At 70.6% G+C, this 228,554-nt stretch carries 206 protein-coding genes, 4 tRNA genes, 3 rRNA genes and 3 pseudogenes (1 of these 216 cut by a window edge); 120 read left to right on the top strand and 96 right to left on the bottom strand.

The features are described 5' to 3' along the window. Positions 1–1,295, top strand: the 3' portion of a protein-coding gene (locus KZJ41_RS00750) for a diguanylate cyclase domain-containing protein (RefSeq protein WP_065923233.1). 37 nt of this gene lie to the left of the window's left edge; only the last 1,295 of its 1,332 coding nucleotides appear in the window; its start codon lies beyond the left edge, outside the window; its stop codon occupies positions 1,293–1,295. Between the two features lie 54 nt (positions 1,296–1,349). Then, positions 1,350–2,459 (top strand): CapA family protein, encoded by a 1,110-nt coding sequence (locus KZJ41_RS00755; protein ID WP_084648692.1) that lies wholly within the window; start codon positions 1,350–1,352, stop codon positions 2,457–2,459. 10 nt (positions 2,460–2,469) lie between these two features. On the opposite strand, the gene KZJ41_RS00760 is transcribed toward KZJ41_RS00755, so the two are convergent. Together KZJ41_RS00760 and KZJ41_RS00765 are read right to left on the bottom strand one after the other, a co-directional pair. Then, positions 2,470–3,240, bottom strand: a complete 771-nt coding sequence (locus KZJ41_RS00760; RefSeq protein ID WP_029546918.1) for a DUF427 domain-containing protein — start codon at positions 3,238–3,240, stop codon at positions 2,470–2,472. 69 nt (positions 3,241–3,309) lie between these two features. After that, a complete protein-coding gene (locus KZJ41_RS00765) occupies positions 3,310–4,785 on the bottom strand; it encodes an NAD(P)/FAD-dependent oxidoreductase (RefSeq protein WP_251550028.1) in 1,476 nt (491 codons plus the stop codon). A gap of 98 nt (positions 4,786–4,883) precedes the next feature. Between KZJ41_RS00765 and KZJ41_RS00770 the strand changes: the two genes are divergently transcribed. Beyond that, positions 4,884–5,477, top strand: coding sequence for a TetR/AcrR family transcriptional regulator (locus tag KZJ41_RS00770; RefSeq protein WP_065923230.1), 594 nt, complete (start codon positions 4,884–4,886; stop codon positions 5,475–5,477). 12 nt (positions 5,478–5,489) lie between these two features. Here the strand turns inward: KZJ41_RS00770 and KZJ41_RS00775 are convergent, their stop codons facing one another. Next, positions 5,490–5,795, bottom strand: a complete 306-nt coding sequence (locus KZJ41_RS00775; RefSeq protein WP_006935328.1) for a DUF1540 domain-containing protein — start codon at positions 5,793–5,795, stop codon at positions 5,490–5,492. Between the two features lie 148 nt (positions 5,796–5,943). After that, positions 5,944–6,639 (bottom strand): annotated as a pseudogene (locus KZJ41_RS00780) (MFS transporter); the annotation flags it as partial. Between the two features lie 116 nt (positions 6,640–6,755). Here KZJ41_RS00780 and KZJ41_RS00785 point away from each other — a divergent pair. The 4 genes from KZJ41_RS00785 (at position 6,756) to KZJ41_RS00800 (ending at position 11,525) form a co-directional block, all read left to right on the top strand. Continuing rightward, positions 6,756–6,914, top strand: a complete 159-nt coding sequence (locus KZJ41_RS00785; protein WP_006935326.1) for a hypothetical protein — start codon at positions 6,756–6,758, stop codon at positions 6,912–6,914. Positions 6,915–6,993: 79 nt separating this feature from the next. Further along, positions 6,994–7,620: a TetR/AcrR family transcriptional regulator gene (locus KZJ41_RS00790; RefSeq protein WP_050034327.1), complete on the top strand. Its 627-nt coding sequence runs from the start codon at positions 6,994–6,996 to the stop codon at positions 7,618–7,620. A gap of 31 nt (positions 7,621–7,651) precedes the next feature. Further along, positions 7,652–10,840 carry a carboxyl transferase domain-containing protein gene (locus tag KZJ41_RS00795; protein WP_203329691.1) on the top strand — a complete coding sequence of 1,063 codons (3,189 nt, stop codon included), beginning with the start codon at positions 7,652–7,654 and terminating at the stop codon, positions 10,838–10,840. 40 nt (positions 10,841–10,880) lie between these two features. Then, positions 10,881–11,525: a UdgX family uracil-DNA binding protein gene (locus KZJ41_RS00800; RefSeq protein WP_157127606.1), complete on the top strand. Its 645-nt coding sequence runs from the start codon at positions 10,881–10,883 to the stop codon at positions 11,523–11,525. Positions 11,526–11,572: 47 nt separating this feature from the next. On the opposite strand, the gene KZJ41_RS00805 is transcribed toward KZJ41_RS00800, so the two are convergent. From KZJ41_RS00805 to KZJ41_RS00815, 3 genes are all read right to left on the bottom strand, one after another. Next, on the bottom strand, positions 11,573–13,234 hold the full coding sequence (locus KZJ41_RS00805) for an alpha/beta-hydrolase family protein (RefSeq protein ID WP_251550031.1): 1,662 nt from the start codon (positions 13,232–13,234) through the stop codon (positions 11,573–11,575). A 29-nt stretch (positions 13,235–13,263) separates the two neighbouring features. Next, complete coding sequence (locus tag KZJ41_RS00810) at positions 13,264–13,644, bottom strand: PLDc N-terminal domain-containing protein (RefSeq protein ID WP_029546925.1); 381 nt, start codon at positions 13,642–13,644, stop codon at positions 13,264–13,266. A gap of 241 nt (positions 13,645–13,885) precedes the next feature. Next, positions 13,886–14,803 (bottom strand): helix-turn-helix domain-containing protein, encoded by a 918-nt coding sequence (locus tag KZJ41_RS00815; RefSeq protein WP_065923227.1) that lies wholly within the window; start codon positions 14,801–14,803, stop codon positions 13,886–13,888. A 204-nt stretch (positions 14,804–15,007) separates the two neighbouring features. Here KZJ41_RS00815 and KZJ41_RS00820 point away from each other — a divergent pair, with 204 nt between their 5' ends. Continuing rightward, positions 15,008–15,766: a DUF998 domain-containing protein gene (locus tag KZJ41_RS00820; protein ID WP_231772173.1), complete on the top strand. Its 759-nt coding sequence runs from the start codon at positions 15,008–15,010 to the stop codon at positions 15,764–15,766. Here the strand turns inward: KZJ41_RS00820 and KZJ41_RS00825 are convergent. The 5 genes from KZJ41_RS00825 to KZJ41_RS00845 all read right to left on the bottom strand — a co-directional run bounded on the left by KZJ41_RS00825 (position 15,719) and on the right by KZJ41_RS00845 (position 19,382). Further along, on the bottom strand, positions 15,719–16,447 hold the full coding sequence (locus tag KZJ41_RS00825) for an ABC transporter substrate-binding protein (RefSeq protein ID WP_065923225.1): 729 nt from the start codon (positions 16,445–16,447) through the stop codon (positions 15,719–15,721). The two genes, KZJ41_RS00820 and KZJ41_RS00825, sit on opposite strands and share 48 nt — an antisense overlap. A gap of 169 nt (positions 16,448–16,616) precedes the next feature. Beyond that, positions 16,617–17,564: a CopD family protein gene (locus tag KZJ41_RS00830; RefSeq protein WP_065923224.1), complete on the bottom strand. Its 948-nt coding sequence runs from the start codon at positions 17,562–17,564 to the stop codon at positions 16,617–16,619. A gap of 16 nt (positions 17,565–17,580) precedes the next feature. After that, complete coding sequence (locus tag KZJ41_RS00835; RefSeq protein ID WP_232334132.1) at positions 17,581–18,183, bottom strand: copper resistance CopC family protein; 603 nt, start codon at positions 18,181–18,183, stop codon at positions 17,581–17,583. Positions 18,184–18,214: 31 nt separating this feature from the next. Beyond that, positions 18,215–18,700: a hypothetical protein gene (locus KZJ41_RS00840; RefSeq protein ID WP_065923223.1), complete on the bottom strand. Its 486-nt coding sequence runs from the start codon at positions 18,698–18,700 to the stop codon at positions 18,215–18,217. Between the two features lie 7 nt (positions 18,701–18,707). Next, positions 18,708–19,382, bottom strand: a complete 675-nt coding sequence (locus KZJ41_RS00845; RefSeq protein ID WP_065923222.1) for a DUF6474 family protein — start codon at positions 19,380–19,382, stop codon at positions 18,708–18,710. A 107-nt stretch (positions 19,383–19,489) separates the two neighbouring features. Here KZJ41_RS00845 and KZJ41_RS00850 point away from each other — a divergent pair, with 107 nt between their 5' ends. Continuing rightward, positions 19,490–21,082 (top strand): TM0106 family RecB-like putative nuclease, encoded by a 1,593-nt coding sequence (locus tag KZJ41_RS00850; RefSeq protein WP_029546929.1) that lies wholly within the window; start codon positions 19,490–19,492, stop codon positions 21,080–21,082. Position 21,083: 1 nt separating this feature from the next. On the opposite strand, the gene KZJ41_RS00855 is transcribed toward KZJ41_RS00850, so the two are convergent. Then, positions 21,084–21,899: an alpha/beta hydrolase gene (locus KZJ41_RS00855; protein WP_065923221.1), complete on the bottom strand. Its 816-nt coding sequence runs from the start codon at positions 21,897–21,899 to the stop codon at positions 21,084–21,086. Between the two features lie 70 nt (positions 21,900–21,969). After that, positions 21,970–22,737 carry an SDR family NAD(P)-dependent oxidoreductase gene (locus KZJ41_RS00860; protein WP_006944673.1) on the bottom strand — a complete coding sequence of 256 codons (768 nt, stop codon included), beginning with the start codon at positions 22,735–22,737 and terminating at the stop codon, positions 21,970–21,972. Between the two features lie 173 nt (positions 22,738–22,910). Between KZJ41_RS00860 and KZJ41_RS00865 the strand changes: the two genes are divergently transcribed. Beyond that, positions 22,911–24,044: a CdaR family transcriptional regulator gene (locus KZJ41_RS00865; protein ID WP_029546930.1), complete on the top strand. Its 1,134-nt coding sequence runs from the start codon at positions 22,911–22,913 to the stop codon at positions 24,042–24,044. A 109-nt stretch (positions 24,045–24,153) separates the two neighbouring features. After that, positions 24,154–24,936: a class II aldolase/adducin family protein gene (locus KZJ41_RS00870; protein ID WP_006944669.1), complete on the top strand. Its 783-nt coding sequence runs from the start codon at positions 24,154–24,156 to the stop codon at positions 24,934–24,936. 41 nt (positions 24,937–24,977) lie between these two features. Here the strand turns inward: KZJ41_RS00870 and KZJ41_RS00875 are convergent, their stop codons facing one another. From KZJ41_RS00875 to KZJ41_RS00895, 5 genes are all read right to left on the bottom strand, one after another. Beyond that, entirely contained in the window at positions 24,978–26,204 is a 1,227-nt protein-coding gene (locus tag KZJ41_RS00875; protein ID WP_029546931.1) for an MFS transporter, read from the bottom strand. Then, on the bottom strand, positions 26,201–26,620 hold the full coding sequence (locus tag KZJ41_RS00880) for a MarR family winged helix-turn-helix transcriptional regulator (RefSeq protein WP_029546932.1): 420 nt from the start codon (positions 26,618–26,620) through the stop codon (positions 26,201–26,203). The genes KZJ41_RS00875 and KZJ41_RS00880 overlap by 4 nt, the downstream gene beginning before the upstream one ends. 125 nt (positions 26,621–26,745) lie before the next feature. Next, positions 26,746–27,453 carry a TMEM165/GDT1 family protein gene (locus KZJ41_RS00885; RefSeq protein ID WP_029546933.1) on the bottom strand — a complete coding sequence of 236 codons (708 nt, stop codon included), beginning with the start codon at positions 27,451–27,453 and terminating at the stop codon, positions 26,746–26,748. Positions 27,454–27,711: 258 nt separating this feature from the next. Continuing rightward, positions 27,712–28,239, bottom strand: coding sequence for a hypothetical protein (locus KZJ41_RS00890; RefSeq protein WP_006944656.1), 528 nt, complete (start codon positions 28,237–28,239; stop codon positions 27,712–27,714). A gap of 181 nt (positions 28,240–28,420) precedes the next feature. After that, positions 28,421–29,044 carry a superoxide dismutase gene (locus KZJ41_RS00895; RefSeq protein ID WP_006944654.1) on the bottom strand — a complete coding sequence of 208 codons (624 nt, stop codon included), beginning with the start codon at positions 29,042–29,044 and terminating at the stop codon, positions 28,421–28,423. 285 nt (positions 29,045–29,329) lie between these two features. On the opposite strand from KZJ41_RS00895, the gene KZJ41_RS00900 reads away from it, so the two are divergent. From KZJ41_RS00900 to KZJ41_RS00910, 3 genes are all read left to right on the top strand, one after another. Next, positions 29,330–30,433: an acyltransferase gene (locus KZJ41_RS00900; RefSeq protein ID WP_029546934.1), complete on the top strand. Its 1,104-nt coding sequence runs from the start codon at positions 29,330–29,332 to the stop codon at positions 30,431–30,433. A 9-nt stretch (positions 30,434–30,442) separates the two neighbouring features. Continuing rightward, positions 30,443–31,111 carry a peptide-methionine (S)-S-oxide reductase MsrA gene (gene msrA / locus KZJ41_RS00905; RefSeq protein ID WP_006944650.1) on the top strand — a complete coding sequence of 223 codons (669 nt, stop codon included), beginning with the start codon at positions 30,443–30,445 and terminating at the stop codon, positions 31,109–31,111. A gap of 150 nt (positions 31,112–31,261) precedes the next feature. After that, entirely contained in the window at positions 31,262–31,858 is a 597-nt protein-coding gene (locus KZJ41_RS00910) for a hypothetical protein (protein WP_006944648.1), read from the top strand. Between the two features lie 13 nt (positions 31,859–31,871). Here the strand turns inward: KZJ41_RS00910 and KZJ41_RS00915 are convergent, their stop codons facing one another. After that, on the bottom strand, positions 31,872–32,798 hold the full coding sequence (locus KZJ41_RS00915) for an LLM class F420-dependent oxidoreductase (RefSeq protein ID WP_029546935.1): 927 nt from the start codon (positions 32,796–32,798) through the stop codon (positions 31,872–31,874). 370 nt (positions 32,799–33,168) lie between these two features. On the opposite strand from KZJ41_RS00915, the gene KZJ41_RS00920 reads away from it, so the two are divergent. The 4 genes from KZJ41_RS00920 to KZJ41_RS00935 are packed head-to-tail and all read left to right on the top strand — an operon-like array spanning position 33,169 to position 35,986. After that, complete coding sequence (locus KZJ41_RS00920) at positions 33,169–33,306, top strand: hypothetical protein (protein WP_202916712.1); 138 nt, start codon at positions 33,169–33,171, stop codon at positions 33,304–33,306. Next, complete coding sequence (locus KZJ41_RS00925; RefSeq protein ID WP_006944644.1) at positions 33,306–34,292, top strand: DUF4328 domain-containing protein; 987 nt, start codon at positions 33,306–33,308, stop codon at positions 34,290–34,292. The genes KZJ41_RS00920 and KZJ41_RS00925 overlap by 1 nt, the downstream gene beginning before the upstream one ends. Continuing rightward, entirely contained in the window at positions 34,289–35,062 is a 774-nt protein-coding gene (locus tag KZJ41_RS00930) for a glycerophosphodiester phosphodiesterase (RefSeq protein ID WP_065923220.1), read from the top strand. The genes KZJ41_RS00925 and KZJ41_RS00930 overlap by 4 nt, the downstream gene beginning before the upstream one ends. A gap of 9 nt (positions 35,063–35,071) precedes the next feature. Beyond that, positions 35,072–35,986 carry a DUF5926 family protein gene (locus KZJ41_RS00935; protein ID WP_006944642.1) on the top strand — a complete coding sequence of 305 codons (915 nt, stop codon included), beginning with the start codon at positions 35,072–35,074 and terminating at the stop codon, positions 35,984–35,986. Positions 35,987–36,091: 105 nt separating this feature from the next. Here KZJ41_RS00935 and KZJ41_RS00940 read toward each other — a convergent pair whose 3' ends face one another. The 4 genes from KZJ41_RS00940 to KZJ41_RS00955 form a co-directional block, all read right to left on the bottom strand. Further along, positions 36,092–37,411: an LCP family protein gene (locus KZJ41_RS00940; RefSeq protein ID WP_373566459.1), complete on the bottom strand. Its 1,320-nt coding sequence runs from the start codon at positions 37,409–37,411 to the stop codon at positions 36,092–36,094. An 85-nt stretch (positions 37,412–37,496) separates the two neighbouring features. Continuing rightward, entirely contained in the window at positions 37,497–38,300 is an 804-nt protein-coding gene (locus tag KZJ41_RS00945; protein WP_006944640.1) for a CPBP family intramembrane glutamic endopeptidase, read from the bottom strand. A gap of 32 nt (positions 38,301–38,332) precedes the next feature. Beyond that, positions 38,333–38,503 (bottom strand): response regulator transcription factor, encoded by a 171-nt coding sequence (locus tag KZJ41_RS00950; protein ID WP_072633908.1) that lies wholly within the window; start codon positions 38,501–38,503, stop codon positions 38,333–38,335. 143 nt (positions 38,504–38,646) lie between these two features. Beyond that, on the bottom strand, positions 38,647–38,943 hold the full coding sequence (locus KZJ41_RS00955; protein ID WP_065923219.1) for a hypothetical protein: 297 nt from the start codon (positions 38,941–38,943) through the stop codon (positions 38,647–38,649). A 72-nt stretch (positions 38,944–39,015) separates the two neighbouring features. Between KZJ41_RS00955 and KZJ41_RS00960 the strand changes: the two genes are divergently transcribed. After that, positions 39,016–39,285: a hypothetical protein gene (locus KZJ41_RS00960; RefSeq protein ID WP_006944638.1), complete on the top strand. Its 270-nt coding sequence runs from the start codon at positions 39,016–39,018 to the stop codon at positions 39,283–39,285. Positions 39,286–39,509: 224 nt separating this feature from the next. Here KZJ41_RS00960 and KZJ41_RS00965 read toward each other — a convergent pair whose 3' ends face one another. Further along, entirely contained in the window at positions 39,510–42,488 is a 2,979-nt protein-coding gene (locus KZJ41_RS00965) for a kelch repeat-containing protein (RefSeq protein ID WP_065923218.1), read from the bottom strand. 74 nt (positions 42,489–42,562) lie between these two features. Then, a complete protein-coding gene (locus KZJ41_RS00970; protein WP_065923217.1) occupies positions 42,563–43,390 on the bottom strand; it encodes a DUF2470 domain-containing protein in 828 nt (275 codons plus the stop codon). 82 nt (positions 43,391–43,472) lie between these two features. On the opposite strand from KZJ41_RS00970, the gene KZJ41_RS00975 reads away from it, so the two are divergent. The 4 genes from KZJ41_RS00975 to KZJ41_RS00990 all read left to right on the top strand — a co-directional run bounded on the left by KZJ41_RS00975 (position 43,473) and on the right by KZJ41_RS00990 (position 46,620). Continuing rightward, positions 43,473–44,177 (top strand): hypothetical protein, encoded by a 705-nt coding sequence (locus tag KZJ41_RS00975; RefSeq protein ID WP_198163345.1) that lies wholly within the window; start codon positions 43,473–43,475, stop codon positions 44,175–44,177. Between the two features lie 71 nt (positions 44,178–44,248). Further along, the gene (gene pheA, locus KZJ41_RS00980; protein ID WP_065923216.1) at positions 44,249–45,163 is read left to right on the top strand and encodes a prephenate dehydratase; all 915 of its coding nucleotides are present in this window, start codon (positions 44,249–44,251) and stop codon (positions 45,161–45,163) included. Further along, on the top strand, positions 45,160–45,822 hold the full coding sequence (locus KZJ41_RS00985; RefSeq protein ID WP_065923215.1) for a histidine phosphatase family protein: 663 nt from the start codon (positions 45,160–45,162) through the stop codon (positions 45,820–45,822). Before pheA ends, KZJ41_RS00985 begins: the two co-directional genes overlap by 4 nt. Before the next feature lie 150 nt (positions 45,823–45,972). Further along, positions 45,973–46,620: a TetR/AcrR family transcriptional regulator gene (locus KZJ41_RS00990; protein ID WP_006944631.1), complete on the top strand. Its 648-nt coding sequence runs from the start codon at positions 45,973–45,975 to the stop codon at positions 46,618–46,620. A 9-nt stretch (positions 46,621–46,629) separates the two neighbouring features. Here KZJ41_RS00990 and KZJ41_RS00995 read toward each other — a convergent pair whose 3' ends face one another. Continuing rightward, positions 46,630–47,412, bottom strand: coding sequence for an enoyl-CoA hydratase (locus KZJ41_RS00995; RefSeq protein WP_065923214.1), 783 nt, complete (start codon positions 47,410–47,412; stop codon positions 46,630–46,632). Between the two features lie 50 nt (positions 47,413–47,462). Further along, positions 47,463–48,434: an NADPH:quinone oxidoreductase family protein gene (locus KZJ41_RS01000; RefSeq protein WP_029546944.1), complete on the bottom strand. Its 972-nt coding sequence runs from the start codon at positions 48,432–48,434 to the stop codon at positions 47,463–47,465. A gap of 220 nt (positions 48,435–48,654) precedes the next feature. Here KZJ41_RS01000 and KZJ41_RS01005 point away from each other — a divergent pair, with 220 nt between their 5' ends. The 11 genes and pseudogenes from KZJ41_RS01005 to KZJ41_RS01055 form a co-directional block, all read left to right on the top strand. Next, positions 48,655–49,455: a crotonase/enoyl-CoA hydratase family protein gene (locus KZJ41_RS01005; RefSeq protein WP_006944628.1), complete on the top strand. Its 801-nt coding sequence runs from the start codon at positions 48,655–48,657 to the stop codon at positions 49,453–49,455. 78 nt (positions 49,456–49,533) lie between these two features. Continuing rightward, positions 49,534–50,727 carry a thiolase family protein gene (locus KZJ41_RS01010; protein WP_029546945.1) on the top strand — a complete coding sequence of 398 codons (1,194 nt, stop codon included), beginning with the start codon at positions 49,534–49,536 and terminating at the stop codon, positions 50,725–50,727. A 27-nt stretch (positions 50,728–50,754) separates the two neighbouring features. Then, a complete protein-coding gene (locus KZJ41_RS01015) occupies positions 50,755–51,516 on the top strand; it encodes a 3-hydroxyacyl-CoA dehydrogenase (protein ID WP_006944612.1) in 762 nt (253 codons plus the stop codon). Between the two features lie 40 nt (positions 51,517–51,556). Next, positions 51,557–52,219 carry a TetR/AcrR family transcriptional regulator gene (locus tag KZJ41_RS01020; RefSeq protein WP_029546946.1) on the top strand — a complete coding sequence of 221 codons (663 nt, stop codon included), beginning with the start codon at positions 51,557–51,559 and terminating at the stop codon, positions 52,217–52,219. A 52-nt stretch (positions 52,220–52,271) separates the two neighbouring features. After that, on the top strand, positions 52,272–53,429 hold the full coding sequence (locus tag KZJ41_RS01025; RefSeq protein ID WP_029546947.1) for an acyl-CoA dehydrogenase family protein: 1,158 nt from the start codon (positions 52,272–52,274) through the stop codon (positions 53,427–53,429). Between the two features lie 28 nt (positions 53,430–53,457). Further along, positions 53,458–54,216: an SDR family NAD(P)-dependent oxidoreductase gene (locus KZJ41_RS01030; RefSeq protein WP_043798289.1), complete on the top strand. Its 759-nt coding sequence runs from the start codon at positions 53,458–53,460 to the stop codon at positions 54,214–54,216. A 46-nt stretch (positions 54,217–54,262) separates the two neighbouring features. Beyond that, positions 54,263–54,550 (top strand): putative quinol monooxygenase, encoded by a 288-nt coding sequence (locus KZJ41_RS01035; RefSeq protein WP_029546949.1) that lies wholly within the window; start codon positions 54,263–54,265, stop codon positions 54,548–54,550. A gap of 134 nt (positions 54,551–54,684) precedes the next feature. Beyond that, on the top strand, positions 54,685–54,849 hold the full coding sequence (locus KZJ41_RS01040; protein WP_006944596.1) for a hypothetical protein: 165 nt from the start codon (positions 54,685–54,687) through the stop codon (positions 54,847–54,849). 78 nt (positions 54,850–54,927) lie between these two features. Further along, positions 54,928–55,989: a RimK family alpha-L-glutamate ligase gene (locus KZJ41_RS01045; RefSeq protein ID WP_006944595.1), complete on the top strand. Its 1,062-nt coding sequence runs from the start codon at positions 54,928–54,930 to the stop codon at positions 55,987–55,989. After that, the gene (locus tag KZJ41_RS01050) at positions 55,986–57,059 is read left to right on the top strand and encodes a SagB/ThcOx family dehydrogenase (protein ID WP_065923213.1); all 1,074 of its coding nucleotides are present in this window, start codon (positions 55,986–55,988) and stop codon (positions 57,057–57,059) included. Before KZJ41_RS01045 ends, KZJ41_RS01050 begins: the two co-directional genes overlap by 4 nt. A 6-nt stretch (positions 57,060–57,065) precedes the next feature. Continuing rightward, a pseudogene (locus tag KZJ41_RS01055) lies at positions 57,066–58,211 on the top strand (MFS transporter); the annotation flags it as partial. Between the two features lie 48 nt (positions 58,212–58,259). On the opposite strand, the gene KZJ41_RS01060 reads toward KZJ41_RS01055, so the two are convergent. The 4 genes from KZJ41_RS01060 to KZJ41_RS01075 form a co-directional block, all read right to left on the bottom strand. Beyond that, a complete protein-coding gene (locus KZJ41_RS01060; protein ID WP_065923212.1) occupies positions 58,260–59,237 on the bottom strand; it encodes a nitronate monooxygenase family protein in 978 nt (325 codons plus the stop codon). A gap of 25 nt (positions 59,238–59,262) precedes the next feature. Further along, complete coding sequence (locus KZJ41_RS01065; protein ID WP_029546954.1) at positions 59,263–59,661, bottom strand: nuclear transport factor 2 family protein; 399 nt, start codon at positions 59,659–59,661, stop codon at positions 59,263–59,265. Positions 59,662–59,728: 67 nt separating this feature from the next. Continuing rightward, positions 59,729–60,649 (bottom strand): crotonase/enoyl-CoA hydratase family protein, encoded by a 921-nt coding sequence (locus KZJ41_RS01070; RefSeq protein ID WP_198163343.1) that lies wholly within the window; start codon positions 60,647–60,649, stop codon positions 59,729–59,731. Between the two features lie 115 nt (positions 60,650–60,764). Continuing rightward, positions 60,765–61,013: a WhiB family transcriptional regulator gene (locus KZJ41_RS01075; protein WP_006940478.1), complete on the bottom strand. Its 249-nt coding sequence runs from the start codon at positions 61,011–61,013 to the stop codon at positions 60,765–60,767. Between the two features lie 561 nt (positions 61,014–61,574). Between KZJ41_RS01075 and KZJ41_RS01080 the strand changes: the two genes are divergently transcribed. Then, on the top strand, positions 61,575–62,336 hold the full coding sequence (locus tag KZJ41_RS01080; RefSeq protein ID WP_050034351.1) for a crotonase/enoyl-CoA hydratase family protein: 762 nt from the start codon (positions 61,575–61,577) through the stop codon (positions 62,334–62,336). Positions 62,337–62,351: 15 nt separating this feature from the next. On the opposite strand, the gene KZJ41_RS01085 is transcribed toward KZJ41_RS01080, so the two are convergent. Both KZJ41_RS01085 and KZJ41_RS01090 read right to left on the bottom strand, forming a co-directional pair. After that, positions 62,352–62,642 (bottom strand): SHOCT domain-containing protein, encoded by a 291-nt coding sequence (locus tag KZJ41_RS01085; protein WP_029546956.1) that lies wholly within the window; start codon positions 62,640–62,642, stop codon positions 62,352–62,354. A gap of 60 nt (positions 62,643–62,702) precedes the next feature. Then, entirely contained in the window at positions 62,703–63,152 is a 450-nt protein-coding gene (locus KZJ41_RS01090) for a DUF6325 family protein (RefSeq protein WP_006940473.1), read from the bottom strand. Positions 63,153–63,440: 288 nt separating this feature from the next. Between KZJ41_RS01090 and KZJ41_RS01095 the strand changes: the two genes are divergently transcribed. The 3 genes from KZJ41_RS01095 to KZJ41_RS01105 are packed head-to-tail and all read left to right on the top strand — an operon-like array spanning position 63,441 to position 65,844. Beyond that, positions 63,441–63,842: a hypothetical protein gene (locus tag KZJ41_RS01095; protein WP_006940472.1), complete on the top strand. Its 402-nt coding sequence runs from the start codon at positions 63,441–63,443 to the stop codon at positions 63,840–63,842. Between the two features lie 30 nt (positions 63,843–63,872). Next, positions 63,873–64,412: a potassium channel family protein gene (locus tag KZJ41_RS01100; protein WP_006940470.1), complete on the top strand. Its 540-nt coding sequence runs from the start codon at positions 63,873–63,875 to the stop codon at positions 64,410–64,412. Positions 64,413–64,425: 13 nt separating this feature from the next. Continuing rightward, the gene (locus KZJ41_RS01105) at positions 64,426–65,844 is read left to right on the top strand and encodes a DUF2252 domain-containing protein (protein ID WP_006940468.1); all 1,419 of its coding nucleotides are present in this window, start codon (positions 64,426–64,428) and stop codon (positions 65,842–65,844) included. Positions 65,845–65,874: 30 nt separating this feature from the next. Here KZJ41_RS01105 and KZJ41_RS01110 read toward each other — a convergent pair whose 3' ends face one another. From KZJ41_RS01110 to KZJ41_RS01120, 3 genes are all read right to left on the bottom strand, one after another. Continuing rightward, positions 65,875–66,147, bottom strand: a complete 273-nt coding sequence (locus tag KZJ41_RS01110; RefSeq protein WP_006940466.1) for a hypothetical protein — start codon at positions 66,145–66,147, stop codon at positions 65,875–65,877. Positions 66,148–66,497: 350 nt separating this feature from the next. Then, positions 66,498–66,968 carry a DUF6325 family protein gene (locus KZJ41_RS01115; RefSeq protein WP_044476165.1) on the bottom strand — a complete coding sequence of 157 codons (471 nt, stop codon included), beginning with the start codon at positions 66,966–66,968 and terminating at the stop codon, positions 66,498–66,500. A 310-nt stretch (positions 66,969–67,278) separates the two neighbouring features. After that, entirely contained in the window at positions 67,279–68,514 is a 1,236-nt protein-coding gene (locus KZJ41_RS01120; protein ID WP_044476162.1) for a sodium:proton antiporter, read from the bottom strand. A 334-nt stretch (positions 68,515–68,848) separates the two neighbouring features. On the opposite strand from KZJ41_RS01120, the gene KZJ41_RS01125 reads away from it, so the two are divergent. Continuing rightward, entirely contained in the window at positions 68,849–71,203 is a 2,355-nt protein-coding gene (locus tag KZJ41_RS01125) for an arylsulfatase (protein ID WP_006940457.1), read from the top strand. Positions 71,204–71,213: 10 nt separating this feature from the next. Here the strand turns inward: KZJ41_RS01125 and KZJ41_RS01130 are convergent, their stop codons facing one another. Beyond that, positions 71,214–72,125 carry a formylglycine-generating enzyme family protein gene (locus KZJ41_RS01130; protein ID WP_006940454.1) on the bottom strand — a complete coding sequence of 304 codons (912 nt, stop codon included), beginning with the start codon at positions 72,123–72,125 and terminating at the stop codon, positions 71,214–71,216. Between the two features lie 106 nt (positions 72,126–72,231). Next, positions 72,232–72,642 carry an SHOCT domain-containing protein gene (locus KZJ41_RS01135; RefSeq protein WP_006940452.1) on the bottom strand — a complete coding sequence of 137 codons (411 nt, stop codon included), beginning with the start codon at positions 72,640–72,642 and terminating at the stop codon, positions 72,232–72,234. Between the two features lie 279 nt (positions 72,643–72,921). Between KZJ41_RS01135 and KZJ41_RS01140 the strand changes: the two genes are divergently transcribed. From KZJ41_RS01140 to KZJ41_RS01160, 5 genes are all read left to right on the top strand, one after another. Further along, positions 72,922–73,743, top strand: a complete 822-nt coding sequence (locus KZJ41_RS01140; protein ID WP_043798319.1) for a class II glutamine amidotransferase — start codon at positions 72,922–72,924, stop codon at positions 73,741–73,743. A 181-nt stretch (positions 73,744–73,924) separates the two neighbouring features. Next, entirely contained in the window at positions 73,925–74,542 is a 618-nt protein-coding gene (locus KZJ41_RS01145; protein WP_029546965.1) for a hypothetical protein, read from the top strand. Between the two features lie 124 nt (positions 74,543–74,666). Then, a complete protein-coding gene (locus KZJ41_RS01150; RefSeq protein WP_006940443.1) occupies positions 74,667–74,891 on the top strand; it encodes a hypothetical protein in 225 nt (74 codons plus the stop codon). Between the two features lie 127 nt (positions 74,892–75,018). After that, positions 75,019–76,446 carry a hypothetical protein gene (locus tag KZJ41_RS01155; protein WP_043798321.1) on the top strand — a complete coding sequence of 476 codons (1,428 nt, stop codon included), beginning with the start codon at positions 75,019–75,021 and terminating at the stop codon, positions 76,444–76,446. Continuing rightward, positions 76,443–77,801: a diacylglycerol kinase family protein gene (locus KZJ41_RS01160; RefSeq protein ID WP_044476161.1), complete on the top strand. Its 1,359-nt coding sequence runs from the start codon at positions 76,443–76,445 to the stop codon at positions 77,799–77,801. Before KZJ41_RS01155 ends, KZJ41_RS01160 begins: the two co-directional genes overlap by 4 nt. On the opposite strand, the gene KZJ41_RS01165 is transcribed toward KZJ41_RS01160, so the two are convergent. From KZJ41_RS01165 to KZJ41_RS01175, 3 genes are all read right to left on the bottom strand, one after another. Then, on the bottom strand, positions 77,765–79,423 hold the full coding sequence (locus KZJ41_RS01165) for an MFS transporter (protein ID WP_006940435.1): 1,659 nt from the start codon (positions 79,421–79,423) through the stop codon (positions 77,765–77,767). The two genes, KZJ41_RS01160 and KZJ41_RS01165, sit on opposite strands and share 37 nt — an antisense overlap. A 16-nt stretch (positions 79,424–79,439) precedes the next feature. Next, a complete protein-coding gene (locus tag KZJ41_RS01170) occupies positions 79,440–80,261 on the bottom strand; it encodes a class II glutamine amidotransferase (RefSeq protein ID WP_006940434.1) in 822 nt (273 codons plus the stop codon). A 198-nt stretch (positions 80,262–80,459) separates the two neighbouring features. Continuing rightward, positions 80,460–81,344 (bottom strand): slipin family protein, encoded by an 885-nt coding sequence (locus KZJ41_RS01175; protein ID WP_006940433.1) that lies wholly within the window; start codon positions 81,342–81,344, stop codon positions 80,460–80,462. 207 nt (positions 81,345–81,551) lie between these two features. Between KZJ41_RS01175 and KZJ41_RS01180 the strand changes: the two genes are divergently transcribed. Together KZJ41_RS01180 and KZJ41_RS01185 are read left to right on the top strand one after the other, a co-directional pair. Next, positions 81,552–81,896: a glutaredoxin domain-containing protein gene (locus KZJ41_RS01180; RefSeq protein ID WP_065923210.1), complete on the top strand. Its 345-nt coding sequence runs from the start codon at positions 81,552–81,554 to the stop codon at positions 81,894–81,896. A gap of 39 nt (positions 81,897–81,935) precedes the next feature. Continuing rightward, positions 81,936–82,568 carry a bifunctional 2-polyprenyl-6-hydroxyphenol methylase/3-demethylubiquinol 3-O-methyltransferase UbiG gene (locus tag KZJ41_RS01185; RefSeq protein ID WP_065923209.1) on the top strand — a complete coding sequence of 211 codons (633 nt, stop codon included), beginning with the start codon at positions 81,936–81,938 and terminating at the stop codon, positions 82,566–82,568. 42 nt (positions 82,569–82,610) lie between these two features. Here the strand turns inward: KZJ41_RS01185 and KZJ41_RS01190 are convergent, their stop codons facing one another. After that, on the bottom strand, positions 82,611–82,913 hold the full coding sequence (locus KZJ41_RS01190; RefSeq protein ID WP_006940428.1) for a metal-sensitive transcriptional regulator: 303 nt from the start codon (positions 82,911–82,913) through the stop codon (positions 82,611–82,613). Positions 82,914–83,041: 128 nt separating this feature from the next. On the opposite strand from KZJ41_RS01190, the gene KZJ41_RS01195 reads away from it, so the two are divergent. Together KZJ41_RS01195 and KZJ41_RS01200 are read left to right on the top strand one after the other, a co-directional pair. Further along, the gene (locus KZJ41_RS01195; protein ID WP_006942079.1) at positions 83,042–84,421 is read left to right on the top strand and encodes a rhodanese-like domain-containing protein; all 1,380 of its coding nucleotides are present in this window, start codon (positions 83,042–83,044) and stop codon (positions 84,419–84,421) included. Positions 84,422–84,575: 154 nt separating this feature from the next. Then, positions 84,576–85,346: a thioesterase family protein gene (locus KZJ41_RS01200; RefSeq protein WP_065923208.1), complete on the top strand. Its 771-nt coding sequence runs from the start codon at positions 84,576–84,578 to the stop codon at positions 85,344–85,346. Between the two features lie 36 nt (positions 85,347–85,382). Here the strand turns inward: KZJ41_RS01200 and KZJ41_RS01205 are convergent, their stop codons facing one another. Both KZJ41_RS01205 and KZJ41_RS01210 read right to left on the bottom strand, forming a co-directional pair. After that, positions 85,383–87,800, bottom strand: coding sequence for an ATP-binding cassette domain-containing protein (locus tag KZJ41_RS01205; protein ID WP_373566492.1), 2,418 nt, complete (start codon positions 87,798–87,800; stop codon positions 85,383–85,385). 56 nt (positions 87,801–87,856) lie between these two features. Continuing rightward, on the bottom strand, positions 87,857–88,306 hold the full coding sequence (locus tag KZJ41_RS01210; protein WP_029546973.1) for a helix-turn-helix transcriptional regulator: 450 nt from the start codon (positions 88,304–88,306) through the stop codon (positions 87,857–87,859). A gap of 119 nt (positions 88,307–88,425) precedes the next feature. Between KZJ41_RS01210 and KZJ41_RS01215 the strand changes: the two genes are divergently transcribed. The 4 genes from KZJ41_RS01215 (at position 88,426) to KZJ41_RS01230 (ending at position 90,688) form a co-directional block, all read left to right on the top strand. Beyond that, a complete protein-coding gene (locus KZJ41_RS01215; protein ID WP_050034359.1) occupies positions 88,426–88,836 on the top strand; it encodes a VOC family protein in 411 nt (136 codons plus the stop codon). Between the two features lie 139 nt (positions 88,837–88,975). Continuing rightward, positions 88,976–89,497: a helix-turn-helix transcriptional regulator gene (locus KZJ41_RS01220; protein ID WP_065923207.1), complete on the top strand. Its 522-nt coding sequence runs from the start codon at positions 88,976–88,978 to the stop codon at positions 89,495–89,497. Positions 89,498–89,502: 5 nt separating this feature from the next. Then, positions 89,503–90,171, top strand: coding sequence for a glyoxalase (locus KZJ41_RS01225; RefSeq protein ID WP_065923572.1), 669 nt, complete (start codon positions 89,503–89,505; stop codon positions 90,169–90,171). A 34-nt stretch (positions 90,172–90,205) separates the two neighbouring features. Then, positions 90,206–90,688, top strand: a complete 483-nt coding sequence (locus KZJ41_RS01230; RefSeq protein WP_065923206.1) for an iron chaperone — start codon at positions 90,206–90,208, stop codon at positions 90,686–90,688. A gap of 70 nt (positions 90,689–90,758) precedes the next feature. Here the strand turns inward: KZJ41_RS01230 and KZJ41_RS01235 are convergent, their stop codons facing one another. Beyond that, a complete protein-coding gene (locus tag KZJ41_RS01235; protein WP_065923205.1) occupies positions 90,759–91,676 on the bottom strand; it encodes a cation diffusion facilitator family transporter in 918 nt (305 codons plus the stop codon). A gap of 120 nt (positions 91,677–91,796) precedes the next feature. Further along, positions 91,797–92,114, bottom strand: coding sequence for an integration host factor, actinobacterial type (gene mihF / locus KZJ41_RS01240; protein ID WP_006944561.1), 318 nt, complete (start codon positions 92,112–92,114; stop codon positions 91,797–91,799). Between the two features lie 202 nt (positions 92,115–92,316). Here mihF and KZJ41_RS01245 point away from each other — a divergent pair, with 202 nt between their 5' ends. The 3 genes from KZJ41_RS01245 (at position 92,317) to KZJ41_RS01255 (ending at position 95,442) form a co-directional block, all read left to right on the top strand. After that, positions 92,317–92,946, top strand: coding sequence for a TetR/AcrR family transcriptional regulator (locus KZJ41_RS01245; RefSeq protein ID WP_029546979.1), 630 nt, complete (start codon positions 92,317–92,319; stop codon positions 92,944–92,946). Positions 92,947–93,121: 175 nt separating this feature from the next. Continuing rightward, positions 93,122–94,183, top strand: a complete 1,062-nt coding sequence (locus tag KZJ41_RS01250; protein WP_029546980.1) for a phosphotransferase family protein — start codon at positions 93,122–93,124, stop codon at positions 94,181–94,183. 29 nt (positions 94,184–94,212) lie between these two features. Beyond that, positions 94,213–95,442 carry an acyl-CoA dehydrogenase family protein gene (locus KZJ41_RS01255; protein ID WP_006944558.1) on the top strand — a complete coding sequence of 410 codons (1,230 nt, stop codon included), beginning with the start codon at positions 94,213–94,215 and terminating at the stop codon, positions 95,440–95,442. 308 nt (positions 95,443–95,750) lie between these two features. Here the strand turns inward: KZJ41_RS01255 and KZJ41_RS01260 are convergent, their stop codons facing one another. Further along, positions 95,751–97,367, bottom strand: coding sequence for a SulP family inorganic anion transporter (locus KZJ41_RS01260; RefSeq protein WP_006944556.1), 1,617 nt, complete (start codon positions 97,365–97,367; stop codon positions 95,751–95,753). A 133-nt stretch (positions 97,368–97,500) separates the two neighbouring features. Between KZJ41_RS01260 and KZJ41_RS01265 the strand changes: the two genes are divergently transcribed. After that, complete coding sequence (locus KZJ41_RS01265; protein WP_006944555.1) at positions 97,501–97,878, top strand: MerR family transcriptional regulator; 378 nt, start codon at positions 97,501–97,503, stop codon at positions 97,876–97,878. Positions 97,879–98,246: 368 nt separating this feature from the next. Here KZJ41_RS01265 and KZJ41_RS01270 read toward each other — a convergent pair whose 3' ends face one another. The 3 genes from KZJ41_RS01270 to KZJ41_RS01280 all read right to left on the bottom strand — a co-directional run bounded on the left by KZJ41_RS01270 (position 98,247) and on the right by KZJ41_RS01280 (position 102,604). After that, the gene (locus KZJ41_RS01270) at positions 98,247–99,788 is read right to left on the bottom strand and encodes an acyl-CoA synthetase (RefSeq protein WP_065923204.1); all 1,542 of its coding nucleotides are present in this window, start codon (positions 99,786–99,788) and stop codon (positions 98,247–98,249) included. Positions 99,789–99,887: 99 nt separating this feature from the next. Further along, positions 99,888–101,234: an MFS transporter gene (locus tag KZJ41_RS01275; RefSeq protein WP_006944551.1), complete on the bottom strand. Its 1,347-nt coding sequence runs from the start codon at positions 101,232–101,234 to the stop codon at positions 99,888–99,890. A 446-nt stretch (positions 101,235–101,680) separates the two neighbouring features. Beyond that, positions 101,681–102,604, bottom strand: coding sequence for an AEC family transporter (locus KZJ41_RS01280; protein WP_050034364.1), 924 nt, complete (start codon positions 102,602–102,604; stop codon positions 101,681–101,683). A gap of 46 nt (positions 102,605–102,650) precedes the next feature. Here KZJ41_RS01280 and KZJ41_RS01285 point away from each other — a divergent pair, with 46 nt between their 5' ends. Beyond that, on the top strand, positions 102,651–103,157 hold the full coding sequence (locus KZJ41_RS01285) for a CGNR zinc finger domain-containing protein (RefSeq protein ID WP_251550034.1): 507 nt from the start codon (positions 102,651–102,653) through the stop codon (positions 103,155–103,157). Positions 103,158–103,334: 177 nt separating this feature from the next. Here the strand turns inward: KZJ41_RS01285 and KZJ41_RS28405 are convergent, their stop codons facing one another. Together KZJ41_RS28405 and KZJ41_RS01290 are read right to left on the bottom strand one after the other, a co-directional pair. Further along, positions 103,335–103,457, bottom strand: coding sequence for a hypothetical protein (locus KZJ41_RS28405; protein ID WP_006944548.1), 123 nt, complete (start codon positions 103,455–103,457; stop codon positions 103,335–103,337). A 34-nt stretch (positions 103,458–103,491) separates the two neighbouring features. Continuing rightward, positions 103,492–104,271: an acetoin reductase gene (locus KZJ41_RS01290; protein ID WP_006944547.1), complete on the bottom strand. Its 780-nt coding sequence runs from the start codon at positions 104,269–104,271 to the stop codon at positions 103,492–103,494. A gap of 139 nt (positions 104,272–104,410) precedes the next feature. On the opposite strand from KZJ41_RS01290, the gene KZJ41_RS01295 reads away from it, so the two are divergent. The 4 genes from KZJ41_RS01295 to KZJ41_RS01310 all read left to right on the top strand — a co-directional run bounded on the left by KZJ41_RS01295 (position 104,411) and on the right by KZJ41_RS01310 (position 110,769). Beyond that, a complete protein-coding gene (locus KZJ41_RS01295; protein WP_006944546.1) occupies positions 104,411–105,082 on the top strand; it encodes an IclR family transcriptional regulator in 672 nt (223 codons plus the stop codon). 328 nt (positions 105,083–105,410) lie between these two features. Next, a complete protein-coding gene (gene rox, locus KZJ41_RS01300; RefSeq protein WP_050034366.1) occupies positions 105,411–106,838 on the top strand; it encodes a rifampin monooxygenase in 1,428 nt (475 codons plus the stop codon). Positions 106,839–107,083: 245 nt separating this feature from the next. Beyond that, positions 107,084–109,405 carry a cytochrome P450/oxidoreductase gene (locus KZJ41_RS01305; protein WP_065923202.1) on the top strand — a complete coding sequence of 774 codons (2,322 nt, stop codon included), beginning with the start codon at positions 107,084–107,086 and terminating at the stop codon, positions 109,403–109,405. A 26-nt stretch (positions 109,406–109,431) separates the two neighbouring features. Beyond that, positions 109,432–110,769, top strand: a complete 1,338-nt coding sequence (locus KZJ41_RS01310) for an MFS transporter (protein WP_006944540.1) — start codon at positions 109,432–109,434, stop codon at positions 110,767–110,769. 265 nt (positions 110,770–111,034) lie between these two features. Here KZJ41_RS01310 and KZJ41_RS01315 read toward each other — a convergent pair whose 3' ends face one another. Together KZJ41_RS01315 and KZJ41_RS01320 are read right to left on the bottom strand one after the other, a co-directional pair. After that, on the bottom strand, positions 111,035–111,373 hold the full coding sequence (locus tag KZJ41_RS01315) for a metallopeptidase family protein (RefSeq protein ID WP_006944538.1): 339 nt from the start codon (positions 111,371–111,373) through the stop codon (positions 111,035–111,037). A 13-nt stretch (positions 111,374–111,386) separates the two neighbouring features. Next, complete coding sequence (locus KZJ41_RS01320) at positions 111,387–112,463, bottom strand: septum formation family protein (protein ID WP_006944536.1); 1,077 nt, start codon at positions 112,461–112,463, stop codon at positions 111,387–111,389. A gap of 48 nt (positions 112,464–112,511) precedes the next feature. Between KZJ41_RS01320 and KZJ41_RS01325 the strand changes: the two genes are divergently transcribed. Then, positions 112,512–112,901, top strand: a complete 390-nt coding sequence (locus KZJ41_RS01325) for an ankyrin repeat domain-containing protein (RefSeq protein WP_043798768.1) — start codon at positions 112,512–112,514, stop codon at positions 112,899–112,901. Positions 112,902–112,943: 42 nt separating this feature from the next. Then, entirely contained in the window at positions 112,944–114,206 is a 1,263-nt protein-coding gene (gene serS, locus KZJ41_RS01330; protein WP_029546990.1) for a serine--tRNA ligase, read from the top strand. Between the two features lie 99 nt (positions 114,207–114,305). On the opposite strand, the gene KZJ41_RS01335 is transcribed toward serS, so the two are convergent. After that, positions 114,306–114,698 (bottom strand): hypothetical protein, encoded by a 393-nt coding sequence (locus KZJ41_RS01335; protein WP_006944530.1) that lies wholly within the window; start codon positions 114,696–114,698, stop codon positions 114,306–114,308. Positions 114,699–114,729: 31 nt separating this feature from the next. After that, complete coding sequence (locus KZJ41_RS01340) at positions 114,730–115,149, bottom strand: PaaI family thioesterase (protein ID WP_202917463.1); 420 nt, start codon at positions 115,147–115,149, stop codon at positions 114,730–114,732. Positions 115,150–115,317: 168 nt separating this feature from the next. On the opposite strand from KZJ41_RS01340, the gene KZJ41_RS01345 reads away from it, so the two are divergent. Then, on the top strand, positions 115,318–116,496 hold the full coding sequence (locus KZJ41_RS01345; RefSeq protein WP_029547010.1) for an MFS transporter: 1,179 nt from the start codon (positions 115,318–115,320) through the stop codon (positions 116,494–116,496). Positions 116,497–116,507: 11 nt separating this feature from the next. Continuing rightward, positions 116,508–117,485, top strand: coding sequence for a hypothetical protein (locus tag KZJ41_RS01350; protein ID WP_065923201.1), 978 nt, complete (start codon positions 116,508–116,510; stop codon positions 117,483–117,485). A gap of 39 nt (positions 117,486–117,524) precedes the next feature. On the opposite strand, the gene KZJ41_RS01355 is transcribed toward KZJ41_RS01350, so the two are convergent. Further along, positions 117,525–119,075, bottom strand: coding sequence for an MBL fold metallo-hydrolase (locus KZJ41_RS01355; protein WP_006944523.1), 1,551 nt, complete (start codon positions 119,073–119,075; stop codon positions 117,525–117,527). A 173-nt stretch (positions 119,076–119,248) separates the two neighbouring features. Here KZJ41_RS01355 and KZJ41_RS01360 point away from each other — a divergent pair, with 173 nt between their 5' ends. Further along, positions 119,249–120,010, top strand: a complete 762-nt coding sequence (locus tag KZJ41_RS01360) for a 1-acyl-sn-glycerol-3-phosphate acyltransferase (protein ID WP_251550036.1) — start codon at positions 119,249–119,251, stop codon at positions 120,008–120,010. Positions 120,011–120,097: 87 nt separating this feature from the next. Then, entirely contained in the window at positions 120,098–120,919 is an 822-nt protein-coding gene (locus tag KZJ41_RS01365; RefSeq protein WP_065923571.1) for a Cof-type HAD-IIB family hydrolase, read from the top strand. A 90-nt stretch (positions 120,920–121,009) separates the two neighbouring features. On the opposite strand, the gene KZJ41_RS01370 is transcribed toward KZJ41_RS01365, so the two are convergent. Further along, positions 121,010–123,064, bottom strand: a complete 2,055-nt coding sequence (locus tag KZJ41_RS01370; RefSeq protein WP_065923200.1) for an N-acetylmuramoyl-L-alanine amidase — start codon at positions 123,062–123,064, stop codon at positions 121,010–121,012. 320 nt (positions 123,065–123,384) lie between these two features. Between KZJ41_RS01370 and KZJ41_RS01375 the strand changes: the two genes are divergently transcribed. After that, positions 123,385–124,938: a SpoIID/LytB domain-containing protein gene (locus KZJ41_RS01375; RefSeq protein ID WP_043801815.1), complete on the top strand. Its 1,554-nt coding sequence runs from the start codon at positions 123,385–123,387 to the stop codon at positions 124,936–124,938. 15 nt (positions 124,939–124,953) lie between these two features. Here KZJ41_RS01375 and KZJ41_RS01380 read toward each other — a convergent pair whose 3' ends face one another. Continuing rightward, the gene (locus tag KZJ41_RS01380) at positions 124,954–125,940 is read right to left on the bottom strand and encodes an LLM class F420-dependent oxidoreductase (protein ID WP_029547015.1); all 987 of its coding nucleotides are present in this window, start codon (positions 125,938–125,940) and stop codon (positions 124,954–124,956) included. A 198-nt stretch (positions 125,941–126,138) separates the two neighbouring features. Here KZJ41_RS01380 and KZJ41_RS01385 point away from each other — a divergent pair, with 198 nt between their 5' ends. Genes KZJ41_RS01385 through KZJ41_RS01400 form a run of 4 tightly spaced genes read left to right on the top strand, consistent with a single transcriptional unit; the run spans position 126,139 to position 129,131 of the window. Continuing rightward, positions 126,139–127,179 (top strand): AvrD family protein, encoded by a 1,041-nt coding sequence (locus KZJ41_RS01385; RefSeq protein WP_051359233.1) that lies wholly within the window; start codon positions 126,139–126,141, stop codon positions 127,177–127,179. Then, positions 127,176–128,240: a beta-ketoacyl-ACP synthase III gene (locus KZJ41_RS01390; RefSeq protein WP_065923199.1), complete on the top strand. Its 1,065-nt coding sequence runs from the start codon at positions 127,176–127,178 to the stop codon at positions 128,238–128,240. The genes KZJ41_RS01385 and KZJ41_RS01390 overlap by 4 nt, the downstream gene beginning before the upstream one ends. Next, positions 128,221–128,472, top strand: a complete 252-nt coding sequence (locus tag KZJ41_RS01395; RefSeq protein WP_006937172.1) for an acyl carrier protein — start codon at positions 128,221–128,223, stop codon at positions 128,470–128,472. The genes KZJ41_RS01390 and KZJ41_RS01395 overlap by 20 nt, the downstream gene beginning before the upstream one ends. Further along, on the top strand, positions 128,469–129,131 hold the full coding sequence (locus KZJ41_RS01400) for an HAD-IB family hydrolase (protein WP_065923198.1): 663 nt from the start codon (positions 128,469–128,471) through the stop codon (positions 129,129–129,131). Before KZJ41_RS01395 ends, KZJ41_RS01400 begins: the two co-directional genes overlap by 4 nt. On the opposite strand, the gene KZJ41_RS01405 is transcribed toward KZJ41_RS01400, so the two are convergent. Next, positions 129,077–129,913 carry a helix-turn-helix transcriptional regulator gene (locus tag KZJ41_RS01405; RefSeq protein WP_029547020.1) on the bottom strand — a complete coding sequence of 279 codons (837 nt, stop codon included), beginning with the start codon at positions 129,911–129,913 and terminating at the stop codon, positions 129,077–129,079. The genes KZJ41_RS01400 and KZJ41_RS01405 overlap by 55 nt on opposite strands. A 102-nt stretch (positions 129,914–130,015) precedes the next feature. After that, the gene (locus tag KZJ41_RS01410) at positions 130,016–130,423 is read right to left on the bottom strand and encodes a helix-turn-helix domain-containing protein (RefSeq protein WP_006937168.1); all 408 of its coding nucleotides are present in this window, start codon (positions 130,421–130,423) and stop codon (positions 130,016–130,018) included. Positions 130,424–130,624: 201 nt separating this feature from the next. On the opposite strand from KZJ41_RS01410, the gene KZJ41_RS01415 reads away from it, so the two are divergent. The 4 genes and pseudogenes from KZJ41_RS01415 to KZJ41_RS01430 form a co-directional block, all read left to right on the top strand. Next, on the top strand, positions 130,625–131,251 hold the full coding sequence (locus tag KZJ41_RS01415) for an FMN-dependent NADH-azoreductase (protein WP_006937166.1): 627 nt from the start codon (positions 130,625–130,627) through the stop codon (positions 131,249–131,251). A 34-nt stretch (positions 131,252–131,285) separates the two neighbouring features. Further along, positions 131,286–131,990 carry an AAA family ATPase gene (locus KZJ41_RS01420; RefSeq protein ID WP_065923197.1) on the top strand — a complete coding sequence of 235 codons (705 nt, stop codon included), beginning with the start codon at positions 131,286–131,288 and terminating at the stop codon, positions 131,988–131,990. Positions 131,991–132,001: 11 nt separating this feature from the next. Then, positions 132,002–132,976 carry an NADPH:quinone reductase gene (locus tag KZJ41_RS01425; protein ID WP_065923570.1) on the top strand — a complete coding sequence of 325 codons (975 nt, stop codon included), beginning with the start codon at positions 132,002–132,004 and terminating at the stop codon, positions 132,974–132,976. Further along, positions 132,973–134,025 (top strand): annotated as a pseudogene (locus KZJ41_RS01430) (MFS transporter); the annotation flags it as partial. The gene KZJ41_RS01425 and the pseudogene KZJ41_RS01430, both read left to right, overlap by 4 nt. A 112-nt stretch (positions 134,026–134,137) precedes the next feature. Here the strand turns inward: KZJ41_RS01430 and KZJ41_RS01435 are convergent. Both KZJ41_RS01435 and KZJ41_RS01440 read right to left on the bottom strand, forming a co-directional pair. Further along, positions 134,138–135,268 (bottom strand): glycosyltransferase, encoded by a 1,131-nt coding sequence (locus KZJ41_RS01435; RefSeq protein WP_065923569.1) that lies wholly within the window; start codon positions 135,266–135,268, stop codon positions 134,138–134,140. Between the two features lie 80 nt (positions 135,269–135,348). Next, positions 135,349–135,828: a DUF2231 domain-containing protein gene (locus KZJ41_RS01440; RefSeq protein WP_065923196.1), complete on the bottom strand. Its 480-nt coding sequence runs from the start codon at positions 135,826–135,828 to the stop codon at positions 135,349–135,351. Between the two features lie 132 nt (positions 135,829–135,960). Between KZJ41_RS01440 and KZJ41_RS01445 the strand changes: the two genes are divergently transcribed. The 14 genes from KZJ41_RS01445 to KZJ41_RS01510 all read left to right on the top strand — a co-directional run bounded on the left by KZJ41_RS01445 (position 135,961) and on the right by KZJ41_RS01510 (position 158,187). Then, the gene (locus KZJ41_RS01445) at positions 135,961–136,713 is read left to right on the top strand and encodes a MerR family transcriptional regulator (protein WP_006937156.1); all 753 of its coding nucleotides are present in this window, start codon (positions 135,961–135,963) and stop codon (positions 136,711–136,713) included. Between the two features lie 73 nt (positions 136,714–136,786). Further along, the gene (gene glf / locus KZJ41_RS01450; RefSeq protein ID WP_006937155.1) at positions 136,787–138,007 is read left to right on the top strand and encodes a UDP-galactopyranose mutase; all 1,221 of its coding nucleotides are present in this window, start codon (positions 136,787–136,789) and stop codon (positions 138,005–138,007) included. Then, entirely contained in the window at positions 138,004–139,932 is a 1,929-nt protein-coding gene (locus tag KZJ41_RS01455; protein WP_065923195.1) for a glycosyltransferase, read from the top strand. The genes glf and KZJ41_RS01455 overlap by 4 nt, the downstream gene beginning before the upstream one ends. Further along, the gene (locus tag KZJ41_RS01460) at positions 139,916–140,452 is read left to right on the top strand and encodes a phosphatase PAP2 family protein (RefSeq protein WP_006937153.1); all 537 of its coding nucleotides are present in this window, start codon (positions 139,916–139,918) and stop codon (positions 140,450–140,452) included. Before KZJ41_RS01455 ends, KZJ41_RS01460 begins: the two co-directional genes overlap by 17 nt. After that, positions 140,449–141,354, top strand: coding sequence for a decaprenyl-phosphate phosphoribosyltransferase (locus tag KZJ41_RS01465; protein ID WP_006937150.1), 906 nt, complete (start codon positions 140,449–140,451; stop codon positions 141,352–141,354). Before KZJ41_RS01460 ends, KZJ41_RS01465 begins: the two co-directional genes overlap by 4 nt. Before the next feature lie 58 nt (positions 141,355–141,412). Beyond that, complete coding sequence (gene zomB, locus KZJ41_RS01470; protein ID WP_044476001.1) at positions 141,413–143,290, top strand: flagellar motor control protein ZomB; 1,878 nt, start codon at positions 141,413–141,415, stop codon at positions 143,288–143,290. A 306-nt stretch (positions 143,291–143,596) separates the two neighbouring features. Then, positions 143,597–144,607, top strand: a complete 1,011-nt coding sequence (locus KZJ41_RS01475; protein WP_029547027.1) for an alpha/beta hydrolase family protein — start codon at positions 143,597–143,599, stop codon at positions 144,605–144,607. Between the two features lie 216 nt (positions 144,608–144,823). Then, the gene (locus tag KZJ41_RS01480; RefSeq protein WP_221776167.1) at positions 144,824–146,731 is read left to right on the top strand and encodes an alpha/beta hydrolase-fold protein; all 1,908 of its coding nucleotides are present in this window, start codon (positions 144,824–144,826) and stop codon (positions 146,729–146,731) included. 152 nt (positions 146,732–146,883) lie between these two features. Further along, entirely contained in the window at positions 146,884–147,435 is a 552-nt protein-coding gene (locus tag KZJ41_RS01485) for a DUF732 domain-containing protein (RefSeq protein ID WP_050034380.1), read from the top strand. 11 nt (positions 147,436–147,446) lie between these two features. Further along, positions 147,447–148,409, top strand: coding sequence for a cutinase family protein (locus KZJ41_RS01490; protein ID WP_043801822.1), 963 nt, complete (start codon positions 147,447–147,449; stop codon positions 148,407–148,409). Positions 148,410–148,559: 150 nt separating this feature from the next. Beyond that, a complete protein-coding gene (locus KZJ41_RS01495; protein WP_065923193.1) occupies positions 148,560–149,561 on the top strand; it encodes an LLM class F420-dependent oxidoreductase in 1,002 nt (333 codons plus the stop codon). Between the two features lie 169 nt (positions 149,562–149,730). Next, complete coding sequence (gene fadD32, locus KZJ41_RS01500; protein ID WP_006941930.1) at positions 149,731–151,620, top strand: long-chain-fatty-acid--AMP ligase FadD32; 1,890 nt, start codon at positions 149,731–149,733, stop codon at positions 151,618–151,620. Between the two features lie 50 nt (positions 151,621–151,670). Continuing rightward, complete coding sequence (gene pks13, locus KZJ41_RS01505; RefSeq protein ID WP_029547032.1) at positions 151,671–156,635, top strand: polyketide synthase Pks13; 4,965 nt, start codon at positions 151,671–151,673, stop codon at positions 156,633–156,635. Between the two features lie 7 nt (positions 156,636–156,642). Next, positions 156,643–158,187, top strand: a complete 1,545-nt coding sequence (locus KZJ41_RS01510; RefSeq protein WP_006941932.1) for an acyl-CoA carboxylase subunit beta — start codon at positions 156,643–156,645, stop codon at positions 158,185–158,187. Positions 158,188–158,283: 96 nt separating this feature from the next. On the opposite strand, the gene KZJ41_RS01515 is transcribed toward KZJ41_RS01510, so the two are convergent. From KZJ41_RS01515 to KZJ41_RS01535, 5 genes are all read right to left on the bottom strand, one after another. After that, positions 158,284–159,240, bottom strand: coding sequence for a hypothetical protein (locus KZJ41_RS01515; protein ID WP_251550038.1), 957 nt, complete (start codon positions 159,238–159,240; stop codon positions 158,284–158,286). A 165-nt stretch (positions 159,241–159,405) separates the two neighbouring features. Further along, positions 159,406–159,846, bottom strand: coding sequence for a hypothetical protein (locus tag KZJ41_RS01520; RefSeq protein ID WP_006933304.1), 441 nt, complete (start codon positions 159,844–159,846; stop codon positions 159,406–159,408). A gap of 123 nt (positions 159,847–159,969) precedes the next feature. Then, positions 159,970–163,281, bottom strand: coding sequence for an arabinosyltransferase domain-containing protein (locus KZJ41_RS01525; RefSeq protein WP_050034384.1), 3,312 nt, complete (start codon positions 163,279–163,281; stop codon positions 159,970–159,972). Positions 163,282–163,342: 61 nt separating this feature from the next. Continuing rightward, positions 163,343–166,594, bottom strand: a complete 3,252-nt coding sequence (locus tag KZJ41_RS01530) for an arabinosyltransferase domain-containing protein (protein ID WP_029547034.1) — start codon at positions 166,592–166,594, stop codon at positions 163,343–163,345. A gap of 108 nt (positions 166,595–166,702) precedes the next feature. Beyond that, positions 166,703–166,972 carry a helix-turn-helix domain-containing protein gene (locus KZJ41_RS01535; RefSeq protein ID WP_029547035.1) on the bottom strand — a complete coding sequence of 90 codons (270 nt, stop codon included), beginning with the start codon at positions 166,970–166,972 and terminating at the stop codon, positions 166,703–166,705. A 39-nt stretch (positions 166,973–167,011) separates the two neighbouring features. On the opposite strand from KZJ41_RS01535, the gene map reads away from it, so the two are divergent. The 3 genes from map to KZJ41_RS01550 all read left to right on the top strand — a co-directional run bounded on the left by map (position 167,012) and on the right by KZJ41_RS01550 (position 171,128). Then, the gene (gene map, locus KZJ41_RS01540; protein WP_043800432.1) at positions 167,012–167,779 is read left to right on the top strand and encodes a type I methionyl aminopeptidase; all 768 of its coding nucleotides are present in this window, start codon (positions 167,012–167,014) and stop codon (positions 167,777–167,779) included. A gap of 72 nt (positions 167,780–167,851) precedes the next feature. Further along, positions 167,852–170,626 carry an FAD-binding and (Fe-S)-binding domain-containing protein gene (locus tag KZJ41_RS01545; protein WP_065923191.1) on the top strand — a complete coding sequence of 925 codons (2,775 nt, stop codon included), beginning with the start codon at positions 167,852–167,854 and terminating at the stop codon, positions 170,624–170,626. 82 nt (positions 170,627–170,708) lie between these two features. Continuing rightward, positions 170,709–171,128, top strand: a complete 420-nt coding sequence (locus KZJ41_RS01550; RefSeq protein ID WP_006933312.1) for a DoxX family protein — start codon at positions 170,709–170,711, stop codon at positions 171,126–171,128. A 60-nt stretch (positions 171,129–171,188) separates the two neighbouring features. Here the strand turns inward: KZJ41_RS01550 and KZJ41_RS01555 are convergent, their stop codons facing one another. From KZJ41_RS01555 to KZJ41_RS01565, 3 genes are read right to left on the bottom strand one after another with little or no spacing between them, the layout of a single operon-like run. Beyond that, positions 171,189–173,102 carry a galactan 5-O-arabinofuranosyltransferase gene (locus KZJ41_RS01555; RefSeq protein ID WP_065923568.1) on the bottom strand — a complete coding sequence of 638 codons (1,914 nt, stop codon included), beginning with the start codon at positions 173,100–173,102 and terminating at the stop codon, positions 171,189–171,191. Between the two features lie 39 nt (positions 173,103–173,141). Then, positions 173,142–173,939 (bottom strand): decaprenylphospho-beta-D-erythro-pentofuranosid-2-ulose 2-reductase, encoded by a 798-nt coding sequence (locus tag KZJ41_RS01560; protein WP_043800442.1) that lies wholly within the window; start codon positions 173,937–173,939, stop codon positions 173,142–173,144. Beyond that, a complete protein-coding gene (locus KZJ41_RS01565) occupies positions 173,939–175,363 on the bottom strand; it encodes an FAD-binding oxidoreductase (RefSeq protein ID WP_251550040.1) in 1,425 nt (474 codons plus the stop codon). Before KZJ41_RS01565 ends, KZJ41_RS01560 begins: the two co-directional genes overlap by 1 nt. A gap of 206 nt (positions 175,364–175,569) precedes the next feature. On the opposite strand from KZJ41_RS01565, the gene KZJ41_RS01570 reads away from it, so the two are divergent. Beyond that, the gene (locus KZJ41_RS01570) at positions 175,570–175,992 is read left to right on the top strand and encodes a GtrA family protein (RefSeq protein WP_006932748.1); all 423 of its coding nucleotides are present in this window, start codon (positions 175,570–175,572) and stop codon (positions 175,990–175,992) included. A gap of 76 nt (positions 175,993–176,068) precedes the next feature. Here the strand turns inward: KZJ41_RS01570 and KZJ41_RS01575 are convergent, their stop codons facing one another. Genes KZJ41_RS01575 through rfbA form a run of 3 tightly spaced genes read right to left on the bottom strand, consistent with a single transcriptional unit; the run spans position 176,069 to position 178,013 of the window. Continuing rightward, positions 176,069–176,554, bottom strand: a complete 486-nt coding sequence (locus KZJ41_RS01575; protein ID WP_029547036.1) for a GtrA family protein — start codon at positions 176,552–176,554, stop codon at positions 176,069–176,071. Further along, positions 176,551–177,138 carry a dTDP-4-dehydrorhamnose 3,5-epimerase family protein gene (locus KZJ41_RS01580; protein WP_006932752.1) on the bottom strand — a complete coding sequence of 196 codons (588 nt, stop codon included), beginning with the start codon at positions 177,136–177,138 and terminating at the stop codon, positions 176,551–176,553. The genes KZJ41_RS01575 and KZJ41_RS01580 overlap by 4 nt, the downstream gene beginning before the upstream one ends. Before the next feature lie 2 nt (positions 177,139–177,140). Then, positions 177,141–178,013, bottom strand: a complete 873-nt coding sequence (gene rfbA, locus KZJ41_RS01585; protein ID WP_006932754.1) for a glucose-1-phosphate thymidylyltransferase RfbA — start codon at positions 178,011–178,013, stop codon at positions 177,141–177,143. Positions 178,014–178,077: 64 nt separating this feature from the next. Between rfbA and rfbB the strand changes: the two genes are divergently transcribed. Then, a complete protein-coding gene (gene rfbB / locus KZJ41_RS01590; protein WP_029547037.1) occupies positions 178,078–179,094 on the top strand; it encodes a dTDP-glucose 4,6-dehydratase in 1,017 nt (338 codons plus the stop codon). On the opposite strand, the gene KZJ41_RS01595 is transcribed toward rfbB, so the two are convergent. Both KZJ41_RS01595 and KZJ41_RS01600 read right to left on the bottom strand, forming a co-directional pair. After that, positions 179,052–180,020 (bottom strand): NAD(P)-dependent oxidoreductase, encoded by a 969-nt coding sequence (locus tag KZJ41_RS01595; protein WP_029547038.1) that lies wholly within the window; start codon positions 180,018–180,020, stop codon positions 179,052–179,054. The two genes, rfbB and KZJ41_RS01595, sit on opposite strands and share 43 nt — an antisense overlap. Before the next feature lie 2 nt (positions 180,021–180,022). Continuing rightward, complete coding sequence (locus KZJ41_RS01600) at positions 180,023–181,024, bottom strand: glycosyltransferase family 2 protein (RefSeq protein ID WP_029547039.1); 1,002 nt, start codon at positions 181,022–181,024, stop codon at positions 180,023–180,025. A gap of 165 nt (positions 181,025–181,189) precedes the next feature. Here KZJ41_RS01600 and KZJ41_RS01605 point away from each other — a divergent pair, with 165 nt between their 5' ends. Next, on the top strand, positions 181,190–182,029 hold the full coding sequence (locus KZJ41_RS01605) for a glycosyltransferase family 2 protein (protein ID WP_168578918.1): 840 nt from the start codon (positions 181,190–181,192) through the stop codon (positions 182,027–182,029). Here KZJ41_RS01605 and KZJ41_RS01610 read toward each other — a convergent pair. After that, entirely contained in the window at positions 182,016–184,262 is a 2,247-nt protein-coding gene (locus KZJ41_RS01610) for a hypothetical protein (RefSeq protein ID WP_251550042.1), read from the bottom strand. The two genes, KZJ41_RS01605 and KZJ41_RS01610, sit on opposite strands and share 14 nt — an antisense overlap. 205 nt (positions 184,263–184,467) lie before the next feature. Between KZJ41_RS01610 and KZJ41_RS01615 the strand changes: the two genes are divergently transcribed. Then, positions 184,468–186,369 carry a glycosyltransferase gene (locus tag KZJ41_RS01615; RefSeq protein WP_251550044.1) on the top strand — a complete coding sequence of 634 codons (1,902 nt, stop codon included), beginning with the start codon at positions 184,468–184,470 and terminating at the stop codon, positions 186,367–186,369. 3 nt (positions 186,370–186,372) lie between these two features. Beyond that, entirely contained in the window at positions 186,373–187,884 is a 1,512-nt protein-coding gene (locus tag KZJ41_RS01620) for a glycosyltransferase family 39 protein (RefSeq protein ID WP_102799981.1), read from the top strand. Positions 187,885–187,888: 4 nt separating this feature from the next. Here the strand turns inward: KZJ41_RS01620 and KZJ41_RS01625 are convergent, their stop codons facing one another. The 5 genes from KZJ41_RS01625 to KZJ41_RS01645 form a co-directional block, all read right to left on the bottom strand. Continuing rightward, entirely contained in the window at positions 187,889–188,743 is an 855-nt protein-coding gene (locus tag KZJ41_RS01625; RefSeq protein ID WP_102799982.1) for a TylF/MycF/NovP-related O-methyltransferase, read from the bottom strand. 144 nt (positions 188,744–188,887) lie between these two features. After that, positions 188,888–189,787: a glycosyltransferase gene (locus tag KZJ41_RS01630; protein ID WP_006932777.1), complete on the bottom strand. Its 900-nt coding sequence runs from the start codon at positions 189,785–189,787 to the stop codon at positions 188,888–188,890. Next, the gene (locus KZJ41_RS01635) at positions 189,784–190,608 is read right to left on the bottom strand and encodes an ABC transporter ATP-binding protein (RefSeq protein WP_029547044.1); all 825 of its coding nucleotides are present in this window, start codon (positions 190,606–190,608) and stop codon (positions 189,784–189,786) included. The genes KZJ41_RS01630 and KZJ41_RS01635 overlap by 4 nt, the downstream gene beginning before the upstream one ends. Positions 190,609–190,620: 12 nt before the next feature. Further along, positions 190,621–191,496, bottom strand: coding sequence for an ABC transporter permease (locus KZJ41_RS01640; protein ID WP_006932781.1), 876 nt, complete (start codon positions 191,494–191,496; stop codon positions 190,621–190,623). A 38-nt stretch (positions 191,497–191,534) separates the two neighbouring features. Beyond that, the gene (locus tag KZJ41_RS01645; protein ID WP_029547045.1) at positions 191,535–192,122 is read right to left on the bottom strand and encodes a bacterial proteasome activator family protein; all 588 of its coding nucleotides are present in this window, start codon (positions 192,120–192,122) and stop codon (positions 191,535–191,537) included. A gap of 155 nt (positions 192,123–192,277) precedes the next feature. Here KZJ41_RS01645 and KZJ41_RS01650 point away from each other — a divergent pair, with 155 nt between their 5' ends. Further along, positions 192,278–193,486 (top strand): cysteine desulfurase-like protein, encoded by a 1,209-nt coding sequence (locus KZJ41_RS01650; RefSeq protein ID WP_029547046.1) that lies wholly within the window; start codon positions 192,278–192,280, stop codon positions 193,484–193,486. Between the two features lie 14 nt (positions 193,487–193,500). Here KZJ41_RS01650 and KZJ41_RS01655 read toward each other — a convergent pair whose 3' ends face one another. Beyond that, entirely contained in the window at positions 193,501–194,487 is a 987-nt protein-coding gene (locus KZJ41_RS01655) for an NAD(P)H-quinone oxidoreductase (protein WP_102799983.1), read from the bottom strand. A gap of 96 nt (positions 194,488–194,583) precedes the next feature. Between KZJ41_RS01655 and KZJ41_RS01660 the strand changes: the two genes are divergently transcribed. The 4 genes from KZJ41_RS01660 to KZJ41_RS01675 all read left to right on the top strand — a co-directional run bounded on the left by KZJ41_RS01660 (position 194,584) and on the right by KZJ41_RS01675 (position 197,757). Continuing rightward, positions 194,584–195,072, top strand: coding sequence for a MarR family winged helix-turn-helix transcriptional regulator (locus tag KZJ41_RS01660; RefSeq protein ID WP_006932792.1), 489 nt, complete (start codon positions 194,584–194,586; stop codon positions 195,070–195,072). Positions 195,073–195,082: 10 nt separating this feature from the next. After that, a tRNA-Ser gene (locus tag KZJ41_RS01665) sits at positions 195,083–195,167 on the top strand. 179 nt (positions 195,168–195,346) lie between these two features. Further along, complete coding sequence (locus KZJ41_RS01670) at positions 195,347–196,657, top strand: DUF1254 domain-containing protein (RefSeq protein WP_044475699.1); 1,311 nt, start codon at positions 195,347–195,349, stop codon at positions 196,655–196,657. Positions 196,658–196,785: 128 nt separating this feature from the next. Then, complete coding sequence (locus KZJ41_RS01675; RefSeq protein ID WP_029547048.1) at positions 196,786–197,757, top strand: alpha/beta hydrolase family protein; 972 nt, start codon at positions 196,786–196,788, stop codon at positions 197,755–197,757. A gap of 9 nt (positions 197,758–197,766) precedes the next feature. On the opposite strand, the gene KZJ41_RS01680 is transcribed toward KZJ41_RS01675, so the two are convergent. Together KZJ41_RS01680 and hisC are read right to left on the bottom strand one after the other, a co-directional pair. Continuing rightward, positions 197,767–199,452: a bifunctional UDP-sugar hydrolase/5'-nucleotidase gene (locus KZJ41_RS01680; protein ID WP_065923174.1), complete on the bottom strand. Its 1,686-nt coding sequence runs from the start codon at positions 199,450–199,452 to the stop codon at positions 197,767–197,769. A gap of 106 nt (positions 199,453–199,558) precedes the next feature. After that, the gene (gene hisC, locus KZJ41_RS01685) at positions 199,559–200,644 is read right to left on the bottom strand and encodes a histidinol-phosphate transaminase (protein WP_065923173.1); all 1,086 of its coding nucleotides are present in this window, start codon (positions 200,642–200,644) and stop codon (positions 199,559–199,561) included. A gap of 63 nt (positions 200,645–200,707) precedes the next feature. Here hisC and KZJ41_RS01690 point away from each other — a divergent pair, with 63 nt between their 5' ends. The 3 genes from KZJ41_RS01690 (at position 200,708) to KZJ41_RS01700 (ending at position 201,714) form a co-directional block, all read left to right on the top strand. Continuing rightward, on the top strand, positions 200,708–201,415 hold the full coding sequence (locus KZJ41_RS01690) for a dienelactone hydrolase family protein (protein ID WP_065923566.1): 708 nt from the start codon (positions 200,708–200,710) through the stop codon (positions 201,413–201,415). Between the two features lie 76 nt (positions 201,416–201,491). Further along, positions 201,492–201,583: transfer RNA gene (locus tag KZJ41_RS01695), tRNA-Ser, on the top strand. Between the two features lie 58 nt (positions 201,584–201,641). Then, positions 201,642–201,714 (top strand) — tRNA-Arg (locus KZJ41_RS01700). Between the two features lie 79 nt (positions 201,715–201,793). On the opposite strand, the gene KZJ41_RS01705 is transcribed toward KZJ41_RS01700, so the two are convergent. The 5 genes from KZJ41_RS01705 to KZJ41_RS01725 all read right to left on the bottom strand — a co-directional run bounded on the left by KZJ41_RS01705 (position 201,794) and on the right by KZJ41_RS01725 (position 205,987). Then, a complete protein-coding gene (locus KZJ41_RS01705) occupies positions 201,794–203,146 on the bottom strand; it encodes a rhodanese-like domain-containing protein (RefSeq protein ID WP_043796745.1) in 1,353 nt (450 codons plus the stop codon). Between the two features lie 87 nt (positions 203,147–203,233). Then, positions 203,234–204,007: a sulfite exporter TauE/SafE family protein gene (locus KZJ41_RS01710; protein WP_102799987.1), complete on the bottom strand. Its 774-nt coding sequence runs from the start codon at positions 204,005–204,007 to the stop codon at positions 203,234–203,236. A gap of 18 nt (positions 204,008–204,025) precedes the next feature. Beyond that, positions 204,026–204,451, bottom strand: coding sequence for a very short patch repair endonuclease (locus tag KZJ41_RS01715; protein WP_102799988.1), 426 nt, complete (start codon positions 204,449–204,451; stop codon positions 204,026–204,028). Positions 204,452–204,468: 17 nt separating this feature from the next. Beyond that, a complete protein-coding gene (locus tag KZJ41_RS01720) occupies positions 204,469–205,614 on the bottom strand; it encodes a DNA cytosine methyltransferase (RefSeq protein WP_043796739.1) in 1,146 nt (381 codons plus the stop codon). Between the two features lie 97 nt (positions 205,615–205,711). Beyond that, positions 205,712–205,987 carry a hypothetical protein gene (locus KZJ41_RS01725; RefSeq protein WP_029547056.1) on the bottom strand — a complete coding sequence of 92 codons (276 nt, stop codon included), beginning with the start codon at positions 205,985–205,987 and terminating at the stop codon, positions 205,712–205,714. Positions 205,988–206,686: 699 nt separating this feature from the next. Here KZJ41_RS01725 and KZJ41_RS01730 point away from each other — a divergent pair. From KZJ41_RS01730 to KZJ41_RS01745, 4 genes are all read left to right on the top strand, one after another. Then, a 16S ribosomal RNA gene (locus tag KZJ41_RS01730) occupies positions 206,687–208,208 on the top strand. Between the two features lie 293 nt (positions 208,209–208,501). Further along, positions 208,502–211,639 (top strand): 23S ribosomal RNA (locus KZJ41_RS01735). Between the two features lie 149 nt (positions 211,640–211,788). Further along, positions 211,789–211,905, top strand: a 5S ribosomal RNA gene (rrf, locus tag KZJ41_RS01740). The 16S, 23S and 5S rRNA genes sit together here, the layout of an rRNA operon. Before the next feature lie 217 nt (positions 211,906–212,122). Then, positions 212,123–212,731, top strand: coding sequence for a hypothetical protein (locus KZJ41_RS01745; protein ID WP_029547057.1), 609 nt, complete (start codon positions 212,123–212,125; stop codon positions 212,729–212,731). An 81-nt stretch (positions 212,732–212,812) separates the two neighbouring features. Here KZJ41_RS01745 and KZJ41_RS01750 read toward each other — a convergent pair whose 3' ends face one another. Then, the gene (locus tag KZJ41_RS01750; RefSeq protein ID WP_006944466.1) at positions 212,813–213,949 is read right to left on the bottom strand and encodes a GIY-YIG nuclease family protein; all 1,137 of its coding nucleotides are present in this window, start codon (positions 213,947–213,949) and stop codon (positions 212,813–212,815) included. Between the two features lie 223 nt (positions 213,950–214,172). Here KZJ41_RS01750 and KZJ41_RS01755 point away from each other — a divergent pair, with 223 nt between their 5' ends. After that, on the top strand, positions 214,173–214,778 hold the full coding sequence (locus KZJ41_RS01755) for a putative glycolipid-binding domain-containing protein (RefSeq protein WP_080688625.1): 606 nt from the start codon (positions 214,173–214,175) through the stop codon (positions 214,776–214,778). Positions 214,779–214,816: 38 nt separating this feature from the next. Here KZJ41_RS01755 and KZJ41_RS01760 read toward each other — a convergent pair whose 3' ends face one another. Together KZJ41_RS01760 and KZJ41_RS01765 are read right to left on the bottom strand one after the other, a co-directional pair. Further along, on the bottom strand, positions 214,817–216,166 hold the full coding sequence (locus KZJ41_RS01760) for an amidase (protein ID WP_203329670.1): 1,350 nt from the start codon (positions 216,164–216,166) through the stop codon (positions 214,817–214,819). Beyond that, positions 216,154–217,116 carry a prephenate dehydrogenase gene (locus KZJ41_RS01765; protein ID WP_044476377.1) on the bottom strand — a complete coding sequence of 321 codons (963 nt, stop codon included), beginning with the start codon at positions 217,114–217,116 and terminating at the stop codon, positions 216,154–216,156. Before KZJ41_RS01765 ends, KZJ41_RS01760 begins: the two co-directional genes overlap by 13 nt. Before the next feature lie 48 nt (positions 217,117–217,164). Between KZJ41_RS01765 and KZJ41_RS01770 the strand changes: the two genes are divergently transcribed. The 3 genes from KZJ41_RS01770 (at position 217,165) to KZJ41_RS01780 (ending at position 218,314) form a co-directional block, all read left to right on the top strand. Continuing rightward, complete coding sequence (locus tag KZJ41_RS01770) at positions 217,165–217,704, top strand: tRNA adenosine deaminase-associated protein (RefSeq protein WP_044476378.1); 540 nt, start codon at positions 217,165–217,167, stop codon at positions 217,702–217,704. Then, positions 217,705–218,178 carry a nucleoside deaminase gene (locus KZJ41_RS01775; protein WP_251550047.1) on the top strand — a complete coding sequence of 158 codons (474 nt, stop codon included), beginning with the start codon at positions 217,705–217,707 and terminating at the stop codon, positions 218,176–218,178. Positions 218,179–218,223: 45 nt separating this feature from the next. Continuing rightward, a tRNA-Ser gene (locus tag KZJ41_RS01780) sits at positions 218,224–218,314 on the top strand. Positions 218,315–218,383: 69 nt separating this feature from the next. Here KZJ41_RS01780 and KZJ41_RS01785 read toward each other — a convergent pair. After that, a complete protein-coding gene (locus tag KZJ41_RS01785; RefSeq protein WP_231772125.1) occupies positions 218,384–219,334 on the bottom strand; it encodes a sterol desaturase family protein in 951 nt (316 codons plus the stop codon). 87 nt (positions 219,335–219,421) lie between these two features. Continuing rightward, positions 219,422–219,997: a TetR/AcrR family transcriptional regulator gene (locus tag KZJ41_RS01790; RefSeq protein WP_006944476.1), complete on the bottom strand. Its 576-nt coding sequence runs from the start codon at positions 219,995–219,997 to the stop codon at positions 219,422–219,424. Positions 219,998–220,092: 95 nt separating this feature from the next. Here KZJ41_RS01790 and KZJ41_RS01795 point away from each other — a divergent pair, with 95 nt between their 5' ends. The 6 genes from KZJ41_RS01795 (at position 220,093) to KZJ41_RS01820 (ending at position 228,505) form a co-directional block, all read left to right on the top strand. Beyond that, positions 220,093–221,091 (top strand): ABC transporter permease, encoded by a 999-nt coding sequence (locus KZJ41_RS01795; protein ID WP_251550048.1) that lies wholly within the window; start codon positions 220,093–220,095, stop codon positions 221,089–221,091. A gap of 141 nt (positions 221,092–221,232) precedes the next feature. Further along, positions 221,233–221,694, top strand: coding sequence for an Rrf2 family transcriptional regulator (locus KZJ41_RS01800; protein WP_006944482.1), 462 nt, complete (start codon positions 221,233–221,235; stop codon positions 221,692–221,694). Between the two features lie 78 nt (positions 221,695–221,772). Continuing rightward, positions 221,773–222,387 carry a TetR/AcrR family transcriptional regulator gene (locus KZJ41_RS01805; RefSeq protein WP_251550050.1) on the top strand — a complete coding sequence of 205 codons (615 nt, stop codon included), beginning with the start codon at positions 221,773–221,775 and terminating at the stop codon, positions 222,385–222,387. 37 nt (positions 222,388–222,424) lie between these two features. After that, positions 222,425–224,767: an MMPL family transporter gene (locus tag KZJ41_RS01810; RefSeq protein WP_044476380.1), complete on the top strand. Its 2,343-nt coding sequence runs from the start codon at positions 222,425–222,427 to the stop codon at positions 224,765–224,767. A gap of 82 nt (positions 224,768–224,849) precedes the next feature. Then, positions 224,850–226,577, top strand: coding sequence for an ABC transporter ATP-binding protein (locus KZJ41_RS01815; protein WP_029547068.1), 1,728 nt, complete (start codon positions 224,850–224,852; stop codon positions 226,575–226,577). Then, a complete protein-coding gene (locus KZJ41_RS01820) occupies positions 226,574–228,505 on the top strand; it encodes an ABC transporter ATP-binding protein (RefSeq protein WP_251550052.1) in 1,932 nt (643 codons plus the stop codon). The genes KZJ41_RS01815 and KZJ41_RS01820 overlap by 4 nt, the downstream gene beginning before the upstream one ends. The last annotated feature ends 49 nt before the right edge of the window (positions 228,506–228,554 follow it).

Consider the following 228,554-nt stretch of genomic DNA (forward strand, 5'->3'; position numbering starts at 1 on the left):
ACCTCCGGGTCCAGCGGCGCCGTCTGCTCGTGTGGTACCTGGCAGTCAGCACCGGGCTCGTCGCGGTAGGAATCGTTGCAGCCCTGCTCGATCCGGCCATCGCCCGATCCGGTAGCTTCGCCGGCATGGCCTCGGCGCTGGCGCTGGGCATCGCCGGGCTGGGGATCCTGCGGTGGGCGCCACGGCGTCCGGGACGCACCCCCATCGTCGCCGCCACCGCGTGCGCGGTCGTCGCGATGCCCGCGGTGATCGCGTTCCACGTCGATCCCTCCCGCATCCTCATCAGCGTCATGGGATCGATGTTCCTGTCGATGTATCTCTCGGCGTTCTGGCCACCGCGGCAGGCCGTCCTGTGGATCGGGGCGCTCACCGCGGCGACCCTCGGCGCCGCGGCCGTCGCCCCGACGCGCCTGCTGTGGGTCGGTTACGTGATCGTCGCCGCCGCCCTGCTCGGGTCCGGGGCGATCTTCGGGGCCGTGGGACGGCTGCTGGTGAACGCGGCGACCCGCGATCCGCTCACCGGCCTGCGCAACCGCGCGGGTCTCGACCTCGAACTGCGCTCGCGGCCGCGCGACCGCGGCACCCGGGTCTGCCTGGGCCTGCTCGACGTCGACGGATTCAAGGCGTTCAACGACGAGCACGGGCATCCCGCGGGTGACGCACTGCTCCGCGACGCCGCCGGGGCGTGGGCGCAGCAGGTGCCGCGCGGCGGGATCCTGGCGCGTCTCGGCGGCGACGAATTCCTCGTCGTGCTCCCGGACACGGACGAAGAGGAGGGGCGCGCGGTGCTCGAGGACATGGTCCGCGCGAATCCCGTGCCGGTCAGCTTCGGGGTCGCGGCGGGCGTCGTCAGCGACCCCATGGACCTCTACCACGACGCCGACATGGATCTGTATCGGGCCAAGGCCGCGACCTGGGCGCACCTGCCGGATCGGTTGGCGCCGCTGCCCCTGCCCGCCGTCCTCGATCTGCTGCCCGTCCCCATCATCGCCGTGCGCGACGGCGGCGCCATCGCCTACGCCAATCCCACCTTTGCGGCGCTGCTCGGCGTCGACGCCCAGGACGTGGAGAACCGGGCGCTGCACGAGATCTTCACCGGCGGCACGTGGCCCGACGGTTCCGTCACCGTCCGCTCGCTGCACGACCGGACCGGGCAACTGTGCGAGTTCGGCCGCCCGGACGGGACCGTCGTGCAGGCGACGGTCGGCGCCGTCCGGATCCGGTGGGAGAACACCCTCGCGACGCTGGTCGTGCTCGGCGACGTCACCGAGCAGCCGAGCTACGCGTCGGGCTGACCTGTGCCCGTGGAGGCGCGACGGATCCGGGTGCCGGGGGTTACTGTCGCAGGTGTGCCGGGCACGGTGACGCTCTTCCTCGCCGGAGACGTGATGACCGGCCGGGGTGTGGACCAGATCCTCCTGCACCCCGGAGGTCCCACGCTGCGGGAGTCCTACGTGAAGGACGCCCGGGACTACGTCGAACTCGCCGAGACCCGCAGCGGCGCGATTCCGCGGCCCGCGGGATACGACTGGCCGTGGGGTATCGCGCTGTCCGTGCTCGACGAGTGCGCCCCGGACGTTCGGATCGTCAACCTCGAGACGTCCGTGACCACGTCGCGGGACTACGCGCCGGAGAAGGGCATCCACTACCGGATGAATCCGGCGAACGTCGAGGTGGTCACCGTCGCACGGGTCGACGTGTGCACCCTGGCCAACAATCACGTGCTCGACTTCGGCGTCCGTGGTCTGCGCGAGACCGTCGAGGTCCTCACGGCGGCGGGACTGCGGCTCGCCGGCGCGGGCGGCGACGATCGGCTGGCGTGGCGGCCGGCGACGGTCCCGGTCGGGGCGGGCCGGGTGCGGGTGTGGTCGGTCGGTGCGGTGTCGAGCGGGATCGCCCCGTGGTGGGCCGCGACGGCGACGCGGCCCGGGGTGGCGCTGTTGCCGGAGGTGTCGGAGGCGGGAGCCGACGGGCTGCTCGCCCGGATCGACGCCGACCGCGCGGCCGGCGATGTGGTGGTGGTGTCGGTGCACTGGGGATCCAACTGGGGCTACGCGGTGCCGGACGAGCACGTGCGGTTCGCGCACCGTCTGATCAACGGCGGCGTCGATGTGGTGCACGGGCATTCGTCCCATCACCCGCGGCCGCTGGAGGTCTACCGCGGCAAGCCGGTGCTGTACGGGTGCGGCGACCTGATCAACGACTACGAGGGCATCGGCGGCTACGAGCGCTTCCGCGACGAGTTGCGCCTGCTGTATGTCGTCTCGTTCGACGCGGACTCGCGGGAGCTGCGGGAGTTGCGGATGATGCCGGTGCGGGCGCGGCGGATGCGGCTCGAACACGTCACGCAGTCGCAGGAGCGCTGGCTGCGCGCGGCGCTCGAGGAGTCGTCGGCGATCTTCGGCACTCGGTTGCGGGCCGCGGGGGACGGCGGCCCGTGGATCCGGCTCGAGCGGTGAGCCGGCGCGGTCAGCCGCCCGGACGCGCGACGGGAACGCCGTCGACGACGAGGTCCACCGCCTCGTTGTAGAACGCGACGTGGCCGGCGATCGGTGCGACGGCGGGGAGGGGATCCGGGTACGACCAGGCGACGTTCTCGGCCCGCGGCGTTCCGGTGAAGCTCCAGTACCGGGCCGTGCCCTTGTAGGGGCACGACGTGTGCAGTTCCGTCTCCTCGAGTACCGAGAAGTCGACGTCGGCGGGCGGGATGTAGTACCGCACGGGCAGGTGGGTCTCGAACAGCAGCACCGGGTTCCGGGTCTCGGCGACGACCGTGCCGGCGATGGACACCTGCACGTGCCGGCTGCTGGGCAGCGCATCGACCCGGTGGTGCGGGTCGCGGGGATGAACGAAGATCTCCGTGTCCTCCTCGTACCAGTTTTCGATGCCCGCTCCCCGGCGGCCGAACCATTCGAAGCCGATGTACTCCTCGAGTCCCGCGACGTCGAGCACGAACGCCGCGGCGGGCGCCCGGGTCTCGTCGTCGGTCAGGTCGAACCACCGCGCGACGTCGTTCCTGTCGCCCGGTGCCGGGGCGGGCGCGAGGAGATCGGTGCGCACGTCGTCGCGGGGGAACAGGTAGAAGGGGACGGGATGGCCGGGCGGCCACACGAGCAGCGCGCGGATGGTGTCGACCACGGTGTGACCGGCCCAGGTTCCGCGGACCCGCCGCTCGCTGGGTTCGTACAGGTAGCCGTCCGACGGGGGCGGACGGCGGCGGGTGGCGGACCTGCGGGCCATGCCCCGACGGTACGCCGGCCATCCGGGCACCGAGGACCGCCGGGCGCACGGATCACCGGCGGACACGGATCACCCGGCGGGCACGGGTTCGTCGTCGCGCGTGACGGCGTAGACGCCCGGGTCGAACGCCGACACCCGGCGACGGAGCGCGGCCGACGACCACGGCCAGTTGAAGCTGTTGCGGCCGTTGGCGTCGAAGAAGTAGCTGCGGCATCCGCCGGAGTTGTAGACCGTGCCCGGCAGGGCGGCCTGGACCTCGTCGTTGAAGGCGTCCTGGACGTCGCGCCGCACCTCGAGGGTGCGCCAGCCGCGGCGCACCGCCGTGTCGATCGCGGTCGCGACGTGCTCGAGCTGGGCTTCGAGGATGAGGAACGCCGACGTGTGACCGGTGCCGAGGCTGGGGCCGAGCAGGACGAACGCGTTGGGAAAGCCCGCGACGGACGACCCCAGGAACGCCTGCGGGCCGCCCTGCCAGTGCTCGTCGAGGCTGCGTCCCTGTCCGTCGAACATCCGGCCGGCGATCGGCATGTCGAGGATATGGAAGCCGGTGCCGAAGACGACGGCGTCGACCTCGGCTTCGCTGCCGTCCTGGGCGATCACGGTGGAGCCGCGGATCTCGCGCACCGCGCTCGGGTGGACCTCGACGTGGGGGCGGGTGAGGGCGGGGTAGTAGGTGTTCGACATGAGCAGCCGCTTGCAGCCCAGGGTGTAGTCGGGGGTCAGGGCGCGGCGCAGCCGCGGGTCGCGGACCTGCGCCCGCAGCTGGGCGCGGCCGATCCACTGCAGTTGCCGCATGAGCCACGGGTGCCGGAAGCCGAGGCCGAGGGCCTCCATGAGCGCGTACTCGGTCGCCTCGACCAGTCGTCGCGCGCCCGGGACGCGGGCGAGCAGCCGGCGCTCGAACCCCGACAGCCGGCGGTCGGGCTTGGGCAGCACCCACTGCGCCGTCCGCTGGTACAGGTGCAGCCGCGCGACGTCCGGCGCGATCTCGGGGACGAACTGGACGGCCGAGGCTCCGGTGCCGACGACGGCCACGCGCTTGCCGCGCAGGTCGTAGTCGTGGTTCCAGCGCGCCGAGTGGAACACCTCGCCGGGGAACTGCGACAGACCGGGGATGTCGGGTACGAGCGGTTCGTTCCACGGTCCCGCGGCGGCGACGAGGAACCGCGCCCGCACGGTCCCGCCGGTGGTCTCGAGGGTCCAGCGCGCGTCGATCGGGTCCCAGTCCGCGCGCAGCATCTCGATCCCGAACCGGACGTGGGACCTCACGCCGCGGGCGTCGGCGGTGTGCTCGATGTAGTCGCGAATCTCGTTCTGCCCGGCGAAGATTCGGCTCCAGTCCCGGTTCCGGGCGAAGGAGTACGAGTACAGCAGCGAGGGCACGTCGCAGGCGCATCCGGGGTACGTGTTGGCGCGCCACGTGCCGCCGAGGGTCCCGGCCTTCTCGAGGACGACGAAGTCGGTGATCCCGCGCCGTCGCAGCGCGATCGCCGCGCCGATGCCGGAGATCCCGGCGCCGATCACCACCACCCGGTATTCGTCCATCGCGTCGTCCCCTCGTCTCCCGTGATCCCCATTCGAATACCGTCGGTATCCGGATAACCACAGTATCCGAACTTCGGCCGCTCCGGTACCGTCGAGTCGTGGCACGACCGACCCGCCAGGAGACTCAGGCACGCACCCGTGAGGATCTGCTCGCCACGGCGGCCGAGCACTTCCTCGAGCGCGGCTACGCCGCGGCGTCCCTCGACCAGATCGCCGAGGACGCCGGTTATTCCAAGGGTGCGGTGTACTCCAACTTCCGCAACAAGGACGAGTTGTGCTTCGCGGTGCTCGATCGGATCCGGGCCGAGCGCATGGGCGAGATCGCCGCGACGCTCGCGGCCGGTGCGACGCTCGACGACGTGGTGACCGCGTTCGGGGTGTGGGCCGAGCGCACCATCGGCGACCGGCGCTGGACCCTGCTCGAGATCGAGTTCTCGGTGCGCTCCCGGCACAACGAGGAGATCCGGTCCCGCATCGCGGCGGGTGCCGAAGGGGTGCGCACGCTCATCGCCGAGCTGATCCGCTCGCTCGCCGACCGGTACGACGTCACGCCCACGATGGATCCCGGGCAGGCGTCGGCCATGCTGCTCGGGCTCGGCATCGGCCTGGGCCTGCAGCGCGCGATCAGTCCCGAGCTGTCGGCGGCCGCGTTGACGGACGCGGTGCGCACGTTGATGCGGCCGCGGCGGTGAGGTCGGCGGAACCTACCGGGCTCGGTAGGTCAGGCAGTTGGCCGCGTGCTCTCCGCTGCCGGTGCCGCCCACGCGGATCTCGCTCGCGGTGCACTCGAGATCCTGGTTGTGCACGCAGTCGGCGCGCTGGCAGGCGCCGACCATGCTGCTGGTGACGGTGTCCAGGCCGCCCTTGGTCGACAGCGGGATGAACGTCTCGCAGTCGGCGCTGCCGTTGTGCCCGGCGACGTTGATGGCGTAGGCGTGGCAGCCGTCGTGGTTGTAGGAGCAGGTGCCGACGCTGCACTCGGTGACGTGCGGCATTTCCATCGTGGTCATGATCGATCCTTCCGGAGGACGGTTGTCCACTATGGGATGCAGACCATGGTAGTGGTGCGGCGGGTGTGCGAACAGGGTAGTGGCCGAGCGGATTTCGTTGGTGTGCGGTGCATTTCGAGAACACCCGTGTTGCGTAAACCGGGTCGGCTCACACCCGGGCCGCGGCGGGCTCGCGCACCGGTTCGAGGCTCGGCCGCCGGGCGACGGGGATGGCGAGGGTGACGGCGGCGGCGACGAGGGCGACACCGCAGCCGATGAGCATCCCGGTGCGGAACCCGCCCTCGGTCGGCAGGCTGTAGCCGCCGACCGGCACGCTCATCTGCGACAGGACCACGCCGACCACCGCCGCCGACACCGAGGTGCCCACTGCGCGCATCAGGGAGTTGACGCTGTTCGCCGACGCCGTGGCGGACTGGGGCACCGCACCCATGATCAGCGCGGGCATGGCCCCGTAGGCGAAGCCGACACCGGCGCTGCAGATGCAGACGACGAGCATCAAGCCCCACGTCGAGCCCATGAGCAGCAGGGACACCCCGTAGCCGGCGGCGATGACCAGGCATCCGATCAACAGGGTGACCTTCGGGCCGCGGGTCGCGGACAATCTTCCGCCGATCGGTGAGACGGCCATCATCACCAGGCCGCCCGGTGCCATCCACAGTCCCATGGCCGGCATCGACCGGCCCAGGCCGTAGCCGGTCTCGGCGGGCAGCTGCAGCAGCTGCGGCACGATGAGCGACTGCGCGTACATCCCGAATCCCACCACGACCGAGGCGGCGTTGGTCGGCAGCACCGGGGGCCGGGCGGTGGCCCGCAGGTCCACGAGCGGATGCGGCCGGCGCAGCTCTCGCCGAGCGCATCCCCGACCCCGAGGGGGGCATCGCGCGCAAGTTCCGCATCACCGCGGAGGGTGTCCGTCGCCTCGACGACGAGCGCGCCCGCTCCGTCGCCGGGCTCGAGCGGGTGCTGGTCGACTGGGATCCCGCCGAGGTCGCCGAGTTCGCCCGCTGGCTCGAACGGTTCGACACCGACCTCGAGCGTCTGGCGGGGCACCCCTGGCCCCGGCCGGTGAGCTCGCCCGGATCGTCCCCGTCCCACCCCGAGGGCCGCAGCGGGTCCTGAGTCCGCGCCCGCCCGGCGGCGCGGAGCGACACGAGCGCGACGTCCGCCATTGACATTGACGTCAACGTCAACGCATGCTGTGCGGGTGACGACGAGCGAAGCCCAGGAACGGGCCCGGTCCGCGCGGCGGGACAGCGACGGCCCGCGCCGGCGGGCCCTGCTCGAGACCGCCCGCGACTGCTTCGGCGAACTCGGCTACGAGCGCACCACCGTCGCGGTGATCACCGGCCGCGCCGACGTCTCCCGCGCCACCTTCTACGCGTACTTCTCCTCCAAGGAGGAGGTGTTCCGCGCGCTCGCCACCCTCGTGTGCCGGCAGTTCCTCGACGCCCAGCACATGGAGGGGCAGGCGGTGGACGACCTGCGCCGGGTGCTGCGCACCACCACCCGCGCCTTCATCGAGTCCGTCTACGTCAACGGCCGCATCCTCGAGCTGATCGAACACCGCGCCCGCCTCGACGAGGAGGTCGGCGCCGAGTGGGAGAGCGTGCGCGAACGCCTCGTGGGCCGCTACGTGCGGTTCGTCGAACGCATCAACGCCACCGGCGAGGTGCTCCCGTGCGCGCCACCCGAACGCATCGCCCGCACCCTCGCCGACGCGCAACGCGCCGGCGCCCTGCGCCTGCTCGGCGCCCCGAGACAGGAACAGCAGTCCTACATCGACGACATGATCGCGATGTCCGAACGGCTCATCGGCTTCCGCTGACCGGCCCCGACCGACAGGACCCCCGACACCCATGCTGCTCGTAGCCAACCGCGGCGAGATCGCCCTGCGGGTCATCCGTTCCGCCACCGAACTCGGCCTCGACACCGTCGCCGTGTATGCCGAGGACGACGCGGACAGCCCGCACGTCGCCGCCGCCACCCGCGCCGTCGCGCTGACCGGTGCCGGACCGGCCGCCTACCTCGACGGGCAGGCGCTGCTGCGCGCCGCCGCCGAGACCGGCTGCACCCTCGTCCACCCCGGATACGGATTCCTCAGCGAGAACGCCGAATTCGCCGAAGCGTGCGCCGCGGCCGGGGTGACGTTCGTCGGACCCGAGCCGCAGGTGCTGCGGATCTTCGGCGACAAGGCCGCCGCCCGCCGCACCGCCGTCGCCGCACAGGTGCCCGTGCTGCCCGCCACCGACGGGGGCGTCACGGCCGGCGCGGCCCGCGACTTCCTCGCCGCCCACCCCGGCGGCATCGTCCTGAAGGCGCTCGCCGGCGGGGGCGGCCGCGGCATGCGGATCGTGCGCGACGCCGCGGACCTCGACGACGCCTTCCGCGCGTGTACGGCCGAGGCGGAGTTGGGTTTCGGCAACGGCGCGCTGTTCGCCGAGGCCTTGTGCGCTCGGGCCCGGCACATCGAGGTGCAGGTCGTCGCGGCCCCCGACGGCGCGGGCGGGGTGCGGGCCCTCGCGCTCGGTGACCGGGACTGCAGCGTGCAGCGACGCCACCAGAAGCTCGTGGAAATCGCTCCGGCGCAACGGCTCGGCGCGACGGTGCGCCGCGCGCTGCACGAAGCCGCGGCGCGGCTGTGCGCATCGGTGGGCTATCGGGGTCTGGCCACCGTCGAGTTCCTCGTCGCCGGCGACGACGCGGTGTTCCTCGAGGTGAACCCCCGGATCCAGGTGGAGCACACGGTCACCGAGGAGGTCACCGGCGTCGACCTGGCCGCGACGCAGATCGCGATCGCCCGCGGTGCCCGGTTCGACGAACTCGGCCTGCCCGGCGGCGTCACCGCCGACGGCGCCGGCGTGCGCGGCGAGCCCGCCGCCGCGAGGGGCATCGCCGTCCAGGCTCGCGTCAACACCGAGACGATGCGCCCCGACGGCCGGGCCGTACCCGCCTCCGGCACGCTCACCGTGTTCACGCCGCCCACCGGGCCGGGCGTCCGCGTCGACACCTACGGCCGTCCCGGGCTGACGACCAGCCCGCGCTACGACTCGTTGCTGGCCAAGGTGATCACCCACACCCGCATCGACGACTTCGCGGCGGCGCTGCGCAAGACGGACGCGGCGCTCGGCGACCTGCTCGTCGAGGGTGTCGCCACCAATGCCGAGTTTCTGCAGAACATCCTGCGCGACAAGGACTTCGCGGCATCCGACGTGCACACGTCGTGGCTGGACGAACGGATCGCCGACCTCGCCGTCGCCGGCCCCGACGGCGCACCGGCCGTCGCGCCAGAACTGCACGCGGGGGAGGAGGCGGTGCGCGCCGACATGGTCGGCACCGTCGTCGAGACCGCCGCCGACGGCGACGCGCTCGCACCGGGCGCACCCGTCGCGGTGCTCGAGGCGATGAAGATGCAGCACGTGGTGTCCGCCTCCGGATCGGCGACCGTGGTGCGCCTGCTGGTGCGGCCGGGGCAGACCGTGCAGCCGGGGGAGGTGCTCGCCGTGGTGCGCGCCGGGTCCGGCGACGCGGCCACCGGCGACGGGGGTGAGCGGGACCTCGACGCCGTGCGCGACGACCTCACCGAGATCCGGAACCGGCACGCCCGCACCCTCGACGCCGCCCGGCCCGACGCGGTCGCCAAGCGGCACCGGACGGGCCGTCGAACCGCGCGGGAGAACATCGCCGACCTCGTCGACGACGGCACCTTCGTCGAGTACGGGCCGCTCGTGCTCGCCGCGCAGCGCAGCCGGCGCAGCGAGGAGGACCTGATCGCCAACACCCCCGCCGACGGGCTCGTCGGCGGTCTCGCCCGCATCGACGGTGCCGAATCGGTGGTGCTCTCCTACGACTACACCGTCCTCGCCGGCACACAGGGCATGCGCAACCACAGCAAGACCGACCGGCTGCTCGCCCTCGCCGCCCGCCGCGAGGTGCCGCTCGTGTTGTTCGCCGAGGGCGGCGGCGGACGCCCGGGGGACGTCGACGCCGGACCCGGACAGGGCCTGGAGCTGTCGACGTTCCGCGCGATGGCCGCCCTGCGCGGGCGCGTCCCCACCGTCGCGGTGGTCTCCGGGCGGTGCTTCGCCGGCAACGCCGCCCTCGCCGGCGTGTGCGACGTGCTGATCGCCACTCCCGACACCAACATCGGCATGGGCGGGCCCGCGATGATCGAGGGCGGCGGGCTCGGCGTGTACCGGCCCGAGGACATCGGCCCGATCGACGTGCAGCGCCGCAACGGCGTCGTGCACCTCGCCGCACGCGACGAGGCGCACGCCGTCGAACTGGCCCGGCAGTACCTCGGCTACTTCACCGCCGCCGCCGGCGAGTGGGCGGCCCCGGACCCGCGGCTGGCGCGCCACGTCGTTCCCGAGAACCGGTTGCGCGCCTACGACGTGCGCGCGGCGATCGATGCGATCGCCGACGTCGGTTCCGTGCTCGAACTGCGCGGCGACTACGGTGTCGGCATCGTCACCGCCCTCGTCCGCGTCGAGGGCGCGGCGTACGGGGTGCTCGCCAACAGCAGCCACCACCTCGGCGGCGCGATCGACGCCGAGGCCGCGGACAAGGCCGCCGACTTCCTCGAGCTGTGCCAGGCGCACCGCCTGCCCGTCGTGAGCCTCTGCGACACACCGGGATTCATGGTCGGACCCGAGTCGGAGAAGGAGGCCACGGTGCGCCGGTTCGGCCGGCTGTTCGTCGCCGGTGCGCGCCTGACCGTCCCGTTCGGCACGATCATCCTGCGCAAGGGTTACGGCCTCGGCGCCATGGCCATGGCCGGCGGGTCCTTCCACGCACCCGAGTTCACCGTGGCGTGGCCCACCGGCGAGATCGGCGGCATGGGGCTCGAGGGCGCGGTGCGGCTCGGCTTCCGCAAGGAACTCGAGGCCGCACCCGACCGGGCCGCGCGCGACGAGCTGTTCGCGCAGCTCGTCGCCGCCGCCTACCAGCACGGCAAGGCCCTGCAGGCCGCGACGATCTTCGAACTCGACGACGTCATCGATCCCGCCGACACACGGGCCTGGGTGTCGCGGCTGCGCATGTCCTGAGCGCCGGTGGGTACCCGTCCGTCACCGAAGGGAGGTGGCGGTGAGCAGGCAACCGGGAGCCGAGGAATTCGTGCCGGAGACCACCGACCTGGCCGAGCTCGCGGCCGCGGCGGGCGGCTGCCGCGGATGCGAGCTGTACCGGAACGCCGAACGCACCGTGTTCGGCGCCGGCCCGGCCACGGCCCGGCTCGTGCTCGTCGGCGAGCAGCCCGGCGATCAGGAGGACCGGGCCGGGGAGCCGTTCGTCGGCCCGGCCGGGCGGCTGCTCGACCGGGCCCTCGAGGAGGCGGGGATCGACCGTGGCGAGGTGTACGTGACCAACGCGGTCAAGCACTTCAAGTTCGAGCGGGCCGCCGCGGGCGGGCGTCGCATCCACAAGAAACCGGCACGCGGCGAGATCGTCGCGTGCCGGCCCTGGTTGGTCGCCGAACTGCGGGCCGTGCAGCCCGACGTGCTCGTGTGCCTCGGCGCCACCGCGGCCCAGTCGCTGCTCGGCCCGTCGTTCCGGGTGACCGCGCACCGGGGGGAGATCCTGCACGTCGACGGGGAGGTGCAGATTCCGTCCGCTCCGGCCGTCGTCGCCACGATCCACCCGTCGGCGATCCTGCGCGGACCGGCGGAGCAGCGGGACGAGGCCCTCGCCGGGCTGGTCGCCGATCTGCGGGTGGCCGCCGGGGCGCTGTAGTACCTACAGCTGTCCAGGACCTACAGCTGTTCGGTACCCACAGCGGTTCAGTCGTCGGACGCCGTCCCGGCGAGGGCGTTCTGCACCCGGTGGGTGGCCGCGTCGTCCCAGCCGTCGGGGGCGAGGATGTCCGCCCACAACTGCGCGGCCTCCGGCCCGTACGCGTGGCCGAACCCGGACGGGACGTCGGCGGAGAACACCATGTCGAGCGTGACCTGCCAGAACGTGACGAACGGCAGCCACCGCATGCCCGGATCCACATCCGGGCCGAGCGGCTCCCGCAACCAGTCCGGCTCCCGCAGCAACAGCTCGAACGACCACCAGGTGATCGGATCGCTCGCGTGCTGCCAGAACACCACCCGCGGAAACTGCCACGGCCCGGGCAGGTCCGCGTCGTCCGGGCGGGACGCGAACCGGATGTGGCGGCCGGCGTCGACCACCGGCAGCCGCTCGAGCGACCCCGGGTCGCGGTCCGCGGTGATCTCCCCCCACGGCTGCGCGAAGTTCGGAGTACCCACCAGCAGCGCCCCGTCGGTCCGGGCGACCAGGTCCGGCCCCGACGCGAACGCCGCCTGACCGCCGTACGAGCCCAGGCTCTCGCCGAACACCACCAGCGTCGGCCGATCCGGCTCGGGCCGCGCCGACCACGCCGCATACACCGCCTCGAACAGCGCCCGCCCCGCCAGCCGGGGCGTCTCCCGGTCGACGACGAACGACAACGCGCTGGGCAGGAACGAGTACTGCATGGCCGCGATCGCCGAATCCCCGCCGGCGACGTATTCGAAGGCCCCGGCGACGTTCGCGTTGACCCAGCCGCGGCCGGTGGTGGTCACCACCGCCAGCACCCGGCGGTCGAATGCGTCGGTGCGCTCGAGCTCGGCGACGACCCGGTCCGCGATGCCCTCGACCGTGTCGGCGGATTCGCGGCCGGCATAGACCCGGATCGGGGTGCGCGCCGGCGCCCCGGTGACGGTCTCGATCTGCTCGGCGCTCGGCCCGCCCGCGACGAAGGTGCGGCCCTCCCGGCCCAGGGTGTCCCACGCCTCGTTCGAGGCCGGCGATCCGGACCGTTCCGGCAGCCCGGGCTGCACCACACCCGGTGCGGTGCCCTGATCGGCCACCTCGGACGAGCGTTCCGCCACGCCCAGCACACCCCGGTGGACGGCGCCGTCGAGCACGAACACGCTCAGGAGCACCACGAGGGTCACCGCCCCGAGCCGGGCGACGGGCCCGGGCACGTACCGCCGGCCCAGCCGGGTCAACCGGTTCGTGCCCGCACGCAGGCCCCGGCCGATCGCCAGTAGCGCCAGCGCGACGACCAGGGCGATCAGCAGCACCAGCAGATAGAACGAGCGCTGGGCCCGCGGCACCCCCACCAGGTCCCGGATGATCTGCTGCCACCACGACCCCAGCACGAGGAACACCGGCACCAGCACCAGCGCCGCCCCGGCCAGAATCCACCAGCCGACCCGGCGGGTCCGCTCCGACCACTGCGGATCGACGCCGCAGCGCCGGACCACCCAGGCGAGCAGGCAGCCGATCCCGTAGCCGGTCACCAGGCTCAGTCCCGACGCCACGCCCTGCAGATACCACACCCGCGGCAGCAACGACGGCGTCATCGACCAGACGAAGAACACCAGCGCGAAGCCCAGACCGATCGGGTGGAACCGGCGCCCGTAGCCGAGCAGCCGAGCGCGCGGCGTGACCACCCGGCCGGGCTCGACGTCAGCGGTGGTAGTCAGCGCAGGGCCTTGGCCTTGAGCCGGTCGAACTCGTCGCCGGTGATCGTCCCGGCCTCGAGCAGTGCCTGGGCCTCGGCGATCTCGGCCGCCGGGGATCGTCCGGCCACCTTGCGGATGTAGTCGTCGGCCGCGTGCTGGGCCGCCTCGTGGGCGGCCGCGTGCCGCTCGGACATGCCGCGGCCCCGCACCAGCAGGTAGACGAAGGCGGTCAGGTACGGGAGGACGACCAGGAAGATGATCCACACGACCTTGACCACGGCGGACGTGGAACGGTCACGGAACAGGTCCGTCAGCACCTGGAACAGGATCAGCAGGTACGCGACGAACGCGAAGACGACCAGGGTGTACCACAACAGGTCCCACAACGAATCCAGCATCACGCACACGCCTTTCACGGTTCGGAGGTGCCCGGGAAACGGACGGAAAGGACACCCGGACGCAAACAGGTACACGGTCTTCGCCGGGCACCGGAACACGGCGGCGCAGAATGCACCGTGGTGACGCGAAATGCACCACGATTGTTCCGGGGTGCGGGTCGAGGTCCAGCGTGGTCGCAGCCCGGTGCGGTCGAGCCCGGTGCGGTCGAGCCCGGTGTGGTCGAGCCCGGTGTGGTCGAGCTCAGTGCGGTCGCAACTCACTCGGGCTCACGCCGCGCACCGCGCGAAGGGCGCGACGCAGCTCGGCGCTGGACGTGAAACCGGCGATCGCCGCGATCTCGGCGACCGTGGTGCGGGCATAGGCGGGTTCCTGGAGGAGCACGGCGGCGCGGTGCGCGCGCAGTCGCCGGATCTGGGACGCGACCGTGGTGTCGTGGGCCGCGAAGGCGCGCTGCAGGCTCCGCAACGACATCTGCAGCCGCTCCGCGATCACGGTCGGAGTCAGCCTCGGGTCGCTGTGATGGGCCCGGACGAGGGTGAGGGCGCGGGTGTACGCGCTGCCGCACAGTTCGCCGGAATCGGCGCCGTAGCCGAGCGATTCGTGGTGCAGCCCCACCACGAGCTCGATCAGGGCGTTCTCCACGCCGCGCGGGGCCGCGGTGGTGTTGTGACGACCGCGTTCGCGGAGCATGGCCATTCCCACCGCGTTGAGCGCGTGCGTCGACATGGTGGGCTTGGCCGGCCCGAACGTCACGGCCGTCTCCTCGAGATCGAGTCCGCGTTCCTCGAGCCGGTGCCGGGGAATGCGCACCAGGAGCAGGTCCGAGCCGTCCGCATCCGCGGCCTCGTATCGATTCCACCCGACCTGCAGGACGATCCGGCCGCTCTTGACGTGTACCCGGGTGGTGCCGTCGTCGACCACCCGCTCGCCGGTGAGCATCAGGAACAGGTTCGCGACCTCGCCGTCCTCGACGACGCCGGCCAGAGCACGATGCGGTGACATCTGCACCCGGCCGACACTGATCGCCCCGACGTTGCAGATCTCCATCCGGAACCGGAACTGCGTCACGTCGGGGACGGACAGCTCGGTGCGGCTCCCGGCATCGGAGGCCATCGCCTCGAAGCCCTGCCGGCCCCGCAGTTCGATCTTCCGATACACCCTCGTCCCTTCCGCCCCGGCGCGTCCGTGGCTCGGTGCGTCAGCGTGGCATGCGGCACCGGCCGTGGCGGGGGATACGGGCGACGGATAGCTCACACTCCGCGGGGATCGGGGCCGAAGGTCTCTGGCGTCGCCTCCCCGGCCGGATCATGCTGGACCCATCGGGCGCCCGCACCGCCGAGTCGGCGTCCGGGGAGGTCGACGGTGTCCACCCCTGCTCCGCACACATCCCAGGCCCGGCGCGACGGGTCGCACCGTCCGAGCACGGCGTCGACGGTGCTGCTCGCCTGCGGGGTCGTGTCGTCGCTGTTGTACGTGGTTGCGCACGAGATACTCGCGGCTGCGCTCTACGACGGCTACAGCCGGTTCGATCAGGCGATCAGCGAGCTGACGTCGGTCGGCGCGCCGACCCGGGCACCCCTGACCGCTGTGGGATTCGTGTACGACGTGCTGATCGTCGCCTTCGGGATCGGCGTGTGGCGGACGGGCCGCGGCGTCCGCCCCCTGCGCATCGCGGGAGTTCTCCTGGTGGCCTACGGATTCGTGGGACCCCTGTGGCTGCCGTTTCCGATGACCGGACGTGAGGACATCGAGGCCGGGGCCGCCATGCCGCTCGCCGACACCATGCACCTGGTTCTCAGCGCGGTGACGGTCTCGCTGTGGTGCGCGATGATCGGGTTCGCGGCCGCTGCCTTCGGAACCTGGTTCCGGGTGTACTCGGCGGTCACGGTCGCGACGATCCTGGCGTTCGGAGCATGGACGGGCCGGTACGTGCCGGCGGTCGCCGCCGCCGAGCCGACCCCCGGCATGGGCGCGGTCGAACGCGTGATGTTCGGTGCGTTCGTGCTGTGGGTCGCGGTGCTGGCGGTCGCTCTGCTCGTCCGCCGCACCCGGCCGGCATCGCTTCGCGGTGCGTCAGGAGGACGACGTGCCGTCGCCCCGAGCGGGGGAGAGCCATCGTGAAACCAGCGCGCCGAGCGTGCCGTCCGCGGTGAGGGCGCGCTGCGCCTCCTCGAGATCGGCGCGCAGCACGGCATCGCCGAGGCGCACCGCCAGGGCGATCTCCTCGCGGGTGATGTCGTACTCGACGACGTCGACGTGTGTCCGGTCGCGGGTCAGCCACGTCAGGACGGGACCGAGCTTCATGAAGGCGTCGCACCCGCCGGTCGACAGCTCGTCCAGGGCACGGTCGATCTCGTGGTACGCGTACACCCGGATCCCGCCGATCCGTCCCTCGGCGAGAAGGCGTTTCACCACCGGTTCGCTGGTGTTCCCCTGCTGCACCCCGACGGTCAGGCCCGCCAGGTCTGCCACCCCCTGCACCGCGGGGTGACGGGCGGTGTCGACCGCCAGGGACTGCCCGGACACGAAGTACGGCGCGCAGAACGAGGCCCGCTCGCGGCGCGGCTCGGTGACGGTGGTGCCGGAGGCGACGACGTCGAAGCGCCCCGCCGCCAGCTCGTCGAAGATCGTCTCGAAGTCGTCGCCCTCGTGCGGGACGAATTCCCACCGCAGCCCGAGGTGCCCGGCGAGGGCCCGGGTGAGGTCGATGTCGAACCCCACGGGCCCGCCACGCTCGTAGAACTCGAACGGCGGATCGGGCATCGCCGATCCCACCCGCAGTGCGGAGGTCCGGGTGGTCATCACTGGCGGCCCGGGTGCGGCCGGACGCGGGTCGTCACAGCACCGGTTTCGGACATCGGCAACCGTCCCGTCCGTTGTGCCTGTCCGTTTCGTCGCACTCTTCTCGACACCTCCCATTGTGCGCGGTCACACTCCCGCAATCCAGACGCCGGGACGCCGCGGGGCCAGCTCAGGCGCTGGTGGCCAGCGCCGCAGCGAGCCCGAACGCGACGGACGTCGCGGCGACCTCGAGTACCGCGTTGCGCAGCGACGCCTCCGCGGTGACCCGGTGCGCGGCCGCGGCCGGCACCCACGTCCGCCGCCACCACCACGCCAGCGCCAGCAGTGCCGTCAGGGTCAGCGTCTTGGCCAGCACGATGCGGCCGTATCCGGTGTCGACGAGCGCCGTGACCGAGCCGAGCCGTACCGCCGCGTCGACGACGCCCGTCGCGGCGAGCACGGCGACGCATCGCACCGCGAGCACCGAGTACCGGGGGAGCAGCCGGGCCCACGCGCCGCGGGACCGGACGGTCAGGGCCAGCGCGACGAGCGTGCCGAACCACAGCGCCGCCGCCAGGGCGTGCGCCGCGTCGAGCAGCGATCCGAGGGCCTGCTGGGACATGTGGCCGGTGACCGGCCGGGCGATGAGCGCCAGCGCCGCGGCGACGAGGACCGGGACCGTGGGCCACGCCGCCGACCGGCGATACGCGAGGGCGGCGACGAGGGTGCACACCAGCACGCACAGCAGCGCGGCCACGCCGATCCGGCCGGCGCCCGCACTGCCGAGGTACTCCGCGAAGCGCGACACCCCGAGTCGCGACACGGGGACGTTCGTGGTGTCCGCGGCCTGCAGCACGAGCTGCACGACCTCCGTCAGCACCCAGAGCCCGCCGAGACCGGCGATCACACGCCAGACGTCGCCGGGGGCGACGGGGGGCCGCCGCTCGTCGCGCACCATGACACCGAGCGTGGCCAGGCCGAGCACCGTCGCGCCGACGCACAGCGACAGCGCCCGCACCCAGCTCGACGCGGCCGGGTTCGCCAGCAGCCATCCGGCGGCGACGCCCGCGGTGGCGCCGACGCCGGCGGTGAGCAGCCACGCCCGGTGCGCGGCGGTGCCGGTGCCGCTCGTCGTCAACGCCCCGCCACCGGCGTCAGGCCTTCTTCGGCTTGCGCAGCACGAACCACAGCACGCCGGCGAGGACGGCGATGCCCACGACGACGAAGACCCACACGGCCGGGCCGCTGTCCTCGTCGCTGTCCGCCGCGGGCGCCGCGGCACCGGCGGCGGCCGCCGCGCCGGGTGCGCCCGGACCGTCCTGCGTGAGGGTGAAGACCTGGGTGCCGGTGACCGGATGGCCGTCCGCCGAGGTCACGCGGTAGGCGATGGTGTACTCGCCGGCCGGGCCGAGATCGCCGACGGCCACGGAGACCGTGGCGTCCTCGACGAGGGGATCACCCTTGGACCACAGGTTGCCGTCCGGGCCGACGACGGTCAGCGCGGCGAAGGACTCCTGCAGAGCCTCGTTGAAGGTCAGGCTCACGCGCTCGGGGCCCTGCGCGATCTGCTCGCCCGGCGCGGGTGTGCTGGCGATGACGACCGAGTGCGCGGCGGCCGGGCCGGCCGCGAACAGCAATGCCGCCGCGACCGCGCCGAGGAGCCCGGCGAGCCGGGCGAGGCCGAGGAGCCCGGCGAGCCGGGCGAGAGCGAGTGGGGTCTGTCGCCGGCGTGCGGCGACGGTGTTCGGGATGTTCATGGGTTTCTCTCTCCGGTGGGGTGGGTCGCGGTCACGCCGCGACGGGCGGCCCCCGCCGGGAGATGCACGGTGTCGGCCGGGCCGACGCGACGGTCCGGCCCGCCACGACCGGCAGCACCGTCCGGGCTGCCTCGATGCGAGGGGGCGCCGCGGTCCATGCCGCCCGCACCGCCCGGGTCAGCGGCCCGTACAGGCGTTGCGCCGCCTCGAGCAGGGCCGCGCACGCAACGACCGCGACGGTGTGCGCGACGAGCATCGGCGCCGACGCGTGCAGGTGGCCGGTCGTGACCGTGGCCAGCACCAGGTGCGTCGCCCCCTGCCCGGCCGCGAGCAGCACCGCGGTGGGCACCGCGCGGAGGTGGGCGGCGACGAGCCCGACCCCGGCCGCGACGGCGAGCAGCAACGCCACCGCCGCGTTGCCGGGCACGCCGCCGCCGGCGCCGCCGTGCGCGGCGACCGCCAGGGCGGCGGTCAGCGCTCCCGCGGCGGCGCCGCGCAGGGTCGAGCCGGGCGTCACGCTGGTGTCAGCGCACGCCGAGGCGGGCGAGCAGGTCGGCCTCGATGCCGTCCAGCTCCCGCGAGATGCCGGCGTGCGCGGCCTTGCGGCGCGGTGCCGGCATCTGCTCGGCGGCGTGCACCGCGGCCGTCAGGTCGGAGAGCCGGCCCCGGATGGCGTCGGCGAACTTCTGGGTCTCGGCGTCCTTGGGATGGCGCTCGAGGATCTCGTCGAGCGACTTCTCGGCCCCGGCGATGCGGGCGCTCAGGTGCGCGCCGTGACCGGTGTACTCGCCGAGCTGGTCGACGGCGACGCCCATGCGCTGGGCGCGCGCGGCGTCGAGCTGACCGCGCAGCGCGGTCACGCCCTGGTACACCAGCGGCACGAGCACCGGCGCGAGCAGCCGCACGACGGCGAGGTAGCGCCGCACCTTCGCCGCGGTGAAGCCCTTCTGGGCGGCGGCCTTCTCCTGGGCCTTGAGCGTGGCGAGCTGCTGCTTCTCGACCCGGGTCTGCGATTCGATCAGCGCCTTGTCGGCCTTGAGCTGGGCCTTGGCCGCCTTGATCTCGGCCTTCGTCAGGCGGCTGTCGCGCTTGCGCTGATTCTTCGCGTTGAGTTTGGCCTCGAGCCTTGCCTTGTGCTTGAGAGCCTTCGCCTCCGCCTTGCGGGTGGCGCGGCGCTTCCGCCTCTTGAACAACGCCATCGAACAGGACCCTCCATTCGGTGTACGGCGCCCACGGCGCCACGGGTCAGCCTATCCGTGACGGGGGTTTCCGGTTGACCCTAGGTGGACGAATACTGTTCTTCACTGTGAACGTATCCAGCGAGAGACGGACCTCGCCGGTCCTGATCGAGGCGAGCGCGCTGACCCGCTGCCGGCACCGGGTCCATCTGGACGCGGCCTTTCCGGACGAGTTGGCCGCGGCCCCGGAGCACCCGGGAGCCAAGCAGCGGCAGGAGGCGGCGGCCACCCACCGCGAGGCCGTGCGGCAGCGGCTGTTCGACGCGAACCCCGGCGACTGGGCGCGGATCGACCCCGAGGGGCCGGCATGGCGGCGCGCCGAAGCCACCCTCGACGCATGCCGTCGCGGCGCGAACCGGATCTGGGGCGCGGTCCTGCCGTCGGAGCCGGACTCGGGCCGGCGGGGCCGGGCCGAGATCCTGCTGCGCGACGTCGAGCGCGGCGGCTACATCCCGGTGATCGTGGTCAATCACAAGGTCACCGACCCGGGCCGGGGCGCGACGACGTCGGGGCTGTTCGCGTGGGAGCCGGTGGTCGACGAGACCCGCAAGGTGCGCAGCCAGGTGCGCGACCAGATGCGGGTGGCCCACCTGTACCGGATGCTCGAGCGTCACGGTCTGGCCAGCCCGGCGCAGGTCGGCGGCGCCATCGGGTACGGCGGGGACTGCATCCTGGTGCACGACCTGAGTGCGGTCCTCGAGGACTACGACGCGCGGCTGGCCGACCGGCTCGCGATCGCCCGGGGCGAGACGCCGACGGAACCGTTGCAGATCGGGGAGTGCAAGACCTGCCCGTGGTGGCCGCGGTGCCGTGAGCAGCTGAGCGCGACGCACGACGTGTCGCTGGTGGCGCCGGGGCAGCGCGCGGCGGTGCTGCGCGAGCTGGGCGTGCACACGATCGACCAGCTGGCCCGCTGGGAGGGGGACCCGCCCGAGACCTGGCCGCAGGGCTCGTTCGAGGACACCGTCGTGGTGGCCAAGGCGTGGCTGGCGGGTGCGCCGCTGGTGCGGCGGCACGACCACGTGCACGTGCGGCGTGCGGACATCGAGATCGACATCGACATGGAGAGCTACCACGAGCACGGCGCGTACCTGTGGGGCACGCTGCTCAACGTCGGCGGGATCTCCGCGTACCGGGCGTTCGTCAGCTGGGATCCGGTGCCGACCGACGACGAGGCCCGCTCCTTCGCCGAGTTCTGGACGTGGCTGTCCGCGGAACGGGCCGCCGCCGCCGCGAGTGGGAAAACCTTTGCCGCCTATTGCTATTCGCGTACCGCGGAGGACAAGTGGCTGCTCGGCTCGGCCCGCCGGTTCGCCGGTTTCCCGGGGGTACCGACCGAGGACGAGGTGCGCGAGTTCATCGACTCGCCGCAGTGGGTGGACATCTACCAGGTCGTCACCGATCAGTTCGTGTGCCCGAACGGCAAGGGACTCAAGAAGATCGCGCCGATCGCCGGGCACCGCTGGCGGGACGAGGAGGCCGGTGGGGAGGCGTCGATGAGCTGGTACCGCGAGGCCGTCGGCTACGACGGGGACCCCGACCCGCAGCAGCGACGTCGCCTGCTCGAGTACAACGAGGACGACGTGATCGCCACGAAGGTGCTCCGCGAGTGGATGAGCGAGCGTGCGGTGCACGAGATCCCGCACATCTCCGACCTGTAGATCACTCCTGCGGGGGCGTCACCGCCTCGGCGAGCCGGATCAGGGGGTCGACCACCGGCGGGCCGAACATCACGGGATCGTTGTGCTCGGCGCCCGGCAGGGCCACCTTCTCGACGAGTCGGCGGGCGGCGCCGGCGACGGCCTCGCTCTGCCCGGGCGGGACGATCGTGTCCGCGGTCCCGTAGACGACGGTGATCGGCACGTCGAGACGCGCGACGGTCTCGGCGACCGGGAAGCGGTCCCACATCAGCCCCGTGGGCAGCAGCGGGTAGTGGTGCCGGCCGACGGTGGGCAGATCGACGAACGGCGAGCGCAGCAGCATGCCCGCGGGCGGATGCTCGGCGGCGAGCCCCGTCGTCACCCCGGTGCCCAGGCTCTCCCCGAGGTAGAGCAGCCGGTCCGGTCGGACGTTCTCGTGCTCGAGGAGGTACTGCCGGGCGGCGCGCACGTCGCGGGCGAGGCCGTCCTCGCTCGGGCGGCCGGGGTTGCCGCCGTAGCCGCGGTAGTCGAAGAGCAGAGTGGCGAAGCCGGCCTCGGCGAGCGCCGACGCCAGCGGCGCGCGGTCGACGCGGTTGCCGCCGTTGCCCGAGGCGAGCAGCACCGTGAAGCCCCGCGCCGTGCCGCGGGGCGGGACGTACCAGGCGCCGAGTTCGAGCCCGTCGGAGGTGGTCAGCAGCACGTCGCGGGCGCCGGGCAGCAGCGACTGCGCCGGTGGCGGCGGGGACCTGTCGGGCAGGTAGATCAGCCGGCGCTGCCCGAACCACAGGGCCGACGCGAGCACCGCGACGACCGCGACCACGAGCCACACCAGGCGCATGGCACCAGTGTGCCGTGGTGTCCTATCGGATCCGGGCGGATCCGAAAGGACACCACGGCGGCGGAGCCGCCTATCGCGGCGCCATGCGCAGCGCGCCGTCCATGCGGATGGTCTCGCCGTTGAGGTAGTCGTGCTCGGCGATCATCTGCACGAGCTGGGCGTACTCGGACGGCTGGGCGAGGCGGGACGGGAAGGGCACGCCCGCCTCGAGGCCCTTGCGGTATTCGTCGGTGACGCCGGCGAGCATCGGGGTGTCGACGATGCCGGGGGCGATGGTGTTGACCCGGATACCGTACTGGGCCAGGTCGCGGGCCGCGGGGACGGTCATGCCGTGGACGCCGCCCTTGGAGGCGGAGTAGGCGATCTGGCCGATCTGGCCCTCGAACGCGGCGACGGAGGCCGTGTTGATGATGACGCCGCGCTGGCCGTACTCGTCGACGGGCTCGGTCTTGGACATCGCGTCGGCGGCCAGGCGCAGCACGTTGAACGTGCCGAGCAGGTTCACGGTGATGACGGTGCGGAACAGCTCGAGGTCGTGCGGGCCGTTCTTCGACAGCACCCGGCCGGCCCAGCCGACGCCGGCGCAGTTGACGACGAGGCGCAGCGGCAGGCCCGAGGCGACGATCTGATCGACGGCGGCCTGCACGTCGTCGGCGCTGGTGACGTCGGTGGCGATGAGGGTGACGCCGGCGGGCGCCTTGTCGCCGACGCGCTCGATGGACTGCGCGAGGTCGAGGCCGAAGACGGTCGCGCCGGCGTCGGCGAGACGCTGGGCGGTGGCTGCGCCGAGACCGGAGGCCGCGCCGGTGACCAGTGCGGCGGTTCCCTGAATTTCCACTGCCGTGCTCCTTTCGTGGCGCCACCGTCCGGCGTGCGCCTTGTCGACGCTCGCACCTTAGCGCGCGTTAGCTCGTGCGGATCGGCAGCGGTGGTAGGGCCGTCCCGCGCCGGAGCTGTCGTGCGGCGACTAGCGTCGACCACGGTAACGCCCGGTAGCGGAGGAGGGGCACCGTGGAATCCGACAGTTCGATCGCCGGGTTGTGTGACGCGGTGATCGCCGACCTCGACGCGTTGTCGGCCGAGGCGGTCGACCGGATCCGCGAACGTCTGCCGACCTACCTGGTGGTGCCGCCGGACGAGCACCGCGAATCGACCCGGCAACAGTTCCTCGTCACCCTCCGGTTGCTCGCGGATCGTCCCGCAGACACGCACCCGGCAGGCCCCGAGTTCGAGCGTGCCCGGCAACTCGGCAGGCAACGGGCACTGCAGGGGTTGACCCTTGCGAATGTGATCGAGTCCTTCCACATCGGGTCGCGAGAACTGTGGCGCGCTCTCGTCGAGCACGCGCCGGAGCCCACCACGGAACTGCTGCACGCCGGGGGGCTGCTGTGGGACCTCGTCCATGCGGGGACGACCGCGGTGGCGATGGGACACGACGACGCCACCCGCACGGCGCAGGCGGTACGGGCCAATCGCCGCGCGCTGCTGTTCGAACTGCTCGAGCAGGGACACCCGACGGAGGAGGCCCGAACGCTGGCCGCTGCGCTGGGGCTGGACCCGGACGGGATGTTCCGAGCCGCATGCACGCCGTCCGAGGCGTGGTCCGATGTGCAGCTGCAGGGACTGCAGCACGCGCTGGACGACGGACCGGCGCCGGCGCTGTGCAGCCGACGCGGCACCACGGTCGTCACCGTCTTCCAGACGGTCGCGAGTTCGGTGGTCGTCGACGCGATCCGGCACGTGCGCCCCGACATGTCGGTGGGATTGGGGCTCGCCCGTCGGGGCCTGGAGGGGGCGACAACGAGCATCGGTGACGCCCGGCGCGCGCTCGCGCTGGTGCGGGGCCGGGCACAGACCGCCGACTTCGACGAGTGCTGGCTGCCGGCGATCCTCTTCGAACACCGGGAGGAGCTGGCGCCGATGTTGGCGAAGGGCGCGGAGATCGCGGCCCGGCACCCGCACCTGGCCGAAGCGGTCTCGGCGTTCGCCCAGAGCGGGTTCTCGGCCAGCGCGGCCGCCCGGAGACTGCACCTGCATCCCAATTCGCTCGCGTACCGGCTCGAACGCTGGCAGCAGTTGACCGGGTGGGATCTGCGCACGGTCGACGGGCTCGTCCGGTCGATGGTCGCGCCGGCGCTCTCGTGAAATTGCCGAACAGGATGCCCGAAGTTCGGCTCTGTTGCCGATGGTCACGGGCGAAGCGAAGGCCGAGTATGAACCGGGACACGAGATCGGCCCTCGGGAAGGAGTGCTCATGACCGACGCAGCGCAGACAGGTCCGGGGATCGAGGTGCCACGGCCACCGACGTTCGGCTCGGCCGACGAGGAGCGCCTGCACCGCAAGCAGCGCCTGGCCGCAGCGTTCCGGCTGTTCAGTGCATGCGGCTTCGACGAAGGCGTCGCCGGCCACATCACAGCTCGCGATCCCGAGCATTCCGACCACTTCTGGGTCAACCCCTTCGGAGTGCACTTCAGCCTGATCCGGGCGAGCGATCTGATCCTGGTCAACCACGAGGGCGAGATCGTCGAGGGGAACCGGCCCGTCAATCGGGCGGCCTTCGCCATCCATTCCCAGGTCCATGCTGCGCGTCCGGACGCGGTGGCCGCCGCGCACGCGCACTCCCTCTACGGCAAATCGCTGTCGAGCCTGAAGATCGGACTCGAGCCGCTGACGCAGGACGCCTGTGCCTTCTACGACGATCACGCGGTGTTCGACGACTACACCGGTGTGGTGCTCGACGTCGAGGAGGGCCGACGTATCGCCACCGCCCTCGGCGACAACAAGGCCGTCGTGCTCGCCAATCACGGGCTGCTCACCGTGGGTCAGACGGTCGACTCGGCCGCGTGGTGGTTCATCACCATGGAACGGTCGTGCCAGGCCCAACTGATCGCCATGGCCGCCGGCACCCCCCGCCCCCTCGACGCCGCCACCGCGAAGTTGACGTACGACCAGGTCGGACTCGAGTACGCCGGATGGTTCCAGTTCCAGCCGCTGTATCAACGCATCGTCGCCGCCCAGCCCGATCTGCTCGACTGAAGCGGGCCCTGGCGCGGCCGCCCGGCACCGGGCGGCCGGGGTCACGACTCCGGCCCGCCGTCGCGTCCGAGGCGCGTCGCGCCGACGCCCGCGGCGACGAGGCACGCGGCGGCGCCGAGCAGCAGTCCGGCCCGGCCGCCCCACTGTTCGCTGACCCACCCGGCGATCGGGCCGCCGATCGCGGTGGAGCCGAGGAAGGCCACCGCGAACAGCGCCATCACGCGCCCGCGCATGCCGGGGGCCGCGGCGAGCTGCAGGGAGCTGTTGGTGGTGGCGGTGAACGCGACGCTGAGGACGCCGACCAGCACCATCGCGGCGAGCATGAGCTCGAGCGTGGGCGCCACCGCGGCCGCGAGCAGCACCACGCCGAACACCGCGGAGGTGGCCACCACGGCGGTCGTGCCGGTGCGACCCCACGTGGCGACGGCGAGCCCGCCCACGACTGCGCCGGCGCCCATCGCGGCGGTGAGGAAGCCGTAGGTCTCGGCGCCGGCACCGAAGGTCTGCTGCGCGACCACGGGCAGCACCACCTGGAACTCGTACGCCAGGCAGCCCACCAGCGCCATCGTCAGCAGCGGCACCGCGAGTGCCGGGGTCTGCCGCACGTGCGCCAGCCCCTCGCGGAGCTGGCCGCGGGCGCGGGCGGCGGGTGGCGACGGGCGCAGCAGGGACAGGTCCAGCCTCGCCAGGGAGGCGACGACGGCGACGAAGCTGAGCGCGTTGAGCAGGAAGCACACGCCGAGACCGCCGACGGCGATGATCAGGCCCGCGACGGCCGGGCCGATCAGGCGCGCGACGGACGCCAGCACCGACTGCAGGCTCACGGCATTGCGCAGGTCCTCCGGTCCGACGAGTTCGAGCATGAACGACTGGCGGGCGGGGTTCTCGAAGCACTGGTTGAGTCCGAGCACCACGGCGAGGACGTACACGTGCCACAGCTGGACGGCACCGGTGACGGTGAGCAGGCCCAGGATCAGGGCTTGCACGCCCATCGCGGACTGCAGGCCGATCATGAGCCGGCGCTTGTCGACGCGGTCGGCGACCACCCCGCCGTAGGGGCCGAGCAGCAGCATCGGCACGGTCTGCAGGGCCAGGACGAGGCCGATCGCGGTGCCGGAGCCGGTGAGCTCGAGCACCAGCCACGACTGGGCGACCGTCTGCATCCACGTGCCGATCAGGGAGACCGCCTGGCCGCTGATGTAGCGCCGGAAGTTGGCGCCGCGGAAGGCGGCGAAGGTCTGGCCGCGCAGGTCGGTGAGGACGGTCATCGGCGCTCCTCCGCGGAGCGACGGCACATCTGCTCGGCGAGCGCTTCGAGCGCCGGCAGGGCGTCGTGCAGGGCGTGGAGCCGCTCGGGGGACAGTTCCGCGAGGTGCTCGGTGAACACTGCGGTGCGCATGCGACGCAGGTCGGCGAACGTACGGGCACCGGCCTCGGTGATGTGGGCGCGGACGACGCGCTTGTCGTCCGGGTCCGGGGAACGGGTCAGGAGTCCGGCGTCCTCGAGCTTGCCGAGCATCCGCGAGAGCATCGTCGGATTGAGGCCCTCGATCTCGGCGAGCTCGCGCACGCCGACGGTCTCGCGCCGGGCGACGGTGGCGAGGATCGAGAACTGGGACCGGGTGAGTCCACCTGCGCCGGCGGTGCGGCGGTCGACGCGGCGCGCGATGCGGCCGAGCGCCACGCGCAGGCGGTTGACGTCTTCCTCGTCGAAGCGGTCGTGTGCGGTCGTGATGCCCACCTCCATTTACTTGCCTATCGGCAAGCATACTCCTGGGGAGGCGGAAGCGGAGGCACCCGCGCGGTGCTCTACCGCTCGGCGGGTTCCTCGACGGCGACGGGGACCCGTGCGACCTCGGTCCGGCGGCGCAGCAGCGCCCGGCCGGTCACGACGGCGAGCGCGACGGCGAGGGTCACCCCGCCCGCGACCGGGCCGGCGGGCGTGCCGGGGGCCAGGCCTTCGCCGAGCATCCAGGCGCCGAACCCGAAGAACAGCGCCGCCGCCGCCAGCCGGATCGCGTTCTCGGGCAGGTGCTTGCCGAGGACGGCGCCGACGACGATGGCCAGCGCGTCGGCGGCGACCATGCCGATCGTCGAGCCGACCCACACGCCGGCCCAGTCGTTGTCCGCGGCCAGGGCGATGGTGGCGAGCATGGTCTTGTCGCCGAGTTCGGCGAGGAAGAAGGCCGACAGGACGGCGAGGAAGGCCGAACGGGTGACGCGGGCGGCCTTGCCCTGCTCGTCCTCGTCGAGGGAGTCGCCGCGCAGCGTCCACAGGCCGAAGAACAGGAAGGCCAGGCCGCCGACGATCACCATTGCCGAGGTGGGGATCGCGAGGCCCAGGTAGTGGCCCACGGCGACGGACACGAGGTGCACCGCGGTCGTGGCCGCGAGGATGCCGGACAGGACCACCCACCAGCGGTAGCGCAAGGCGAACGTCATCGCCATGAGCTGCGACTTGTCGCCGAGTTCGGCGACGAACACGACGGCGAAACTCAGGACCAGGGCGGACCACATACCGGGGGTTCCTCCTCCTCGCGTGTCGGTGTGGAGGAGGTGGGGACCTTCCTCCGGCCGGGCGGCGCGGGTGCGTCGCGGCCGAAGGTCTCGCCCACCGGTGCGGAATCCGGTTCGCCGGGCCGGGCTGAACGCCAGTATGTCGACCGGGCGATTGTGGGCTACTCCCCTTCGCTTAGGCAACCATAACGTGGGCTGCACGAAAAGGCAAAGGCGGCAATAAGTTTGGAAACCCGAACTTCGAGGTGCGGGTTCCGGTCAGGCGGCGAGCAGCATGGCCAGAACCGCGGTGTCGGGATCGCTGTTGGGATCGACTCCGACCCGGCTGACCAGCGACGTCACCGTCCCGTCGGCCTCCGCCTCCACCCACGCGGCCCGGTGCTCGAGGCCCAGGTGCGGCAGCCCCGGCAGCAGCACGCACCCCGACGCCGCACCCGTGCACTCCGGCAGCGACGGCCGCGTCTCCGACGGCGGGTGCAGCATGATCAGGGCGGGCGGCTGGTGCGCAGCGAACCGGCCCGGTTCCACCGCCTCGTCGCCGATCACCGGACCCTCCGCGAGCACCAGGCCCACCGTGCCCGGCGCGGGGTCGTCGGGCAGTTCCTCCCGTACCCCGAACACCGTCGACGTGGTCAGCAGGCCGGGCAGCGACGCCACCCGCACCGTCACCGCGAGCAGCTGCGCCCATTCCCGCGTGCTCTCCGGCCACCGCCCCGAAACCACGAATCCCCGCAGGGATCCTCCGGTGTGGAAGGCGGCGAGGCCGATCTGTTCGTTCCCACTCATCCCGCTACCTCCTCGGTGTGACGACAGTCGATGACCGATACACGCCGTTGGGTAGGTGAAGAATGACCGTTTCGTCCGCTGGCACACAAGAGCCCCCGAGTGCCAGCCCCGTCGCGCGCCCCTCCGGAACGCGCGAAGGGGATGCCGGAATCCGGCATCCCCTTCGCGAGGTGCGACGCGACTAGACCAGCAGACCGGCGGTCTGGGTGCGGGCGCGGTCGAAGCGGGCCTGCACGTCGGCCCAGTTCACGATGTTCCAGAAGGCCTTGACGTAGTCGGCCTTGACGTTCTGGTACTGCAGGTAGAAGGCGTGCTCCCACATGTCGAGCATGAGCAGCGGGGTCAGGCCGATCGGGATGTTGCCCTGCTGGTCGTACAGCTGGACGATGATCAGCCGCTGGCCGATGGAGTCCCAGGCCAGGATGGACCAGCCGGAGCCCTGGATCGAGTTCGCGTTCGCCGAGAAGTGGTCGCGGAACGCGTCGAACGAACCGAACGCATCGTCGATCGCGGCACCGAGCTCGCCGTCCGGCTTGTCGCCACCCTCCGGCGACAGGTTCTTCCAGAAGACGGAGTGGTTGGTGTGGCCACCGAGGTGGAAGGCCAGGTCCTTCTCCAGCTTGGTGGCCTGCGCCGCCATCGTGCCGTTCTCCCGCGCCTCCGCCATCTTCTCGAGGGCGGTGTTGGCGCCGGCGACGTAGGTCGCGTGATGCTTGCTGTGGTGCAGCTCCATGATCTTCGCCGAGATGTGCGGCTCGAGCGCGGCGTAGTCGTAGGGCAGGTCCGGAAGCGTGTACTCAGCCACGAAGGATCCCTTCTCTTCGGGCCCGGCGGGGCCCGTGCGTGATTTTCAAGTACTTCTGGGTTTCCACCCAAACCCATAAGTACACCCTCTGCAATACCGCCCGCGCAGCCGGTTGTGCGGGGCGGCGGTGGCGGCGGAGGGCGTCGCGTCGGCGTCCGAAAAGGGACCGACGACCTACCTGCGGAAACGCCGGACAATTCGGCCGGCGGGTGAACGGGCCCTTAACATCGTCGGGTGTTTCGGCCCCTCGCGAGCGACGGGACGCACGACGCCCCGGCGCCACGTGTGGACCTGCCCGGTGTGAACCTGCTCCGCACCGTCGCCGTCCTGGCGGTGCTGTACTCGCACATCTCCTTCTATCTCATCGACGACCTCGGCACCGGCTGGTGGGTCATCGACGTCGTGTACCGGGTGCTCGTCGAGGGCGCCGGCCTCAATCAGCACCTGTCCTTCCTCGGGGTCGCGATGTTCATGACCCTGACCGGGCTGCTCATCACCCGCTCCGCGATCCGCGACGAACCGCGGCGCTTCCTCGTCGCCCGCAGCGCGCGGCTGCTGCCGGCGTTCTGGCTTGCGATCCTCGCCGCGATCCTGCTGGTGCGGCTCGGGATCAACGGGATGTTCAGCGGCCAGACCGGCGTCTCCGGCGTCGAGGCCGTGCTCAGCTTCTTCCTGGGCGGGTTCTTCCTGAAGCCCGAGGTCGCGGTCCTCGGGGTCACCTGGACCCTCGCCGTGCAGATCACGTTCTATCTGTACTGCGTCGCCGCCCGGCCGCTCCTGCGGACCCGGCCCATCGTGGTGCCCGTCCTCGGCGCCGTGGTGTGCATGCTGGTGCTGCTGTACAACCTGTACCTGCCCGAGCCGTACACGGTGCCGTTCCTGTCTAAGGTCGCGGCCACGATGCCGACCGTGTTCCTCGGCCAGATCGTGTACCTCGGCTGGGCGCGGCTGACGTCCCGGCGGTGGCTGATCGTCGCGCTGCTCGCCCAGGTCCAGGTGGTGCACCTGGCCACCGACTACCAGGTCTACTGGGCCGGCAGCCGCTACCTGTGGACCATTGTCGTGGTCACCGCGTGCGTGGTCCTGCTCTCCCGCATCGACGGCCGGTTCGCCCGCTCGCGGGTGCTGCACTGGACCGCCACCCGCAGCTACGCGATCTATCTGGTGCACACGCTGGTGCTCTACCGGGTGTACGAGAACACGGTCGCCCACCTCGGCCGCACCGGTGCCGTGCTCGCCTTCGTGGTGGTGTGCGCGGCCGTCGCCGAACTGCTCTACCGCGGCGTCGAGGTGCCGGCCGCCCGCTGGATCACCGCCCGGTGGTTGTCGCCACGCCCGTCGCCCCAGGTGGCGGCCGAGACGGAACCCGTGGAGAAGCCGCGCGCGTAGCATCGAGGCATGTCCTGGTTCGACGACATCCTCGCCCGTGCGGGTTCGAAGTCGGTGATGGTCACGCAGGAGCAGGCGCTGCCCGGCCGCGCCGAGCCGCTGCCCGTTCCCGACACCCATTACGTCAACGGGCACCGCATCATGCCGCCGTTTCCCGAAGGGATGCAGACCGCCGTTCTCGGCATGGGCTGTTTCTGGGGTGCGGAGAAGGAGTTCTGGGGGCTCGAGGGCGTGTACTCCACGGCCGCGGGATATGCCGGGGGATACACCCCGAACCCCACCTACGAGGAGGTGTGCTCGGGCCGGACCGGGCACACCGAGGTGGTGCTGGTCGTGTTCGATCCGAAGGTGATCTCCTACGAGGGCGTCCTCAAGCAGTTCTGGGAGAACCACGACCCCACGCAGGGCATGCGGCAGGGCAACGACCACGGCACCCAGTACCGCTCGGCGATCTACACGTTCGACGAGGGGCAGATCGAGATCGCCGAGGCCACCGCCGAGAACTTCGGCGCCCGGCTCGCCGCGGCCGGCTACGGCGCCGTGACGACCGAGATCGCGCCGCTCACGCAGTTCTACTACGCCGAGGACTACCACCAGCAGTACCTGGCGAAGAACCCGAACGGCTACTGCCCCGTCCACGCCACCGGGGTGAGCTGCCCGGTCGGCCTCGGCGCCTGACGCCACGCCCCGCGCCGCGCTCGGTCCCGAACGGATCGGCATCGGCGACTTCCGGGTTGTGTGACGTTGGCCGGAACGCCTTGCCGTCGTTAGCTGTGCGTATCACTCTGGAAAGAGGGAGTTGTCACGGGGGAGAGGATCGAGGCCGAGATGATGCGGAACACAAGCGGATACCTGCGGGTCCTGCGGCGGGGGCTGCGCGGCCGCCACCCGCTGATCCGGCGCACCGACCGTGCCGAGGCGCGACTCGCCGTGGCGGTGCTGCTCCTGGTCCTGGCGACGATCCCCCTCGCCGGCTGGGTCGGCGCCCGCACCTGGGACACCCAGTCGGCCCTCGCCGTGCAGCAGACCGCCGAACGCACCCTCGTGACGGCGAAGACGCAGGCTGCGGCCGAGACCACGGACGCCACTGCCGGCGAGCTCACGATGGTGGCCTCCGCGTCCGCGCCCGCCACCTGGGCCTGGGGCGACGAGAAGCGCCGGGGTGACGTCACGGTGGACTACGGCACACCCGCCGGCGCCGACGTGCAGATCTGGGTCGATCCGAACGGCGAACAGGCGCTCGCGCCGCTGAGCGCGACGAGCGCGAAGATCTCCTCGGTCCTGGTCGGGCTTTCGCTCTGGTTCGCCGCGGCCCTGCTCGCCGCCGCGGTGTTCGGCTACGGCCGGTGGCGGCTGGATCGCACCCGCAACCGGGAATGGAGCCGCGAAATCGCGGCCTTCCTCGGTTCCACCAGCAGCCACTGACCGCGCCTCGTCGTCACACTTCCGGCATGACCTCCCGCGCCACCAGTTCGAGGTGGTCGAGGTCGGCCAGATCCAGCACCTGCAGGTAGATGCGCTGCGACCCGGCCTCGGCGTAACGGGCGATCTTGTCGACCACCTCGGCGGGCGTGCCGGCGAGACCGTTCTCCCGCAGCTCGTCCACCTCGCGCCCGATCCGGGCGGCGCGGCGGGCGATCTCCGCCTCGTCGCTACCGCAGCACAGCACGAGCGCGTTCGAGTACGTCAGCTCGGAAGGGTCGCGGCCGGCCGCGCGGCACGCGTCCTGCACGCGGGCGAACTGGGCCGCGGTGGCCTCCACCGACTGGAACGGGATGTTGAATTCGTCCGCGTACCGGGCCGCGAGGGCCGGAGTACGGCGCTTGCCCCCGCCGCCGATCACGATCGGCGGACCGGAGCGCTGGTGCGGCTTGGGCAGCGCCGGTGAATCGACGATGCGGTGGTGCGCACCCTCGTACGAGAAGGTCTCCCCGACCGGCGTCTGCCACAGCCCGGTGATCACGGCGAGCGACTCCTCGAACTTGTCGAAGCGCTCCTTCAGCGACGGGAAGGGGATGCCGTAGGCGAGGTGCTCCTCCTCGTACCAGCCTGCCCCGAGCCCGAAGTCGACCCGGCCGCCGCTCATGGCATCGACCTGGGCGACGGTGATCGCGAGGGGGCCGGGGTGGCGGAACGTCGCGGAGGTCACCAGGGTGCCCAGCCGGATCGTGGAGGTCTCCCGGGCCAGGCCGGCCAGCGTGATCCAGGCGTCCGTCGGGCCGGGCAGGCCGGCGGAGTTCATCGCGAGATAGTGGTCGGAACGGAAGAAGGCGCCGTAGCCGAGCCGCTCGGCCGTCTGCGCGACGGCGAGCAGGTCGTCGTAGGTGGCACCCTGCTGAGGTTCGGTGAAGATCCGTAGTTCCATGCCGTCGATCATTTCAGTTCGCCGGAGACCACGTCGGTCTGCGTCGAAGCGCGCACTCGCCGCCGACGGTGCGCCGGAAGCCGTGAACCGTGCGCGGTGGTGGTGCAGAAGATGCCTGTGGGGCAACGAATGACGCGAGCAGCCCGGCCGCTCACCGCCGAAATGTTCCCGGAGTGAGGCGATGTGCCGCTGTGGAAACTGAGCCCTCTGTGGATGAAGCTGTGGAAACTGTGGATAACTCCCGGGCGGAGGCGTTTTCACACGACCCCGCCGGGACGGGGCGAATCGGGCGGGCGGCCCTTCTCCATGGGGTGGGCGGGATCCCCGGTGGTCGCTGCATGCGCCGCAGCGGCGTGCCAGTATTGACGGTGTGAGCTTCCCCGACGTGCCCACCGTCACGGTCGCCGACGTGCCGCCGATCGGTCCCGAGGTCGTGCTGCTCGACGTGCGCGAGGCCGGCGAACGGGATCTCGGGCACGACGGCGACGCCTCGGCGAAGATCTGTTGATGGCCGCCTACCAGATCTGCGTCCGCTGCGGACACCGCTGGCCCGTGTCCTGGCAGCCCCGGCAGTGGTGCCCGGGCTGCCGCGGGCTGCTGCTGTCCCCCGACGACACCGCGGCCCCCGTTCCACCGGGGCGCCGCAACTTCCGCTGGGTGGCACGGCCGCCGCAGGCCCGCTCCGGCCAGGACGGTCCCCGGCCGCGACGGCGGCCGGCGGGCCCGGCTCCGCGCTACCACGAGGTGCCGCGCTGGGGCCTTGCCGATCCTCGCCCGGCCGGCGAGCCGTCGACCCCGTCGCGTGAGGAAACCCTCGCGGATCTCGCCCCGACCCTGCTCGCCGGAACCGCCGTCGTATTCGGCCTCGCCGCCGTCGCAGAGGCCGTCCGCTACGGGCTGCTGCTGTACAACCGCACGCGCCTCGTCGACCCGCTCGCTCTCGCGGCGTCCGACGCCCTGGTGTGGGCCACCCAGTTGTGCGGCCCTGCCGTCGCCCTCGCCGCCGGGGTCGCGGCGACGCTGCGGCTGATCCGCGTGCGGCGACGGCTGTTCGCCGCCCGCGGTGCCGCCGACCCGCGCGGCCGGATCTCGCTGCTGCTCGGGTGCCTCGTGCCCGGCGTGAACCTCGCGATGCCCGGCGTCTTCCTCACCGAGATCACCGGTCCCGACGACCCGCGGCTACGGCGAGCCGTGCGCACGTGGTGGGTGCTGTGGGCGCTCGGCGGCGTGCTGTTCGTCGTCAACGTGCTGTGGCGGCAGAGGGACACCCTGCAGGCGCAGGCGGACGGGGTGCTGCTCGCCGCGGTGACCGCCGCACTCGCCGCGGCCGTCGCCGTCGCGGCACTGCATGTGGTGCGGCTGTTCGACGACGAGGACCTGCGGGGCCGTCCCCGCCGCCTGCCCCGCCGCACCGTGGCGACCGGCCCCAAGTACGAACCCATCGCGCCGATCGAACCGGTCGGCGCGCGCACCGACGAGGCGGTGGCCTCGTGACGGCGGCCGGCGAACCCCGCGTCGTCGCGCACCGCGGGGCCTCCGCCGCCAGGGCCGAGCACACCCTCGCCGCCTACGAACTCGCGCTGCAGGAAGGCGCCGACGGCCTCGAATGCGACGTGCGGCTCACCCGCGACGGGCATCTCGTGTGCATCCACGACCGCACCGTCGACCGGACCTCCACCGGCAGCGGCCTGGTCAGCGAGATGACCCTCGCCCAGCTCGGGGAGCTCGACTACGGCACCCCCGGCGAGCCGGCGCGCCTGCTGACGCTGCGGCAGCTGATCGAGCTGACCCTCGACTGGACCAGCCGGCCCGTCAAGCTGTTCGTCGAGACCAAGCACCCCGTGCGCTACGGCGGGCTCGTCGAGGCCAAACTCCTCGCCGAGCTGGCCCGCTTCCGGCTCGCCACCCCCGCCTCCGCGGACTTCTCCCGCGTCGTCGTGATGTCGTTCTCGGCCGCCGCGGTGTGGCGGGTGCGGCGGTCGGCGCCGCTGCTGCCGACGGTGCTCCTCGGCGACACCTCCCGCTATCTCGGGGGCAGCGCCGCCACCACCGTCGGGGCCACCGCGATCGGCCCCTCGATCCTCACGCTGCGCCAGCACCCCGAGCTCGTCGACAAGGCGGCTGCCGCGGGCCGCGCCACCTACTGCTGGACCGTCGACGATCCCGCCGACGTCGAACTGTGCCGCGACCTCGGCGTCGGCTGGGTGGCCACCAATCATCCGGGGCGCACCAAGCTTCTGCTCGGCGCTTCGCGCGGCGTGTAGTTTTGCGCCGTGGCCAAGAAGAGTAAGAGAAACAGCGGACCCAAGCCCGGCAGCAACCGTGCCGCGAAGCTCGAGCAGCGCCGGCTCGCCCGGGAGGCCGAGGCTGCCACGGTCACCCGGCCGTTCGAGGGTCTCGCCCTCGAGTGCGACCTGGTGGCCCTGCGCGAGTTCGTTCCGTCGGCGGTGTTCACGCTGCCGTTGACCACGCCCGGCCGGGCCGTCCGCGCGGCCACCGTGCTGCCCGGCGCCGTCGCCGCGCTCGCCCGCGAGGAGGGCGACGAAACCACCGCGTACGTCGGGCTGCAGCTCGCCGCCGCCGGCCCCGACCCGGCCGCCGAGCTCGGCGCCGCGATCGCGTGGGCCCGGGAGGCGGAGGCCGGGTCGTCGCTCGCCGTCGCCGAACCCGGACCGGACGAGCCGCGCCTGCACGATCTGATCGACGTCGACGTCGTCCCGGAGATCACCGTGCACCAGGACTTCGACTGGTGGATCCCCGAGGGCGTCGAGGTCTCACCCGACGTCGCGCACACCGTCAAGCACGCCAACGACGCGATCATGCCGTCCGCACGGCTCGAGGGCGAGGGCGTCGTCGCCGCCTGGTGGGTGGATGCCGGTGAGAAGGCGCACCTGCGCTGGGTGCGTCCGGAGGACGAGGACACCCTGATGTCCGCGTTGTCGCGGGTGCACGCCGCGGGCGGACTGCACCTGGGGGAGGGCTCGCGGTTCGCCGGGTCGTTCCGCACCCACGGCCTGCTCGTGCCGGTGTTCGATCTCGACCCCGAGCGGCACCCCAACGAGTGGGTCGCCCCGACCGCCGAGTTCGGTGCCCGGCTCGCCGATGCCTTGGCGGTCGACGCGCCGCTCACCGCCGCCGAGCGGCGCTCGCGCGACGGCCTGCGCAGTCGTCAGGTCACTCTGCGCTGACCCGTCCCCTCGCCGACCCCGGCCCGACCCCGGGCCGAGCGAATGTATCGTTCCGTCGGCCTACGGAGATGAGCGATACATTCGCTCGGCTCGGGGCGAGCGGGCTCACGACGGCGGCGTCAGCAGTTCCGGCGGAATCTGCTGGTCCTGGGCCAACGCGTCGAAGAACGGCACGGCCCGCGACCGATCCCACAGCAGCACGTTGCCGATCCCGGAGACGTCCTCGAAGCCGCCGACCGGGACGGTGGCGGTCACCGTCTCGCCGCGCATCGCCCACCCAAGCCGGGCCAGGTGCCACATGTGGTCGCTCTCGTCGACCCGCAACGAGCCGGCGACCCCGGAGGCCAGCGACCACATCCGCACCGGGTTCAGCAGCGTGCTCAGGCCGGTGGCCTTGCTGAGCAGGGCGGACATGAACAGCCGCTGGTTGTTCATCCGGTCGAGGTCGGCCAGCGCCGTCGCGCGGGTGCGCACGAAGCCGAGGGCCTGCGGACCGGTGAGTTCCTGGCAGCCGGCCGGCAGGGAGATCCCCGCCAGCGGATCGTCGATGGCCTGCGGCAGGCAGACGTCCACACCCCCGAGGTCGTCGACGATCGAGGCGAAGCCGCCGAACCCGATCTCGGCGTAGTGGTCGATGTGCACGCCGGTGGCGCCCTCGACGGTCTGCACCAGCAGCGCCGGACCACCCAGCGCGAACGACGCGTTCAGCTTGTCCTGGCCGTGGCCCGGGATCGGGACGTACGAGTCGCGGGGGAGGGACACCATCGTGGTGGCCCCGCCGCCGCTGGGCACGTGGATCAGCATGACGGTGTCGGTGCGGTCCGGGCCGGTCTCCCCACCTGTCGCGAGTTCCTGCTCCTGCTCGGTGCTGAGGCCGGTGCGGCTGTCGGACCCCACAAGCAGCCAGTTGGTGCCCGGGGTGTCGCCGACGCGGTTGTCGTAGTCGGCGAGCGCGTCGACGCGGGTGAGCTTGCCGTCGAGGTACACGGCACCGGCGCCGACGAGGGCGATCAGCACCAGCACGACGATCGCGGCGCGGCGCAGCAGGCGACGGGCGCCGACGGGGCGACGGCGCGGGGCCGGCTCGGGCGCGGGCGGGGTGGGCCGACGTCGCGGCGGCGGGGCCGGCGGTGGGGGCGCCGCGGCGCGGCGCGGCTCGTCGTACGGTTCGGGGGTCTGTCTGGGCGCCCAGTCGCGCTGCTGCCTCGGCGGTTGCTGCCTCGGGGGTTCGTGTGGCGGCGGGGCCGGCCGCGGCTGCCGCGGCGGGGGTGCCGGCGGCCGGTACTGCGGTGTGGGCGCCTGCGACCAGGCCTGCTGCGGGGCGGGGGGACGTCCGTCGCGACGGATGATCTGCGGTCCCTCCGGCGACGGCGACGACGGCGGCGCCGGCCGGCCCATCGGTGCCGGGCGGCGCGGCGGCGGCATCTGCGGAGGCTGATGCGGCGGCCGGGGCCGGGGCCGGGGGTCGGGATGGTCGCCGTTCACGACCTCCCAATGTACGCAGCCCGGGCTAGGGCAGCCAGGACACGTGCCCGCGCAGCGCCTGGTAGCCGACGAATGCGACGCTGTCGATCAGCGCGTGCGCCACCACCAGCGGCCACAGCTGCGACGTGCGCTGCCAGTACCGGCCGAACACCAGACCCATGACGACGTTGCCGAGCCCGCCGCCGAGGCCCTGGTAGAGGTGGTAGCTGCCGCGTAGCAGCGACGAGGCGAGCAGCGAGGAGTTCTCCGACCAGCCGAGCTGCCGCAGTCGGGTGATCAGGTACGCAACGACGAGAACCTCCTCGGCGGCGGAGTTCGCGATCGCCCACAGCACCAGCGCCGGCAGCCGCCACCAATAGTCCTCGAGAGTGCTGGGCGCGACGGTGAGGTTGATGCCCGCCGCCCGTGCCACCAGGTACAGGCCGAGCCCGGGGATTCCTATGAGCGCGGCCAGCCCCACGCCGGGGAGCAGGCCGCGGCGCAGCTGGTCCCGGGCGAAGCCGATCGCCTTCGGGCCGATGCCGCTGCGCCACAGCAGGTACACCCCGAGCGCAGCCCATGCCAGCAACCGGACGATGCCGAGTACCTGCCGGGCCAGGTCGATGAACTGCTGCGACGAGCGGGGGACGTTCAGCGCGACGGTCTGGTCGGACAGCGGCTCCGGTGCGAGTGCGGATTCGAGCAGCGACAGCATCGACGACAGCCCGCTCAGGCCGAAGGTGACGAGCAGGACGATGGTGACCTCGACCCACAGGGCGCGGCGGGCCGTCGGGTCGAGGGGCTCGGCGGGTGGCCGGGGCGGTGGCGTCAGCCAGGTACGGATCGTCACGGTCGCGATTGTGCCGCGTCGCGGCGGGCCTCTCACATCCTGATCTTGATCGCGTCCCGACGGGAGTTGACGCCCAGCTTGCGGTAGATCGAGCGCTGGTGGGTTCGCACGGTGTTCACGGACACGAACAGCGCGGCGGCGATCTCCTCCGCTGTCATCGGGGTGCGGAGGTAGGCGAGTATCTCCCGCTCCCGGGCGGACAGTACCCGAGCAGCCGCGAGCGTCTCGTCGGCCCGGACGAGGCGTGCGGCGACAAGGCGGCTCGCCTAGACGAACGCGAGAGCCTGCACGCCGGAGGGGTTGCCGACACCTCGACAGCGCGCTTCGGGTGACGAGGACGGCGATATCACTTCGCCGTCAGTGCCGTGACGACGGGGACGTTCGTGGTGTGCCGCAGCGGATCGGCCAGGTGGATCGCACGGGCGGACCCGACCGACCTCTCCACGAGCAGGGCGTGCGCCATACGCGTGTAGACCGGCCAGGGGACCCCGTGCTCGTCGCTCGGGGGCACACCGTCGAGCAGTTCCCGCGCACGGGTGAGTTCACGGACGTCTCCCAGCGCAGCGACAGTCGAGGCGAACGGGTGGGCCGCACTCGACGTGCGCTGTCCGGGGTCCCTCCGGTCGGCCGCGGTGAACACCACAGCGGCGAGAGTCCCGAAAGACGTTCGCCCCGATAATCATTCGCATTCGATCTCAGCGTCTATGCTGTCGCCATGTTGCTCATCGGAATCCTCGTGTTCGGCATGGTCGTCGGCGCCGCGGCCCAGTTGCTGCTGGGCAGGTCGGCGGGGCGGATCGATTGGACCCTCGCCTTCGCTGCCGGGCTCGCCGGTTCCTTCGTAGGCGGGCTGCTCGTCAGTCTTCTGGCCGGCGACGGACTGTCGCTACGGCCGAGCGGGATCATCGGCTCGCTCGTGGGGGCGCTGCTCGTCACCGGTGCGGTGGGCTGGTGGCGGGCACGTTCCGCCACGCCGAAGCCCTGACCCTCGGAGTGCGGGCGCGGAGCGGTGTGCAAGCTTCGAACGGGTCCTCGTCGGTCGTTCGTCGGAGATGACATTCCCGTCCATGCCTGGCGGGTCGTCGGTGGGCCGACCACGATGACCTCCGGTCGGCCGCGTCATGTGGCGCGGAGGAGGTAGGGCCGCGGTGTGTTCTTCGGGCGGCTGGGGCAACCTGAAGGACACACCGGCCGCGAAGCGGCCTTTCCTCACCAGAAGTCCAGTGCCTCCGCCAACGCGGTGGACTGCGCGTGGGTGGGCCGCTGCGCGCCGTCGACGGCGTAGACGGTGGTGCCCACGGTCGCGACGACGAGACCGTGCCGGGCGACGCCCATCGGTGGCAGCTCGGACCAGGTGCCGGTGGTCAGGTCGAACGCCTCGACGTCGTCGAGGACGCGGGTGGGTTCCTCGCCGCCGACCGCGACGATGCGGCCGTCGAGGTGGGTGACACCGAGCCCGCCGCGGGGGGTGGGCATGTCGGGAAGCTGCGTCCAGGTGTCGGTGGCGGGGTCGTAGCGCTCGACGGTGGCGACGTTCTTGTCGGCGGCCAGGTCCCGGCCGCCGACGGCGTAGGCGTAGGTGCCGTCGGTGGTGGCGGCGAGGTGCTCGCGCGGGGTCGGCAGGTCGGCGACCGTGCTCCAGCCGCTGCCGTCGAAGACGTCGGTCGTGGCGAGGAGGGTGTCGTCGGCCTGACCGCCGAACACGTAGATCTTGTCCCCGATGGTGACGGCGGCAGCGGCGGCACGCGCCTGCGGCATGGCCGGGAGTTCGGTCCACTGCCCGTCGCGCAGCGCGAACACCCGATCCGACGGTCGGGCGGTGAGGTCGGCGCCCTCGGGCACCCAGCCGCCGAGCACGACCAGCTCGTCCGCGTACTCGACGGCCATCGCGTGGTTGAGCGGGAGGGGGAGATCGGGTCCGACCTTCCAGGTGTCGATGGCCGGGTCGTAGCCCTCCACCCGGGCGGTGGACCCGTTGTTGTCGAGTCCGCCGAACACCCACACGGTGCCGTCGGCGACGGTGGCGGCGGTCTGCTGGCGGGCGGTGGGGGCGTCGCGCAGCTGCCGCCACGCCGGCCCGGGCTGGACGCGGCGCGGCGGGATCTGCAGCGCCTCGGTGACGGAGGTCGACTCGGCGTGGGTGGGTCCGGTGGCGCCGTCGATGGCGTAGACGGTGTCGCCGACCGCGCCGAGGGCCAGACCGTGCCGCGGGGTCCGCAGGTCCGGCAGCTCGGACCACGTGCCGGTGGTCAGGTCGAACGCCTCGACGTCGGCGAGGACGCGGGTGGGTTCCTCGCCGCCGGCGGCGACGATGCGGCCGTCGATGTAGGTGGCGCCGAGCCCGCCGCGCGGGGTGGGCATGTCGGGCAGGGCGGTCCACGCGCCGGTGGTGGGGTCGAAGCGCTCGAGGGTGGCGACGTTCTTGTCGGCGGACAGGTCCCGGCCGCCGATGGCGTAGGCGTAGGTGCCGTCGGTCGCGGCCGCGAGGTGCTCGCGCGGGGTCGGCAGGTCGGCGACCGTGGTCCAGGTGGTGCCGTCGAACACGTCGGTGGGGCGGATCAGGGTGTCGTCGGCCTGGCCGCCGAACACGTAGATCCTGTCCCCGATGGTGACGGCGGCGCCGGCGGCACGGGCCCGGGGCATCGGTGGCATCTCCACCCATTCACCGTTGCGGACGGCGAAGACCCGGTTCGATGCGGTGGCGGTGAGGTCGGGGCCGTCCGGGATCCAGCCGCCGAGGACGACGGGCACGCCGTCCCACGTGACGGCCGTCGCGTGGTTGAGCGGGATCGGCAGGTCGGGTCCGGCCTTCCAGGTGTCGATGGCCGGGTCGTAGCCCTCGTGGGCGGGGGAGGAGCCGGAGTCGTCCAGGCCGCCGAACACCCATACGGTGCCGTCGGCGACGGTGGCGGCGGTCTGCTGGCGGGCGGTGGGCGCGTCCCGCAGCGGTCGCCACGCGGCGGTCGGGGCGACCTCGGTGGTCTCGCCGGCCGCGGCGGTCCCGGCGTCGCCGGGCTGCCGTGTCGCCACGTAGACCGCCGTGGCCGCGACGGCGAGCAGCGCGACGGCGAGCACGGCGAGCAGCACCGGCAGCCGCACGGTTCGTCGCGCGGGGGGTTCGCTCGGGCGGGGTGGGCCGGGCGGCGGTGGCGGTGGGGGACCGTTCGGTCCCGGCGGTGCGGGTTTGACGGGTGCCGCGGTGGCCGTGACGGGTGTGGCCGTGACGGGTGTGGCCGTGACGGGTTTCGCGAGGGGGTGCCGGCCCGTCGGCTGGTCGTGGAACCGCAGCTCGCCGGGCAGGGCCATGTCGTCGACGTGGCGGCCGTGCCGGGCCTGGGTCTGCTGCAGCTCGCGGCCGAAGTCGGCCGCGGTCGCGGGCCGGCGGGCCGGGTCGACGGACATGGCGTGCTCGATGGCGGCGCACACGTCGTCGGGGATGCCGTGGGGGCGCAGGTCCGGGATGGGCTGGCTGGTGATGCGCAGGAACTGCGCGATGATCTCCTCGCCCGTGCGTCGCTCGAACGCGGCGCGGCCGGTGATGAGGGCGAACATGGCCGCGCCGAGACCGTAGATGTCCGAGGCCGGGGTGGGCGGCTTGCCCTCGAGCACCTCGGGTGCGGTGAAGGCGAGGGATCCGGTGAAGGCGCCGGTGGCGGTTTCGAAGCCGCCGGCGATGCGGGCGATGCCGAAGTCGGTGAGCTGCGGCTCGCCGTACTCGGTGACGAGGATGTTGGCGGGCTTGACGTCGCGGTGCAGGGTGCCGGCGCGGTGGGCGGTCTCGAGGGCGCCGGCGAGCTTGACCCCGACGCGGACGACGTCCCACCACGGCATCGGCCCGTCCCGGCGCACCCGCACCGCCAGCGAGTCGTTGGGGTGGTAGGGCATCACGATGTACGGCCGGCCGGTGGAGGTGACGCCCACCTGGAGGATGTTGACGATGTTCGGGTGGCCGGACAGCCCGCCCATCGCGAACCCCTCGCGCAGGAACCGTTCGCGGTTCTCGGCGTCGAGGTCGGAGGAGAGCACCTTGATCGCGACGGTGCGCCCGAGGGAGCGTTGCCGGCACCGATAGACGACGCCGAAGCCGCCCCGGCCGACGACGAGGGCGTCGTCGAACCCCGCCGCGGCGAGTTCCGCCGCGATCCCCTGCCCCGCGGGGCGGGTGGCTTCCGGATCGAAATCGGCCATGGTTCCCGGCTTTCGGCGTGCGACGCGCTCGGGGGAGTGCTGACTCGAGGATACCGCCGAAGCGCGGGGCCCGATCAGTGCCTCGCGCGCAGCCCGTTGGCGAACGGGCAGCCCACGAGGCGGCGCAGGGCGCGGCTCAGGGACTCGACGTCGTCGGCGGGTTCGGGGAACGGAATCCGGACGTCGTGGTCGCCGCGGCCGGACTCGAGTCGCAGGCGCAGGCCGTAACGGTCCAGGCCGAGAGGCCGGATGCGGCCGCGCCGGTCGTTGACGGGGATGTGCCGGGCGATGCGGTGGACGAGGTCGCCGTGGTCCTGCTCGAGGTGCTGCAACCATGCGGACTCGACGGCCGCGAACGGGTCCGGCGCGGCCGCGAGGACGTCGGCGACCTCCACGGACTCGGCGCCGGTGGTGTCGGCGGCGACGACGGACGTGAGGCGTACGCGCAGCAGTTCGGCGCGGTGCCCGACGTCGAGCAGCGCGGGGTGGGGCAGGGTCGCGGCGATGTCGGCGGCGAGCCGGCGGGGTTCGGCGACGGCGTGGGCGGTGCCGCTGAGCCAGGTGAGCGAGCGGACGGGGTTGCGCAGCCGCAGCGGCGAGTGGTCGGTCAGTTCCAGCACGGAGTGCAGGCCCGCGGCGCCGCGCTGCCAGGTCAGCGCGACGGCGGCACAGTCGTCGGGGACGACGACGAGCAGGTCGCCGTCGCTGTGCAGGTGGTGCAGCACCGCGGTGACGGGCGCGGCCCCGTCGGTGGCGAGTACGGCGGAGCCGGTGGCAACTGCGGCGGAGCCGGTGGCAACTGCGGCGGAGCCGGTGGCAACTGCGGCGGAGCCGGTGCGGGCGACGGCGGTGCGGACCGCTTCGGCGGTCGTGGGCGCGGAACGGGCGGTGGTGGCCGGCATCGAATCCTCCTCGGTTGGTAGGTGAGGCAAACCTAAGTCATGGTGAGCGAGGTCGCAACACCCCGGCGACTAGCCTGGAGACGTGCCGATCCCGCTCACCCTCGGAATGCCGCCGTCCCGCGAGGAGCCCCGCGGCCTGCTCACCGCACTGCTCACCCGCCGGCATCCGACCCTCGCCGACGCGCTCGCCGCCCCCGCGCTCGACGCGATCGGAGACCCCGTGGTGCCGGTGTCCACGCTGACCGAGGCCCTCGGGGAGACCACCGGGGCGGTGCGGATCGTCGGTGAACTCGACGTCGCCCCCGACGCGGAGCGCCTGGCCGGCCTGCGCCCGGTCCCGGTCCGCTACCAGCTCGACTGCACCGCGGCGGACCTCGACGACGCGCTCGCCGTCGCGGTACCCGCCCCTCTGACCGTCTACGTCGACGCCGGTGACCTGCCCGTGACGGCCCGCGCACTCGTCGGCGCCGGACACAGCCCCGGCCTGCCCACCGGACGCGACGTGGGGGAGATCGCCGACTTCCTGTCCGTCCTCGCCCACGCCGGCACCGGTTACGTCGCCCGAGCCCGCGACGCCGACGAGGTGCTCGCCCTGCTCGCCGCCACCGTCGCGGCCCTGCGCGGCGACGACGTGCGCGCCGCCTTCGCCGCGCCCGACCCCGGCCGGCTGACCGCCCTGATCCCCGAGGCGGCCGCGGCCGTGCGCGAGATCCTGCTCGCCGTCGAGGTCGACGACCCGGCCGGCGTCGCGCGCGACCTCGCAGCCCTCGGCCTGGCGGCGCGATGACCCCGTTGCCGCGATGACCCCGTTGCCGCGATGACAGGGCCCGGACACGTTCGATGCGTACCCTTCTAGGCGTGCCCCGCATCGCCTACTTCGGCCCCACCGGAACCTTCACGGAGATGGCCCTCGCCCGGTTCGAGGACGCCGGCACCTTCGACGGCCCGGTCGAGCGGGTGTCGGCCGCCAGCCCGCCCGCGGCGCTGCAACTCGTGCGCGACGGCGCGGTCGACGGCGCAGTGGTGCCCATCGAGAGCTCGGTGGAGGGCTCGGTGCCCCCCACGATGGACGCCCTCGCGGTCGGCCCGCGCCTGCAGATCGTGGCCGAAACCGAGCTGGACGTCGCCTTCACCGTCGTGGCCCGGCCGGGCATCACGCTCGACGAGGTCCGCACCGTGCACGCCTATCCGGTGGCCGCCGCGCAGGTGCGCCAGTGGATCGTCGACCACATGCCGAAGGCCGACGTGGTGGCCGCCTCGTCCAATGCCGGCGCCGCCGAGGACGTCGCCGCCGGCAAGGCCGACGCCGGCGTGTCCACCGCCCTGGCCGGGCAGCGGCTCGGCCTGCCGGTCCTCGCCGACGGCGTCGCCGACCACGCCGGCGCCCGCACCCGGTTCGTGCTCGCCACCCGGCCCGCCCCCACGCCGGCGCGCACCGGCATCGACCGCACCTCCGTGATCCTGCAGCTGCCGAACGAACCGGGCTCCCTCGTGCGGGCCATGACCGAGTTCGCCACCCGCGGCATCGACCTCACCCGCATCGAGTCCCGCCCTACCCGCCAGGAATACGGGACCTACTTTTTCCACTTGGACTGTGTCGGCCACATCGACGACGCGCTCGTTGCCGAGGCGCTCAAGGCGCTGCACCGCTTCGCGCAGGTGCGGTTCCTCGGCTCCTGGGCGGCGGTGTCCCAGCACGGTGTGGCCCCGGTATCGGACGAAGAGGATGCGCAGTGGCTGCAACGGCTGCGGCGCGGGGAGGAAGAGCGTTGAGCGGCCGATTGATCCTGGTCCGGCACGGGCAGACGGTGGCGAATGTCGCACGTCGCCTGGACACCAAGCTGCCGGGCGCCGAACTGACCGACCTCGGCGTCGCGCAGGCCCGCACCCTCGGACAGGGCTTCGCGCAGCAGCCGCCGACAGCCCTGTTCGCCTCGCAGGCCCTGCGCGCCCGGCAGACCGCCGAGCACGTCGAGCTCGCCGCCCGTGTGACCACCGTCGTCCGCGAAGGCCTGCACGAGGTGCAGGTCGGTGAGCTCGAGGACCGCAGCGACGAGGAATCCCACGCGCTGTTCATGAAGGTGTACGAGTCCTGGCACACCGGCGACCTGCGCGACCGGGTGCCCGGCGGCGAATCCGGCCTCGACGTCCTGGACCGGTACCTGCCGGTGGTCGAGTCGCTGCGCACCGACTACCTCGACGACGGCTCGGGGGACGTCGTGGTGGTCAGCCACGGCGCCGCCATCCGCCTCGTCGCCGCGCACCTCGGCCGGGTGCCGGGCAGCTTCGCGACCAGCAACCACCTCGCCAACACCCAGAGCGTCGAACTGGTCCCGCTGCCCGGCGGCGGCTGGGAGTGCGTGCGCTGGGGCACCTTCCAGACGCCGTTCCACGACACCGGACGCGCCGGCGCCGACGATCCGATGGGTTAGCCCCCACCTCGTCGTCCGCGCGCCGTGGTGCTTCCTGCGCGCGTCCATCGCTCGCGGGGAGCCCCCGAGTGCGCAGGCGTCCCGGCCGGGGCCGACGCACAGGTATCCTCGAGCCGTCCGAATGTAGCGATCGATAGGTTGGGTACGGCAATGGGAACTTCCACCGACGACACCGTCGCGGACGGTGTCGCTGCGCCGGACTGGCGTCGCCTCGAGCCGATGGAGCTGACTCCCATTCTCTCCGCGGCGCTCGACGCCTTCTACGAGACCGGGTTCCACGGCACCTCGGTACGGGAGATCGCCCGCCGGGTCGGCGTCACCGTTCCCGCGCTGTACTACCACCACGAGAACAAGGAAGGCCTGCTCATCGCGCTGCTCGAGCTCTCGACCAGCGACGTGATGACCCGGGCCTACGCCGCCGACGCCGACGGCGGCGACGATCCGGTGCAGCGGCTCTCCAACGCCATCGAGGCGATCGTGCTGCGCATGACGAACCGTCCCCGCCTCGCCGCCCTCGAGGGCGAGGTGCGCTACCTCAGCCCCGAGAACCGGCAGCGCTACCGCGCGGTGCGCAAGGAGATCGAGAAGCTCGTCTTCGAGATCGTCGAGGACGGGACCCGGCGCGGGGCGTTCGACGTCGAGGATCCGGCCGAGACGACCCGTGCGCTGCTCGGCATGTGCCAGTCCATCCCGCGGTGGTACCACCGCGAGGGCTCCCTGAGCCCGGAGGAGGTGGCGCGCAAGTACGTCGCGATCGCCCTCAAGACGGTCGGCGCCACCCCTCCCCCGAAGCCCTGACGGGCGGACTCAGCCCCGGCCGAACACCGCCGTCCGCTTCTCCTGGAAGGCGCTCACGCCCTCGTGGAAGTCCGCGGACGCCAGCAGCTCGAGCTGCCCGGCGCGCTCGCGGGTGAACGCGCTGTCGAGCTCGCCGAGGGTCGCGTCGTTGATCGCGTCCTTGGTGGCGTGGAAGGCCTCGACCGGTCCGGCGGCGAGCCGGATGGCGAGCGCGTCGACGGCGGCGGCGAAGTCGTCGTCGGGGTGCACCTCGGCGATCAGCCCGGCCGCGAGTGCCTCGGTGACGGGCAGCCGTTCGGCGAGCAGCGCCATCTTCAGGGCACGGGCACGGCCGATCGATGCGGCGACGAGTGCGGTCGCGCCGCCGTCGGGCATGAGGCCGATGCGGGTGAAGGCGAGCAGCAGGTAGGCGGACTCGGCCGCGACGGTGAGGTCGCAGCCCAGGGCGAGGGACACGCCGACGCCGGCGGCGGGGCCGTTGACGGCGCCGATGACCGGGCGCGGGAAGGCGCGGATCGCGGCGACGGTGCGGTTGGCGGCGTCGATGGTCCCGGCCGACGGCGGAGCGGACAGGTCCTTGCCGGCGAGGTCGGCGCCGGTGCAGAAGGCGCGACCGGTGCCGGTGAGGACCGCGACGCGCACGGCGTCGTCGCCGGCGTGCTTCTCGAAGGCGTCGGCGACGGCCTCGAGGGTGGCGGTGGTGACGGCGTTCATCCGTGCGGGCCGGTTGAGGGTGACGCGCAGGATGCCGTCGTCGACGGTGACGTCGACGCCGACGGGATCGATGGTCATGGGTCCTCCGGGGGGTGGGGTTCTCGGGACGGTCAGGGTCTCTCTGGACGTCAGGGGCGCAGCGCCAGGGCGACCTTGCCGGTGGCGGAGCGATGTGCGAGCGACCGCAGCGCCTCGGCGGCGTGCGTCATCGGGTGGACGGTGGGTTCGGGGATCTGCAGTGCCCCGGAGCGCAGCAGCGGCTCGAGCTGCGCCCATTGCTGGGCGGTGTAGCCGGGGAAGGTACGCACGTATTCGCCCCATCCGGCGCCGAGGACCGAGATGTTCTTGAGCAGAAGACGATTCACTTTGACGGTGGGAATCTCGCCGCCGGTGAAGCCGAGGACCACGACCCGTCCGTTCGGTGCCAGGCTGCGCAGGCTGTCGGTGAACCGGTCGCCGCCGACGGGATCGAGAACGATGTCGACGCCGCGTCCGCCGGTGAGCTCGAGGACCCGGTCCTTGAAGCCCTCCACGGCGACGGTGTGGGTGGCGCGGTTGGCTTTCGCGACCGCGGCCTTCTCCTCGGTGCTCACCACCGCGATGGTCTCGAGTCCGAGCGCGGCCGCGACCTGCAGGGCGGCGACGCCGACCCCGCCTGCGGCGCCGTGCACGAGCACCGTCTCGCCGGCGCGGTAGCGGGCGCGTTCGTCGAGGGCGAAGTGGACGGTCAGGTAGTTCATGAGGAATCCGGCTCCGGCCGTCAGGGACACCGAATCGGGAAGCGGAAAGACGGATTTCGGATCCACCGCGACGGTCTGCTGCCAGGCGCCGCCGGTGGCGAGGACGGCGACGCGCTGCCCCGGGCTCAGGCCGCTGCCGGCCGGGGCGGTGCGCACCGTGCCGGCGCCTTCGACGCCGAGCACGGACGGCAGGGGGCGCACGACCTGGTAGCTCGCTGTGGTCTGCAGCAGGTCTGGGAACGAGACTCCGGCCGCGTGCAGATCGACGACGACGACGAGGCCGTCCGCATCGGGCTCGGGAAGGTCCACGAGCCGTACGCCGTCGGGCCCGGTTGCTTCGGTCAGTTGTACCGCCTGCATGAGTTCTCCTGCCGTCCTGGTGGCCGAGCCTGTCTCGGGGCTCCGTGTCTCGGGGCCCGTGTCTTCGGGAATCCGTGTCGCGGCTCACGCGTACGGCCTCATCCATACCAGAACCGTCTGATCGGACGCTAGTTAGACCAGACCATTGACCGATCGATCGATCCGTGATAGTCCTTTAGCGATCGATAAGTAACGCCGACTGTATCCGATAGGGGCGCACATGGCCGACGAGTCCACCGTTACCGAACCTGCCGCACAGTACGAGCGGCGTGGCGGCATCGCCGTCATCACGCTCAACCGCCCCCGGGCGCTCAACGCCGTGAACGCAGCGCTGGCGACGGCGGTCGGCACGCTGCTCGAGCAGGCGGAGGCGGACGACGACGTGCGCGTCGTGGTGCTCACCGGTGCGGGCCGCGCGTTCTGCGCGGGCGCCGACCTCAAGGCCCTGGCCACGGGCGAGAGCATCGCCGCCGACGGGCACCCCGAATGGGGTTTCGCCGGCTATGCCCAGCACTGGATCAGCAAGCCGACCATCGCCGCGGTCAACGGGTTCGCCCTCGGCGGCGGCACCGAGCTGGTGCTCGCGTCCGACCTCGCCGTCGTCGACGAGGAGGCCCAGCTGGGCCTGCCCGAGGTCAAGCGAGGTCTCTTCGCCGCCGCGGGCGGGGTGATCCGGCTCCAACAGCAGATCCCCCGCAAGGTCGCGCTGGAACTGGCGCTGACCGGTGAGCCGATCTCCGCTGCGCAGGGCAAGGAACTGGGCCTGGTCAACCGGGTCGCACCGCACGGCACGGCGCTCGAGATGGCGCTCGGGCTGGCGGAGACCATCGCCGCGAACGCTCCGCTCTCGGTACGCGAATCGAAGTCGATGATCCACCGGACCGCGCACGGCGCCGACTGGGAGCCGGGTGTGTGGGAGGCCAACGCCGCCGCGGTGAAGGTGGTGTTCACCAGCGACGACGCCAAGGAAGGCCCGACCGCGTTCGCGCAGAAGCGGCAGCCGGTCTGGAAGGGTCGCTGACCCCCTGATCTCGGCCCGGGGTCTCGTCGATCCCCTCCGGGGCACCCGGGCCGCTCCAACCCTCGAAAGGAACTCCTCATGACCAACGCTGTCATCGTCGACGTGGTCCGCACCGCGGTCGGCAAGGGCAAGCCCGGCGGCGCCCTGTCCGGCACCCATCCCGTCGAGCTGCTCGCCCACGTGCTGCGTGAGATCACCTCGCGCAACGACCTCGACCCCGCCCTCGTCGACGACGTCATCGGCGGCTGCGTCAACCAGGCGGGCGAGCAGGCCCTGAACATCTCCCGCACCGCCCTGCTGTCGGCCGGCTTCCCCGAGTCGGTGCCGGCCACCACCATCGACCGGCAGTGCGGCTCGAGCCAGCAGGCCGCCCACTTCGCCGCCCAGGGCATCATCGCCGGCGCCTACGACATCGTCATCGCGTGCGGTGTGGAGTCGATGAGCCGGGTGCCGATGGGTACCTCGTCGATGGGGCAGGACGCCTCCGGCCCGGGCATCGCCGCCCGCTACCCCGAGGGCCTGGTCAACCAGGGTATCTCCGCCGAGCTGATCGCCGCGAAGTGGAAGTTCGACCGCGAGGCCCTCGACGCGTTCTCGGCGCAGTCGCACCAGCGGGCCGCCGAGGCGATCGCCGCCGGTTTCTTCGACAAGGAGATCGTCCCGATCACGGTCACCAATGCCGCCGGTGAGCAGGTCCGGCACACCGTCGACGAGACGGTGCGCGCCGCCACCACCGCCGAGGCCCTGGCCGGGCTGAAGCCGTCGTTCTACACCGAGGCGTACGCCGCGCGCTTCCCGGAGGCCGGCTGGCACATCACCCCGGGCAACTCGTCGCCGCTGACCGACGGGGCGTCGGCGGTGCTGATCATGAGCGAGGAGGCCGCGGCCAAGCTGGGCCTGACCCCGCGGGCGCGGTTCCATTCCTTCGCCGTCGCCGGCGACGATCCGATGTTCATGCTCACCGCCCCCATCCCCGCGACGAAGAAGATCCTGGCCCGCTCGGGTCTGGGCATCGACGACATCGACGCCTACGAGGTCAACGAGGCGTTCGCCCCGGTGCCGCTGATGTGGGCGCACGAGTTCGGGGCGGATCCGGCCCGGCTCAACCCGCGCGGCGGCGCGATCGCCCTCGGACACGCCCTCGGCTCGTCGGGCACCCGGCTGCTGACCACGCTGGTCAACCACCTCGAGGCCACCGGCGGCCGGTACGGCCTGCAGACCATGTGCGAGGGCGCCGGCATGGCCAATGCCACCATCATCGAACGTCTCTGACCCGCAACCACATCCGAAAGGAATCTCATGATCGTCAACGACAGCGTTGCCGTCGTCACCGGCGGTGCCTCCGGCCTCGGCCTGGCCACCGTCAAGGCCCTGCTCGCCGACGGCGCGCAGGTCGTCATCATCGACCTGCCCTCCTCCAACGGTGAGACCGTCGCCAAGGAGCTCGGCGACCGCGTCCGCTTCGCCGCCGCCGATGTCACCGACGAGGCCGCCGTCGTCGAGGCCCTCGACCTCGCCGAATCGCTCGGCCCGCTGCGCGTCGCGGTCAACTGCGCCGGCATCGGCAACGCCATCAAGACCGTGAGCAAGAAGGGCGCGTTCCCGCTCGCCGACTTCACCAAGATCATCAACGTGAATCTCGTCGGCACGTTCAACGTGATCCGCCTGGCCGCCGAGCGCATCGCCAAGACCGAGCCGATCGACGGCGAGCGCGGCGTCATCATCAACACCGCCTCCGTCGCCGCGTTCGACGGCCAGATCGGCCAGGCCGCCTACTCCGCGTCCAAGGGCGGCGTCGTCGGCATGACCCTGCCGATCGCCCGCGATCTCGCGTCGCTGCTGATCCGCGTCGTCACCATCGCCCCCGGCCTGTTCAAGACCCCGCTCCTCGGCTCCCTGCCGGAGGAGGCGCAGGCCTCGCTCGGCCAGCAGGTGCCCCACCCGGCCCGCCTCGGCGACCCGTCCGAGTACGGCGCCCTGGCCGCGCACATCGTCTCCAACCCGATGCTCAACGGCGAGGTCATCCGCCTCGACGGCGCCATCCGCATGGCCCCGCGCTGAGCGCCGCCTGAGCTGATCGACGCGTGAGAGGACGGGGCCGATGACTGTGGAGCCCGCACCCCCCAGGTTCGCGAACTGGCGGGAGTTCGAGCCCCTACAGCTCGGCCCCATCCTCGATCACGCGCTGGAAGCCTTCGGAGAGAACGGTTTCCACGGAACCACCGTCCGCGACCTGGCCCGCCGGGTCGGGGTGACGGTGCCCGCGCTGTACTACCACCACGAGAACAAGGAAGCCGTTCTCGTCACCCTACTCGACACCGCCGTCCGGGACCTGATCGAACGCGCCCTCGCCGCCGTCGGTGAGGGTGGTGACGACCCCGTCCGGCGCTTCACCAACTTCGTCGAGGCGATCGTGCTGAACTCGACGCACCGCGCCCCGCAGTCCGCACTCGACTCCGAACTGCGGCACGTGTCCCCGCAGAACCGCCGCAACTACGCCGCGACCCGGAAGCGCCTCGAGCTCATGGCCCTCGACCTCGTCGACGACGGGGTCGAGCGCGGCGTCTTCGCCGTCGACGACATCGCCGAATCCGTGCGTGCCCTGCTCGGCATGTGCCAGTCCATCGCCCGCTGGTTCCGGCTCGGCGGCCCGCTCACTCCCGACCAGGTCACCGCCCGCTACACCGTCATCGCCCTGCGCATCGTGGGATACCGGGCCGCGCCGGACCCGCCCAGCGACTCGTCGCCGGTGCGGAGGAACTGAGCGCCGATCGCCCGCCGACCCGACCGTCCTTCGCCCTCCTGGGAGAGAACCGATGCACCGCAACCTTTTCGAAGCCGACCACGAGGCGTACCGGGACACCCTGCGCGAATTCCTCGCCCGCGAGGTCGAACCGCACTACGAACGGTGGGAGACCGAGCGGCTCATCGACCGCTCCGCCTGGCTCGCCGCCGGCAAGTCCGGCATCGTCGGCCTCGGCGTCCCCGAAGAATACGGCGGCTCCGGGGTGACCGACTACCGGTTCCGCTGCGTCGTCGCCGAGGAGATCGCCCGCACCGGCACCACCTCCTTCGGCTCCGGCATGAGCCTGCAGGATGACATCGCCATCCCCTATGTCGCCGACCTCGGCACCGAGGACCAGAAGCGGCGCTGGCTGCCCGGCATGGCCGCCGGGGAGCTGATCGGCGCGATCGCCATGACCGAACCCGGCACCGGCTCGGACCTGCAGGCCGTCAAGACCACCGCCGTGCGCGACGGCGACGACTGGATCCTGACCGGGCAGAAGACGTTCATCACCAACGGTATCCACTCCGATCTGGTCATCGTCGTCGCCCGCACCGACCCGCACGCCGGTGCCCGCGGATTCTCCCTGCTCGTCGTCGAACGCGACATGCCGGGCTTTTCCCGCGGCCGCAAGCTGCACAAGGTGGGCCTGGCCGGGCAGGACACCGCCGAGCTGTCCTTCGAGGGCGTGCGGGTGCCGGCCGCGAACCTGCTCGGCACCGAAGGGCAGGGATTCTTCCACCTGATGGAGCACCTGCCCCTCGAGCGCCTCTCCATCGCCGTCGCCGCGATCGCGGCCGCGCGGGCGGCGTACGAGTGGACCAAGGACTACGTGTTCGAACGCAGGGCGTTCGGCAAGCCGATCGGCGACCTGCAGAACACCCGCTTCGCCCTCGCCGAGATGCTCACCGAGATCGAGGTCACCGGCTCGCACATCGACCGGTGCGTCCTGGCGCTCAACGCGGGCGAGCTGACCGCGGTCGACGCCGCCAAGGCCAAATGGTGGGCCAGCGAGCTGCAGAAGCGCGTCGTCGACCGGTGCGTGCAGTTGCACGGCGGCTACGGCTACATGATGGAGTACCCCATCGGCCGCGCCTACGTCGACACCCGCATCCAGACCATCTACGGTGGCACCACCGAGATCATGAAGGAGATCATCGGACGCGACATCGCCGCCGAATACGCCTGATCCACCCCGTATCCGAAGGAGAGACACCATGTTCGATCTGTCCGGCAAGCGGGCACTGGTCACCGGCGGCTCGGCCGGAATCGGGCTGGGCATGGCGCGCGGGCTCGCCTCCGCAGGTGCCGACGTGGCGCTGTGGGGCCGCGGCGCCGAACGCCTCGAGAAGGCGGCGGCCGATCTCGCGACGACCGGGGCGCGCGTGGTGACCCGATCGGTGGACGTGTCCGACGAGGAGGCCGTGCGCGACGGTGTCGCCGCGACGGTCGCGGAGCTCGGCGGCCTCGACATCGTCGTGGTCAACGCCGGAATCGGTGTGCCCCTCGTCAAGTTCGTCGAGTCGAGTACCGAGGACTACCGGAAGGTGACGGCCGCCAACCTCGACGGGGCGTACTTCACCCTGCGCGAGACGGCCAGGGTGCTCGTCGACCAGGGCACCGGCGGATCGGTGATCGTCACCTCCAGCCTGGGTGCGATCCAGGGCGCCGGGCGCAATCAGGCCTACGCCGCCACCAAGGCAGGGGTCCTGGCCCTGGCCAACGGGTGCGCGGTGGAACTCGCCCGGCACCGCATCCGCGTCAACAGCGTGCTGCCCGGCTGGATCGCCACCGACATGACCGGACCGCTCCAGGGCTCCGAATCGTTCACCACGCACGTTATTTCCCGGGTACCGTTGGGCCGGTGGGGAACTCCCGAGGACTTCGCCGGCATCGCCGTGTACCTCGCGAGCGACGCGTCCGCGTTCCAGACCGGATCGTCCACCCTGATCGACGGCGGCTACTCGATCTTCTGACGTCGCCGGAAGTGTTGTCCAGCAAGTTCGTCCACGAGGAGAAGCTATGGCACTGACCGCATTCCTGGAGCTCGAGTTCAAGCCCGACGTGCTCGGGGAGGCCCGCGCGCTGATGGATCGTGTGCTGAAGGAAACCCGCGCGTTCGACGGCTGCCTGGGCCTCGAGGTGCTCGCCGACCGTTCGAACGAGGCCCGCTGGGTGGTCGTGGAGAAGTGGGAGTCGGAGCAGCACGACGCCGCGTACCGCGAGTTCCGGGCCGGGCCCGGTGCAATCACCGATCTCGGTCCGCTGCTCGCGGGTGCGCCGAAGCTGACCTACTACAACGAGGTCTGACCGGCAGGGGTGGGCAGATCCCGCCCTGGGGTGCCTGGCCGGGGGCGGCGCCGTCGCCGACGATCGATACGTCGGATCGACGCCCGCCTACCCGGTCCCGGGAACGGCGGAACCTCCCAGAAAAGGCGGACGCCATGAACATCGAAGAGATGGCCCGGACCCTGCTCACCCTCGACGCCGGTGACGAAGCCGCGCTGCGCAGCGTCGCAGCGATCGAGGACGCCACCTTCGCGGCCTACGCGAGCGACTACGTCGAGGCCATGACGCGGCCCGGCTGCAAGGGCTGCCACGGCGGCTGATCGGCGGGCGTGCAACGGCCGGGGCACCACGGTGCCCCGGCCGTACCGTCCCGACGACCGCCACCGAAGGAACCCCTCATGACCGCTGCGCTGCCGTTGCTGCTGCGCTCGCACCCCCACCTCACCACCGCCTCCGCCGAATCCCGGGACTTCCAGGCCCGCGTCGGGCATCCCGCGGCGACGGATCCGGCGCCGTGTGTCCTCGTCCTCACCCGGGCCGCCGACCGCGAGATCGACGAGCTGTCGCTGTGGCTCGCCGCCCGCGGCATCGCGCTGGTGCGTCTCGACAGCGACCGGTGTGCCGACACGGACGTGCAGTGGGATCCGTTCGCCGGCCTGCTCACCCGCGACGGCCGGACGTTCCGGCCCCGGGCGTGCTGGCTGCGCTACTTCGACGTCGACGCACTGCGCACCGCGCAGACCACCCCCGACGCAGTGCAGCACGTGCGCGACCAGTGGCAGGCCCTCGTCGCCGCCCTTGCCGCGCACCCCGGCCTGCACACGCTCAACTCCGGGGCCCGGCCCGGAACCCCCGACCGCCTGACCCAGCTCGCCGCCGCCCGCGCGGCCGGGCTGCGTGTGCCCGCCACCCTCGTGACCACGCGGCTCGACGTCGCGGCCCGGGCCCTGCCGGGGCCCGGCGACCTGCTGGTCAAGAGCCTCGGCCGGCACTGCGTCGAACCGCAACCCGGCCGCCTGCGGGGCGTCTACCCGCAGCGCGTCAGCCGCGCGTCACTCGACGGCGAACACCGCACGGGCGCACCGGTGCTCGTGCAGGAGTATGTGGCCGCCGACCGGGAGCTGCGGATCCACGCCGTGGGCGGAACGCTGATCGGCTACGCGGTCACCCGGCCCACCCCCGAGTCGCTGTGGACCCGGCCGGAGTCGATCACCGTGCGGCGCTGCGACATTCCCGCCGACGTGGCCGCATCGCTGCGGACGCTCCTCGACCGGTTCCGGCTCGACCTCGCCGCCTTCGACCTGCTCGACACGCCCGGCGGCCCGGTGTTTCTCGAGGTCAACCCCGAATTCGACTGGCGCTGGACCGAACACGGCGCCGGTGACACCGACACCACGAACGCGGTGCGCGCCCTGATCGCCGCCGCGACCGCCCCCGCCCCCCGAGGAGAGAACCGATGACCCGCGTCGCCGTTGCCGAGTATGCGGTGCTGTTCTGGCGTGACGGCACGCTGGTGTGGGACGACTACCTGCACCACCGGCAGTTCGCGCTCACCCCCGACAGCGAGCGGGTGCTGCGCTGGTTCGCGTCGTGGCGCGAACTCGACAGCATCGCCGAACTGGGGGAGCTGTCGCTCGGAATCGCTCGCCGGCTGCTCGAGGCGCAGGTCCTCGTCGCCGAGGGATCGGCCGAGCACGTCGAACAACAGCAGATGCTCGCCGAGTGGGGCACGTGGGGCCCCTCGGCCCGCTACCTGCACTTCGCGGCCCGCACCGGCTCCGACGTCCGGTTCGCCGACGTGCTCGACGACGAGCTGCGGTCGGCGGCCAAGGCGAGCGAGCAGCCCGCCCCTGCGCCGGCCAAGTCCTACCCGCAGCATCCGATGATTCCCGTGCCCGGCGACCGGCCGGACTCGTCCGGGTGGCGGCGCCCGGGACTCGTCGACGCCCTGTTCGAGCGCCGCTCGGTCCGGCAGTTCACCGCCGACCCCGTGTCCCTGGACGCGGTGGGCACCGTCGCCCGCGTCGCGACGGGACCCGTCGAAGTGATCGACCATCCGCAGGTGGGGCAGGTGCTGTTGAAGACCAGCCCGTCCGCCGGCGCCCGCACCCCCATCGAGCTGTACCTCTACGCGAACCGCGTCGACGGGCTCGCGCCGGGGTTCTTCCACTACGCGCCGCTGCGCGGCGGGCTGGAACGGATCGGCGACAGCGTGCCCGGCTCCGTGCTGGGCGCGGCGCTCGGCGAGCAGCCGTGGCTGTCGGACTGCGCGGCGTTGCTGATCTACACGGCGGTACCGGCCCGGACCCGGTGGCGGTACGAACGTTCCCGCGCCTACCGCGACATCCTCATCGAACTCGGCCACGTCAGTCAGACCGTCCTGCTCACCGCCACCGCGCTGGGCCTGGGCGCGGTGACGGCGACGGCGATGCGCGACCGCGAGCTCGAGGACCTGCTCGGCTGCGATCCCACCGCCGAGCCGGCCCTGGCGGTCACCGCGCTGGGCCGCCCCGCCGCCGGACTCGGGTGACGCCCGTTGTCCGCCGGCGGTGGTGCGCTCCGCAACCCCGACTTCGCGCGGCTGTGCGCCGGTCAGGCGGTCGCGCAGCTCGGCAGCCGCGGCTACGGCGTCGCGATCATGTTGTGGGTGCTCGCGGTCAGCGGTTCGGCCGCGACGGTCGGGCTGGTCTCGACCGTGACGATGGGTGCCTTCACGGCCGCGACGGTCCCGGCCGGCTGGATCGTCGACCGCTTCGATCGCCGTCGCGTCATGATCACCGTCGACGCCTGCTCGGCGGCCGCCGCCGCGGTGCTCGCGGGCTGCGCGTGGCGCGGTCTGTTCCATCCGGTGCCCGTCCTCGTCGCGGTGTCGGTGCTCGGGGCGGGGTGGGCGGTGCGCGGACTCGCCGAGGACGCGGCTGTGCCGCAGGTGGTTGAGCGCGAGCAGATCGGCACGGCGTACGGGCTTTTCGAGGCGCGGGGGTACGCGACCGGGGTGGCCGGCCCGCCGCTCGCGGCGACCCTCTACGGTCTCGGCGCCGCGCTGCCCTTCGCGGGACATGCCGTGTCGTTCGTGGTGGCGGGAGCGGCCGCGGCCCGGGTGCGCACCCCGCTGCAGGCGCCGCGCGTCCCCGGTTCCGCCGCGGAACGGCCGTGGGCCGCCATCCGGGACGGGGTGCGGTGGTTCGCCGCCCACCCGTTCGTCCGCACCACCGCGGCGCTGACGGCCGTCGCCGAGTTCGTGGTAAACGGCTGTGGTCTGGTGGTGGTCGTGCTCCTGGCCGACAGCGGCGCGCCGTCCTCGACGGTCGGGATCGCGCTCGCCGTCGCCTACGGCGGGGGCATGCTCGGGGCGCTGGCGGTGCCGCGGCTCCGCCGCCGGATCCCGGCCCACCGTCTGCTCGTGCTCTCGGCGGGCCTCGGTGTCCTGGCGGTCCTCGCGGCGGCCACGGGGTCACCGGTCGTCGCCGCCGCCGGTTATGCCGCCCTGCTGGCGGTGACCCCGTCGTGGTCGGTGGTGGTGACCGCACGCTGTGCCGAACTGGTGCCCGACGAGGTGCGGGGCCGGGTCGGCGCGGCGACCGGGCTGGTCACCTCGTTGCCGGCGATGTTCGCCCCGCTGACGGTGGGCGTGCTGACGACGGCCGTCGGCGCGGCGAGCACCGCGTGGATGCTCGCCGCGCTCCTCGGCGGGGTGGTCGTGGCGACCGCGGTCAGCCGGACGGTGCGCCTACAGGCCGGCGAGCCGCTCCCGCGCCGCGCGGTACTCGGTGGCGAGCCGGTCGACGAGCTCGGCGGCGGGGACGACGGCGTCGATCGCGCCGACGCCCTGCCCGGAACCCCAGATGTCGCGCCAGGCCTTCGCCTTCGCGCCGGTTCCGGAACTCTCGCCGGTGCCGAAGTCCATGGCCGACGGGTCCGACACGGCGAGGTTGTTCGGGTCGAGCCCGGCGGCTTCGATGCTGCCGCGCAGGTAGTTGCCGTGCACGCCGGTGAACAGGTTGGAGTAGACGATGTCGGCGGCGGTGGAGTCGACGATCATCTGCTTGTAGCGGGCGTCGGCGTTGGCCTCGGCGGTGGCGATGAACGCCGAACCGACGTAGGCGAGATCGGCGCCGGCGGCCTGGGCCGCGAGGATCGAACGGCCGTGCGCGATCGAGCCCGACAGCAGCAGCGGGCCGTCGAACCACTCACGGATCTCCTGGACCAGCGCGAACGGTGACTGGGCGCCCGCGTGGCCGCCGGCGCCGGCGGCGACGGCGATGAGGCCGTCGGCGCCCTTGTCGACGGCCTTGCGGGCGAAGGTGTTGTTGATGACGTCGTGCAGGACGATGCCGCCGTAGGAGTGGATGGCGTCGTTGACGTCGGTGCGGGCGCCGAGGGAGGTGATGACGACCGGGACCTCGAACTCGACGATCGTGGCGAGGTCTTCTTCGAGGCGGTCGTTGGAGCGGTGCACGATGAGGTTGACCGCGTAGGGCGCGGACGGCGCCTCGGGGTGGTTGGCGTCGTGCTTGGCGAGGGCCTCGGTGATGCGGGTGAGCCACTCGCGCAGCATCGCCTGGGGGCGCGCGTTGAGCGAGGGGAAGGAGCCGACGACGCCGGAGGTGCACTGGGCGATCACCAGGTCCGGACCGGAGACGATGAACATCGGCGACGCCACGACGGGCAGGCGCAGCCGGTCTTGCAGGATCGAAGGCAGGGCCATGCGAATCTCCTTGGTGATTTCGGTGTTACGACTGCCCGAGCTGGGCGGCCATGAGCGGGATGAGGGCCTGCAGGCCCTTCAGCGGGCGGGCCATGACCTTGAACGAGATGATCCGGCCGCGGTCGTCCCAGCGGATCAGGTCGATGCCGTTGACGTGGATGCCGTCGAGATCGGCGGTGAACTCGAGAACCGCCGAGTCGTCGTTGTACCACTCGTCGACGTAGCGGAACCCCGTACCGGAGAACACGGTGAGCGCCGCCCGCAGGTAGGCGACGGTCTTGGCCTTGCCTTCCTGCGGCGTGAACACCGCGGGGGAGGAGAACACGGCGTCGTCGGCGATCAGGTCCTCGAGGGCGGCCATGTCCTCGTGCTCGACGATGTGATGCCAGCGTTCGACGACGGGGGGCCGGGTACGAGTGGTCATGGTTCCCTCTCTGTGTTCGTCGCTTCGAGCGTAGGGGCCGCGCCACTAAACAGTCAATGGTGACCGTTCACCCGCGGAACGGCGGTACGGGCAGATCGTCGCGGAACAGGTCCGGCAGGTCTGCGGACACGCTGTCCGGGAACGCCGCGGGACGCTTCTCGAGGAACGCCGAGATGCCCTCGCGGGCGTCGCGCCCGACGCCGCGGAGGTTGATGCCGCGCGTCTCGATGCGGTGCGCGACCATGGGGTGCTCGGCGCCCAGCGTGCGCCACATCATCTGCCGCGAGAGCGCCACCGACACCGGGGCCGAGTGCTCGGTGAGGCTGCGGGCCAGCGCATACGCCCGCTCGAGCAGTTCGGCCCCGGGATACAGCGCATAGACGAGCCCGGCCGTGTGGGCCTCGGCCGCGTCGAAGATCCGTCCCGAATACACCCAGTCCAGGGCGGTCTGCAGCGGAACCAGGCGGGGCAGGAACCAGGTGGAGCACGACTCGGGGACGAGGCCGCGGCGGTTGAACACGAAGCCGATGCGGGCGTCGTCGGCGGCGAGGCGGAAATCCGCCGCGAGCGTCATGGTGATGCCGACGCCGACGGCCGGGCCGTTGATCGCCGCGATGATCGGCTTGCGGCACTCGAACATGCGCAGCACGACGCGGCCGCCGCCGTCGCGCCGGACGTCGGCGGCCGTGTCATCGCGCCGGACGTCGGCGGCCGTGTCATCGCGCCGGACGTCGGCGGTCGCGTCGTCGCTCGGCTCGTCGAGCCGCTGCGCGAACGTGTCGGCACCGCCGGAGAGGTCGGCGCCGGCGCAGAATGCGCGCCCGGCGCCGGTGAGTACAACGGCGCGCACGGAATCGTCGGCGTCGCAGCGATCGTAGGCCGCGATCAGCTCGTGCTCCATCGTGGTGGTGAAGGCGTTGAGCCGGTCGGGGCGGTCGAGGGTGATGGTGGCGATGCCGTCGGCCACGGCGAGTGCGATGTGTTCCACGCCGGCCAGCATGACATGTTTACTGAACGATCGGTAGGTGCCAGGGCCATGCACAGCGCGGCGCCCCCGTCACCACGGGAGTCGGCGACGGGGGCGCAGGGCGCGGCGTGCGGGCTTATCCGCGGGTCACGCGGCCGCGGCGGAACTCCCGGCCGCCCCAGATGCCGGACTGCCGGGTCTCGGTGGCGTAGGTGGCGCACGCGGTGGCAAGGGGGCAGCGGGCACACACGTTGCGGGCGTAGTCGAACGACTCCGACGGGTCCGGGAACCAGGCGTCCGGGGTCGCGTCGCCGCGGCACGCGGCCAGGTCCCAGTCCGGCGTGGCGTCCGACGGGGCGAGCAGGTCGGTGAGCATTGTGGTCACGGGCAGGTCCTCCTTCCGAGGATGGGGATGCAGATCTGGTCGGGGCGGCGCAGGACTCGCGACGGAGTCGCTGCCGCCCAGTGCGGTGACTCGAATTCGCTTGTGGCAGATGGGTTCTCGGTGCCGTAAACGAAGTCGGAGCGGCGGTCACCGGACGAGGGGTGTCCGCCCGGCGGTCAGCACCTGCCGGGTGGTGCCGCCGGCGGCCCCGCATGTCGGGGCCCGGCCGGCGGAAGGATGCCCGCGACGGGATGCCGCATCGGCTGCCGCACCGGCGCAGCCGGGGGTGATGTGCACATCGCATGCCTCCTTCCGTGTCGTGGCCTTCCGTGTCGTGGCCGTCGTCGATCGGTCGGGTCCAACACGCCCCGCGGCCGGGTTCTTCCCGCCCGTGCGCGAACAGTGACGGGTACCTCATGACCCCGGCCTCCCTACATAGGTTTCGGCTATGGGTCGATACCCCGTTCGGACTTTGTCTCGGGCGCCGGTCCGGTGATCGACTCGACGGGACGTTCCGCCCCGTGCCCGGCCGGAACCCCGAGGATCCCGAGGAGACACCACGTGAGCGCTGTACTGACCGAGTTCGGCGACGGCATCGCCGTCATGACCATCAACCGGCCCGAGGCGCGCAACGCCGTCGATCTCGAGGTCGCCAAGGCGCTCGCCGCCGCCGTCGACGAGTTCGAGGCGCGACCGGACCTGGTCGTCGGGATCATCACCGGCGCCGGCGGCACCTTCTGCGCCGGCATGGACCTCAAGGCGTTCACCCGGGGCGAGCGGCCCTCGCTGCCCGGACGGGGATTCGCCGGGCTCACGGAGCGGCCGCCGACCAAGCCGCTGATCGCCGCGGTCGAGGGCTGGGCACTCGCCGGCGGGTGCGAGCTCGCCCTCTCGGCGGACCTCGTCGTCGCCGCCCGGGGCGCCAAGTTCGGCCTGCCCGAGGTCAAGCGCGGGCTCGTCGCCGCGGCCGGCGGTCTGCTGCGCCTGCCCAAGGTGCTGCCCTACCAGCTCGCCATGGAGATCGTGCTCACCGGTGACCCCCTCACCGCCGAGGTGGCGCACGCGCACGGCCTGGTCAACACCCTCACCGAGCCGGGCGCGGCCCTCGACGGCGCGCGGGCGCTCGCCGCCCGCATCAGCGGCAACGGACCGCTCGCCGTCCGTGCCTCCAAGCAGATCATGTCGTCGGCCGTGCAGTACACCGACGCGGAGGCGTTCGCGTCGCAGCGTGCGCTCGTCGAGCCGGTGTTCGCCTCCGCGGACGCGCAGGAAGGGGCCCGCGCGTTCGCCGAGAAGCGCGCGCCGGTGTGGCGCGCGGAGTGACGGCTCCGGGAACCGCTACGACGCGAGGATCCGGGCCTTCTCGGCCTCGAACTCGGCCTCGGTCAGCACACCCTGCGTCTTCAGTTCGGCGAGTTCCTTCAGGGCGGTGATCCGGTCCATGCCGCCGGCGCCGCTCTCTGCGGGGGGAGCGGCGGCCGGCGCCGGGGCGGGCGGTGGTGGCGCGTACTGGGGCTGTTCCTCCGCCGCCCAGCGCCGGCCCTGGCGCCGGGAGACCCGGTTGGAAACAGCGGTGGCGGTTCCGGCCACCACGGCGGTGCGGGCGACCCCGCGAAGCAGTCCGGGCATGACGGTGTTCTCCTCGGGTGGGCGTTCGGCGTAGTCGGAATCGGATCCTGCTGCGGTGGTTCAGGTCTGGGCGTCGAGCGCCTCGAGTGATGCGAGGATGCTCTGAACCGGGATGCGGCCGGAGGCGACGAGTTGGGCTCCGTTGCGGCGCAGGGCGGCCGCGAAGGGTGCGGCCCAGGTGTTCTCGTAGACGACGATCGCCGCCGAGCATCCCGGTTCGAGAGCCGCACCGGCCTCGCCGAGGTCGGTGTCGTCGAGCAGGCCGGTGGCCGCCTCGGCGAAGAGGGTCACGTCGATGTCGCCCTCGAGTCCGACCTCGGAGATGTCGATCCCGCTCAGCGAGCCGTCGGTGTCCTTGCGGACGAAGGCGAGGTCGAGCACGCGGATGATTCCGCGCGCGACGAGGTCACGCAGCAGCGGCAGGGCCGAGCCGTCGGGCTGACGGTCTGCCGGGAACTCGACGACGAGATAGTCGATGGGACCTATTTCGTCGATGTCGGCATCGTTCACGGGTATACCTCTTTTCGCTGTGCCGGGAACGGGGCCATCGGGCCGTGTCCACCCGCGTCGACTCGGTGGCTGGTGCACGCGACCGACCCCGGCAGCCACCATCCTGCTCCGCTCGGTCCCGGAATGCCCTCGCTTCGGTCGATGTGGTGACCAAAGGCCTCTCGCATCCCTGGAATGCCGGTCGTCGGGCGGTCGAGGTCCGGCGAAGATCATCAACTCTATGCGAGGCGGCCGGTGGCGCGCGCACAATACCGTACGTCGGGCCGAATCGAAGGGAAGGCGATTGGCATGTCCCAGGACACGAGTGTCAAACACGATGTGGCGGCCGGTACCTCCATGGGCGCCGCGATCATTCTCGTCACGATCGGCATCCTCCAGGTCTTCCAGGGGATCGCCGCCGTGGCGGAGGACGAGTTGTTCGTCGTCGGGATCGAGTACACCTACAAGTTCGACTTCACCACCTGGGGATGGATCCACATCGTGCTCGGTGCGGTGATCGCTCTGGTGGGTTTCGCGCTGTTCACCGGCGCGACCTGGTCGAGGGTGGCGGCCATCGTGCTTGCGTCGCTGTCGATTCTCGCCAACTTCATGTGGCTGCCGTACTACCCGTGGTGGTCGGTGCTCATCATTGCGCTCGATGTGGTCGTCATCTGGGCGGTGGCCACGTGGAACCCCCGACGGGACTACTGACCGCGGCACCGCCGGGTTGGGACGTCGCCGATGACCGACGGTGAGGCCGGGCCGAGCCTGCCGGGGGTGGGGGGCCGCCGGTTGCTGTGGCTGGCTGTGCTGCGGCCGGCGCTCACCACGATCGTGTTGTTGATCGCGTACTTCGTGCTGCCGTTCGAGGATTTCGACGATGTCTCGGCCGTGGCAGTGCTCGCCGGTGGGTTCCTGGTGGTGTGCGCCGTGTGCGCCTGGCAGATCCGGCAGGTGCTGCGGTCACCGTATCCCGCAGTGCAGGCGATCGAGGCGCTGCTGCTGACGGTCGCCGTCTACCTGGTCGGGTACGCGACCGCGTATCACGTCCTGTCGTACAACGTTCCGGAATCGTTCGACGTGCCGCTCTCACGGATCGATGCCCTGTATTTCTGCGTGACCGTTTTCGCGACAGTGGGTTTCGGAGACATCGTCGCCACCACCCAGGCCGCGCGGGCGGTCGTCACCGCACAGATGGTTGGCAACCTCGTCCTCCTGGCGCTCGGCCTCCGGTTCCTGACCGCCGCCGTGAAGTGGCGCCAACAGCAGAAGAAGACGTGAGAGGGAGAACCTGATGACCGAGACCTCGAGAAGCGAGCCAGTGGTCGAACACCCCACCAGGGAGGAGCGGGCGGAACGGGGGCGGGCGGCCCGCAGCCGGACCCCGCTGTCCGCGCTCGCCGAGTTCGATACGAGCCGTCGCCCCGATCCGCTCGACCTGCTGGAGCGGCAGGCGACGTCCCGGGTGCCGGAGCTGGTTCCGGTGCGCTACGGCCGCATGGCAGAAACGCCGTTCTCCTTCTACCGGGGTGCGGCTCTGGTGATGGCGGACGATCTGTCCCGCGGGCCCACCACGACCGTCCTCACCCAGCTGTGCGGGGACGCGCACATGAGCAATTTCGGAATCTTCGCCACCCCGGAACGCAAGCTGACCTTCGACATCAACGACTTCGACGAGACCTACCCCGGCCCGTTCGAGTGGGACGTAAAGCGACTGGTCACCAGCCTCGTGATCGCCGCGCGGGACAACACTTTCACGGGCAAGCAGCAGGCGCGCATCGCCCGCGCCTGCGCAGCGGAGTATCGCGAGACGATTGCCCGGCAGGCGGAGCGGGGAAATCTGGCGGTGTGGTATTCGCACATCGAGCCCAGCACCGAACTCACGGAACTGCGCGACGAACTCGACTCGTCCATGAAGAAGCGCCTGCGCAAGACGCTCGAGAAGTCGCGCCACCGGGACAGCGTCCAAGCGCTGTCCAAGTTGACCGAGGTGGTCGACGGCCGTCGCCGGATCATCAGCACCCCGCCGCTCATCGTCCCCATCGAGGAGGTCTTCGCTGCCGCGGACCTCGAACAGCTGTACCAGGAACTGCATCAGCGCCTGCGTGACTATCGGTCGACGCTCCAATGGGACCGTCGGGTGCTGCTCGAACAGTTCGAGTTCGTGCAGGCGGCGCGCAAGGTGGTCGGCGTCGGCAGCGTCGGAACCCGGGCCTGGATCTTCCTGTTGCGCGGCACGGGTGACGACGACCCGCTCTTCCTGCAGGCCAAGGAGGCCCAACGGTCCGTTCTCTCGTACTACGTGGACGGCCCCACGTTTGCCAACGAGGGTGAACGTGTGGTCAACGGCCAACGTTTGATGCAGGCGGCCAGCGACATCTTCCTCGGCTGGCAGCAGGGCCCCGGACCGGACGGGGTCCGGCGAGACTTCTACCTGCGTCAGTTGCGGGACGGCAAGGGCTCGGCGGTCGTCGAGGCGATGACTCCCACCGGAATGACGCTGTACGGGCGGCTGTGCGGACGGGTACTGGCGTATGGGCACGCCCGATCCGGCGACCGCATCGCGATCGCCGAGTATCTCGGTTCCGGCACCGAATTCGACGACGCCATCACGGCATTCGCGATCGCCTACGCCGAACAGAACACACGCGACCACGCCGCACTCCTCGGTGCGATCTCCGAGGGGCGGATCACTGCCCGGCGAGGTATCTGATCCTGACGGGCCCCCTCACCGAACGGGAGGTCATGCCTCTTCCAATGCCTCGCCGATTCCCTGGAGGAGGCGGTGGTGATGCGCCTCGGCCAGAAGGTGACCCGCGGTGAGAGCAACTGCAACCGGCCATTCGAGGAGCTCGAGGGCAACCAAGGTGCCGATACCCGCGAGGTAGGCGAGCTGCTCGGGTGGCGGAATGCTGATGCGGCCCATGATCGGCAGGTCCAGGACGAGGTGTTCGGCTTCGCGCAGCCGTTCGAGGGCGGGCCGAGGCGCTGTCGCAGCTGACGTCGTGGCAGTCATGGGAGCCTCTTTCACTGTCGGTTCTACGGACGACGTTCCCTCCCCGTCCGTACTTGCGGATTCTGCTGCCATGTCACTGCCGGATCGGTGGGGCCGGAGTGGCGCGATCGGCCCTCTGCGGTCCGGGCGGCTCCCCCACGGTGCGCACGCCGTCGGGGAGCCGATTCGTGTTTCGGCCGCAGGGTCAGCGCCGGTCTCTGCGGTCCTCTCGTCGATCTTCCCGGCGGTCGGAACGACGGCGGACACCGTGAGCGACCACCGCCGCCGTCGCGACGGTCGTGGCCGTACGAGCCACGGGCGCGGGTCCGATCACCGCGGCGCGACGCATACGCCTGGCTGCGAGGGGCATGTCAGTCTCCTTCTTGTTCGTCGGCCTCGATTGCGGCCAGCAGGGCTTGTACGGGGATGCGGCCGCTGGCCACCAGCTGTCCGCCGGCCCTGCGTACCGCCGATGCGAACGGCGCGGCCCACAGGTTCTCCCACACCAGCAGGGCCGCGGTGCTGCCGGGCTCGACGGCCGCGGCGACCGCTTCGACGTCCTCCTCGCTGAGCAACATCGCCAGCTCGGCTTCGTAGGAGCGGAGCGCGCCGATCTCGCTCTCGTCCAGGTCGGCGAGCTCGAACGCTTCGAGCGATCCGTCGGCGTCCTTCTTCAGCAACAGCAGATCCAGTACGCGTACTGTTCCGCGTTCGACGAGGTCGTCGAGCGCGGGTGCGATCTCGCCCCTGAACCTGCTGCCCGGGAACTCCACCACGATCCAGTCCACCGGACCGAGTTCGTCGATGTCGCCGCCGAGTTGCTGTTGGACTTGTTCGGTCATCTCGTCATCTCCTCTGCCGAGCTGCTGTCCGTGGAATACCAAGGGCGACAGATCGTTCGTGAGTTCCACGTCCGACGGGCGGTCCTCTACGAGCCGCCTCGTCTCGGATGGCCGGCTTGTCGAAGAGTTAGATGACGACCTGGCAAGTCGGTCTGCCGGTGTTTATCCGACAGAGTCGACGCTAGACCTGATGGCCGCGCCCGGAAAGGGGATCCGGTGAAGGCCGCTCGATCCGATGACCTACCGTGCCGGAAATGGACCCGAGCAAGGCAGATCGGATGTTCCGGACACAGATCCGGTGCCGCGCCGTCTACGCCTCGTGTGCCGGCTGCTGTTCGGGACGGGGGTGACGGCGGAACCATGCGGCGTACCGGTCGGCGAGGGGGGCGGCGGTGACCCCGTGGGCGAGGACCGACAGGCCCACGGTGACGACGGCGGTGAGCAGCAGCAGGTCCTCGTGGGGCAGGGTGCCGGGTTCTTCGAGAATCAGGATGACGAAGACGATGGTGGCCAGTCCGCGGGGGCCGAACCAGCCGAGGAAGGCAAGGGTCGGGGTGCGGGCGTGGGTGCCGAGCAGCGACAGCGCGACGGGGACCATGCGGACGACGGTCAGGCTCAGCACGGCGTAGGCGAGCACCGGCCACGACAGGTGTCCGAGGGCCGGGCTGAGCAACACCGCCCCGAAGACGATGAACGTGACGGCATTGAACACATCCCCGGCCTCGTCGATCAGGTGGGAGACCTCCCCCTCGGCGCGGCGCCGGATCGCCCCGAAGGTCAGCCCGCCGACGAACGCGGCGATGAATCCCGAGCCGCCGAGGGGCACGGCGACGGTGTAGGCCAGCGTGGCGGCGGCCACCGGCACGATCTGAACCCACAACGGGTCGATCGTGCGGTGCCGCCCGGCGAGGATGAGCACCGCCGCCGCGACCGCCCCGGCACCTACCCCGGCGACGATGCCGTAGCCGATCTGCTCGGTGACCAACCGTACGGCTGCACCGCCGCCGATTGCCCCGGACTCGGCGCGTGCGATCGCCAGCACGATCAGGAACAGCGGTACGCAGATGCCGTCGTTGAGGCCGCTTTCGACGTTGAGTCCCTGGCGCACCCGCGACGGCAGGATCGGCAGGGTGACCACCGCCTGCCCGAGAGCGGCGTCGGTGGGCGCGAGGAGCACGGCGAGCAGCAGCGCCTCGGGCCAGGAGAGGTCGCCCAGCACGAGCACCGCGGCGCCGAACCCGGCCGCGATGGTCAGCGGTAGTCCTATACCGAGAAGGCGTGCAGGAAGTGAGATCTCGGCTCGTAGAGCGGTCGGGTCCACGCGGGCGGCGTCGGAGAACAGCACGAGGGCGAGGGTGACCTCGGCGAGAAGTTTCACCGTTTCGCTGGTGGCCTCGACGTCGATCAGCCCGGCAGCCTGTGCGCCCAGCACGAGGCCGCCGACGGTGAAGACCATCGGGGCCGTGACGGAAGTGCCCGCGACCCGTCCGGAGATCGCCGCGAATACGAGCAGGATGCCGGCGATCGCCGGAAGCGCCCAGGTCACGATGCCCCCTCCGCGGGCGGAGGGCGGTGGCGGGGTGCGTCGGCCGGCCATCGGCGTCCGCGCGGCAGAACGAGAGCTGCCACACCCAACCACAGCGGAATTCCCAGGAACACCAAGATGATCCACGTCATGAGTCGGGTCCTTCTCGCCTCGCCGCACCGGATTTCCGGGACCGGCTCGACCGGAGGGGCGGCGTCGTCACATTCTGCCGAATCCGAGACATCGTGCGAAGAACTTCGGCGGATCGGGCCGTTTGCATGGTCGGCGATTCGGACGGTCGGTACGCTCGAGACGCCGGAGACCGACAGGTCTGCTCGAGATCGGGAGCGTCGCCATGGCAAGGACCCACCACGGAAAGATCGCCGTCGACATCCGCGACTCCGTCCCGGACTGGGCGCCGTATCTGCCTGCGCAGGCGCCCGAGGGCGCCCCGAACGTCCTGATCATCGCGTGGGACGACGTCGGGTACGGCAGCATGGACATCTTCGGGGGCCCGATCGAGGCACCCACCATGCGCCGCATCGCCGACCGGGGTGTGAAGTACTCGAACTTCCACACCACCGCGCTGTGCTCCCCGACACGGGCGTCGCTGCTGACCGGGCGAAACGCGACGACCAACGGCATGGCGACCATCGCCGAGTTCAGCTCCGGGTTCCCGGGCATCTCCACCCACATTCCCTTCGAGAACGGGTTCGTCTCCGAGGTGCTGGCCGAGCAAGGGTGGAACACCTACTGCGTCGGCAAGTGGCACCTGACCCCGGGCGACGAGACGAACATGTCGGCGGTCAAGGCCCGGTGGCCGTTGGGCCGCGGGTTCGAGCGGTTCTACGGCTTCCTCGGCGGCGAGTCGAGCAGCTGGTACCCCGACCTGGTGTACGACAACCATCCGATCGACGCCCCCGGCACCCCGGAGGACGGCTATCACCTGTCGAAAGACCTGGCGGACAAGGCAATCGAATTCATCCGCGACGCCAAGGTCGTCGACCCGGACAAACCGTTCTTCATGTACCTGGCCCCGCAGGCCGGGCACGCCCCGCATCACGTGTTCACCGAATGGGCCGACCGGTACAAGGGCAGGTTCGACCAGGGCTACGAGGCCATCCGTGCCGAGATACTGCAGCGGCAGAAGGACCTCGGGTTGCTGCCCGAGGGCACCGAGCTTTCCCCGATCAATCCGCACGGGGAACCGGCCACCACCGGACCCGACGGACAGCCGTGGCCGCTGCTCGACACCGTCCGGCCCTGGGACTCGCTCACCGCCGACGAGCAACGCCTGTTCGTACGGATGGCCGAGGTCTTCGCCGGCTACATCTCCTACACGGACGATCAGCTCGGCCGAGTGATCGACCTGCTCGAAACGACCGGCGAGCTCGACAACACCCTCATCGTCGTGGTCTCCGACAACGGTGCCAGTGGTGAAGGAGGGCCGAACGGATCGTTCAACGAATGGCGGTTCTTCAACGGGGTTCCCGACACCACCGAGGGCACCCTGCCGCACCTCGACGAGCTCGGCACACCGCTGTCGTACAACCACTACAACACCGGCTGGGCGTGGGCCTTCGACACACCGTTTCCGTACTGGAAGCGCTGGGCCGGCTACGAGGGTGGCGTCGCCGACATGTGCGTGCTCTCGTGGCCGGCGCGGATCGACGCCTCGGCCGAGCCCCGCCCGCAGTACGTCCACGCCGTCGATGTCGTCCCGACGATCTACGAGTTGCTCGGCATCACCCCGCCCGAGGTCCTGAAGGGGTACACCCAGAGTCCGCTCGAGGGAGAGAGCTTCGCGTCCTCGCTGACCGATCCCGCAGCGCCGGGCAAGGCCGTGCAGTTCTACGCGATGCTGGGGCAGCGCTCGCTGTATCACGAAGGGTGGCTCGTCTGTTCCGTGCATCCGCCGCTGTCCGGGTGGGGCCACTTCGACAAGGATGTGTGGGAGCTGTACCACCTCGCGGAGGACCGGGCGCAACTGCACAACCTCGCCGACGCCGAACCCGAGCGGCTGGAAACCCTGAAGAGTCTGTGGTTCTACTACGCCGGCCGCTACCACGGGCTACCGCTGGACGACCGCAGCGCCCTCGAACAGGTGCTCGCCGAACGCCCCCGCCCGGGAAAAGCGCGAGACCGCTACGTCTACTACCCGGACTGCGCGGACGTCCCCGAGGCGGCCGGTGTCGCCATCACCGGACGGTCCTACACGATCGTCGCCGGAGTCCACGTGGACTCGGCTGATGCCGAGGGCGTCCTCTACGCCCACGGCGGCCTGGCCGGCGGCCACAGCCTCTACGTCAAGGACTGCCGTCTGCGCTATGCCTTCAACTGGGTCGGCACGCACCTGCAGACCGTGGTCGCCGACCGGGACATCACTCCCGGTGCCCACGTGTGCACCGCCGAATTCGCAGTCGCCGGGAAGAACACCGATCCGGCGATGCCGGGCTTCGCCGGCACCCTCACCCTCTACGTCGACGATCAGCAGGTGGCCACCGGTGAGATCGTCACCCAGCCGGGGGTGTTCTGCCTCGTCGGTGACGGTATCTGCGTCGGGCGTGACAGTGCCTCTCCGGTCACCCCGGACTACGTGTCCCCGTTCCGGTTCACCGGGGGCACGATCGACAAGGTCGTCGTCGACGTTTCCGGCGAACGCTATGTCGACCACGAGGCGCAGGTGCGGGCCTGGTTCTCGATCGATTGACCGGCGCTGCTCAGCGGCCGCGCACGATGCAGCGGAATCCGATGTGGCAGGTGGAGGTTTCCGCGCTTTCCCCCTGCCTGGCTGCGGGCCGGTAGCGCAAGCAGTAATTGGGGGCGCAGAGGTGCGATCCGCCCTTGATGACCCGCCGGGGATGGGCCTCGGCACCGGTCTCCGGCGCGAGCGTGCGTGGGTTGGCGGGAATGCAGCACGCCGTGGCGGGGGCGGTGTCACGTCCGTCCGCCCCGTGACGAGCGGTGAAGTAGTCCGTCGTCCATTCCCACACGTTGCCTGCCACGTCGACCAGGCCGTAACCGTTGGGCCGGAAGCTGCCCACCGGAGACGTGCCGACGTACCCGTCTTCGGCGAGGTTCTGCCACGGGAACTCGCCCTGCCAGGTGTTGGCCAGGTACCGCCCCTTCGGGGTGTACTCGTCGCCCCACACGAACCGGGCCCGATCCAGGCCGCCGCGGGCCGCGAACTCCCACTCGGACTCGGTCGGCAGCTCCTTGCCCGCCCACCGAGCGTAGGCGAGCGCGTCGTAGTGGGACACGTGCGTCACCGGATGGTGTTCGCGGCCGCCGGCCGAACTTCCGGGGCCCTCGGGATGCCGCCAATCCGCACCCGGCACCCACGACCACCACCGGCGGTAGTCGTCGAGGGGTACGCGCCGAGCCGGCGGGGTGAACACCAGCGACCCGGGTACCAGCAGCGCCGGGTCGGCATCGGGATAATCGGCGGGTTCGGGCGCGACCTCGGCGGTGGTGACGTGGCCGGTGTCCTTCACGAAACGCCGGAACTCGGCGACCGTGACCGGATGAATGTCCATCCAGAATCCGTCCACACTCACCTGGTGGACCGGACGCTCCTCGGGGTAGAACTCCTCCGACCCCATCCAGAAGGTTCCGCCCGGAATCCAGGTCATCTTCTTCGGTGCTCGACCCGCCGACGCCGCTGGCTGCATGCGTCGAGTATCTCGGAACCGGCTCGCTGCGAGCGGGTCCTCGGGATGCCGCGCAGGTCCTGGCCTGTCAGACCTGCATTCCGGTCTGTCCCGCGGATGCCTGTCCCAGAGCCGTGGCCTTGAGTTGCTCGAACTCCGCTTGGGTGATCACTCCCGAGTCGTGCAGCGCCTTCGCATCGGCGATCTGCTCGGCCGGGGACTTGCCGGCCACCTGCCGGATGTACTCGTCGGTGGCCTGCTTGGTCTCCTGCTGGGCACGCATCGACCGCTCCGCCATGCCGCGGCCCCGGGCGATCAGATACACGAACGCGGTCAGGTACGGGAGGACGACCAGCCCGATCACCCAGAGGGCTTTGGCGAAGCCGGAAACGGTGTGATCGCGGAACAGGTCGACCAAGATCTGGAACAGCACGATCAGGTACGCCACGAACGCGAACACGATGATCGTGTACCACACGTAATCCCAGAACGAATCCATGATGTGCACCTCCTGTGAGCGGCTCCGGCGATGGACCGAACCTCCGCGATATCGGGCGACTCACATCGAGAATGGCACCCCAACCGGCGTCTCCGCAGGGGATAAAGACCTTGAAACCCACCCCGACCCTGAAACCCACCGTCCCCCCGGGTGTCCTCGACACGAAGACGCCCGTACGCGGGCCGGGCCCGCATCCGACACGAACGCGGCGCGACCTGTGTCCGTTTCGAGACGTGCTCGCGGTCGAAGCGGTGATTCAATGGTGAGATGTGCAGATGGATGGCATATTCCGGCGACCCGATCCTTGCCGAGGATCTGCTGTTCCGCCCGCAGCACTCGCTGATCGATCAGAGCCTGCATTCGCGCCTCGGAGCCACCACCACCAACGGTGACGGTTTCGGCATCGGATGGTACGGGAGAGGGCCGGAGCCGGCGGTGTTCAAGAGCATCGATCCGGCCTGGAACGACCGGAACCTGCGCGAGCTCGCCGCTCAGGTGGAGACACCGCTGCTGTTCGCACACGTGCGGGCCTCGACCGGGACGCACGTCCAGCGCAGCAACTGCCATCCCTTCCGGCACGGGCGCTGGTTGTGGATGCACAACGGGGTCCTCAACGGGTTCCGGGAGATCAAACGCGAGCTCGTGCTGGCGGTGGATCCGGCGCTCTACCCCGACATCGAGGGCTCGACCGACTCCGAGATGCTGTTCTATCTCGCGCTGACGTTCGGTCTCACCGAGGACCCGTTCACTGCCGTCGCCCGGGCTGTCGGATACGTGGAGAAGATCGCGCACGCCCATGCGATCGAGCATCCCGTGCAGATGACCGTGGCGACCACGGACGGAGAGTCGATGTGGGTGTTCCGTTATTCCAGCGAAGGCAAGAGCCGATCGCTGTTCTTCTCCACCAAGCTCGCCAGGCTCCTCGAGCTGCATCCCGAGGTGGAGGTGCTGCACCAGCTCGGTGCCGAGACCCGCTTCATCGTCTCCGAACCGCTGCGCGATCTGCCGGACGCATGGAACGAAGTACCCGAGTCCTCCGCGGGCGTGGTCCGGCCCGGCGAGGACGAGATCCGGCCGTTCCGGCCGCTCGCACCGGTGTAGGCCCGGCGGAGCAGAGCCTCTGCGTCGGGGTAGGCGGGACCGGGTGCAGACCGTGCCGGGAGACAGGGGACTCCAACAGGTCCCCGTCCCTGATCAACCGAATCGAGCGATGACCTTGTGCCCTACGCCACAGGCCCTCGCCGGCGGAACACTGTAGTCAAGTAACTGCAGGAGTTTCGAGATGAACGCAGAGCAGCCCCTGGCCCTCCGGTTATGGCGCCGCGCTCCGTGGAGCGGCAACCCGCTGATGCGACGATCCGAGCGAGTCGAATCCGCACTCGTTCTGGTCGTCGCGATGTTCGTGCTCGTCATGGTGCCCCTCGCCGCCGCGTACGGGACGGCGACCTACGCGCGGGTCGGCCAGCTTGCGCTGGAGGAACGCCTGGAACGCCACCAGGTGACGGCGATCCTCCTCGAGGAGCCGGGACCGACGGGCACCGGTTCGATGACGGACACTGCGACCCGGGGTCCGGGGGACCCGGACCGAGCGACCGCGCGGTGGACGACCGGGACCGACGAAACGCGCACGGGGAAGGTGGAGACGCCCTTCGGCGCGAAGCCGGGCGAGACGATCGACATCTGGATCGATTCGACCGGTGATCCCGTCGCCGCGCCCAGGACCGGCTCGGACGGCGTCGTGGCCGGTGTCAGTGCCGCACTCACGGTGTGGGGGGTGGGCTCCGGCATCGCCCTGCTGCTCCTCTACGGAGTTCATCGTGTCGGCGTGCGGCGGAGGCTGTCGGCATTGGATCGCGAATGGAACGAAACCGGACGGAGCCCGGGATGGACGTTGGGTTGACCGCCCCCGGGTCTGCGGGCCGGGGGTCTGCAGGCCGGTCAGCAGCGCACACGGCGATGCTCGGCAGCGCGGAGAGGATTCCTCGATCCGGTCGCAGCACAAGAAGATACGCGGGGAGGCCGAGATGAGCGACTGGGTCTGCCGGTTGGTGGTGTCGACGGAATCCGGCGACAGTCCGGCTCAGCTGCATATGGTGCTCCGCGACGATCTCACGGACGCGGAGGTGCTCGCCCGTGTCCTCGGCCTGGTTCACGAGTTCTATGGTCCCGGCGTGCAGGTCGACGACCTGAAGCCCGAGTCCTGGGCGCAGACCCGAACTGCGTCCCCGGTCCGTTCACCCGGCGGATGAGGGAAAAGGAGGCATACAGCAAGACATTTCACACAGTCACATCGAACTGCATCTCGGACTCGTGCCGCCGGAGGGCACGCTTCGTCCGTGCTGCCGTGCCTCTGTCACCGAGTGGAAAGAGAAGACGATGGACAGCGACATTTCGCGCAGCGGCACGGGCACCGCTCCGCTCGACACCGCCGAGCGGGCCGAGCTGGAGCGGTTGCGGGCCGAGGTGGCCGCACTGCGGGCACGGACAGAGGCCGCGCCCGAGGCCCCGCCGCCACCCCCGCCCGTATCGCGTCCGCCGCGGCACGCGCTGCGCTGGACTGCGGTGGCGATTCTGACGGTGCTGGTCGCACTGCTGGCGATCGCGTCGGTGACGGCGCGGTTCGTGCGCAGCGAGATCCTCGACACGGACCGGTACGTCACCACGGTGGCCCCGCTCGGTTCCGATCCCGCGGTGCAGACCGAGATCGCGGGCACGGTCACCGACGAGATCTTCGCGCGGGTCGATGTCGAAGGCCTCACGTCCGACGCGCTGACCGCCCTGACCGATGCCGTTCCGGCGACCGCGGACGCGCCGCGCGTGGACCGGGCGGTGGAGGGGCTCGCGCCGGTGATCGCCGGGCAGGCACGCAACTTCGTGTACGAGACGGTGCTGTCGCTGGTGCAGACCGACCAGTTCGAGGATCTGTGGATCCAGGCCAACCGTGCAGCGCACACCGGGCTGGTGGCAGTCGTCACCGGTGAGGGCGGCCCGTCCTCGGTAACGGTGGACGAGAGCGGCACGGTCAGCATCTCCCTCGGCACGATCATCGACAACGTCAAGGCCCGCCTGCTGGACCGGGGATTCTCCTTCGCCGAGAAGATCCCGGACATCGACAAGCAGTTCGTGCTGTTCCAGTCGCCGGAGCTGATCAGGGCGCAACGGGCGGTCAGCGCTCTGGACACGGCGTCGGATGTGCTGCCGTGGCTGACGATCGCCGCCGCGGTGGCCGCGGTGGCCGTGGCTCCGCCCGGGCGTCGCCGTCGTGCCCTGGCGTTCGTCGGGACGGCACTGCTCGTGGGGATGCTGATCCTCGCGATCGCGCTGATCGTCGCCCGATCCCTCTATCTCGGCGACATTCCCCCGGACGTGCTGTCCCCGGACGCCGCCTCGGCGATCGCCGACACGATGCTGGTGCCGCTGCGGACCGCACTGCGGGCGGTGGCGATCCTCGGCCTGGTGATCGCGGTCGGGGCGTACCTGACCGGGGGATCAGCCTCCGCGACCGCCGTCCGTCGCGGATTCGGGCGAGGCATGGACGCGGTGCAGCGGTCCCGTAAGCCGCGGCCACCGAACCAGGTGGAAGCCGGGGCCTACCGGGCCCGGACGGCGTTGCGGCTGGCGATCATCGGCATCGCCGCCGTGATGCTGATGTTCTGGCGGTACCCGACCGGTCTCGTGGTCGTGTGGATCGTTCTCGGTGCCCTGCTGGCGTTGCTCGCGCTCGAGGTGCTGATCCGGCCGGCACGAACCTGGGAGCAACCGACGGAGATCGTGCCCGACGCGGACTCGAAGACCGGGACGTGAGCCCGGTGGACGCCGTTCCCGGCGACGAGGTGCCGGTCTCCCGCCGATGGTGGGCGCGTGCGGCGTTCGCCGCCGTCCTCGGCGCTGCCGCCGTTCCGGTGATCGTCGCGGGCCTGCGCGGCGCCCTCGCACTCCTGGCGGTGAGCGTGACGGTGGCAGCGGTGACGGTCGCGGCTCTCTACTGGTTCCTCGCGAGCCGGGGGCTGCTGCGCGCGCTGTCACTGGGTCTCGCAGTGGTCGCCCCCCTCGCGCTGCCCGTGCTGTTCGTGCGGGAGCGCGTGCTCTGGGTCGCGTTGGTGTCGGTCGCGCTGGTGCTGCTCGCCTTGGCGTGCGCGCGGGCGGCCCTGCGCCGTGACACAGAGCAGGGGATGCCCGAGTACCCCGCCGCGCCGGTCCACCGCCCGTTCCTGGTGATGAACCCCCGTTCGGGGGGCGGCAAGGTCGTGAAGTTCGATCTGCAACGCAAGGCCGAGGAACTCGGTGCCGAGGTAGCCCTGCTCGCGGGACCGGGGCCCGTCGACGTCGAGGCCCTGGCCCGGCAGGCGGTGGAGCGGGGCGCCGACCTGCTCGGTGTCGCCGGGGGCGACGGGACACAGGCCCTGGTGGCGGCGATCGCGGCCGAGCACGGGCTGCCGTTCCTGGTGATCAGCGCCGGCACACGGAACCACTTCGCGCTGGATCTGGGACTGGACCGGGAGGACCCGGCCGCAGGCCTGGACGCTCTGCGGGACGGGGTGGAACTGCGCATCGATCTCGGCAGGATCGGGGGACGGGTGTTCGTCAACAACGCCTCGTTCGGCGTCTACGCCGACGTGGTGCAGAGCCCGGAATACCGGGACGACAAGGCCGGGACGGCCCTGCGGATGATGCCCGACCTGCTCGCTCGCGACAGCGCCACCCGGCTGAGGGCCCGCATCGACGGCGACACGACGGTGGAAGGCGCGCAGGCCGTCCTGGTGAGCAACGACCCGTACGCGACCGACGACCTCGCGGGGCTGGGACGACGGCCCCGGCTGGATCGCGGGGTGCTCGGGGTGGTGACGATCTCGGTAGCCGGCGCGGGGCAGGCGGTCGACCTGCTGCGCCGCACGCACAGCCGGGGGCTGGTTCAGCGCGCGGCCACCGAGGTGATCGTCGACGCGGAGGCGCCGGAAATACCGGTCGGCGTGGACGGGGAAGCGCTGATGTTGCCCACGCCTGTGCGCTGCACCGTCGAGCCGCAGGCGCTGCGGGTGCGGGTGCCCCGGCGCCGTCCGGGAACCCTGGTCTCGGCACCCACCTGGGACTGGGTGCGGCTCCGGGACCTGGCCTGGCGGCCTCAGCGCTCGTCGTCGGTCTCGTCGGGCCTGCGCTGACCCTCGCCGGGCCGTGCGCCCACCGGCCGGCGCGGTAGCGATCCGGTGCCGAACAGTGCGGCGACGGTGATCAGTGCCGTGACGGCGAAGGCCACCTGCAGGGCCTCGAGCCGCGCGTCCGAGTTGACCTCGACGATCGCATCCGCGGTGGCCTCGTCCACCCCGGCCTCGTCCAGGGCACCCTCCAACTGGGTGTCGGACAGGAACGGCACCCCGGCAGCCATGTCCGTGGTGGCCTGCTGTTGCACCGATTCCGGCACGGCCGGGTTGTTCTCGATGCCGGCGATGACGGAGGTGGTCAGGGTGGCGATCAGGATGGAGCCGATCAGGGCGGTCCCCAGTGACGCGCCGAGATTGGTCGCCGTGTTCTGCAGACCGCCGACCTCGGCGCTCTGCGAGTCCGGCACCGCGGACACCGTGACCGCACCGAGCTGGGAGGCCAGCGCGCCCAGTCCGAGACCCATCAGCAGCATCGGGATCGACACGACCGCCGCATTTGCGCCGGGATCCATCCCACCCACGAGGATGAGGATGCCGACGACCATGATCCCGAGGCCGATCCGGACGATGCGCCGGGGATTCGCCTGGGGTCGCAGCTTGGGGATGCCGACGGCCGCCAGGACCAGAGCGATCGACAGCGGAAGGATCCGCACACCCGTCTCGAGCGCACTGAGTTCGAGGACCACGGACAGGAACAGGGGGACGGAGAAGAACACCCCGGCCTGAATGAGGAATTGGGCGAAGAACATGCTCAGACCGCCGGTGAGCTGGCTGTTCCTCAGCAGCGCGGGGTCGACCAGCGGTTCGCCGCCCGTCTTCGCCAGGTACGTCTCCCGCCGCAGGAACAGGTAGAGCACGAAGAGTCCACCCAGCAGCAACCAGATGACGGGAGACAGACCCAGGATCGCCGGTCCGCCGGGTTTGGTTTGGATCCAGCCCCATTCGCTCGAGCGCAGCACGCCGTAGACGAACATTCCCAGGCCGGCGACCGACAGGAGCGAGCCGACGAGGTCGAGCCGGATCCGCTGCGGTGGAATGTCTTCCACGCGACGCAGCGCGAGCAGGATCAGGACGACGATGACGACCTCGCCGAAGAAGACGTAGCGCCAGGACGCGAACGTGGTCACCGCCCCACCGAGCAACGGCCCCACCGCGACTGCCGCGGCACCCGCCGCGGCCACCAATCCGTAGGCGGCGGGGCGGCGTTCGGCGGGGAAGTTCGCCGCGACCAGGGAAACGATCGCGGGCATGATCAGGGCGGCGCCGATGCCCTCGAGCAGGGACCAGCCGATGAGGAGGACGGTGAGATTCGGCGCGATCCCGGTGACGAACGACCCGGCGCCGTAGATGATCAGGCCGAGCCCGAACGCGCGGCGCCGCCCGAGGATGGTGCCGATCTTGCCGCCGGTGATCATCAAGCTGGCCATCACCAGGGTGTAGAGGGTGATGGCGGTCTGGATGCCGGTGATGGTGGTGCCCACGTCCGCGGCCACTGTCGCCATCGACACGTTCATCACGGAGCTGTCGAGCGTCATCAGGAACTGCCCCGCAGCCAGTACTGCGAGCACCAGTGCGGAACCCGAGGCCACCGCCGGACCCTTCGGCGAACTGTCAAGACTCATGCATCGACCTCTCGCGTCAGACGGGCTCGAGCGGCCGGAACGGCCGGATGTCGTTGCCCGCGGGGCCGACCACGGCGGCGGAGGACTCGGGCATCTCATTCCATGCGCCCGGCAGATCGCGGAGCGGTTCGGACACGACGAACCGGGCGTCGATGCCCAGACGATGGAACATCTCCACCTCGGGGTGCAGCTCGCGGAGCTTGGCAACCTCGGTGGAGTAGAACAGCGACCGGGTCCGGCCCTCGCTGGAGTAGCGGAACACCCAGATGGTGTCGCCGGCCGTGGTGGCCACGGTCATCTGCACGGGATCGTCGATCCCGCGGTGGCGGGCGACTTTCTCGACCATCCCGATCGCACGGCCGACCGCGGTGAACGGATCGTCCCGGAGACCGAACGTGAGAGCGAGGAAGAACAGCACCTCGGAGTCCGTGGTACCCGCGATGTCCGGGTACAGCGACGGATCCACGGCCATCATCAGTTCCCGCTTGATGTCCCGGAAGCCGAGGATCTCGCCGTTGTGCATCCACAGCCATTCCTCGTGCCGGAACGGGTGGCAATTGCTGCGCTGCACCTGCGTGCCGGTCGAGGACCGCACGTGCGCGAACAGCAGCGGGGTGCGGATCTGCCCGGCGATCTCCCGCAGGTTGTGGTTGTTCCACGCCGGATCGATGCTCTTGAACATCGCCGGTTCGGAACCTATTCCGTACCAGCCGATTCCGAATCCGTCACCGTTGGTGGTGGTGGCTCCGAGATGGGAGTGCAGGCTCTGGTCGATGAGTGAATGCTCGGGCTTGAACAGCAGATCCTCCACGAGGATCGGCTCGCCCGAGTAGGCCATCCATCTGCACACCCGACCATTGAAGCACCCGGGTGTCGCCCCCCGGGCCGGAAAGAAGGCAGTGGGCTCACCTGCGGTCACTGCATGCCGGTCCGCCGGAGATCGAGAATCACGCCCGTGGTGGCATCGTCGTCGACCGCAATGCCGCGGCTGCCACCGGGGACGATCACCGCTCCACCGTCGAGTCCCGTCCTGGCCCTACCCTCCTCGCGCCGGCGCGGTGGGGGTCGTCGCGACGGATGCCGACGTGCCGTTGCCGACGAGGCCGGAGGTGGGCGCCACCGGTGTGCGCTGGGCGGCCGCTGCCGCTGCCGCGGTGGCTTCGTGTTCGAGGAAGGTCTTCAGTTCGCCGATGGCACTCATCATGGGGGCCGGGAACACCACGGTGGTGTTCTTTTCGACCCCCAGCTCCACCAGGGTCTGCAGGTTGCGCAGTTGCAGGGCCAGGGGGTGGGCCATCATCGTGTCGGAGGCGTCTCCGAGCGCGGCGGCCGCCATCGACTCACCTTCCGCCGCGATGATCTTGGCGCGCTTCTCCCGTTCGGCCTCGGCCTGGCGGGCCATGGCGCGTTTCATGCTGTCGGGAAGCTGGATGTCCTTCAACTCCACCAGGGTCACCTCCACGCCCCATTCGAGGGTGGACACGTCGAGGAATTCTCGAATGTGGACGTTGATGACGTCGGTCTCCGACAACGCCTCGTCGAGGGTGTGGCGGCCGACCACCCTGCGCAGCGTGGTCTGGGCGATCTGGTCGATCGCAGCGGCGACGTTCTCGATCGCGACGACCGACTTCACGGCGTCGATGACACGGAAATAGGCGACTGCGGAGATGTCCACGCTGACGTTGTCGCGCGTGATGATCCCCTGGGACTGGATCGGCATCGTGACGATCCGCAACGACACCTTCGTGAGGCGGTCGACGATCGGGATGATCAGATGCAGGCCGGGTTCCTTCACCCCGAGCAGCCGGCCGAACCGGAAGAGCACGCCCTTCTCGTACTGGGTGACGACGTGCACCGACTGCGACAACACGAACATCACCACGACGAGGAGCACCGCGGCGAGGATGATCCAGGTGGTCACGACGTTCCTCCCATCCCGCAGCAGGTCGCGGTTGCCTTCACCGTGCGCTCGTGGACCGCGGCCGGGAAGGGTCGAAAGTCACCGCCGGGGCGGATCGGCGAGTTCGAGACCTTCCGAGCCGCGTCCGTACGAGACCGCGCGCAACACCGGAGGAAACATACCCCCTCCGGTATATTGGTCGGGACGTGCTGTGAGAGGAGCGAGGAGATGGCATCGGCGGACTTCGTCGACGGGATCGAAGTGCTGTGGCGACCCGGGTGCCCGTTCTGTTCGCGGCTGCGCCGGGCCCTGCGCCGACGCGGCATCGACACCCGCGAGATCGACATCTGGCAGGACCGCGCGGCCGCGGCGCGGGTCCGTGCGGTCACCGGCGGCGACGAGACCGTGCCGACCGTCTTCGTGGGACGGGTCGCCCTGGTCAATCCCGGGGTGCGCGAGATCGAGGCCGCGATCGAGCGGGAACTCCCCGAGCGAGCCGGCGAACTGCTCCCGGTGCCGGTGTCTCGTCCCCGGAAGCTGTTGTCCCGCATCGGCTTCCCGCTCCGCGGCTGACGCGCCCGACCACCCGTACCGACGACCGAAGGAGTCGCAGTGCCGGAAAACCAACTCGACGAAGAACTCTGGGACGAGCGCTACCGTTCCCGTCCCGCGCTCTGGAGCGGTGAGCCGAACCGTCACCTCGTGGGGGAGGCGGCCGAACTCGAGCCCGGCCTCGCCCTCGACGTCGGCTGCGGCGAGGGCGCGGACGCCATCTGGCTCGCGCGGCGCGGCTGGCGGGTCGACGGCGTGGACGTGTCCGGCGTCGCCCTGCGGCGCGCCGCCGAGCACGCGGATCGGGCCGGCGCCGAGATCGCCGGGCGCATCACGTGGCTGCACGAGAACCTCACCGCGTGGGATCCCGGCCGGGGGCGGTACGACCTGGTCTCCGCGCAGTACATGCACCTGCCGCCACCGGAACGCGACGTCCTCATTCGAGGGCTCGCGGAGGCGGTCGCTCCCGGCGGCACCCTCCTGATCGTCGGGCATCACCCCTCCGACCTGCAGACCACCGTGCCGCGCCCGCCGCGGCGCGAGCTGTTCTTCACGGGAGCGGACGTCGTGGCGCTGCTCGATCCCGACGGCTGGGACGTCGTCACCGAGGCCGCCGTCGCGCGGTCGGTCACCGACCCGGACGGACGCGCCGTCACCGTGCACGACACGGTGGTCAGGGCCCGACGGCGCTGATCGCGCCACCACGTCGCGAACGTCGTCGTCGGGCGGTCTCCCTCAGGCCAGGGCGAGGAAGAGGCGCTCGAGCTGTTCCTCGGTGAGCCGGTCCGGGCACGTGTCGTCCTCCTCGTCGAGCATGCACCGACGAAGCTGCGCGGCAACGATCTTGAACCCGGCGCGGTCGAGCGCCCGGGAGACGGCGGCGAGCTGGGTCACCACGTCCCGGCACTCGCGGCCGGATTCGAGCATGGCGATCACGCCGGCGAGCTGCCCCTGCGCGCGGCGCAGCCGGTGCAGCACCTGCGTATCGGCTTCGGGGGTGACGGCGGTCCTGGGGACGGGGTCGACGGGAGTGTTCATCGCTGTGCTTCCTGCGGTAGGGGACGAGGTTCGAAGAGATACCCCATGGGGTACTTGACATACCCTAGGGGGTATGTGGCAGGGTTGTCCATATCGAGGACGAAATCGACCCATACGGAGGAACCACGATGATTCTCGAGCAGTACTACATCGAGTGCCTGTCGCACGCGTCGTACCTGATCGGTGACGAGGGCACCGGCCGGGCGGTGGTGGTCGATCCGCGCCGCGATGTCACCGAGTACCTCGACGACGCCGCGCGGCACGGGCTGCGCATCGAGGGTGTGATCAACACGCATTTCCACGCGGATTTCGTCTCCGGGCATCTGGAGCTGCTCGAGGCGACCGGGGCGTGGATCGGGTTCGGGGAGGCCGCCGAGGCGGACTACCCGATCCGGCGGCTGCGCGACGGCGAGCACCTGTCCCTCGGGGAGGTGGACCTCGAGATCCTGGCCACCCCGGGGCACACCTGGGAGTCGATCTCGGTGCTGGTGCGCGAGCATCCGGGGGCGACCCCGGCCGCGGTGCTGACCGGGGACTCGTTGTTCATCGGTGATGTGGGCCGCCCGGACCTGGTGAATCTGGGGGATTCGTCGACCGAGGATCTGGCGCGGGCGATGTACCACACGGTGCACGAGAAGCTGCTGACCCTGCCCGATGCGGTCACGGTGCTGCCCGCGCACGGTGCCGGCTCGTCGTGCGGGAAGAACCTGTCGACGGAGCTGACCTCGACGATCGGGGAGCAGCGGGTGAGCAATCCGTCGGTGCAGCCGATGAGCGAGGAGGCGTTCGTGGCGTTGGTCACCGAGGGGCAGCCGGCCGCGCCGGCCTACTTCTCGGTCGATGCCGGGTTGAACAAGAGCGTGCATCCGCTGCTCGATCGGGGGCGCACCATCCCGGAGCTGAGCCCGGCGCGGGTGCGGGCGGAGCTGGCCGCCGGGACCCGGGTGCTCGATGCGCGCGGTGTGGACGACTTCGCGGCGGGGCATCTGCGCGGGTCGGTCAACGTCGGGTTCGACGGCCGGTTCGCCGAGACCGGCGGGATGGTCGCCGAGGTGGGGGAGAAGATCGTGTTGATCACCTATCCGGGGGAGGAGCAGGACGCGGCGGTGCGGCTGGCCCGGATCGGGTCGGACAACGCGGCCGGTTACCTCACCGTCGATCACGACGGGGTGTTCCCGGCGGAGCTGGCGGATCTGGTGCAGACCGCGCCGCGGACCACCGTCGCGCAGCTCGACGAGTTGCTCGCCGCCGATGCGGTGACGCTGGTCGACATCCGCAATCCCGGTGAACGCGAGTTCGGGGTGATTCCGGGGGCGGTGCCGATCCCGTTGGCGCAGCTGCGGACCCGGCTCGGGCAGGTGCCGACCGGCAAGCCGATCGTGGTGCACTGCGCCGGTGGGTGGCGTTCGAGTGTGGCCGCGTCGCTGCTGCGGGCGCAGGGCTTCGACAACGTCTCGGACCTGCTCGGCGGTTACAACGCCTGGGCCGAGGCCCACGTCCCCGCCTGATCCCGCACCGTCCGAAATACGCGGCAGCCCGCCCCCTGGCCGACCAGGGGGCGGGCTGCCGTCGCTCTGCGCCGCACCCGTCCGGTCCGAAGAGGGTTGTGATCGACTGGGATCATGCCCGGATGAGTCACCGACCCCGCGCAAGGAGCAGCAGATGACCTACTTCGAACGGATCGGTCCGGCCGCGTTCCAGCCGACCCACCACGTCAGCGGTGCCTGGAACCCGCAGGAGCAGCACATCGCGCCCGCACTGGGTCTGCTGGTCCACGCCGTGGAATGCGACCGTGACGCACGCCGCGACGACGGACTGGTCGTCGGCCGCCTGTCCTACGACATCCTCGGCACCGTCCCGGTCGACACGGTCGAGACCACCGTCACCGTCCTGCGTCCCGGGCGCACCATCGAGCTTGTCGAGGCCGTCCTCGCCCACGACGGTCGCGCCGTCGTACGGCTGCGGGCCTGGCTCATGCAATCCCGCCCCACCCCCGCGCTGGAGGCGACGTCGCTGCCGCGGATCGACCCGCCCGACGCCATGGCTCCCTGGGACGCCTCGACGGTGTGGCCGGGCGGGTTCATCGCCTCCACCGAGATCCGCCGCATCCAGCTCGAGCCCGGCCGGGCGGCGTACTGGGTGCGCACGCCGCTGCCCCTCGTGCTCGACGAGAAGGTCAGCGCGCTGGCCGGTGCCGCGGGACTGTTCGACATCGCCAACGGCATGACCGTGCGCGTGTCCCCGAAAGACGTCGCCTTCCCCAACGTCGACCTCACCGCCCACCTGTTCACCGAACCCCGGGGCGACTGGCTCGGCTTCGACACCACCGTCTCGTTCGGTCCCGACGGCCTGGGGCTGACCAGCAGCGTCCTCCACGACACGCACGGCCCCGTCGGCACCGTGTCCCAGATCCTCACCGTCCGCCCCAACTGACGGCGAGGGCTGTCGCACCCGTGGGGCGAACTCGCCTCACGGTGTCCGCGACGGGCCCGGCCGGGCGCCGACATAGGCCGCGAGGTGCTCGCCGGTGAGGGTGGAGCGGGTGGTGACGAGGTCGGCGGGTGTGCCCTCGAAGACGATCCGGCCACCGTCGTGGCCGGCGCCGGGGCCGAGGTCGATGATCCAGTCGGCGTGCGCCATGACCGCCTGGTGGTGCTCGATGACGATGACGGACTTGCCGGAGTCGACGAGCCTGTCGAGCAGGCCGAGCAGTTGCTCGACGTCGGCGAGGTGGAGGCCGGTTGTCGGTTCGTCGAGGACGTAGACGCCGCCCTTCTCGGCCATCCGGGTGGCCAGCTTGAGTCGCTGCCGCTCACCGCCGGACAACGTGGTGAGCGGCTGGCCGAGGGTGACGTAGCCGAGCCCGACGTCGGCGAGCCGCTGCAGAATCTTGTGGGCCGCCGGGATCCGCGCCTCGCCGGCGCCGAAGAACTCCTCGGCCTCGGCCACCGGCATCGCGAGCACGTCGGCGATGCTCCGGCCGCCGAACGTGTACTCCAGCACCTCGGCCTGGAACCGCCTCCCCTCGCAGTCCTCGCAGGTGGATTCGACGGTGGCCATGACGCCCAGGTCGGTGTAGATGACTCCGGCGCCGTTGCAGGCGGGGCACGCGCCCTCGGAGTTGGCGCTGAACAACGCCGGCTTCACGCCGTTGGTCTTCGCGAACGCCTTCCGGATCGGGTCGAGCAGTCCGGTGTACGTCGCCGGGTTGCTCCGCCGCGAGCCCTTGATCGCCCCCTGGTCGACCGACACCACTCCGTCGCGCCCGGACACCGAACCGTCGATCAGCGAGCTCTTGCCCGAGCCCGCCACCCCGGTGAGGACGACCAGCACGCCGAGCGGAATGTCCACGTCGACGTCCTGCAGGTTGTGGGTGCCGGCGCCGCGCACTTCCAGCACACCCGACGGTGTCCGCACCGAGGGCTTCACCGACGCCCGGTCGTCCAGGTGCCGCCCGGTGAGCGTGCCACTGGCACGCAGCCCCTCGACGGTGCCCTCGAACACCACCTCGCCGCCCTCGGTGCCGGCGCGCGGTCCGAGGTCGACGACGTGGTCGGCGATCGCGATCGCCTCCGGCTTGTGCTCGACGACGAGCACCGTGTTGCCCTTGTCGCGCAGCTGCAGCAGCAGGTCGTTCATACGCGCGATGTCGTGCGGGTGCAGGCCGATGGTGGGTTCGTCGAACACGTACGTGACGTCGGTGAGCGAGGAACCGAGGTGGCGGATCATCTTGGTGCGCTGTGCCTCTCCTCCGGAGAGGGTGCCCGCCGGCCGGTCGAGTGAGAGGTACCCCAACCCGATCTCGGCGAACGAGTCGAGAAGGTGTTGCAGCCCGGTGAGCAGCGGGGCCACCGACGGTTCGTCGAGGCTCCGGACCCAGACGGCCAGGTCGCTGATCTGCATCGAGCAGACGTCGGCGATGTTCTTTCCCTTGATCTTCGACGACCGGGCCTCCTTGCCGAGCCGGGTGCCGTCGCACTCGGGGCAGGTGGAGAAGGTCACGGCCCGTTCCACGAACGCCCGGATATGCGGCTGCAGTGCGTCGACGTCCTTGGACAGCATCGACTTCTGGATCTTCGGGATCAGCCCCTCGTACGTCAGGTTGATCCCTTCGACCTTGATCTTGGTCGGCTCCTTGTACAGCAGGTCGTGCAGTTCCTTCCTGGTGTACTTGCGGATCGGTTTGTCCGGGTCGAAGAAGCCGCAGCCCCGGTAGATCCGGCCGTACCAGCCGTCCATGCTGTAACCGGGGATCGTGAGCGCACCCTCGTTGAGCGACAGACCGTCGTCGTACAACGCGGACAGGTCGAAGTCGGTGACCGCGCCCATCCCCTCACAGCGCGGACACATGCCGCCGAGCCGGGTGAAGGTCGCCCTCTCGGTCTTCGTCTTGCCGGCGCCGCGTTCGACCGTGATCGCACCGCTGGCCTTCACCGAGGGGACGTTGAACGAGTACGCGTTGGGCGAGCCGATGTGCGGCTGCCCCAGCCGGCTGAAGAGGATGCGCAGCATCGCGTTTGCGTCGGTGGCGGTGCCGACGGTGGAGCGGGGGTTCGAGCCCATCCGCTCCTGGTCGACGATGATCGCGGTCGTCAATCCTTCGAGGACGTCGACCTCGGGCCGCGCCAGCGTCGGCATGAAACCCTGCACGAAGGCGCTGTAGGTCTCGTTGATCATCCGCTGCGACTCCGCGGCGATCGTGCCGAACACCAGAGAGCTCTTGCCCGAACCGGAGACGCCGGTGAACACCGTCAGCCGGCGCTTCGGGATCTCGACGCTGATGTCCTTGAGGTTGTTCACGCGCGCACCGTGCACGCGGATCAGATCGTGACTGTCGGCAATGTGCGGCGCAGACGACCGCGTGTCCGTCCTCGTGGCCATGCTCATGGTGTCTCCATCTGCCGGGAAGGGAAAGCTCGAGTCAATGGTGACGTCCATGGCGGTCAGGCTAGGTGCGGCTCGGTGACTCCCGCTTCTCGATTCCTGATCGGTCTGGTCACCGTCTTCGCGACGCACGACGGCATCCCCGCCGCCGTGCGCGCGGCCTGACGCCGATAGACGCTGGGGGGCACACCGACCAATTCGGTGAAGCGAGTGCTGAAGGTCCCCAGCGACGCGCAGCCGACCGCGAAACACACCTCGGTGACGCTGAGATCGCCGCGACGCAACAGCGCCATCGCGCGTTCGATGCGCCGCGTCATCAGGTACGCGTACGGCGACTCCCCGTACGCGGCCCGGAACTGGCGGCTGAGGTGCCCGGCCGACATGTGCACGCCACGGGCGAGCGCCTCGACGTCCAGCGGCTGCGCGTACTCCCGATCGATCCGGTCACGGACGCGGCGCAGCCGCGCGAGGTCACGCAGGTGCTGCGCGTCAGCGGGTCTGCTGGTCACCCACGCGATCGTGCCACGTCGCAGCGGAGTTGCCCAGCGCTGCCGGCCGCCCCCCACGAGGCCGGATCGATCAGGAATCGAGAAGCGCGGGACACGGAGCCGCTCCTAACCTGCTCGTCATGGATATCACCATTCACACGAGCTTCCTGCCGCACGACGACCCGGACGCGTCGCTCGCCTTCTACCGCGACGTCCTCGGCTTCGAGGTCCGCAGCGACGTGGGGCAGGGCAGGATGCGCTGGATCACGGTCGGCCCGGCCGGTCAGCCCGACACGTCCCTCCTCCTGGCGCCGCCGGCCGCCGACCCGGGCATCACCGACGACGAGCGCCGCACTATCTCGGAGATGATGGCGAAGGGCACCTACGGCTGGATCCTGCTGGCCACCCGGGACCTCGACGCCACATTCGAAAAGGTGCAGGCCGGCGACACCGAGGTCGTCCAGGAGCCGACCGAACAGCCGTACGGCATCCGCGACTGCGCCTTCCGCGACCCCGCGGGCAACATGGTCCGCATCCAGGAACTTCGCTGAGACGTACGGGCGTCGATGCGGCCGTGCCGGCCGGCACGGCGACCACCGGCAACAAGGGCGGCAGCGCACCGTCGCAGAGGTGCCCGCCCTGCCGACGGCCCACCAGGGCCGCGCGGAAGACGGAGAGGGGAGTGCTCTCATGTGTCGGCCCGAATGGCGGCGTGCACGCGCCGACGCGCAGCGCCGGACCGATCTCGCGCGGCTGCGCCGCGTCCGTGACCGGATCGATCGGGAGTACGCGCAGCCGCTGGACGTCGAGGCGCTCGCCCGTGGCGTGCACATGTCGGCCGGGCACCTCAGCCGCCAGTTCCGGGCCGCGTACGGGGAGTCGCCGTACGCGTACCTGATGACGCGGCGCATCGAACGCGCGATGGCGCTGTTGCGTCGCGGCGATCTCAGCGTCACCGAGGTGTGTTTCGCGGTCGGCTGCGCGTCGCTGGGCACCTTCACCACCCGCTTCACCGAGCTGGTCGGCATGCCGCCCGGCGTCTTCCGGCGCCGGGCGGCGGATGTTGCGTCCGGCCATGACGATGCTGCGGGTACGGCCCGCGATGCGGGCTCTGCGGTCATGACGGGCGGGATGCCGGCGTGTGTGGCGAAGCAGGTGGCACGACCGGTCAGGAATCGAGAAGCCCCGGCCTGCAAGCAGTCCCTAGCGTGATGGTCATGACAACCACCGCATCCGACACGTCCATCGCATCTGTCACCCTCGAGGTGGCCGACCCCGAGACCGCCCACCGCTTCTACACCGCCTTCGGCGTGGACACGTACCTACGCCTGCGGGCATCCGAGTCGCACTCCACCGGATTCCGTGGCTTCACCCTGGCGCTCACGGTGTCCCGGCCGGCCACCGTCGACAGCTTCCTCGGCGCCGCCGTGGACGCCGGCGCCACGGTGCTCAGACCCGCCGCGAAGTCGCTCTGGGGCTACGGCGGAGTCGTCCAGGCCCCGGACGGGACGATCTGGAAGGTCGCGACCTCGGCGAAGAAGGACACCGGCCCGGCCACCTCTGAGATCGACGAGATCGTCCTGCTGCTCGGTGTGGAGGACGTGAAGGCCAGCAAGCAGTTCTACGTCGGCCGGGGCCTGACCGTGGCCAAGAGCTTCGGCGGCAAGTATGCCCAGTTCACTGCCGGCGAGTCCAGCCCCGTCAAGCTGGCGCTGTACAAGCGTCGCGGCCTGGCCAAGGACCTCGGCGTCCCCGCCGACGGCACCGGCTCGCACCGCATCGTCCTCGGCAGCACGGCCGGCCCCTTCATCGACCCGGACGGATTCGCCTGGGAGGCTGCCACATCGCTCACCCCCGCGCCGCCCGCGGTGCCTGCACAGTCCTGACCTGCCTCATCCCTGTTGTGAGAGGAAACCTGCCATGCAGCAAGCGAAGTCGTCCACCGAGAACTCCGGCGCGAGCGCCGAGCAGTACCACGGATTCACCGCCGAGGAGCGGGCCGCGATGAAGGAGCACGCGCAGGAGCAGAAGAAGGCGGCGGCGCGGCGCGGTTCGCGGGCGGAGAAGGAGGCGGCAGCGGAGCGGGACGTGCTCGCGAAGATCGCCGAGATGCCGGAAGCGGACCGGGTCCTCGCCGAGCGGATCCACGACATCATCAAGACCGCCGCTCCGGACCTCGCGCCGAAGCTCTGGTACGGGATGCCCGCGTACGCCAGAAACGGCAAGGTCCTCTGCCACTTCCAGAGCGCGCAGAAGTTCGGGTCGAGGTATGCCACGCTCGGCTTCAGCGACGAGGCGGCGCTCGACGACGGCGCCATGTGGCCGATCGCCTACGCCCTGAAGGAGCTGACCGCAGCCCAAGAACAGCGCATCAGCGCGCTCGTGAGGAAGGCCGTGGGCTGAGGCCGTCGGTGCCGGCGTTGCCTTGAACCCGATCGAGCCGAGCCGACGACCGTGACGAGGCGGACCGAGGTCAGGCGTTGCCGGGCCCGGTGGTGGCCGGTTCCACGTGGATGAAGGTCTCGGTGTGCGGCAGCACCGCGTCGATGGCCGCCTCGATGCGGTCGGCCATGTCGTGGGCGGTCCGCACGGTCCAGTCGCCCGGAACGGTCACGACGACGAACACCTGGCGTTGCCGGCCCGATTCGACGGTGCGCAGCGGCGCGAACTCGACCGGGCACTCGGCGCGGAACCGGTCCAGCACGGCGTTGACCTGGTCCTGTTCGTGCTGGGGGAGGGCGGCGCTGAGCAGGCCGCTGACCGAGCCGCGAAGCAGCCGGTATCCGGTCCACAGGATGTTGACACCCACGACGAGGGCCACGATCGGATCCAGGGGTTCCCAGCCGGTGACGGTGACCAGCACGATGCCGACGATCACTCCGGCGGAGGTCCACACGTCGGTCAACAGGTGCTTGCCGTCCGCGACGAGCGTGATCGAGCGGTGCGTGCGACCCACGCGCTGCAGGGTGATCCCGACGGCGAGGTTGATCAGGGAGGCGACGGTCATCAGGGCCAGCCCGAGCCCGGGCTGGACGAGCGGAATCGGACTGATCAGGCGTTCGATCGCGGTCCAGACGATCGCGGTGGCCGCGACGAAGATCATCGCACCCTCGACCAGGGCGGAGACGTACTCGGCCTTGCCGTGACCGAAGTGGTGGCTGGCGTCCGGGGGCCGGGCCGCCACCCGCAGTGCGATCAGCGCCACCACTGCGGCGACGAGGTTGACCCCGGATTCGAGGGCGTCGGAGAGGAACCCGACCGAGCCGGTTGCCCACGCGGCGCTCGCCTTGAGGACGATGGTGACCACGGCGGCGGCCAGCGAGAGCAGCATGAAGCGGAACAGCAGCCGATCCTGCCGCTGCCGCGATTCGGGCGTCGACGTCGTCCCCATCCGGCTCCTCCCGGTCCGTCGGTCTCCTCGGTCGCGGAGCGCGCGGTCGGCGCAGAACGCGCCCGGGCAGGTGTTCCCACTTCGGGGCGCGGGAACACCTGCGTCGGGTCGGACGGTGCGTCAGGCGGCCGTCGTGGCGTCGAGCAGCGCCTGACGCTGGTTGGCGCCGAGGCCTCCGATGCGGCGGGTGTCCGGGATCGACAGCTGCTCGAGGAGCTTGGCGGCCTTGACCGCGCCGACGCCGGGCAGCGCCTTGATCAGGGCCGAGACCTTCGTCTTCTTCACGACCTCGTCGGTCTCCGCCTTGTCGAGCACGGCCGAGACGTCGAGCTCTCCGGCCTTGACGGCGGCGAGCAGCTCGCTGCGGGCCTTGCGCACTTCGGCGGCCTTGGCGAGTGCGGCGGTGCGCTGTTCGTCGGTGAGAACGGGTGCTGGCATGACGGCCCCCTGTGTTGTCCGATGGTGAGCGGCCCCGGGCGAGGCTGCCGCGGCTGATGCTGCCAGGTCGGACCGACAATTCGTCGTTCCGGCACGCGGGGACGGCAGATCCGCGGGGTTCGCGGTGCGGATCCGGCCGATCCCGGCCCGTGCCCTGCGACTACGCTGTCACCGGTTCACGACCGGCGGGACGGAGTTGACGATGTGCGCGGCGAAGGCGGCTACGGTCGGGACCGGCAACGGCCGGCAGGCGATCCTCGACTCGGCGATGCGGAACATGAACGAGCGCGGGTACCACGGCACCTCGATGCGCGACATCGCCCGGGACGCCGACATCACCGTCGCCTCGATCTACCACCACTTCAAGTCCAAGCAGGAGATCCTGCAGGACATCATGACCCGGGCGCTGCACGATGCGATCGCCATGACCCGCGGGGCGTTGCTGCGGGCGGGGGGTTCGCCGGACGCGCAGCTGCAGGCGCTGGTGCGCGCGTGGGTCATGTTCCACACCACCCGGCAGCTCGATGCGCTGGTCGGTGCGACGGAGCTGCGCAGCCTGAACGAGGCCGGTCGCCGGCTCGTCGTCGCGCTGCGTGACGAACAGGAGGGTCTGTTCCGCGACGTCGTCGAGCGGGGCGTCGAGGAGGGGGCCTTCGAGGTGGAGTTCCCGCGCGATGCGGTGCGCGGAATCATCAACATGGGCCAGTCGGTGTGCGCCTGGTGGCGGTCCGACGGGCCGCTGCGGCCGGAGGAGCTCGCGGACCGCTACGCGGATCTGGCCCTGGCGATGGTGCAGCACCGTCCCCGTCACGGCGGCCTCTCGGTTTCCTAACGATTGATCGGCTGCCGCCTCTTCGGTGCTGCAGCATCTTCCTTCCGCATCGGCATTATCGCAGATGGGATCCCGTCCGTCGGTAGCCGTGTTGACACCGAACGCTCGTTCGGCGACTCTGTAGGTCACCCGAACGATCGTTTGGCCGACAGGCCGACGCAGGAAGGAATCCGCGATGACTGCATCGCCTGCGGGCGCCGTCGCCGACCTCGATCTCGACGCGCTGACCGTCCACCTGCAGCGCGTACTCGGCGGTGAGGTCACCGGCGCGCTCACCGCCTCCCTCATCGGCGGTGGCCGCTCCAACCCCACCTACCGGCTCGCCGACGACGAGCACGCATGGGTGCTGCGCCGACCGCCGTACGGGCACGTGCTGCCCAGCGCGCACGACATGCGGCGCGAGTTCACCGTCATCAACGCCCTCGGTGGCACGTCCGTCCCCGTGCCCCGCGCGGTGCACCTGTGCGAGGACGAGAGCATCCTCGGCGCGAAGTTCTATCTGATGGAACTCGTCGACGGCGTGGCCGTCGGCACCGTCGAACAGGCCTCGGCCCTCACCGCCGACGAGCGTCGCCGCCTCGGGTTCTCGCTCGCCGACACCCTGGCCGCGCTGCACGACATCGACCCCGACGCCGTCGGGCTCGGCAGCTTCGGCCGTCCGGACGGCTACCTCGAGCGCCAGCTCGGCCGGTGGGCGAAGCAGTGGGAGGCCTCTCGCCGCGTCGACCGGCCCGAGGTGGCGGTGCTGCTCGACAAGCTCCGTCGCGCGCTGCCGCAGACCCGCCACCCCGGGATCGTCCACGGCGACGTCAAGCTCGACAACGTCCTCGCCGCGCCGCAGGATCGCGGACGCATCGCCGCCGTGCTCGACTGGGAGATGGCCACCCTCGGCGACACCCTCGCCGACGTGGGAATCATGCTGAGCTTCTGGGATGTTCCCGGTGCGGCATACAACCCCATCACCCGCGGCCTCGCCACCCTCGACGGATTCCCCACCCGCACGGAGCTGCTCGAGCGCTACGCCGCCGCGCGCGGAATCGATCTCGCCGACATTGACTGGTACACCGTCTTCGCCGACTTCAAGATCGCCGTCATCCTCGAGGGCATCGGTGCCCGCCACGACCGGGGCGAGACGGTGGGGGAGGGCTTCGACGGCATCGCCGACATGGTCGGGCCGTTGCTCCGGCGCGCCCTCGATCTCGCTGCCACCTCGGCCCTTCCCGAACTGCGCCGCTAGGCGATCACTCCCTCAGAATCGGAGCAACAATGGATTTCGAATACAGCCCCAAGGTCCGCGAACTGCAGGACCGGCTCACCGGCTTCCTGCAGGAACGCATCCTGCCGGCCGAGCCGATCGCCGCGCAGCAGCTCGCGAGCAAGCCCGACTACTGGGGTGCCCCGCCGATCATGGCCGACCTCAAGGCTTCCGCCAAGCGGCAGGGGCTGTGGAACCTCTTCCTCCCCGAGGCGGGCGGGGCCGGCCTGACCAATCTCGAATACGCCCCGCTGGCCGAATTGACCGGATGGAGCCCGCATCTCGCCCCGGAGGCGCTCAACTGCGCCGCGCCGGACACCGGGAACATGGAGCTGCTCGCCCGCTACGGCACCGACGCCCAGAAGCAGCAGTGGCTCGGCCCCCTGCTGGAAGGTGAGATCCGGTCCTGCTTCTCGATGACCGAACCCGACGTCGCCAGCTCGGACGCGAGCAACGTCCGCCTCGAGATCGCCGACGACGGCGACGAGTGGGTGCTCACCGGACGCAAATGGTGGTCCACCGCCGCACTGCGGGAGGACTGCCGCGTCGCGATGGTCATGGGGGTCACCGATCCCGGCGCTCCGGCCGGATCCCGGCACTCCATCGTGCTGGTCCCGATGGAGACGCCGGGCCTGGACATCGTCCGCTCCACGTCCGTGCTCGGGTTCGACGACCGGCACGAGGGCGGGCACGGCGAGATCGTCTTCGACCGGGTGCGGGTGCCCAAGGCGAACCTGCTCGGCCCGCGCGGCAAGGGTTTCGCCGTCGCGCAGGCCCGCCTGGGCCCGGGCCGGATCCACCACTGCATGCGCCTGATCGGCATGGCCGAACGCGCCGTCGCGCTGATGACGGAGCGGGCGCGCACCCGCGTCGCATTCGGCAGGCCGCTGGCCGACGAAGGGGTCGTGCAGGCCACCGTCGCCGACGCACGCATCCAGGTGGATGCGGCCCGCCTGATGGTGCTGCGCGCCGCGTGGCGGATGGATGTCGAGGGCGCCAAGGCCGCCCGGCACGACATCGCCGCCGCCAAGGTCATGGTGCCGCTGACGGTGAAGAAGATCGTCGACGACGCCATCCAGATCTTCGGCGGTGCGGGCCTGTCCCAGGACACACCGCTCGCAATGCTGTACTCGCAGGCGCGGTTCCTGCAGATCGCCGACGGCCCCGATCAGGTGCACCGCCGGTCCCTCGCTCGCGCCGAGTTCGCCGCGACTCCGGTGCTGCGCGAGGTCCGCGGATAGGACCACACCCCACCGCGACGACGACGGCAGGGTGAGTGGGGCGGCAGGGGAGACGGCGAGCATCCACGCCGGAGTGTGCTCGTCGTGGCGGGGCCGCTCCTGCGCGCCGTCGACATCCGGATTCGCGACGAGAACGACGGCCGCCCAACACCGGGTGTGCAGGTGCCCCGAGGGATCGCACTCGGTCGGCCACACTCCGGCGTCGATCCGCGCGACTTCGGAACCGGTAGATCCACCACTCGCACCGGCCGGGCGGTGCGCAGCTCGTCGAGCACGCGCCCGCATGGACGAGGCGAGCACACCGGCAGCTAGTGACCTTCGCCGAGTCGCCCGGAGAGCCGGTCGAGGCGTTCGAGGCCGGCGCCGTCGAGGCCGACGATCTCGACGCTCTTACCTTTGTTGGCGTACTTGTGCCGGATCGCGTCGAGGGTGGCCACGGTGGAGGCGTCCCAGATGTCGGCGCCGGTCAGGTCGATGACGACGTTGCGCGGGTCGCCCACGTAGTCGAACTGGTAGATCAGGTCGTTGGAGGAGGCGAAGAACAGCTCGCCGTGCACCTTGTAGACACGGGTGTCGACCTTGCCGTCGTGGTCGGTGTCGGCTTCGGAGACCTTCTCGATGCTGGTCAGGTGGGCGACCCGGCGGGCGAAGAGCACCATCGCGGTGACCACGCCGAGGATCACCCCGATCGCGAGGTTGTGGGTGATCACGGTCGCGGCGACCGTCACCAGCATCACGAGGGTTTCGCTGCGCGGCATCAGCTTCAGGGTGCGCGGGGCGATGCTGTGCCAGTCGAGGGTGGCGACCGACACCATGATCATCACCGCCACGAGGGCGGCCATGGGGATCAGGGCGACGACGTCACCGAGGGCGACGACGAGGATCAGGAGGAACACCCCGGCCAGGAAGGTGGAGATGCGGGTGCGGGCCCCGGAGACCTTGACGTTGATCATGGTCTGGCCGATCATCGCGCAGCCGCCCATGCCGCCGAAGAATCCGGTGACCAGGTTGGCAACCCCCTGGCCCCAGCCCTCACGGGTCTTGTTCGAGTGGGTGTCGGTGATGTCGTCGACCAGTTTGGCGGTCATCAGGGATTCGAGCAGGCCGACCAGGGCCATCGCGAGCGCGTAGGGGGCGATGATCGCGAAGGTCTGCGTGGTCAGCGGCACGTCGGGGAGGAACAGCGCCGGGAGGGACTCGGGCAGCGCACCCTCGTCGCCGACGTTCGGCACGTCCCAGCCGAAGGCGAGCACGGCGGCGGTGAGCACCGCGATCGCCACCAGCGGCGCCGGGACCACGGAAGTGAGCTTGGGGAGGAACACCATCACGCCGAGTCCGACGGCGACCAGCGGGTAGACCAACCACGGGACGTCGATCAGGTGCGGCAGCTGGGCGGTGAAGATCAGGACGGCCAGGGCGTTGACGAAGCCCACCATGACGCTGCGCGGGATGAACCGCATCAGCTTGGCCACTCCGAGGACCGACAGCACCACCTGGAACAGGCCGCCCAGGAGGACGGTGGCGACGAGATAGTCGAAGCCGTGCTCGCGGGCCACCGGCGCGACGACCAACGCGATCGCGGCGGTGGCGGCAGAGATCATCGCCGGCCGGCCACCGACGATGGAGATCGTCACGGCCATGGTGAACGAGGCGAACAGCCCGACCCGCGGGTCGACGCCGGCGATGATCGAGAACGAAATCGCCTCCGGGATCAGTGCCAGGGCCACGACCAGGCCGGCCAGGATCTCGGTCTTCAGGCGTTTCGGGGAGCGCAGGGCGGCGCGCACCGAGAGGACGGGATCGTCGTCCGCCTCGTGGACCGCCGGCGCGTTGCCGGCAGGAGTTGTCCCGGCAGGAGTTGTCACAGTCGTGTCTTCTTTCCATGAGAAGCCGGGGGCGACGCCCCCGCGCGGGCGGGACGGCATCGTCTCGTCCGCGGAACCCGCAGAACTCTACCCTCCGGTGAGGGTAGAGTTCGAATCGAGGGTCGGGCCGCTCGCTACGGTGGAGGCGCGACCGGGAGGAAAGGGTGCGGCTGTGACTATCGATTCGGGGCATATGCAGATCGGGCAGGTGGCTGCGCGCACCGAGCTGTCGATCAAGACCATCCGTCACTACGACGAGGTCGGCCTGGTCACCCCGTCCGCCCGCAGCGCCGGCGGGTTCCGCCTCTACACCGAGGACGACGTGCAGCGCCTGCTGGTGATCCGGCGGATGAAACCGCTCGGGTTCACCCTCGACGAGATGCGCGCGTTGCTCGCCGCTCTCGATCGGATCGCCGCCGCCGCGACCTCCGGGCAGGGGGCCGCCGACGCACGCGGCGTGCTGGCGGAGTTCCATCGGCGGGCCGAGGACAGTTGCGCTCGTCTGCGCACGCAGCTCGCGTACGCGGAAGAACTCACCACCATCCTGGGTGAGCACGCCACCGGAGCCTGACCCTGCCGTCGGCGTCGGCGGTGACTGCGCCGAGGACGGGCACCGGATCCCGCGCCCGCCGGCGACCGCGTCGCCGGCATCGATTTCGATGTGGACGTGACCGCCCGCGGACAGCGGCCCCGACGCGACCGCATCGAACTGAGCTGTCACCGGGATGCCGTGCAGTGGGCGGCCGCCGACACGTTCGGCTGTAGCGGCTACTGCGGGCGCAGTGGAGCGAACTGGAACCGCTGCTGCGGCCGGGACGGCTGCGGGCTGCCGAACCGGCGAGAACGCACCCGCGAACCGACGACGACTCGGCCTGCCGCGTTCGCAACGAGCGGCAGGCCGAGTCGTTTTCGTCGTCGACCGGGTTTCCCGGCCCGGCGTCACACCGGTGTGTCGACGAAGCGCTCCTTCAGCTTGCGCTTGACCAGCTTGCCGGTCGGTGTCCGGGGCATGTCGTCACTGAACACGATCCGGCGCGGGAGCTTGTACTTGGCGAGGCGACCGCGGAGGTGGTCGGCCAGTTCGGCGGCGAGCGCGTCGTCGCCGTCGAAGCCGGGGGCCGGTTGGATCACCGCGGTGACGATCTCGCCCATCTCGGCATCGGGCACCCCGATCACGCCGGCGTCGAGGACCTTGGGGTGCTCGACGAGCGCGTTCTCGATCTCCTGCGGGTAGATGTTGACTCCGCCGGAGATGATCATGAACGAATCACGGTCGGTGAGGAACAGATACCCGTCCTCGTCCAGGTAACCGACGTCGCCGGTCGTCGTCCACGCCGGGTGGTGCGGGTGCTGGGCGTCGCGGGTCTTCTCCGGTGCGTTGTGGTACTCGAACGGCAGCAGGTCGCGTTCGAAATAGATCGTGCCGATCTGCCCCGCCGGCAGTTCTTCGCCGTTCTCGCCGCAGATGTGGACGACGCCGAGCGCGGCCCGGCCCACCGTGCCGGGTTTGCGCAGCCATTCCTCCGTGTCGACGAGGGTGAGGCCGTTGAGTTCGGTGGAGGAGTAGTACTCCGACAGGATCGGGCCCCACCACGCGATCATCTGCCGCTTGACCTCGACCGGGCAGGGGGCCGCGGCGTGCACGGCGACCTGCAGGCTGGACACGTCGTAGCGGGAGCGCACGTCCTCCGGCAGTTTGAGCATGCGCACGAACATGGTGGGCACCCACTGGCTGTAGGTGACCCGGTACCGCTCGATGTATTCGAGGGCCTTCTCGGGGTCGAAGCGGCCCATCACGACGACCGTGCCGCCGAGGGCCTGCACCGCGGCGCAGGTGCGCAACGGTGCCGCGTGGTACAGCGGTGCGGGGGACAGGTATACCGTCTCCGGATTCACGCCCCACACCGAGGCGTTCATGGCGGTCATCGTGTCACCGGGTTCGTGGACCTGGCGGTCGGGCAGCGCGGGCTTGATGCCCTTGGGGCGGCCCGTGGTGCCGGACGAGTAGAGCATGTCCGCCCCCCGGGGTTGATCGGCGGGCGCGGCATCCGACTCGGCGGCCGCGGCCGCGTCCAGGTCGGCGTATCCGGGGAGCGTGCCGCCGAAGGCGAGCTGGTGCTCGGTGTTCGGCAGCAGAGCGGGAAGCACCCGGGCGATCTCCTCCAGCGCGGCGTCGACGAGCACGGCCTTCGCGCCGCAGTCGTCGACGATGTAGGCGGCCTCGCCGGGAGTGAGATGCCAATTCACCATGGTGACGTAGAGGCCCGACCGCATTGCCGCCCAGTAGATGTCGAACACCCGGGGAGTGTTGGTGGCGAGCACCGCGACGTGGTCTCCGCGGCGCAGTCCCAGCGTGCGGAGGTGGCGGGCGATACGGATCGAGTTGGCTTCGAGCTCGGCGAAGGTGACCGTCCGGCCGGTGTCGGCCATGATCACGGCCGGCTTGTGCGCAGTGGTGTCGAGGTAGGCACCGGGATACATGGGGTCTCCAGTGTTCGTTCGGGCGGAGAGTCAGTGGCGCCCGGGAGGGCAGTGGCGCCGAAGGGGCAGTGGCGCCGACGGGGCAGTGGCGCCGGGAGGTCAGGCGCGACGACGGGCGAGGGCCACCAGGCAGGCGAGGGCGAGGACCGAGAGCGCTGCGATGAGTAGCCCCACGCGCCAGAGGTTGGCGACCTCCCCGTTGATCAGCGCGACCATCGCCATGGGCGCCATGCCGCCGAGGATCGCTGCCGCCTGGTACCCCAGGGACGCTCCGGAGTAGCGGATCTCCGGGGGGAAGAGTTCGGCGAACAGGGCGGCCTGCGGCCCGGTCTGGAACGACATCACCACGCAGGAGACGATCAGCGCGACGGCCAGCGGCCAGATGTCTTCCGACGAGGACGCCCCGATGAGCAGCCACATCGGCACGGCCCACAGGCCCATGCCGACGATGCCGATGCCGTAGATCAGCTTGCGGCCGTAGCGGTCCGACAGGTAGGCGGTCAGCGGCACCATCGGCACGAGTACGCCCGCGGCGATCAGGATGATCGCCAGCACGTCCGAACGGGTGATGCCGAGGTTGGTCGTGGCCACCTGCACCGAGCCGGTGATGGTGATGTAGAACATCACGATGCCGACGAGATAGGTGCCGCCGGCCATGAGCACGGTGCCGCTGTTGTGCCGGAGGACTTCGAGGACCGGGGAACGCCGCTGGGCCGGCGCGGCCGCGAGCTTGGCCTCCACCTGCTGGAACTCGGGGGTCTCCTCGAGATAGCGGTGGATGGCGAAGGCGACGAACAGCATGAACAGGCTGATCCAGAACGGCACGCGCCAGCCCCACGAGGTGAATGCCTCGGGCGAGACCGCCCACGCCACCGCCAGGAAGACCGCGTTGCCCATCACCACGCCGATCGGGATGCCGAGCTGGGCGAAGCTTCCGTAGAAGCCGCGGCGATGGGCCGGGGCGTACTCGGTGGCCAGCAGGACCGCGCCGCCCCACTGCGCCCCGACCGCCAGTCCCTGGCAGATGCGCAGCAGGACGAGCATCGCGGGGGCGAGCCAGGTGATCGACGTGTTCGGCACGAAGCCGATCAGGGTGGTCGCGACACCCATGAGCAGGATGGCGGTCACGAGTACCGGCTTGCGCCCGTACTTGTCGCCGAAGTGGCCCGAGACGATCCCGCCGATGGGGCGGGCGACGAAGCCGACCGCGACGGTGGCGAACGAATTGAGCGCGGCCACGACTTCGCTGCCGGTGGCGAAGAACGTCTTGTTGAACACGAGCGCCGCGGCGGTGGCATAGATGAAGAAGTCGTACCACTCGAGGGAGGTCGACACCGCGGCAGCGAACGCGGCCTTGCGGGCCGCCCGGCGCGAGTGCGGCGGGGCGGCGGGTGGCGGAGAGCTGGGCGCCGTCTCCTGCGCCTGTGGAACCGAGGGGGTGGCCATGGCTGCCCTTCCTGCGAACGTGTGTAGCCAATCGATCGTTCGGTTAGCAGTCGATAAGTTATGTGACGCGCCGCACAAAGTCAAACGCACGCCGAGGGTGAGGTCGGCCTCGTGGGGACCTGCGGGCGAGGGGCCCGTGGGACCGGCCGTCCTCGAGTGTGGGTCGTTCACCGCCTGGAACTGGTCGGATAGCAATGTGTGGTGCTGGAGACGTGGTGTATACGACTGCTCCTGTAGGCGCGGGCAGGAACGCCTGTCAGGCGGGGCGGGGGCGCCGTCGGGGCTGAGCTCTCTGCGTAATCGTCCGAGTTTCGAGCCGACCGACTGTTTACTCGGCCTGCACGGATGCGTCGGCCGGGGCGGCGCGGAGAGATGTCTCGGCGTCGGCGGTCGCTGTGCGGGCGAGGTCGCTTCCCTGTGGTGCATCACGCCGTTGTCGTCGTGGGTCAGGTCGCTGTGGTCAGGTGAAGGATCAGGGGCAGAGTTACTACGGACAGGACTGTCTGCGCTCCGGTGATGGACGCCATCAGTTGCGAGTCGCCGCCCATACGTCTGGCGAGAATGTACGCCGAGGGCGCGGTGGGGACGGCGCAGATGAGCACGACGGCGGTCAGGGCTGCGGCGGTCAATCCCAGTGCACTTGCGAGGGCGGCGGCCGACAGGGGAAGGGCGACCAGTTTGATCGTCGACGCGATGGTGATGTCGAGGCCGTCGCGGAGCCGCACCCGAAGGGTGATCGCCGCCCCTGCCACGAGTGTGCCGGTGACAAGTGCGGGTTCTGCCAACATCTCCACCGGTACCGCAATCGCCGGGGGCAATCCGATGCCGGTGAGGTTGAGCGTCAGACCCGCAACGCATCCCAGAATCAAGGGATTGGTGCCCAGGTGGCGCCACGTACTCGACATTGCAGCCGCGTGATCGCGGGCACCGTAGAACGACAGCGCGGTGACCGACACGACGTTGACCAACGGAACCATCACCGATGCCGCGAGTGCGAAGGCGGCTACTCCGCCGGTGCCTTCGAGCGCCGAGGCGAACACCAGCCCGATGTAGGTGTTGATGCGGATGCTTCCTTGCACCAGCGACGTGAGCTGCGGTCCTTCGGCCCGTAGTGGTCGACGAAGGGCGACGAGCAACACGGACACAGCCAGGACCGGGATGGACAAACTGAGAAGCAACGGGACCGGCGATACCTCCCGCAACGGGGTCCGTGCGATCGATTCGACGAACAGCGCAGGTGTGAACACGTGGTAGCTCAGCCACTCCATCCCGCGCCAGAAGCCGGCGTCGGTGACGACACGGCGACGGAGGACTGCGCCCAGGGCGAGGATGAGAACGATGGGGAGAACGGCGGTGGTGACCAGGTGCACGCGACCACCGTGGTGCAATCGGTCAGTGCAGTTCAACCATGACAACATGACCGGTGCGCTGCTGGCCGCGGACCTCGTGAACCTCGGGGAGAGGAGCGCGTGGACCGTCCCGGAGGTCCAGGCCGTGTTTCGCGAGCACGTGATCCGGTGGTCGGATGTCGACAAGAGCGACGTGCCGGCGCTGCGTCGGTGGACGACCCGGCTCCGGGCGGTGTTCGTGGCGCCGGACGAGGAGCAACGCTGCCGGTCGATCAACGCCCTCCTGCTCGACGGGGTAGCCAGCGTATATCTCACCACGCACGACAACCACCGTCCTCATCTGCATTTCACGCCGGACGAGGACGACCTCGTCGGGCGCGTGATGGCGGTCACCGCGGGTGGGCTCGCGATCTTCACCGTCGAGGCCGAGGGGGGTCGTCTGGGCGCGTGCGCGAACGCGGGATGCGTTCGAGTGTTCGTCGACACCAGCCGCAACGGCCGCCGGGCGTATTGCAGTGCCCGTTGCGGCAATGCGGACGCGGTACGCCGCCACCGAGCCAGGAAGTCCCACTGAGTGCCCGTGCACGACTGCATCGTCACGCAATCGATCAACGCAGTACAGGCCTTACACGCCAACTTTCGGGCCCGACGGGGAACGTCGGGCCGTCCTGGCGAACCTGTGGGGGCGAGGGGCAGCGAGGGTGGACGAACGATGCCGAGGTCCGCCGTTGCTCGAGTCCGGCTGCGCCCCTCAGTCGGTGTGGCCCGCGAGTTGCTCGGAGAGGGCGAACAGTTCGGGGGAGTACTTCGGCGCCATCACATGGTCGAGGAACACGAGCAGGGGAACCGCCAGTGTCCGTACCGCCCTGCTCAACAAGGGAGTCTCCTTCCGGTGCAGCGGGTTCGGCTCACCGGTAGACCAGGCCGCCGTCGATCAACCCGGACTGGCCGGTCATGTAGTCGGAGTCCGGGCCGGCCAGGTAGGAGACGTAGGCCGCGACGTCCTCCGGCGTCTGCGCGCGGCCGAGCGCGATGCCGCCGACGAACTTCTCGAACGTCGCTCCCTTCGGTGCCCCGGTCAATGCCGCGAAGCGTTCGTCGATGGTGACCCACATGTCGGTGCCGACGACGCCGGGACAGTAGGCATTGACGGTGATTCCGTCGGACGCGTATTCCTTGGCCGCGGCCTGGGTGAGCGCCCGTACGGCGAACTTGGTTGCGGAGTACACCCCGAGCATCGCGAAGCCCTCGTGGCCGGCGATCGAGGACGCATTGACGATCTTGCCGCCGTGCCCGCGCTCGCGGAACTTGGCGGCGGCGATCTGAATGCCCCAGAGGACGCCTTCGACGTTGACCGCCATGATCCGGGACACCTCCTCCGGTGTCACGTCGGCGATGGGGTTCACCTGTGCGATGCCGGCGTTGTTGACGATGATGTCGAACCCGCCCAGTTCGGTCTCCGTCCGGTCGACGGCGGCTCGGATCTGCTCGCGGTCGGTCACGTCCGCAACGACGGAGATCGCCTTCGAGCCGGCGGCCCGCACCTCGTCCTCGACCGCGGCGAGCTTGCCGCCGTCGACGTCGAGCAGTGCGATGTCCGCACCGTCCGTCGCCAGCCGCAGCGCGATCGCCCGTCCGATGCCCTGCCCGGCGCCGGTGACCAGCGCGACCTTGCCTTCGATGCTCATACCGGCTCCCGTCCATAGTGACCTGTGTCACTCGAAGGGAACCAGTGCGGCGGGGGGTGCTCAAGCGTTGCAATGCGCTGCATCGGGGGTGGCGCCCGCGCCGGTAGGGTCGGATCCGGCACGACGGACGGAGGAACCCATGAGCACGCTGCAGACCCTCGATCGTGGTCTGCGCGCGCTCGACATCATCTCCCGTTCGCCCGCCGGTATCACGGTCGCGGACCTCGCCAAGGAACTCGGGATCGCGCGGGCGATCTCCTACCGGATCGTCGCAACGCTCGAATCGCACTCGCTGGTGGTGCGGGCCGACGACGGCCGGATCCGGCTCGGCGCCGGTGCCGCCGTCCTTGCGTCGCGGTTCGTGCCCCAGTTTCAGCATGCGGCCGGTCCGGTGCTGCACGACCTGGCCGAGCGCACGCAGGCGACGGCTTTCGTGTCCGCCGCGCAGGGGGACGAGTGCATCGTCATCCTCGTCGCGGAGCCGGAAGGGGCGCTCCTGCACGTGGGATACCGGGTGGGCAACCGGCACCCGCTCGACCGCGGGGCGGCGGGGATCGCGATCCTCGCGCTGCGACCCGAGGACGCGCGGGACCCCGAAGCGGTGAAGCAGGCCCGGGCGCTCGGCTACAGCGTCACGCGCGGACAGCTCGAGCGCGGCGCCGTGGGTGTCGCCGCCGGGGTGCGCGCGCCGCGGGGGGCCGGCCTCGAGTGCAGCGTCGGGGTGGTGGCCATCGCCGGTCTCGACGTCGATGCCGCGGCCCTCGCGGTCGGTGACGCGGCGGCACGGCTGAGCGCTCTGCTCACCGACTGACACTCCCATCGTCGTTCACCCGGACGTCGGCCCGGGATGGACGGAACTGTGGTCGGCGCCGAGAAGGCAAAGGCAAGGAGGTCATCGGCTCCTTGCCACTTTCAACATATAGCGCGCGGGGGGCCTTGCCGCAAGACCCCGGTGGTGCTGCAGAATCGCCAGCCGAAGCCGGAACCTGCGGAAACGGGAGATTCGCGAGGTGGGCGTCCAACCGCCGGTAGGACTCGGGTGGTTGCGGGCACCCGGCGCCCGGGTGCGGGTGTGCGGGCCCGCCGGACTGTGTGGAGCAGCCGGCCGAAATACAACGTTGTCGAACGGGGGATTTTTCATGATCGATGTGATCGTTACCGGGGGCGGGCCGACCGGTTTGATGCTGGCCGCCGAGTTGCGGCTGCACGGCGTGCACACGCTCGTGCTCGAGAAGGCGACGGAGCCGACCGCGCAGTCCCGCGGACAGGGCCTGCACGCGCGCAGCGTCGAGATGATGGACCAACGCGGCCTGCTGGACCGGTTTCTCGCGGTCAGTGAGAAGTTCCGGGTCGGCGGTCTCTTCGGCGGCATCATGAAGCCGTGGCCGGACCGGGTGGACACGGCGCACCCGTACGGCCTCGCCACTCCGCAGCCGGTCACCGAACGGCTGCTCAACGAGCACGCCCTCGAACTCGGCGCCGAGATCCGGCGCGGCTGCGAACTGGTCGGGCTGAGCCAGGACGACCACGGGGTGAGCGCCGAGCTGGCCGACGGTACCCGGCTGCGCTCGCGCTACCTCGTCGGCTGCGACGGCGGCCGCAGCACGGTGCGCAAGCTGCTCGGCGTCGGTTTCCCCGGCGAGCCCAGCAAGGTCGAGACGCTGCTCGGTGAGATGGAGCTGACCGAGGACCCGGCGACGGTGGCCGCCGTGGTCGCGGAAGTCCACAAGACCCATCTGCGGTTCGGCGCCGTACCCCTCGGGGACGGGGCGTACCGCGTCATCGTGCCCGCCGACGGGGTGGCCGAGGACCGGGCGGCCGCACCGACCCTCGACGAGTTCACCCAGCAGCTGCGGGCGATCGCCGGCACCGACTTCGGCGCGCACTCGCCGCGCTGGCTCTCCCGGTTCGGCGACGCCACCCGGCAGGCCGAGCGCTACCGGGTCGGGCGGGTGCTGCTGGCCGGCGACGCGGCACACATCCATCCGCCGACCGGCGGGCAGGGACTCAACCTCGGCATCCAGGACGCGTTCAACCTCGGCTGGAAACTGGCCGCCGAAGTGGGCGGCTGGGCTCCGGAGGGACTGCTGGACAGCTACCACGCCGAACGGCACCCGGTGGGCGCCCGCGTGCTCGAGAACACCCGCGCGCAGATCACGCTGATGGGAACCGATCCGGGTGTGATCGCGCTGCGGGAACTGTTCTCGAAGCTGATGGACTTCGAGGAGGTGAACCGGTACGTCACCGAGATGATCACCGCGGTCGGGGTCCGCTACGACTTCGGCGAGGGCCACGACCTGCTCGGCCGGCGGATGCGGGACGTGGGGCTGAAGCAGGGTCGCCTCTACGAACTGATGCACGGCGGCCGCGGACTGCTCCTCGACCAGACCGGACGGCTTTCCGTGGCGGGCTGGGCCGACCGGGTCGACCACGTCGTCGACGTCAGCGAGGAACTGGACGTGCCCGCGGTGCTGCTGCGGCCCGACGGCCACGTGGCGTGGGCCGGTGACGATCAACAGGATCTGCTCGGCCGGCTGACCCAGTGGTTCGGCGCTGCCGCCGGCTGAGCGCGCGGAGGTGCTCGAAGGGGCGGGACCTGCCTCGGGTACCGGCTCGTGACGTCCGGTCCTGATGCTCGGTGGCGGCGGCCGCGCGGGTGCCGGGGAGTCCTGCGGACGTGGGCCCGGCTGCTGTGACCGCGGATCCCGCTTGACGTCTTCTGTGACGCCGCTTACTCTGCTGCATGTCCGTATATAGGACGAAACTGTTCGATAAAAGTAACAGTGCTGTTGGAGAGGTTTTCGGTGTCAGCATGAGTGCATCAGTTCCGGCGTCGGCGCCGGCGTGTCCCGTCGACCACGCGGCCCTGGCGGGCGGCTGCCCGGTGTCGGCGAACGCCGCGGCGTTCGATCCGTTCGGTTCCGCGTACCAGACCGATCCGGCCGAGTCGCTGCGCTGGTCCCGCGACGAGGAGCCGGTGTTCTACAGCCCCGAACTCGGCTACTGGGTCGTCACCCGGTACGAGGATGTGAAGGCGGTGTTCCGCGACAACATCCTGTTCTCGCCGGCGATCGCGCTGGAGAAGATCACTCCCGTCTCGGCGGAGGCCACCGCCACCCTCGCCCGGTACGACTACGCCATGGCCCGGACCCTCGTGAACGAGGACGAGCCCGCCCACATGCCGCGCCGCCGCGCGCTCATGGATCCGTTCACCCCGAAGGAACTGGCGCACCACGAGGCGATGGTGCGACGGCTCACGCGCGAATACGTCGACCGCTTCGTCGAATCCGGCAAGGCCGACCTGGTGGACGAGATGCTGTGGGAGGTTCCGCTCACCGTCGCCCTGCACTTCCTCGGCGTGCCGGAGGAGGACATGGCGACGATGCGCAAGTACTCGATCGCGCACACCGTGAACACCTGGGGCCGCCCCGCGCCCGAGGAGCAGGTGGCCGTCGCCGAGGCGGTCGGCAGGTTCTGGCAGTACGCGGGCACGGTGCTCGAGAAGATGCGGCAGGACCCGTCGGGACACGGCTGGATGCCCTACGGGATCCGCAAGCAGCGGGAGATGCCGGACGTCGTCACCGACTCCTACCTGCACTCGATGATGATGGCCGGCATCGTCGCCGCGCACGAGACCACGGCCAACGCGTCCGCGAACGCGTTCAAGCTGCTGCTCGAGAACCGCGCGGTGTGGGAGGAGATCTGCGCGGATCCGTCGCTGATCCCCAACGCCGTCGAGGAGTGCCTGCGCCACTCCGGGTCCGTGGCGGCGTGGCGACGGGTGTCCACCGCCGACACCCGCATCGGCGACGTCGACATCCCCGCCGGCGCCAAGCTGCTCGTCGTCAACGCGTCCGCCAACCACGACGAGCGCCACTTCGAGCGCCCCGACGAGTTCGACATCCGGCGCCCGAACTCGAGCGACCATCTCACCTTCGGGTACGGCAGCCACCAGTGCATGGGCAAGAACCTGGCCCGCATGGAGATGCAGATCTTCCTCGAGGAACTCACCACGCGGCTTCCCCACATGGAACTCGTACCCGACCAGGAGTTCACCTACCTGCCGAATACGTCCTTCCGCGGACCCGACCACGTGTGGGTGCAGTGGGATCCGCAGGCGAATCCCGAGCGCACCGATCCTGCTGTGCTGCACCGGCATCAACCGGTCACCATCGGAGAACCCGCCGCCCGGGCGGTGTCCCGCACCGTCACCGTCGAGCGCCTGGACCGGATCGCCGACGACGTGCTGCGCCTCGTCCTGCGCGACGCCGGCGGAAAGACATTGCCCACGTGGACTCCCGGCGCCCATATCGACCTCGACCTCGGCGCGCTGTCGCGCCAGTACTCGCTGTGCGGCGCGCCCGATGCGCCGAGCTACGAGATCGCCGTGCACCTGGATCCCGAGAGCCGCGGCGGTTCGCGCTACATCCACGAACAGCTCGAGGTGGGAAGCCCGCTCCGGATGCGCGGCCCTCGGAACCATTTCGCGCTCGACCCCGGCGCCGAGCACTACGTGTTCGTCGCCGGCGGCATCGGCATCACCCCAGTCCTGGCCATGGCCGACCACGCCCGCGCCCGGGGGTGGAGCTACGAACTGCACTACTGCGGCCGAAACCGTTCCGGCATGGCCTATCTCGAGCGTGTCGCCGGGCACGGTGACCGGGCCGCCCTGCACGTGTCCGAGGAAGGCACCCGGATCGACCTCGCCGCCCTCCTCGCCGAGCCCGCCCCCGGCGTCCAGATCTACGCGTGTGGGCCCGGGCGGCTGCTCGCCGGACTCGAGGACGCGAGCCGGAACTGGCCCGACGGGGCGCTGCACGTCGAGCACTTCACCTCGTCCCTCGCGGCGCTCGATCCGGACGTCGAGCACGCCTTCGACCTCGAACTGCGCGACTCGGGGCTGACCGTGCGGGTCGAGCCCACCCAGACCGTCCTCGACGCGTTGCGCGCCAACAACATCGACGTGCCCAGCGACTGCGAGGAAGGCCTCTGCGGCTCGTGCGAGGTCGCCGTCCTCGACGGCGAGGTCGACCACCGCGACACGGTGCTGACCAAGGCCGAGCGGGCGGCGAACCGGCAGATGATGACCTGCTGCTCGCGTGCCTGTGGCGACCGGCTGGCCCTGCGACTCTGAATCACCGACCTTCGAAAGGATCCGTCATGGGATCTACGCTCGACCCGATCGCCGTGCGCACCGCGCCCACCGCGCCGGACGTGCCACGCAGCAGCTTCAAACGGGTCCTCACCGGAAGCATGGCCGGTGCCGTGCTCGAGTGGTACGACTTCGCGATCTACGGCATTCTCGCCGCCACCGTCCTCGGCCCGCTGTTCTTCCCCGGATCCGACGGCATCACCAAGTTGCTTCTCGCCCTTGCCACCCAGGGCCTCGGCTTCATCGCCCGGCCGCTCGGCGGCATCGTCTTCGGCCATCTCGGCGACCGGTTCGGCCGCAAGCCGATGCTCGTGATCACCTTCGTGATGCTGGGCACCGCCACCGCGTCGATCGGGCTGCTGCCGACCTACGAGCAGATCGGCATCTGGGCCACCGTCCTGCTCGTCGCGCTGCGCATGATCCAGGGCTTCGCGCTCGGCGGTGAATTCGGCGCGGCCGTGCTGCTGGTGAGCGAGTACGGCGAGCCGAAGCGCCGCGGCTTCTGGGCGTCCTGGCCGCAGGCGGGCGCACCGTCGGGCACCGTGCTTGCCGCCGTGGTCGTCTCGGCCCTGGTGTTCCTGCTCCCGGCCGACTCGTTCGACGCATGGGGCTGGCGGATCGCGTTCCTGTTCGCGATTCCGCTCCTGATCATCGGCTTCTGGATCCGGCACGGCGTCGAGGAGTCCCCGGTGTTCCGGGCGGCGCAGGCCTCCGCGGCCGGCCGCACCGAGTCCCGGTCGAGCATCGTCGAGGCGCTGTCCCGTCCGCGCCCGGTGCTGCTCGGCATCGGCATGCGGCTCGGCGAGAACATCGCCTTCTACGTCTACACCGTCTTCGTCATCGCGTACGCCACCACCTACCACGGCTTCGCGCGGGGCGAGGTGATACTGGCCGTGACCTTCGCGTCGGTGTTCCAGTTCGTCGGCATGATCGGTGGCGGCCGGTGGTCCGACCGGGTCGGCCGCCGCATCGCGATGCTGGTGCCCGCCGTGGTGCTCGTGGTGTGGGCGCCCGTCTTCTTCTGGCTCGTGCAGATGCAGAGCGTGCCGCTGCTGTGGGTGGGTGTGTGCGTCGGTGCCTTCTTCCACGGTGCTCTCGCCGGCCCGGAGGCGGCCTGGATCACCGAACTGTTCCCGACCCGCTACCGGTACGCCGGCTCGTCGCTCGTGTTCCAGGGGTCGTCCATCATCGCCGGCGCGCCCGCGCCCTTCATCGCCGTCTGGCTCATCGACCGCTTCGGCGTCGGGACCGTCATCGCGTACCTGGTGGTGACCATGATGATCACCGTCGTCGCGGTGCTGAGCAGCCGCGAGACCAAGGGCATCGATCTCGACCGCATCGAGTGACCGGACACCGTTGCCGGGCGGCCGTGACGCCGCCCGGCAACGGCCGTCCCGGTTACCCCGTCCGGACGGCCGTCCCGCGGTACGGTCGGACCGGAGGTGATCGACATGGAAGAGATCGCAAAGATCGTCGGTATTGCTTTCGTCTACATCGTCGTCGCAGAGGTGATCATCGGTACGCTCGCCCTGCTGATCATTTCGACGATCAGTCCGCACTTTCTGCAGCGCAAGCCGAAGTACGGCGCGACCGGACCCCGTTACGGGTCCACTAGCCCCAGCCCAGCTCGTGCAGCCGAGCATCCTCGATTCCGAAGTAGTGAGCGATCTCGTGAATGACCGTCACCGCGACCTCGTGCACCACGTCGTCGTCGGAGTCGCAGATGTCGAGGATGGCGTCGCGATAGATGGTCACGGTGTCCGGTAGCGCGCCCGCATAGTGGCTGTCGCGCTCGGTGAGCGCGATCCCGTGGTAGAGCCCGAGCAGATCGGGCTCTTCCTCGTTTCTGGGCTCGACCAGCACCACCACGTTGTCGATGGCCCGGGCGAGTTCCGGTGGGATCAGATCCAGGGCCTCTCCGACGAGCTCGTCGAACCGCTCGTCGCCCATCCGTGCGGCCACCTCAGGCGCCCGGAACGGGCGCCGCCCCCGGCAGCGGGGTCGGCAGCGAGCGGCCCTCGGGCGCGGCGGGCGGCGGCACCGGCGGCTGGCCGTCGATGAGGATGTCGCCCGCGGCCGTGCCGGTGACCGACGCGAATCCGCCGCCCTCGACCTGCTTGCCCACCGAACAGTTGACCTTGCGGCTGCCCGCCAGCCAACTGTCGAAGTCCAGGTTGTCCCAGAACAGTGTGAGGGTCTTGTTGCGCAGCGCGTCGGGGCTGCCCAGGTAGGCGTTGGCGTTCTCGGTGCACGTCCCCTCGAGGTACTTGTCCTGGTCCTCGACACTCGGCAGACCGCCGGGGAACTGGCCGGACAGGTCCACCACGGAGATCACCTCGAAGGCGTGCGGCTGGGCGCAGTCCACCGGGTCCGCCGGCACCCCGTTGTTGATGCCGATGCACGTGCCCACGTCCCAGACCTTGGACTGGTCCTGGTCGGCGACCGTGCCCTTGATCGGCAGCAGGTTGCCCGTGGTGGAGGAGAACTGCAGGCCGCAGCGCAGCGTCCGCTCACCGGCCGCCCAGCCCGCCTCACCGGGGTTGATCAGGCCCACGCTGAACTTGCCGTGCGGGTCGAACCGGCCGTCGAGGTAGTTCATCGCGGCAGGTGCGCACAGTTCGTCGCGCAGTTCGGTGAAACGCAGCACCGACGGGAAGCGCGACCCGGGACCCCACTCGGCGCCCGGGTAGACGCTCAGGTCGATGTCCTTCACCACCTCGAACAGGTGCGACTCGGCGCAGTCCACCTTCGCGAGGTCGCTCGCATCGATCTCCGTCCAGGTCAGGCAGTCGCCTGCGACGGCTGTGCCGAAGGCCTCGCCGGCCACGGCGCCGGTGGTGACGACGGCACTCGTCGAACCGCCGGGCTCGTCGTCGGACCCGCCGAATCCCGCCACCACCGCGGTGACGAGCGCCGCGAGTACCGCGCCCGCCGCAACCAGCATCAAGGCGCGACGGGTCAGCTTCGCGGACGGGGCGCCCCGGACCCGCGACGCGGACGGTGTCGTCCGATCGGACTGCTGCTCACTCTCCTCGGCCATCACCGTCCATCATGCCTGTGCGCGGCGCCCCGGGTAACTTCGGTGCACATGACGGAGCCCATCGATCCCGAAGTCCAGGAGATCGCGCAGCGCCTGTTCGACGCCGCCCGCGCCGGGCACGTCGAGACGCTCGCCGCCTACGTCGACGCCGGGGTGCCGGTGAACCTGTGCAACGAGAAGGGCGACACCCTGCTGATGCTGGCGTCCTACCACGGTCACGCCGACGCGGTGCGGACCCTGATCGAACGGGGCGCCGACGTCGACCGGCTCAACGACCGCGGGCAGTCGCCGATCGCCGGCGCCGTGTTCAAAGGGGCGATCGACGTCGTGCGGGTGCTCACCGACGCCGGAGCCGACCCCTACGCCGGACATCCGAACGCCGTGGACTCGGCGAGGATGTTCCAACGCGAGGACTGCCTGCAACTGTGGGCACAGTAGGTCGGAATCGGCCGCAGACGGCGCCGAGTAGGCTGTGACCTCGTGATCGACCTCAAGTTCCTCCGCGAGAACCCCGACGCCGTCCGTGCCTCGCAGCGCACCCGAGGCGAGGACCCCGGTCTCGTCGACGCGCTGCTCGAGGCCGACGCGGCCCGCCGTGCCGCGGTGCTGGCCGGCGACAACATCCGCGCCGAGCAGAAGGCGCTGGGCAAGAAGGTCGGGCAGGCGTCCCCGGAGGAACGGCCCGCGCTGCTCGACGGTGCGAAGGAACTCGCCGCGAAGGTCAAGAAGCTCGAGGCCGAGCAGCAGGCCGCCGAGGAGGCGCTCGGGCGCGCGCACCTGGCGATCTCCAACATCGTGCAGGAGGGCGCCCCCGCCGGCGGGGAGGACGACTTCGTCACCCTCGAGACCGTCGGTGAGCTGCCCACCTTCGACTTCGAGCCGAAGGACCATCTGACCCTCGGCGAATCGCTCGGACTGATCGACATGGAGCGCGGCGCGAAGGTCTCCGGCGCCCGGTTCTACTTCCTCACCGGTTACGGCGCGCTGCTGCAGCTCGGCATGCTGCAGCTCGCCGCCCAGCGGGCCGTCGCCAACGGCTTCCAGATGATGATCCCCCCGGTGCTCGTGCGGCCGGAGATCATGCAGGGCACCGGCTTTCTCGGCGCCCACGCCGACGAGATCTACCACCTCGCCGACGACGACCTGTACCTCGTCGGCACGTCGGAGGTGCCGCTCGCCGGCTACCACTCCGGCGAGATCCTCGACCTGTCGGGCGGTCCGAAGCGGTACGCGGGCTGGTCGTCGTGCTTCCGCCGCGAGGCCGGCAGCTACGGCAAGGACACCCGCGGCATCATCCGGGTCCACCAGTTCGACAAGGTGGAGATGTTCGTCTACTGCAAGCCCGAGGACGCCACCGCCGAACACCAGCGGTTGCTCGCGTGGGAGCGCGACATGCTCGCCGCGATCGAGGTGCCGTACCGGGTCATCGACGTCGCGGGCGGTGACCTCGGCTCGTCGGCGGCCCGCAAGTTCGACTGCGAGGCGTGGGTGCCCACGCAGGAGCGCTACCGGGAACTGACGTCCACGTCGAACTGCACCACCTTCCAGGCTCGTCGCCTCGGCGTGCGCTACCGCGACGAGAACGGCAAGCCGCAGATCGCCGCCACCCTCAACGGCACGCTCGCCACCACCCGCTGGCTCGTCGCGATCCTCGAGAACCACCAGCAGGCCGACGGGTCCGTGCGCGTTCCGTCGGCGCTCGTGCCGTTCGTCGGGCGTGAGGTGCTCGAACCGCCGGCCTGAGGCGTTCCGCCGCGTGGGGTGGCGGCCGAATGTCACATGGGTTCGCTCGGATCGAACGCATGTGACATTCGGTCACCCCGCCCGGGAGGGCCGACGCCCTCAGCTACCCGGGTCGCAGCCGACGGCCACGTACGCGTGCAGGCCGTCGGGGTCGTCGCGCAGCAGATACTCGTAGTCGCTGGTGGCCATCACGGCGTCGTTCGCGTCGCGGAACGACCAGCGCACCCGGGCCCGCACGATCTTGTCGGTGACCGGGGAGAGGTCGAGCAACTCGTGCCCCACACCGGCGAGGCCGTGCTTCCGGTAGGTCTCGTTGCTCTGCGTGAGCGCCTCGGTGATCTCCTTCCGGTTCGCCAGCGATCCGGCGAACGAATCCGTCAGGATCGTGCCCGGTTCACCCCACAGCGCGGCCGAGGCCTCGGCGTCGAACCCGGCGAGCGCCTCTCCGTACAGGGTGAAGAAGCGGTCCAGTGCGATGCGTTCCACGCTCATGCACTTCAGTGTGCGGGTCCGGCGACGGTTGTCAGCGCAGAATCAGGCAGGTGGTCGACGCGGTCGCGAGCAACCGGTCGTTCTCGTCGCGGGCCTCGCCGCGGGCGGTGGCGGTGCGACGGCCGCTGTACTCGCAGATGCCGTGCACGCGGACGACGCCGTTGCCGGCCTGGACCGGCCGCAGATACCGCACCTGCAGGTCCAGGGTCGTGTACCCGACACCGGCCTCGAGCGTGCTCGACACGCTGAACCCCATCGCGGTGTCGAACATCGTCGCGATCACGCCGCCGTGCACGCTGCCCACCGCGTTGGCGTGGAACTCCTGCGGTTCCATGCTCACCTCCACCCAGCCCTCGCGGGCGTCGGTCACCCGGAAGCCGAGCGTGCGCGACGTCGGATGGTGCGGGATGGAGCCGTCGATCAGGCCGCGCAGGAAGTCGAGGCCCTGCATGTCGCGGTTCGCGGCGGACGTCGGGGCGGGGTCGTCCCACGTGTAGGTGCGCTGGCGTTCGGTCACCCGCCGACCGTATCGCGCGGTGACAAACCCGTCCGCGCGTGCCACCCTGGAGCCATGCGCCACCGATGTTGATCCGGCTCCGCCTCTTCCCTGACCGTTCGTGTGGTGGCGTACGCGGCCACCCGCGAACTCGTGCCGCTCTACGGCCTGTACGCCCTGCTGTTCGAGGACCACGGCCTCGGTACGGGCGAGATCTCGTCGCTCTTCGTGCTGTGGTCCGTCGTGGCGTTCGTCGCGGAGGTGCCGTCGGGCGCGTGGGCCGACACGGTGTCCCGCCGGGGCCTGTTGCTGCTCAGCGCGGTCCTGTTCACCGCGGGCTTCGCCCTGTGGCTGCTGTTCCCGGGCTACTGGGGGTTCGCGGCGGGCTTCGTGGCGTGGGGGATCAGCGAGTCGCTGAAGTCCGGGACGTTCGAGGCCCTGGTGTACGACGAACTGTCCGCACGCGGGGCAGCGCACCGGTATCCGGCGGTACTGGGCTACGCGAACGCCGGCGAGACGCTGTGCGTCCTCGTCGCGACGCTGTCGGCCGCGCCGCTGTTCGCGGTGGGCGGCTACGCGACGGTGGGGTGGTTGTCGGTGGCGATCACCATCGGCAACGGGTTGCTCGTCCTCACCCTGCCGGCCGCCCCCCGTCACGCCTCGGCGGACGAGACAGGCGCCGTTCCAGGCGCTTTCGTGACCCGCTACCTGGCGGTGCTGCACGCCGGGACGAGCGAGGCGCGACGCAGCGCCGTGGTGCGCCGCGCGGTGCTGCTCGCGGCGCTGCTGTCGGCGTGCCTCGCGTTCGAGGAGTACTTCGCGTTGCTGGCGCGCGAGGGTGGCTCGAGCACGTCCGCGGCGCCGGTGCTGGTGGCGATCACCGTTGCGGGACAGGTGCTCGGCGCCGCGACGGCCGGCCGCACCGCGGCAATGACCGGTCGCGCCATGGGGGCGGTGATCGCCGCCGGGGGTGTGCTGCTGGCGGCGGGTGCCGCGCTCGGCGGCGCGGCGGGATTCGTGGCGATCGGCATCGGCTACGGCGCCCTGCACAACGCGATGATCGTCGCCGAGGCGCGGATGCAGGACGCGATGAGCGGGACCGCCCGCGCGACCGTGACGTCGGTGTCGGGCCTCGTCGGCGAGGTCGCGTCGGTGGCGGTCTACGCCGGCTTCGCGCTCGGAACGGTCTGGCTGCCGCTGGCGGCGGTGCTCGCCGCGTGGGCGGTGCCCCTGCTCGGCCTGGCCGTCGCGGCGGTGCGGTGGCTGCCGCCGTCTCAGTCCCCTCTTAATTCGCCGGACTAACGTCCTCCGCCATGCGTGCTCGTCTCGTTCCCGCCCTGTTCGTCGCCGCCGGTCTCGGCCTGATCGGTACCGGTTCCGCCTTCGCGTACGCCGACGCGCCCGCCGTCGCGACGCCGGCCGACGCACCGCCCGCCGCGACCGGCGACCCGCTTTCCGGCACCCGCAACAACCTTCAGCAGGCCGGGTTGCCGCTCGCGCTTCTCGGCGGTGGGGTCGGGCAGCTCACCGACGGCAGCCGCCAGCTCGACGACGGCGCCCACCAGCTCGCCGACGGGCTCGCGCAGGCCAGCGCGGGTGGGCAGCAGCTCGCCGACGGGCTCGGTCAGCTCCAGGGCGGGGTGGGCCTGCTCGGCGACGGTGCGAACCAGGTCAGCGATGGCGTCGACCAGGTCGTCGACCGGCTCACCGGCTTCGGGGAGATGCAGGCGGGCGTGACCGAGCAGCTGACCGTCGTCGCCGGCACCCTGCGGCAGTCGCCCGACCCGGTGTCCCAGGAGGCCGCCGCCCGGCTCGACGGGCTCGTCGGACGGCTGAACACCGAGGGGCTCGGCCCGGAGACGCTCGCGCAGCTCGAGCAGCTGCGCGGCGGCGCGCGGCAGCTCGCCTACGAATTGAGCGACCCGGACGCGCAGTTCGTCGCCGGCATGGTGCAGGCCGCCGACGGCTCGCGGCAGCTACGCGACGGGCTGATGCTCCTCGACGACGGCGGCCGGCAGCTCGTCGACGGCACCGGACAGCTCGTGGACGGCGTCGGCCCGGTCACCGGGGTGATCGAGGGAGTCTCGGACAACGTGCGGGAAGCGACGGCCGCGCTGCCGAAGTCGCCGGCCCCGGCGTCGTCGGGCGACGTCGCGGCGGCGGCGGAGACGACCGCCGAGCGGCAGTGGTGGCCGTATGCGCTCGTCGCGCTGGGGGCGCTGGTGCTCGCCGTGCCGGCACTGTTGCCGAACGTGCTGCGGCCGAATGTCACACGCGTTCGATCGAACTGAACCCATGTGACATTCGGCCACACCCACGCGACGGGGGGGTCAGAGCTTGCGGGAGCGCAGCTCGTGACCGCGGGAGGTCTTGCAGCGGCCGGTCACGAGGTCCCACTGCCAGCCGTGCAGGTTGCAGGTGAGGCTGGTGCCCTCGACGACACCGAACTTCGACAGGTCGGCCTTCAGGTGCGGGCAGCGGCGCTGGATCTCGAACCCGCCCAGCTCGATCGACGCGGAATCGTCGTGGGCCTCCGCGAACCAGCCGTCCGCGTAGGCGATCCGCTCGTCGGTGAGGCACTTGAAGAACGTGTAGAGGAATTCGTTGTAGCCGCCCACACGCCACGCCTCGAAGCGGGTGGACAGGAAGATGGTGTTCACCCAGTCCGGCTCGTCGTCGCGCAGGACCGTGCGCACCAGCTCCGGCGCGATGCGGAAACCGTAGCGGTACTTGCCTTCTCCCTCGATGGGTTCGCGGACGACCCGCTTGGGGAAGTCCAGCACGACCGTCTCCTCGCCCATCACCAGGCCGACGGGGTAGCCGATGCCGTCGCAGATCAGATCGGACTGCGCCATGATCGGCTCGAACTTCGCCTTGAGCGGGCCGAGCAGCGGCTCGCCCTCGGCGGGGGCCCACGTCGCCTTCTCGGCCTCGAGCACCGGGGCCAGGCGCTGCGCCATCTCCTCGATGTACGCGGCCTTGTCGGTGAAGATCCGCTCGACGTCGGCGTCCGGGATCGGGTGGGTCAGCGTCATCGACGTGCTGCCGTGCACCTCGAGCACCGAACCGGGGATCATCAGCACGCCGCCGTCGTTGCCGTGGAGGCGCATCTGCTCGAGGAAGACCATCTGGTCGGGGAAGATGTTGCCCTCGTCGCCGTGGTCGTCGTTGAGGTGGCGCAGCGCCGGATCGAGGAACACCGGCGGCCCGGCCGACGGGACCACCCACGTCGCGCCGACCTGGTCGATGTAGCTGCGGCAGCGATCCATGCCGCGCTGGCGCTTCTGCTTGCCGAAGTTCGCCTTGGTGCGCTTGGGGATGTCGTAGACCATCGGGTACCAGATCGCGCCCGAGTACTGCAGCAGGTGGACGTCGATCCGACCGAACGCCTCGAGCATCGAGTCCATCTCGACCGGGCGGGCGTCGTTCATGTTGAACACCGTGGTCTCGCCGTCCGAGACGACGAGGCCGGAGTCGCCGATCGGCCCGTCCGCGGGCGCGCGCAGGGCGATGATCATGACGTCGAGGTCGCCCTTGGGGCCGCTGACGGTGTGCTTGACGGAATCGGTCGTCTCGAGGAACTTCGTGAACCCGAGCTGCTCGAGGTCGCGGCGCAGGTCCGGGACCGGGAAGTCGGGCAGCAGCACCGTCGCGTCCTTGTTGACGTGCTTGCTCAGGTTCTCCGGGTCGAAGTGGTCCTTGTGCAGGTGCGAGACGTACAGGTAGTCGACGTCGCCGAGCTTGTCCCAGTCCAACTGCGTGTTGTCCGGGAAGGGGAACCACGACGCGAAGTACGCGGGGTTGACCCACGGATCGCACAGGATCGATCCCGCTGCGGTCTGAATGTGGAACCCGGCGTGTCCGACGCTGGTGATCTGCACTTCGTTGCCTCCTGACGTGCTGACCGACGTACCACCCAGCGTAGGGGGACGCCGGTGCGGCGCCGCGCCCAGGCGGTGAACCCGGGCCGGATACGGGCCATTGATCCCGAATCGGGCGGGCGGCGGACATCGGGCGGAGCCCGCAGCCGCCGATCCGGCTACTCTGACCGACTGTGGAACCCTTCTACTGGACCGTCATCGGCCTCGCCCGGACCGTCTTCGCCGCGCAGGGACTGAAGTTCACCGTCACCGGCGCCGAGAACATCCCCGCCGTCGGTGGCGCCGTGATCGCCATGAACCACGTCGGCTACATGGACTTCACCTACGCGGGCCTGCCCGCCCGCACCTCCAAGCGCTACATCCGGTTCATGGCGAAGAAGGAGGTCTTCGACCACAAGATCTCCGGTCCCCTGATGCGGGCCATGAAGCACATCCCCGTCGACCGGGCCGACGGCGCCGACTCCTACCGCGCGGCGGTGGCGGCGCTGCGTGCGGGCGAGCTGGTCGGGGTCTTCCCCGAGGCCACGATCAGCCGCAGCTTCGAGATCAAGGGCTTCAAGACGGGTGCCGCGCGGATGGCGCTGGAGGCGGACGTGCCGATCATCCCCGTGGTGATGTGGGGGTCCCAGCGGGTGTGGACGAAGGGGCACCCCAAGCGCCTCGGCCGCACGAAGACGCCGATCTCGATCGCCGTCGGCGAACCCATCGCGCCGAACGCGTCGGCGTCGGAGCTGACCGCGGAGCTGCACGAGACGATGGAGCGCATGCTGCGGGAACTGCAGGGCAGCTACGTCCACGAAGCCGGTGCGTACTGGGTGCCCGCCCGGCTCGGCGGCACCGCGCCCACGCTCGCGGAGGCCACGGCGCTCGACGACGCCGACACCGCCGCGCGCAAGGCCCGCCGGGCGCAGAAGGATGCCGGCACCGACCGGTGACGACGACAGTCGCGGTGAGGCCCGCGGCGCGGTGACGCCCGGGTCGTCCGGATGCGCCGTGTCGCGGCGGACCGGCACAATGGCGAAGTGAGCCGAGATCTGCCGAGCCTGGTTGCCACCGACGTCGACGGCACCCTCATCGACGACGAGGAGCGCGTCTCGGGCCGTACCCGCGCGGCGGTGCAGGCCGTGGTGTCCTCCGGGACGCCGTTCGTCCTGGCCACCGGCCGTCCGCCGCGATGGATTCCGCCGGTGATCGAGCAACTCGGTTTCGCGCCCATGGCGGTGTGCGCCAACGGCGCGGTGCTCTACGACAGCGCCGCCGACCGGGTCCTGAGCGCCGCCGTGCTCTCCGCGGACGAGCTGGCCTGGGTTGCCGACGTCGCCAACAGCGTGCTGCCCGGCTGCGGTCTGGCCGCCGAGCGGATCGGGGCGAGCGCCCACGACGCCGCGACGCCGCAGTTCGTCAGCGCCCCCGGCTACGAGCATGCGTGGCTGAATCCGGACAACACCGAGCTCGCCGACCACGAGGTGATCGCCGAGCCGGCGGTGAAGCTGCTGATCCGGATGGCGTCGGCGACGAGCCACGAGATGGCCGAAGCGCTGGCCCCGCAGCTCTGCGGCCTGGTGGACGTCACCTATTCCACGGACAACGGCCTGATCGAGATCTCCGCCTCGGGGGTGACGAAGGCGTCGGGCCTGCAGCTGATGGCCGAGCACCTGGGGGTGGCGGCCGACGGGATCGTCGCGTTCGGGGACATGCCCAACGACATCCCGATGTTGTCGATGGCGCGCCACGGGGTCGCGATGGAGAACGCGCACCCGGACACGAAGGCGGCCGCGGACGAGGTCACCGCCACCAACACCGAGGACGGGGTAGCCCGCATCCTCGAGCGTTGGTGGCGGTGACGGCCCCGGCGAGGGGACCGGCGGCCGGCTAGGGCCCCGGCGAGGGGACCGGCGGCCGGCTAGGGCCCCGGCGAGGGGACCGGCGGCCGGCTAGGGCACCGGCGCCGGTGCCGGCGCTTCGGGGGCGGGTGCCGGTGCCGGGGCCTCGGGGGCGGGGGCCGGCGCGCCGGCGGGCTGCGGCGCCGCCTGTTCGTACGCGTCGTTGTAGGCGCGCAGCACCTTCGTCACCGCACCGGTGAGTTCGTTGAAGATCAGCGAGCCGAACTCGAAGTCCGAACGCCAGCCGTCCGGCACGCGGTACTCGTCGCTGGTCGGCAGGCCGAGCTCGCCCGCGTCGAGGCCGCTGCGCTGCCACGTCTTGTAGATCTCGCCGAGCACCGTCCACACGCCGCCGTTCGGCGAGGTGTAGATGGCGCCGTTGACGAACTCGGCGCGCTCGTAGCCCGCCTTGGCGGGCAGGATCCCGGACACGGCGGTCCCCAGGCGGCCGGTCTCGCCGCCCTCGGCGATCCACTTCTGCGCCAGCGGCGAGTTGTCGGTGAGCCGGATCAGCTCTCCGACCAGGTCCGCGACCTTCTCGGCCGAGCCGGTGTCGGGCAGGCGGTCCGCCGATCCGGTGGCCGGGGCCCCCGCGTCGACGTCGGGCAGCTGCGCGCGCGGACTGTCGGTGACGAGGTCGGACGAGTCGTCGCTCGGGGTGCTGGGCGTGGTGCTCTGTCCGGCCGCGGTGGCCGCCGCGATGTCACGGATCTCGTCCATCTTCGCGTAACCGGAGTCGCCGGGGCAGCTGGTGTTGCCGACGTCGCGGTGCGCGAAGATGATCGGCAGGTCCACGGCCGCGCCCTGCGGGTACGGGGTGAACGACGTGCCCTCCGAGTACATGGTGGTCTCGCCCTTGGGGTCGAGACCGGCCTTGGCGAGCCGCCAGCCGAGGAAGCGGCCCACCGCGTCGACCGTGGCCTTCGGCGGTTCGACGTTGGAGAAGTCGCCCATCATCGCGATGCCGACGGTGTTCTCGTTGAAGCCGCCGGCGTGCGCGCCCTGCACGGGCTTGTCCAGGCCGCCGGCGCGGCCCTCGAAGATCTGGCCGTAGCGGTCGACGAGCACGTTGTAGCCGACGTCGCACCAGCCCAGGGTCTGGGCGTGGTAGGCGTAGATGGCCCGCACGATCTCCGCCGATTCGGCCTTGGAGTAGTCGTTGCTGCCGGCGGTGTGGTGCACGGTGGCACCGCCGAGCTCGTCGTCGTAGGTGGCGTCCTGGCAGCGGATGGACTCGTCGGCGCCCCACTGCGCTCGGGTGATCACCTTCGGTCCGGACCCTCCGACCGGACCGGCGATGTCCTCGAGCGCGGCGTCGGCGCTGCTCGATCCCGGGTTGATGAGCACGGCGCTGACGTCGTCGGCGGCGGCCCGCGCGGGTTCCTGGGCGTGCAACGGCCGTGACGACGACGCCGGCGCATAGCCCAGCTCCGGCTGGGCCGGAGCGGGCGCCGGTGCAGGGGCGGGTGCGGTCGGCGGCGCGGCCGGGGCGGGAATCTCGGCGCCGGCGAGCGTCGGTTCGGGCGCCGGGCGCGGAGTGAGCAGCACCTGCACGGCCTTGGTGGCACCGACGTAGATCGGTTCGGTGCCGGCCCGCTCGTCGGGGGTCCGGTCGGAGCGGCTCGTGTCGATCGGTTCGGTGGCCGTCCACGGTCCCCAGCTGCCGTCGTCGCGCTGGGCCCGGATGCGTGCGTCGGTGTCGGCAACGTCCTTCGCGGCCAGCGCGATCATGCTGAACGGGGCGTCGCGGGTGAGCTGCTTGACGGTGGCGCCGATGCGATCGACGACGTCGGCGGCTGCGGGTGCGGGCGCCGGGGTGGTCGACGGGGCGGGCGCGGTGATCTCCGGCAGGCCCGCGGCGAGTTCCTTCAGGCTCAGGTCCGGCAGGTTCAGGCCGGTGAGTTCGTGGATCGGGATCACGATGTCGGGCACCGAGGCGAGGACGACCTCGGCGATCTCGGGCGGTACGACGATGGGGACGGACTCGTTGGTGGAGCGGACGTCCGATGTGGTGCTCGTGACGCCGTAGACGGCGAATGGGCTGGCGACGGCCAGGGCGGCGACGGCACCCAGGACGATCGACGGCTTCGGTCGGCGATGCGGCACGGTGCTTCTCCCTGTCGGTGTTCGCGGCGGTCCTCGGCCTCGTCCGGGCGGCGCTCGGCCGAGGCCGAGGAGCCGGCTCGAATCGAACCGAATCCTCCGTCATCCGGACGACCCGAAGTGCGGAACGGCCGAGAATCGTGTGCAACTTGTGATTCTGGTGTTACTGGCGTGGCTGTTGTTGCTTCATTCAGTCACTCTTGCCACACTAGTCGCAGACAACCTTAAGCCTCAACCTGAGCTTGAGGATCCGTCTCGAATGTCCGATACGCGCGGACCTGCGTCCGGGCGGCACACGGTGCGAGAACGAGGGAGTGCAGCGCATGCCACGAAAGTCCATCCGCCGGACCCATCGCCGGCGGCGTCTCGTCGTCGGGCGCCCCCTCCGCAACGGCTGGCGGCCCGCCACGGCCCGCGCCGCGGCGATCGGCCTCGCCCCCGCGCTGCTGGTCGGCGCCGCAATCGGCGGGGTGCTGCACGTGCACGCCGAACCCGACGTCGCCCAGGCCGTGGCCGCCGACACCCCCTTCACCTTCGTGGGCTTCGGTCACGGCCACGGTCGCGGCATGGGCCAGTGGGGCGCCTACGGCTACGCCACCGAGCACGGCTGGTCCGCCGACCGGATCCTCGGTCACTACTACGGCGGCACCACCCTCGGCGCCCTTCCCGAGAACACGATGATCGCGGTCCGGCTCGTCGGGCAGGACGACGCGCCCCTCGACGTGTACTCCGACACCGGGATGACCGTCGCCGGCCGGCAGACCGGGCCGGGCGAGGCCGCCCACCTGACGCCCACCGCGGACGGGGGAGCGGACGTCGTCGTCACCGCCGGTTGTTCCGGCGAGGTGCTGTGGCAGGGCCGCGCCGACCTGCCGTGGGTGGACCCCGTCGACATGGGCGAGGCCCGGCCCGTCGCCGAACACCTCAAGCTCTGCGGCAACAGCGCACCCTACCGCGGCTCCCTCGGTGTCGTCCTCGACGGCTCCGCGCCGCGCACCGTCAACCGGCTGTCGATGGAGGACTACCTGCTCAGTGTCGTCCCGGCCGAGTCGCTGCCCAGCTGGGCCGACACCGGCGGCGCCGAGGCGCTGCGCGCGCAGGCCATCGCCGCCCGCTCCTACGCCGCGGCGGAGAACCGCTCGCCGCTGTGGCAGACGTGCGACAGCCAGAACTGCCAGGTGTACGCAGGGTCAGCCAAGGAGGACCCGCGCACGAACGAGGCGGTGAACTCGACCCGCGGCACCGTCCTCATGAAGGACGGCAAGGTCGTCGCCAGCGAGTTCTCCGCTTCGACCGGCGGTTACTCCGCCGGCGGCGCCTTCCCGTCCGTCGAGGACCTCGGCGACGCCGTCGCCCCCAACCGGCAGTGGGCCCAGACGATGACCGCCGGCGAGATCGGCACGGCCTTCGGCGTCGGCGAACTGCAGGCCTTCGAGATCGTCGGCCGCAACAACCTCGGCGCCGACGGCGGCCGCGTCACCCACGTGCGCATCGTCGGTGCCGACCGCACGGTCGAGACCACCGGTGCCGAGGCGCGCGCCAAACTGGGCCTGCGCTCCGACTGGTTCACCGTCCAGGAGGGTGCCGACGCCACGGTTCCGCCGTCCACCCCCGCGCCCGAACCCGGCCCCGAGGTCGGCGACGAACCCTTCGAGACCGGGCAGGGCTCACCCATCGAGGAGAAGTACCTCGAGCTCGGCGGGCACGACGGCACCCTGGGCACCCCGGTCGGGCCGGAGCTCATGCTGCCCGACGAACGCGGCAAGTTCCGCGTCTTCACCGGCGGCATCATCGTCTGGACCCCCGACCTCGGCGCCCAGGTGATCGACGCGAGCATCATGCGCGAGTGGCTGCCGGGCACCGGCAGCGCCGAGTAGCGTCTCCTCCCCGGCTCACCGGCCGGCCAGCAGATCTGTGAGGGTGCGGCCGGTGAGTTCGACGATCCCCTCCTCGTGGCCGTTCGTCACGAGATTGACGATCAGTCGGTCGATGCCGTGCCGGAGCACCCGGTGATCGAACTCCTCGGCCACCTCCGCCGGTGTGCCCACGAAGTGCCGATCGGTGGCGGCCGCCGATTCGCGCTCCGTGAGCCGGCGGAGGTCGATTCCCCGGGCGAGCAGGAACTGCCGGTGCAGATCGCGGGCGCGATCGCCGTTCTCGTCGATCATCACGTAGCCGAGGTAACTGACGTCCAGGGACGCCGGGTCGCGGCCGAGCTCCGCGCATCGCGCCCGGACGGCCGCCAGCTTGCGCGGTATTTCGCGTGCGGCGCACAGGATATTGAGATGGTCGGCCCAACGAGCCGCGAAGGCGAACGTCCGTCGTTCGCCCCCGCCGCCGATCAGCACCGGCAGGTCGTTGCGCAGGCGGGGTTCGTTCCGGGCGTCCTCGGTGTGGTACCACCTGCCGTCCACCGAGGGGCGTTCGCCCCGCAGCATGGGCACGACGATCTCGAGCGATTCCCCCAGGCGTTCGAACCGCTCACGGAGCGAACCGAACTCGAAACCGTAGGCCCGGTGTTCGAACTCGTACCAGCCCGCCCCCAGCCCCAGCACGGCGCGGCCACCGCTGATCACATCGACCGTGGTGACCGTCTTGGCCAGCAGGGCCGGGTTGCGATACGTGTTGCCGGTGACCAACGCCGACAACCGGATCGACGTCGTCACCGCCGCGAGCGCCGCGAGCGTCGAGTACGCCTCGAGCATCGGTTCGTCGGGCGAACCGATCAGGGGCAGTGGATAGAAGTGGTCCATCACGAACACCGTGTCGAACCCGGATCTCTCGGCCGCGCGGGCCTGGGCGGCGACGGTGGGGAAGATGCCGGTGGCCGGTCCGGGATAGGTGAAGTTCGGGATCTGGTAACCGAGTCGGATGCTCACGGACCGCAACCGTAGCGCCTCCGAAGTGCCTGTGCGCCAACGAAAGGTGACGCGGATGCCGGCCGAACCGCGTCGGGGCCGGTCGCAGCGTGGTGGTGCCGACACCAGGATCGACACACCCTGGCTGGGGCGGCGACGCCGGTTCACGATGGTGCCGGACACCGTGTTCGGACACCGATGTGATCTGGGGGTAGACACATGGCAGCGGCCGTGGCACAGGGCAGTTTCACGCTGGACTCACCGAGCCGATACCTCGGTCCGGCCGAGGACAGGTTCTTCGGGGCCGGCTATCGCCGAGTCCGGCAGAACCTCCGCTTCGCCGGTCTCCTCGACCATCCGGCGACCGGGATCAGGGCGAATGCCGGCGTGGAATGCCCGTCGGACTGGTCGACGAAGGGTACGACGGCGCAGCGCCCGCACCTGAGCACGATCGACGTTCTGCTCGTCGCCACGCGGGCGGCCGGCGCGGTGATCGGGGCCGCGTACGGTCTCGACGAGGCCGATCTGGCGGCGGCGTGGGTGCGGTCGGTGGTGATCCGCGCGGCCGCCGCGCCCGTCGAGCACGACCTCGGAAACCTGGACGTGACAGCCGAACACGTCCGATCCGAGGTGGAGCCCGGTCGTGCCGAGCACGCCGGACGGAGTGCGTGCGTGGACGCGGTGCGGGTGCGGGTCGCCGGCTTCGCGGTCGAGCTGGAGGTCGTCCATCCCGGAGTGGGGACGCCCGCGTCGCGACTCGACCCGGCCGTGGCCGACCGTCTGCTCGCCCACGCGGCCGGACCCTACGCCGACGGGTACCGCACCCACGAGATGCGCACGCAGGACATCCGCGTGGACGGTACCGTCGCGCACGCCCGGTCGAGGCTCGTCGCCGGCCCCGGCGACGGCATACCCGGTGCCGGACTGGCCGCGCGGTACGAGCCGCACGTGACGCTCGTCGACGCATTCGTGGAGACCCTGCAGCTCGGCCAGATCCTGATGTACGAACTCGACGGGATCGACCGCGCCACGAGCAACACGCTGTGGATGCGCCGCACGGTTCTGCACACCACCGATCCGGCCGTGCAGACCGAGGCCGAGGTGCCCGTCACCGTGGCGCTGGAGGCGCTCCGCTCCCTCGCCCGTGGCGGCGCGCTGTGGCGCGCGTGCGACATCGTCTCCGAGCGGAACGGCACCGCCGTGCGCTGCTCGGTCGCGCACGAACTGCCGGCGCCCGCCGCCGGATCGGACCTGCGGTGACCACCGCAGCGGGCGACCGCGACCGGGGAACGCGCGCCGCCGTGATCGCGGGAATCGGCGGATACGTTCCCGGGGAGGCGATCCCCAATACGGCGCTCGAGCACCGCCTCGACACGAGCGACGAGTGGATCCGCCAGCGGACCGGAATCGGATTCCGGCACTTCGTGTCCGCCGGCACCGCCACGAGCGACCTCGCGGTGGCCGCGAGCCGGCGAGCCCTGGCGTCCGCGGGAGAACACGCGGTCGACATGGTGATCCTGGCGACGACCACCCCCGACCATCCCTGTCCCGCAACCGCACCCAGCGTCGCCAGCCGGCTGGGCCTCGGGCCGGTCCCGGCATTCGACGTCGCGGCCGTGTGCAGCGGCTTCCTCTACGCCCTGATGCTGGCGGAATCGACGATCCGTTCGGGCGGTGCCGAGCGGGTGCTCGTCGTCGGAGCCGACTCCTTCAGCACGATTCTCGATCCCGGGGACCGGAACACGGCGGTGATCTTCGGCGACGGAGCCGGCGCCATGGTGCTGCGGGCCGGACACCGCGACGAGGACGGTGCCGTACTCGCGACCCACCTGGGTTCCGACGGGGGACAGGCGGACTTGATCATGGTGCCCGGGGGCGGCTCCCGGGAACGAACCAGCGAATCCGCCTCGACCGGATGGAACCGCTACTTCACGATGCAGGGCAAGCGGGTGTTCGAGGCGGCCGTGGCGGCGATGTCGGAGTCCGCGGCCTCCGTCATGGGCCGGGTCGGCTGGACACCGGCGGCGGTGGATCGCCTCGTGGCGCATCAGGCCAACCTCCGGATCCTCCGATCGGTGTCCTACCGGCTCGGGCTGCCCGCGGAACGCGCCCTCGTGCACCTGGACCGGGTCGGCAACACGAGCGCGGCGTCGATTCCCCTCGCCCTCGCCGACGCCGCCCAGCGGATCGGGGCGGGAGAACGCATGATCCTCACCGCATTCGGCGGTGGAACCACCTGGGGCGCGGCCGCGGTGACGTGGCCGCACCTCATCTCTTCCCACTCTCACACAGGAGCGCAGGATGACTCTCTCGTATCGTGACATCGCGGCCGTCGTCGACGAGCACTTTCCCGAATTCTCCGGCCCCATCGACGAACACACCACCTTCGACGACCTCAGCTGCGACTCCCTGGTGCTCGTCGAGCTCGGGTCGATCCTGTCCGCCCGGTACGCGATCGACGTCGCGGAGGAGGACATGGTGGCGGCGCACACGTTCCAGGGCGTGGCGGACCTGGTCAACCGCCTGCGGGTGGACGACGTCGCGACGGCGTGACCGCACGATGCGCGTTCGTCGACGTGGACGAGACGCTCGTCGCGCAGGTGACGCTGTTCTCGCTACTGCTGTTCGACGGCGCCGAGCGTGGCGTCGGCGGGCAGGCGCGGGCGCACCTCGCCGGACTGCGGTCGCTGAGGGCGCGCGGGGTGCCGCGAGCGGTGACCAACCGGGCGTACTACACGTGGTGGCAGGGTCGTTCGCTCGCCGAGGTCGCGGCCGCGGGCCGACGGTGGTTCGCGCGACAACTGTCCGAGGGCGGGTTCTTCCACGAAGCTGTGCTCGCGGACCTCGCCGCGCGGACCTCGGACGGTTTCGCAATCGTTCTCGTCTCCGGGTCCTTCGCGCCGGCCCTGGATCCCATCGCCGAACACATCGGTGCGGCGGCCGTGCTGTGCACCGACCTGGATTCGTCCGCGGGGCGATACACCGGCGTCGTGCGCGCCACGATGCTGGGCCCGGACAAGGCGCGCGCCGTGGCGGCGTATGCCCGTGCCCACGGAACGGATCTCGGCCGCTCGATCGCGTACGGGGACCACGTCTCGGATGCGCCGATGCTCGATCTGGCGGGGGAACGCGTCGTGGTGGGGGAGGGGATGCCCGGTTATCCCGCGACGCGTTCGATCCGCACCGGCGTGTCCGAACCGGTGGACCGATAGCCGGATTCGGGAATCTGTAGAACGAGGGCCCGGCTCGGATCGGACCCGAGTGGGAACGAGACGGTGCGGAAGTCGATGCGTCCGAACTCCTCGTGGCGGAAGGCGAGGAGTTCGGGCGGTTCCGCGCACACGGAGCGTTCGTCCCACAGCGCGGCGAACACCTCGCTCTCCCGGCAGAGCCGGCGCGCGGTCTCGGCGAACACGGGATCGTCGACGTAGCGCGCCACCTGGAGACGGTACCGGCCGACGAGACTGCGCGCCGTGGCCTCCGGATCGCAGTACCGCTGTGCGCGACCGTCTTCCGTGAAGAACCGGACCAGGCAATTGGTGCCCGCCCGGACGTCGAGCAGGTCCCGGGCCGGGATGTTGGCCACGTCCACGCACCAGTGCCGGTTGACGATGTAGGCCGGCTCGCGGAAACCGTCGACGATGTACTGGAGCAGATCGTCGCGAACTGTGCTGCGCTGCTGCGTGTTCGGAGACCGGTCGGGCACACCCGCGAGCAGCCGCAGGTGGATCCGCTCCGCGTCGTCGAGGCTCAATGCGCGCGAGATCGCGTCGAGCACCTGGGATGAGACGTTGATGGGCCGGCCCTGCTCGAGCCAGGTGTACCAGGAGAGCCCGACGTTCGCCAGCGCCGCGACCTCCTCACGGCGAAGACCGGGCGTGCGCCGCCGGCCCGAGGCGACGAGGCCCACATCCGAGGGCGACAGCCGGGCCCGGTGTCGACGGAGGAAGATGCTCAGCTCGGTTCTGCGATTTTCCTTCGACGTCGCGTTCACAGGCGTGAATCCAATCGACGACGGTGCGGCAGGTCAATGCCGCCCGCCGTCGCGGGCGTCGACTGCGTTCGAAATCACAGGGAGTCGGTGCGGCGGACCACGTCACCCGGTGTTGCGGGTCGCGCGGTCGTACTCCTCGCGATGCACCAGGATGTCGGCGATGTTCGACTCCGCCCAGTCCTTGATCTCGGCGACGATCGGGACCAGGGACTCGCCGAGGGGCGTGAGGCGGTAGTCCACCCGCGGCGGGACCGACGGCGTCACCGTCCGCTCCACGACACCGTCACGCTCGAGGGTCCGCAGCGTGGTGGTGAGCATCTTCTGGCTCACGCCGGCGATCGTGCGGCGCAGTTCGCTGTGCCGCCGCGGGCCGTCCGTCAGGGCCGACAGGATCAGCGTCGCCCATTTGTTGCTCAAGGTCTCCAGCACCTGACGTGCCGGGCATCCGGCCAGGTAGATGCTGTACCGGGCCTTCTCCCGCTCGCGTCGTTCACCGGCGGTCGTCGTCATCGAATTCCCCCGTAACCGTTCCCCGCACCCGCGCCCCGCCGCAGCCCGGGAACCTCGAGGTGCCCGAGGCACTCGAAAGTGCCGTCTTGAGCTGCCGCGGCACGCGGATGATGCTGTCCCCTGCAGCCTAGCTGCGTGTGCGGGTGGCGGCCTGCTCGTCGGCACCCGCGGCCTGCGACGACATCTTCCGAGAGGATCCCGATGACCAAGCTCCTGCATGTGAACGCCTCTGCCCGTGGCGAACACAGCCAGTCCCTCGCCATCGCACGGGCCTTCGTCGAGGCGCTGGCGGATCGCCGGCCCGACCTCGAGGTCGACACCCTCGACCTGTTCTCCGCGGACCTGCCGGAGTTCGGCACGGTCGCCGCCGACGCCAAGATGGCCGTCTTCGGCGGTCAGGAACAGACCGCCGAGCAGAAGGCGGCGTGGGACGCGGCCCGGGCCGTGTTCGACCGGTTCGCGGCGGCCGACGTGTACGTGTTCAACGTGCCGATGTGGAACGCGGGTGTGCCGTACGTCCTCAAGCAGTGGATCGACATCGTCACGCAGCCCGGCTGGGCGTTCGGCTTCGACCCCGCCACCGGATACGAGGGGCTGCTGACCGGCAAGCGGGCTCTCGCCGTCTACACCAGCGGGGTCTACGCGCCGGGCGTGCCGCTCGAGTTCGGCGCGGACTTCGCCACCACCTTCTTCGACGACTGGCTGCGCTTCGTCGGCATCACCGACACCGAGGTCGTCCGGTTCGCCCCGACCGTTCTGACCGGCGCCCCCGACGAGGACCTGGCCGGCCACGTGGCGCACGCACAGAAGCTCGCGGCCAACTTCTGACCACCGCGAACACCGCGACGGAAAGGCACGCGCAATGCGCTTGGGAATCTCGGGAACCTATTCCTCCGGAAAGACACTGACCTCGATCGCGTTGTCCGAGTACACGGGCATCCCCCGTACCCGGGCGAAGACGATGCGGGAGATCCTCCCCGAGGCCGCCCCCGGCAAGACGCTCGAGGAATGCACGTCCGCGGAGCTGCTGCAGATGATCGTCGTCCGGCACGTCGATCGGGCGATCCACGAACGGAACCTGTGGGACGGGTTCATCTCCGACGGTTCGTCGCTGCAGGAGTGGATCTACGGCTCCGTTCGGGTCACCTACGGCATCAATCCGAACGAGTCGGTGGGCCTGGGCGAAGGGGTACCCGTGCCGCGCACGCCCGAACTGGCCTACTTCGAGGACGTCGTCGCCGAACTGGGCAAGGCGTTCAAGCGGCACGTGAAGGCGACGTTCGACGCCTTCGTGCACCTGCCCAACGAGCTGCCGCTCAGCGCGGACGGGCATCGTCCGGTCAACGAGCACTTCCGTGCCCGGGCCGACCGCATGCTCGAGGAGATCATGGCGGAACTGGCGATTCCGTTCCACGTGGTGGGCGGCGACCTGCCGGCCCGGTTGGAGCGGATCACCGAGCTCTTCGGCTTCACCCCGGTGCTGCCGGTCGACGTCGCCGTTGCCCGGGCGCTCGACGAGTACGCCGCCCTCGACACCCGGATCGAGACCGCACGGGCGGGAGTCTGACGGTGCCGGACATGCTCGCGGCGGTGTACGAGCGCCTCGGCGCGGCCCGGGACGTGCTCGACGTTCGCCGGATGCCGCGACCGGAGCCCGGGCCGGGGGAGGTGCGGGTCCGCCTCCGGCTGTCCGGGGTCAACCCGTCCGATTGGCGGGCCCGGCTGCACGGCCGGGGGACGCCGCTGCAGTGGCAGATCCCGCACTCGGACGGCGTCGGAGTGGTCGACGCAGTGGGGCCGGGTGCCGATCCCGGCCGCATCGGTTCCCGGGTGTGGGTGTGGAACGCCGCGTGGCGGCGCCGGCACGGCACCGCAGCCCAGTGGACGTGTGTCCCCGATCGGCAGGCGGTGAACCTGCCCGAGCACGTCGGGGACGAGCTCGCCGCCGGGCTCGGCATCCCGTTCATGACCGCATGGCACGCCCTGTTCGCGGACGGTCCGCTCGACGGTGCGACCGTGCTGGTGGCGGGCGGGGCCGGCGCGGTGGGGAACGCGGCCGTGCAGCTGGCGAGCCGGGCCGGTGCCACGGTGCTGGCCACGGCGAGCACGGACGAGAAGGCACGGCTCGCGCGCGCGGCGGGGGCGTCCGTGGTGGTCGACTACCGCAGCTCCGAGGCCGCCGCGGCGCTGCGGGCCGCCGCGCCGGACGGCGTCGGGCGCATTCTGGAACTCGCCCTGGGACGCAACCTCGACCTCGACCTCGAGGTGCTCGCCGACCACGGCACCGTCGTCGTGTACGCCCCCGAACCCGAACCGCCGCCGATTCCCGTGCAGCGGTTGATGGCCCGGAACCTCCGAACCCATTTCATGCTCGTCTACACCATCGGTCCGCGAGCCCAGGAGGACGCGGTGCGCGGCATCACGGCGGCACTCGAGGACGGCGCGCTCACCCCGTTGCCGACGGTGTGGTTCCCCCTGCACGAGGTGGCGGCGGCGCACGAGGCGGTCGAGGGTGGGGTGCTCGGGAAGGTCGTGCTGGGGCTGCCCGAATGACGGAGCCGGATCTCGCCTCGCCCCGGGACCGGTCGTCCGGCGAGGGGGATGCCGTGGCGGCGTTCCTCCCGGTCGTCGTACTGCTCGGACTCCTCGCGGTGCTCGTGCTGTCCCAGCTCTACGCCGTGATCCCCGTGTTCGGTGTCCTCGCCGACGACCTGGGCCTCGACGCGCAGCGGGTCACCGTGACCCACACCGCGTTCGGCATCGCCTATGCGGTGGGGTTCCTCGCCTGGGGCGCCGTCGTCGACCGCATCGGACCGCGGCGGACCCTGCTGACGGGTCTGGGGGCGCTCGTCCCGGCCACCGTGCTGGTCGCTACCGCCCGGGACGCGACGTGGATGATCGCCGCGCGGGTGCTGCAGGGCGCGGTGGCCGCGGCGTTCGCGCCTGCCGCCTTCGCGTACGTCGGCACCCGGATCGCGGTGGCTCGCCGGGCGACGGCACTGTCGGTGCTCACCGGGTCCTTCCTCGCGTCCGTCGTCCTCGGGCAGATCGCCGCGCAGGCCGTGTCCGCGCTCGCCGGATGGCGGTGGTTCTTCGGGATCGGTGCTGTCCTGTTCGCCGTGGCGACGGTGGCGGTGCTCGCCGCGGTCGACGACGAACCACCGCCGCGACCCGGCCCGCAGCCGGTGACGGCGGCCGTCGCGCTGCTCGGATCGGCACGCACCGTCGCCGTGCTGGCGGTCACCGCCACGGTGCTGGCCGGTTTCGTGGCGCTCCACACCGGCGTCCAACGCTTCGCCGTGGTGGGGGATCCCGACGAGCTGCTGGTCTTCCGGGCGTCGGCGCTGCCGGCGATCGTCGCGGCACCGCTGCTGTCGGGTCTGCTCGGCCGGATCCGGACCGGGCACCGCATCGTCGTCTTCCTCCTCGTGGCGGCGGCCTGCGCGACGGTGGCGCAGGACGCGCCGGTGGCCGCCTTCGCCGCGATCACGTTCTGCGTGGCGGTGATCGCCCCCGCTCTGATCGCCCTCGTGCTCGACCGTTCGGGCCCGCACCGTGGTGCCGGGACGGCGCTCTACACCTGCGCGCTGTTCGTCGGCGCGGGGCTGGGGCCGCAGATCGCCGCAACGGCCTCGTCGTTCTCCGCGACCGCCCTCGCCGCCGCCGGCGTGTGGACGGGTGGGGCTGCGCTGGCGGCGATCTCGTCCGGCCGGCCTACCGCGCGGTTCCGGCCGGGTGCCCGGGGTCGCCGAGGACCGCGAGCATCCTGTCCACCGACGTCGCCCACCCGAACTGCTCGGCGCGACGTCGCGCCGAGCGGCGCAGGAAAAGGTCGGGGGCGCTCAGCAATTCGTCGATCGCGTCGGCGAAGGCCGCGTCGCGGTCGGCGGACAGTACCCCGCACTGGGGGGTGAGGATCTCGGTGAGCGCCGACGACCGCGACGCCACCACCGGGGTGCCGGCGGCCAGCGATTCGAGCGCCGACAGGCAGAACGTCTCGTGCGGTCCCGGGGCCAGCGAGACGTCGGCGGTGGCGAACAGCGCGGCCAGCCGATCGGGGTCGCCGATGAATCCGGTGAACGTCACCGGGAGCCCTTTCGCCTTGTGCTCCAGGGCGTGACGTCGCGGCCCGTCGCCGGCGACGACCAGGTGGACGTCGTGCCCGCGCCGGTGCAGCAGGCGCGCCGCGTCGATGCTGCGCTCCGCCTTCTTCTCGACGGACAGCCGGCCGCAGTGCAGCAGCAGCCGGGACGAGTCCGGTACGAGCCGCTCGCGCAGGCGGCGGTCGTGGCGGGCGGGGTGGAAGCGGTCCAGGTCCACGCCGAGCGGCACCCGCACCAGATTCGGCGTGCCGATGCGGGTGAACTCCGTGCTCGCGAATTCCGTCGTGCACACCACCGTGTCGTAGTCGGTGGCCATCCGCCGGTTGGCCAGGTCGGCGGCCCGCCGGGCGACCGGCGCCGGCAGCACCTGGCCGAGGAGGCGGTCGAGCCGCTCGTGGGAGACGACGACGCTGCGCACGTCGCGCCGGCGCGCCCACCGGCCGAATCCGCGCAGCGTCAGCCGGTCCGACACCTCCACCGCGTCGGGCCGCAGGCCGCGCAGCACGTCCGCGACGCGCCGCGGGTCGGCCACCCGGTACCCGCCGGTCCACGGGACGACCGGTGCCGGCACGGTGATCCGCAGGACCCCGTTGCCGAGCAGTTCCTCGCCGCGACGGGGTCCGGGCACGATCAGCGTGACGTCGTGTCCCCGAGCGGTGTACCCGCCGCCCCACTGGTGCAGCGCGGTGCGCAGGCCGCCCGACCGGGGGCCGTAGAAGTTGGCGAGCTGAACGATGCGCACCGTTCTCATTGAGCCGGGACGCGGCGACGGGTGCGGCAACGACGCCGGGCGCCGCGGTGAACGCGCGTCGAATCTCTCCGTCAGTCGGCCGTCGCGGGGGGCACGCGGCCGGTCCACACGGCCTGGGCGCCGGACTCGCCGACCCGGACGGTCTGCACCGTCGCGCCCACCGCGGCGACGACGGCCAGCACCGCCGCGACGACGGTCAGGGCTCGTCGCCCGCCGCCGTCGCCGCGGCCGCGCAGCATGTGCGCCCCCGCGAGCAGCGCCGTCGCGGCGAACAACAGCGCGACGACGAGGGTCATGGTCTCGCCGAGTTCCTCGTGGGCCTCGATCAGCGGGGTGTCGCCCAGGGCGCCGGCGAGCTGCTCGCCGGTCTCGGCGGTGAGCGGCGTCAGCACCAGCGCCGCGGCCGCCAGCACCACGACCGGCCACAGGAGGTGCCGGCGCGCGGCCGGCCACAGCGCGCACAGGATCAGCCCCGTCGACACCAGAGGCACCAGCACGACGACCGCGTGCACGAGCAGCGGGTGAGCGGGCAGTCCGCCGATCAGCGTCATACCGTTTCTCCTTCCGGCCGGAGCGTCCAGGGAAACCGTAGGCGCCGATCCGGACGAACGGGATCCGAACGGGCTTGACGTTGACGCGACGTCAAGACGCATCCTGGGCGTACCCGACGAGAGAGGCCCGCGATGAAAGGCGAATGGTCCATCCAGGAACTGGCCCGCGCGGCCGGCGTCACCAGCCGCACCCTGCGGCACTACGGCGACGTGGGCGTGCTCGAGCCCAGCCGCACCGGCCCGGGCGGCATGCGGTTCTACGACGCCGACGCCCTGGTCCGGCTGCAGCGCATCCTGCTGCTGCGCGACCTCGGCCTGGGACTGCCGGCCGTCGCCGAGGTGCTCGACGGCCATCGCGACGCCACTGCGGCGCTGCGCGTGCATCTGGAACTGCTCGAGCACGAGCAGCGGCGGCTGGCCCGGCAGATCGAGTCGGTGCGCACCACCATCCGCAGAACCGAGAGAGGAGAGGAACTGATGGCGAACGAAGTGTTCGACGGATTCGACCACACGCAGTACCGCGACGAGGTGATCGAACGCTGGGGCCAGGACGCCTACGACAGTAGTGACCGCTGGTGGCGTGGCATGAGCGAGGCCGAGCGCGACGACTGGAAGTCCGTCGCCGCCCGCCTGGGCGCGGACTGGACGGCCGCCGCGGCCGCCGGTCTCGATCCGGCCGGCCCGGAGGGGCAGGACCTGGCCCGTCGCCACGTCGCGTGGCTCGGCAGCATCCCCGGTACCCCGGGCCACGGGGAGGAGCCGAACCGGGAGTACGTCCTGGGGCTGGCAGAGATGTACGTCGCGGACGAGCGCTTCGCCGCGAACTACGGCGGCCCGGCGGGTGCGGAATTCGTCCGGTCCGCCCTGCGGGCCCACCTGGCCTGACCCGTGCGCGTTTCCGGTCGCTCCCGCTACCGGAAACGCGCACGGCCCCGCGGGTCGCCTACCCTGGTCTTCCGTGACTGCTGCACCCTCGCCCCAGCCTGCCACCCGTGAGTACGACCTGATCGTCGTCGGCTCCGGGTTCTTCGGACTGACGATCGCCGAGCGTGCCGCCACGCAACTCGGCAAACGCGTTCTCGTCGTCGAGCGCCGCCACCACCTCGGCGGCAACGCCTACTCGGAGCCCGAGCCCGAGACGGGCATCGAGATCCACAAGTACGGCGCCCACCTGTTCCACACCTCCAACAAGCGGGTGTGGGACTACGTGAACCAGTTCACCGATTTCACGAACTACCAGCACCGCGTGTTCGCGATGCACAAGGGCCAGGCCTACCAGTTCCCGATGGGTCTCGGGCTGGTGTCCCAGTTCTTCGGCCGGTACTTCAGCCCCGAGGAGGCGCGTGCCCTGATCAAGGAGCAGGCCGCCGAGATCGACACCGCGGAGGCGCAGAACCTCGAGGAGAAGGCCATCTCCCTGATCGGCCGGCCGCTCTACGAGGCGTTCGTGCGCGACTACACCGCCAAGCAGTGGCAGACCGACCCGAAGGAACTGCCCGCCGGCAACATCACCCGCCTGCCGGTCCGCTACACCTTCGACAACCGGTACTTCAACGACACCTACGAGGGCCTGCCCGTCGACGGCTACACCGCGTGGCTCGAGAACATGGCGAAGGACGAGAAGATCGAGGTGCGGCTCGACACCGACTGGTTCGAGGTGCGCGACGAGATCCGCGCCGCGAGCCCCGGCGCCCCCGTCGTCTACACCGGGCCGCTCGACCGCTACTTCGACTACGCCGAGGGCCGCCTCGGCTGGCGCACCCTCGACTTCGAGACCGAGGTGCTGCCCACCGGCGACTTCCAGGGAACCCCGGTGATGAACTACAACGACGCCGACGTGCCCTACACCCGCATCCACGAGTTCCGGCACTTCCACCCCGAGCGGGACGGCTACCCCACGGACAAGACGGTGATCATGCGCGAGTACTCGCGCTTCGCCGGCAACGACGACGAGCCGTACTACCCGATCAACACCCCGGAGGACCGGGCCACGCTCTCGGCCTACCGGGAGCGGGCCAAGCGGGAGGCCGCGGAGAACAAGGTGCTGTTCGGCGGCCGGCTCGGCACCTACCAGTACCTCGACATGCACATGGCCATCGCGAGCGCGCTGAGCATGTTCGACAACGCCCTCCTCCCGTACTTCGAGTCGGGCACGCCGCTGGCGGGGGACGCCTCGTGAGCGCCCGGCACCAGCTGGCCGAGCCCGTCGCGCCGGAATCCGAGCTGCTCGGCAGGGCACTGCTGCAGCGGGTGATCCTGCCGCGCCCGGGTGAACCGCTCGACGTGCGCACCCTCTACCTGGAGGAATCGCCGACCAACGCACGGCGCGCGCACGCCGTCGGCCGGACGTCGCTGAACATCGGCGCCGAGTCCGAAGTGTCGATGTGCACCTACTTCAACGCCTTCCCGGCGAGCTACTGGCGACGGTGGAGCACGCTCACCTCCGTGGTGCTGCGGCTCGAGCTCACCGGCCACGGCCGGGCCGACGTGTACCGCTCGAAGGCCGACGCGAGCCGCATCCACGTCGAGGGCCGCGAGTTCTCCGGCGGCGCCCCCGCCGGGGACGACGCCGCGACGGTCGAGTTCGAGATCGATCTCGGCCCGTTCGAGGACGGTGGCTGGATCTGGTTCGACATCACCACCGACTCGGACGTCACGCTGCGCTCGGCGGGCTGGTACGCGCCGGTCGAGGCACCCGGCGAGGCGTCCGTCGCCGTGGGCATCCCCACCTTCAACCGCCCCACGGACTGCGTGAAGGCCCTCGTCGCCCTCGCCTCCGATCCGCTGGTCCTCGACGTCGTGGACGCCGTGATCATCCCGGACCAGGGCACCCGGAAGGTTCGCGACGAGCCCGGTTTCACCGCGGCGGCGGCCGCGCTCGGCGACCGGCTCGCCATCCACGACCAGGGCAACCTCGGCGGTTCGGGCGGCTACAGCCGCATCATGTACGAGGCGCTGAAGACCACCGACTGCCCGTACATCCTGTTCATGGACGACGACATCGAGCTGGAACCGGACTCGGTCCTGCGCGCGCTGGCGCTGTCCCGGTTCGCCAAGAGCCCGATGCTCGTGGGCGGCCAGATGCTCAACCTGCAGGAACGCAGCCACCTGCACACGATGGGCGAGGTGATCAACCGCGCCGACTTCATGTGGACGGCCGCGCCGAACGTCGAGTACGACCACGACTTCTCCACCAAGCCGCTGCGCGACCGCGAGCAGTCTCGTCTGCTGCACCGGCGCATCGACGTCGACTACAACGGCTGGTGGATGTGCATGATCCCGCGGCAGGTGGCCGAGGAGATCGGTCAGCCGCTGCCGCTGTTCATCAAGTGGGACGACGCCGAGTACGGGCTGCGGGCCCGCGCCGCCGGCTACCCGACCGTCACCATGCCGGGCGTCGCGATCTGGCACATGGCGTGGAGCGACAAGGACGACGCCATCGACTGGCAGGCGTACTTCCACCTGCGCAACCGCCTCGTCGTGGCGGCCCTGCACATGCCGGGCGACGGACGCGGCCTGGTGCTCGACACCGTCAAGGCCACGCTCAAGCACCTGCTGTGCCTCGAGTACTCGACGGTGGCGATCCAGAACAAGGCGATCGAGGACTTCCTCGCCGGCCCGGACCGCCTGTTCGAACTGCTGCCCACCGCGCTCGGGGAGGTGCACGCGCTGCGCAAGCGGTTCTCCGACGCCGTGGTGCTGCCGTCGTCGACCGAGCTGCCGTTGCCGTCCGGCGCCGAGGTCGGGGCGGTCGGCGAGCCGCGCGGGGCGGTGCGCAAGATGGTGCGGCTCGCCAAGGGCCTGGTGCACAACGTGCGGCCGGCGCATCCGGAACACCACGAGCGTCCGCAGCTGAACGTGCCGACCCTCGACGCCCGCTGGTTCCTGCTGTCGCAGGTGGACGGTGTGACGGTGACCACCGCGGACGGGCGCGGCGTCGTCTACCGTAAGCGCGACCCTCGGCAGGCACAGGCTCTGCTGTCCGAGGCCGTGCGGCTGCGCCGCGAGTTGGCACGCAGGTTCCCCGAGTTGAAGAACGAGTACCAGGCCGCGGTTCCCGCCCTGACGAGCAAGGAGGAGTGGGAGCGTGTCTTCGAGTCGTGAATGGCCGACCACCGAGGCGGAGATCCAGGTGCTGCAGGCCGTGCAGGCCACGGTCGGCTCCCGGCCGGGAGCGATCGCCGCGGCCCGTGGGCTGTCGCACTTCGGTGAGCACGCCCTCGGCTGGGCGGTGATCGGCGGCGTCGGCGCACTGGTCGACCGCCCGCGCCGGCGGCGGTGGGCCGGGGTCGCGGTCGGCGCCGTGGGCGCCCACGCCGCGTCCATCGTGGTCAAGCGGGTCGTGCGGCGTCCCCGGCCCGTGGACCCGACCATCCGGGTCAACGTGTCGACCCCGAGCCGGCTCAGCTTCCCGTCCTCGCACGCCACCTCGACGACGGCCGCTGCCGTGCTGCTCGGTCGGCTGACCGGGCTACCCTTACCGGCGGTGTTGGTCCCGCCGATGTTGCTGTCCCGCCTCGTGCTCGGCGTCCACTATCCGACGGACGTGCTGGCGGGCGCCGCGCTCGGCGCCGCGTCCGCCGCGGCCGTCGTGCGGGCCGAGAAGAAGTTTGGAGAGAGATGAGCGAGGAACCGGTAGCCGTCGCGGCGCCTCCGAAGAATCTGGCCGAGGGCATCGTCAAGGCGGTTCGCCCCCGGCAGTGGGTGAAGAACGTGCTGGTGCTGGCCGCGCCCCTCGCGGCCGGCTCGGCGACCGAGCTGGACGTCCTGATCCCGGTCGCCCTGGCCTTCGTGGTGTTCTGCATGGCCGCGTCGGGCATCTACCTGGTCAACGACGCGATGGACGTCGAGGCCGACCGCGCCCATCCCACGAAGCGGTTCCGCCCGATCGCCGCCGGCGTGCTGCCGGTGAACCTGGCCTACGGCATGGCGGTGGTGCTGCTCGTCGGCTCGATCGGCCTGTCGTTCCTGGCGAACTGGCAGCTCGCGGTGGTGATGGCGGTGTACATCACCGTCCAGCTGGCCTACTGCTTCGGGCTCAAGCACCAGCCGGTGCTGGACATCGCCATCGTCTCCTCCGGGTTTCTCATCCGGGCGATCGCCGGTGGCGTGGCCGCGGAGATCCTGCTGTCGCAGTGGTTCCTGCTGATCATGGCCTTCGGCTCGCTGTTCATGGCGGCCGGCAAGCGGTACGCGGAGCTGCGGCTCGCGGAGCGGACCGGCGCGAAGATCCGCAAGTCGCTCGAGTACTACACGGGCACCTACCTGCGGTTCGTGTGGACGCTGTCGGCGACGGCGGTCGTCATCTGTTACGGCCTGTGGGCGTTCGAGCGCGACCAGGCCAACGACACCAACTGGTTCGCGATCTCGATGATTCCGTTCGTGATCGCGATCCTGCGGTACGCGGTCGACGTGGACGGCGGGGAGGCCGGCGAACCGGAGGAGATCGCCCTGAAGGACCGGGTGCTGCAACTCCTCGCGCTGGCCTGGATCGGGGCGGTCGGCGGTGCTGTCTACCTCTTCTGACCTCGACGAGGATCTCGGCGCCCCGGCCCGCCGGCCCCGGCCGGCGGGCCGGGGCGGCATGCGGCCGTGGGTGCCGACCGCGGTGTTCTCCGGCGGAGTCGCGCTGACGGCCCTGCTGATGTTCTGGGGCGCGTGGGAGCGTCGCTGGATCGCCGACGACGGCCTGATCGTGCTGCGCACCGTGCGCAACCTGCTGGCCGGGAACGGCCCGGTGTTCAACGCCGGCGACCGGGTCGAGGCGAACACGTCGACCCTGTGGACGTATCTCGTGTACGCGGCGGGCCGGCTCAGCGGGGTGCGGCTCGAGTACGTGGTGCTTGCCACGGCGCTCGTGCTGTCGACCGCGGCGGTGGTGCTGGCGATGCTCGGCACGGGCCGGCTGTACCGGGGGCGGCTGCGGGGCAGTGGTGCCACGTTCCTGCTGGTGCCCGCCGGCATGTTCGTCTACATCGCGGTGCCCCCGGCCCGGGACTTCGCCACCTCCGGCCTCGAGAGCGGGCTGGTGATCTGCTGGATCGCCCTGCTGTGGCTGCTGCTCGTGCGGTGGGCGACGGTGCCGGGGTTGCCGTCGACCCCGTCGGTGCTGGCGACGGCGTTCGTCGCCGGTCTCGGGCCGCTCGTGCGCCCCGAACTGGCGCTTCTCGCTCTTCCGGCCCTGCTCATGCTGTTCCTCGCGGCCGGACTCACGTGGCGGGTGCGGGTCGCCGTGGTGGCGGTGGCCGGTGCCGTGCCGGTGGGCTATCAGATCTGGCGGATGGGCTACTACGGTCTGCCCTATCCGAACACGGCGGTGGCCAAGGACGCGGGCGGGGCGAAGTGGGCGCAGGGCTTCGAGTACCTCGGGAACCTGGTGAGCCCGTACCTGCTGTGGCTGCCGCTGCTGCTCCTGCTGCTCGGTGCCGCGCTCGCGTGGCGGTACCGGGGACCCCGCGAACAGGACGCGCCGAAACGTGAATTCCGTCACAGGGACGGGTCCTTTCCGGCGCGCGCACAGCGCGCGCTGCGCACCCCCGCGGCCGTGGTCGTCTTCATGCTCGGCGCCGCATTGTTGCTCACGCTGTACGCCCTTCGCGTCGGCGGCGATTTCATGCACGGCCGGGTGTTGCTGCCGCCGTTGTTCTGTCTGCTCATTCCCGTCGCCGTGATTCCGTTGCGGGTTCCGCAGCGGGCCGAGATCGGCCGCACTCGCGCGACGGCCGTCGCGGGGGCGGCGGGGGTGCTGTGGCTCGGTGTGGTGGTGTGGTCGGCGATCGCTGCGAACACCACCGGCATGCCCGAGGGTGCGGTGGTGGGCCGCTCCGGGATCGTCGACGAGCGGGCGTTCTACGCCCTCAACACGGGCCACCTGCATCCCGTCCGGGCCGAGGACTACCTCGACTACCCGCGCATGCGGGCGATGGTCGAGGCGATCTCCAACACCCCCGACGGCGGGCTGCTGCTGCCGACACCGTCGTTCGACGCATGGGACGTCGTGCCGCCGCCGGGGCCGGTGCCGCCGGGCGGAGCCGGCCACACGGTCTACTTCCTCAACCTCGGCATGACCAGCATGAACGTCGGGCTCGACGTGCAGGTGCTCGACCAGATGGGGCTGGCGTACCCGCTGGCGGCGCACACCGAGCGGCTCGAGGACGGGCGCATCGGGCACGACAAGCTGCTCTACCCCGACTGGGTCGTCGCCGACACGGGAATGGTGGACGTGCACCCGTGGCTGCCGGCCTATCTGGACGAGGACTGGGTGGCGCAGGCGCAGGTGGCGCTGACGTGCCCGCAGACGCAGGAACTGCTCGCGTCCTCCCGCGCGGAACTGACGTGGCCACTGTTCAAGCGGAATTTCCGCAACGCGTTCGACTATGCGGACTACCGCTTCGACCGGGTGCCGAAATACGAGATCCAGCGCTGCGGCCTCGCGCTTCCGCCCCCGCGCGACGGGGGCTGACGCGGTCGTCCGGCCCGCGAATTACATCGATGTCGTTTTCGCCCCGGTGGGCCCGTGCGGTCCGCCGGGCGTATCTCGGTATGATCACAGTCGATAACGGATGTGTAACGCATCGGGGGTGCAGGCCGATATCGAAGCCGACACACGGTTCGTTGACCTGGGTTACCGGGGGTTTGTCAGAGCTCACGGTGTCCTTTACAGTCTTGACCGCAGTGTGACTTGTGACGGCCCGCTCGGTCGTCGCCGCCGGTATCCGACGGGGGACGCGCACGCGGACGCCGCAGATCGAGAAAGAGAGCATTGTTCATGCGTTTTGTCCCGAGGTTGTCGCAGCGCCTCCGCAGGCGCGTGCTCGGCGTGGGTGCCGCAGCCCTCGTTCTGCCGGTTGCCGCCGGCGTCGCCGGAAGCACCGCCGCGCTCGCCGCTCCCGCAGCCGCCGCCCCGATCTCGCATCGGGCACCGGCCGGCGGTTTCGAGGAAGTCTTCGTCGACTCCGACATGGGCCCGATCAAGGTGCAGATCCAGTGGGCCGCCCGCGGCGGTGACGCGGCGCTGTACCTGCTCGACGGCCTGCGTGCCCGCGACGACGCGAACGCCTGGAGCTTCGAGACCAACGCCCGCGACCAGTTCGCCAACGACAACGTCACCCTGGTGATGCCGGTCGGCGGCCAGTCGAGCTTCTACACGGACTGGTACGCGCCCAGCAATCTCAACGGCCAGGACGTCACCTACAAGTGGGAGACGTTCCTGACGGAGAAGCTGCCGGACTACCTCGCCACCCGCGGCGTCTCGCGCAGCAACAACGGCATCCTCGGCCTCTCGATGGGCGGCAGCGCCGCGCTGACCCTGGCGGCCTACCACCGCGACCAGTTCAAGTTCGCCTCGTCGCTCTCCGGCTACCTGAACCTGTCGGCCCCGGGCATGCGTGAGGCCATCCGCGTCGCGATGCTCGACGCCGGCCGCTTCAACGTCGACTCGATGTGGGGCCCGCCGTGGAGCCCGGCGTGGCTGCGCAACGACCCGTTCGTGTTCGCGCCGAAGCTCGCCGGCCTGTCGATGTACATCTCGGCCGCCAGCGGCCTGCCCGGCCAGCACGACACCCCGCAGGGCCTGGTCGGTGTCTACAACACGGCCAACGCCATGGGCCTCGAGGCGCTCGCGCTCGCCCAGACCCGCGCATTCCAGATCAAGCTGGCCACCCTCGGCATCCAGGCCCGCTTCGACTTCCCGGCGCGCGGCACGCACTCCTGGAAGTACTGGGAAGAGGAGCTGTGGAAGGCTCGCCCCCAGATCCTCGAGGCACTGAACGCCTACTGATCGCGCCGAACTCCCCGGCGCACACTGACGGTACGCATGCCGCCCCACGACCCGCGAGGGACGAGGGGCGGCATGCGCCGTTTCGCGGATCGTTGACAAAAACCACACCCGTCACAGCGCGGCGCCCCCACCCGGCGCCCGTTCACGTGTAGAAACAGTCTTCGAGACGCGGGGCCCGGTCGCCCGCCGACGCCCCAGCAACGCAGAAAGTGAGCGATGCCGATGCGAACAGTGCTTGGCGGACGTCGAACCGTGCGCGCCCAGCAGCCGGCGCCGCGTGCCCGTCGGGGCCGGCGGGTCCTCGGGGCGGTCGCCGCCGCGCTCGTCGCGCCCCTCGTCGCCGGAACTCTCGCGGCCGGGGCCGCGTATGCGGAGCCGGTGGACCGCAGCGAGCCGACCGCCGTGCAGGCCCCGGCCGGGGTCACGGTGCAGCGCGTCGACTGGCTGACCGACCGGCGCGTGGCCCTGTGGGTGAACTCGCCGGCCATGGGCACCCCCATTCAGGTGCAGCTGCTGCTCGCCCGGGACTGGAACATCGAACCCGAGGCGCGGTTCCCCGCCGTCTACATGCTCGACGGCCTGCGCGCCCGCGACGACGAGAGCGGCTGGACGATCGAGACGGACGCCGAGGCCTTCTTCGCGGACAAGAACGTCAACGTGGTGCTGCCGGTGGGCGGGCAGTCCAGCTTCTACGCCGACTGGATGGACCAGAACAACGGGCGCAACTACCAGTGGGAGACGTTCCTGACCAAGGAGCTCCCGCCGATCCTCGAGGGCAACTGGCGCACCACGAAGGACCGCGGCGTCGTCGGCCTGTCGATGGGCGGCACCGCTGCGATGTTCCTGCCCGCGCGCAACCCCGGCTTCTTCAAGTTCGCGGGGTCGCTCTCCGGCATCCTCACCACCACCACCCTGGGCATGCCGCAGGCCATTCAGTACGCGATGCAGGACGCCGGCGGCTTCGATTCGTCGGCCATGTGGGGTACCCCCGGCGGCGAGCAGTGGGCCGCCCACGATCCGTACCTGCTGGCGGACAAGCTCGAGGGCGTGAGCCTGTACGTCTCCAGTGGCAGCGGCAGCACCGGCCCGTACGACCAGCCGTCGGGTATCCCGGGCGTGAGCACGAACTACGCCGGCATGGGCCTCGAGATCCTGTCGCGGCTCACCTCGCAGGCGTTCGCCACCAAGCTCAACAAGATCGGCATCCCTGCGCAGGTGGTCTACCGGCCGTCGGGCACCCACTCGTGGCCGTACTGGGAGTTCGAGCTGCACCAGCTGTGGCCGCAGCTGGCCAACGCCCTCGGAGTGGAGGTCACGAAGCCTAACTGCAGCGCCGCCGGCGCGATCGGCGACGCAGCGGCCGCCGGTCCCTGGATCGGCGACTGCCTCACGCCGGAGTACGCCGTCGCGGGCGGGCGCGTCCAGGACTTCCGCTTCGGCCGGATCTTCTCCTCCACCGACGGCGGGGCCCGCCCGGTGGCGGGTGCGATCGGCGGGGCCTACCAGGCCGCGGGCGGCCCGGGGGGCCCGCTCGGCTACCCGACCACGGAGGAACGCGGCACCCCCGACGGCCGCGGCCGGTTCAACCACTTCCAGCAGGGCTCGATCTACTGGACCCCGCAGACCGGGGCGCACGCCGTGCGCGGCGCCATCCGCGACGAGTGGGCGCGGCAGGGCTGGGAGGGCGGCCCGCTGGGCTACCCGGTGGCCGACGAGGTCGCCACCCCCGGCAAGCCCGGCGTGGTGCAGGGCTTCGAGATCGGCGCCCTCTACTGGAGCGAGCCGTTCGGGGCCCACGCCGTACAGGGCATGATCATGGGCAAGTACGCCGAGCTCGGCTACGAGAACGGCTGGCTCGGGTTCCCGAAGACCAGCGAGATCCCCGTCAAGGACGGTGGCCGGTTCAACGAGTTCGAGGGCGGCAACATCTACTGGAGCCCGCTGAGCGGGGCGTGGTCGGTCCGCACCGGGCCGGTCTTCGACGCGTGGAAGAGCGCCGGTTACGAGAACGGTCGCCTCGGCTTCCCCGTCGGGGACGAGTTCCCCATCCCCGGCGGTGTCCAGCAGAACTTCCAGGGCGGATTCGTCACGGTCGTCGACAACGTGGCCACCGTCCGCCCCTAGGATCGGCCCTCGCACACCCGGTGCCGCCACGGCGGCCCCGCGACCACCGGATCGGGCGGTGACCGCGACCCATGGGTCCGGTCACCGCCCGGTCCTCATCTGTAGCCTGGGCACTGCCCATTTCCGACGATTGGATGCGAGGACACCACCACATGCCTGCACGGACCCGTTCGAGCCTGACCCGCGTCCTGGGCGCCGGCGCCGCGGCGCTCGCCGCCGCCGCCCTCCTGGGCGCCTGCGGTAGCGACGATTCCACGGCGACGAGCACCCCGTCGACGTCCGTGTCGGCGACCACCTCGACATCCGCCGCGGAGACCACCTCCGGCGAAGCGACCACCACAGCCCCCGGCGACACGGCCACCACGAGCCCGGGCGAGGCCGCCACCGCGCCGCCGGCGCAGCCGGAGACCGAGCCCGGATTCCCGGGCCCGACCGAGGTGCCGGTGGACGACCGCGGCCAGGCGTTCCTGGACGGGCTGCGGAAGCAGGGCGTGGAGCCGGCCGCGGACGGCAGCATCGCGATCAACACCGCCAACTACATCTGCGCCGCGACCGCCCAGGGCAGCTCGCCCGAGGAGATCAAGACGATCGTGACCGCATCGGTGGGCAGCGAGGCCGCGGCCGCCGGCAAGGAGATCTCCGAGGCCGACGCCGCGACGACCGCCGACGTCTACATCACCGTCGCACGCGACACCTTCTGCTAGGAGCGGCAATGATGACGGCCCGAGCGAAGCAACGACGCCGGAGGCGGGGAATCCTCGTCCTCGGGATCCTGGTCGTCCTGGCGGCCGTGCTCGCGCTCTGGTACATCCTCGCGGGCCGGCTCCCGGTGCCCGGGCCGCCGGGGCCCCTCGGGCCCGAGAAGCCGGAGGCGCAGCCCGCATCGTGCCCGGACGTCCAGGTGGTGGCGGTACCGGGCACGTGGGAGTCGGCGGCCTGGGACGATCCGTACAACCCGACGTTCAATCCGCTGTCGCTGATGCTGAACGTCACGCGTCCGCTGCAGGAGCGCTTCGACGCGCAGCGTGCCGACGTGTACACCGTTCCGTACGTCGCCCAGTTCTCGAATCCGGTGGCGCTCCCGCCGGACGGGCAGCAGTCCTACAACAACAGCCGCACCGCCGGCACCGCGGCGACGGAGGACATCCTCGCGCGCCGCTTCGCCGAGTGCCCGCTGACCAACTACGTCCTGACCGGCTTCTCGCAGGGTGCGGTCATCGCGGGCGACGTCGCGGCGCGCATCGGCGCCGGTGACGGGCCGGTTCCGGCGGATCGGGTGCTCGGCGTGGCGCTCATCGCCGACGGCCGTCGCGACCCGGGCACGGCCGAGACGATCGGCCCGCCCGTCGCGGGCGTCGGCGCCGAGCTGTCCCTGGACGGACTGCGGCTGCCGGGGATCACCATGACCGGCGCGCGGCCCGGCGGGTTCGGGGAGCTCGAGGACAAGGTGGTGGACATCTGTGCACCGACGGACGGCATCTGCGACGCGCCGCCGAACGCGCTGAACCCCGGCAACTGGCTCGCCAGCGCGCCGCGGTTGCTCGAGTACGCGAACAACCCCGTGCACGCCCTGTACAACTCGTTCGTCGTGGACGATTCGGGTACGACGGCGACGCAGTGGGTGGCGAACTGGGCGATCGAGAAGATCGAGGAGGCGCCGAAACCACCGGAGGAGTGATCCCTCCCCGTTGTTACCGGCCGGTAGTGTCGGGGATCACCACCCGATACAATCGTTCCTCGGTCGGCGCTTAGACTCGACCTTCGGTCCTGACCCGGGAAGCTCTCCGGGTCGGTGACGCGCGACCACCGCCACACGAGAAGAGGTTCGATGAGCGCCACCGACGGCTCGGCCGCCACGCAACCGCGGAAGTTTCGTTTCGCCGCGGGTGGCGAGGGCAACGCCGAGGAGGGCGGCGCCCGGCGCTTCGTCAAGCTGGCGCAGAAGGCCGAGGAGCTCGGCTACGACAGCTTCATGATCCCGGACCACCTGGGCAACCAGGTCGGACCCATCGCCGCGCTCGGTGCGCTCGCCGTCACGACCGACAAGATCCGCCTCGGCACCGCCGTCCTCGCGAACGGCTTCCGCCATCCCGCGATCCTGGCCAAGGACGCCGCGACCGTCGACGTCCTCTCGGGCGGCCGGCTCGAACTCGGGATCGGCGCGGGATGGATGAAGGAGGAGTTCGACAAGGCGGGCATCGCCTACGAGCGCCCCGGCGTCCGGATCGAGAAGCTCGAGGAGACGCTGCAGATCCTGGACGTGCTCCTGCGCGGCCAGGAGTGCAATTTCGAGGGCAAGCACTACCGCATCGACGGCCTCAAGGGCAGCCCGCGGCCGCGCCAGGGCCCGCGACCGCCCATCGCGGTCGGCGGCGGGGGACCGAAGATGCTCGCGCTGGCGGCGAAGTACGCCGATATCATCTCGGTGGCCACTCCCACGAACCGCGACGGCCGGTTGTTGCTGTCGGGGATCACGATGGACAAGACTGTGGAGCGGGTGGACGTGATCCGTCGCGCGGCGGGGGATCGGTTCGATGACATCGAGCTGAACTGGACCATCACGATGATTCTCGTCACGGACGATCGCGAGCAGACCGCCGAGATGGCGCTGGCCGCCCTCGACCAGGGATTCCCCCCGAACATCGAGGTGGACGTCAAGCTCACGGTGGACGAGATCCTCGAATCGCCATATCTCGCAATCGGTTCCTACGAGGAGATCGCCGAGCAGATCCGCAACGTGCGGGCGAAGACCGGGATGTCCTACGTGGGGGTCTTCCCCACCCAGATGGAGGCGTTCGCACCGGTGATTCCGCTGTTGGCGGGGGAATGACCGATGCGGATCTGTAACATAATCGTGATTTCGGATCGATGGACAGATTCGTGAGATGCACGGCCGGATGCTGTTGAGCTGTACAGGTACGACGATCCGCTAGCGCGAAGACAAGTGCGGGGCGCAACCATGTCGAGTGGTTGTGGGATCGCTTCGACAGGGAGAAGGAATGAGCGTCGGGTTCGAAGAGTTCATCGATGAGAACGGACAGATCGTGTTGCCCGAGGGCAACACTCTGCTCGACCACCTCGAGCAGCATTTCGCCGAGAACGGCGACGATCTTGCGTACCGTTACATCGATTACTCGCGGGAACGTGACGGCGAGGTCCACGAGCTGACCTGGCAGCAGTTCGGGGTGCGCCTGCGCGCGATCGCGGCCCGGCTGCAGCAGGTCACCAAGCCCGGTGACCGCGTCGCGATCCTCGCCCCGCAGGGCCTGGACTACGTCGTCTCCTTCTTCGCGGCCATCTATGCCGGTACCATCGCCGTCCCGCTGTTCGACCCCGACGAACCCGGCCACACCGACCGGCTGCACGCCGTGCTCGGCGACTGCACGCCCAGCGCCATCCTCACCGCCACCTCCTCGGCGGCCGGGGTCCGGCAGTTCTTCCGGCCGCTGCCCGCGGCGGAGCGGCCTCGCATCATCGCGGTCGACGCGATCCCCGACACTGTCGCCGGCTCGTGGACGCGGCCCCACATCGGCACCGACGACATCGCCTACCTGCAGTACACCTCCGGATCGACGCGCGTGCCCGCGGGCGTGGAGATCACCCACCGCGGTGTGCTCACCAACTGCATCCAGATGGCCGATTCCATCGAACTCAACGAGGGTTCGCGCGGCGTGACGTGGCTGCCGCTGTTCCACGACATGGGCCTGCTCACCGTCATCCTGCCGGCGATCGGTGGCAAGTACATCACCATCATGAGCCCGCGCGCCTTCGTGCAGCGGCCGGGCCGGTGGATCAAGGAACTCGCCGCCGTCTCCGACGGGGCCGGCACGTTCGCCGCCGCGCCGAACTTCGCGTTCGAGCACGCCGCCGCGCGGGGCCTGCCCAAGCCGGGCGAGACCCTCGACCTGAGCAACGTGATCGGCCTGATCAACGGCAGCGAGCCGGTGACCACGTCCTCGATGCGCAAGTTCAACGACGCGTTCGCGCCGTACGGCCTGCCGAAGACCGCGATCAAGCCGTCGTACGGCATGGCCGAGGCGACGCTGTTCGTCTCGTCCACGCGGCACACCGACGAGGCCCGGGTCATCTACGTCGACCGTCACGAGCTCAACGCCGGCCGCATCGTCAAGGTCGACAAGGAGGCGCCGAACGCCATCGCGCAGGTCTCCTGCGGTTACGTCGCGCGCAGCCAGTGGGCCGCGATCGTCGACGCGGAGACCGCCACCGAGGTGCCGGACGGGCACGTCGGCGAGATCTGGCTGCACGGCGAGAACATCGGCATCGGGTACTGGGGGCGCACCCAGGAGACCGACGAGACCTTCCACAACAAGCTCGTCGACCGCCTGCCCGCGAGCAGCCACGCCGAGGGCACGCCCGCGGACGCCCACTGGCTGCGCACCGGCGACTACGGCGTGTACGTCGACGGCGAGCTGTACATCACCGGCCGCGTCAAGGACCTGGTGATCGTGGACGGCCGCAACCACTACCCGCAGGACCTGGAGTTCTCGGCGCAGGAGGCCAGCTCCGCGCTGCGTCCCGGCTTCGTCGCCGCTTTCGCCGTGCCGGCCAACCAGCTGCCGCAGGTGGTGTTCGAGAATTCGCACTCGGGTCTGCAGTTCGATCCCGACGACGCCTCGGAGCAGCTGGTCATCGTCGCCGAGCGGGCGCCCGGCGCGGGCAAGGCGGATCCGCAACCCGTCGCGGACACCGTTCGCGCGGCGATCTCGGCACGGCACGGGGTGACCGCGCGCGACGTGCTGCTCGTGCCTGCCGGGTCGATCCCGCGCACGTCGAGTGGCAAGATCGCGCGGCGCGCCTGCAAGGCCGCCTACATCGAGGGAACCCTGCGCGGTGGTTACACCCAGCAGGCATTCCCCGATAGCGTATAAAAATTGTTCTCTTTCCCGGGTAGCGTGGTGGGTTGATGGCTGACACTGAAATGACCGTCGCGCAGCTGCGCGAGTGGCTGCGGAACTGGATCGCCGAGGCTACCGGGCAACCGGTGGCGCAGATCTCCGACGATCGCCCGATGGAGGAGTTCGGCCTCTCGTCCCGCGACGCCGTGGCGCTCAGCGGCGAGGTCGAGGAACTGCTCGGCGTCACCCTCACCGCCACGATCGCCTACCAGCACCCCACCATCGCGTCGCTGGCCACGCGCATCATCGAGGGCGAACCCGAGCTCCCGGAGGGCGACGACAGCGCCTTCTACGCCGCCGGTCCGGCCGGCAGGACGCACGATGTTGCGATCGTCGGTCTCGCCGCCCGGCTGCCCGGGCACGTGAGCACCCCCGCGGAGATGTGGGAGCTGCTCGCCCAGGGCCGCGACGGCATCACCGACCTCCCCGAGGGCCGCTGGTCCGAATTCGCCGACGATCCGCAGATCTCGTCGGCCATCGCCGCAGCCAACACCCGCGGCGGCTACCTCGACGACGTCAAGGGCTTCGACGCCGAGTTCTTCGCGATGTCGCCGCGCGAGGTCGAGATGGTCGACCCGCAGCAGCGCCTCGCCCTCGAACTCACCTGGGAGGCGCTCGAGCACGCCCACATCCCGGCCAGCGACCTCAAGGGCCGCCCGGTCGGTGTGTTCATCGGCAGCTCCGCCAACGACTACCAGCTCCTCGCGGTGAGCGACCCGTCCGCCGCACACCCGTACGCCCTGACCGGCACGGCCACGTCGATCGTGGCCAACCGGGTCTCGTACTTCTTCGACTTCCGTGGCCCGTCCGTCGCCCTGGACACCGCATGCTCGTCGTCGCTCGTGGCCGTGCACCAGGCGGTGCGCGCCCTGCGCGACGGCGACGCCGACGTGGCGCTGGCCGGTGGCGTGAACATGCTCGTCGCGCCCGCCGCGACCCTCGGCTTCGACCAGCTCGGTGTGCAGGCCCCCGACGGCCGCATCAAGGCGTTCTCGGCCGACGCCGACGGCATGGTCCGCGCCGAGGGCGGCGGCCTCGTCGTGCTCAAGCGGCTCGAGGACGCCGAACGCGACGGCGACACCGTGCTCGCCGTCATCGCCGGTTCCGCCGTCAACCAGGACGGCCGCTCCAACGGCCTGGCGGCCCCGAACCCGGAGGCCCAGGTCGACGTGCTGCGCCGCGCCTACCGGGACGCGCGCATCCTGCCGTCCGGCGTCGACTACATCGAGGCCCACGGCACCGGAACCGTGCTCGGCGACCCGATCGAGGCGGACGCCCTCGGCCGCGTCGTCGGCCGCGGCCGCGACGCCGACAAGCCGGTGCTGCTGGGCTCGGCGAAGACCAACTTCGGCCACCTCGAGGCGGCCGCCGGCGCGGCGGGCCTGATCAAGGTGGTCCTCGCCATGCAGGAGAACCACCTGCCGGCGACGCTGAACTACACCGCGCCGAACCCGTACATCCCGTTCGAGCAGGCCCGCCTGAAGGTCATCCCCGAGGGCGCCGAGTGGCCGCGCTACACCGGCAAGGCGATCGCCGGCGTCTCCGGCTTCGGCTTCGGCGGCACCAACGCGCACGTCGTGGTCCGCGAGTACACCGGACCCGAAGCGGACGCGGAGTCGAGCGAACGTATCGTTCCGTCGGCTGAAGGAGCTGAAGGGCACATTCGCTCGGAGCAGGGCGAGGAACACCCGGTGCTGCTCGCGGTGTCCGCGGCGATGCCGTCGCGTCGTCGCCGGGCCGCCGCCGACCTCGCCGACTGGCTCGAGACCGAGGCCGGCAGCACCACGCCGCTCGCCGACGTCGCTCGCACCCTTTCCCGCCGCAACCACGGCCGCTCACGCGCCGTCGTGATCGCGAAGACGCGCGCCGAGGCCATCGCCGGGCTGCGCGCCGTCGCCGCCGGCAAGCCCGCGCAGGGCGTGTTCTCCGCCGACGCCCCCGCCGCCAACGGGCCGGTGTGGGTGCTGTCCGGTTTCGGCTCGCAGCACCGCAAGATGGCCAAGCAGCTGTACCTCGAGAACCCGGTGTTCGCCGCGGCCGTCGACGAGATCGACGAGCTGATCGAGGACGAGGCCGGCTACTCCATGAAGGAGAAGTTCCTCGACGACGGCCAGGACTACGACGTCGAGACCTCGCAGGTCGGCATCTTCACCATCCAGGTCGCCCTCGCGAAGCTGCTGCGCCACCACGGCGCCGAGCCGTCCGCCGTCGTCGGCCACTCCATGGGCGAGGCCGCGGCCGCGTACATCTCCGGCGGTCTGTCGCTCGAGGACGCCGTCCGCGTCATCTGCGCCCGCTCCCGCCTGATGGGCGAGGCCGAGGCGCTGCTCGAGGGCGACGACATCCGGCTCATGGCGCTCGTCGAGTACAGCGCCGCGGAGATCGAGCTGGTCCTCACCGACTACCCGCACCTCGAGGTCTGCGTCTACGCCGCGCCGACGCACACCGTCATCGGCGGCCCACAGGACGAGGTCAACGCGATCGTCGCGCGGGCGGAGTCGGAGGAGAAGCTCGCCCGCGTCCTGCAGACCAAGGGCGCGAGCCACACCTCGCAGGTGGATCCGCTGCTCGGCGAGCTCGCCGCCGAACTCGCCGGCATCGAGCCGCACAAGCCGAAGGTCGACGTGTACTCGTCGGTCGACCAGGACACCCACTACCGCGCCGGCCACGACCCCATCCACCAGGTCGAGTACTGGACCAAGGGCCTGCGGCACAGCGTGTACTTCACCAACGCGGTCAAGCTCGCCGTCACCGACGGGCACACCACGTTCGTCGAGCTGGCACCCAACCCCGTCGCGCTGATGTCCGTGGCCGCGACGGCGTACGCCGCCGGCGTGATCGACACCCAGCTGATCCAGACCCTCAAGCGCAAGGAGGACGAGCCGCTCGGCGTGCTCACCGCCCTCGCCCAGCTGTACGTGCACGGACACGCCGTGGACCTGCGCAGCCTGCTTCCGGCCGGCGAGTACGCGGACCTGCCGCGGACGGTGTTCCTGCGCAAGCCGTTCTGGCTCGAGACCCGCATCGGGACCGGCGGCAACGCCCGCGTGCCCGGCGCGCACGTCGCGCTGCCCGACGGCCGGCACGTGTGGGAGGTGCGCGCCGACGCCGTCACCGACCTGGGCGAGCTCGTCGTCGCCGCCGCGTCGCAGACGCTCGCCGACGTCACCCTCACCGCGTCCGTCCCGCACGGCGACGTCCCCACCAGCGGCACCCTCACCACCACCCTGACCCGGCACCCCGGCGGCGCGTCGCTGCACGTGCACGGGCGCGATGCGGCGAGCGGCGAGTTCCGGTTGCTGTTCGACGCGGTCGTGGCCTCCGGCGAAGCGCTGCCCGCGCCCGCCGCGGCGCCCGCGCCGGCCGAGCGGTCCAGCGGGCCGGTCGAGACGCTTCCCGAGGTGGTCGAGACCTTCGGCGACAAGTGGAACCCGGCCGGGTCGCAGACCCTCGAGGATCGGCTGGCGCTGATCGTCGCCGAGTCGATGGGCTACGCGCCCGAGGACCTGCCCGTCGAGATCCCGCTGATCGAGCTGGGTCTGGACTCGCTCATGGCGGTGCGGATCAAGAACCGCGTCGAGTACGAGTTCGACATCCCGCAGCTGCAGCTCGCCGCGGTGAAGGACGCCAGCCTGCGCGACGTCGCGAAGTACCTGCGGTACGCCGTGGAGAACCGCGAGGAGGTCGCCGCCCTCGCCGCACAGCAGGCCGCCGACCGCGAAACCGCCGAGCGGGAGGACACGACGCTCGAGCTGCCCCCGATCTCGGCCGTGGAGGACACCGGGGTGGTGCACGAGGCGGAGGCGATCCTCGAAGCCGCCGAGGCCGCTGAAGCCGCGGAGGCCGGTGCGAGCACCGAAGCCGACAAGGCCACCGACGTGACCGACCGGCAGGCGGTTGCGGAGGCATCCGGCACCGACGTGCCCCCGCGCGACGCGGCCGAGCGGCTCACGTTCGCGACCTGGGCCGTGATCACCGGACAGTCCGCGAAGGGCATCTTCAACACCCTGCCGATCCTCGACGACGAGACGGCCGAGCGCCTCGCGGCCCGGCTGACCGAGCGGGCGAACGGCGAGGTCACCGTCGACGACGTGCTCGACGCCGAGACCATCGAGCAGCTCGCCGAGAGCGTGCGCCGGCACCTGGAGTCGGCCGACCGCATCGACGGGCTCGTCCGTACGCTGCGCCCGCGCCCCGAGGGGTCGGACGCCGTCCCGGTGTTCGTGTTCCATCCGGCCGGCGGTTCCACCGTCGTGTACGAACCGCTGCTGCGCCGGCTGCCCGAGGGCACCCCGATGTACGGCTTCGAACGCACCGAGGGCCCGATCGAGAAGCGCGCCCAGGAATATCTGCCGCAGATCAAGGAGATTCAGGGCGACGGTCCGTACGTGCTGTACGGCTGGTCGCTGGGCGGTGTGCTCGCCTACGCGGTCGCCAAGCTGCTGCGCGCGGAGGGCAAGGACGTGCGGCTCGTCGGCCTCATCGACACGGTCATGGCCGGGGAGAAGGTCGAGGACACCCCGGAGGAGATCACCAAGCGCTGGCAGCGGTACGCGAGGTTCGCGAAGAAGACGTACGGGGTCGACGCACCGCTGCCGTACGACAAGCTCGCCGCGACGGACGACGAGGGCCAGGTGCGCATCCTCATGGACCTGCTCAGGATGAGCGGTACCAGGATCCCCGGCGGCATCATCGAGCACCAGCGCACGTCGTGGCTGGACAACCGGGCCATCCAGACCGCGAAGCTCGAGCCGTACGACGGCGACGTGGTGCTGTACATGGCGGACCGCTACCACGACGACGCCATCGAACTCGAGCCCGCGTTCGGAACCCGGCAGCCCGACGGCGGCTGGGGCGAGGCGGTCCGTAATCTGGAGGTCATCCATGTCGGCGGCGACCACCTCCAGGTGGTCGACGAGCCGTACATCGGGAAGGTGGGGGCCGACCTGACACGCAAGCTGGCCGACATCGAGGCCACGAGGAGCTGATCGAGTAGTGACCACGACGACGGCCGGGAAGCTGGCCGAGCTGCGCAAGAATCTCGCGATCGCGAAGGAACCGGCCGGGGAGGCCGCGCTCGCCAAGCGCGCCGCCAAGGGCATCCCCAGTGCCCGGCAGCGCATCGACATGCTGCTCGACCCGGGCAGCTTCGTCGAGATCGGTGCGCTGATGAAAACGCCCGGCCGCGACGACGCCCTCTACGGTGACGGTGTCGTCGTCGGTCACGGCACCGTCGAGGGCCGGCCCGTCGCGGTCTTCTCGCACGACCAGACCGTGTTCGGCGGCAGCGTCGGCGAGATGTTCGGCCGCAAGGTCGCCGCGATCCTCGACTTCGCGCTGAAGATCGGCTGCCCCGTCGTCGGCATCAACGACTCCGGCGGCGCCCGCGTGCAGGACGCCGTGACGTCGCTGGCGTGGTACGCCGAACTGGGCAAGCGGCACGAGCCGCTGTCCGGTCTGTGCCCGCAGGTGTCGATCATCCTCGGCAAGTGCGCCGGCGGCGCCGTGTACGCCCCCATCAACACCGACGTGGTCATCGCCACCGAGGAGGCGTACATGTTCGTCACCGGACCGGACGTCATCAAGTCCGTCACCGGTGAGGACGTCAGCCTCGAGGAACTCGGCAGCGCCCGCAAGCAGGCCGAGTACGGCAACGTGCACCACGTCGCGCCGGACGAGAAGGCCGCGTTCGAGTGGGCCCGCAAGTACCTGAGCTACATGCCGTCGAACGCGCAGGAGAAGCCCCCGATCGTCAACCCGGGGCTCGAGCCGGAGATCACGCAGGACGATCTCGAGCTCGACACGTTCATGCCCGACGCCGACAACTCCGGCTACGACATGCACGACATCCTGCTCAAGATTTTCGACGACGGCGACTTCTTCGAGATCCGCTCGCAGGTCGCGCCGAACATCATCACCGGATTCGCCCGCGTCGACGGCCGGCCCGTCGGTGTCGTCGCCAACCAGCCGCTGTACCTGTCGGGGGCGCTCGACGCCGCCAGCTCGGACAAGGCCGCCCACTTCGTGCGGGTGTGCGACGCGTACGACATTCCGCTCGTGTTCGTCGTCGACACCCCGGGCTTCCTGCCGGGTGTGGAGCAGGAGAAGATCGGCGTCATCAAGCGCGGCGGCCGGTTCCTGTTCTCGTTCGTCGAGGCGTCGGTACCGAAGGTGACCGTGGTGGTGCGCAAGTCCTACGGCGGTGGCTACGCGGTGATGGGGTCGAAGCAGCTCGGCGCCGACGTGAACTTCGCCTGGCCCACCGCCCGGATCGCGGTGATGGGTGCCGAGAGTGCCGTCGCGGTGATCGGTCGCCGCCAGATCGAGGCCGCCGGTGACAACGCTCCCGCGGTGCGCCAGCAGCTGATCAACTTCTACAACGAGCACATCGCGACGCCGTACATCGCCGCCGAGCGCGGCTACATCGACGCGGTGATCGAGCCGCACACCACGCGCCTCGAGATCCGCAAGGCGCTGACGTTGCTGCGCGACAAGACGGTGTTCAAGAACCCGCGCAAGCACCACCTGCTTCCGCTCTAGTTCGTAACACCCGAATTCTGTTCGGGCGGGCCGAATGTCACATGCATGCAATGGAAATGAATGCATGTGACATTCGGCCCACAGCGGTGTCCGGGGTCAGTCCGCGCGTGACCGCACCGGGGGACGCGGGCGCTGTGTGCCCTGGTGGTAGGCGGCCTCCAGGTCCGCGAGCACCGTGGCCGGGTCGTCGCGGATCTGCCTCGGTAGGTGCGACACCACGATGATGCCGTTGCGCTGCATCGCGGCCCGTCGGACGAGCGTCGTCTCGTGCGCCTTCGGTGAGAAGTGGTATTTCAGCGAATCGATCTCCCATGCCACTGCGACCGAATCGAGCCACCCGTCGGGGCGGGCGATCCACGTACCGTCGTCGGTCTCGACGTCGACGTTGTGGGCCATGGATGGCAACCCGCTCGTCGCGTACAGCTTCTGTGCTGCGATCTCGGCCACGGAATGCGCGTCGTGCGAGAGCTCTCGAACCACGGTGCGCGGCACGGCGCTACCGCGGCAGCTGCCGGCGCGCAGTTCGTGTGCCAGGTCGTCGACGGTCACGTCTCCGCGCTGAATCCCCGACGCCAGCAGGGCCCGGCACGGATCGAGCTGCGACATTCTGCGTGCCGCATCGAGCAGACAGCGGTCCACCGGAGCAATTCTCAGCGTGCCTTTGATGATGGGCTCGGGTATCCGCCAGCTCCGCTCGACGGCGACGAACGAGAAGTTGCGCCGATGCTGGGTATGCGGAATGAGTAGCAGCACCTCACTTTTCGTCGCCGAGTTGGTGTAGCCGTGTATCCCGAGCGCGGCATGACCTGAGATCAGCGCCGAATCGCCGCCGTACAGCAGCGCGGCCGTGTTGCGCTGCAACACGGACAGCGGCCCGTTGTGCAGCGCCACCACGCCCGGCAGGACGCGCTGCCACGGACCGCCCTTACGGCATCGGCCGGCGATCGTGCCGCCGGCGACGCCGTGCCTCAACAGCGTTGCCGTCCGGATGACGCCGTTGGTGCTCAGTGCGAACAGCTCTTCGGGGTCGTCTCCCCATGTCCCCCGTTTCATGGCTACAGCCTGCAGGGGGATGGTGTCCTACGAAAGACCGTCTCGTCGGCCTGTGGATAACCTTGTGGTGGCCGAATGTCACATGAGTTCAATGTAAGTGACGGTATGTGACATTCGGCCGGGAGACGTGAAGGCGCATGCGGGGGTATTGCGTGCGGGAGTGGGTCAGGGAACGACCCAGCTGCCCGACGCCGAGACCCAGGTCGTGCCGTCCGGAACGGTCACCGTCGCCCGCACCCGTCCGGGGCCGGTCTCGGCTCGACCGCTGAGGACCTGCTCCTCGCCGATCTCGGGGAAGTCCGGTAGTTCGTTCACGCCCGTCGTGCCCGTGTCCTCGTTCACCCACGTGACGAGGCAGAAGCACTTGACGCTCCCACCGAAGTGCGTGACGCCGGGCGTGTTGACGTTGGTGTAGACATTCACGTAGTCGTGGACGAGCGCCTCGGTGGGAGCGGCGGATCCGGTTCCCACGCCGGTCGATCCGACGACCGGTCCCAACGTCGCCGCGTGAACGGTCTGCGCCGATGCGGCCGGCGCGTTCAGCAGCGCCAGGACCACAGCGGATGCGGCCACGGCGGTGGTCCGGGCGGCGAACTTCCTCGACATTCAGGTCCTTTCGTTGCCGGCCGTGCCCGCCGGCCGGATGTCACGTTCGGTCGATCGAAGCGAACATATGTGACATTCGGCCGGAAGGCACGCGCGGCACGCGGACGGGGCTCGCCGACGGACCTACTCGTATACGCGCAGCGTGCCCGGATTCCACAGGCCGGAGCGCGTGATCGCCTCGGTCTGCGGCTCGGCCGGCACGGCGTTCGGGTAGAACCGCACGTACCGCTCGAGCGAGCCCCAGTCGCGGGCCCAGTCGTTCTCGAGGTACGTGGGGATCTGCTCGGGGCGGGCGAGGGCTTCGGTGAAGCCGAGAGGGCCGCCGTTGTCCGCGGATTGCCAAGTGTCGGTGGAGGATACGGCCAGCGGACGGTCCGGCAGGATGCGGTAGTCCGGCATCTCGGCGATGCCGTAGCGGTGGTCGAACGGGCGCTGGCACGGGAACTGCAGTCCGACCGCCCAGTCGAGCAGCACCGGCTGCTCCGAGCCGATCACGGTGTTGAGCGTGTCGAGCTTCGGCACGCGGGGCGGGGTGAACGCCAGCCACTGGTCGCCGGTGAGGTTGGGATCGTTGGCGACGATGCGGACGGCGTCGGTGTCGGCGGGGAGCTCGGACAGCGGGATCCGCAGGTTCCGCCACGACGGTGCGGGCCCGATGTCGCGCGGCAGGTAGGTGCCCTGCGGCTCCACGGTGCCGTCGGGCAGGCGCCTGCCGTACTCGACGAGCAGCGACTGGCCGTAGGTGGTGGCGCCGGTGTCGTCGACGGACCAGATGCGGCCGGCCGCCGAGATGACGACGAGCGGCGCGTCGTCGCTGCGCTCGGGCAGCCCGTACCAGCTCGACGTGAGCAGCGCCGGTTCCTGCACACCCTCCTGGTAGCTGCCGAGCACCGGGGTGACGGCCGGGTCGAGGCCGAAGGGCAGCTTGGCCTCGGAGCCGTTGACGGTGCGGGCGCCGGTGCCGCCCGTGGTGCCGCCGCCGGCGCCGGTCTCGAACGTCGGCCCGACGCTCTGGTTGTCGGTGTTGCCCTGGCCGGGCTTGACCTCCACGTAGTCGGCGGTGAGGTCCGACGGGATGCCGTTGGGGCTGAAGCCCTCGGGGGCGGCGCCGGCGAGGGCGTCGCCGTTCAGCGGCGGGTTGTCCGGGTCGACGATGGGCGCGAGCCGCCCGGAGTTCGGGTCCGATTCGACGAGTACGTCGTTCGCCAGGCCGCACGTCTGGCCGGCGAGCGCGCCGACGTTGGACCGGGCGAGCGAGTACGCCGGGTACTGCGACACCGCGCCCTTGAGCAGCGACAGCACCTCGAAGAGCACCATCGCTCCGGCGACGACGGTCAGGGGCGCCGCCGCGAACTTGCGGATCCGGCGGCCCTTGCGGGTCGTGGGCTTGGGCTGCGGCGGCGCGTAGCCCTCACGCAGGTACTGCCACGCGACGAGCCCGAGAGCGAGCCCGAAGAGGAGCAGGAACAGCGAGCTGGACTGGTTGCCGCTCAGCGAGACGGTCTTGTCGAACCACGGGATGCCGTAGCTCGACACGTACCACCAGCCGTTGATACCCGCGAACGACACGGCCAGCACGAACAGCAGCCCGGCGAGGAAGATGGTGCGGTTGCGCCGCGACCGCAGCGCGCTCGCGGAGACGATGACCGCGGTGAGCGCGGCGAGAGAACCCGCGATGCCCGCGTACGCCCCGAAGTGGTGGGTCCACTTCGTGGGGTTGAACATCATGAAGAAGATCGTGCCGAAGACGATGCCGATCAGCCGCCACGACGGGCCCGTCGCGACGCCGGGGATGCGGCGGCGGCGCAGCAGCACCAGCAGCGACGTGAACAGGCACAGCAGCATGACGAGGAACGCGAACCGGCGCGCGAGCGAGCCGTCGACGGTCTGCACGAACAGGTAGTAGTAGCGGAGGAAGTCGTTCCACCACTCCTCGTTCGGGCCGATGATGGTGCGCACGCGGGTGGCCTCGAGCACCGCGGCGAGGGTCTGGTCGGAGAACACGACGACGAGCACGAGGGTGCCCGCGGCGGCGATCGGTGCGAGCAGCGGCAGTGTCCCGACCTCGCGGTGGCGGCGGACGACGATGCGGGTCATGGGCCGGATGCCGGCGAGCAGCGCGGCCACACACATCAGGCCGGTCGGGGCGGCGGCGAGGGTGAACGCGCCGATCATGACCGCCGTCGCGGCCGGCAACAGGCGGCCGGTGGCGATCGCCCGTTCGATCGAGCACCAGGTCAGCAGCGCGCCGAGCGCGACGATCGGCTCGGGGCGCAGGCCGTTGTTGTAGGGCAGCCAGAAGGCCAGGAACACCAGGCCGCCGGTCCACAGGGCGACGGTGTTGTGCCGGACGGCGCGGCCGAGGCGGGGCACCACCTCGCGGCTGATGACCATCCAGCAGGTGATGCCGGCGAGCAGGGCGGGCAGCCGCATCCAGACGCTGGCGGTGGAGACCTCGGCGAACGCGGCGAGGACGTCGTAGTACCAGCCGAACGGGGCCTCGGGGACGCCGAACCAGCGGAAGTAGTTGGCCATGTAGCCGGAGTGCTCGGAGACCCGGGCCATGGTCAGCAGGTAGCCGTCGTCGGAGGTGTTCGCACCGAAGAAGTGCCAGCCGGCGAGGGTGCCGACGACGACGGCGTCGACGCCGGTGAACTTCCACCAGTGCGACGGCAGGAAGCGGCGGTGCCCGCGGCCGTCGGTGCCGTCGAGCTTGGCGAGCGCGGCGACCGCCAGCGCGGTCGACAGCGTCGCCAGGATCATCGCGAGGAGCTTGACCAGCGTCGGCGACGACGAGAACCGGGAGTCGACGTCGACGGTCACCGACATGCCGGGAACCGGGGTGTCGAGGTCGCTGAACACGCCGACGACGAGGGGACGCAGGTCGCCGGTCAGCTCACCGGCGCGCGGGTTGCCGTTCTCGTCGCTGAGGCCGACGAACTCCGCGGTGGTGCGGTCGACGTCGGAGAAGATGCTGATCTCGGTGCACGCGGCGGACTCGACGTCGCTGCGCGGGGCGGTGGCCACGACGACGTTGCGGTCGAGGACGTCGACGTTCTCGGCGCCCACTCGCACGAACATCGCGTTGAGCGCGGCGCCCTCACCGCTGGCCGGTGCGGTCGCGAGGAGCAGGCCGCCGCCCGGGGGCATGCCGGCGACGGCGGTGCACGGCACCGTCGCACTCAGCTGCCGCGGCACCTGCGACATGAGTGGCACCTCGACCGGCCCGGTCGAGCCGTTCTGCGGCCACGTGACGGTGGCCTCGGTGACCTTGACGGGCAGGAACGGGGTCGCGACGGCGAGGAGCACACCGAGCAGACCCGCCACCGCGGCGACGAGCCGGGCGGTGCGGTACTGCGCCCGCAGATCCCGGGCAACCGGCGGCCGGGGAACGGCTGCGGAGGGGGCGGGAACTGTGGTCACGTCGTCGGGCACGATTGTCGATGGTATCGGGCGCAGCTGAGTGGACGCACCGTCCCTACCACCGCGTAGGACCCTATTCACGCATTACGGGCACTCCGTCGCGGATCGGTCCGGGCGACCACCAGCCCCAGCGGACGACGTTCTCGGTGGCAATCTCCGCGGTCGTCGCGCCCGGGTCGATGGGCGTGTACCGCTCCAGCGAGCCCCAGTCGCGGTCCCAGTCGTGGTTCAGATAGGTGGGGATCGTCTCGGCGGTGAGCAGCAGCGGTATCCAGCCGAGCGGCCCGCCGCCGATGTCGTCCTGCCAGCCGTTGGTGGAGTCGGCGCCGACCCGGTCGGGCAGGATCCGGTACTCGGGGACCTCGGCGACGCCGTAGCGGTGATCGAACGGACGCTGGCAGGGGAACGCCAGGCCCACCGACCAGTCGAGCAGGACCGGGGCCGTGGAGCCGACGAGGGTGTTCAACGTCTCGAGGCGCGGCATCCGCGGCGGGGTGACGGCCACCCACTGGTCGGGTGCCAGGTTGCCGTCCGTCACCACCAGCCGGACCGCGTCGGCGTCGGCGGGGATCCGGTCGCTCGGCACCCGCAGGTTGCGCCACGACGGGGACGGCCCGATGTCGACGGGCGCGACGCGCGCCAGCGGTTCGACGTTCGAATCGCCGCCGGTTCGCCCGAACTCGAGCAGCACGTCCGCGCCCGGGGTGAGGACGCCGTCGGGGTCGACGTAGTGCACGCGGCCGGCGGCGGTGACGACCAGCAGCGGCGTGGCGTCGGTGCGTTCGGGCAGCGCGTACCAGCCGGACTCGAGGTCGGCTTCCTGCTGCGCCCCGGTGCGGTAGCTGCCGAGCACGGGGGTGCGGGCGGGGTCCAGGCCGAACGGCAGCGCGACGGTGCTGTCGTTGATGCCGGCGGCGCCGCGGCCGCCGCCGGTGCCGGCGCCCGTGGAGGTGGTGGTGCCGCCCCCGTCGGTGTCGACGGTGTTGGCGCCGCCCGTGGTGGAGATCTCCTCGTCGGCGGTGAGGTCGAGAGCGACGCCGTTCGGGGTGAAGCCGTCGGCGGCGCCGGCGCCGAGCGCCTCGGCGACGTCGCCGTCTAGGGGGGCCAGCGCGGTGGCGCTGGGGTCGGTCTCGACGAGGACGTCGTCGGCGAGGCCGCAGCTGCTGCCGGTGAGGGCGGCCGCGTTCGACCGGGCGATCGAGTACGCCGGGTACTGCGCGACCGCGCCCTTGACGAGCGAGAGCACCTCGAACAGGACGACGCCCGCGGCGACGACGGTCAGCGGCGCCGAGGCGATCGCCCTGACCCGGCCGTTGCGGTCGGGTTTCGGGGTGGCGAACGGTTCGCGCAGGTGGAACCACGCGGCGACGGCCAGCGCGACGAGGGCCAGCGCGAGCAGGGCGGTGGAGAAGGCGCGTCCGGAGATGGACGGCGGCTTGTCCCACCACGGGATCCCGTAGCTGGAGACGTACCACCAGCCGTTGGAGCCGGTGAACGCCAGCGCCAGCACGAACAGCACCCCGGCGGTGAAGAGGGCGCGGTTGCGCGCGGAGCGGATGCCGACGGCGCCGACGCCGACCGCGGCGAGCGCGGCGACGGACCCGGCCAGTCCGGCGTACACGCCGAAGTGGTGGGTCCACTTGGTCGGGGTGAGCATCATCAGCAGCAGCGACGCGAAGACGATGCCGAGGATGCGGCGCGACGGACCGAGGGCGGTGCCGGGGATGCGGCCCTTGCGCAGGATCAGCATCACGCACACCACCAGGCACAGCAGCATGACGAACACGCCGAAGCGGCGGCTGAGGGAGCCGTCGGGGGAGACGGTCAGCAGCGCGTCCCAGCGCAGCCGTTCGTCGAACCAGGGCACGTTGGGTCCGACGGCGGAACGCACCCGGGTCGCCTCGAGCACCGAGGCGAGGGTCTGGTCGGCGAAGACGACGACGAGGACGACGGTGCCCGCGGCGAGGATGGCAGCCACGGGCGGGAGGACCCCGACGAGCCGGCGGCGACCGGCCAGCCGGACGACGACGGGCCGGGCTCCGGCGACGAGCGCGGCGACCGCGATGAGCCCGGTGGGACCCGCGGCGAGGGAGAAGGCGGCGAGCAGCACGGCGATCGCGGCGGGCAGCATGCGGCCGGTGGCGACGGCGCGTTCGATCGAGCACCAGGTGAGCAGGGCGCCGAGCGCGATGATGGGCTCGGGCCGCAGGCCGTTGTCGTAGGGCAGCCAGAAGGCGAGGAACACCAGGCCCGCCGTCCACAGCGCGATGCGGTTACGGCGGACGGCGACTCCGAGCCGGGGGATGACCTCGCGGCTGATGACCATCCAGCAGGCGACGGCGGCGAGCAGGGCGGGCAGCCGCATCCACACGCTGGCGGTGGAGACCTTCGCGAGCAGGACGAGCACGTCGTAGTACCAGCCGAACGGGGCCTCGGGGACGCCGAACCATCGGTAGTAGTTGGCCATGTAGCCGGCGCCGTCGGAGGCGCGGGCCATGGTGAGGATGTAGCCGTCGTCGGAGGTGTTGGCGCCGATGACGTGCCACAGCAGCAGCGTGCCGACGACGACCGCGTCCACCGCGGTGAACCGCCACCAGTGGGCGGGCAGGACCCGGCGGGCGCGGCGGTTGTCGACGCCGTCGAGCCGGTGCAGCGCCACGAGTGACAGCAGGGTCGCAAGGAGGCAGGCGACCATCGCGACGAGTTTGACCAGCGTCGGAGTGGAGGTGAACCGCGAGTCGAGGGCGGCGCGGACGGACAGCCGCTCGGCGTTCGGGCCGGAGTTGAGGGCCTCCACCGAGCCCTGCAGATCGGAGTAGACCCCGACCATCTGCGGCCGGTGATCGCCGTCGAGCATGGCGACGTGGTGCCCGTCGTCGTGTTGCTCGAGGCCGACGATCTCGGCGGCGGTGCGGTCGGCGTTGGTGGCGACGGTGACGGCTGTGCACCGGTGCTCGTCGTCGATCGGTGCCGACACGACCACCGAGTTGCGCAGCACCACCTCCACGGTGGCGGAGCCGCCGTCGGTGCCGGCGACGGTCCGGATCACGAGGGCGTTCTCGGTGGCGTCGGGGGCGCCCGGCGGCACGGTGGAGACCAGGGTGCCGCCGTCGTCGCCGAGCAGGGGGAAGGCCGAGCACGGCACGCTCGCCCGCAGTTCGAGGGGGGTGTAGGAGACGAGGGGCGCCTCGATGTTGGTCAGGTCGGTGCCCTGCGGCCAGCTGACGGTGGCGGCCTCCTGCCGGACCGGCAGGAACGGCACGGCCAGGGCGAGCACCATGCCGAGCAGTCCGGTGACCGTCGCGACGATCCTGGCCGTGCGCACGCGGGCCTTCGTATCGGCGTAAGCGGGCGTTTCGGGCGAAAGGACATCGACGGGCACAAGGATCGATGCTAGGCGAGGGAGGGTGGTGCCGGGGGTGAGCACCTCCGGTCAGGAGGCGGCCCCGTGCTCGACGGGGTCGCCCGCCGGGTCGCCGGCCAGGTCGTCGAGGGAGAGCCCGAGGACCCGGGCGAGCGCGGTGACGGTGAAGAAGGCGGGCGTGGCGATGCGGCCGGTCTCGATCTTCCGGAGCGTCTCGACGGAGATGCCGGCGTCGCCGGCGACCGTTGCCATGCTGGCGGTGCCGCGCGCCGCGCGCAGACGTTCGCCGAGCCGCCGGCCGCGTTCGAGTTGGACCGGGGTCAGCGGTTCGCGCACCATGCCCGTATAGTAATACCGGTATTTCTATTGGGAGGCGACATGGTCGAACTGAAGACGCCCGGCGAGATCGAGGCGATGCGGGCCGCCGGCGCCGTGGTCGCGGACGCGCTCGCGGCCGTGCGGGCCCACGCGGCGATCGGGGTGTCCCTGAAGGAACTCGACGACGTCGCCGCGGCGGTCGTCCGCGACGCCGGCGCGACCTCCCCGTTCCTCGGCTACCACCCCGAGTGGGCTCCGTCGCCGTTCCCCGGAGTCGTGTGCGCGAGCGTCGACGACGGCGTCGTCCACGGCATTCCCGGCGGCTACCGGTTGCGTGACGGCGATCTGGTGAGCATCGACTGCGGGGCCGTGCTCGACGGCTGGTGCGGGGACGCCGCCGTGAGCTTCACCGTCGGCGCCGCCGACCGCGAGGCCCTCGCCCTGATCGCCGCGACGGAGGAGGCCCTCGCGCGCGGCATCGCCGCGGCCGTGCCGGGCAACCGCCTCGGCGACATCGGCGCGGCGATCGGCGGCTACGTCCGCTCCCGCGGCTACGGCATGCTCGCCGACCACGGTGGCCACGGCATCGGCCGCCGCATGCACGAGGACCCGCACGTGCCCAACGAGGGCCGGGCCGGTCGCGGGATGCGGCTGCGGCCCGGGCTGGTGCTGGCCATCGAGCCGATGCTGCACGCCGGGGGCGACGACGCCTACCGGCACGACCCGGACGGGTGGACGCTGCGCACCGCCGACGGCAGCCGGGCCGCGCACTGCGAGCACACCGTCGCGATCACCGAGGACGGACCGGTCGTCCTCACCCAGCGCTGAGGACGTATCGATCCGCGGGTGCGCCGGTCCGACCCGCGACGAAGCGACCCCGGTAGGCACTAGCATCGGCCTATGGCCAGGGCGACGGCGATCGGCGAGGCCCTGCGTGGCGCGGGCATCTCCGACGTGCTCGACGACACCACCACCCGGGCCCTGTACTCGTCCGACGCCTCCCTCTACCGGGTGCCCCCGCAGGCGGTGGTGCGGCCCCGTGAGATCGACGAGGTCGCCACCGTGCTCGAGGTGTGCCGCCGGCACGGCGTTCCGTTCACCTCGCGCGGCGGCGGAACGTCCGTCGCCGGCAACGCCGTCGGCCCCGGCGTCGTGCTCGACTTCAGCCGTCATCTCGGCCGTGTCCTGCAGATCGACCCCGAGGCCCGCACCGCGACGGTGCAGCCCGGCGTCGTCCAGTCCGAACTGCAGCGCGCGGCCGCCCCGTACGGACTGCGCTTCGGGCCCGACCCGTCCACCCACAACCGCTGCACCGTCGGCGGGATGATCGGCAACAACGCCTGCGGTGCCCGCACCCTCGGCTACGGTCGCACCTCCGACAACGTCCTCGGCCTCGAGGTGCTCACCGGCGCGGGCCGGCACCTGTCGCTGCCCGACGACGCCCCCGTCCTGGAATCGCTGCGCCGCCTCGTGCTCGACCACCTCGCCACCATCCGCACCGAGTTCGGCCGGTTCGGCCGGCAGGCGTCCGGCTACGCCCTCGAACACCTGTTGCCGGAGAACGGGTTCGACGTCCTGCGCTTCCTCGTCGGCAGCGAGGGCACGCTCGGCGTCGTCACCGAGGCGACGGTGCGGCTCGTCGCCGATCCCGCGGTGCGCGTCCTGGTGGCCCTCGGCTACCCCGACATCGCGACGGCCGGCGACGCCGCCCACGCGCTGCTCGGCTTCACCCCGACCGCGTGCGAGGGACTCGACTCGCGGATCGTGGACGTGGTGCGTGCGCGGCGCGGCCCGGCGGCGGTGCCGCCGCTGCCGCGCGGGGCGGCGTGGCTGTTCGTCGAACTGTCCGGCGACGACGCCGGCGAGGTGCTCGCCCGGGCGTCGTCTCTCGAACACGCCGTCTCGGCGGTGGATTCGCTGATCGTGACCGATCCGGGGAAGGCCGCGCAACTGTGGCGGATCCGGGAGGACGGGGCCGGGCTGTCCGGGCGCAGCCCCGCCGGGTTGCCCGCCCACTCCGGCTGGGAGGATGCCGCCGTCCCGCCGGAGCGGGTGGGGGAGTACCTGCGCGAGTTCGAGTCGCTGCTGACCCGCTACGGCGTCACCGGCTATCCGTACGGGCACTTCGCCGACGGCTGCATCCACATCCGCCTCGACGTGCCGCTCGAGATACCCGGGATATTCCGCGAATTCCTCTTCGCGGCAGGTGAACTCGTGGCCTCGTTCGGGGGCTCGATGTCCGGCGAACACGGCGACGGCCGGGCGCGCAGCGAACTGCTGCCCCTGATGTACTCGCCGACCGCGCTGCGGCTGTTCGGGGCGGTCAAGGCGGTGTTCGACCCCGAGGGCCTGCTCAATCCCGGCGTGCTCGTCGATCCCGTCCCCTCGGATCGGGACCTCAGAGTCCCGGCCGCGCAACGGGTCCAGGACGGCCTGGCGTTCCGGTACACCGGTGACGGCGGCGACTTCACGCAGGCCGTGCACCGCTGCACCGGTGTCGGCAAGTGCCGCGCCGACACCGCCGGCCTCGGTGGGGTGATGTGCCCGTCGTACCTGGCGACGCGGGAGGAGAAGGATTCCACCCGCGGCCGGGCCCGGGTCCTGCAGGAGATGCTCAACGGCACCCTCGTCACCGGATCCTGGCGCTCACCGGAGGTGCACGAGGCGCTCGAACTGTGCCTGGCGTGCAAGGGCTGCGCCTCCGACTGCCCGACCGGTGTGGACATGGCCACCTTCAAATCCGAAGTGCTGCACCAGAGTTACCAGGGCCGCGTGCGTCCCGTCACGCACTACACCCTCGGGCGGCTGCCGCGCTGGGCGGCGCTGGCGAGCCGGGCGCCGCGCGCGGTGAACGCGCTGGGCAAGGTGCCGGGGGTGGCGGCCGCCGGGCTGACCCTCGCCGGAGTGGACCGGCGCCGCCGCGTGCCCGAGTTCGCGCCGCGCACGTTCCGCCGCTGGTTCGCAGACACGGCCGCCGAGCGTCGCACGGACGGCGAGCCCGTCCTGCTGTTCGTCGACACCTTCACCGAGTACTTCACCCCGGAGGTGGCGATCGCCGCGGTGCGGGTGCTCGAGGCCGCAGGCCGACGGGTGTGCGTGACCGACCGGCAACAGTGCTGCGGCCTGACGTGGATCACCACCGGTCAGCTGGATGCCGCCCGGAAGATCTTGGGCCGCACCCTCTCCGCCCTGTTCCCGGCCGGCATGCCGATCGTGGGGCTCGAACCGTCGTGCACCGCGGTCCTGCGCTCCGACGCCGTCGAGCTGCTCGGGTTCGAGCCGGCGCGCGTCGTCGCCGAGTCGACGGTGACGCTGGCCGAGCTGCTCGGCGACTGGGAGCCGCCGTCGCTGTCCGGGACGACGGTGGTGGCCCAGCCGCACTGCCACCACCACGCCGTGATGGGGTGGGGCGCCGACGCCGCGCTGCTGCGCCGGGCCGGCGCGACGGTCACCCGGCTCGGCGGATGCTGCGGTCTCGCCGGCAACTTCGGCGTGGTGCCCGGGCACTACGACGTCTCCGTCGCCGTCGCCGGGCACCAGCTGCTGCCCGCGATCGCCGCCGCGGGCACGGACGACGTCGTGCTCGCCGACGGCTACTCCTGCCGCACCCAGATCGCCGACCTCACCGACCGGCGAGGGGTACACCTCGCGCAGCTGCTCGCGTCCAGGCTGTGAGCCGACGATCCACGGCGATGAGTTTTTCCGGGCCGGCCGGTCAGTCCGTAGCGAGACCACCCCGCGACCCCAGGAGCCCGTCATGATCTCGACCACCACCCGCCCCACCGAGCGCACGACCGACCGGAAGTTCCGCATCGCCGGCCTCGTGCTCACCGGCCTCGTCGTGCTGTTCCTGCTGTTCGACGTCACGATCCACATCCTCAACGTCGACCAGGCCCGGGAGGCGATGATCGATCTGGGCTTCGACCCGGACCTCAACTACGTCATCGGCGTCGTCCTGCTCGTGTGCCTGGCGCTGTACCTGGTCCCGGCCACGTCGATCCTCGGGGCGGTGCTGCTGACCGGTTACCTCGGCGGCGCCGTGGCGACGAACATGTTGAACGAGATGCCGCTCTTCAGCACCATCCTCTTCCCGGTGTACGTCGGTGTCCTCGTGTGGGCCGGGCTGTACCTGCGCGATCCGGTGGTGCGGTCGGTGATGCCGCTGCGCCGCGCCTGAGCCCCCTCGCAACCGTTGCCGGTCGTCCGCGAACACCGTCGGGTTCGCGGACGACTGCGGCTATCCGGTGCGGGTGACGACGACGAACGGCCCGATCTCCGAGATCGTGAAGCGCGGATCGTCGAACAGCGACTTCGGGTACGTCACCGTGTAGCGGCGCACATTGGGGTCGTTGGGGTACACGTCCTCGGCGAGCCGGAGCGTGTAACCCTCGGCGCCCTGCCGGAATACGATCGCGTCGGGGCCCCGCCACGGCGACTCGTCCCACGCCGCGAGCAGCTCGTCGGCCGTCTCGAGCGACGCCCAGTCCTCGATCGCGGCGGCGCGAGCCTCGAAGTCCGCCAATGGATTCGCGTAGTGCGACGTCAGCGCCTGGAATCCGAGGTAGGGGTGGTAGGCGAGGAAGGTGGTGTCGGCGGTGAGGACGACGATCTCGTCGCGGGGCCGGTCCAGCGCCGCGGTGATCGCCTCGTCCAGCTCGGCGTAGTAGGCGCCGGCGCCGGGCGGACGTTGGTCGGCGCGTTCACCGTCGCCGTCGGTGTCGGTGTAGGCGACGGTGATCTCGCTCGCGAGGACCTGCGGGATGTTCTGGGTGAACGCGACCGCGCCCAGCGCGCCGACCGCGATCAGGGACCACCGCACCCGCTGGTTCTCGCTGGTGGCCAGCACGATCCACCGGGTGAAGTCGACGAATGCGAACGTGCCGGCGGCCGCGAGCAGCACGAGCAGGATCACCTCGAGGCGGAAGGCGAGCAGGGTGTTGCCCAGCGCGGTCAGCGCCATCGACGCCAGGTACCACAGGTACACGGATACGACGCCGAGTCCGAGGGCCTGCGCGCGCCGCGACGACGTGGCCCGCCCGACCAGCCACACCGTGCCGAGCAGGCACAGCAGCCCGATCAGCGAACCGTGGAACATCGGCAGCGGCAGCCGGGCCCCGGTCTCGGGCAGATAGTGCGTCGCGGTGCCGGATCCGGCGGTGGACCCGCCCCGCAGCACCTCGAGCACGAACGGCGCCCACACGAGCAGCGCGACGAGTGCCGCGATCGCACCGATCACCACGAACCGCACGAGCACCGGGACCGCGGCGCGCCACGTGCCGGCCGCGCGTCGTGCCAGCACCGCCGCGACGACGGCCATCACGGTGACGGCGAACGCGGCGATGCCCAGGTAGAGCGTGTAGAACGTGGCCGCCAGCCCGAGGAACAGCCCGGTCCCGACGGCGGCTCCGCCGCCCGGTGCGCCCTTTGGGCTGCTCCAGCCGCCCGAAGGACGCACCGGGCGCGACAGTGCCCCCCACGCCATGACGAGGGCGGGCGCGAGCAGCAGCGCGATGACGGCGCCGTACGGCTCGGGGGAGCCGTAGGCGAGGACGACGGCGGTGGTCGCGGTGGCGACCAGCACGGCCAGATCGACCCGCACCAGCGCGGTCCACAACACGAGCGCGCCGACGGCGGCGACGGCCAGCGACACGATCGACCACGGCTTGAACGCCTCCCAGCCGTCCATGCCGAGCAGGTTCGCGAAGCGGCCGCCCACCCAGAACCAGCCGGCGGGATAGAACGGCGGCAGGTCCGCGTACGTCATGTCCCGCAGGGCCGGGGAGTCGGTGAGCCGTGTCAGGTACTCGGTGCGGAACTCCTGGTCGACGGAAATGCCGTGCAGATAGAGCTTCGTCGCGGCCAGCGGCATCCCGAGGGTGACGGTGACCAGGCCCGACAGGCCGGCCCACGACAGCACCCGCGCGAACGGCGTGCACCGTCGCCGCCGGTGCAGCACGACGGAGACGGCGAGCACGGCGAGCGCCCCCACCTGCAGCACCGTCGTGACGGCCTGCGTGACGTTCGACGAGTTGAAGGCGGGCCACTGCACGCGTGCGAACGCGAACAGGCCGACGGCGGCGACGATCGCGGCGACGAGAACCGCAGCGGCCCCCTCGCCGGCGGTGCGGAGCGCACGCCGGAAGGGGGCCACGTCGGAGGAGAGTACGGCTGGGTCGGACACCCCCGCAGCCTAGATCGGCAGCTTTCGGAAGATCGCGCGCGGGACGTGCCGCAGCACCATCATCACGTAGCGGAAGGCGCCCGGAGCCCACACGAGTTCCTTGCCCTTCTCGGACGCGGAGACGGCGAGCTTGGCGACGTCCTCCTTGTTCACCGTCAGCGGGGCTTCCTTCACCCCGGCGGACATGCGGGTGCGGACCTGCCCCGGCCGGATCACCAGGACACGGGGGCCGTACTCGCGCAGCGCCTCGCCGAGCCCGAGGTAGAAGCCGTCGAGACCGGCCTTGGTGGAGCCGTACACGAAGTTGGAGCGGCGCACCCGCTCACCCGCGGCGGAGGACATGGCGATGATGCGGCCGTAGCCCTGCGCCTTCATCTTCTCGCCGACGAGCACGCCGACGGATACGGCCGCGGTGTAGTTGATCTCGGCGATCTGCACGGCCTTGGCCTGGTTCTGCCACAGCTCCTCGGCATCGCCGAGCAGTCCGAACGCGACGATCGCGACGTCGACGTCGCCGGCAGGAGCGGAGCCTGCGGAGCGACCGTTTCCGGCGAGGTCCCAGGCTCGGTCGATCACCTTCGGGTGGCTGCCGGTGTCGAGGGCGTCGAAGTCGATCACGTCGACCTTGGTGGCCCCGGCGGCCTTCACCTGCGCGACGGCGTCGTCGCGCAGCGGGTCGTTCGGCAGCGCCGCGAGGATCACGCGGGCCGGCGCCCTGCGCAGGTACTCCTCGACGATGGCGAGGCCGATCTCGGACGTGCCACCGAGGAGCAGCAGGGTCTGGGGGTTGCCGACGGCGTTGATCATCAGTGGAGTTCCAACCTTCTGGACATATCGGAGGCGAACACGTTGGTGGGATCGACCGAGCGGCGGATCTTGATCCATTCGCCGATGCGCGGGTACATCGCGTGGAACGTCTCGGCGGAGGTGCGCGAATCCTTGGCGGTGTAGAGGCGGCCGCCGAATTCGAGGACGCGGCGGTCGAGTTCGCGGACGAACTCGTTCAGGCCCGCCTTGATGGGGAAGTCGACGCAGATGTTCCACCCCGGGATCGGGAAGCTCAGCGGCGCCTTGTTGCCCGGGCCGAACAGCTTGAAGACGTTGAGGAACGAGTAGTGCCCCGACTTCTGGATGTCGACGATGATCCTCTTGAACTCCTCGACGGCCTCCGTGGGCACCACGAACTGGTACTGCAGGAAGCCGTTCGAACCGTAGGCGCGGTTCCACTCACCGAACATGTCGAGCGGGTGGTAGAACTGCGTCAGATTCTGGACCTTGCCGCGGTAGGTGCCGGACTTGCGGTACCACAGCTCGCCGACGGCGCTGAAGGTGTACTTGTTGGCCAGGCCGTTCGGGAAGATGTCCGGGAACGTCAGCAGCGTCGGCGCGTCGAACTTCAGCGGGTTCTTCTGCAGCTTCTTCGGCAGCTGGTCGAGCTTCGCGAGCGAACCGCGGGAGACCGCCGCGCGGCCGAGCTTCGGCGGCGGTGCGACCGCGTCGAACCAGGCGCTCGAGTAGTCGTAGTTCGCCTCGCTGCCGTCGCTGTGCAGCGCGATCGTCTCGTCGAGGGTGCTGGTGACGTCGCCGTCGGCGATGAAGTACGCCGTCTCGGTGGGCGTCATCTCGATCGTGGCGCGCAGGATGATGCCGGTCAGGCCCATGCCGCCGACCGTCGCCCAGAACAGCTTGGAGTTGCGACCGTTCGGGGTGAGGGTGCGCACCTGGCCGTCGGCCGTGAGCAGGTCCATCGACCGGACGTGGTTGCCGAAGCTGCCGGCGCTGTGGTGGTTCTTGCCGTGGATGTCCGCGCCGATGGCGCCGCCCACGGTCACCTGCCGGGTGCCCGGCAGCACCGGCACCCACAGGCCGAACGGCAGCGCCGCGCGCATCAACTGGTCCAGGCTGGCGCCCGCGTCGACGGTGACCAGACGCGTTTCGCGGTCGATCGTGTGGATCCGGTCCAGCGCCGTCATGTCGACGACGAGCCCGCCCGCGTTCTGCGCCGGGTCACCGTACGAGCGGCCGAGGCCGCGGGCGATGACACCGCGGCGCAGATGCGACGGCTTGGACTCGTTCTGCTCCGCGACCCGGGCGACCGCCTGCGCGATCACCTCGACGTCGGGAGTGGACAGCACCTCCGCGGTGGTCGGGGCGGTGCGCCCCCAGCCGGTCAGAGTGCGGGTCTGGGTGGGGAGCGGCGCGGCGGCCGGCTCTGCAGCTGTCGTGGACATCGCCGTACAGGTTACCCGCCGGTCGCAGCAGCGAGAGTGTGTCGGTGGCGACGTCCCCGCCCCGGCGTCCGGATTGCCGGAACCGTCCCGGTGCGTTCCGTCGCGGAGCGGGAGCGCTCGCGCCGCTCGCATAGGCTGTCGCCGTGTCCGAGCACCCGCAGCACCCGCACTGGCAGACGCAACCGGAGCACCACGCCCCCCTGCCGGTGGAGATCCCCCTCACCGACAGCACCGCCGACGAGGCGCTCGACCTGAAGACGCAGATCGTGCGGTTCGTCCTCACCGGCGGGCTGTCCGCGATCGTGGACTTCGGTCTCTACGTGCTGCTGCTGGCCGTGGGGCTGCACGTCAACGTCGCGAAGTCGCTGTCGTTCGTCGCCGGCACCACCACCGCCTACCTGATCAACCGGCGCTGGACCTTCAGGGCGGAACCGAGCCGGGCCCGGTTCGTCGCGGTGGTGATCCTGTACGCCGTCACCTACGCCGTGCAGGTCGGCATCAACTACGTGCTGTACGACGCGCTGCCCGCCGAGTGGTGGCGCGTGCCGCTCGCATTCGTCGTCGCGCAGGGCACGGCCACCGTGATCAACTTCGTGGTGCAGCGCGCCGTGATCTTCCGCCTGCGCTGATCGGTCGGCCGTGGGGGCGAGCGAATGTATCGCTCACCTCCGTGGTCCGACGAAATGGTCCATTCGCTCGGGTCGCTCAGTCGTGCTTGGCGCGGCGGAAGGAGAAGTCCCGGTAGCCGAAGAAACTCGCCGTCGCGGTCACGAAGGTGATCACGATCTGCGCGGGGATCGGGGGGAATCCGAGGACGGACACCGCCAGCGTCATGAGCGCGAGGTTCAGCAGGAACGCGCTCAGGTTGACGGTCACGAACCGCCACAGGTCACGCAGGAAGTGACCGCGCACGCGGAACACGAGGTAGCGGTAGGTGGAGAAGGCGCACAGCACGTTGGAGGCGTAGCCCGCCACGATCGCGACGTGGTAGCCGAGGGTGTCGCCGACGGCGAGCTGCCACACGATGAACCAAGCGGTGCCCAGCGCGGTGTTGAAGGCCCCCACCAGCAGGAACGCCACGGCCTGGTTCTTGAACAGGCGCATGAGCGGGCCCGGCGCCCCCGACATCCCGCCGGGTGCGCCGGCGGGTTCGGTGACGGGATCGGGGGAGGACACCGGCTGCGCGCTCACCCGAGGTACCGCGGCAGCGACCCGGCCGCGACGGCGTCGGCCAGCGAGGGGGCCGCCCGGTCCTTGTCGGACAGCTGGTGGTGCAGGGGCGCCCCGTCGCGGCCGGTGGTGGGCCAGTCGATGCCGATCTGCGGGTCGAGGGGGTCGATCTCGTGTTCGCGGTCGGGGTTGTAGCCGGTCGAGCACAGGTAGACGACGGTCGAGCCGTCGGCCAGGGAGCAGAAGGCGTGGCCGAGGCCCTCGGGGAGGAAGATCGCGCGGCGGTCGACGTCGTCGAGCAGCACCGCGTCCCACTGTCCGAAGGTGGGCGAGCCGACGCGCAGGTCGACGACGACGTCGAGCACCGCGCCGGCCGGGCAGGTGACGTACTTGGCCTGCCCGGGGGGGACGTCGGCGTAGTGGATGCCGCGCAGCACCCCGGCGGCGGAGACCGAGCAGTTGGCCTGGGCGAGGTCGAGGGCGCGTCCGGCGGCGTCGGTGAAGGTGGGCTGTTTGAACCACTCGTAGAAGACGCCGCGGTCGTCGCCGAACTGTCGGGGGGTGATCTCGTAGGCGCCGGGGATCTTCAGTTCGCGGTAGTGCACCGTCAGTGTCCTTCCCGGTCGAGCAGGTCGAGCAGGTAGCTGCCGTAGCCGGATTTGACCAGCGGCGCGGCCAGGGCGCGCAGGTCGTCGTCGGTGATGAAGCCGCGCCGCCACGCGACCTCCTCGGGGGCGCCGATCTTCAGGCCCTGGCGTTGTTCGATGGTACGGACGTAGTTGCCGGCGTCGAGCAGCGAGTCGAAGGTGCCGGTGTCGAGCCAGGCGGTGCCGCGCGGCAGGACCTCGACCTGGAGCCGGCCGGCCTCGAGGTAGGTGCGGTTGATGTCGGTGATCTCGTATTCGCCGCGGTCCGACGGGCGCAGGCCGCGGGCGATGGCGACGACGTCGTTGTCGTAGAAGTACAACCCGGGCACCGCGAAGTTCGACTTCGGGGTGGCCGGCTTCTCCTCGAGCGAGAGCGCCCGGCCCTCGGAGTCGAACTCGATCACCCCGTAGGCCCTGGGATCGGAGACGCGGTAGGCGAACACCGCGCCGCCGTCGAGGTCGGCGAACCGGGTGAGCTGGGTGCCCAGGCGGGGGCCGTAGAAGATGTTGTCGCCGAGGACGAGGGCGACGCTGCCGGTGCCGATGTGCTCGGCGCCGAGCACGAACGCCTGGGCGAGCCCGTTCGGCTCCGGCTGGACCCGGTAGGTCAGGTTCACCCCGTAGCGCGACCCGTCGCCGAGCAGGCGCTGGAACTGTGGAGCATCCTCGGGCGTGGTGATGATCAGGATGTCGCGGATCCCGGCGAGCATGAGGGTCGAGAGCGGGTAGTAGATCATCGGCTTGTCGTAGACCGGTACGAGCTGCTTGCTCACTCCCAGGGTGATCGGGTGCAGGCGGGACCCGGTGCCGCCGGCGAGAATGATTCCGCGCATGACGGGCAGTCTCCCATCCGGGGTGGACGCGGACCAGCGAACGCACCGCCGGTAGGGTTGCCGCATGCGGCTGCTCGTCACCGGCGGTGCCGGTTTCATCGGTGCGAACTTCGTGCATCGGACCGTCGCCGACCGCCCCGAGGCGCGGGTGACCGTGCTCGACAAGCTCACCTACGCTGGCAACCTCGCCTCCCTCGACCCGGTCGCCGAGAAGATCCGCTTCGTCCGCGGCGACGTCGCCGACGCGGACCTGGTCGACGCGCTGGTGGCCGAGTCGGATCTGGTGGTGCACTTCGCCGCCGAGTCGCACAACGACAACTCCCTGGCCGATCCGTCGCCGTTCGTGCAGACCAACCTGATCGGCACGTTCACTCTGCTCGAGGCGGTGCGCCGGCATTCGGTGCGGTATCACCACATCTCCACCGACGAGGTGTACGGCGATCTCGAGCTCGACGATCCGGCCCGGTTCACCGAGGCCACCGCCTACAACCCGTCGAGCCCGTACTCGTCGACCAAGGCCGGCTCGGACCTGCTGGTGCGCGCGTGGGTGCGCTCGTTCGGGGTGGCCGCGACGATCTCGAACTGCTCGAACAACTACGGCCCCTATCAGCACGTGGAGAAGTTCATCCCGCGGCAGATCACCAACGTCCTCGACGGGATCCGGCCCAAGCTGTACGGCACCGGGGCGAACGTGCGGGACTGGATCCACGTCGACGACCACAACCGGGCGGTGTGGACGATCATCGACAAGGGCGAGATCGGCCAGACCTATCTGATCGGCGCGGACGGCGAGACGAACAACCGCACCGTCGTCGAGACCATCCTCGAGCTGTGCGGTAAGGACCGGGGCGACTTCGACTTCGTCACCGACCGCCCCGGCCACGACCTGCGCTACGCCATCGACGCCACCCGCCTGCGCACCGAGCTCGGCTGGACCCCCCGCTACCGGGACTTCCGCGAGGGCCTGGCCGCGACCATCGACTGGTACCGCACCCACGAGCACTGGTGGCGACCGCAGAAGGACGCCACCGAGCAGGCCTACGCCCGTTCCGGGGAGCGGACACTCGGCCGAGCCGAATGACCCATCGTGCGCCGGGTCGCTTCCAGCGTGGCGGCGATGCCGGCCGGGAGGGGCCGATGGCTGCGGCGGTCCAGCTCGGTCCACACGAGCGACCGTAACCGCAGGTCCCGCCCTTGCACCGACGCGAGCGGTGAGGACGCGAGCACGACGTTGGGGCGGCGGCGGAAGACGGTTCGGCACGCGCCGAGGATCGCGCCGATCGTCACCGACCGGCCGGACGCGAAGATCTTGGTGCTCACCCCGCCCGATTCGGCTTCCGCCCGCGCCAGGGCGTCGGCAACCATCTCCGCCGCGTCGGAGATGTAGAGGTAGTCCCGCAGGGTGTCCATCGAGACGTAGATCGAGACCGGTGCCCCGGTGAGATAGCCGCGGCACAGGTGGGAGATGAGGCCCTGCGGCTTGGCGAGATTCTGCCCCGGCCCGTAGAGGTTCGCGAAGCGGCCGATCACCGCGGTGGCGCCCGTCGCCCCGGCGAAGTCGGTGACGACGGCCTCGGCGGCCAGCTTGGCGTGTCCGTAGAGACCGAGCGGGGCCGTGGGGCTGTGCTCGGAGTGGGGTGCGCCCGGCGCGGCCGCGTACACACCGCCTGCCGACGAGGCGTGGAACACCGTCCCGTGCTCGGCGCTGCCGCCGGCTGCGTGCGCCAGTCCGTCGAGCACGTCGCGCAGCAGAGCGTTCTCGGCCGCGAATGCTTCCGCCGTCGTGCCGTTCACCCCGGCGCCGGCACACCACGCGACCCGCCACGGCCCACCACCGGTGGCGCGGACGAACCGGTCCGCGTCGGCCAGCAGCACGTCGCGGGCCTGCTCCGGCTCCTCCCAGGGCACCACGCTCGTCGCCACCGGGACGTCGCGGCGGTGCAGCTCCCGGGTCACCCACGAGCCGAGCAGTCCGCCACTTCCGACGACCCACGTCGGCGCCGGCACGGCTACCCGCTCCGGAACGATTCGAGGTCGGGATACCGCTGTGTGCGGGCCAGCGGACCGGAGCCGGGATCGCTGACGATCAGGTACGGCGGTTTGCCCATCGCCGTCTTCACCGCCACCCCCACGTACTCGGCGATGACTCCGAGGGAGAACAGGACGGCGCCGAATCCCAGCAGCAGGATGACCGTCGTCGAGGCCCAGCCCTGCACCGGGAAACGGTTGCCGAGGAACAGGTAGGACACCAGCACCCACACCGCCCACAGGATCCCGCCCACGGCCAGGACCACGCCCAGCAGGCTCACCATCCGCAGGCCCTTGGTTCCGCTCGACAGCACCATCCGCCAGAAATGCGACAGCAGAGTGCGCAGCCGGTAGCCGGACGCACGTCCCTGCTCCTCCCGCAGGGCGACCGGGCTCGTGCTCACCTTGCCTGCGATCCACCCCAGCGCGACGTCGAGGTAGACCTCGGAACCCGCGTAGGCGGCGAGGGAACGTCCCACCTCGCCCAGCACCAGACGGAAACTCTGGTAATCGGGGCTGTCGGGCACGGACAGCACCCGGGCCAGGAACCACTTGGATCCCTTGGAGGCCACGTTGCGCAGCAGGCCGTGCGGTGCCGCGTTCGTCGGTTTGGCGTATACGACGGTCGCGCCCTCGTCGAGCGCGGTGTCGAGCAGCCCGCCGATGGCGGCGGGATCGTGCTGACCGTCCTCGTCGAGGGTGACGATCCACTCGCCGCCACTCGACGCCATGCCCGCGAGCGTCGCCGGATGCTGGCCGAAGTTCCGGCTGAGCCACACCCCGGCGACGAAGGGGTACTTCGCGGCCAGCTCCCGGATGACGCGGGCCGAGTCGTCGGGGCCGTTGTCGTGGACGAGCAGGACCTCCTCGACCACCATGGGACGGCCGCCGGGGGTCAGTGTCACCTCGGTCCACGGAACGATCTGCTCGAGCAGGTCACCCAGAGTGTGTTCGCCCTGATAGACCGGCACGACGACCGACACGCGGTGTGGCGTGCCCACCCCCGGCCGGTCGTCGCTGCTCACAAGTCGGGAGTGTATACGCCGGGTGGGGCTGTTTTCGGGTGCGGGCCGTGCCGATGTACGGTGGCGCCGTCAGTCGGCCCGCCACGAGCGCCGGGCGTGCGTTCGAGGACGGGATGAGCAGCAGTGACGAGGCCGAAACTGTCCGTGGTGATTCCGGCCTACAACAATGCGCCGTTCATCGAGGCGACGGTCGAGTCCGTGCTCGGGCAGGACTTCGAGGATTTCGAACTGATCATCGCCGATCACAGTTCGACCGACGGCACCGCGGACCTGCTCGGCAAGTACGCCGGCGACCGGCGCGTGACCCTGTTGTCGACTCCGACGGGCGGTGGTGCGCCCCGGAACTGGCAGCGCGTGACGGCCGAGGCCGCGGGCGAGTACGTCAAGCTGGTGTGCGGCGACGACCTGCTGTATCAGGGGGCCCTGTCGGCCCAGGTGGCGGCCCTGGACGCGCACCCGTCGGCGGTGGCGGTGGCGTCGCAGCGGGACATTCTCGACGCGCGAGGCGCGAAGATGATCGGCGGACGCGGTCTCCAGGGACTGTCGGGCCTGGTGCCGGGCGGGGAGGCGATCCGGCGCACCGTGCGGCTGGGCACGAACGTGTTCGGTGAGCCGATGTGCGTGACGATGCGCCGCGATGTCCTCGAGCGGGCCGGCGGATGGGACGGTCGTTTCCCCTACCTGATCGACATGGCCTCCTACACGAAGGTGCTGTTCCACGGCGACCTGTATGCCCTGCGGCAGGTCGTCGGCGGTTTCCGGGTCAGTGCCGGTCAGTGGAGCGTGGCCCTCGTCGCCGAGCAGGCCCGGCAGGCGAAGGCCTATCACCGGTGGGTGTCCGAACAACTGCCCGGCGGGCTCCGGGCGGCCGACGTGTGGCAGGGGAATCGCCGCGCCGAACTCGCCGCGCTTCAGCGGCGGGTGTTCTACACCGTGTTCCGGTCGCGTCTCAGCCCACGGTAGCCGCCGGTACGGGCGCCGCGGCCTCCTCCGGATTCTCCCGTCGCGCCTTCCGCCGGTCTCTGAGGTACAGCAGCTGCATCGCCGTGGCGCCCGCGATGCCGAGGCCCAGGCCGGCGAACCCGGCTCCCTGGCCCGGCGGTGTCCAGCGCACGACGAGCTCGCCGTCCTCGGTGCCGGCGGGGATGTCCACCGCGAGGAACATGCCGTCCACCGAGCGCGGTTCCAGGGGCCGGCCGTCCAGCGTGGCCGAGTAGCCGGGCCAGTTCAGGCGTCCGAAGACGACGCGTCCGCCGTCCACCGAGTTCACGCGGACCCGGCTCGTCGCGTAGTCCTCGGAGACCGAGGTGGCGGTGACCCCTTCCGTGAAGGAGATGCGTCCGTTCCGGCCGCTGATCGGTCCGGCGAGCCGTTCGAGGATCACCGCGTCCACAGCGTCCGCGGACCCGGGCGGCGACTGCACCCACCGCCAGCCGGGCGGCGCCGGCTCCGAGTCGGCGTCCGGGTACTGCCGGCGCTGCAGCACCACCCGATCCACGAGCATCAGGTCCACGTACGTCCGGTCGGTGCTCGATTCGGTGGCGAACGCGGCGCCGAACGCGTCGGCGCAGCTCGAGCCGTCGTGCCGCATGCACAGGTGGAAGGCGAACTCCTCGAAGCCGATGGGGGTGTAGGCGTTGACGTACGTCTCGTCGAGGGACTTGGCGAAATTGCCGAACACGAGGGAGCGGTAGACGCCCTGCGGATTCGCGGTCCACGGCAGCACCAGTTCGCGGTCGGCGAGCTGCAGCGTGGTGCCCGGCCGGTCCGGGAAGTTCTCCTTCGCGACCGACTGCCGAGCCGGCAGATCCCACGCGAGCGGGTGCGGTGTCGTCGACGCCACCTGGAAGTACACGACGGGCAGCGCCGAGAGCAGCAGGATCGCCGCCACCGCCCGCTCACCGGCGCGGAGCGCGACCCACAGGACGGCGGCCCCGACGAGGAGGACGGCGCCCGCCCACAGCAGGTGACGGTTCATGAACTCGGGGGACGAGGACCCGGAGCGCAGGGTCATCAGCAGCACGAGCGTGGCCGCCGCGCCCGCCCGCACCCGCATCCTGCGGAGCGTGCCGTGGCGGCTGATCAGCACGCACACCACCACGAGTGTCGCGAGAGCGAACATCGGCAGCAGCCGCGCCGGCCAGCGCAACGGCCCCATCACGCTGGGGCCGGCCGTCGCCATGAGCATGGCGACGAGGAAGATCAGCGCGCCGGCGAGGCTGCGCACGGACCGGTGCACGGTCTTCCAGTCCACGAAGGCGAGCGCGGGGACGGCGAACCAGGCGATGTAGGTGACGGGGAACGGCTGCACCTCCCCGAACCAGGCTTCGATGCCCGGCAGCGCGGAGGGGATGCCGGAGTTGAGGGTGTCCGACCAAGGTGCCGTGAGGAAGTTGTCGTTCTGGAAGCCCTGGTCGGAGCGCCAGGTGACGGAGCTGGACAGCGCCCCGGGCAGGTAGGTGATCAACCCGCCCGCGGCGGCGCAGCTCGCGACCACCGCCAGCCGCAGCGAGGGCCGCCACGAGTGCCGATGGATCCGTTCGCCGATCATGAGGCAGCCCGTGAGGATCCCGGCGACGAGCGCGGGAAAGACGTAGCCGACGCTGACGGCGAGGTACAGGAACACGAACGCCGGCAGGGGACCGGAGCGTCCGCGCAGGTAGCGGAGCGAACTGGCCCACGCCTGGGCCACCCACGCCGAGCCGGTGAGGGCCGTGACCCAGGTCGCCTGGTCGAAGAAGAGCGCGAACCCGGTGAACGGGACGGCGGCGCCGGCCACCGCCGCCCACGTCGCGCGAGCGCCGTACTCCAGGCAGATCCGGTACACGCCCAGCGCCAGGACGAGGGAGAACGCCCACTTCACGCCGGTCGAGAGCAGCACCATGTTGTCGACGGACGGCGCGATCAGGTTGACGAGCAGCTGCGGCGGATTCCAGAGGCCGCCCTGCCCCTCGACCGGGTAGTTCCCGGCCATCCACTGTTCCGGCACGAGGCTCGGAAGCTGTCCGGTCCGCAGGATCCGGCCGAGGAAGATCCAGTTCGGTACCGCACCCGATTCCGTGTCGTCGGTGTAGAACCATCGATCGTCGGCCGCCAGGATCACCAGGTAGGTGACCGTCACCATCGCTGCCACTGCGGCACCCCACGTCCGGCGCTGCCGCCGCGTCGTCACCGCGGGCACGACGGCGGAGGTCACATGTGCTCCAGAGGTCGGGGACGGGGCTGGCCGGAGGCCAGGGACGAGGCTGGCCAGAGGCCAAGGATAACGGGGGTGGGCCGGGCGACGACCGGCCGGGCGCGGGGGTGGATCCGCGGGGACGTCGGCCGGTCCCCGGTCCGTTGGTAGCCTGGGACGAGTTGTGTCCTGGGGGGCAGCAAGGTTCCGAAAGGTGTTTCGACGGATGGACAAGGCCGAATTCGCTGCGATCGAACCGACGGGAGGGGTCGGCACCGCAGCTGACGGTTCGTCCGTCACGGGGCGCCCCGCGACCCGTCCGACCGCTCAGCGTGCGCTGTTCGCGGGGCCGTCTCCGCTGGTCAGCGACGACATGTACGTCACCGTCAAGGGGACCGTCGACCGTGAGCGGACCAGGGTGCGTCTCGGCCGCCGGAGCCGTGTCGAAACGGACACCTACTTCGGCAGATTCCCCGCCAGCTACTGGCAGCGCTGGACCGCCGTCACCGAGGTCGAGTTCGTCGCCGAGGTCGACGGGGACGGCCGCATCGAACTGGTCGCCACCGATGCCCGGGGCCGGCGACGGATCGTCGCCACGACCGCCGTGTCGTCGAACGGCGCGCCCGCGACGGTGACGGTGTCCACCCCGATCGACCGGTTCGTCGACGGCGGTGCCCTGTTCGCACGGATCTCCACCGGCGCCGGCGAACTGGCCGTCGAGAACGCCCGGTGGACGGTGCCGGCACCGAAGTCCCTGCGGCCGGCCGCCGTCGTCATCTGCACCTTCAACCGCGCCGACGACTGCGCGGCGACGCTGGCCGCCATGGCGGACGACCCGATCGCGCTGGCCGACGTGCAGTCGGTGTACGTGATCGATCAGGGCACCGACCGGGTGGAGACCCGGCAGGAGTTCCAGCGCGTCGCCTCCGAACTCGGCGACAAGCTCGTCTACATCACACAGCCCAACCTGGGCGGCGCCGGCGGATTCACCCGCGGCCTGTACGAGGTCGCCGGCTCCGCGCGGAACCCCGGAGCCAACATCGTGTTCATGGACGACGACGTCCTGTGCGAACCGGAGGCGGTGGTCCGGCTCAACATGTTCGCGAACTGCACCGTCGAGCCCGCGATCGTCGGCGCGCAGATGCTGTACCTGCTGCATCCCGACCGGGTCCACGTCGGGGCCGAGGTCGCAGACCTGCAGCGGCTCCAGGCCGGGCTGGAGGTGAAGAACGCGCTCGCGGACAAGAGCACGCTGAAGAAGCAGCAGGACATCCGGGTCGACGCCGGCTACAACGGGTGGTGGTCGTGCCTGATCCCGTCGGAGGTCGTGGAGAAGGTCGGCTATCCGCTGCCCCTGTTCTTCCAGTGGGACGACATCGAGTACGGCTACCGCTCGCGGGCGAACGGCGTCGCGACCGTCACGCTGCCCGGTGCCGCGGTGTGGCACGCGGATTTCGCGTGGAAGGACTGGGACGAGTGGCACCGCTACTTCAACCTCCGCAACGCCATGATCACGGCGGCCCTGCACACCGAACTCGACGGCAAGGCACTCGCCAAGCAGTTGCGGACCGACCTGTTCCGGTACCTCGTCTCGATGCAGTACGGGATGGCCTTCACCCTGATCAAGGCCGTCGAGGACTTCCTGCGGGGGCCCGAGTTCCTGCACGACGGCGGCATGGAGGCCGCGGCCGCCATCCGGCGCGAGCGCGCGGAATACGGTGAGACCATCCGCCACAACGCGAACAACGTGCCGGGCCTGCGTCCGGCCGACATGTTCATCACCCCGGCCGGCCCGCACCCGCGCAAGAGCCTCGAGTGGGCGGTGCTCGCCAAGCGCATCGTCAACCAGTGGCGCGGTCGCCTCCCGGCGCATCCGGTCGCCATCCCGTCGTCGGATGCGCACTGGTGGCACGTGTCGCTGTTCTCGCACGCCGTGGTCACCGACGCGTCCCAGGAAGGGGTCCGCGTGCGCAAGCGGGACAAGGAGCGGGCCGTCGCGCTGCTCCGGCGCGGTGTGCGCGCGCTGCAGGCCTTGAAGAAGGAGACCCCCGCGGTGTCCCTGCGGTATCGCGAGGCCATGCCGCAGCTGACCAGCCGGGAGAACTGGGCCCGCCTGTACGGGAAGTAGCCGATGGCCGATCGGACCACGGCGTGCGCGCGGGATGCTGTCCTCATCGCACTGCTGGGTTCGATCGTCGCCGCGTTGGGCACCGGGCGCCCCTCCTTCTGGTACGACGAGCTGGCCACCCTCTCGGTGGCGCAGCGCTCCCGCGTCGACCTGGACCGGGTGCTCGGTAACGTCGACATCGTCCACGGCCTCTACTACGTGGCGATGCGGTACTGGTTCGCCGTCTTCGGGGCTTCGGAATTCTCGGCGCGGCTGCCGAGCGTCCTGGCCGTGGGCGCCGCGGCCGGGGGTGTGGTCGTGCTGGGCTGGAAACTCGCCGACCGGCGGCTGGGCGTGCTCGCGGGTGTCGTCTTCCTGCTGCTGCCGCGCGTGACGTGGGCTGCGGTCGAGGCCCGCAGCTATGCCCCGTCCGCGGCCGCCGCCGTATGGCTGACCGTGCTGCTGCTCGTGGCGTGCGAGTCGGGCCGGCTCCGATGGTGGCTGGTGTACGCCGCTGTGCTCGCACTGTCGGTGGTGCTGTTCCTGTACACGGTCGCGCTGATACCGGCCCATCTGATCATCGTGGCGTTGCGGGGTGACCTGCGGCGCCGCGGACTCGCGTGGCTGGGGGCGGTCGTGGCGGGGTCGGCGGCGGCGAGCCCGCTCGTGCTGGAGGCGTTCGCCCAGGCGGGGCAGACCACGTGGATTCCGCCGCTCGACCGGAACCTGCCGCGGATCGTGTGGGAGTACCAGTGGTTCGTGGGCGCCCCCTGGTTCGCGGCGGCATTCACGGTCCTGGTCGTCGTGGGGCTCGTCGCGTCTGGGCGGCGACGCATGCGGGCGCAGCGGCACGGTGTTCTCGCGGTGGCCGTGCCGTGGATCGTCGTGCCGATGGCGATGCTCGTGACGTACTCGCTCGTCGCGTCCCCGGTCTACCTGGACCGGTATCTGACGTTCACGACGCCGGCGGTGGCCCTCATCGGTGCGGTCGCCGTCGCGGCCGTGGCCGTGCGGCCGTGGGCGACGGTCGGTGTCACCGGTGCGCTGGTGCTGCTGACCGTGCCGTCGTTCGTCGCGCAGCGCTCCCCGTGGTCCGACCCCAGCGGCATGGACTTCAGCACGGTCAACCGCGACGTCGCCGGCCGGCTGGCGCCGGGCGACTGTGTGCTGTTCGGCGGCGCCGCATGGAACCCGGCGTCGCAGCGGCTGGTGCAGACCGCGCGCCCGGACACGTTCGCGGGGACCCGCGACCTGGGGCTCGGACGGACCGCGGCCGCCGAGGGCTGGCTGTGGGACGAGAATCTCCCGTTCCAGGCTGTCGCGGGGCAGTTGCCCACGTGCGAGGTGGTGTGGTTCTTCGCGGACGCCGAGCGGACGACCGAACAGCGGGTCTATCACACGTCGAATCAGTGGTGGACGCTTCCACCGCACCGGTTCGAGTCGACCCCGGAGTACGCCGGGCTCGTGCATGCCGGTTTCCGGATCGACGAGCGCCGGCAGTTCAACGTCAGCCAGGTGATCCGTTTCGTGCGGTGACGGTTCACCGCAGCTGCACGACGACCTGCTCGTTGTCGGCCGTGTACGCCAGGTACTCGAACGCGAGTCCGGTGCGCGCGACGAACTCGGTCCACGCCCGGTACTCGTGCCGCTGCCAGCCGGGATAGTTGAAGAACTCGTCGAACACCAGCACGGTGCCGGGCACCAGGCGGTCCTCGAGCAGGTCGAGCACCGTCGTCGTGGACGAGTAGAGGTCGGCGTCGAGGTGGACGAACGCGACGTCGCCGGGATGTGCGGCGAGGAAGCGGGGAAGGGTGTCGGCGAACAGGCCGGGCACCAGCTCGGCGCCGGGCACGTCGGGCGGGGTGTCCTGCGCGAACTCCCCGGCGGGGAACCCGCTGCGCCATGCCTCCGGCAGTCCGGTGAAGACGTCGAACCCGAACACCGGGTGGTCCGCGCCCAACGCGTCGGCGACGATCCGCAACGTGGTGCCCGACGCGACCCCGAACTCGAGGGCCAGGCCGGGCCGGGACACCCGGTCGAGCGCGAACCGCAGGGTGTCGTGCGGGGTGTCGAGGACCGCGGCGGTGGGCATGTTCGTGACCGCGAACGCCGCGGCGGTGTCGGTCGCGGCGCGGTCCATCGCATAGCGCAGGTCGCGGCGCTGCCGGTGCTCGAGATCGGCGACGCGGTCCCGGAGCAGGCCCACCTCCGAACGGGTCTGTGCGAGCTCGGCCAGTACCTGCCGCAGCTCCGCGGTGGTCGCGGTCAGCTCGGCGAGAATCCGGTCGTGGTGGTTCTCCTGCAGCTCGCGGGTGCGTCGCGCCGAGAGGTCGACGACTTCGGCGACGGCACGCTGCAGCTTGCCCCGGGTCGTCGCCCGCCAACGCCCCAGCATCGCGCCCTCCCGTGCCCGTCGAGACCTAGCCCCGAACCTAGACAGTGGGCCGATAGGGCGCAATCGCGCCCTCCCACCCGGCCGAATGTCACATTGCGCCGGTTCCATCGACACAATGTGACATTCGGCCCGATAGTCGGTCCCTCACACAGGCCGCTCGAACCGTTCCTGCCGGCCCAGCTTGCGCAGCCGCACCCATTCGCGGAGCGCGGCAGGGTCCCGGCGGCTGACGAGGAAGTACCAGCCGAACCGCACCCATTCCTGTGGCAGCAACCGGCGCAGACCGGGCTGTGAGAGCAGGTAGCCGCGGTTGCGGTAGGTGAAGAACCGCTTCGTGTCGTTGTCCGGGTACTGGGTGTGCATCCGGCCGCCGAGGATCGGCTTGAACTCGTCGGCGCCGTTGGGGTGCAGATAGGCGGTGCGCAGGCAGGTGCCGAACGGCAGACCCGAGCGGACCAGGCGACGGTGCACCTCCACCTCGTCGCCCCGCACGAACAGCCGCAGGTCCGGCACGCCCACCGCATCGATCGCGGCGGCGGTGAACAGGGCGCCGTTGAACAGCGACGCGATGCCCGGCAACAGATCGTCGCTCTCGACGTCGCCGAGTTCGCTGCGGTGACGACGCCACGCCACGCCCCGGCGCAACGGGAACGCGAGACGGTCGGGGTCGTCGATGTCGCACACCACCGGCGACACCTCCGCCAGGCCGTGCCGCTGCGCGCACTCGAGCAGTGTCGCGAGGACGTCGGGGCCCTCCGGGCGGCCGTCGTCGTCGGCGAGCCACACCCGGTCCGCGCCGAGCGACAGCGCGTACAGCATGCCCAGGGCGAAGCCGCCGGCGCCGCCGAGATTGTGCTTGGACCCGAGGTAGCTGGTGGGCAGGGGGCACGATTCGACGAGGTCGCGCACGGCCTCCTCGTCGGCGTTGTCGACGACCACCAGGTGGTCGAGCGGCCGGGTCTGGGCGCTCAGGACCTTCAGCGACTGTGCCAGCTGCTCGCGCCGCCGGTGGGTGACCACCACCCCGACGATGCGTTCGCTCACGCCGAGCGCTCCTGCGGCAGCCCCTGCTCGCGTTCCAGCTCGGCGATGACGTGATGCACATGGTCGGCCGCGTCGTCGCCCTCGTAAGCGCGCACGACCTCCTCGATGCCGCCCTCCATGCGGATCTGCCCGTGGTCGATCCACAGCGCGCGCTCGCACAGCTGCGCGAGGAACTCGTTGGAGTGGCTGGCGAAGACGAGGATGCCGGAGCGTTCCACGAGCTTCTGCAGGCGCACCCGCGCCTTCTTCATGAAGTCGGCGTCGACCGCGCCGATGCCCTCGTCGAGCAGCAGGATCTCGGGGTCGATGCTGGTGACCACGCCCATCGCGACGCGGACCCGCATGCCGGTCGAATACGTGCGCAGCGGCATGTTCAGGTACTCGCCGAGCTCGGTGAACTCGGCGATCTCGTCCATCTTCGCGAGCATCTGCTTGCGGGTCTGACCGAGGAACAGCCCGCGGATGATGATGTTCTCGTAGCCGGAGATCTCCGGGTCCATGCCCACGCCGAGGTCGAACACCGGCGCGACGCGGCCCCGGATCCGGGCGCTGCCGCGCGTGGGCTCGTAGATCCCCGCCAGCAGCCGCAGCAGTGTGGACTTGCCGGCGCCGTTGTGACCGACGAGGCCGATGCGGTCGCCTTCCTTCAGCGAAAGGGTGATGTCGCGCAGCGCCTCCACCACCACCACGTCGGAGTTGTTGCGGCCGATCGAACCGCCGGCCTTGCCGAGGAACGCCTTCTTCAGCGACCGGGTCTTCGCGTCGAAGATCGGGAAGTCGACGCACGCGCCGCGCGTCTCGATGCTCACATGTTCGGTCATGATGACGGCCCCTTAGACCCAGTAGGGCACGCGGGCCCGGTACTTACGCAGCGCCAGCAGCGCCAGTCCCCAGCCGGCCACGGTGATCGCCAGCACGATGTACCAGTGGTAGGCCTGCTGGTCCTGGCCGATCATCGGCGCCCGGATGATGTCGAGGTAGTGGAACAGCGGGTTGATCTCGGCCAGCTTGACGCGCTGGGCGGCCTGCCCGCCCTGCGCCTCGAGGCTCTGCGTCGTCCACATGATCGGGGTGAGCACGAACAGCAGCAGTGTGAGGCTGGACAGGATCGGGGCGATGTCGCGGTAGCGGGTGGCGAAGATGCCGAACAGGATCGCCACCCAGACGGCGTTGAGCACGATCAGGCCCAGCGCCGGGATCGCCGCGAGGGACGTCCAGGTCAGGTCTCGCCACACTCCGAAGGCGAAGATCATGATCACGTAGATCACGAGGTTGTGGGCGAAGAACAGCAACTGCCGCCACACGAGCCGGTAGATGTGCACGCTCAGCGCCGACGGCAACTGCTTGATCAGGCCCTCGTTGGCGATGAACACCTCCGAGCCCTCCAGGATGGAGGCGCTGATCATGTTCCAGACGATCAGTCCGACCGTCACGTACGGCAGGAACTCGTCGAGCGGAATGTCCAGCAGCGCGGCGTACAGGATGCCGATGGCGGTGGCCTGGACACCGGTGGCGATGGTGATCCAGAACGGACCGATGACCGAGCGCCGGTAGCGCTGCTTGATGTCCTGCCAGGCCAGGCTGAGCCACAGCTCGCGCTGGGCGAAGCCGTCGCGCAGATCCTTCAGGCCGCGCCGGAAGGTCTGCGAATCCGACACCACCGGAGAGTCCGCGGCGGTGGGCTCGGGATCGAGGGCAGAAGCTGACACGAGGTCCGAGCCTACCGGGGATCGTGGTCGGGCCGTCGCTACAGGTACTGACCGGTACCCGGGGCACCCGGTCCCGGGCCGTGCCGTTCGTCGGGGCGCGGTCCGCCCCCCAGCATGCCCGGCGGCAGCGCACCCTGACGCATCTGCTCGAGCTGCGCCCGCGCCGCCATCTGCTGCGCGAACAGTGCCGTCTGGATGCCGTGGAACAGGCCCTCGAGCCAACCGACGAGCTGAGCGTGCGCGATCCGCAGCTCCGCGTCGGACGGCACCTCGTCCTGACCGAAGGGCAACGCGAGCCGTTGGAGTTCCTCGCGCAGTTCCGGGGCGAGGCCCTCGCCGAGCTCCTGGATGGAGGACTGGTGGATCTCGCGCAGACGGGCACGGCTCGCATCGTCGAGCGGCGCGGCGCGGACCTCCTCGAGCAGCTGCTTGATCATGGTGCCGATCCGCATGACCTTCGCCGGCTGCTCGACCATGTCGGCGAGCGACTCGGCGTCATCCGGCTTCTCCTGGGGCTCGGCGGCGGACTCCCGCGGATCACCGGAGGCGGTACCGTCGCGCTGGACCGCGACGGGATTGCCGTCGGGTCCGATCACGAGGACGTGCTCATTCTCCGAATGCGTCATGGTTCCATCTTGTCCTCTCGCCGGTGCCGTTGCCGAGTCAGGTTCCCGATACGGGAGGTTTCACCCGACATTGCGCTCCGTACGTGCACCTTCGGAGGGCGTACGGGACCGACGTGGACGACACACGATTGACACCGGGATTTAGAGTGTCACGCATGGCTTACGACGTTGCCCGGATCCGGGGGTTGATTCCCTCGCTCGGCGACGGTTGGATCCATCTCGACCCACAGGCCGGAATGCAGATTCCCGACGCGGTCTCCCGCGCGGTGTCGACGGCATTCCGCAACGCCGCGGCGTCCCCGACGGGCCGGCACACCTCCAACCGTCGGAGCGCGTCGCTGCTGCAGGCGGCGCGCGTCGCCGTCGCCGATCTCGTCGGCGGTGACCCGGCGGGTGTGGTGCTCGGACCGGATCGGGCGGTCCTGCTGGCCTGGCTCGCGGAGTCGCTCAGTTCCCGGCTCGGGCTCGGCACCGGGCTCGTGCTGTCCCGGCTGGACGACGAGGCCAACGTGGCACCGTGGCTGCGCGTCGCGAGCCGCTACGGCGCCCAGGTCCGGTGGGCCGAGGTCGAGATCGAGACGTGCGAGCTGCCGAGCTGGCAGTTCGAGGAACTGATCACTCCCACCACCCGGCTCGTCGCGCTGACCGCCGCGTCGTCGCTCGTAGGTTCCGCGCCGGACGTGCGCGTCGCCGCCGACCGGCTCCACGAGGTCGGCGGGCTCATGGTGGTCGACGCGGCCGGGGCCGCGCCCTACGCGCACGTCGACATCCACGAACTCGGCGCCGACGTGCTCGCGGTCAACGCGTCCGCGTGGGGGGGACCGCAGGTCGGCGCCCTGGTGTTCCGCGACCCGGCGCAACTCGACCGGATCCCGGCGGTCTCCCTGGATCCGCACGCACGCGGCCCCGAGCGGCTCGAAGTCGGCGGCCATCAGTTCGCGATGCTCGCCGGGCTCGTCACGTCCGTCGACTTCCTCGCGGCCCTCGACGACGAGGCGACCGGCACGCGCCGCGAGCGTCTCGAAACGTCGATCAGTTCGCTGCAGGGCTACCAGGACCAGCTGTTCGAGCGGCTGATGCGCCTGCTCGACAACCTGCCCGACGTGATGGTGATCGGCCGTGCGTCGAGCCGCGTGCCGACGCTGAGCTTCACCGTCGCGGGCGTGCCCGCCGAGAAGGTCGCCGCGCATCTCGCCGACCGTCGCATCGCCACCGTCGCGGTCAGCCGCGGCACGAGCCGCCTGCTCGACTCGCTCGGCGTCAGCGACGAGGGCGGCGCGGTCACCATCGGCCTGGCCCCGTACACCACCCGCTACGAGCTCGACCAGCTGGTGCGCGAGCTGCGCAACCTCACCGCCTCCTGACCGGGCCGACCGGCCTAGTGCCGATCGATGCGCAGCACGACCTTGCCTACGGTGTCGGGGGAATCCAGCATCTCGTGGGCCCGCGCGGCCTCGGTGATCGGCACCTCTGCGTGTACGACGGGCCGGACCTGGGCCTCGGCGATCATCGGCCACACGTGCTCGCGAACCTGCGCGACGATCGTGCTCTTGCCGGAACGGCCGGTCTCCGGCCGCCCACGCAGGCCCGTGGCGAGGACGTGCCCGCGCTTGGCGAGCAGCTTGCCGAGGTTGAGCTCGCCCTTCGCGCCGCCCTGCATGCCGATCACCACGAGCCGGCCGTCGGGGGAGAGCACGTCGACGTTGCGGGACAGGTAGGCCGCGCCCATGTTGTCGAGCACCACGTCGGCGCCGCCGAACCGGCCTCGGACCTCGGCGACGAAGTCCTGCGAGCGGTAGTCGATCGCGAGGTCGGCGCCGAGCTCACGGCAGTAGTCGAGCTTGCCGGCCGACGCGGTCACCGCGATCTTCGCGCCCAGCGCCTTGCCGACCTGGATGGCGTGGGTGCCGATGCCGCCCCCACCGCCGTGCACGAGCAGCACCTCACCGCGGCGCAGGCCCGCCGCCATCACCACGTTCGACCACACGGTGCACGCCACCTCGGGCAGTGACGCCGCCACCGCGAGATCCACGCCCTCCGGCACGGGCAGGACCTGTCCGGCGGGGACGACGACCTGCTCGGCGTAGCCGCCGCCGGTCAGCAGCGCGCACACCCGGTCGCCGATCGACCAGCCGCTCACGCCCTCACCGAGTTCGGCGATCACCCCCGAGCATTCGAGACCCAGGACGTCGCTCGACCCGGGCGGCGGCGGGTACAGGCCGCGGCGCTGCAGCAGATCGGCACGGTTGACGGCCGTCGCGGCCACGTCGATCAGGACCTGTCCGGGACCGGGGGTGGGGTCGGGCTGCTCGGCCCACTGCATGACCCCGGAGCCGCCGGGTTCAGTGATCGTGATTGCGCGCATGGGTTCGACGCTATCGCGACACGCCGACGCAGGGGCGACACGCAGCGAACTGACCGGCGAGTAACACAGACGACGGCCTGCCTCTACACTGCCCGCGTGACAGCCGAACTGCATGCCGACCGTCCCGATCCGCGCTGGCTCGACACGGACGAGCAGCGGGCATGGCGGGCCTACATCGACGGCAATCACCGGCTCATGGATCGACTCAATCGCGACCTGCAGGAGGCGCACGGCCTGTCCCTGGCCGAGTACCGGATCCTGGTGCTGCTCTCCGAGGCTCCCGACGGGGCGCTGCGCATGAGCGACCTCGCCGACGGGGTGCTGTCGTCCCGCAGTCGCCTCACCCACCAGATCCGCCGCATGGAGGCCGCGTCGATGGTGGTGCGCAGTTCCTGCCTCGAGGACGGCCGCGGCGTCCTCGCCACCCTCACCGACGAGGGCCGCCGCCGGCTCACCGAGGCCGCGCCCACGCACGTCGCCGGGGTGCGCCGCAACCTCGTCGACCTGCTCACGAGGACGCAGATCCGGACCCTCTCCGAGATCTTCACCAAGGTGGAGGCGGCCGTCGACGACAGGTGTGGTTAGGATTTGGCACGGAAGCGTGGCAGAGCGGCCGAATGCACTCGCCTTGAAAGCGAGCGTGGGGAGACCCACCGGGGGTTCAAATCCCTCCGCTTCCGCCGGAAGGAGAGCCCGTCACCTGCGGCGTGTGTGCAGGTGACGGGCTTCGTCGTCGGACGCGCGCAGGTGGCACCGGAGCGCCCGGATCCGACGGCGAGTGTCGCTCCAGGAACGCGTTCTCGCCTCCTACACTGACGGAATGGCCGGCACAGCAGCTCGGGCGGCGGCAGCGCTCGCGGTGGGCCTGCTGACCGCCTGCGCGGCGCCGCATCCGGCAGCGGAACCGGAGCGGACCGCGGTCGACGTGGCCACCGACGGCTACGTCTACGGCTACGCGCCCGTGACGCTCGCGCGGACCCGGGCGAACATGCTCTGCCTGCTGCCGGTGAACCGGCTCCACCACCAGTCCGCGACGGCCGATCCCACCTCGCGCGTCGTCGTCGCCCCCAACGTCGACACACTGTATTCGATTGCGTGGCTGGATCTTCGGGAAGGACCGGTGCTGCTCACGCACCCGGAGGCGGGGGATCGGTACTTCGACTTCCAATTTCTCGACATCTATACCGACGTCTTCGCCAACGTCGGCACCCGGGCGACGGGATCGGCCGCAGGCGCCCACGTCGTCGTCCCACCGGGATGGGACGGTCCGCTGCCGGCGGGAGCGGCCGTGATCGAGTCACCCACGTGGGACGCCTGGATGATCGGCCGGACTCTCGTCGAGGCGCAGACCGACCTCGAGGCCGCCCGGGCCGTGCAGCGGCAGTACTCGCTCACCGTGCTGACCGCCCCCGTCGCCGATGCGCCGCCACCGCTGCCGCCGACCGCGTGCGGAAGCAACCCCGACCCGCAGGCGCTCGCGGCGTCGGGGCCGCAGTTCTTCGACGAGCTGTCGGCGATCCTGGCCGCGAACCCACCACCGCCCGCCGACGGACCGTTGCTCGACGAACTCGCCGGCCTCGGGGTCGGGCCCGGCGCCCGGCCGAGTGCCGGGCCGGCGGACACCGTCGCCGCACTCGCCACCGGGGTGATCCGCGGCGAGCGACGCATCCGGGACCTCGTCGACTCGGGCGAGCAGTCCGGTGCGGTGTGGGGCTCGCTGGCGACCGCGGGCCGGTACGGCACCGACTACCTGCAGCGCGCGGTGGTCGCGACGATCGGGCTCGGCGCGAACGTGCCGGAGGAATCGACGTACCACGTGGCCCGCACCGCGGCGGACGGATCGGCGCTGCGGGGCGAGGCCGGTTACCTCCTGCGCTTCCCGCCCGAGGGGCCGCCGGTGGACGACCGCGGCTTCTGGTCCGTCACCGTGTACGGCCCCGACATGTTCCTCGTCGCCAACCCGGTCGACCGCTACGCCGTCGGCGACCGGACGCCCGGACTGGTCCGTGGTCCCGACGGTGCGCTCGACGTGTGGGTCTCGTCCCGGCCGCCGGTGTCGGGCGGCTCGAACTGGCTGCCGGCGCCGCCCGGGGAATTCGTGCTGATGTTCCGGTCGTACCTGCCGACGGACCGGGCGTGGACCCCGCCGGAACCGACCCCACAGCCGTAGCCGGCGACGCGGTGCCCCACCGTCACCAAGGGCGGCGATCCGCGTTGGTGACGAGCCCCACTTTCTTGACCCGCCCCGGTCCGTACTGTGGAATCGGATTTTCCGAAGTCGGGGGACGAAGGAAGTTGATGCTCAGAGCTGTGGTCGCGACGCTCGTCGCGGCGTTCGTTTTGCCACTGTCCGTGACGTCCGTCGTGTCCGCCGAGCCGGCGGCATCCGCGCGGGTGGATCGGGTGGAGTCCCTCACCGCTCGACGCTCGGCGGTGTTCGTGTCCTCGCCGTCGATGCAGCGGGTCGTCCAGGTGCAGGTCCTGCACCCCGCCGGGGACGGGCCGCGCCCGTCCCTCTACCTGCTCGACGGCGTCAGCGCCGGCGCCGAGTCGGACTACCGCGAGAGCACGTGGACGCAGCGCACGGACCTCGTCGACTTCGTCGCCGACAAGAACGTGAACGTGGTGCTGCCGATCGGCGGTACCGCCAGCTACTACACGGACTGGCTCGCGCCGGACCCCGTTCTGGGCGTGAACGCGTGGGAGACCTTCCTGACGAAGGAGCTGCCGCCGCTGATCGACGCCCGCTTCGCGGGCAACGGAGTGAACGCCATCGGCGGACTGTCGATGGGCGCGACGGGGGCGGCGAGCCTGATCGCCCGGAATCCGGACCTGTACCGGGGCGTGGCCGCGCTGAGCGGTTGCCTGGACACGTCGAAGGCGTCCGCGCAGGACGCGGTGCGCGGGACCGTCGCCTACAAGGGCGGCAATCCGGACAACATGTGGGGTGCACCGGGGGATCCGGCGTGGGCGGCACACGACCCGTACGCCCTGGCCGAGCGGCTGCGCGGCAAGGAGATCTTCATCAGCACCGGCAACGGCCTGCCCGGCCCGTACGACGTCGGCCCCGACGCGGAGGCTCTCGACGTGGGCGGACCGCTCGAGGTCGGCGCCTTCGTGTGCACGATCGGCTTCGACCGGCGGCTGCGGGAGCTGAGAATCCCCGCCACCATCGTCTACCGCCCGTACGGCACGCATTCGTGGCCCTACTGGCAGGACGACCTGCGCACCGCCTGGCCGACGCTCGAACGCGCCCTCGGTCTCGGCTGAGCGGTTCCGTCAGGGCAGCGCGATGCGGTCGGTGGCCGGCGGCGGGACGGGCGCGTGCTGTGCCAGGTAGTCGTTCAGGGCGTCGAGCTCGGCACCCGCCCCCGTCGCCCGTCGCGCCTGTGTGAACCCGGTGAATCCGTCGCCGCCCTCGGCGAGGAACCCGTTGACGACCACCCGGTAGGCCGCGGCCGCATCGAGCGGCCGATCGGCGATCGTGACATCCCGGATCCGGCTGCCGGGCGCCGCGGCCCGGTCGAGGACGTAGCGCAGGGTGTGCGACGGCGCGAGGATCCGTTCGCGGCCCGCGCCGGTTCCGTCCTGCTGGAACTGCTGCTCGAGGATCCCGACCAGTTCCGCACCGGTGAGCTCGAGCACCTGCAGCCGGTTCCCGAACGGCTGGGCTGCGTAGGCGTCGCCGTAGGTGACGACCCCGTCACCGGAATGCAGCAGGTCGGCGCGCACTCCACCGGGATTCGTGAGCGCGAGCTGCGCCCCGGCGGGTTCGGCGGCCGCCAGCTGCGCGTCCGCGACGAGGTTGCCGAGGGCCGACTCGCCGCTGGGCGCGGTATCGCGGGTCAGGTCGGCGGCGATGCGGCCGACGACGCGTTCGGCGACGTCGCGCGACTCGTCGACGGCCCGGTCCACGAACTGCTGCGTGCGCGGGTCGGGGGCGATGTCGTGCGTCACGATCTGATTGAACGCGTGGGTGCGGTCGCGCAGCACGTCGCGGCTCTCCCGGTCGATCGTCAGGTCCGCGACCGAGATGATGCGCCCGTGCGAGGCGCCCTGCAGCACGGTCCGGGGACTGCCCGCCGGGTCGGGGTAGCTGCAGTTGAAACTGTCGTCGCCGTCCGCGGTGACGATGACATCCACCTTCGGCGACACCCGGGTGGCGAGGCTGCGCGCGGGCCCGGCGGTGGCGTCGCACGGGTCGGTCCCGGCGGGCGGCGTCAACGCGCCCTTGTAGAGCAGGACGATCGAGCGGACGCCGAGGGCATCGAGCGCGTCGGCGGTGCGGTCGACGGCCGTGATCTCGTCGGTGAACTGCAGGCCGGCGATGTCGTCGCCGCGCACCACCTGCGGCGTGTCGTGGGGGGCGATGCCGATGACGCCGACCGGCACACCGTCGACGTAGTCCACGGTGAACGGCAGGGCCGCGGGGCTGCCGTCGGCGTCGGCGACGTTCGCCGCGATCAGCGGGAAGGTGGCTCCGGCGTACTCCTCGTCGTACCGGCAGCCCTCCGGGTGGCAGCCGCCGTCGCGCAGGCGCTGCAACTCGGCGTAGCCGTTGTCGAACTCGTGGTTGCCGAGGGCGGCCGCGGTCACGTCGAGGCCGTTGAGCAGGTCGACGGTGGGTTCGTCGTGGAACATCGCCGACTCGATCGGGGACGAGCCCCAGGTGTCGCCGACGGAGTAGAGCACCGAGTTGTCCGCCTGCGAGCGCAGCTGCCGGACGTAGGCGGCGAGATATGCGGCGCCGCCCGCCGGAACGGATGCGCCGTCGGAGCGGACGACCTCGCTGCGGGGGCCCTGGGGCGGGAGGAGGCTGCCGTGCAGGTCGCGGAAGGCGATGAGCCGCAGCGGCAGGGCGTCCGGGGGGATCGCGGTCGCGGGGGCCACGGCGAGCGACGTCCACAGCGCGCCGGTCAGCAGGGCCGCGGACAGGGTCCACCGGCGTGCCACGCCTGAACCCATCCGCACACTCCAACTTCCGTAGCCGACCGGACGAGTGTGCCAACGGATGGTCACGCGATCGCCACCCGGCGATAACGGTTGGGTCTCGTAGGCGTTCCTGCGCAGGTCAGGGCTTCGAGATTTCCGCGATCTCGACGCCCTTGCCGGTCGCAAATGCGAGGAACGCGTCGTTCTCGTGCGGATCGCCGATGGTCACCCGCACCCCGTCGTCCGCGTACTGGCGCACCAGCACACCGGCCTCCGCGCACGCCTCGGAGAACGCCGCCGACCGGTCACCGAGCGGCAACCACACGAAGTTGGCGTAGCTCTCCGGCACGGGATAGCCGGCGTCCACGAGCGCCGTCCGCACCCGGTCGCGCTCGGCGAGCACGCTGTCGGTGCGCTCGAGCAGTTCGTCGGCCGCCGCCAGGGACGCGATGGCCGCCTGCTGTGCGAGCGAGCTGACGCTGAACGGGGTGTGCACCTTGTTCAGGACCTTGATCACCGACGGGTCGCCGACGAGATAGCCGACCCGCAGGCCGGCCAGGCCGTAGGCCTTCGAGAAGGTCCGCAGCACCACGACGTTCGGCCGGCCGGCGGCGAGCGCGATCCCGTCCGCCTGCTCCTCGCCGGGCTTCGGGCGGGCGTATTCGAAGTAGGCCTCGTCGAGCGCGACGAGCACCTGCGGCGGCATCGCGTCGAGGAACCGTTCCAGCTCCGCTCTGCCCAGCAGCGCCCCGGTCGGGTTGTTGGGGTTGCAGACGAACACCACCCGGGTGCGGTCGGTGATCGCGGCGAGCATCGCGTCGAGGTCGTGGCCGTGCTCCGGGGTGTTGGGCACCGGCACCGACTTCGCGCCGGCCACCGCCGTCACCACCGGGTACGCCTCGAACGACCGCCAGGAGAACACGACCTCGTCGCCGTCGTTGCAGGTCGAGAGCACCAGTTCCTGGCACAGGCTCACCGAGCCGTTGCCCACGGCGATGTTCTCCGGCTTCACCCCCAGCCGCCCGGCCAGCGCGCCGATGAGCACGGCCGCCATGTTGTCCGGATACCGGTGGACCGTGTACGCCGCCTCGGCGATCGCGTCGCGCACGCTGGGCAGGGGACCGACGGTGGTCTCGTTGCTGGCGAGCTTGATCGCGCCCGGGAAACTGCGGCCGGGCACATAGGACGGGATCGAGGTGAGGTCGGGGCGGGTCCGTGGGGTCACCAGCCGATTATGCGCCCGGCGATTGCGTGCACGGTCGTGGTGGGTCGTGTCATCGTGGACGGTATGTCGGGAATCCACACTGCCGCGGCCCGGTTGCCGGACGGGTCGGGGCAGGTACCGCTGACCGTGTTTCGGCCGGAGGGTGCCATCCGCGGTGGCATCGTCGTGCTGCACGAATCCCGTGTGTTTCCGCCGGTCCTGCTGGCGTTCATGGAGGTTCTGGCTGCCGAGGGCTGGCTGGTCGTGGCTCCGAATCTGTTCCACCGCGAGTTCACCGAGGACGACGAGGTGTTCGGGCAGAACCTGTTCGACGACGTCGATGCCGCGATGGACTGGCTGGTACGCAGTGGGGTCTACCCGGACGCGGTCGGCGTGATCGGGTTCGACGACGCCGGGACGGCGGCGCTCATCGTCGCCGCCAATCGGCGGGTGGGTGCCGCGGTCACCGTCGCGGCGCACGGCATCGTGCAGCCGTTGCGGCCCGACGTTCCCGCACTCGTCGAGGCCGTGCGCAACCTGCAGGCGCCGTGGCTCGGTCTGTACGGCGAGGACGACCCGACCACCCCGACCGGCGACGTCGAGCAGCTGCGCGAGGCTGCCGGACAGGCCGACGCACCGACCCTGGTCATCGGTTACCCCGGCCTGGCGCATCGCCCCGACGAGCCGCCGGTCGAGCACGACACCGCCGATCCGGACACCGACCCGGCCGAGGCGGCGATCATCGACGCACGGCGCCGGATCTTCGACTGGTTCGACGCACACCTGCGCTGACCAGGCGTTTTGCGTTTGTCGTCCGAACGTGTGTAATCTTTCGTCCCGGCGGTTCGAGAGAATCGAAACCCCCCAGGGAGGCGTGCCAGAGCGGCCGAATGGGACTCACTGCTAATGAGTTGTCCCCTTTACGGGGGACCGGAGGTTCAAATCCTCTCGCCTCCGCCACGTCGGTGCAGCGTCGCCGGCGACAACTGAATATGAGAAACAACTACATACACGCACTGCGCCCGTAGCTCAACGGATAGAGCATCTGACTACGGATCAGAAGGTTAGGGGTTCGAATCCCTTCGGGCGCACAACGAAGAGCCCCTCACCCATTGTGGTGAGGGGCTCTCGCGTCGTGGCGGCCCCCCGACCCCGACGATGGGGCAGGACCTACGACGTGCCGATCAGACCCTGGTCGTACGCCTTCTCGAAGTCGTCGTTGACGAGGACGACGGTGCGGTCGATCCGGTCGATCATGGACGCGGCGACGGATGCCCGGTAGCCGGAGGCGCAGTGCACCCACACCTCCCCGCGGGGTACCTCGTCGAGCCGCTCGGCGAGGTCGTGCAGCGGGATGTTGACCGCTCCGCGCACGTGGCCGTCCTCGTACTCGTCCTTCTGGCGCACGTCGAGGACCCGGACCTGCTCGCTGTCGATCTCCCGGGTCAGCTCCGCGAAGTCCGAGACGCGGTACGACCGAAGTTCGTGTCCGTTGACCAGGGTGTGGATCTCGCCGACGGCCGCTCCGGCGAGTTCGTCGACGCCGATGCGGACCAGTTCGCGCTTGGCGTCGGCGATCTGCTCGTCGCTCTCGCCGATGAGGGTCAGTGGCGCACCCCACTTGTAGAGCCACCCCAGGTAGGTGACGAAGGAGGTGGACAGCTCGAAGCCGAGTGTGCCGCCCAGGTGTCCCGCGGCGAAGGCGGTGCGCTCGCGCAGATCGACGACCCACTCACCGGCGTCGATGCGCCGGCGCAGCTCGGCCGGGTCGACCGGCTCCGGCGCAGACAGGTCGAGCGGCGACGGACCCGCCCTGTTGATCACGCCCATGTGGGCGTAGTACGCGGGGTAGGTATTGAGTCCGGCGATGAGCTCGTCGACGTAGGCCTGCTCGTCGCGGGTCAGCGCCGGGTTGACGTCGCGTTGCTGCCCGACGGTGGACGAGTCGCCGCTGGTGGGGGTCGCCGAGCAGAAGCTGCCGAAGCCGTGGGTGGGATACACCGGAGTGTCGGCCGGCACTTCGTCGGCGATCCGTCGCACGGAGCGGAACTGTGCGTGGGTCAGTTCCTCGGTGTACTGCGGGCCGACGAGATCGGTGCGGCCGGTCGAGCCGTACAGCATCGACCCGCCGGTGAAGATCCCGTGCGTGCCGCCGGTCGCGTCGAGCAGCACATAGCTGACGTGGTGGTGGGTGTGCCCGGGGGTGTGCATCACCCGCAGCCGGATGGGACCGGCGTCGATCAGGTCGCCGTCGTGGACGGCACGTCGCTCGTAGTCCACGTCGTCGCCGGCTGGAACGATGTACTCGGCCTCGACGGCGCGGGACAGTTCCAGCCCACCGGTGACGTAGTCGTTGTGGATGTGGGTCTCGAGGACATGGGTGATGCGCGCTCCGCGGTCGTTGGCGAGCGCGAGCACTCGATCGATGTCCCGCTGTGGATCCACGACGACGGCGACGTCCGCCTCGGTGACGAGATAGCTGCGATCGCCGAGGCTCGAGGTTTCGATGATCGATACGTCCATGTCGATGCCTTTCCACGGTACTTCCACTATGCCCCCGGATACCCCGGGGCGTACAAAGAATGCGTGGAGTGCGGGAAGAGTTTCGGCTCAGCGCAGGAACAGTGTGTCCACCAGCACGTACGCGGCCACGAGGAAGACGAGATAGGCGAACCACCGCCGCAGCCGTCCGGTTTCCATGCGCGTGCCGAGGTGACCGGCGACAAGCGACGCGACGACCGCGGCCCCGGCGAACGCCGCCGTGATCGACCAGTCGATGTCGGCGTCCCCGAGATGCGCGATCAGCCCGGCCGCCGAGTTGGCGACGATGACGACGAGGGAGGTCCCGACGGCGACGCCCATCTCCAATCCGAGGAGCATCACCAGCGCGGGGATGATCAGGAAGCCGCCGCCGACGCCGAACAGGCCGGTCAAGAAGCCCACCCCCAGGCCGGCCGGGATCGCCCTCGGCGCGCATCGCTTCCAGTCGATGCCGAAGTCGCCGATCTTGCACGCGGTCCCGGCGTCGTCGCTCTCGCGCAGCATCCGGATCCCCGCGACCACCATCACGACGGCGAAGCCCACCAGCAGCACCGGTTGCGGCAGCAGCGTGCCCACAGCCGTGCCGGCGAACGTCGCGGGGATGCCGGCCGCGGCGAACACCGCGGCCAGCCGCCAGTCGACCTGCCCGGCCCGAGCCTTGGGGATCGCCCCGGACAGGGCTGCGGCCCCGACGACGATCAGCGAGATCGGGATGGCCTGGCGGAAGTCGAGTCCGAGGCCGTACACCAGGGCGGGGACCGCCAGGATGGATCCGCCGCCCCCGAGGAGGCCGAGCAGGACCCCGATGACCGCTCCGAGAACGAGCGCGATCGCCGGTTGCACCGCTTCCTCCTTCGCCGGTCAGGAATCGGCAGTGCCCGGTCCCGCCGCGAACAATGCGGCCTGCACCCGATCCGCGGCCTCCGCGGGATCCTCGTGCTCCCAGATCCGCACCGCCGTCCATCCGGCCGCGGCGAGCGCCGCGTCGGTGTCCCGGTCCCGGGCCACGTTCCCGGCGAGCTTGGCGGCCCACCACTCGGCGTTGTTCTTCGGATCGGTGGCGTGCTGCGGGCAACGATGCCAGAAGCACCCGTCGACATACACCGCAACGCGGCGGCGCGGGAACACCAGGTCGGCGCGACGACGGATCCCCGGCAGGGGAGCACGATCGACGAAGTAGCGCAGCCCGCGACGATGCAACTCCCGGCGCAGGGCCACCTCGGGGACGGTGTCCCTGCGCCGCTGCCGGCTCATCCGGACGCTGGTCTGCGGATCGGTGGAGGGCACGGCGGTCGGCTCCGTCCTCAGGCCGCGGCCTCGGGGAAGCCGCCCATGCGGTCCAGGTGGGATTCGACGTCGTCGAGGAAGCCGGGCACGAATCTCAGGTTCCCGGACCGGGCCCGCCGCAGGAAACCGGCGGTGGCCCGCGCCGACAGCAGGCGCGCGTCCTCCAGGAATCCGGCGAGATCCTCGTACGGTTCCTGCACCGGCCAGTGCGACTCGTGCACCCGGAAAGCCCGCCGCCGCGCGCCCCAGGCGGCACTCGGCCAGGGGTCGCCGGGCCGCAGCGGGGTCTCGTGGTCGGGTGAGTAATCGATCGGCCGCCCGAGCCGTCCACCGACCCACGCGGCCATGCGCACGCTCACTGCGTTGCCGACGAGTCGCCACCGATGCCCGGTCCGCACACCGGGCGCCTGGATGGCGGGTGCGGTCCAGTCGGGGTCGAAGCCCTGCAGCCGTTCGGCGTCGATCAGACCGGGAGTGACGATCTCGCCCGACGGCAGCCGCACTGCCGGCGGACTCGCGATGCCCACCGTGGAGCCGCCCTTGAGCGTGGGCACGGCGTTGACCGCCCAGCCGAGACCACGCACGCCTTCGGTCCAGTAGAACCCGCACGGGTGGGTGCCGGGATCGCCTTCCGCGGGGGCGCCGGCGTCCTCGCCGAACAACACCGTCCGGGGATCGTCGGTGCGCGAGGCGAGCATGAGCACCCGCTGCCGGCGCTGTGGGAGTCCGAACGCGCGGGCATCGACGACCCGGTACGCCCACGCGTACCCGAGATCCTCGAGCGCATCGGTGATGTGACGCATCGCGGCGCCGCGTCCGAGTTGCAGCATGAAGGGGACGTTCTCGATGAGCAGCCATCGCGGGCCCTGCTTGCGCCGCACCAACCGGAACACCTCGTCGACGAGGCCCGACCGGGAGCCGGTGATGCCGGCGGTCCTGCCGGCCTGCGACAGGTCCTGGCACGGAAAGCCCGCGGTGACGACCTCGGTTGCCTGGGGCAGGGAACGGAGGCGGGTGACGTCGGTGTGCAGAGGTACATCGGCGAAGCGGGCGCGGAGCACGGCCTGGGCTCCGGCGTCGATCTCGCAGAGTAGTTCGGTGCGCCAGCCGTGCTCGGCCAGGCCGAGCTCGAGTCCGCCGATACCGGCGAACAAACCCACCATGTTCCCGGTCGACGTCACGGCACCCTTTCTCGCTTTGCTCACGGAGCACGTTACTCGAGAATTCGGGCGGCCCGTGCCGCGACGCGAGATGCAATGATCACGTCCGCCGAAAGAGCGAGACGTGTGCCTCGGGGGACGCGATCGACTCGAAGACGGCCTTCATCCGGACCACGGCCTCGATCCGGCGGGCCACGCTCGGTGCGACGTCACCCGCACAGTCGCCGGCCTCGCGGTCGCCGATGCCGAGGAGGAGCTCGTCGAGCGCGGCGAGGTAGTCCTGGCAGGCCGCCGCGCACGTCGCTGCCGCGGGGGACCCCGAGCCGGGTCCGTCCGCCCGGCCCGGCGGGACGATCTCTGCGGGAAAGCCACTCATGGGTCTCCTATGCCTGACGTGATCGGGGACGCGCGCCGCGGAACGACAACGACGGTGCCACGCAGTGCGCACGCCGGCTACGGTCCGCGCGGGGACTGCCACGAGGCGGACGCCTCGGAAGGTGAGACGCAGTGGCACAGGGGATGGTTCCGCGTCGCGGAAACAGCTGTCCTCGCGGGCAAACACCCGTCCTGACCTGGCGATTTGGCGCGGGGTCGAAGGATCACGTAACTTATTCCAGGTCAGAGCGACACGGACACCGACCCGGCCCGCAGGGGCTCGGGAAAACGAGGTTGGACGCAGGCGCCTGATTAACCCGATTGAAAACCTTCTGGTAGGGTTTCCAATCGCTCCTGAGATCGGATCGGCCGCGGATTTTGATTCCGAAAGCCCCCGATGTTAGGCTGGAACGGTTGCCCCGGAGTGAAGCACTGAAAAGTGCGGAGCGATGGTGTGCGCGTGTTCTTTGAGAACTCAACAGTGTGCCGATGAATGTCAGTGCCAAATATTTTGTTTGGTGCGATCAGATCAGACGCCGACCATGGTGTCAAGCCGATGAGGTGTCGTGAGATGATCGTTGCTGGCTGCCGCATTCTTCCGTCTGTGGTGGTCAGTGTTTTTTGCTGGTTTGAGTTTTTTGCTGGTGATTTGGCTCGATGTCTATGACTGATCGGCCCTTCGGGGTTTGATTGTGAGTCTTCAACGGAGAGTTTGATCCTGGCTCAGGACGAACGCTGGCGGCGTGCTTAACACATGCAAGTCGAACGATGAAGCCCAGCTTGCTGGGTGGATTAGTGGCGAACGGGTGAGTAACACGTGGGTGATCTGCCCTGCACTTCGGGATAAGCCTGGGAAACTGGGTCTAATACCGGATAGGACCTCGGGATGCATGTTCCGGGGTGGAAAGGTTTTCCGGTGCAGGATGGGCCCGCGGCCTATCAGCTTGTTGGTGGGGTAACGGCCCACCAAGGCGACGACGGGTAGCCGGCCTGAGAGGGCGACCGGCCACACTGGGACTGAGACACGGCCCAGACTCCTACGGGAGGCAGCAGTGGGGAATATTGCACAATGGGCGCAAGCCTGATGCAGCGACGCCGCGTGAGGGATGACGGCCTTCGGGTTGTAAACCTCTTTCAGTACCGACGAAGCGCGAGTGACGGTAGGTACAGAAGAAGCACCGGCCAACTACGTGCCAGCAGCCGCGGTAATACGTAGGGTGCGAGCGTTGTCCGGAATTACTGGGCGTAAAGAGCTCGTAGGCGGTTTGTCGCGTCGTCTGTGAAAACCCGCAGCTCAACTGCGGGCTTGCAGGCGATACGGGCAGACTTGAGTACTGCAGGGGAGACTGGAATTCCTGGTGTAGCGGTGAAATGCGCAGATATCAGGAGGAACACCGGTGGCGAAGGCGGGTCTCTGGGCAGTAACTGACGCTGAGGAGCGAAAGCGTGGGTAGCGAACAGGATTAGATACCCTGGTAGTCCACGCCGTAAACGGTGGGCGCTAGGTGTGGGTTTCCTTCCACGGGATCCGTGCCGTAGCTAACGCATTAAGCGCCCCGCCTGGGGAGTACGGCCGCAAGGCTAAAACTCAAAGGAATTGACGGGGGCCCGCACAAGCGGCGGAGCATGTGGATTAATTCGATGCAACGCGAAGAACCTTACCTGGGTTTGACATACACCGGACCGCCCCAGAGATGGGGTTTCCCTTGTGGTCGGTGTACAGGTGGTGCATGGCTGTCGTCAGCTCGTGTCGTGAGATGTTGGGTTAAGTCCCGCAACGAGCGCAACCCTTGTCCTGTGTTGCCAGCAATTCGGTTGGGGACTCGCAGGAGACTGCCGGGGTCAACTCGGAGGAAGGTGGGGACGACGTCAAGTCATCATGCCCCTTATGTCCAGGGCTTCACACATGCTACAATGGCCGGTACAGAGGGCTGCGATACCGCGAGGTGGAGCGAATCCCTTAAAGCCGGTCTCAGTTCGGATCGGGGTCTGCAACTCGACCCCGTGAAGTCGGAGTCGCTAGTAATCGCAGATCAGCAACGCTGCGGTGAATACGTTCCCGGGCCTTGTACACACCGCCCGTCACGTCATGAAAGTCGGTAACACCCGAAGCCGGTGGCCTAACCCCTCGTGGGAGGGAGCCGTCGAAGGTGGGATCGGCGATTGGGACGAAGTCGTAACAAGGTAGCCGTACCGGAAGGTGCGGCTGGATCACCTCCTTTCTAAGGAGCAACTCCCGTCGGTGGGTCACACAGGTGACTCCGCCGCGGGCAGAGCCATTTCGGATTCACACGTAATCCGGTGGTGCTCATGGGTGGAACGCTGACAGTCATCACCGCGCGGGAAGGACCCGAGTGTCCTTCTGCGGTGGTTATATCGGTGCACTGTTGGGTCCTGAGAGAACACGCGAGTGTTTTGTCAGCGACGATGATCGGGAACGAAGGGGTTGTTTCTTCTTCCGGTACCGGTTGTTGTGTGTTGTTTGAGAACTGCACAGTGGACGCGAGCATCTTTGTTGTAAGTGTTTATGAGCGTACGGTGGATGCCTTGGCACCAGGAGCCGATGAAGGACGTGGGAGGCTGCGATATGCCTCGGGGAGCTGTCAACCGAGCTGTGATCCGAGGATTTCCGAATGGGGAAACCCAGCACGAGTGATGTCGTGTTACCCGCGCCTGAATATATAGGGCGTGTGGAGGGAACGTGGGGAAGTGAAACATCTCAGTACCCACAGGAAGAGAAAACAACATGTGATTCCGTGAGTAGTGGCGAGCGAAAACGGAAGAGGCTAAACCGGATACATGTGATACCCGGCAGGGGTTGTGTGTTCGGGGTTGTGGGGTTCGATGTGTCGGTGCTGCCGCGCCGGCCGACAGTGAGAAATCGCCTGTGTTAGTCGAAATGGTCTGGAACGGCCTGTCGTAGAGGGTGAGAATCCCGTAGACGAAAACGCGGTGACTGTCGATTCGAATACCCGAGTAGCAGCGGGCCCGTGAAATCTGCTGTGAATCCGTCGGGACCACCCGATAAGCCTGAATACTCCCTGGTGACCGATAGCGGACTAGTACCGTGAGGGAAAGGTGAAAAGTACCCCGGGAGGGGAGTGAAATAGTACCTGAAACCGTGCGCTTACAATCCGTCGGAGCCTTCGAGCAGTTTGGTCTGCTGGGGGTGACGGCGTGCCTTTTGAAGAATGAGCCTGCGAGTTAGTGGCATGTCGCGAGGTTAACCCGTGTGGGGTAGTCGTAGCGAAAGCGAGTCCGAACAGGGCGTCTGTAGTGGCATGTTCTAGACCCGAAGCGGAGTGATCTACCCATGGCCAGGGTGAAGCGACGGTAAGACGTCGTGGAGGCCCGAACCCACTTAGGTTGAAAACTGAGGGGATGAGCTGTGGGTAGGGGTGAAAGGCCAATCAAACTCCGTGATAGCTGGTTCTCCCCGAAATGCATTTAGGTGCAGCGTCGCGTGTTTCTCACCGGAGGTAGAGCTACTGGATGGTCTAGGGGGCCCACAAGCTTACCGAAATCAGCCAAACTCCGAATGCCGGTGAGTGAGAGCGCGGCAGTGAGACTGCGGGGGATAAGCTTCGTAGTCGAGAGGGAAACAGCCCAGATCGCCGGCTAAGGCCCCTAAGCGTGTACTAAGTGGAAAAGGATGTGGGATCGCTGAGACAACCAGGAGGTTGGCTTAGAAGCAGCCACCCTTGAAAGAGTGCGTAATAGCTCACTGGTCAAGTGGTTCTGCGCCGACAATGTAGCGGGGCTCAAGTACACCGCCGAAGCCGCGGCACTCGCACAACACCCCGGAGGGTCCACGGATCGTCCGGCAGTGGTGCGGGTGGGTAGGGGAGCGTCGTGCAGCCGGGGAAGCGCCGGAGTGATCCAGGTGTGGAGGCTGCGCGAGTGAGAATGCAGGCATGAGTAGCGAAAGACGAGTGAGAAACTCGTCCGCCGAATGACCAAGGGTTCCTGGGCCAGGTTAATCCGCCCAGGGTGAGTCGGGACCTAAGGCGAGGCCGACAGGCGTAGTCGATGGACAACGGGTTGATATTCCCGTACCCGTGTGAACGCGCCCCTGGTGAATCATCGGTACTAACCGTCCAAAGGGTGATCGAGTTCCTTCGGGAGCCGAGAGCCTGCTGCACGGGACCTTCGGTGGTAGTAGCCAAGCGATGGGGTGACGCAGGAAGGTAGTGGGGCCGGTCAGTGGTTGTACCGGTGTAAGCCCGTAGGGCGCGGCACAGGCAAATCCGTGTCGCACACAGCCTGAGAGGTGATGCGTAGCCGAATGAGGCGAATTCCATGATCCTATGCTGCCGAGAAAAGCCTCTAGCGAGCTTTCACACGGCCCGTACCCCAAACCGACACAGGTGGTCAGGTAGAGAATACCGAGGCGATCGAGAGAACTGTGGTTAAGGAACTCGGCAAAATGCCCCCGTAACTTCGGGAGAAGGGGGACCAGTCCCGGTGACCGGACTTGCTCCGTGAGCCGGGGGTGGTCGCAGAGACCAGAGAGAAGCGACTGTTTACTAAAAACACAGGTCCGTGCGAAGTCGTAAGACGAGGTATACGGACTGACGCCTGCCCGGTGCTGGAAGGTTAAGAGGACCGGTCAGCGGAGTTCACTCCGCGAAGCTGAGAATTTAAGCCCCAGTAAACGGCGGTGGTAACTATAACCATCCTAAGGTAGCGAAATTCCTTGTCGGGTAAGTTCCGACCTGCACGAATGGCGTAACGACTTCTCTGCTGTCTCAACCACAGACTCGGCGAAATTGCACTACGAGTAAAGATGCTCGTTACGCGCGGCAGGACGAAAAGACCCCGGGACCTTCACTACAGCTTGGTATTGGTGTTCGGTTCGGTTTGTGTAGGATAGGTGGGAGACTGGGAAGCCCGCACGCCAGTGTGGGTGGAGTCGTTGTTGAAATACCACTCTGATCGTATTGGACCTCTAACCTCGGACCCTGATCGGGTTCAGGGACAGTGCCTGGTGGGTAGTTTAACTGGGGCGGTTGCCTCCCAAAATGTAACGGAGGCGCCCAAAGGTTCCCTCAGCCTGGTTGGCAATCAGGTGTCGAGTGCAAGTGCACAAGGGAGCTTGACTGTGAGACCGACAGGTCGAGCAGGGACGAAAGTCGGGACTAGTGATCCGGCACCGGCATGTGGAAGCGGTGTCGCTCAACGGATAAAAGGTACCCCGGGGATAACAGGCTGATCTTCCCCAAGAGTCCATATCGACGGGATGGTTTGGCACCTCGATGTCGGCTCGTCGCATCCTGGGGCTGGAGTAGGTCCCAAGGGTTGGGCTGTTCGCCCATTAAAGCGGCACGCGAGCTGGGTTTAGAACGTCGTGAGACAGTTCGGTCTCTATCCGCCGCGCGCGTTAGAAACTTGAGGAAGGCTGTCCCTAGTACGAGAGGACCGGGACGGACGAACCTCTGGTGTGCCAGTTGTCCCGCCAGGGGCACGGCTGGTTGGCTACGTTCGGAAGGGATAACCGCTGAAAGCATCTAAGCGGGAAGCCTGTTCCAAGATGAGGTTTCTCACCCCCTCGAGGGGGTAAGGCCCCCGGCAGACCACCGGGTTGATAGGCCGGAACTGGAAGTGCGGTAACGCATGCAGGTGACCGGTACTAATAGGCCGAGGACTTACCACAAAGAAGCTACGCGTCCACTGTGCGGTATCTGAAACAACACACTCACACTCGCTGCGCGAGGAGTCGGAGTAAACGCTGCCCCCCAAAGAATGGGTGGGCCTGCGGCCCCCGACCCACGCGAACAGCGTGCGTGGGTCGTTTCACAGAGTTACGGCGGCCATAGCGGAGGGGAAACGCCCGGTCCCATTCCGAACCCGGAAGCTAAGCCCTCCAGCGCCGATGGTACTGCACCCGACAGGGTGTGGGAGAGTAGGACACCGCCGAACACCCGTTACCGGAAGCCCCCCAACCTCGTTGGGGGGCTTCCGGCATTTCCGCATGTTCCGGTCCGGCTCCCTCTTGTCCGTGCTCCGGCACAGGCGAATCATTGAATCTACGGTGGTCGCGATTGCCGGCCGTCGGGTGACGCCGACGGTGGACGGCGACGGGTCGGCCACGGAAGCCGTTGGGTGCGGGCTTGTCCCGCACGTGGAGGCGATAGTGATGTTCATTCAGGTCTGGCAGGGGACGGTTCGCGACGAGCAGGGACTGAAGGCCTGCCTGCAGCGGTGGACGGACGAGCTGCGCCCGGGCGCAGTGGGCTATCTGGGTAGCACGTCGGGATTCAGCGACGACGGCACCTTCGTGTCGGTGGCGCGGTTCGAGTCGGAGGAGGCGGCCCGCCGCAACAGCGAACGTCCGGAGCAGGGCGCGTGGTGGGCCGAGGCCGAGCAGTGCTTCGACGGGGAGATCACCGTCCACGACTGCCGTGACGTCGAGGTGTGGATGGAAGGTGGCTCGGACACTGCAGGATTCGTACAGGTCATGGAGGGGCACTGCCCCGATCTCGGGCGGATGAAGAGTCTGCTCGCCGAGGGTCAGGACCGGGTGCATGAGCTGCGGCCCGAGATCATCGGCGGCACGCTCGCCACCTACGGTGACGACGGGTACGTCGAGACGGTGTACTTCTCGTCCGAGGAGGAGGCACGGGCCCACGAACGGATGGAGATTCCCGACGATCTGCGGCCGCTTCTGGAGGAGGAGATGCGCCTGCTCGGCGACGTGCACTACTACGACCTGCACGAGCCCATTCTCACCCCGAGCGGCAGGTGAGCCGGCTCAACCGACAGTAGGGAAGCCCGGGCCGTGGTGGCACGGCCCGGACCGCCCCGCAGTGTCAACCGTTCCGCAGTGTCAGGGCCTCGGCCGGTGGGGCAGGGCCCGCGTGAGCCGCGGCGCCCAGCCGTGGGACGGCCAGCGCTTGAGTCCCAGCCGATCCGGCGTCAGACGGGTGTCGACGAAGAGCTTCTCGAGTTCGGGATCGGCGTCGCCGAGGAAGCGGTAGAGGATGGTGCCGCCGTTGTCCTCGGTGCGGGATGCCGCTTCCCAGCCGGTGGCCCGGTAGGCGCCGCGCACGATGTTGTCCGCCACCACCAGGATGGGCAGTCCGTCGACCCGGCGTGCCGCGGCTCCGGCCGGCCACGGACGGTCGGCGAGTCCTCGGACCTGTTCGGGGGAAGCCGATTTCGCATCCGTGATCCGCAGCACGACGCACGGGGTGGGCAGCTCGGGCGCGGCCTCCGCGGAGTACTGACGTATCAGCTCCTCGATGGGGTGGGCCACCCGGTCGGATTCCTCGGTCGCGCCGACGAGGTTGGTCAGCACGAGTTCGCCGTCGTGCGGTTCGAGCAGCCCCAGCACCGAGACCAGGGCCTGCGCGGTGAAGCCGGCGGCGTGGTCGGCGTCGACCGCCGGGGCCACCCGGTCGGCCACGACGTAGTGGCCCACGGAGTAGCCGGAGTCGTAGACGGCACGGATCCGGTGCACAGCCGCGTCGGCTTCGGGGGTGTGGGCGGGCGGGGCCTCGCCGCCGGCGGTGAGCTTGTGGTTTTCGCCGAGTGCCGTCCAGGTCAAGGCGAACAGGCGGTTTCCGCGGCCCTGTCCGACGTGCAGGACGGTGTGGTCGCGCGGATCGACGAGGGCGTACACATAGGCACCGAGCTGTTCGACGACCATCGCCGGCAGCGGGTCCGGGGTGGGGGTGCGGTCGTCGACGTCGGTGACGATCTCGCGCAGGACGGCGAGGCGCAAGGCGACCGGTACGGTGCCGGCGGAGCCGCCGAACAGTTCGCGGTTGGCGGCATCGACGGAGCCGAAGGCGCGTCCGGTGTGGCGGGCCAGGGCGGCGAGCGCACGAGTGAACTCGGCGAGGCGCTGACGAGGGTCCGCGGCGGTATCGGGCAGCTCGTTGCTGGTCAGGAACATCTGGATCTCGGGGGACTCCAGGAGGATCTGGGCGATGTTCTGAGGAACTGTCCACACGGTACGCATGAGGCGACTGTAGGCCAGTCTCTTGCGGGTAGCGGGTTGCGTGCTCAAACGCGCTGCACAACGCCGGTGGTCACCGCCCGGCAACCGCGTCTTGGTGCCGCGGACACGCGCCCGTGGTGTGACGATCGCCACGTTCGCCGTAGTCGTCGGCTACACGAAGGGCACGATTCACGGCACCCCTGCTCCCTGGGGGTGGCTCGTCGCTTAACGTAGACACGTGAGCATCCCAGTCCCCGATGCCGCGCGGTCTGCGGCGAGCCCAGCATCGAACTGGCCCGCGATTCTGACGTGGCGGGCGTACGACGTTCCTCGGATGGAGTCGGTGCGTGTCCAACTGAGCGGCAGTCGCATCAAGGCGGCGGGTCGCATCGTCGGCGCGCAGTGCGCGGAGCACCCCGCGTTCAGCGCGTCGTACGACCTCGTGACCGACGAGAACGGTGTGACGCGCCGGTTGTCGGTGCGCACGACCGTGGCCGCCGGCGAGAGGCACATGTCGATCAGCCGGTCCGAGGAGGGCATCTGGATGGTCGACAACGGCACCCAGCACCAGCGTTCGGCGTTCGGCGGGGCACTCGACGTCGATGTCATCCTCAGCCCGTTCTTCAATGCGCTGCCGATCCGCCGCTACGGGCTGCAGTCCGGCGCGGACGAACTCGAGGTGCCGGTCGTCTACGTGAACCTGCTCGACCTCGGCATCGAGGAGGCCACCCTCGTCTACAGCAGCGCGGCCGACGGCATCCACGTCCTGTCCCCGGTCTCCAGCTCCTCGGTGACGGTGGACGGCGACGGTTTCGTCGTGGACTACCCCGGTCTGGCGGGGCGGATCTAGGCCGGGCTGTTTCAGGAGAGGGCGTTGCCCTCGCTGTTTCAGGAGAGGGCGCTGCCCTCCACTGCCATCGCCAGTGCGAGGGCCGTGGACTCTCCGGGGTGACTGCCGTGCCCGCCGGTCCCGGTGGTCAATCCGATCACCTGTACGCCGATGGGAAAGTCCCCGCCGCCCGGCGCGGGAACCGACACCGCAGGTACGCCGAGCACGCTGAACGGGATGCACATCTGCAACAGCGGCCCCCGGAGCGCGGCGGGGTCGCTGTCGAGTGCGGCCGATCGCAGCGGGGTGGTGACGGTGATCAGGGCGTCGAGCCCGTCGTCGCGGCGTAGCCGGCGCAGGACGTCGCGGCGCAGCCGGGCGGCCGTTCGCACGGCCCGCACGTAGTCCGTCGCCGGACGGTCCCGCTGAGCCGCGAGCAGCGCCGCGGTGGCCGGCTGGTAGAGGTCCGGGTCGTTCTCGAACCAGCGCTGATGGGTTTCGTACGCCTCCGAGCCGGTGACGACGGGATACACGGCGAGCAGGTCGTCGGTCTCCGGCAGCGTCACGTCCCGTACCTCCGCACCGAGGTGGGCGAGCGTGCGGCAGGCGTCGTCGAGCGCGGACTCGAATGCGGCGTCGGGCACGTCCCAGAGGCCGCCGCGCAGCCGCCCGACCCGCAGACCCGAGACGGGCGTGCGCAGGTGTGCGATCCCGGGCAGCGCACCCCACGCCAGTCCGGCGTCGAGGACGTCGCGGGCGAGCAGGCCCACGTGGTCGAAGGTGGTGGACAGGGGGAACACCCCGTCGACCGGCAACGCGCCGCGGGTGGGCTTGAGGCCGACGACGCCGCACAGTGCCGCCGGGGTCCGCACACTGCATCCGGTGTCGGTGCCCAGCGCCAGCGGCACGATGCCCTTGGCGACGAGCGCCGCCGACCCCGAGGACGAGCCGCCGGTGATCCGGGTGGGATCGTGCGGGTGCCGGGCCGGTCCGGACGCGTTGACCAGGCCACTCGGCCCGTACGCGAACTCGTGCAGGTGCGTCTTGGCCACCACGACGGCGCCGGCCTCGCGGAGCCGCTCGACGATCCTGGCGTCCCGTGCGGCCGGCGGTGCGTCGGCGAGGACGCTGCTGCCGCACCGCGTCGGCATCCCGGCGACGTCGATGTTGTCCTTGACGGCGACGGCGACACCGTGCAGCGGGCCGATCCAGTTGCCGGCCGCGAGTTCGGCGTCGGCGCGAGCGGCGGACTCGAGGGCGGCGGCGTCGTTGCGAGCGGCCACGAGGTTCGACCACGGTGTGCCGTCGAGGGCGTCGAGGTCGGCCAGAACCTGCCGGACGTGGCCGGTGGCGGTCAGTTCGCCTTTCGCGAGTGCCGCCGTGGTGTCGCGCAGTGTCACCGCGTCCACACCTCGCCGCGGCGGCCGGCCTCGCGCAGCCGGGCGATCCAGTCGGCATCGCCGGGGACGATGCCGGTGACGGGCCGCCGTGCGCGCTGCTCGAATCGTCGCCGGGCGGCGTGACCGGCGGCGGTCAGCTCGGCGGTGCTGCCGTCGGCGAGTCGCTCGCGGGCGAGGCGCAGCACCTCGAGGGTCTCGTCGAGGGTCGTGAGCAGCGCCGTGGCGTTGCCCTCGCACATCGCGTCGACCAGCGCGGGTGCCGTCCCGGCGACGCGGGTGCCGTCGCGGAACGAGCCGGCGGCCAGGCCCAGCGCCAGGTCGCCTCCGGCGGCCCCGGACAGCGCCAGTGCCTCGGCGAGCAGGTGCGGCAGGTGCGAGACGCGGGCGACCGCGGCGTCGTGCTCACCCGATTCGGCGGGCACGACGACGGAACCGCAGTCGAGGGCGAGATCGGCGACCTGCGTCCACACCACGGGGTCGGTGCCGTCGTCCACGGTGACCACCCACACCGCGTCGCGGAACAGTTCCGCGAATCCCGCCGACCAGCCGGACTCGGCGGTGCCGGCCATGGGATGGCCGCCGACGAAGCGGGCGGACAGCCCGTGGGCGGCGACAGCGGCGGCGACCTGCGACTTGACGCTGACCACGTCGGTCAGCGCGGCGTGCGGGGCGTGCTCGGCGACGGCGGCGAGCACCGCGTCCACCGCGGGCACGGGCACGGCGACGACGACGAGGGCGTCGGATTCCGCGGCGCGCCGCAGCGTGGCCGGCAGGTCGGTGGAGGCGTCGAATCCGTCGGCCCGCGCGGCCTCGACGGGCTCCGCCGACCGGTTGTATCCCCAGGCCTCGCGACCCGCGGCGACGGCCGCACGCAGCAACGATCCGCCGATCAGGCCGAGGCCGAGCACACACACGGGCGGGGTGGACGCGGAGGTGGGCACCCGAACAGGTTGGCACATCGCCCGCTGGACTTCATTCACGGGACTGCGCCGACTACCGTTGCGCCCATGGCTGCGCAGCGTGCGGGGAACAAGAGCCCTTCCGTGAGTTCGACTGAGGACCTCGACGGGTTCGGGGTCGCCGTGACGCGGGAGGACGGTCGCTGGAAGTGCAAGACACTGTCGGCGGCGGTGTTGACGAGCCTCGAGGTGGCCGACCGGGAGCTGCGCGAGCTGCGCAGCACCGGCGCGATCTTCGGGTTGCTCAACGTGGACGACGAGTTCTTCGTCATCGTCCGGCCCGCCCCGTCGGGCACGCGTCTGCTGCTGTCCGACGCGACCATGGCCATCGACTACGACATCGCCGCCGACGTGCTCGACGCGTTGAACATCGAAATCCCGGATATCGACCCCGACGAGCTCGACGACATCGAGCCGTGGGAGGAGGGCGATCTGGGGATTCTCGCGGACTTGGGATTGCCGGAGCCGGTGCTGGCGGTGATCGCCGCCGAGTCCGATCTGTATCCGGACGAGCAGATCGAGGAGATCGCCCAGCGGCTGGGATTCGACGACGTCCTCGCCACGACGCTGGACAAGCTGCGCCCCTAGATGGGCCTGCGCGACGACGAGGCGATGATCCGGGCCGCGCTGGAAGCGGCCGCCGCGGCGCCGGCCGGCGACGTGCCGGTGGGTGCGGTGCTGTTCGACGCGGACGGGACCGAGCTGGCCCGTGCGGCGAATTCGCGGGAGGCCACGGGCGATCCGACGGCTCATGCGGAGGTGCTGGCGCTGCGCGCAGCCGCGAACGTGCACGGCGACGGCTGGCGGCTCGAGGGCACGACGCTGGCCGTGACGCTGGAGCCGTGCACGATGTGTGCGGGCGCGCTGGTGCTGGCCAGGGTGCACCGCGTGGTATTCGGGGCATGGGAGCCGAAGACGGGTGCGGTCGGGTCGCTGTGGGACGTGGTGCGTGATCGTCGGCTCACCCACCGCCCACAGGTGCGCGGCGGCGTGCTCGAGGACGAATGCGCGGCGGTGCTCGAGGACTTCTTCCGGGCCCAGCGTCTCGCCGAACGCCGGTGACCTGCGGATTTCAACTCCGGGACCGAATCCGGTAAAGTCGTGGGCGGTGGCGTGTCCGAGCGGCCTAAGGAGCACGCCTCGAAAGCGTGTGACGGGTAACCCCCGTCCGAGGGTTCAAATCCCTCCGCCACCGCCAAGAACGGCCCCGATCCGGTTGACCGGATCGGGGCCGTTTTCGTTCGTCGAATGCGCAGTTCCGGTCGCTTCACCCGGCGTGTCGTGACGACAACTGCGCACTCGCGACGGTGGTCGGTCGCTGCGGCGCCCAGCCGGGCGGGCCGAACGTATAGCCGAGCTTGTCGCGCCACCTCGTGGCGGCCCGCCAGTCGCGGGCGATGGCCTGGTACTCGTGCGTCTGCAGCCGCCAGATGTTGTAGGTGCCGACGGGCTTGGTGAGTCCGTACGTGGGGCGGTGGGTCTCGCGGCGGAAGGTACCGAACAGGCGGTCCCACAGGATCAGGATGCCGCCGTAGTTGCGGTCGAGGTATTCGGGGTCGCACCCGTGGTGCACACGATGGTGTGACGGGGTGTTGAACACGAACTCGACGGGCCGGGGCAGCGTGCCCACCCGCTCGGTGTGCACGAAGAACTGGTACACGAGCGAGACGGAGAATCCGACGAACACCATCCACGGCGGGATGCCGAGGAAGGGCAGCGGCAGCCACATGAGGATCTCGCCGCTGTTGTTCCATTTCTGGCGCAGGGCCGTGGCGAAGTTGAAGTACTCGCTCGAGTGGTGTGCCTGGTGGGTGGCCCACACGAGCCGCACCCGGTGCGCTGTCCGGTGGTACCAGTAGTAGAGCAGGTCGATGCCGAGGATCAGGATCGCCCACGTGTACCAGGCGTCCGCCGGTAGGTGCCACGGTGCGAGGTACACCCAGATCGCCGAGTAGCCGACGAGGGCCAGCACCTTCCAGGCGGCGCTGGTGCCGATGGAGACCAATCCCATGGAGATGCTCGTGCGCGCGTCGATGGCCTCGTAGCCGCCGCGCGGCGGACGGGTGTGCCCGTCGTCGCCGGGTTCGACGTGCTCGAGCGTGCGGGCGGCGGCCCATTCGAGGGCGAGGAAGAGCAGGAACGCCGGGATGGCCAACGCGACGGGGTCGTGCAGGGGCTCGAGCAGCGACGCCCAGGACGCCGTCAGGGTCTCCCACATTCGGTCCTCCGGGAGTGATGTGAACAGGCGTCCAATCTACCGGAATGTGGTGACGGTCACTACGGCGGGCGAGGGGCCGCCGGGCGGTCACTGCGGGAGCGGCCGCCCGTCCGGACGCAGGCCGGCGAGGTAGATCGCGATCATCCGGGGCACGAGGGCGGGCACGACGTCGTCGACGAACCGCACGTGGGGGCGGGTCAGCCGGGCCACCGCCATGATCACCTCGATCGGCTGGACGTCGTCGCGGACGAGGCCGGCCTGCTGTGCGGCGTGGACGAGCTCGGTGACGCGCGCCTTGGTGCCCTCCCGGATCTCGAGGACGTCGTCGGGCAGTTCCCGGTAGCTCTCGACGATGAGAGCCGGGATCAGGGCGCCGAGCCGCAGCCGGACGGCGGTGTCGACGAATTCGGCCCAAGCACGTTCGGGGTCCGACGTCATCGCGGCGAGGGCGCGATCCGCCGCCGCGCCCGCCTCGTCGAGGGTGCGGCGGGCCACGGCGTGCGCGAGATCGTCGCGGGTGGGGAAGTTGCGGTAGAGGGTGGCGATGCCGACGCCGGCGCGCTCGGCGATGGCATCGAGGGGTGCGTCGTGCCCGCGTTCGGCGAGCACGTCGCGGGCCGCGAGGATCAGGGCCTCGCGGCGGCGGGCGGCATCGGCGCGCATGGGATCTCCTGTGTTCGGCGGGTTGACACCCCGCTCCTACCGGAGGAATATACTCCACATAAACGGAGAACAATCCTCCACTTCAAGGAGCCGTCATGGTTGCCCCGACCTCCTCCCCGGACACCTCCACGGCGCGGCACGCCCCGCCGGACGCGGTACGCGTCGCCGGCGTCGTGCTCGCGCTCACCGCCGTCATCGCCCTGATGCTGTTCGCATTCGCCGCGCCCGCCGTGAACAGCGGCCCGCACGCGCTGAAGATCGGCATCGCCGGGCCGGACCAGGCCGTTGCCCAGATCGAGGCCGGCCTCTCCGGTGCCCGGCCCGGTGCGTTCGCGCCGCAGCGGTACGCCGACGCGGAGGCGCTGCGGAGCGCCATCGAGCACCGCGAGGTCGTCGGTGGCCTCGCCGTCGGGCCGGACGGGCCCGCGATGTATGTCGCCGGGGCCGGCGGCGCCCCCGTCGCTCAGGTTCTCACCGCCACGGCCACCGGCCTGTCGGAGGCCGTCGGCCGACCCGTTCCCGTGCGCGACGTCGTGCCGCTGCCGGCCGACGACCCGGCGGGGGCCGGCCTGAACTCGCTGGCCCTGCCGCTGGTCCTGGGCGGTCTGGTGCCCGCGATCGCCCTCGTCCGGCTGTTCCCCCGGCGGGTCGGCCTGCGCGTGTTCGGCGCGGTCGGCTTCGCGGTGCTCGCGGGGCTGACCCTCACTGCCGTCCTGCAGTTCGGGTTCGGCAGCCTGACCGGGAACTACTGGGCCACCGCCGGAGCGCTCACGCTGGGCCTGGCCGCCGTCTCGCTGCCACTGCTCGGCCTCGAGTCGCTCTTCGGGCTGCCCGGTTTCGGTGCCGGGGCGGTCCTGATGATGTTCGTCGGCAACCCGCTGTCGGGCTTCGCGACCACCGCAGCGTGGCTGCCGCAGGGGTGGGGCACCTTCGGTCAGCTGCTGCCACCCGGCGCCGCCGGCACGCTGGTCCGTTCGGTGGCCTTCTTCGACGGGCACGGCGGCGGGACGGCGGTGCTGGTGCTGAGCGCATGGGTCGTCGCCGGGCTCGCACTGTGCGTGGCGTCGGCACGTCGTCGCACCGTCGTCGCATGACCGCAGTTGCACCGTCGTCGCATGACCGCAGTTGCACCGTCGTCGCATGACCGCGGCCGCGTCGCGCGCTTTCCCTCCGGTTTGGTAGGAATCGTGTGTCCGCCGGCGCCCGGCGGCCAGGCGCGAACCGAGGAGTGCGACGTGCATATCACCGCCCGGGTGGACTATGCCGTGCGCACCCTGCTCGAACTCGCGACGGCCGGCGAGGCGCCCGCCAAGGCGGAGGGCCTGGCCCGGGCGCAGCGCATCCCGCACAAGTTCCTCGAGGCGGTCCTCGGGGATCTGCGCCGCGGCGGACTGGTGCACAGCCGTCGCGGCCCCGAAGGGGGGTACTGGCTGGCCCGCCCGGCCGACGAGATCTCCATCGCGGACATCATTCGCACCGTGGAAGGCCCGCTCGCGTCGGTGCGCGGCGAGCGGCCCGAGGATGTGGTCTACACCGGCCCGGCCGAACGCCTGCGCGACGTATGGATCGCGGTGCGGGTGAATCTGCGGGCCGTCCTCGAGGAGGTCACCCTCGCCGACGTCGTCGCGGACGATCTTCCGCGGTTCGTGGCCGACCTGACCGCCGATCCGGGCGCCTGGGAGCGCCGGCGCACGTGAGCGCTGCCACAACGCCCGGGGCGGTGTGGGCAAACGCATATTCTTGCAGTTCTCTGCAAATTTGCAGGGCTCTGCAAGATGCGTACCGTGGAACACGTGACCAATCCGCCCGGACTGCGTGACCGCAAGAAGGCCGCCACGCGGGCAGCGCTCGTTGCCGCCGCGGCCGACCTTGCCCGCGCCAAGGGCATCGACGGCGTCACCGCCGACGCCATCGCCGCGAAGGCGGGCGTGTCCACCCGCACCTTCCACAACTACTTCGCGAGCAAGGAGGAGGCCGTCCTCGCGCATCTCGAGGGGTTGGTGCACTCCTGGGTCGGGCGCCTGCACTCACGGCCCGCCGGGGAACCCGTATGGGACTCCATGGAAGCCGTCGCCCGGCAGATCGTTTCGGAGCCGGACGGCGACTTCGTCGAGCTGTGTTCGACCATGGAACTCGTCGATCAGAGCCCGGCACTGCTGGCGCGCCGCGTCGAGATGGAAGTGCGCGCCTCGCAACTGCTCGTCGAGGCCATCGCCGAGCGCACCGGCACCGATCCCCGGGTCGACCTGTACCCGAGCCTGGTCCGCTACGCCGCGGTCTCGGCCATGAAGTCGGCAGTCGAACTGTGGCTCGCCGGCACTTCGGGGGCGGCTTCCCCCGAGGAACTCGTCCGTGCCGCCTTCGGGCAGCTGCGGCAAGGCCTTTCCTAAGACACCTGCACGACACATCCGGAAGACGAGGTTCCCCGTGGCGACCTATCTCTATCGGATCGGCAAGTTCGCCTATCGGCGAAAAGGCACGGTCCTCTCCCTCTGGCTGGCGATCCTCGTCCTCTTCGGCGTGGGTGCGGCCACCCTGTCCGGGCCGACGACGGACTCGTTCTCCATCCCCGGCACTCCCGCGCAGCAGACGCAGGACCTGCTCGCCGAACGGTTCCCGAACGCCGCGGACCCGATGAACGCGCTCAGCGCGCGCTACGTGTTCGCCGCCCCCGACGGCGGGACCCTCGACGAACCACAGAACCTCGCGGCGATGAACGAGGTGCTGGCGGCGATCCGCGGGATCGACAAGGTGACCGCCGCCGCCAAGATCGACCCGGCCGTCGCCACCCCCGAGCAGCAGGCCGCCGTCCTCGTCGACCCCGTCACCGCGAACGCCGGTCTCGTCGAACAGATGAAGACCGCCGCCGAGCAACAGGGCAAGCCGGAGGAGACCGCGCTCGCCGACGCGGCCGCGCTGTCGCCACTGAGCCCGGACCGCACCGTCGGATTCGTCACCGTCCCGTTCGAGGGCGGCTTCGGCGACGTCGACGACACGATGCGCGAGCAGATCGCCGCGGCCGCGGAGATCGGCCGGGACGCGGGCCTGAACGTCCAGGTCAGCGGCACCGCCGCCGCGGAGGCCGAGATGCCCGGCGGCGTCACCGAACTCATCGGCATCGGCATCGCCGCCGTCGTCCTCGCCATCACCTTCGGCTCGCTCGTCGCCGCGGGCCTGCCCCTGATCACCGCCATCATCGGCATCGCCATCGGCAGCCTCGGCATCACCATCGCCACCGGTTTCGCCGACCTGAGCTCGATGACCCCGACGCTGGCGATCATGATCGGTCTCGCCGTCGCGATCGACTACTCGCTGTTCATCGTCTCCCGGTTCCGGCACGAGATCACCGTCACCGCCGACCGTGCCGAGGCGGCCGGACGTGCCGTGGGCACCGCCGGCTCCGCCGTCGTGTTCGCCGGCCTGACCGTGATCATCGCCCTGATGGCCCTCAGCGTGGTGGGGATCCCGTTCCTGTCCGCCATGGGCTACGCGGCCGCATTCACGGTGTTCATCGCCGTGCTCATCGCGATCACCCTGCTGCCGGCGATCCTCGGCCTGTTCGGCCGCAAGGCGTTCGCCGGCCGCATCCCGGGCCTGAAGGACCACGACCCGGAGGCCGACACCGACAAGCCGAGCGCCGCCCAGCGCTACATCCGCTGGGCCACCGGCAAGCCGCTGATCCCGCTCGTCGCCGGCGTGCTGCTGCTCGGCATCCTCGCGCTGCCCGGCGCGAACCTGCAGCTCGCCCTGCCCACCGAGGCCACCGGCGACCCGAAGACCAGCGCCCGTCAGGCCTACGACCTCGTGAACGAGGCGTTCGGTCCCGGCCGCAACGGCCCGCTGCTCGTCGTCGCCGACGCCCGCGAGGCCACCGTCGCGCCGCAGCAGGCGTTCGGGGAGGTCGTGCAGCGCCTGTACGAGCAGGACGAGGTGGTCAACGCCCAGATCGTGGCCGTCAACCAGGCCGGTGACACCGCGCAGATCATGGTCACCCCCCGGTCGGGCCCCAGCGAGCCGGCGACGATGGACCTCGTGTCGAGCATCCGCGACCAGGAGGCCCAGCTGCACGACGAGATCGGCGTCTCCTACGGCATCACCGGACAGACCGCCCTCGAAGGCGACGTGTCCGAGACCCTGCAGAGCGCGCTCGTCCCGTACCTCGCGGTGGTCGTCGGACTCGCGTTCATCCTGCTGATGCTCGTGTTCCGGTCGATCCTGGTGCCGCTGACCGCGACCCTCGGATTCCTGCTCAGCGTCCTGGCGACGTTCGGCGCGACCGTCGCGGTCTTCCAGGAGGGCTGGGGCGGGCTGGTCTCCAACCCGCAGCCGATCGTCAGCTTCATGCCGATCTTCCTCATCGGCGTGGTGTTCGGCCTGGCGATGGACTACCAGGTCTTCCTGGTGACCCGCATGCGGGAGGAGTTCGTCCACGGCGCGTCCGCGAAGGAGGCCGTGCGGATCGGATTCGCCCACGGTGCCCGGGTGGTCACCGCGGCGGCGGTCATCATGATCTCGGTGTTCGCCGCCTTCATCGCCGAGCCGAACTCGTTCATCAAGTCGATCGGCTTCGCGCTCGCCGCCGCCGTGTTCTTCGACGCGTTCGTCGTGCGCATGGTGATCATCCCCGCGGTGATGGCGCTGCTCGGCGACAAGGCCTGGTGGCTGCCGACGTGGCTGGACCGCATCCTGCCGAACGTGGACGTCGAGGGCGAGAAGCTCCGCCGCGAGCTGACCGTCCCCGAGCCCAGCCGCGAGCCGGCGCACACATGACCGGACCCGGGCGCCTTTTCCGTTCCCTCGCGGGCGGAAAAGGTGCCGGGAACCGGGCCGCTGCACCGGTAGCGTGGTGATCATGCTGGTCCGGTTGCTCCCGCGGTTCCTGCGCCCTCACCGGGGGGCGCTGATCGCGGTGGTGCTGCTGCAGATGGTGGCCACCGGCACCATGCTGATCCTGCCGGCGCTCAACGCCGACCTGATCGACTACGGCGTCGCCCGCGGCGACATCGGGTACATCCTCACCACCGGCGCGGTGATGCTGGCGATCAGCTCGGTGCAGATCGGCTGCTCGATCGGTTCGGTGTACTTCGCGGCGCGCACCGCCATGGCCGTCGGCCGCGACGTGCGGCTCGCCGTGCTCCGGCGCGTCGGCGGATTCTCCGCCCGCGAGTTCGGCCGGTTCGGCGCGCCGTCGCTCATCACCCGCAACACCAACGACGTGCAGCAGGTGCAGATGCTCGTGCTGATGAGCTGCACCATCGTGGTGATGGCCCCGATCATGGGTATCGGTGGCATCGTCATGGCGCTGCGCGAGGACGCCGGCACGTCGCTGGTGCTCGTCGCTGCCGTTCCCGTCCTCGCGGTCACCATGTTCGTCCTGATCGCGAGGATGGTGCCCGCCTTCCGGGTGATGCAGGTGCGCATCGACGCCGTCAACCGGGTACTGCGCGAACAGATCACCGGCATCCGCGTGGTGCGGGCGTTCGTGCGCGAGCGCACCGAACGGGACCGGTTCGAGGTCGCCAACGTGGAACTGACCGACACGGCCCTGCACGTCGGCCGCATCAACGCCCTGCTGTTCCCGCTCGTGATGCTCATCGCCAACGCCACGAGCGTGGCCGTGCTGTGGTTCGGCGGCCACCGGATCGACACCGGTGACATGCAGGTCGGATCCCTCACCGCGCTGCTGAGCTACATCATGCAGATCCTCATGGCGGTGATGATGACGTCGTTCGTGGCGATGATGGCGCCGCGCGCGGCGGTGTGTGCCGAGCGGATCCTCGACGTGCTCGACACCGAATCGTCGCTGCCGGCGCCGGCTCGGCCCGTCCGCACCCTCGCCACCCCCGTGACCCTCGAGCTGCGGGGTGCGGCCTTCGCGTATCCCGGCGCCGACGCGCCCGTCCTGCGCGACGTGACGTTCCGGGCCGAGCCCGGCAGCACGACCGCCGTGATCGGCGGTACCGGCTCCGGCAAGACGACCCTGCTGCGGCTGATCCCGCGGCTGATCGACGTCACCGCCGGCTCGGTCCTGGTGGGCGGCACCGATGTGCGTGACCTGGACCCGCAGGTGCTGCGCGCCGCGATCGGTCTCGTGCCGCAGCGGGCCTACCTGTTCTCCGGCACCGTCGCCGACAATCTGCGGTACGGCCGCGCCGACGCGACCGACGACGAGCTCTGGCACGCCCTCGAGGTCGCACAGGCCGCGGACTTCGTCCGGGCGATGCCGGAGGGGCTGAACACCCTCGTCGCCCAGGGCGGCACCACGGTCTCGGGCGGGCAGCGCCAGCGCCTGGCCATCGCCCGGGCTCTGGTCCGCCGGCCGTCGATCTACCTGTTCGACGATGCGTTCTCGGCCCTGGACCAGGCCACCGACGCGCGGCTGCGGGAGGCACTGTTCCCGGAGACCCGCGATGCGTGCGTCGTGGTCGTCGCGCAACGGGTGTCCACGGTGCTCGACGCCGACCGCATCGTCGTCCTCGACGGCGGGGCCGTCGTCGGCTCGGGCACGCATCTGGAACTGCTCGCGAGCTGCCCGACCTACGCCGAGATCGTCGAGTCGCAGCGCATGGTGACCGCATGACCGAGCGCAAGGAGGCGGGGCCGCGGCTCGGGGGTGTGGACCCGGGCGCGCCGGAGAACCGGGCACGGCAGAAGTGGCCGGCCACCAAACGGCTCGTCGGCCTGTTGCGGCCGCACCGGTGGGCCGCGGCCGTGGTGCTCGTCCTGGCCGTGCTCGGGGTGGTGGCGTCCTCGGTGGCGCCCCGCATTCTCGGCCACGCCACCGACCTGATCTTCAGCGGGGTGATCGGCCGTCAGCTGCCCGCCGGGCTGTCGAAGGAACAGGCGGTCGAGGCGCTGCGGGCGCAGGGACGCGACCAGTTCGCGGAGATGGTGTCGGCCATGTCGCTCGTGCCGGGCGCGGGCATCGACTTCGCCGCCCTCGGCCGCACCCTCGTGTTCGTGCTCGCGCTGTACCTGCTGTCGTCGGGCCTGATCTGGCTGGCGGCGTACGGGCTCAACGAGATCGTGCAGCGCGTCATCCGCGATCTGCGATCCCGGGTGGAACGCAAGGTGCACGCGCTGCCGTTGCGCTATTTCGACTCCCATTCCCGCGGTGATCTGCTCAGCCGCGTCACCAACGACATCGACAACATCTCGCAGGGCTTGCAGCAGTCGATCAGCCAGCTGGTGCTGTCGGTGCTCACCCTGCTCGGGCTCGTCGTGATGATGGTGTGGATCTCGCCGCTGCTCGCGCTCGTCGCGATCCTCATGGTGCCGGCGTCGGTGGTGGTGACCGCGGTGGTGGCGAAGCGGTCCAAACGGCACTTCGTGACCCAGTGGAAGGCCACCGGCAACCTCAACGGCCAGATCGAGGAGGCCTTCACCGGCCACGAACTCGTCACCGCCTTCGGCCGGACCGCCGAGGTCGAGCGTCGCTTCACCGAGACCAACGACGAATTGTTCCGGGCCGGGTTCCGCGCCCAGTTCGTCTCCGGTCTGGTGATGCCGCTGGTGATGTTCATGAGCAACCTCAGCTACGTCGCGATCGCCGTGCTCGGCGGGCTGCGGGTCGCGTCGGGCACCGTCAGCCTCGGCGAGGTGCAGGCCCTGATCCAGTACTCGCGGCAGCTCGGTCAGCCGCTCGGCCAGATCGGCGCGATGGTCAACCTGCTGCAGTCCGCGGCGGCGTCCGCCGAGCGGGTGTTCGAGATCCTCGACGAACCCGAACAGGAGCCCGACTCGCCTGCCCCCGTCACCCCGTGGGGGCGGCACGGCCTGGTCGAGTTCGAGGACGTCTCGTTCTCGTACCTGCCGGAGCGACCGCTGATCGAGCATCTCGACCTGCGCGTCGAGCCGGGGCAGATGGTCGCGATCGTCGGGCCCACCGGCGCGGGCAAGACCACCCTGGTGAACCTGATCCTGCGCTTCTACGAACTGGATTCGGGACGAATCCTCGTCGACGGCGTGGACATCACGACCATGAGCCGCGACGAGCTGCGCTCGCGTATCGGGATGGTGCTGCAGGACACCTGGCTCTTCGGGGGCACCATCCGCGACAACATCGCCTACGGCAGGCCGGACGCCACCGAGGACCAGATCCTCGAGGCCGCCCGCATCAGCTACGTCGACCGGTTCGTGCGTTCCCTGCCCGACGGCTACGACACCGTGATCGACGAGGACGCCGGCAACATCAGCGCGGGGGAGCGGCAGCTGATCACCACGGCCCGCGCCTTCCTCGCGCAGCCGTCCATCCTGATCCTCGACGAGGCCACCAGCTCGGTCGACACCCGCACCGAGCTGCTCGTGCAGCACGCGACGGCGGTGCTGCGCCGGGACCGCACCAGTTTCGTGATCGCGCACCGGCTGTCGACCATCCGCGACGCGGACCGGATCGTGGTGATGGAGCACGGGCGCATCGTGGAACAGGGCACGCACGACGAGCTCCTCGAGGCCCGCGGCGCCTACTTCCGGTTGTACGACGCGCAGTTCCGCGCCCTCGTGGAATGACCGGGCGAGTACGGGCCGTCCGCGCTGCGACACCGTCCGCGCTGCGACA

This window comes from Rhodococcus sp. 11-3 (assembly GCF_023704055.1).
Taxonomy (GTDB): Bacteria; Actinomycetota; Actinomycetes; order Mycobacteriales; family Mycobacteriaceae; genus Rhodococcus; species Rhodococcus aetherivorans.

What these genes read in the sequence shown, in the direction of transcription:
- KZJ41_RS01420 (WP_065923197.1), top strand. Translation starts at nt 131,286, where the DNA reads ATGCGCTTGGGAATCTCGGGAACCTATTCCTCCGGAAAGACACTGACC.
- KZJ41_RS01025 (WP_029546947.1), top strand. Translation starts at nt 52,272, where the DNA reads ATGCACCGCAACCTTTTCGAAGCCGACCACGAGGCGTACCGGGACACC.
- KZJ41_RS01135 (WP_006940452.1), bottom strand. Translation starts at nt 72,642, where the DNA reads ATGGATTCGTTCTGGGATTACGTGTGGTACACGATCATCGTGTTCGCG.
- msrA (WP_006944650.1), top strand. Translation starts at nt 30,443, where the DNA reads ATGTCCTGGTTCGACGACATCCTCGCCCGTGCGGGTTCGAAGTCGGTG.
- KZJ41_RS01000 (WP_029546944.1), bottom strand. Translation starts at nt 48,434, where the DNA reads ATGCAGGCGGTACAACTGACCGAAGCAACCGGGCCCGACGGCGTACGG.
- KZJ41_RS01180 (WP_065923210.1), top strand. Translation starts at nt 81,552, where the DNA reads ATGGCATCGGCGGACTTCGTCGACGGGATCGAAGTGCTGTGGCGACCC.
- KZJ41_RS01320 (WP_006944536.1), bottom strand. Translation starts at nt 112,463, where the DNA reads ATGGCCGAGGAGAGTGAGCAGCAGTCCGATCGGACGACACCGTCCGCG.
- KZJ41_RS01535 (WP_029547035.1), bottom strand. Translation starts at nt 166,972, where the DNA reads ATGGTGCGCGAACCGCTGACCCCGGTCCAACTCGAACGCGGCCGGCGG.
- KZJ41_RS01445 (WP_006937156.1), top strand. Translation starts at nt 135,961, where the DNA reads ATGAAAGGCGAATGGTCCATCCAGGAACTGGCCCGCGCGGCCGGCGTC.
- KZJ41_RS01010 (WP_029546945.1), top strand. Translation starts at nt 49,534, where the DNA reads ATGACCAACGCTGTCATCGTCGACGTGGTCCGCACCGCGGTCGGCAAG.
- KZJ41_RS01095 (WP_006940472.1), top strand. Translation starts at nt 63,441, where the DNA reads ATGTCCCAGGACACGAGTGTCAAACACGATGTGGCGGCCGGTACCTCC.
- KZJ41_RS00775 (WP_006935328.1), bottom strand. Translation starts at nt 5,795, where the DNA reads ATGACCACGATGGAAATGCCGCACGTCACCGAGTGCAGCGTCGGCACC.
- KZJ41_RS01265 (WP_006944555.1), top strand. Translation starts at nt 97,501, where the DNA reads ATGCAGATCGGGCAGGTGGCTGCGCGCACCGAGCTGTCGATCAAGACC.
- KZJ41_RS01765 (WP_044476377.1), bottom strand. Translation starts at nt 217,116, where the DNA reads ATGTGCCAACCTGTTCGGGTGCCCACCTCCGCGTCCACCCCGCCCGTG.
- KZJ41_RS01335 (WP_006944530.1), bottom strand. Translation starts at nt 114,698, where the DNA reads ATGAGCGTGGAACGCATCGCACTGGACCGCTTCTTCACCCTGTACGGA.
- KZJ41_RS01770 (WP_044476378.1), top strand. Translation starts at nt 217,165, where the DNA reads ATGGCTGCGCAGCGTGCGGGGAACAAGAGCCCTTCCGTGAGTTCGACT.
- KZJ41_RS00795 (WP_203329691.1), top strand. Translation starts at nt 7,652, where the DNA reads ATGCTGCTCGTAGCCAACCGCGGCGAGATCGCCCTGCGGGTCATCCGT.
- KZJ41_RS01215 (WP_050034359.1), top strand. Translation starts at nt 88,426, where the DNA reads ATGGATATCACCATTCACACGAGCTTCCTGCCGCACGACGACCCGGAC.
- KZJ41_RS01065 (WP_029546954.1), bottom strand. Translation starts at nt 59,661, where the DNA reads ATGACCACTCGTACCCGGCCCCCCGTCGTCGAACGCTGGCATCACATC.
- KZJ41_RS00870 (WP_006944669.1), top strand. Translation starts at nt 24,154, where the DNA reads ATGACCGACGCAGCGCAGACAGGTCCGGGGATCGAGGTGCCACGGCCA.
- KZJ41_RS00810 (WP_029546925.1), bottom strand. Translation starts at nt 13,644, where the DNA reads ATGCTGGATTCGTTGTGGGACCTGTTGTGGTACACCCTGGTCGTCTTC.
- KZJ41_RS01295 (WP_006944546.1), top strand. Translation starts at nt 104,411, where the DNA reads ATGAGCACGCTGCAGACCCTCGATCGTGGTCTGCGCGCGCTCGACATC.
- rox (WP_050034366.1), top strand. Translation starts at nt 105,411, where the DNA reads ATGATCGATGTGATCGTTACCGGGGGCGGGCCGACCGGTTTGATGCTG.
- KZJ41_RS01690 (WP_065923566.1), top strand. Translation starts at nt 200,708, where the DNA reads ATGTCGGGAATCCACACTGCCGCGGCCCGGTTGCCGGACGGGTCGGGG.
- KZJ41_RS01485 (WP_050034380.1), top strand. Translation starts at nt 146,884, where the DNA reads ATGCCTGCACGGACCCGTTCGAGCCTGACCCGCGTCCTGGGCGCCGGC.
- KZJ41_RS01465 (WP_006937150.1), top strand. Translation starts at nt 140,449, where the DNA reads ATGAGCGAGGAACCGGTAGCCGTCGCGGCGCCTCCGAAGAATCTGGCC.
- KZJ41_RS00875 (WP_029546931.1), bottom strand. Translation starts at nt 26,204, where the DNA reads ATGACCGTCCTCACCGACCTGCGCGGCCAGACCTTCGCCGCCTTCCGC.
- KZJ41_RS01270 (WP_065923204.1), bottom strand. Translation starts at nt 99,788, where the DNA reads ATGTATCCCGGTGCCTACCTCGACACCACTGCGCACAAGCCGGCCGTG.
- KZJ41_RS00940 (WP_373566459.1), bottom strand. Translation starts at nt 37,411, where the DNA reads ATGCCGCCGCCGCGCCGCCCGGCACCGATGGGCCGGCCGGCGCCGCCG.
- KZJ41_RS01250 (WP_029546980.1), top strand. Translation starts at nt 93,122, where the DNA reads ATGACTGCATCGCCTGCGGGCGCCGTCGCCGACCTCGATCTCGACGCG.
- KZJ41_RS01245 (WP_029546979.1), top strand. Translation starts at nt 92,317, where the DNA reads ATGTGCGCGGCGAAGGCGGCTACGGTCGGGACCGGCAACGGCCGGCAG.
- KZJ41_RS01125 (WP_006940457.1), top strand. Translation starts at nt 68,849, where the DNA reads ATGGCAAGGACCCACCACGGAAAGATCGCCGTCGACATCCGCGACTCC.
- KZJ41_RS01705 (WP_043796745.1), bottom strand. Translation starts at nt 203,146, where the DNA reads ATGGACGTATCGATCATCGAAACCTCGAGCCTCGGCGATCGCAGCTAT.
- KZJ41_RS01340 (WP_202917463.1), bottom strand. Translation starts at nt 115,149, where the DNA reads ATGCAGGGCCTCGACTTCCTGCGCGGCCTGATCGACGGCTCCATCCCG.
- zomB (WP_044476001.1), top strand. Translation starts at nt 141,413, where the DNA reads ATGCGGCCGTGGGTGCCGACCGCGGTGTTCTCCGGCGGAGTCGCGCTG.
- KZJ41_RS00910 (WP_006944648.1), top strand. Translation starts at nt 31,262, where the DNA reads ATGATGCGGAACACAAGCGGATACCTGCGGGTCCTGCGGCGGGGGCTG.
- KZJ41_RS01310 (WP_006944540.1), top strand. Translation starts at nt 109,432, where the DNA reads ATGGGATCTACGCTCGACCCGATCGCCGTGCGCACCGCGCCCACCGCG.
- KZJ41_RS01060 (WP_065923212.1), bottom strand. Translation starts at nt 59,237, where the DNA reads ATGGCCCTGCCTTCGATCCTGCAAGACCGGCTGCGCCTGCCCGTCGTG.
- KZJ41_RS01045 (WP_006944595.1), top strand. Translation starts at nt 54,928, where the DNA reads ATGACCGCTGCGCTGCCGTTGCTGCTGCGCTCGCACCCCCACCTCACC.
- KZJ41_RS01005 (WP_006944628.1), top strand. Translation starts at nt 48,655, where the DNA reads ATGGCCGACGAGTCCACCGTTACCGAACCTGCCGCACAGTACGAGCGG.
- KZJ41_RS01105 (WP_006940468.1), top strand. Translation starts at nt 64,426, where the DNA reads ATGACCGAGACCTCGAGAAGCGAGCCAGTGGTCGAACACCCCACCAGG.
- KZJ41_RS01565 (WP_251550040.1), bottom strand. Translation starts at nt 175,363, where the DNA reads ATGTCCACGACAGCTGCAGAGCCGGCCGCCGCGCCGCTCCCCACCCAG.
- KZJ41_RS01410 (WP_006937168.1), bottom strand. Translation starts at nt 130,423, where the DNA reads ATGACGACGACCGCCGGTGAACGACGCGAGCGGGAGAAGGCCCGGTAC.
- KZJ41_RS01275 (WP_006944551.1), bottom strand. Translation starts at nt 101,234, where the DNA reads ATGGCCACCCCCTCGGTTCCACAGGCGCAGGAGACGGCGCCCAGCTCT.
- KZJ41_RS01495 (WP_065923193.1), top strand. Translation starts at nt 148,560, where the DNA reads ATGAGCGCCACCGACGGCTCGGCCGCCACGCAACCGCGGAAGTTTCGT.
- KZJ41_RS01395 (WP_006937172.1), top strand. Translation starts at nt 128,221, where the DNA reads ATGACTCTCTCGTATCGTGACATCGCGGCCGTCGTCGACGAGCACTTT.
- KZJ41_RS00765 (WP_251550028.1), bottom strand. Translation starts at nt 4,785, where the DNA reads ATGGACGAATACCGGGTGGTGGTGATCGGCGCCGGGATCTCCGGCATC.
- KZJ41_RS01785 (WP_231772125.1), bottom strand. Translation starts at nt 219,334, where the DNA reads ATGTGGGAGACCCTGACGGCGTCCTGGGCGTCGCTGCTCGAGCCCCTG.
- KZJ41_RS01795 (WP_251550048.1), top strand. Translation starts at nt 220,093, where the DNA reads ATGGTTGCCCCGACCTCCTCCCCGGACACCTCCACGGCGCGGCACGCC.
- KZJ41_RS01350 (WP_065923201.1), top strand. Translation starts at nt 116,508, where the DNA reads ATGCGTGCTCGTCTCGTTCCCGCCCTGTTCGTCGCCGCCGGTCTCGGC.
- KZJ41_RS00960 (WP_006944638.1), top strand. Translation starts at nt 39,016, where the DNA reads ATGTTGCTCATCGGAATCCTCGTGTTCGGCATGGTCGTCGGCGCCGCG.
- KZJ41_RS01110 (WP_006940466.1), bottom strand. Translation starts at nt 66,147, where the DNA reads ATGACTGCCACGACGTCAGCTGCGACAGCGCCTCGGCCCGCCCTCGAA.
- KZJ41_RS01165 (WP_006940435.1), bottom strand. Translation starts at nt 79,423, where the DNA reads ATGAGTCTTGACAGTTCGCCGAAGGGTCCGGCGGTGGCCTCGGGTTCC.
- rfbB (WP_029547037.1), top strand. Translation starts at nt 178,078, where the DNA reads ATGCGGCTGCTCGTCACCGGCGGTGCCGGTTTCATCGGTGCGAACTTC.
- KZJ41_RS01115 (WP_044476165.1), bottom strand. Translation starts at nt 66,968, where the DNA reads ATGACCGAACAAGTCCAACAGCAACTCGGCGGCGACATCGACGAACTC.
- KZJ41_RS01745 (WP_029547057.1), top strand. Translation starts at nt 212,123, where the DNA reads ATGTTCATTCAGGTCTGGCAGGGGACGGTTCGCGACGAGCAGGGACTG.
- KZJ41_RS00970 (WP_065923217.1), bottom strand. Translation starts at nt 43,390, where the DNA reads ATGCCGGCCACCACCGCCCGTTCCGCGCCCACGACCGCCGAAGCGGTC.
- KZJ41_RS01100 (WP_006940470.1), top strand. Translation starts at nt 63,873, where the DNA reads ATGACCGACGGTGAGGCCGGGCCGAGCCTGCCGGGGGTGGGGGGCCGC.
- KZJ41_RS01720 (WP_043796739.1), bottom strand. Translation starts at nt 205,614, where the DNA reads ATGGTGGGTTTGTTCGCCGGTATCGGCGGACTCGAGCTCGGCCTGGCC.
- KZJ41_RS00990 (WP_006944631.1), top strand. Translation starts at nt 45,973, where the DNA reads ATGGGAACTTCCACCGACGACACCGTCGCGGACGGTGTCGCTGCGCCG.
- KZJ41_RS00995 (WP_065923214.1), bottom strand. Translation starts at nt 47,412, where the DNA reads ATGACCATCGATCCCGTCGGCGTCGACGTCACCGTCGACGACGGCATC.
- KZJ41_RS01085 (WP_029546956.1), bottom strand. Translation starts at nt 62,642, where the DNA reads ATGCCCGGACTGCTTCGCGGGGTCGCCCGCACCGCCGTGGTGGCCGGA.
- KZJ41_RS01015 (WP_006944612.1), top strand. Translation starts at nt 50,755, where the DNA reads ATGATCGTCAACGACAGCGTTGCCGTCGTCACCGGCGGTGCCTCCGGC.
- KZJ41_RS01260 (WP_006944556.1), bottom strand. Translation starts at nt 97,367, where the DNA reads ATGCCGTCCCGCCCGCGCGGGGGCGTCGCCCCCGGCTTCTCATGGAAA.
- KZJ41_RS01520 (WP_006933304.1), bottom strand. Translation starts at nt 159,846, where the DNA reads ATGTCGAGGAAGTTCGCCGCCCGGACCACCGCCGTGGCCGCATCCGCT.
- KZJ41_RS01305 (WP_065923202.1), top strand. Translation starts at nt 107,084, where the DNA reads ATGAGTGCATCAGTTCCGGCGTCGGCGCCGGCGTGTCCCGTCGACCAC.
- KZJ41_RS01205 (WP_373566492.1), bottom strand. Translation starts at nt 87,800, where the DNA reads ATGAGCATGGCCACGAGGACGGACACGCGGTCGTCTGCGCCGCACATT.
- KZJ41_RS01285 (WP_251550034.1), top strand. Translation starts at nt 102,651, where the DNA reads ATGACCGGTGCGCTGCTGGCCGCGGACCTCGTGAACCTCGGGGAGAGG.
- KZJ41_RS01290 (WP_006944547.1), bottom strand. Translation starts at nt 104,271, where the DNA reads ATGAGCATCGAAGGCAAGGTCGCGCTGGTCACCGGCGCCGGGCAGGGC.
- KZJ41_RS01515 (WP_251550038.1), bottom strand. Translation starts at nt 159,240, where the DNA reads ATGAAACGGGGGACATGGGGAGACGACCCCGAAGAGCTGTTCGCACTG.
- KZJ41_RS01230 (WP_065923206.1), top strand. Translation starts at nt 90,206, where the DNA reads ATGCAGCAAGCGAAGTCGTCCACCGAGAACTCCGGCGCGAGCGCCGAG.
- KZJ41_RS01550 (WP_006933312.1), top strand. Translation starts at nt 170,709, where the DNA reads ATGATCTCGACCACCACCCGCCCCACCGAGCGCACGACCGACCGGAAG.
- KZJ41_RS01820 (WP_251550052.1), top strand. Translation starts at nt 226,574, where the DNA reads ATGACCGAGCGCAAGGAGGCGGGGCCGCGGCTCGGGGGTGTGGACCCG.
- KZJ41_RS01315 (WP_006944538.1), bottom strand. Translation starts at nt 111,373, where the DNA reads ATGGGCGACGAGCGGTTCGACGAGCTCGTCGGAGAGGCCCTGGATCTG.
- KZJ41_RS01145 (WP_029546965.1), top strand. Translation starts at nt 73,925, where the DNA reads ATGAACGCAGAGCAGCCCCTGGCCCTCCGGTTATGGCGCCGCGCTCCG.
- KZJ41_RS01680 (WP_065923174.1), bottom strand. Translation starts at nt 199,452, where the DNA reads ATGGGTTCAGGCGTGGCACGCCGGTGGACCCTGTCCGCGGCCCTGCTG.
- KZJ41_RS01255 (WP_006944558.1), top strand. Translation starts at nt 94,213, where the DNA reads ATGGATTTCGAATACAGCCCCAAGGTCCGCGAACTGCAGGACCGGCTC.
- KZJ41_RS01220 (WP_065923207.1), top strand. Translation starts at nt 88,976, where the DNA reads ATGTGTCGGCCCGAATGGCGGCGTGCACGCGCCGACGCGCAGCGCCGG.
- KZJ41_RS01225 (WP_065923572.1), top strand. Translation starts at nt 89,503, where the DNA reads ATGACAACCACCGCATCCGACACGTCCATCGCATCTGTCACCCTCGAG.
- KZJ41_RS01655 (WP_102799983.1), bottom strand. Translation starts at nt 194,487, where the DNA reads ATGCGCGCAATCACGATCACTGAACCCGGCGGCTCCGGGGTCATGCAG.
- KZJ41_RS01620 (WP_102799981.1), top strand. Translation starts at nt 186,373, where the DNA reads ATGGCCGATCGGACCACGGCGTGCGCGCGGGATGCTGTCCTCATCGCA.
- KZJ41_RS01490 (WP_043801822.1), top strand. Translation starts at nt 147,447, where the DNA reads ATGACGGCCCGAGCGAAGCAACGACGCCGGAGGCGGGGAATCCTCGTC.
- KZJ41_RS00925 (WP_006944644.1), top strand. Translation starts at nt 33,306, where the DNA reads ATGGCCGCCTACCAGATCTGCGTCCGCTGCGGACACCGCTGGCCCGTG.
- KZJ41_RS01805 (WP_251550050.1), top strand. Translation starts at nt 221,773, where the DNA reads ATGCGTACCGTGGAACACGTGACCAATCCGCCCGGACTGCGTGACCGC.
- KZJ41_RS00915 (WP_029546935.1), bottom strand. Translation starts at nt 32,798, where the DNA reads ATGGAACTACGGATCTTCACCGAACCTCAGCAGGGTGCCACCTACGAC.
- KZJ41_RS01480 (WP_221776167.1), top strand. Translation starts at nt 144,824, where the DNA reads ATGCCGATGCGAACAGTGCTTGGCGGACGTCGAACCGTGCGCGCCCAG.
- map (WP_043800432.1), top strand. Translation starts at nt 167,012, where the DNA reads ATGGTCGAACTGAAGACGCCCGGCGAGATCGAGGCGATGCGGGCCGCC.
- KZJ41_RS01385 (WP_051359233.1), top strand. Translation starts at nt 126,139, where the DNA reads ATGGCAGCGGCCGTGGCACAGGGCAGTTTCACGCTGGACTCACCGAGC.
- KZJ41_RS01625 (WP_102799982.1), bottom strand. Translation starts at nt 188,743, where the DNA reads ATGCTGGGGCGTTGGCGGGCGACGACCCGGGGCAAGCTGCAGCGTGCC.
- KZJ41_RS01140 (WP_043798319.1), top strand. Translation starts at nt 72,922, where the DNA reads ATGGCATATTCCGGCGACCCGATCCTTGCCGAGGATCTGCTGTTCCGC.
- KZJ41_RS01325 (WP_043798768.1), top strand. Translation starts at nt 112,512, where the DNA reads ATGACGGAGCCCATCGATCCCGAAGTCCAGGAGATCGCGCAGCGCCTG.
- KZJ41_RS01425 (WP_065923570.1), top strand. Translation starts at nt 132,002, where the DNA reads ATGCTCGCGGCGGTGTACGAGCGCCTCGGCGCGGCCCGGGACGTGCTC.
- pks13 (WP_029547032.1), top strand. Translation starts at nt 151,671, where the DNA reads ATGACCGTCGCGCAGCTGCGCGAGTGGCTGCGGAACTGGATCGCCGAG.
- KZJ41_RS01415 (WP_006937166.1), top strand. Translation starts at nt 130,625, where the DNA reads ATGACCAAGCTCCTGCATGTGAACGCCTCTGCCCGTGGCGAACACAGC.
- KZJ41_RS01750 (WP_006944466.1), bottom strand. Translation starts at nt 213,949, where the DNA reads ATGCGTACCGTGTGGACAGTTCCTCAGAACATCGCCCAGATCCTCCTG.
- KZJ41_RS00760 (WP_029546918.1), bottom strand. Translation starts at nt 3,240, where the DNA reads ATGGCCCGCAGGTCCGCCACCCGCCGCCGTCCGCCCCCGTCGGACGGC.
- KZJ41_RS01375 (WP_043801815.1), top strand. Translation starts at nt 123,385, where the DNA reads ATGCCACGAAAGTCCATCCGCCGGACCCATCGCCGGCGGCGTCTCGTC.
- KZJ41_RS01645 (WP_029547045.1), bottom strand. Translation starts at nt 192,122, where the DNA reads ATGACGCATTCGGAGAATGAGCACGTCCTCGTGATCGGACCCGACGGC.
- KZJ41_RS01050 (WP_065923213.1), top strand. Translation starts at nt 55,986, where the DNA reads ATGACCCGCGTCGCCGTTGCCGAGTATGCGGTGCTGTTCTGGCGTGAC.
- KZJ41_RS01195 (WP_006942079.1), top strand. Translation starts at nt 83,042, where the DNA reads ATGATTCTCGAGCAGTACTACATCGAGTGCCTGTCGCACGCGTCGTAC.
- KZJ41_RS01440 (WP_065923196.1), bottom strand. Translation starts at nt 135,828, where the DNA reads ATGACGCTGATCGGCGGACTGCCCGCTCACCCGCTGCTCGTGCACGCG.
- KZJ41_RS00885 (WP_029546933.1), bottom strand. Translation starts at nt 27,453, where the DNA reads ATGTGGTCCGCCCTGGTCCTGAGTTTCGCCGTCGTGTTCGTCGCCGAA.
- rfbA (WP_006932754.1), bottom strand. Translation starts at nt 178,013, where the DNA reads ATGCGCGGAATCATTCTCGCCGGCGGCACCGGGTCCCGCCTGCACCCG.
- KZJ41_RS01545 (WP_065923191.1), top strand. Translation starts at nt 167,852, where the DNA reads ATGGCCAGGGCGACGGCGATCGGCGAGGCCCTGCGTGGCGCGGGCATC.
- KZJ41_RS01035 (WP_029546949.1), top strand. Translation starts at nt 54,263, where the DNA reads ATGGCACTGACCGCATTCCTGGAGCTCGAGTTCAAGCCCGACGTGCTC.
- mihF (WP_006944561.1), bottom strand. Translation starts at nt 92,114, where the DNA reads ATGCCAGCACCCGTTCTCACCGACGAACAGCGCACCGCCGCACTCGCC.
- KZJ41_RS01815 (WP_029547068.1), top strand. Translation starts at nt 224,850, where the DNA reads ATGCTGGTCCGGTTGCTCCCGCGGTTCCTGCGCCCTCACCGGGGGGCG.
- KZJ41_RS01725 (WP_029547056.1), bottom strand. Translation starts at nt 205,987, where the DNA reads ATGAGTGGCTTTCCCGCAGAGATCGTCCCGCCGGGCCGGGCGGACGGA.
- KZJ41_RS01615 (WP_251550044.1), top strand. Translation starts at nt 184,468, where the DNA reads ATGGACAAGGCCGAATTCGCTGCGATCGAACCGACGGGAGGGGTCGGC.
- KZJ41_RS01020 (WP_029546946.1), top strand. Translation starts at nt 51,557, where the DNA reads ATGACTGTGGAGCCCGCACCCCCCAGGTTCGCGAACTGGCGGGAGTTC.
- KZJ41_RS01170 (WP_006940434.1), bottom strand. Translation starts at nt 80,261, where the DNA reads ATGGCCTACTCGGGCGAGCCGATCCTCGTGGAGGATCTGCTGTTCAAG.
- KZJ41_RS01675 (WP_029547048.1), top strand. Translation starts at nt 196,786, where the DNA reads ATGCTCAGAGCTGTGGTCGCGACGCTCGTCGCGGCGTTCGTTTTGCCA.
- KZJ41_RS01235 (WP_065923205.1), bottom strand. Translation starts at nt 91,676, where the DNA reads ATGGGGACGACGTCGACGCCCGAATCGCGGCAGCGGCAGGATCGGCTG.
- KZJ41_RS00835 (WP_232334132.1), bottom strand. Translation starts at nt 18,183, where the DNA reads ATGAACATCCCGAACACCGTCGCCGCACGCCGGCGACAGACCCCACTC.
- KZJ41_RS01775 (WP_251550047.1), top strand. Translation starts at nt 217,705, where the DNA reads ATGGGCCTGCGCGACGACGAGGCGATGATCCGGGCCGCGCTGGAAGCG.
- KZJ41_RS01560 (WP_043800442.1), bottom strand. Translation starts at nt 173,939, where the DNA reads ATGATCAACGCCGTCGGCAACCCCCAGACCCTGCTGCTCCTCGGTGGC.
- fadD32 (WP_006941930.1), top strand. Translation starts at nt 149,731, where the DNA reads ATGAGCGTCGGGTTCGAAGAGTTCATCGATGAGAACGGACAGATCGTG.
- KZJ41_RS01130 (WP_006940454.1), bottom strand. Translation starts at nt 72,125, where the DNA reads ATGACCTGGATTCCGGGCGGAACCTTCTGGATGGGGTCGGAGGAGTTC.
- KZJ41_RS01040 (WP_006944596.1), top strand. Translation starts at nt 54,685, where the DNA reads ATGAACATCGAAGAGATGGCCCGGACCCTGCTCACCCTCGACGCCGGT.
- KZJ41_RS01030 (WP_043798289.1), top strand. Translation starts at nt 53,458, where the DNA reads ATGTTCGATCTGTCCGGCAAGCGGGCACTGGTCACCGGCGGCTCGGCC.
- KZJ41_RS01650 (WP_029547046.1), top strand. Translation starts at nt 192,278, where the DNA reads ATGGCTTACGACGTTGCCCGGATCCGGGGGTTGATTCCCTCGCTCGGC.
- KZJ41_RS00965 (WP_065923218.1), bottom strand. Translation starts at nt 42,488, where the DNA reads ATGGCCGATTTCGATCCGGAAGCCACCCGCCCCGCGGGGCAGGGGATC.
- KZJ41_RS00845 (WP_065923222.1), bottom strand. Translation starts at nt 19,382, where the DNA reads ATGGCGTTGTTCAAGAGGCGGAAGCGCCGCGCCACCCGCAAGGCGGAG.
- KZJ41_RS01475 (WP_029547027.1), top strand. Translation starts at nt 143,597, where the DNA reads ATGCGTTTTGTCCCGAGGTTGTCGCAGCGCCTCCGCAGGCGCGTGCTC.
- KZJ41_RS01190 (WP_006940428.1), bottom strand. Translation starts at nt 82,913, where the DNA reads ATGAACACTCCCGTCGACCCCGTCCCCAGGACCGCCGTCACCCCCGAA.
- KZJ41_RS01635 (WP_029547044.1), bottom strand. Translation starts at nt 190,608, where the DNA reads ATGACCGAACATGTGAGCATCGAGACGCGCGGCGCGTGCGTCGACTTC.
- KZJ41_RS01790 (WP_006944476.1), bottom strand. Translation starts at nt 219,997, where the DNA reads ATGCGCGCCGATGCCGCCCGCCGCCGCGAGGCCCTGATCCTCGCGGCC.
- KZJ41_RS00825 (WP_065923225.1), bottom strand. Translation starts at nt 16,447, where the DNA reads ATGACCACCCGGACCTCCGCACTGCGGGTGGGATCGGCGATGCCCGAT.
- KZJ41_RS01200 (WP_065923208.1), top strand. Translation starts at nt 84,576, where the DNA reads ATGACCTACTTCGAACGGATCGGTCCGGCCGCGTTCCAGCCGACCCAC.
- KZJ41_RS00855 (WP_065923221.1), bottom strand. Translation starts at nt 21,899, where the DNA reads ATGCGCCTGGTGTGGCTCGTGGTCGCGGTCGTCGCGGTGCTCGCGTCG.
- KZJ41_RS00890 (WP_006944656.1), bottom strand. Translation starts at nt 28,239, where the DNA reads ATGAGTGGGAACGAACAGATCGGCCTCGCCGCCTTCCACACCGGAGGA.
- KZJ41_RS01150 (WP_006940443.1), top strand. Translation starts at nt 74,667, where the DNA reads ATGAGCGACTGGGTCTGCCGGTTGGTGGTGTCGACGGAATCCGGCGAC.
- KZJ41_RS01155 (WP_043798321.1), top strand. Translation starts at nt 75,019, where the DNA reads ATGGACAGCGACATTTCGCGCAGCGGCACGGGCACCGCTCCGCTCGAC.